The organism is Staphylococcus lutrae, from assembly GCF_002101335.1.
GTDB lineage: Bacteria > Bacillota > Bacilli > Staphylococcales > Staphylococcaceae > Staphylococcus > Staphylococcus lutrae.
The window spans coordinates 748,314-978,999 of record NZ_CP020773.1 but is presented as its reverse complement, the minus strand read 5'-3'; the positions used below and the strand labels follow the sequence as shown (position 1 = coordinate 978,999).

The 230,686-nt window shown below is 38.9% G+C and carries 183 protein-coding genes and 3 pseudogenes (2 of these 186 only partly in view); 142 read left to right on the top strand and 44 right to left on the bottom strand.

Annotated features, from left to right (window positions below; genetic code table 11):
• The 9 genes from B5P37_RS12250 to dhaM form a co-directional block, all read left to right on the top strand.
• Window positions 1–4,591 carry the 3' end of a Rib/alpha-like domain-containing protein gene (locus tag B5P37_RS12250; protein ID WP_085237149.1) on the top strand. 6,725 nt of this gene lie to the left of the window's left edge, so 4,591 of the gene's 11,316 nt are visible here — the last part of the coding sequence; the start codon falls outside the window, past its left edge; its stop codon occupies window positions 4,589–4,591.
• An 803-nt stretch (window positions 4,592–5,394) separates the two neighbouring features.
• Window positions 5,395–8,859, top strand: coding sequence for a Rib/alpha-like domain-containing protein (locus B5P37_RS04720; RefSeq protein WP_085237147.1), 3,465 nt, complete (start codon window positions 5,395–5,397; stop codon window positions 8,857–8,859).
• A 742-nt stretch (window positions 8,860–9,601) separates the two neighbouring features.
• Window positions 9,602–11,353 (top strand): sensor histidine kinase, encoded by a 1,752-nt coding sequence (locus tag B5P37_RS04710; protein WP_085237145.1) that lies wholly within the window; start codon window positions 9,602–9,604, stop codon window positions 11,351–11,353.
• A 3-nt stretch (window positions 11,354–11,356) separates the two neighbouring features.
• Window positions 11,357–12,091 carry a response regulator transcription factor LytR gene (locus tag B5P37_RS04705; RefSeq protein ID WP_085237144.1) on the top strand — a complete coding sequence of 245 codons (735 nt, stop codon included), beginning with the start codon at window positions 11,357–11,359 and terminating at the stop codon, window positions 12,089–12,091.
• 236 nt (window positions 12,092–12,327) lie between these two features.
• Window positions 12,328–12,765 (top strand): antiholin-like murein hydrolase modulator LrgA, encoded by a 438-nt coding sequence (gene lrgA / locus B5P37_RS04700; protein ID WP_085237143.1) that lies wholly within the window; start codon window positions 12,328–12,330, stop codon window positions 12,763–12,765.
• Entirely contained in the window at window positions 12,758–13,459 is a 702-nt protein-coding gene (gene lrgB, locus B5P37_RS04695; RefSeq protein WP_085237142.1) for an antiholin-like protein LrgB, read from the top strand. The genes lrgA and lrgB overlap by 8 nt, the downstream gene beginning before the upstream one ends.
• 463 nt (window positions 13,460–13,922) lie before the next feature.
• Entirely contained in the window at window positions 13,923–14,888 is a 966-nt protein-coding gene (dhaK, locus tag B5P37_RS04690; protein ID WP_085237141.1) for a dihydroxyacetone kinase subunit DhaK, read from the top strand.
• Window positions 14,889–14,905: 17 nt separating this feature from the next.
• Window positions 14,906–15,487, top strand: coding sequence for a dihydroxyacetone kinase subunit DhaL (gene dhaL / locus B5P37_RS04685; protein ID WP_085237140.1), 582 nt, complete (start codon window positions 14,906–14,908; stop codon window positions 15,485–15,487).
• Window positions 15,484–15,843, top strand: a complete 360-nt coding sequence (gene dhaM / locus B5P37_RS04680; RefSeq protein WP_085237139.1) for a dihydroxyacetone kinase phosphoryl donor subunit DhaM — start codon at window positions 15,484–15,486, stop codon at window positions 15,841–15,843. The genes dhaL and dhaM overlap by 4 nt, the downstream gene beginning before the upstream one ends.
• Before the next feature lie 64 nt (window positions 15,844–15,907).
• Here dhaM and B5P37_RS04675 read toward each other — a convergent pair whose 3' ends face one another.
• Window positions 15,908–16,258 (bottom strand): zinc ribbon domain-containing protein YjdM, encoded by a 351-nt coding sequence (locus tag B5P37_RS04675; protein ID WP_085238418.1) that lies wholly within the window; start codon window positions 16,256–16,258, stop codon window positions 15,908–15,910.
• Between the two features lie 253 nt (window positions 16,259–16,511).
• On the opposite strand from B5P37_RS04675, the gene B5P37_RS04670 reads away from it, so the two are divergent.
• From B5P37_RS04670 to B5P37_RS04635, 8 genes are all read left to right on the top strand, one after another.
• Entirely contained in the window at window positions 16,512–16,841 is a 330-nt protein-coding gene (locus tag B5P37_RS04670) for an antibiotic biosynthesis monooxygenase (protein ID WP_085237138.1), read from the top strand.
• A 164-nt stretch (window positions 16,842–17,005) separates the two neighbouring features.
• On the top strand, window positions 17,006–17,971 hold the full coding sequence (locus tag B5P37_RS04665) for an alpha/beta fold hydrolase (RefSeq protein WP_085237137.1): 966 nt from the start codon (window positions 17,006–17,008) through the stop codon (window positions 17,969–17,971).
• Window positions 17,972–18,001: 30 nt separating this feature from the next.
• On the top strand, window positions 18,002–18,757 hold the full coding sequence (locus tag B5P37_RS04660; protein WP_085237136.1) for a MerR family transcriptional regulator: 756 nt from the start codon (window positions 18,002–18,004) through the stop codon (window positions 18,755–18,757).
• A 291-nt stretch (window positions 18,758–19,048) separates the two neighbouring features.
• Window positions 19,049–21,022 (top strand): fructose-specific PTS transporter subunit EIIC, encoded by a 1,974-nt coding sequence (locus B5P37_RS04655; protein WP_085237135.1) that lies wholly within the window; start codon window positions 19,049–19,051, stop codon window positions 21,020–21,022.
• A 166-nt stretch (window positions 21,023–21,188) separates the two neighbouring features.
• Window positions 21,189–23,135: a hypothetical protein gene (locus B5P37_RS04650; RefSeq protein WP_085237134.1), complete on the top strand. Its 1,947-nt coding sequence runs from the start codon at window positions 21,189–21,191 to the stop codon at window positions 23,133–23,135.
• Window positions 23,136–23,456: 321 nt separating this feature from the next.
• A complete protein-coding gene (locus tag B5P37_RS04645) occupies window positions 23,457–24,443 on the top strand; it encodes an AMP-binding protein (RefSeq protein WP_085237133.1) in 987 nt (328 codons plus the stop codon).
• The gene (locus B5P37_RS04640) at window positions 24,431–25,573 is read left to right on the top strand and encodes an ATP-grasp domain-containing protein (protein ID WP_085237132.1); all 1,143 of its coding nucleotides are present in this window, start codon (window positions 24,431–24,433) and stop codon (window positions 25,571–25,573) included. Before B5P37_RS04645 ends, B5P37_RS04640 begins: the two co-directional genes overlap by 13 nt.
• A gap of 138 nt (window positions 25,574–25,711) precedes the next feature.
• On the top strand, window positions 25,712–25,912 hold the full coding sequence (locus tag B5P37_RS04635) for a hypothetical protein (RefSeq protein ID WP_085237131.1): 201 nt from the start codon (window positions 25,712–25,714) through the stop codon (window positions 25,910–25,912).
• 202 nt (window positions 25,913–26,114) lie between these two features.
• Here the strand turns inward: B5P37_RS04635 and B5P37_RS11805 are convergent.
• Window positions 26,115–26,200: pseudogene (locus B5P37_RS11805) on the bottom strand (type I toxin-antitoxin system Fst family toxin).
• A gap of 185 nt (window positions 26,201–26,385) precedes the next feature.
• The gene (locus tag B5P37_RS04630; protein ID WP_085237130.1) at window positions 26,386–28,317 is read right to left on the bottom strand and encodes a glucosaminidase domain-containing protein; all 1,932 of its coding nucleotides are present in this window, start codon (window positions 28,315–28,317) and stop codon (window positions 26,386–26,388) included.
• Window positions 28,318–28,625: 308 nt separating this feature from the next.
• Here B5P37_RS04630 and B5P37_RS04625 point away from each other — a divergent pair, with 308 nt between their 5' ends.
• The 8 genes from B5P37_RS04625 to B5P37_RS04590 all read left to right on the top strand — a co-directional run bounded on the left by B5P37_RS04625 (window position 28,626) and on the right by B5P37_RS04590 (window position 38,110).
• Window positions 28,626–31,466: a YhgE/Pip domain-containing protein gene (locus B5P37_RS04625; protein ID WP_085237129.1), complete on the top strand. Its 2,841-nt coding sequence runs from the start codon at window positions 28,626–28,628 to the stop codon at window positions 31,464–31,466.
• Between the two features lie 267 nt (window positions 31,467–31,733).
• On the top strand, window positions 31,734–32,366 hold the full coding sequence (locus B5P37_RS04620; RefSeq protein WP_240622355.1) for a class I SAM-dependent methyltransferase: 633 nt from the start codon (window positions 31,734–31,736) through the stop codon (window positions 32,364–32,366).
• Window positions 32,367–32,516: 150 nt separating this feature from the next.
• Window positions 32,517–33,245 carry an epoxyqueuosine reductase QueH gene (locus B5P37_RS04615; protein ID WP_085237127.1) on the top strand — a complete coding sequence of 243 codons (729 nt, stop codon included), beginning with the start codon at window positions 32,517–32,519 and terminating at the stop codon, window positions 33,243–33,245.
• A 101-nt stretch (window positions 33,246–33,346) separates the two neighbouring features.
• Window positions 33,347–34,843, top strand: a complete 1,497-nt coding sequence (gene nikA / locus B5P37_RS04610; protein WP_085237126.1) for a nickel ABC transporter substrate-binding protein — start codon at window positions 33,347–33,349, stop codon at window positions 34,841–34,843.
• Entirely contained in the window at window positions 34,833–35,819 is a 987-nt protein-coding gene (gene nikB / locus B5P37_RS04605) for a nickel ABC transporter permease (RefSeq protein WP_085238417.1), read from the top strand. The genes nikA and nikB overlap by 11 nt, the downstream gene beginning before the upstream one ends.
• The gene (gene nikC / locus B5P37_RS04600; RefSeq protein WP_085237125.1) at window positions 35,816–36,646 is read left to right on the top strand and encodes a nickel transporter permease; all 831 of its coding nucleotides are present in this window, start codon (window positions 35,816–35,818) and stop codon (window positions 36,644–36,646) included. The genes nikB and nikC overlap by 4 nt, the downstream gene beginning before the upstream one ends.
• Window positions 36,639–37,412, top strand: coding sequence for an ATP-binding cassette domain-containing protein (locus tag B5P37_RS04595; protein WP_085237124.1), 774 nt, complete (start codon window positions 36,639–36,641; stop codon window positions 37,410–37,412). The genes nikC and B5P37_RS04595 overlap by 8 nt, the downstream gene beginning before the upstream one ends.
• The gene (locus B5P37_RS04590) at window positions 37,409–38,110 is read left to right on the top strand and encodes an ABC transporter ATP-binding protein (protein ID WP_085237123.1); all 702 of its coding nucleotides are present in this window, start codon (window positions 37,409–37,411) and stop codon (window positions 38,108–38,110) included. Before B5P37_RS04595 ends, B5P37_RS04590 begins: the two co-directional genes overlap by 4 nt.
• A gap of 102 nt (window positions 38,111–38,212) precedes the next feature.
• Here B5P37_RS04590 and B5P37_RS04585 read toward each other — a convergent pair whose 3' ends face one another.
• A complete protein-coding gene (locus B5P37_RS04585; protein ID WP_085237122.1) occupies window positions 38,213–40,405 on the bottom strand; it encodes a bifunctional glycosyltransferase/CDP-glycerol:glycerophosphate glycerophosphotransferase in 2,193 nt (730 codons plus the stop codon).
• A 636-nt stretch (window positions 40,406–41,041) separates the two neighbouring features.
• Here B5P37_RS04585 and B5P37_RS04580 point away from each other — a divergent pair.
• Complete coding sequence (locus tag B5P37_RS04580) at window positions 41,042–41,977, top strand: NAD-dependent epimerase/dehydratase family protein (protein ID WP_085237121.1); 936 nt, start codon at window positions 41,042–41,044, stop codon at window positions 41,975–41,977.
• A 242-nt stretch (window positions 41,978–42,219) separates the two neighbouring features.
• Complete coding sequence (locus B5P37_RS04575; protein WP_085237120.1) at window positions 42,220–44,739, top strand: glycosyltransferase; 2,520 nt, start codon at window positions 42,220–42,222, stop codon at window positions 44,737–44,739.
• 84 nt (window positions 44,740–44,823) lie between these two features.
• On the opposite strand, the gene B5P37_RS04570 is transcribed toward B5P37_RS04575, so the two are convergent.
• On the bottom strand, window positions 44,824–45,486 hold the full coding sequence (locus B5P37_RS04570; RefSeq protein WP_085237119.1) for an NAD(P)H-dependent oxidoreductase: 663 nt from the start codon (window positions 45,484–45,486) through the stop codon (window positions 44,824–44,826).
• A 408-nt stretch (window positions 45,487–45,894) separates the two neighbouring features.
• On the opposite strand from B5P37_RS04570, the gene B5P37_RS04565 reads away from it, so the two are divergent.
• From B5P37_RS04565 to B5P37_RS04560, 3 genes are all read left to right on the top strand, one after another.
• Window positions 45,895–46,536, top strand: a complete 642-nt coding sequence (locus B5P37_RS04565; protein ID WP_085237118.1) for a hypothetical protein — start codon at window positions 45,895–45,897, stop codon at window positions 46,534–46,536.
• A gap of 153 nt (window positions 46,537–46,689) precedes the next feature.
• On the top strand, window positions 46,690–46,827 hold the full coding sequence (locus tag B5P37_RS11920; protein ID WP_169710779.1) for a hypothetical protein: 138 nt from the start codon (window positions 46,690–46,692) through the stop codon (window positions 46,825–46,827).
• A 487-nt stretch (window positions 46,828–47,314) separates the two neighbouring features.
• Window positions 47,315–47,806, top strand: coding sequence for a hypothetical protein (locus B5P37_RS04560; RefSeq protein WP_085237117.1), 492 nt, complete (start codon window positions 47,315–47,317; stop codon window positions 47,804–47,806).
• 407 nt (window positions 47,807–48,213) lie between these two features.
• On the opposite strand, the gene B5P37_RS04550 is transcribed toward B5P37_RS04560, so the two are convergent.
• Window positions 48,214–49,533 (bottom strand): ISL3 family transposase, encoded by a 1,320-nt coding sequence (locus B5P37_RS04550; RefSeq protein WP_085238416.1) that lies wholly within the window; start codon window positions 49,531–49,533, stop codon window positions 48,214–48,216.
• Window positions 49,534–49,696: 163 nt separating this feature from the next.
• Here B5P37_RS04550 and B5P37_RS04545 point away from each other — a divergent pair, with 163 nt between their 5' ends.
• Window positions 49,697–50,065 carry a protein-export chaperone SecB gene (locus B5P37_RS04545; RefSeq protein ID WP_085237116.1) on the top strand — a complete coding sequence of 123 codons (369 nt, stop codon included), beginning with the start codon at window positions 49,697–49,699 and terminating at the stop codon, window positions 50,063–50,065.
• A 496-nt stretch (window positions 50,066–50,561) separates the two neighbouring features.
• Here B5P37_RS04545 and lip read toward each other — a convergent pair whose 3' ends face one another.
• Window positions 50,562–52,466, bottom strand: a complete 1,905-nt coding sequence (lip, locus tag B5P37_RS04540; protein WP_085237115.1) for a YSIRK-targeted triacylglycerol lipase — start codon at window positions 52,464–52,466, stop codon at window positions 50,562–50,564.
• Window positions 52,467–52,782: 316 nt separating this feature from the next.
• Between lip and B5P37_RS12245 the strand changes: the two genes are divergently transcribed.
• Window positions 52,783–52,917 (top strand): hypothetical protein, encoded by a 135-nt coding sequence (locus B5P37_RS12245; protein WP_276307716.1) that lies wholly within the window; start codon window positions 52,783–52,785, stop codon window positions 52,915–52,917.
• Window positions 52,918–53,010: 93 nt separating this feature from the next.
• Window positions 53,011–53,949, top strand: coding sequence for a cation diffusion facilitator family transporter (locus tag B5P37_RS04535; protein ID WP_085237114.1), 939 nt, complete (start codon window positions 53,011–53,013; stop codon window positions 53,947–53,949).
• Between the two features lie 115 nt (window positions 53,950–54,064).
• On the opposite strand, the gene yut is transcribed toward B5P37_RS04535, so the two are convergent.
• Window positions 54,065–54,976 (bottom strand): urea transporter, encoded by a 912-nt coding sequence (gene yut / locus B5P37_RS04530; RefSeq protein ID WP_085237113.1) that lies wholly within the window; start codon window positions 54,974–54,976, stop codon window positions 54,065–54,067.
• A 343-nt stretch (window positions 54,977–55,319) separates the two neighbouring features.
• On the opposite strand from yut, the gene B5P37_RS04525 reads away from it, so the two are divergent.
• From B5P37_RS04525 to B5P37_RS04460, 14 genes are all read left to right on the top strand, one after another.
• On the top strand, window positions 55,320–55,622 hold the full coding sequence (locus B5P37_RS04525; protein WP_085237112.1) for an urease subunit gamma: 303 nt from the start codon (window positions 55,320–55,322) through the stop codon (window positions 55,620–55,622).
• 10 nt (window positions 55,623–55,632) lie between these two features.
• The gene (locus B5P37_RS04520; RefSeq protein ID WP_085237111.1) at window positions 55,633–55,989 is read left to right on the top strand and encodes an urease subunit beta; all 357 of its coding nucleotides are present in this window, start codon (window positions 55,633–55,635) and stop codon (window positions 55,987–55,989) included.
• Complete coding sequence (ureC, locus tag B5P37_RS04515; RefSeq protein WP_085237110.1) at window positions 55,986–57,701, top strand: urease subunit alpha; 1,716 nt, start codon at window positions 55,986–55,988, stop codon at window positions 57,699–57,701. The genes B5P37_RS04520 and ureC overlap by 4 nt, the downstream gene beginning before the upstream one ends.
• Before the next feature lie 261 nt (window positions 57,702–57,962).
• The gene (locus B5P37_RS04510; RefSeq protein ID WP_085237109.1) at window positions 57,963–58,931 is read left to right on the top strand and encodes an ABC transporter permease; all 969 of its coding nucleotides are present in this window, start codon (window positions 57,963–57,965) and stop codon (window positions 58,929–58,931) included.
• A complete protein-coding gene (locus B5P37_RS04505; protein WP_085238415.1) occupies window positions 58,921–59,880 on the top strand; it encodes an iron chelate uptake ABC transporter family permease subunit in 960 nt (319 codons plus the stop codon). The genes B5P37_RS04510 and B5P37_RS04505 overlap by 11 nt, the downstream gene beginning before the upstream one ends.
• Window positions 59,877–60,674 carry an iron ABC transporter ATP-binding protein gene (locus B5P37_RS04500; RefSeq protein ID WP_085237108.1) on the top strand — a complete coding sequence of 266 codons (798 nt, stop codon included), beginning with the start codon at window positions 59,877–59,879 and terminating at the stop codon, window positions 60,672–60,674. The genes B5P37_RS04505 and B5P37_RS04500 overlap by 4 nt, the downstream gene beginning before the upstream one ends.
• Window positions 60,675–60,692: 18 nt before the next feature.
• The gene (locus B5P37_RS04495; RefSeq protein WP_085237107.1) at window positions 60,693–61,724 is read left to right on the top strand and encodes a ferrated catecholamine ABC transporter substrate-binding lipoprotein SstD; all 1,032 of its coding nucleotides are present in this window, start codon (window positions 60,693–60,695) and stop codon (window positions 61,722–61,724) included.
• A gap of 274 nt (window positions 61,725–61,998) precedes the next feature.
• On the top strand, window positions 61,999–62,544 hold the full coding sequence (dcd, locus tag B5P37_RS04490; RefSeq protein WP_085237106.1) for a dCTP deaminase: 546 nt from the start codon (window positions 61,999–62,001) through the stop codon (window positions 62,542–62,544).
• Window positions 62,545–63,447, top strand: a complete 903-nt coding sequence (locus B5P37_RS04485; RefSeq protein ID WP_085237105.1) for a CobW family GTP-binding protein — start codon at window positions 62,545–62,547, stop codon at window positions 63,445–63,447.
• A 239-nt stretch (window positions 63,448–63,686) separates the two neighbouring features.
• Window positions 63,687–64,109 carry a universal stress protein gene (locus B5P37_RS04480; RefSeq protein WP_085237104.1) on the top strand — a complete coding sequence of 141 codons (423 nt, stop codon included), beginning with the start codon at window positions 63,687–63,689 and terminating at the stop codon, window positions 64,107–64,109.
• Between the two features lie 411 nt (window positions 64,110–64,520).
• Entirely contained in the window at window positions 64,521–64,766 is a 246-nt protein-coding gene (locus B5P37_RS04475; protein ID WP_085237103.1) for a ferredoxin, read from the top strand.
• Window positions 64,767–64,780: 14 nt separating this feature from the next.
• Window positions 64,781–66,469 carry a hypothetical protein gene (locus tag B5P37_RS04470; RefSeq protein WP_085237102.1) on the top strand — a complete coding sequence of 563 codons (1,689 nt, stop codon included), beginning with the start codon at window positions 64,781–64,783 and terminating at the stop codon, window positions 66,467–66,469.
• Window positions 66,470–66,487: 18 nt separating this feature from the next.
• Complete coding sequence (locus B5P37_RS04465) at window positions 66,488–67,735, top strand: ATP-grasp domain-containing protein (RefSeq protein ID WP_085237101.1); 1,248 nt, start codon at window positions 66,488–66,490, stop codon at window positions 67,733–67,735.
• Entirely contained in the window at window positions 67,732–68,931 is a 1,200-nt protein-coding gene (locus B5P37_RS04460; protein ID WP_085237100.1) for an ATP-grasp domain-containing protein, read from the top strand. The genes B5P37_RS04465 and B5P37_RS04460 overlap by 4 nt, the downstream gene beginning before the upstream one ends.
• A 124-nt stretch (window positions 68,932–69,055) precedes the next feature.
• Here the strand turns inward: B5P37_RS04460 and B5P37_RS04455 are convergent, their stop codons facing one another.
• Window positions 69,056–70,246, bottom strand: a complete 1,191-nt coding sequence (locus B5P37_RS04455) for an MFS transporter (protein WP_244898638.1) — start codon at window positions 70,244–70,246, stop codon at window positions 69,056–69,058.
• A gap of 304 nt (window positions 70,247–70,550) precedes the next feature.
• On the opposite strand from B5P37_RS04455, the gene B5P37_RS11915 reads away from it, so the two are divergent.
• Together B5P37_RS11915 and B5P37_RS04450 are read left to right on the top strand one after the other, a co-directional pair.
• Window positions 70,551–70,727, top strand: coding sequence for a hypothetical protein (locus B5P37_RS11915; protein WP_169710778.1), 177 nt, complete (start codon window positions 70,551–70,553; stop codon window positions 70,725–70,727).
• Window positions 70,728–70,998: 271 nt separating this feature from the next.
• Window positions 70,999–71,898, top strand: a complete 900-nt coding sequence (locus B5P37_RS04450) for a hypothetical protein (protein WP_085237098.1) — start codon at window positions 70,999–71,001, stop codon at window positions 71,896–71,898.
• Window positions 71,899–72,134: 236 nt separating this feature from the next.
• On the opposite strand, the gene B5P37_RS04445 is transcribed toward B5P37_RS04450, so the two are convergent.
• The gene (locus B5P37_RS04445) at window positions 72,135–72,584 is read right to left on the bottom strand and encodes a MarR family winged helix-turn-helix transcriptional regulator (RefSeq protein ID WP_085237097.1); all 450 of its coding nucleotides are present in this window, start codon (window positions 72,582–72,584) and stop codon (window positions 72,135–72,137) included.
• A 141-nt stretch (window positions 72,585–72,725) separates the two neighbouring features.
• Here B5P37_RS04445 and B5P37_RS04440 point away from each other — a divergent pair, with 141 nt between their 5' ends.
• The 3 genes from B5P37_RS04440 to B5P37_RS04430 all read left to right on the top strand — a co-directional run bounded on the left by B5P37_RS04440 (window position 72,726) and on the right by B5P37_RS04430 (window position 75,490).
• The gene (locus B5P37_RS04440; protein ID WP_085237096.1) at window positions 72,726–73,355 is read left to right on the top strand and encodes a nitroreductase family protein; all 630 of its coding nucleotides are present in this window, start codon (window positions 72,726–72,728) and stop codon (window positions 73,353–73,355) included.
• Window positions 73,356–73,663: 308 nt separating this feature from the next.
• A complete protein-coding gene (locus B5P37_RS04435) occupies window positions 73,664–74,386 on the top strand; it encodes a GTP pyrophosphokinase (protein ID WP_085237095.1) in 723 nt (240 codons plus the stop codon).
• 363 nt (window positions 74,387–74,749) lie between these two features.
• On the top strand, window positions 74,750–75,490 hold the full coding sequence (locus tag B5P37_RS04430) for a GTP pyrophosphokinase (protein WP_085237094.1): 741 nt from the start codon (window positions 74,750–74,752) through the stop codon (window positions 75,488–75,490).
• A gap of 328 nt (window positions 75,491–75,818) precedes the next feature.
• Here B5P37_RS04430 and B5P37_RS04425 read toward each other — a convergent pair whose 3' ends face one another.
• Together B5P37_RS04425 and B5P37_RS04420 are read right to left on the bottom strand one after the other, a co-directional pair.
• Entirely contained in the window at window positions 75,819–76,376 is a 558-nt protein-coding gene (locus B5P37_RS04425) for a M23 family metallopeptidase (RefSeq protein ID WP_085237093.1), read from the bottom strand.
• A gap of 273 nt (window positions 76,377–76,649) precedes the next feature.
• Window positions 76,650–77,357 carry a transglycosylase SLT domain-containing protein gene (locus tag B5P37_RS04420; RefSeq protein WP_085237092.1) on the bottom strand — a complete coding sequence of 236 codons (708 nt, stop codon included), beginning with the start codon at window positions 77,355–77,357 and terminating at the stop codon, window positions 76,650–76,652.
• A gap of 428 nt (window positions 77,358–77,785) precedes the next feature.
• Between B5P37_RS04420 and B5P37_RS04415 the strand changes: the two genes are divergently transcribed.
• Together B5P37_RS04415 and B5P37_RS04410 are read left to right on the top strand one after the other, a co-directional pair.
• Window positions 77,786–79,201, top strand: coding sequence for a phosphate--AMP phosphotransferase (locus tag B5P37_RS04415; protein ID WP_085237091.1), 1,416 nt, complete (start codon window positions 77,786–77,788; stop codon window positions 79,199–79,201).
• A 110-nt stretch (window positions 79,202–79,311) separates the two neighbouring features.
• Entirely contained in the window at window positions 79,312–80,187 is an 876-nt protein-coding gene (locus B5P37_RS04410; RefSeq protein ID WP_085237090.1) for an alpha/beta hydrolase, read from the top strand.
• A 110-nt stretch (window positions 80,188–80,297) separates the two neighbouring features.
• On the opposite strand, the gene B5P37_RS04405 is transcribed toward B5P37_RS04410, so the two are convergent.
• On the bottom strand, window positions 80,298–80,507 hold the full coding sequence (locus B5P37_RS04405; RefSeq protein WP_085237089.1) for a hypothetical protein: 210 nt from the start codon (window positions 80,505–80,507) through the stop codon (window positions 80,298–80,300).
• A 209-nt stretch (window positions 80,508–80,716) separates the two neighbouring features.
• On the opposite strand from B5P37_RS04405, the gene B5P37_RS04400 reads away from it, so the two are divergent.
• The 3 genes from B5P37_RS04400 (at window position 80,717) to B5P37_RS04390 (ending at window position 88,799) form a co-directional block, all read left to right on the top strand.
• Entirely contained in the window at window positions 80,717–87,802 is a 7,086-nt protein-coding gene (locus tag B5P37_RS04400) for an Ig-like domain-containing protein (protein ID WP_085237088.1), read from the top strand.
• A 337-nt stretch (window positions 87,803–88,139) separates the two neighbouring features.
• Window positions 88,140–88,340, top strand: a complete 201-nt coding sequence (locus B5P37_RS04395; protein WP_169710777.1) for a hypothetical protein — start codon at window positions 88,140–88,142, stop codon at window positions 88,338–88,340.
• Window positions 88,341–88,397: 57 nt separating this feature from the next.
• On the top strand, window positions 88,398–88,799 hold the full coding sequence (locus B5P37_RS04390; RefSeq protein WP_169710776.1) for a hypothetical protein: 402 nt from the start codon (window positions 88,398–88,400) through the stop codon (window positions 88,797–88,799).
• A 127-nt stretch (window positions 88,800–88,926) separates the two neighbouring features.
• On the opposite strand, the gene B5P37_RS04385 is transcribed toward B5P37_RS04390, so the two are convergent.
• Window positions 88,927–89,679, bottom strand: a complete 753-nt coding sequence (locus tag B5P37_RS04385) for a DeoR/GlpR family DNA-binding transcription regulator (protein ID WP_085237085.1) — start codon at window positions 89,677–89,679, stop codon at window positions 88,927–88,929.
• A 166-nt stretch (window positions 89,680–89,845) separates the two neighbouring features.
• Between B5P37_RS04385 and B5P37_RS04380 the strand changes: the two genes are divergently transcribed.
• Genes B5P37_RS04380 through aldA form a run of 6 tightly spaced genes read left to right on the top strand, consistent with a single transcriptional unit; the run spans window position 89,846 to window position 97,968 of the window.
• Entirely contained in the window at window positions 89,846–91,618 is a 1,773-nt protein-coding gene (locus B5P37_RS04380) for an L-fucose isomerase (protein WP_085237084.1), read from the top strand.
• Window positions 91,588–93,045: a rhamnulokinase gene (locus B5P37_RS04375; protein ID WP_240622384.1), complete on the top strand. Its 1,458-nt coding sequence runs from the start codon at window positions 91,588–91,590 to the stop codon at window positions 93,043–93,045. Before B5P37_RS04380 ends, B5P37_RS04375 begins: the two co-directional genes overlap by 31 nt.
• A 12-nt stretch (window positions 93,046–93,057) precedes the next feature.
• Entirely contained in the window at window positions 93,058–93,711 is a 654-nt protein-coding gene (locus tag B5P37_RS04370) for a class II aldolase/adducin family protein (RefSeq protein ID WP_085237083.1), read from the top strand.
• A gap of 26 nt (window positions 93,712–93,737) precedes the next feature.
• Entirely contained in the window at window positions 93,738–95,102 is a 1,365-nt protein-coding gene (locus B5P37_RS04365) for an MFS transporter (protein WP_085237082.1), read from the top strand.
• A complete protein-coding gene (locus B5P37_RS04360) occupies window positions 95,095–96,501 on the top strand; it encodes an alpha-L-fucosidase (RefSeq protein ID WP_244898637.1) in 1,407 nt (468 codons plus the stop codon). The genes B5P37_RS04365 and B5P37_RS04360 overlap by 8 nt, the downstream gene beginning before the upstream one ends.
• Before the next feature lie 33 nt (window positions 96,502–96,534).
• Complete coding sequence (aldA, locus tag B5P37_RS04355; protein ID WP_085237080.1) at window positions 96,535–97,968, top strand: aldehyde dehydrogenase; 1,434 nt, start codon at window positions 96,535–96,537, stop codon at window positions 97,966–97,968.
• A 470-nt stretch (window positions 97,969–98,438) separates the two neighbouring features.
• Here aldA and B5P37_RS04350 read toward each other — a convergent pair whose 3' ends face one another.
• Entirely contained in the window at window positions 98,439–99,956 is a 1,518-nt protein-coding gene (locus tag B5P37_RS04350; protein WP_085237079.1) for a M4 family metallopeptidase, read from the bottom strand.
• A 435-nt stretch (window positions 99,957–100,391) separates the two neighbouring features.
• Between B5P37_RS04350 and B5P37_RS04345 the strand changes: the two genes are divergently transcribed.
• Window positions 100,392–101,552, top strand: coding sequence for an FAD/NAD(P)-binding protein (locus B5P37_RS04345; RefSeq protein ID WP_085237078.1), 1,161 nt, complete (start codon window positions 100,392–100,394; stop codon window positions 101,550–101,552).
• Window positions 101,553–101,625: 73 nt separating this feature from the next.
• A complete protein-coding gene (locus B5P37_RS04340) occupies window positions 101,626–102,021 on the top strand; it encodes a hypothetical protein (RefSeq protein ID WP_085237077.1) in 396 nt (131 codons plus the stop codon).
• Between the two features lie 364 nt (window positions 102,022–102,385).
• Here B5P37_RS04340 and B5P37_RS04335 read toward each other — a convergent pair whose 3' ends face one another.
• The gene (locus B5P37_RS04335) at window positions 102,386–103,516 is read right to left on the bottom strand and encodes a sugar diacid recognition domain-containing protein (RefSeq protein WP_085237076.1); all 1,131 of its coding nucleotides are present in this window, start codon (window positions 103,514–103,516) and stop codon (window positions 102,386–102,388) included.
• A 710-nt stretch (window positions 103,517–104,226) separates the two neighbouring features.
• Complete coding sequence (locus B5P37_RS04330; protein ID WP_085237075.1) at window positions 104,227–105,210, bottom strand: YeiH family protein; 984 nt, start codon at window positions 105,208–105,210, stop codon at window positions 104,227–104,229.
• Window positions 105,211–105,405: 195 nt separating this feature from the next.
• On the opposite strand from B5P37_RS04330, the gene B5P37_RS04325 reads away from it, so the two are divergent.
• From B5P37_RS04325 to B5P37_RS04275, 11 genes are all read left to right on the top strand, one after another.
• The gene (locus B5P37_RS04325; RefSeq protein WP_085237074.1) at window positions 105,406–107,055 is read left to right on the top strand and encodes an alpha-keto acid decarboxylase family protein; all 1,650 of its coding nucleotides are present in this window, start codon (window positions 105,406–105,408) and stop codon (window positions 107,053–107,055) included.
• A gap of 609 nt (window positions 107,056–107,664) precedes the next feature.
• Window positions 107,665–109,071 (top strand): anthranilate synthase component I, encoded by a 1,407-nt coding sequence (locus B5P37_RS04320; protein ID WP_085237073.1) that lies wholly within the window; start codon window positions 107,665–107,667, stop codon window positions 109,069–109,071.
• Entirely contained in the window at window positions 109,068–109,652 is a 585-nt protein-coding gene (locus B5P37_RS04315; protein WP_085237072.1) for an anthranilate synthase component II, read from the top strand. Before B5P37_RS04320 ends, B5P37_RS04315 begins: the two co-directional genes overlap by 4 nt.
• Window positions 109,636–110,640: an anthranilate phosphoribosyltransferase gene (gene trpD / locus B5P37_RS04310; protein ID WP_085237071.1), complete on the top strand. Its 1,005-nt coding sequence runs from the start codon at window positions 109,636–109,638 to the stop codon at window positions 110,638–110,640. Before B5P37_RS04315 ends, trpD begins: the two co-directional genes overlap by 17 nt.
• Window positions 110,637–111,416 carry an indole-3-glycerol phosphate synthase TrpC gene (trpC, locus tag B5P37_RS04305; RefSeq protein ID WP_085237070.1) on the top strand — a complete coding sequence of 260 codons (780 nt, stop codon included), beginning with the start codon at window positions 110,637–110,639 and terminating at the stop codon, window positions 111,414–111,416. Before trpD ends, trpC begins: the two co-directional genes overlap by 4 nt.
• Before the next feature lies 1 nt (window position 111,417).
• Window positions 111,418–112,041 (top strand): phosphoribosylanthranilate isomerase, encoded by a 624-nt coding sequence (trpF, locus tag B5P37_RS04300; protein WP_085237069.1) that lies wholly within the window; start codon window positions 111,418–111,420, stop codon window positions 112,039–112,041.
• Between the two features lie 2 nt (window positions 112,042–112,043).
• Window positions 112,044–113,249, top strand: a complete 1,206-nt coding sequence (trpB, locus tag B5P37_RS04295) for a tryptophan synthase subunit beta (RefSeq protein ID WP_085237068.1) — start codon at window positions 112,044–112,046, stop codon at window positions 113,247–113,249.
• Between the two features lie 2 nt (window positions 113,250–113,251).
• Entirely contained in the window at window positions 113,252–114,010 is a 759-nt protein-coding gene (gene trpA / locus B5P37_RS04290; protein WP_085237067.1) for a tryptophan synthase subunit alpha, read from the top strand.
• Between the two features lie 93 nt (window positions 114,011–114,103).
• On the top strand, window positions 114,104–114,823 hold the full coding sequence (locus B5P37_RS04285; protein WP_085237066.1) for an HAD family hydrolase: 720 nt from the start codon (window positions 114,104–114,106) through the stop codon (window positions 114,821–114,823).
• A gap of 404 nt (window positions 114,824–115,227) precedes the next feature.
• Complete coding sequence (locus B5P37_RS04280) at window positions 115,228–117,021, top strand: ABC transporter ATP-binding protein (protein WP_085238413.1); 1,794 nt, start codon at window positions 115,228–115,230, stop codon at window positions 117,019–117,021.
• A complete protein-coding gene (locus B5P37_RS04275) occupies window positions 117,002–118,783 on the top strand; it encodes an ABC transporter ATP-binding protein (RefSeq protein ID WP_085237065.1) in 1,782 nt (593 codons plus the stop codon). The genes B5P37_RS04280 and B5P37_RS04275 overlap by 20 nt, the downstream gene beginning before the upstream one ends.
• Before the next feature lie 112 nt (window positions 118,784–118,895).
• Here B5P37_RS04275 and B5P37_RS04270 read toward each other — a convergent pair whose 3' ends face one another.
• The 3 genes from B5P37_RS04270 to B5P37_RS04260 form a co-directional block, all read right to left on the bottom strand.
• Entirely contained in the window at window positions 118,896–119,276 is a 381-nt protein-coding gene (locus tag B5P37_RS04270; RefSeq protein ID WP_085237064.1) for a VOC family protein, read from the bottom strand.
• Between the two features lie 65 nt (window positions 119,277–119,341).
• On the bottom strand, window positions 119,342–120,730 hold the full coding sequence (locus B5P37_RS04265) for an alanine/glycine:cation symporter family protein (protein ID WP_085237063.1): 1,389 nt from the start codon (window positions 120,728–120,730) through the stop codon (window positions 119,342–119,344).
• A gap of 543 nt (window positions 120,731–121,273) precedes the next feature.
• Entirely contained in the window at window positions 121,274–123,229 is a 1,956-nt protein-coding gene (locus tag B5P37_RS04260) for a fructose-1,6-bisphosphatase (RefSeq protein WP_085237062.1), read from the bottom strand.
• Between the two features lie 745 nt (window positions 123,230–123,974).
• Between B5P37_RS04260 and B5P37_RS04255 the strand changes: the two genes are divergently transcribed.
• The 3 genes from B5P37_RS04255 (at window position 123,975) to B5P37_RS04245 (ending at window position 127,376) form a co-directional block, all read left to right on the top strand.
• A complete protein-coding gene (locus B5P37_RS04255; RefSeq protein WP_085237061.1) occupies window positions 123,975–125,240 on the top strand; it encodes a pyruvate MFS transporter in 1,266 nt (421 codons plus the stop codon).
• Between the two features lie 139 nt (window positions 125,241–125,379).
• A complete protein-coding gene (gene srtA, locus B5P37_RS04250; RefSeq protein WP_085237060.1) occupies window positions 125,380–125,991 on the top strand; it encodes a class A sortase SrtA in 612 nt (203 codons plus the stop codon).
• A 221-nt stretch (window positions 125,992–126,212) separates the two neighbouring features.
• The gene (locus B5P37_RS04245) at window positions 126,213–127,376 is read left to right on the top strand and encodes a glycerate kinase family protein (RefSeq protein ID WP_085237059.1); all 1,164 of its coding nucleotides are present in this window, start codon (window positions 126,213–126,215) and stop codon (window positions 127,374–127,376) included.
• A gap of 169 nt (window positions 127,377–127,545) precedes the next feature.
• Here the strand turns inward: B5P37_RS04245 and scdA are convergent, their stop codons facing one another.
• Entirely contained in the window at window positions 127,546–128,235 is a 690-nt protein-coding gene (gene scdA, locus B5P37_RS04240) for an iron-sulfur cluster repair di-iron protein ScdA (protein WP_085237058.1), read from the bottom strand.
• Window positions 128,236–128,706: 471 nt separating this feature from the next.
• Between scdA and B5P37_RS04235 the strand changes: the two genes are divergently transcribed.
• The 16 genes from B5P37_RS04235 to B5P37_RS04160 all read left to right on the top strand — a co-directional run bounded on the left by B5P37_RS04235 (window position 128,707) and on the right by B5P37_RS04160 (window position 148,541).
• Window positions 128,707–129,786: a Glu/Leu/Phe/Val family dehydrogenase gene (locus tag B5P37_RS04235; protein WP_085237057.1), complete on the top strand. Its 1,080-nt coding sequence runs from the start codon at window positions 128,707–128,709 to the stop codon at window positions 129,784–129,786.
• 438 nt (window positions 129,787–130,224) lie between these two features.
• Window positions 130,225–131,295, top strand: a complete 1,071-nt coding sequence (locus B5P37_RS04230; protein ID WP_085237056.1) for a PTS sugar transporter subunit IIC — start codon at window positions 130,225–130,227, stop codon at window positions 131,293–131,295.
• A 524-nt stretch (window positions 131,296–131,819) separates the two neighbouring features.
• Entirely contained in the window at window positions 131,820–134,069 is a 2,250-nt protein-coding gene (gene pflB, locus B5P37_RS04225; protein ID WP_085237055.1) for a formate C-acetyltransferase, read from the top strand.
• A gap of 58 nt (window positions 134,070–134,127) precedes the next feature.
• Window positions 134,128–134,889 carry a pyruvate formate-lyase-activating protein gene (gene pflA, locus B5P37_RS04220; RefSeq protein WP_085237054.1) on the top strand — a complete coding sequence of 254 codons (762 nt, stop codon included), beginning with the start codon at window positions 134,128–134,130 and terminating at the stop codon, window positions 134,887–134,889.
• Between the two features lie 339 nt (window positions 134,890–135,228).
• Window positions 135,229–136,950 carry an oligopeptide ABC transporter substrate-binding protein gene (opp4A, locus tag B5P37_RS04215; RefSeq protein ID WP_085237053.1) on the top strand — a complete coding sequence of 574 codons (1,722 nt, stop codon included), beginning with the start codon at window positions 135,229–135,231 and terminating at the stop codon, window positions 136,948–136,950.
• 118 nt (window positions 136,951–137,068) lie between these two features.
• Complete coding sequence (locus B5P37_RS04210) at window positions 137,069–138,076, top strand: ABC transporter ATP-binding protein (RefSeq protein ID WP_085237052.1); 1,008 nt, start codon at window positions 137,069–137,071, stop codon at window positions 138,074–138,076.
• Entirely contained in the window at window positions 138,073–139,062 is a 990-nt protein-coding gene (locus B5P37_RS04205; protein ID WP_085237051.1) for an ABC transporter ATP-binding protein, read from the top strand. Before B5P37_RS04210 ends, B5P37_RS04205 begins: the two co-directional genes overlap by 4 nt.
• The gene (opp4B, locus tag B5P37_RS04200; RefSeq protein ID WP_085237050.1) at window positions 139,059–140,021 is read left to right on the top strand and encodes an oligopeptide ABC transporter permease; all 963 of its coding nucleotides are present in this window, start codon (window positions 139,059–139,061) and stop codon (window positions 140,019–140,021) included. Before B5P37_RS04205 ends, opp4B (B5P37_RS04200) begins: the two co-directional genes overlap by 4 nt.
• A gap of 10 nt (window positions 140,022–140,031) precedes the next feature.
• Window positions 140,032–140,925, top strand: coding sequence for an oligopeptide ABC transporter permease (gene opp4C / locus B5P37_RS04195; protein ID WP_085237049.1), 894 nt, complete (start codon window positions 140,032–140,034; stop codon window positions 140,923–140,925).
• A gap of 344 nt (window positions 140,926–141,269) precedes the next feature.
• Window positions 141,270–142,988, top strand: a complete 1,719-nt coding sequence (opp4A, locus tag B5P37_RS04190) for an oligopeptide ABC transporter substrate-binding protein (protein WP_085237048.1) — start codon at window positions 141,270–141,272, stop codon at window positions 142,986–142,988.
• A 151-nt stretch (window positions 142,989–143,139) separates the two neighbouring features.
• Window positions 143,140–144,150, top strand: coding sequence for an ABC transporter ATP-binding protein (locus B5P37_RS04185; RefSeq protein ID WP_085237047.1), 1,011 nt, complete (start codon window positions 143,140–143,142; stop codon window positions 144,148–144,150).
• On the top strand, window positions 144,143–145,129 hold the full coding sequence (locus B5P37_RS04180) for an ABC transporter ATP-binding protein (protein ID WP_103322027.1): 987 nt from the start codon (window positions 144,143–144,145) through the stop codon (window positions 145,127–145,129). The genes B5P37_RS04185 and B5P37_RS04180 overlap by 8 nt, the downstream gene beginning before the upstream one ends.
• Window positions 145,126–146,088: an oligopeptide ABC transporter permease gene (opp4B, locus tag B5P37_RS04175; protein WP_085237045.1), complete on the top strand. Its 963-nt coding sequence runs from the start codon at window positions 145,126–145,128 to the stop codon at window positions 146,086–146,088. The genes B5P37_RS04180 and opp4B (B5P37_RS04175) overlap by 4 nt, the downstream gene beginning before the upstream one ends.
• A 13-nt stretch (window positions 146,089–146,101) precedes the next feature.
• A complete protein-coding gene (gene opp4C / locus B5P37_RS04170) occupies window positions 146,102–146,995 on the top strand; it encodes an oligopeptide ABC transporter permease (RefSeq protein WP_085237044.1) in 894 nt (297 codons plus the stop codon).
• 79 nt (window positions 146,996–147,074) lie between these two features.
• On the top strand, window positions 147,075–148,211 hold the full coding sequence (locus B5P37_RS04165; protein ID WP_085237043.1) for a Rho termination factor N-terminal domain-containing protein: 1,137 nt from the start codon (window positions 147,075–147,077) through the stop codon (window positions 148,209–148,211).
• A gap of 72 nt (window positions 148,212–148,283) precedes the next feature.
• Window positions 148,284–148,541 carry a hypothetical protein gene (locus B5P37_RS04160; RefSeq protein ID WP_085237042.1) on the top strand — a complete coding sequence of 86 codons (258 nt, stop codon included), beginning with the start codon at window positions 148,284–148,286 and terminating at the stop codon, window positions 148,539–148,541.
• Window positions 148,542–148,743: 202 nt separating this feature from the next.
• On the opposite strand, the gene sdaAA is transcribed toward B5P37_RS04160, so the two are convergent.
• Genes sdaAA through B5P37_RS04145 form a run of 3 tightly spaced genes read right to left on the bottom strand, consistent with a single transcriptional unit; the run spans window position 148,744 to window position 151,387 of the window.
• Window positions 148,744–149,643, bottom strand: a complete 900-nt coding sequence (sdaAA, locus tag B5P37_RS04155) for an L-serine ammonia-lyase, iron-sulfur-dependent, subunit alpha (RefSeq protein ID WP_085237041.1) — start codon at window positions 149,641–149,643, stop codon at window positions 148,744–148,746.
• A gap of 15 nt (window positions 149,644–149,658) precedes the next feature.
• Entirely contained in the window at window positions 149,659–150,336 is a 678-nt protein-coding gene (gene sdaAB / locus B5P37_RS04150; protein WP_085237040.1) for an L-serine ammonia-lyase, iron-sulfur-dependent subunit beta, read from the bottom strand.
• A gap of 19 nt (window positions 150,337–150,355) precedes the next feature.
• Entirely contained in the window at window positions 150,356–151,387 is a 1,032-nt protein-coding gene (locus tag B5P37_RS04145; protein ID WP_085237039.1) for a PTS sugar transporter subunit IIC, read from the bottom strand.
• A 500-nt stretch (window positions 151,388–151,887) separates the two neighbouring features.
• Here B5P37_RS04145 and B5P37_RS04140 point away from each other — a divergent pair, with 500 nt between their 5' ends.
• The 14 genes from B5P37_RS04140 (at window position 151,888) to B5P37_RS04075 (ending at window position 169,165) form a co-directional block, all read left to right on the top strand.
• The gene (locus tag B5P37_RS04140; protein WP_085237038.1) at window positions 151,888–152,067 is read left to right on the top strand and encodes a hypothetical protein; all 180 of its coding nucleotides are present in this window, start codon (window positions 151,888–151,890) and stop codon (window positions 152,065–152,067) included.
• A 173-nt stretch (window positions 152,068–152,240) separates the two neighbouring features.
• On the top strand, window positions 152,241–153,050 hold the full coding sequence (locus B5P37_RS04135) for a metallophosphoesterase (protein ID WP_085237037.1): 810 nt from the start codon (window positions 152,241–152,243) through the stop codon (window positions 153,048–153,050).
• 820 nt (window positions 153,051–153,870) lie between these two features.
• Window positions 153,871–155,361, top strand: a complete 1,491-nt coding sequence (locus B5P37_RS04130) for an aldehyde dehydrogenase family protein (RefSeq protein WP_085237036.1) — start codon at window positions 153,871–153,873, stop codon at window positions 155,359–155,361.
• 221 nt (window positions 155,362–155,582) lie between these two features.
• Window positions 155,583–156,590, top strand: coding sequence for a PTS sugar transporter subunit IIC (locus B5P37_RS04125; RefSeq protein WP_085238412.1), 1,008 nt, complete (start codon window positions 155,583–155,585; stop codon window positions 156,588–156,590).
• 100 nt (window positions 156,591–156,690) lie between these two features.
• Entirely contained in the window at window positions 156,691–158,223 is a 1,533-nt protein-coding gene (locus B5P37_RS04120; protein WP_085237035.1) for an SLC13 family permease, read from the top strand.
• A 222-nt stretch (window positions 158,224–158,445) separates the two neighbouring features.
• On the top strand, window positions 158,446–159,270 hold the full coding sequence (locus tag B5P37_RS04115; protein ID WP_085237034.1) for a formate/nitrite transporter family protein: 825 nt from the start codon (window positions 158,446–158,448) through the stop codon (window positions 159,268–159,270).
• 354 nt (window positions 159,271–159,624) lie between these two features.
• The gene (locus tag B5P37_RS04110) at window positions 159,625–160,185 is read left to right on the top strand and encodes a GNAT family N-acetyltransferase (RefSeq protein ID WP_085237033.1); all 561 of its coding nucleotides are present in this window, start codon (window positions 159,625–159,627) and stop codon (window positions 160,183–160,185) included.
• A gap of 142 nt (window positions 160,186–160,327) precedes the next feature.
• Entirely contained in the window at window positions 160,328–161,068 is a 741-nt protein-coding gene (locus tag B5P37_RS04105) for a sirohydrochlorin chelatase (protein ID WP_085237032.1), read from the top strand.
• On the top strand, window positions 161,050–161,535 hold the full coding sequence (locus tag B5P37_RS04100; protein WP_085237031.1) for a precorrin-2 dehydrogenase/sirohydrochlorin ferrochelatase family protein: 486 nt from the start codon (window positions 161,050–161,052) through the stop codon (window positions 161,533–161,535). The genes B5P37_RS04105 and B5P37_RS04100 overlap by 19 nt, the downstream gene beginning before the upstream one ends.
• Window positions 161,504–163,909 carry a nitrite reductase large subunit NirB gene (gene nirB, locus B5P37_RS04095; RefSeq protein WP_085237030.1) on the top strand — a complete coding sequence of 802 codons (2,406 nt, stop codon included), beginning with the start codon at window positions 161,504–161,506 and terminating at the stop codon, window positions 163,907–163,909. The genes B5P37_RS04100 and nirB overlap by 32 nt, the downstream gene beginning before the upstream one ends.
• 4 nt (window positions 163,910–163,913) lie before the next feature.
• Window positions 163,914–164,228, top strand: coding sequence for a nitrite reductase small subunit NirD (nirD, locus tag B5P37_RS04090; RefSeq protein ID WP_085237029.1), 315 nt, complete (start codon window positions 163,914–163,916; stop codon window positions 164,226–164,228).
• Entirely contained in the window at window positions 164,216–165,166 is a 951-nt protein-coding gene (cobA, locus tag B5P37_RS04085; protein ID WP_085237028.1) for a uroporphyrinogen-III C-methyltransferase, read from the top strand. Before nirD ends, cobA begins: the two co-directional genes overlap by 13 nt.
• Window positions 165,167–165,470: 304 nt before the next feature.
• Window positions 165,471–167,687, top strand: a complete 2,217-nt coding sequence (locus B5P37_RS04080) for a 5'-nucleotidase C-terminal domain-containing protein (protein WP_085237027.1) — start codon at window positions 165,471–165,473, stop codon at window positions 167,685–167,687.
• A 239-nt stretch (window positions 167,688–167,926) separates the two neighbouring features.
• The gene (locus tag B5P37_RS04075; RefSeq protein ID WP_420852987.1) at window positions 167,927–169,165 is read left to right on the top strand and encodes an IS256 family transposase; all 1,239 of its coding nucleotides are present in this window, start codon (window positions 167,927–167,929) and stop codon (window positions 169,163–169,165) included.
• 62 nt (window positions 169,166–169,227) lie between these two features.
• Here the strand turns inward: B5P37_RS04075 and B5P37_RS04065 are convergent.
• Window positions 169,228–170,844 (bottom strand): annotated as a pseudogene (locus B5P37_RS04065) (IS1182 family transposase).
• A 426-nt stretch (window positions 170,845–171,270) separates the two neighbouring features.
• Between B5P37_RS04065 and B5P37_RS04060 the strand changes: the two are divergent.
• The 8 genes from B5P37_RS04060 (at window position 171,271) to B5P37_RS04025 (ending at window position 181,344) form a co-directional block, all read left to right on the top strand.
• Window positions 171,271–174,942 (top strand): nitrate reductase subunit alpha, encoded by a 3,672-nt coding sequence (locus tag B5P37_RS04060; RefSeq protein WP_085237023.1) that lies wholly within the window; start codon window positions 171,271–171,273, stop codon window positions 174,940–174,942.
• Window positions 174,932–176,488 (top strand): nitrate reductase subunit beta, encoded by a 1,557-nt coding sequence (gene narH, locus B5P37_RS04055; RefSeq protein ID WP_085237022.1) that lies wholly within the window; start codon window positions 174,932–174,934, stop codon window positions 176,486–176,488. The genes B5P37_RS04060 and narH overlap by 11 nt, the downstream gene beginning before the upstream one ends.
• Window positions 176,481–177,056 carry a nitrate reductase molybdenum cofactor assembly chaperone gene (locus tag B5P37_RS04050; protein ID WP_085237021.1) on the top strand — a complete coding sequence of 192 codons (576 nt, stop codon included), beginning with the start codon at window positions 176,481–176,483 and terminating at the stop codon, window positions 177,054–177,056. Before narH ends, B5P37_RS04050 begins: the two co-directional genes overlap by 8 nt.
• Entirely contained in the window at window positions 177,049–177,726 is a 678-nt protein-coding gene (narI, locus tag B5P37_RS04045; protein ID WP_085237020.1) for a respiratory nitrate reductase subunit gamma, read from the top strand. The genes B5P37_RS04050 and narI overlap by 8 nt, the downstream gene beginning before the upstream one ends.
• A 15-nt stretch (window positions 177,727–177,741) precedes the next feature.
• Window positions 177,742–178,203 carry a nitrate respiration regulation accessory nitrate sensor NreA gene (gene nreA / locus B5P37_RS04040; protein ID WP_085237019.1) on the top strand — a complete coding sequence of 154 codons (462 nt, stop codon included), beginning with the start codon at window positions 177,742–177,744 and terminating at the stop codon, window positions 178,201–178,203.
• Window positions 178,203–179,237 (top strand): sensor histidine kinase, encoded by a 1,035-nt coding sequence (locus B5P37_RS04035; protein ID WP_085237018.1) that lies wholly within the window; start codon window positions 178,203–178,205, stop codon window positions 179,235–179,237. The genes nreA and B5P37_RS04035 overlap by 1 nt, the downstream gene beginning before the upstream one ends.
• Window positions 179,238–179,255: 18 nt before the next feature.
• A complete protein-coding gene (nreC, locus tag B5P37_RS04030) occupies window positions 179,256–179,906 on the top strand; it encodes a nitrate respiration regulation response regulator NreC (RefSeq protein WP_085237017.1) in 651 nt (216 codons plus the stop codon).
• Between the two features lie 268 nt (window positions 179,907–180,174).
• Complete coding sequence (locus B5P37_RS04025) at window positions 180,175–181,344, top strand: nitrate/nitrite transporter (RefSeq protein WP_085237016.1); 1,170 nt, start codon at window positions 180,175–180,177, stop codon at window positions 181,342–181,344.
• Between the two features lie 115 nt (window positions 181,345–181,459).
• Here B5P37_RS04025 and B5P37_RS04020 read toward each other — a convergent pair whose 3' ends face one another.
• Window positions 181,460–183,067, bottom strand: a complete 1,608-nt coding sequence (locus B5P37_RS04020; protein WP_085237015.1) for a M20/M25/M40 family metallo-hydrolase — start codon at window positions 183,065–183,067, stop codon at window positions 181,460–181,462.
• Between the two features lie 188 nt (window positions 183,068–183,255).
• Between B5P37_RS04020 and B5P37_RS04015 the strand changes: the two genes are divergently transcribed.
• Window positions 183,256–183,612 (top strand): DUF3139 domain-containing protein, encoded by a 357-nt coding sequence (locus B5P37_RS04015; protein ID WP_085237014.1) that lies wholly within the window; start codon window positions 183,256–183,258, stop codon window positions 183,610–183,612.
• Window positions 183,613–183,971: 359 nt separating this feature from the next.
• On the opposite strand, the gene B5P37_RS04010 is transcribed toward B5P37_RS04015, so the two are convergent.
• On the bottom strand, window positions 183,972–184,922 hold the full coding sequence (locus B5P37_RS04010; RefSeq protein WP_085237013.1) for a lactate/malate family dehydrogenase: 951 nt from the start codon (window positions 184,920–184,922) through the stop codon (window positions 183,972–183,974).
• Between the two features lie 22 nt (window positions 184,923–184,944).
• Window positions 184,945–186,138 (bottom strand): amidohydrolase, encoded by a 1,194-nt coding sequence (locus B5P37_RS04005; RefSeq protein WP_085237012.1) that lies wholly within the window; start codon window positions 186,136–186,138, stop codon window positions 184,945–184,947.
• A 214-nt stretch (window positions 186,139–186,352) separates the two neighbouring features.
• Between B5P37_RS04005 and B5P37_RS04000 the strand changes: the two genes are divergently transcribed.
• On the top strand, window positions 186,353–187,426 hold the full coding sequence (locus B5P37_RS04000; protein ID WP_085237011.1) for a M42 family metallopeptidase: 1,074 nt from the start codon (window positions 186,353–186,355) through the stop codon (window positions 187,424–187,426).
• A gap of 106 nt (window positions 187,427–187,532) precedes the next feature.
• Complete coding sequence (locus B5P37_RS03995) at window positions 187,533–188,438, top strand: EamA family transporter (protein WP_085237010.1); 906 nt, start codon at window positions 187,533–187,535, stop codon at window positions 188,436–188,438.
• Between the two features lie 149 nt (window positions 188,439–188,587).
• On the opposite strand, the gene B5P37_RS03990 is transcribed toward B5P37_RS03995, so the two are convergent.
• Window positions 188,588–188,935: a DUF4889 domain-containing protein gene (locus B5P37_RS03990; RefSeq protein ID WP_085237009.1), complete on the bottom strand. Its 348-nt coding sequence runs from the start codon at window positions 188,933–188,935 to the stop codon at window positions 188,588–188,590.
• Between the two features lie 286 nt (window positions 188,936–189,221).
• Between B5P37_RS03990 and B5P37_RS03985 the strand changes: the two genes are divergently transcribed.
• Window positions 189,222–189,488, top strand: coding sequence for a YozE family protein (locus B5P37_RS03985; RefSeq protein WP_085237008.1), 267 nt, complete (start codon window positions 189,222–189,224; stop codon window positions 189,486–189,488).
• Window positions 189,489–189,739: 251 nt separating this feature from the next.
• Here B5P37_RS03985 and B5P37_RS03980 read toward each other — a convergent pair whose 3' ends face one another.
• The 3 genes from B5P37_RS03980 to B5P37_RS03970 all read right to left on the bottom strand — a co-directional run bounded on the left by B5P37_RS03980 (window position 189,740) and on the right by B5P37_RS03970 (window position 193,679).
• Window positions 189,740–191,851 (bottom strand): helix-turn-helix domain-containing protein, encoded by a 2,112-nt coding sequence (locus B5P37_RS03980; RefSeq protein ID WP_085237007.1) that lies wholly within the window; start codon window positions 191,849–191,851, stop codon window positions 189,740–189,742.
• A 428-nt stretch (window positions 191,852–192,279) separates the two neighbouring features.
• A complete protein-coding gene (locus tag B5P37_RS03975; protein ID WP_085237006.1) occupies window positions 192,280–193,218 on the bottom strand; it encodes a magnesium transporter CorA family protein in 939 nt (312 codons plus the stop codon).
• A gap of 2 nt (window positions 193,219–193,220) precedes the next feature.
• On the bottom strand, window positions 193,221–193,679 hold the full coding sequence (locus B5P37_RS03970; protein WP_085237005.1) for a MarR family winged helix-turn-helix transcriptional regulator: 459 nt from the start codon (window positions 193,677–193,679) through the stop codon (window positions 193,221–193,223).
• A gap of 494 nt (window positions 193,680–194,173) precedes the next feature.
• Between B5P37_RS03970 and B5P37_RS03965 the strand changes: the two genes are divergently transcribed.
• From B5P37_RS03965 to B5P37_RS11910, 5 genes are all read left to right on the top strand, one after another.
• Window positions 194,174–195,826 (top strand): Na/Pi cotransporter family protein, encoded by a 1,653-nt coding sequence (locus tag B5P37_RS03965; RefSeq protein ID WP_103322032.1) that lies wholly within the window; start codon window positions 194,174–194,176, stop codon window positions 195,824–195,826.
• 346 nt (window positions 195,827–196,172) lie between these two features.
• Entirely contained in the window at window positions 196,173–197,420 is a 1,248-nt protein-coding gene (locus tag B5P37_RS03960) for a copper resistance CopC/CopD family protein (RefSeq protein ID WP_085237003.1), read from the top strand.
• 20 nt (window positions 197,421–197,440) lie between these two features.
• Window positions 197,441–198,079, top strand: a complete 639-nt coding sequence (locus B5P37_RS03955; RefSeq protein WP_085237002.1) for a YcnI family copper-binding membrane protein — start codon at window positions 197,441–197,443, stop codon at window positions 198,077–198,079.
• Between the two features lie 104 nt (window positions 198,080–198,183).
• Window positions 198,184–198,618: a DUF2871 domain-containing protein gene (locus B5P37_RS03950; RefSeq protein WP_085237001.1), complete on the top strand. Its 435-nt coding sequence runs from the start codon at window positions 198,184–198,186 to the stop codon at window positions 198,616–198,618.
• A 37-nt stretch (window positions 198,619–198,655) separates the two neighbouring features.
• The gene (locus B5P37_RS11910; RefSeq protein WP_169710774.1) at window positions 198,656–198,796 is read left to right on the top strand and encodes a hypothetical protein; all 141 of its coding nucleotides are present in this window, start codon (window positions 198,656–198,658) and stop codon (window positions 198,794–198,796) included.
• On the opposite strand, the gene B5P37_RS03945 is transcribed toward B5P37_RS11910, so the two are convergent.
• The 3 genes from B5P37_RS03945 to B5P37_RS03935 all read right to left on the bottom strand — a co-directional run bounded on the left by B5P37_RS03945 (window position 198,785) and on the right by B5P37_RS03935 (window position 202,775).
• Entirely contained in the window at window positions 198,785–199,813 is a 1,029-nt protein-coding gene (locus B5P37_RS03945) for an NAD(P)/FAD-dependent oxidoreductase (protein ID WP_085237000.1), read from the bottom strand. The two genes, B5P37_RS11910 and B5P37_RS03945, sit on opposite strands and share 12 nt — an antisense overlap.
• Window positions 199,814–199,963: 150 nt before the next feature.
• Window positions 199,964–201,313, bottom strand: a complete 1,350-nt coding sequence (gene glcP / locus B5P37_RS03940) for a glucose transporter GlcP (RefSeq protein ID WP_085236999.1) — start codon at window positions 201,311–201,313, stop codon at window positions 199,964–199,966.
• A gap of 463 nt (window positions 201,314–201,776) precedes the next feature.
• Complete coding sequence (locus B5P37_RS03935) at window positions 201,777–202,775, bottom strand: oxidoreductase (RefSeq protein WP_085236998.1); 999 nt, start codon at window positions 202,773–202,775, stop codon at window positions 201,777–201,779.
• 363 nt (window positions 202,776–203,138) lie between these two features.
• Between B5P37_RS03935 and B5P37_RS03930 the strand changes: the two genes are divergently transcribed.
• Window positions 203,139–203,765, top strand: coding sequence for a hypothetical protein (locus tag B5P37_RS03930; RefSeq protein WP_085236997.1), 627 nt, complete (start codon window positions 203,139–203,141; stop codon window positions 203,763–203,765).
• Window positions 203,766–204,369: 604 nt separating this feature from the next.
• Window positions 204,370–205,974: an L-lactate permease gene (locus B5P37_RS03925; protein WP_085236996.1), complete on the top strand. Its 1,605-nt coding sequence runs from the start codon at window positions 204,370–204,372 to the stop codon at window positions 205,972–205,974.
• Between the two features lie 35 nt (window positions 205,975–206,009).
• Here B5P37_RS03925 and B5P37_RS03920 read toward each other — a convergent pair whose 3' ends face one another.
• Window positions 206,010–207,203, bottom strand: a complete 1,194-nt coding sequence (locus B5P37_RS03920) for a glycosyltransferase family 4 protein (protein ID WP_085236995.1) — start codon at window positions 207,201–207,203, stop codon at window positions 206,010–206,012.
• 397 nt (window positions 207,204–207,600) lie between these two features.
• On the opposite strand from B5P37_RS03920, the gene mqo reads away from it, so the two are divergent.
• Window positions 207,601–209,106: a malate dehydrogenase (quinone) gene (gene mqo / locus B5P37_RS03915; protein ID WP_085236994.1), complete on the top strand. Its 1,506-nt coding sequence runs from the start codon at window positions 207,601–207,603 to the stop codon at window positions 209,104–209,106.
• A gap of 230 nt (window positions 209,107–209,336) precedes the next feature.
• Here mqo and B5P37_RS03910 read toward each other — a convergent pair whose 3' ends face one another.
• Window positions 209,337–210,722 carry a HAMP domain-containing sensor histidine kinase gene (locus B5P37_RS03910; RefSeq protein WP_085236993.1) on the bottom strand — a complete coding sequence of 462 codons (1,386 nt, stop codon included), beginning with the start codon at window positions 210,720–210,722 and terminating at the stop codon, window positions 209,337–209,339.
• Window positions 210,715–211,402 (bottom strand): annotated as a pseudogene (locus B5P37_RS03905) (response regulator transcription factor). Before B5P37_RS03905 ends, B5P37_RS03910 begins: the two are co-directional and overlap by 8 nt.
• Window positions 211,403–211,623: 221 nt before the next feature.
• Here B5P37_RS03905 and B5P37_RS03900 point away from each other — a divergent pair.
• Together B5P37_RS03900 and B5P37_RS03895 are read left to right on the top strand one after the other, a co-directional pair.
• Window positions 211,624–212,688, top strand: a complete 1,065-nt coding sequence (locus B5P37_RS03900; protein ID WP_085236992.1) for an ABC transporter permease — start codon at window positions 211,624–211,626, stop codon at window positions 212,686–212,688.
• On the top strand, window positions 212,685–213,374 hold the full coding sequence (locus tag B5P37_RS03895) for an ABC transporter ATP-binding protein (RefSeq protein ID WP_085236991.1): 690 nt from the start codon (window positions 212,685–212,687) through the stop codon (window positions 213,372–213,374). The genes B5P37_RS03900 and B5P37_RS03895 overlap by 4 nt, the downstream gene beginning before the upstream one ends.
• A 213-nt stretch (window positions 213,375–213,587) precedes the next feature.
• Here B5P37_RS03895 and B5P37_RS03890 read toward each other — a convergent pair whose 3' ends face one another.
• Window positions 213,588–214,346, bottom strand: coding sequence for a YdcF family protein (locus tag B5P37_RS03890; protein ID WP_244898636.1), 759 nt, complete (start codon window positions 214,344–214,346; stop codon window positions 213,588–213,590).
• A gap of 326 nt (window positions 214,347–214,672) precedes the next feature.
• Between B5P37_RS03890 and tcaR the strand changes: the two genes are divergently transcribed.
• From tcaR to tenA, 4 genes are all read left to right on the top strand, one after another.
• The gene (gene tcaR / locus B5P37_RS03885; RefSeq protein ID WP_085236989.1) at window positions 214,673–215,137 is read left to right on the top strand and encodes a MarR family transcriptional regulator TcaR; all 465 of its coding nucleotides are present in this window, start codon (window positions 214,673–214,675) and stop codon (window positions 215,135–215,137) included.
• Window positions 215,138–215,242: 105 nt separating this feature from the next.
• Window positions 215,243–216,637, top strand: a complete 1,395-nt coding sequence (tcaA, locus tag B5P37_RS03880) for a membrane-associated protein TcaA (protein ID WP_085236988.1) — start codon at window positions 215,243–215,245, stop codon at window positions 216,635–216,637.
• 591 nt (window positions 216,638–217,228) lie between these two features.
• On the top strand, window positions 217,229–217,807 hold the full coding sequence (locus tag B5P37_RS03875) for a TetR/AcrR family transcriptional regulator (RefSeq protein ID WP_085236987.1): 579 nt from the start codon (window positions 217,229–217,231) through the stop codon (window positions 217,805–217,807).
• 49 nt (window positions 217,808–217,856) lie between these two features.
• The gene (gene tenA / locus B5P37_RS03870; RefSeq protein ID WP_085236986.1) at window positions 217,857–218,534 is read left to right on the top strand and encodes a thiaminase II; all 678 of its coding nucleotides are present in this window, start codon (window positions 217,857–217,859) and stop codon (window positions 218,532–218,534) included.
• 232 nt (window positions 218,535–218,766) lie between these two features.
• On the opposite strand, the gene B5P37_RS03865 is transcribed toward tenA, so the two are convergent.
• Window positions 218,767–219,399 (bottom strand): hypothetical protein, encoded by a 633-nt coding sequence (locus B5P37_RS03865; protein ID WP_085236985.1) that lies wholly within the window; start codon window positions 219,397–219,399, stop codon window positions 218,767–218,769.
• Window positions 219,400–219,549: 150 nt separating this feature from the next.
• Between B5P37_RS03865 and B5P37_RS03860 the strand changes: the two genes are divergently transcribed.
• The 3 genes from B5P37_RS03860 to B5P37_RS03850 all read left to right on the top strand — a co-directional run bounded on the left by B5P37_RS03860 (window position 219,550) and on the right by B5P37_RS03850 (window position 222,267).
• Window positions 219,550–219,885 carry a thioredoxin family protein gene (locus B5P37_RS03860; protein ID WP_085236984.1) on the top strand — a complete coding sequence of 112 codons (336 nt, stop codon included), beginning with the start codon at window positions 219,550–219,552 and terminating at the stop codon, window positions 219,883–219,885.
• Between the two features lie 99 nt (window positions 219,886–219,984).
• On the top strand, window positions 219,985–220,884 hold the full coding sequence (locus B5P37_RS03855) for an alpha/beta hydrolase fold domain-containing protein (RefSeq protein WP_085236983.1): 900 nt from the start codon (window positions 219,985–219,987) through the stop codon (window positions 220,882–220,884).
• Window positions 220,885–221,235: 351 nt separating this feature from the next.
• Window positions 221,236–222,267, top strand: a complete 1,032-nt coding sequence (locus B5P37_RS03850) for a PTS sugar transporter subunit IIC (protein ID WP_085236982.1) — start codon at window positions 221,236–221,238, stop codon at window positions 222,265–222,267.
• Between the two features lie 183 nt (window positions 222,268–222,450).
• Here B5P37_RS03850 and B5P37_RS03845 read toward each other — a convergent pair whose 3' ends face one another.
• Window positions 222,451–222,924, bottom strand: a complete 474-nt coding sequence (locus B5P37_RS03845; RefSeq protein WP_085236981.1) for a thioesterase family protein — start codon at window positions 222,922–222,924, stop codon at window positions 222,451–222,453.
• A 186-nt stretch (window positions 222,925–223,110) separates the two neighbouring features.
• Between B5P37_RS03845 and fni the strand changes: the two genes are divergently transcribed.
• Both fni and B5P37_RS03835 read left to right on the top strand, forming a co-directional pair.
• Window positions 223,111–224,142, top strand: coding sequence for a type 2 isopentenyl-diphosphate Delta-isomerase (gene fni, locus B5P37_RS03840; RefSeq protein ID WP_085236980.1), 1,032 nt, complete (start codon window positions 223,111–223,113; stop codon window positions 224,140–224,142).
• Window positions 224,143–224,337: 195 nt separating this feature from the next.
• Window positions 224,338–225,543 (top strand): GTP-binding protein, encoded by a 1,206-nt coding sequence (locus tag B5P37_RS03835; protein ID WP_085236979.1) that lies wholly within the window; start codon window positions 224,338–224,340, stop codon window positions 225,541–225,543.
• A gap of 63 nt (window positions 225,544–225,606) precedes the next feature.
• Here the strand turns inward: B5P37_RS03835 and gltS are convergent, their stop codons facing one another.
• Both gltS and B5P37_RS03825 read right to left on the bottom strand, forming a co-directional pair.
• On the bottom strand, window positions 225,607–226,818 hold the full coding sequence (gene gltS / locus B5P37_RS03830) for a sodium/glutamate symporter (RefSeq protein ID WP_085236978.1): 1,212 nt from the start codon (window positions 226,816–226,818) through the stop codon (window positions 225,607–225,609).
• A 224-nt stretch (window positions 226,819–227,042) separates the two neighbouring features.
• Window positions 227,043–227,873: an AraC family transcriptional regulator gene (locus B5P37_RS03825; RefSeq protein WP_085236977.1), complete on the bottom strand. Its 831-nt coding sequence runs from the start codon at window positions 227,871–227,873 to the stop codon at window positions 227,043–227,045.
• Window positions 227,874–228,005: 132 nt separating this feature from the next.
• Here B5P37_RS03825 and B5P37_RS03820 point away from each other — a divergent pair, with 132 nt between their 5' ends.
• Entirely contained in the window at window positions 228,006–228,776 is a 771-nt protein-coding gene (locus tag B5P37_RS03820) for a glycoside hydrolase family 2 protein (protein WP_085236976.1), read from the top strand.
• Between the two features lie 292 nt (window positions 228,777–229,068).
• Window positions 229,069–230,394, top strand: a complete 1,326-nt coding sequence (locus B5P37_RS03815; protein ID WP_085236975.1) for a Na+/H+ antiporter NhaC family protein — start codon at window positions 229,069–229,071, stop codon at window positions 230,392–230,394.
• Between the two features lie 93 nt (window positions 230,395–230,487).
• On the opposite strand, the gene B5P37_RS03810 is transcribed toward B5P37_RS03815, so the two are convergent.
• On the bottom strand, window positions 230,488–230,686 hold the 3' portion of the coding sequence (locus B5P37_RS03810; protein ID WP_085236974.1) for a DNA-3-methyladenine glycosylase. It continues 419 nt past the right edge of the window; only the last 199 of its 618 coding nucleotides appear in the window; its start codon lies off the right edge, out of view — the gene reads right to left on this strand; it ends in the stop codon at window positions 230,488–230,490.

Here is a 230,686-nt window from a genome sequence, read left to right as displayed (position 1 = left end):
ACCGAACGGTAATACAGAAGGTACGGTGGATGTGTCAGTCACAGTGACATATCCAGATGGCACGGTAGATCACATTACAGTACCGGTGACAACAGGCAAACAAGCGGATAATGATAAGTACACGCCAGAAACAAATGGTGTAAATCATCCGTATGGTACAGCAACGACGGCAGAAGATGTGGTAGGAACAGTAACAGTACCGAACTATCCAACAACTGGAGAACAGCCAAAAGTAACAGTGGATGATCCATCAACATTACCGAACGGTAATACAGAAGGTACGGTAGATGTGTCAGTCACAGTGACATATCCAGATGGCACGGTAGATCACATTACAGTACCGGTGACAACAGGTAAACAAGCGGATAATGATAAGTACACGCCAGAAACAAATGGTGTAAATCATCCGTATGGTACAGCAACGACGGCAGACGAGATTACAAATACAGTAACAGTACCAAACTATCCAACAACTGGAGAACAACCAAAAGTAACAGTGGATGATCCATCAACATTACCGAATGGTAATACAGAGGGTACAGTGGATATGCCAGTCACAGTGACGTATCCAGATGGCACAGTAGATCACATTACAGTACCGGTAACAACAGGTAAACAAGCGGATAATGATAAGTACACACCAGAAACAAGTGGTGTAGAAAAAGAGCATGGTACACCGATAACAGTAGAAGATATCGTAGGAACAGTAACAGTACCAAATTATCCAACAACTGGAGAACAACCGAGTGTCACAGTGGATGATCCATCAACATTACCGAACGGTAATACAGAAGGTACGGTAGATGTGTCAGTCACAGTGACATATCCAGATGGCACGGTAGATCACATTACAGTACCGGTGACAACAGGCAAACAAGCGGATAATGATAAGTACACGCCAGAAACAAATGGTGTAAATCATCCGTATGGTACAGCAACGACGGCAGAAGATGTGGTAGGAACAGTAACAGTACCGAACTATCCAACAACTGGAGAACAGCCAAAAGTAACAGTGGATGATCCATCAACATTACCGAACGGTAATACAGAAGGTACGGTAGATGTGTCAGTCACAGTGACATATCCAGATGGCACGGTAGATCACATTACAGTACCGGTGACAACAGGTAAACAAGCGGATAATGATAAGTACACGCCAGAAACAAATGGTGTAAATCATCCGTATGGTACAGCAACGACGGCAGACGAGATTACAAATACAGTAACAGTACCAAACTATCCAACAACTGGAGAACAACCAAAAGTAACAGTGGATGATCCATCAACATTACCGAATGGTAATACAGAGGGTACAGTGGATGTGCCAGTCACAGTGACGTATCCAGATGGCACAGTAGATCACATTACAGTACCGGTAACAACAGGTAAACAAGCGGATAATGATAAGTACACACCAGAAACAAGTGGTGTAGAAAAAGAGCATGGTACACCGATAACAGTAGAAGATATCGTAGGAACAGTAACAGTACCAAATTATCCAACAACTGGAGAACAACCGAGTGTCACAGTGGATGACCCAACACAGTTACCGGATGGTAATACAGAGGGAACAGTGGATGTGCCAGTAACGGTGACATATCCAGATGGCACGGTAGATCACATTACAGTACCAGTGACAACAAGCAAACAAGCGGATAATGATAAGTACACGCCAGAAACAAATGGTGTAGAAAAAGAGCATGGTACACCGATAACAGTAGAAGATGTGGTAGGAACAGTAACAGTGCCAAATTATCCAACAACTGGAGACCAACCAAAAGTAACAGTGGATGACCCATCAACATTACCGAATGGTAATACAGAGGGAACAGTGGATGTGCCAGTAACGGTGACATATCCAGATGGCACAGTAGACCATATTACAGTACCGGTGACAACAGGCAAACAAGCGGATAATGATAAGTACACACCAGAAACAAGTGGTATAGAAAAAGAGCATGGTACACCGATAACAGTAGAAGATGTGGTAGGAACAGTAACAGTGCCAAATTATCCAACAACTGGAGACCAACCAAAAGTAACAGTGGATGACCCATCAACATTACCGAATGGTAATACAGAGGGAACAGTGGATGTGCCAGTAACGGTGACGTATCCAGATGGCACAGTAGACCATATTACAGTACCGGTGACAACAGGTAAACAAGCGGATAATGATAAGTACACGCCAGAAACAAATGGTGTAAATCATCCGTATGGTACAGCAACGACGGCAGACGAGATTACAAATACAGTAACAGTACCAAACTATCCAACAACTGGAGAACAACCAAAAGTAACAGTGGATGATCCATCAACATTACCGAATGGTAATACAGAGGGTACAGTGGATGTGCCAGTCATAGTGACGTATCCAGATGGCACGGTAGATCACATTACAGTACCAGTGACAACAAGCAAACAAGCGGATAATGATAAGTACACGCCAGAAACAAATGGTGTAGAAAAAGAGCATGGTACACCGATAACAGTAGAAGATGTGGTAGGAACAGTAACAGTGCCAAATTATCCAACAACTGGAGACCAACCAAAAGTAACAGTGGATGATCCATCAACATTACCGAACGGTAATACAGAGGGTACGGTAGATGTGCCAGTAACGGTGACATATCCAGATGGCACGGTAGATCACATTACAGTACCAGTGACAACAAGCAAACAAGCGGATAATGATAAGTACACGCCAGAAACAAATGGTGTAGAAAAAGAGCATGGTACACCAATAACAGTAGAAGATGTGTTAGGAACAGTAACAGTACCAAACTATCCAACAACTGGAGAACAACCAAAAGTAACAGTGGATGACCCATCAACATTACCGAACGGTAATACAGAGGGAACAGTGGATGTGCCAGTAACGGTGACATATCCAGATGGCACGGTAGATCACATTACAGTACCAGTGACAACAAGCAAACAAGCGGATAATGATAAGTACACGCCAGAAACAAATGGTGTAGAAAAAGAGCATGGTACACCGATAACAGTAGAAGATGTGGTAGGAACAGTAACAGTGCCAAATTATCCAACAACTGGAGACCAACCAAAAGTAACAGTGGATGACCCATCAACATTACCGAATGGTAATACAGAGGGAACAGTGGATGTGCCAGTAACGGTGACATATCCAGATGGCACAGTAGACCATATTACAGTACCGGTGACAACAGGCAAACAAGCGGATAATGATAAGTACACACCAGAAACAAGTGGTATAGAAAAAGAGCATGGTACACCGATAACAGTAGAAGATGTGGTAGGAACAGTAACAGTGCCAAATTATCCAACAACTGGAGACCAACCAAAAGTAACAGTGGATGACCCATCAACATTACCGAATGGTAATACAGAGGGAACAGTGGATGTGTCAGTAACGGTGACATATCCAGATGGCACGGTAGATCACATTACAGTACCAGTGACAACAAGCAAACAAGCGGATAATGATAAGTACACGCCAGAAACAAATGGTGTAGAAAAAGAGCATGGTACACCGATAACAGTAGAAGATATCGTAGGAACAGTAACAGTGCCAAATTATCCAACAACTGGAGAACAACCAAAAGTAACAGTGGAAGACCCATCAACATTACCGAACGGTAATACAGAAGGTACGGTAGATGTGCCAGTAACGGTGACATATCCAGATGGCACAGTAGACCATATTACAGTACCGGTGACAACAGGCAAACAAGCGGATAATGATAAGTACACGCCAGAAACAAATGGTGTAGAAAAAGAGCATGGTACACCGATAACAGTAGAAGATATCGTAGGAACAGTGACAGTGCCAAATTATCCAACAACTGGAGACCAACCAAAAGTAACAGTGGATGACCCATCAACATTACCGAACGGTAATACAGAGGGAACAGTAGATGTGCCAGTCACAGTGACATATCCAGATGGTACAGTAGACCATATTACAGTGCCGGTAACAACAGTGGGTGATACATCTTCTCAAGCTGATAAAAATTATCCAAGTTATGAAGAGACACATGTATCTCCAGGCACGACGGTTCATGTGAATCAAACTGGAGACAATACAATGCCAGATGGTACACATTATGAAATAGGTAAAGACATACCTAAAGGTTGGACAGTGTCAGTAGATCCAAATAGTGGCATGGTTTCAATCACACCGCCTCAAAATGCAAAAGTTGGGGAAATAGTTCGCATTCCAATTGTAGTGGTTTATCCAGATGGTTCTATGGAAATGCTTTCTGTGACGGTTATTGTTGATGGCAAAGATAATGGTACTTCAAAGCCAATCGTTAAAACACCAATTAAAGATAATGTAATGCCATCGGGTGACAGTCACACTGCTGTTGGAAGCAACGGTACGAAGTCAACAATGATGAGTGATATGAAACCGACATTGAAATCAGAAATGGTTTCAATGCACAATAATCAAGATGCAATGAATCAACCAATGCCTCATTCAACTGAAACTTTACCAGATACTGGTGAGACAGATTACTCAAACGGTGCGTTATTGGGTGGATTGTTTGCAACATTAGGTGGATTATTCTTAATCGGTAGACGTCGTAAGGATAATGAAGAAAAATAAAAAGGATTTTAGAAGGTTACCAAATCACTAGAAGTATAGAAATGACAAGTGGTGACGAGAGACAATAGCCAATTCATGTGCTTTTTATAAAGTGCATGGATTGGCTTTTTTAGATGTGCTTGTTTAAGTGGAATGTATGCGTGTGAGAAAAGTTGTAGTGAAGATGACAATGATATGAGTATCAATGAGATGGTATTTGAGTCGGCTAACATAATAAAAAGTATAAGGATACAGATTTTAGAAAGGAAAAGTTACAATAAATGTATTGTTAATTACTATTTAGAGATTAATACTAAAAAAATAAACATTGATTGATTTTAGATTTTTAATATAAAAATGATTTTATGGAATTTTATTATTTGTAATAGAGATATGTAGAAATATCAGTTAATCGATCTCATTAATGATATTTAAAAAAATTGATAACATAGTTATGTTTTAATATGCAATATTATTAATTATTATAAATAAAAGGACTTTGGATTTTTTTAAGTCTATTCAAGTGTCGATAAATAACAATAGCAATAAAGGTGAAATGAAATATCAAATAATATATGTATATTTGATATTAATCACATAATAAACATTTAATCAAGTCGTGTGTTTTTTTATCTTTAAAATATCTTGTTTTGGATTATATAACAAATAAAATGTTAAATGTAAGGAATAAACTATATATAATAATGTAAAAATAGTAAGAATAAAACTATAAATGCAATGAAATTTTAGTTGTAATTCTTAATAGTTGTGATTATTATTTAAAAAGTAAGTTAGATTAAAACTATTAAGGAGATGCTAATTTTATGAATAAATTTAAAAAGAGACGTATTGACTTTTTATCGAATCATCAAAACCGATATGCGATTCGACGTTTTTCGTTAGGGACAGCTTCAATTTTTTTGGGTGCTATGTTTATTGGGGGAATACATTCAAATGATGCTTCAGCAGCAACAATGACTATGCAAGATGCAAGTCAAGCGAATGTAGACATCATTGATAAACAAATTGAAGAGAATGGAACATATACATCTGAAAAAACGCCAACGAATCAATCATCTATGGAAGTTTCAAAACAAGAAGAGACAGTGACAAAGGATAATGTAACTCAAGAAACAACACAATCGAAAGTATCGTCAACAGATTTTTCAAAAACAACTTCTGTGAACAATACTGAAACACTTCAGCAACAAAGTGCCCCGATACCTCAAGCTGATTTATCTTCAGGAAATAATGGTATCAGTAAAGATAGTTTCCCCTTAGCAGAACCTAAGCAAATACCACATTCAACAGATTCAGTTCAAGTAGAGGCACGTACAGTTTCAAATAATGATGTCTTAGAAAAAGAAAAGCACATTATTGTGGCGGATGCCTTGGCGAACAAGTATATTCAATATCAAAATGATGCGACGAGTGCTGCGCATACACTATCTGGTAGAGCTTGGATCGTGGACAGAGGAACACCTGCGACATTTTCTAATGGTTTGACACCTGTACCAGAAGGAACTAAAGTCTATATGCAATGGATTGATAAAGATGGTGCCGTATCTCCAATCTACCAAGCTCAAACAACCAATCAACTGAGTCAAGCAGATGGGAACCAAGTAGGGCCAGGGGCGTATGCTTTTGATTTAAGAGTACCTTGGATAGATGCAAATGGTAGATCACATATTTATCGTGCAGTAGCAGGTCAATATTATCGCTTGTGGATTGATGATTTTAAAACACCAGAAGGGAATACAGCAACGATGCTACGTCAGACGGGCGGGTTCTTCCCGGGTTCATACGTTAATTCAGTCACATATTTTAACTTAGGTCAATTTCCATTTATTGGTGTCAATATGCAAAGAACTGGAATTTTTATGGAAGTTTTGCCAACAAATCATTATATGACGACATCTCATTGGATAGACGATAAAAAAGGGACATTGTCTTATCCAGCAGTGGTGATTAGTCCAAATGATTTTATCAGTGGAAAGGTTTGGTTGGAGACAGGGGCGGGGGATTATGCGAACTCTGGGACAGGCCCCAATCATAATTACAAAGATATCGTAAAAGCAGGTTATCAAGTGGTGCTGTCCACACTTACACGTGAAGGGGCATCAGCATATGATAAAAGCGTTTCGTATTTATCTAAAAAAGATCAACCTGCTGCTGTGCGCCGTTTATTGACTGAACATCCAGAATATATTGCTGCTACTGTTAAAGGCGTAACGGATTCGAATGGTAAGTATACTGTACGCTTTCCTAAAGGGACTTTAAATAGAAATTATATTTATGGCTTTGTATTAGATCGTCAAGGAAATGTCATCAAGAGTTATTCTTCTTTTACATCACCGTTATATCAAAAGCCGAATAGTAATTTATTATTTACACCTCAAACAGCACCCTATCACAGACCTATTAGAAACGCTTGGGTCAACTTGAACTTTGCGCTTGTCGCAACTGTTAAAACGACAGTCAACATTACGAACTTTGATGTGGTAGCGAATCCGGCAAAACGAGGGGATACGGCGTATATTGACATCTTGGCATCGGATATTTCTCCATTGCCTACATTCATTGAGTGGAGAGATTCAAGCGGTAGGGTGGTCCAAAAAAGTAAGCAAGTGTATACAGTGCAGGAAGCGAAGGCAGCAGGAACTTTTAAAATTCCGAACAATGCGAAGTCAGGTGAAATCTACACGGTTTATGTTGTTTCGGGTGGCAATGACATCGCTGCAGATTCACTTTTAGTTCAAGTCAATGAAAAAGCGATGCACTATCAACCCACTTATCTATTGTCAACAGTAGCGCAAGGTCAAACGATAACGATACCGGCACCTGTAAATGAAAATGGTTCGGCATTGCCAACTGGGACGACTTTTAGCGTTGGGAATCATGGGCAGTCATGGGCAAAAGTAAATCACAACGGTTCCATTATTGTTTCGCCAGATGCACATGTTGCAGCAGGAATATATGATATTCCCGTAGTTGTCACGTATTCGGATGGATCCAAAGAAACGGTCTTTGCACCGGTTCAAGTAAAAATTGTTGAGCCACTCGCGAAGCAATATGATCCTGTACATGAAAATGTAAATAAAGCCTTTGGTATTCCTACAACAGTTAGTGATGTGACGGGAAGTGTGAGTATTCCCAACTATCCTGAAAATATGGCACCTCCTATAGTATCCGTGAATGATCCGGCACAACTTCCAGATGGTCAGACGGCTGGAACAGTGGAGATAGGCGTGACAGTGACTTATCCAGATGGTTCAACTGATATAATCACTGTACCAGTGACGACAAATGAAAAGATAAATCTCGAGTCTCCTGAACCTAGCGGGGATATAACACCTAAAATCATGCCGAATCATCCAAACAAAACCATCTCAAAACCAAGAATCACGTCTTCTGTTTTGGATAAGGATAGATATGAACCGGAATCAAAAGGATTAAAGAAAGCTTATGGGACGCCTACAACAATTAAAGATGTAACAGAAAGTGTAAGCATTCCACATTACCCTAAAAACATGGCGTCGCCAAAAGTCACAGTAGATGATTCGTCACAATTACCGGATGGGAAGACAGAAGGTACGGTGGATGTGTCAGTCACAGTGACTTATCCAGATGGTTCTCAAGATCATATCAAAGTACCGATTACGGTGAGTGAGGGGCCTTCACAAGCTGTGCAACATCACCCGGGTTATAAAAAACACTTTGTTCATCCAGGGGAGCATCTCCATGTGAATCAAACGGGTGATTGGTGGATGCCTGAGGGAACACGTTATAAAATTGGAGGTCTCATACCTAGAGGATGGACGGTTTCTGTGCAAGCTCATAATGGTCGTGTTACGGTAATAGCACCGAAAAATGGGGTATCGACACCTATGATTCACATCCCGATTGTCGTGACCTACCCAGATGGTTCATATGAGAGCATTGAATTGATAGTGATGATTCAGCATTCGAGTCAAGTTGAACATAATAAATCGGTCATAAAACCTGTGGCGAATCGACCAGAGGGACATTTGAACCAGGAAAGCGACCTTCATCATAAGCCAACCTTTGGACAGTCTATGGAAAAGAAAGAAAATCGTGAAACAAATATGGTGCGTAGTCCATACACCACTTTACACGATGAAGATGTGGCTGAGAAACAAACGATGCATCAATTACCGGAAACGGGAACTGAAGACATGAAAAATGAGCGCATCATCGGCATTTTATTTGCAATCATCGGGGGAGGATTCTTATTCTGTCGACGTCGTAAATCGAATAAAGCAAAGTAAATCTTATAAAGTCAGTATTTTTAATATGCCTCCAAAAGTTGTCATAATAACAGCTTTTTGGAGTAGCAAAAAACGGTTCATTTCCAGATGAGAGTGAGCCGTTTTTGCTTTACATGATGATATCCATGATTTCTCGGACAATCTCGACTGAAGTGTACACATTTAAACGGTTTTTTGTATCGTATCCAAAGTCGTTTTTGATAATCAGACGATTCGATACCCACTAACTGATTTTCCCAAATATAAATAAATTTCTGGCTTCCTCGTTTTTCTACAGTTTTGTCCAAAGCTATTCGTAATACATCAAATTTGCTGGAGGAATACAGAGTAAAGAGAGCATAGTGATCACGAGGATGAATTGCAGTTAACTCACGGCTGATGATTGTCTCCAGCATCTCAGCCAGAACGATCTCCAAGTTATACGCTCAGATCTCAATAGTCTAGGTTGTGATAGTAGATGATGGTGATGATAGTGCCCTGTCATGGAGAGCAAACAGATTGGTGATGAACGTCCGAAACCTCACCTTAAAGGATGTACTTGTCGAATAAAAGACAGTCCAATAAGCGTCGAATCCTAAATCGTAAAACGTCCGATACTCGTACGTCTTGTTGGTGGTGTGTCGGATAATGGGGCATGAAAAGTCGAAATCAATTTTATGCTTTCACAGTATTGACATTAAGGCAACTTATTCGGGTATGTTAAACTAGAAGAAAGATGCGAGATACAGAAGGAGCATAACGGATGTTTAATTTGACAATATTATTACTAGAACGGGTGGGGCTGATTATTATATTGGCCTATATTTTGATGAATTCACATTATTTTAAACATACGATGCAACATCGGGAAGTATGGTCGTCTAAATGGCAACTTTGTATTATTTTTAGCCTTTTCGCACTCATGTCAAATTTTACTGGGATTGTCATTAAAAATGGCGACATCTTAGCCGGAAGTATTTACTTTCAACTCAGTGATTACGTGTCATTAGCAAATACACGTGTGCTTACAATTGGGGTGGCTGGCCTCGTTGGCGGACCGTTTGTAGGAGGATGCGTCGGTGTGGTGTCAGGATTATTTCGACTTTATATGGGTGGGGCTGAAGCCTATACGTATTTGATTTCTTCCATATTTATCGGACTGATTTCAGGGTACTTTGGACGTCGTACGCGTCAAAACAATCAATATCCTTCCATAGTTAGAAGCGCATGCATTGGTGTGATGATGGAAATTGTCCAGATGTTGTGTATTTTTGCGTTTGCGCAGGACAAACAATATGCGATTGATTTGATTTCATTGATTGCCTTGCCTATGATTATCGTTAATAGCATAGGTACAGCGATTTTCATGTCGATTATTCGTTCAACATTGAAGCAAGAAGAGCAGATGCGTGCCGTACAAACACATGATGTGTTGCAACTGACGAATCAAACGTTACCTTATTTCAAAGAAGGCTTGAATGAAGATTCTGCTAAGCATGTGGCGATGATCATTAAAAAATTAATGAAAGTGTCTGCCGTTGCCATTACAAATCGTCATGATATTTTAGCGCATGTCGGTGCGGGGAGTGATCATCATATCCCTAAAAAAGAAATTATTACGCATCTCTCCAAAGAAGTTTTACAAACGGGTGAATTAAAAGAAGTACACACGAAAGAAGAGATTGGCTGTACGCATCCGCATTGTCCCCTTCATGCGGCCATTGTCATTCCATTAAAGATGCATGGCGAAATTACAGGAACTTTAAAGATGTATTTTACGAATCCTAATAGCTTAACATTTGTGGAACGCCAGTTGGCAGAAGGGCTAGCTGAAATATTTAGTAGTCAGATTGAACTCGGCGAAGCGGAAATGCAAAGTAAATTGTTGAAGGATGCTGAAATTAAGTCGCTTCAAGCACAGGTTAATCCACATTTTTTCTTTAATGCGATGAATACGATTTCTGCGCTAGTACGTATTGATAGTGAAAAGGCGAGAGAATTACTACTTGAGTTAAGTCATTTTTTTCGATCGAATTTACAAGGATCCCGTCAAAATAAAATTACATTAGAGAAAGAATTGAGCCAGGTGACTGCGTATTTATCATTAGAACAAGCACGTTTTCCAGGGCGATTTGATGTGACCTTTGATGTGCCAGAACACGTGAAGCAGGCTTGTGTACCGCCATTTTTAATACAAATATTAGTTGAGAACGCTGTGAAACATGCCTTTCCGAAACGTAAAAAGGATAATCGGATAAAAGTCACCGCACGTGTTATAGCGTCCAATGCCCTTTGTATTTCAGTCTGTGATAATGGACAAGGAATTCCCTCTGAAAAGTTGGCACATTTGGGGCAGACGGCTGTAGAATCAGAATCAGGCACAGGGAGTGCTTTAGAAAATCTAAACTTACGCTTACAAGGGTTGTTTAGTGATCAAGCGAAGTTACATTTTGCAACTGATGAGACGGGGACACGCGTGTGGTGTACTTTGCCTTATCAACAAAAGGAGGATTAAGCAATGCGTGCGTTAATTGTCGACGATGAACCACTAGCGCGTAATGAGTTAGTATTTTTATTAAATCGGATTGGTGGTTTTGAAGTTTTAGATGAAGCGGAAAATGTCTCGGAGACAATGGAAGCCTTGTTAGTCAATGAGTATGACTTAGTGTTTTTAGATATTAATTTAATGGATGAGAATGGCATAGAGCTCGGTAAGAAAATCCAAAAAATGAAGACCCCACCTGCGATTGTATTTGCAACGGCACATGACCAATACGCTGTTCAAGCATTTGAACTGAATGCGACGGACTATATTATGAAGCCCTTTGAACAAGCACGAGTGGCACAAGCCGTTGAAAAGGTGCATGGTCAACGGGAGAAGCGTGAAGAAAGACAGGGGGGCCATTCTGATACACGTGTGACGCATCCGTTACCGATTGAAGTTGGAGATCGCATTCAAATGTTGAGTCCTGCTGATGTGATTGGTATTTCAGTGAATCAAGGGGTGACGACAATTTACACGATTCAAGGACCATTTGAAACATCTGAACCGTTGAGTGCTTATGAGAAACGATTGGATCGCACAGATTTTATTCGAATTCATCGTGCGAACTTGATCAATCGACAGCATATCGAGGCGATTGAACATTGGTTTAATTCAACATATATGGTCACGTTGACTGACGGTGTAAAGCTGCAAGTCAGCCGCTCATATATGAAGCGATTTAAACAGGTGATGGGCTTGAGATCATGAATGACGCACTGATGAATGGTGGGCTGCTCGTGGTTAAGCGATGCATCGCTATTGGAAACACTGCAATAAAAAATGAGTAAAAAATCAAATTAAATACAAATCAAAAACGAGTGTGTGAAAAAGTAAACATATTGCATTTCACCCCTCGTTTTTTGCATTTCGGGATGAAAACAAAGTCCGGTAGCCTTTTCATAATATAATGTAGGCAAGTAGAACAGCACAGGAGGTTGTAAAAAATGAAGCAAAAAGAAGAGAAAACGTACAGTTTCTTACATCAAGTGCTCGTCATCGCAGCTGTATTGTTTGTTTCAAGCATTATAGAATCGTTCATGCCAATACCTATGCCGGCATCTGTTATCGGACTCGTGCTACTGTTTGTTTTGTTATGTACAGGCGTGATTAAACTCGGGCAGGTTGAAAGAGTCGGTACGGCATTAACCAATAATATCGGTTTTCTATTCGTACCGGCGGGGATATCGGTCGTGAATTCGTTAGATATTATTAGCGCCAGTCCTATCTTCATCATTGGGCTCATTATTATTTCGACGATTCTTTTATTAGTATGTACCGGCTTTGCATCACAGATTATTATGCGTGTGACGACAAAAGATGATGTGACAGCTGCTGCGCCGCGTGCAAAATCTAAAGTGAAGGGAGCGCATCTACATGGCTAACCATCTTGCAATTGATACGCCATATTTCGGTATTTTATTATCGGTCATACCGTTTTTAATCGCGACGGTGTTGTTTAAAAAGACAAATGGTTTTTTCTTATTTGCGCCATTATTTGTAGCCATGGTGTTTGGGGTGGCATTCCTACACTTTACAGGTATTCCTTATGAAAAGTATAAAATTGGAGGAAGCATTATTAACTTCTTCCTTGGACCTGCGACGATTTCATTTGCGATTCCGTTATACAAAAAACGGGATGTACTCGCGAAGCATTGGCACCGTATTATTGGTGGGATTGGAATAGGTACGGTGCTCGCCTTAGTTGGTATTTTCTTCGTTGCCAAAGCCCTTCAATTTGGTCATGATATTATCGCATCGATGCTTCCGCAAGCAGCAACGACAGCGATTGCTTTACCGGTATCAGAAGGGATTGGTGGGATTAAGGAATTAACGTCATTGGCAGTGATATTGAATGCGGTGATTATTTACGCATTGGGTAATAAGTTGTTGAAGTTGTTCCACATTGAAAACCCTATTGCACGCGGACTATCGTTAGGAACGAGCGGCCATACATTAGGCGTTGCCGCAGCGAAAGAACTTGGGCAAGTGGAAGAGTCAATGGCGAGTATCGCGATTGTACTCGTTGGGGTTGTCGTTGTCGCAGTTGTACCTATTTTGACACTGATTTTCTTCTAAACTTAAATTGGGAAAACGTGAACGTAAAAAGACATTTAATTGAATAAGACTTTTGTTGCGTTAAAGTCTGATCAAACATCCATTGAACCAGTCCGTTCACTGAGGCATTGTTTGCTCGGTTAACTTGGCAATGCCTCAGTAACATTGTTCTTCTCTCCAAATAGTGCACTCGTTAAAGTTGAGCATCTGAAGTTCAACTTTGACGGGTGTTTCTTATTCTTTCATTTTTAAGTAGGAAGATGTAATGATTCGCATCTAAAAAACAGAGGGCCATTTATTGAGGGGGCGTTTTCGCGTTGCTAAAGCCTGTGATGCCAACGTGCCCTAGTCGTTTAAGTCAATGAACAAAACTGAGGAATGGCCGTATAGAAGACATCAAATAAGTCAGCATCACAAATGTTTTTACGTGAAGGATTTTCGAATAGAATTTATAATGGAGAAAATAAGGATAGAAGGTGAGCATATGAAAAAGTTGATTCAAGAGAAAACGGACTTTCTGCAAGATATGTTGGACGGTTTGACGATAACAAATCCCAATGTTGAAGTCATTGCAGAAACAGTCGTCGTGCGGAAACAGAAGAAATCATCCGGTGTGGCACTTGTTTCAGGAGGCGGGAGTGGCCATGAACCGGCACATGCAGGCTATGTTGCTGAAGGGATGCTCGATGCTGCTGTATGTGGGGAAGTGTTTACGTCACCGACGCCTGATAAAGTGTTAGCAGCGATTAAAGCCGTCGACAATGGTGAGGGTGTATTGCTCATTGTAAAAAACTATGCGGGCGACGTGATGAATTTTGAGATGGCCAAAGAAATGGCGGCTATGGAAGACATTCAAGTCGAGATGGTCATTGTTCGTGATGATATCGCGATTGATGATGTTGAAAAACGTCGCGGCGTTGCAGGAACCGTATTTGTGCATAAATATGCTGGGTACTTGGCTGAACTCGGTAAACCTTTAGCTGAATTAAAGGATGACGTGCAAGGGCTCATTGATCAGATTCGAACAATTGGGATGGCATTGACACCACCAGCTGTTCCAACAACAGGGAAATACGGATTTGATATTGAAGACGATGAAATGGAAATTGGAATTGGGATTCACGGTGAGCGTGGATTGGCGCGTGTCCCAGTTGAACCTGTATCACAAATTGTCGAACGTTTAATTCAACAGTTGCGCACGGAAGTGAAGGATGATCAATTGATTGTAATGATTAATGGTATGGGAGGCACGCCGCTCTCTGAATTACAAATTGTCACAAAATATGTTGGCGCACATTTAGAAAAAGAAGGTAAAACAGTAAAAAGCTGGTTTGTCGGCGATTATATGACAGCATTAGATATGCAAGGGTTCTCACTTACTTTTGTGCCATATGATGAACGTGTACTCGCAGCATTACATGCGCCTACAACAAGTCGATTTTTTAATTAACGAGGAGGTTTCACAAGATGGACGTAACAACATTAAAAGAACGTTTATTGGCATTGAAAACAACTTTTGAAGCCCAAGAAGATGTGTTAACTGAATTAGATCGAGCGATTGGTGATGGCGATCATGGTGTGAACATGCGTCGTGGTTTTGAAGCGTTACCCGAACAACTAGACGATCGTTCGATGGCAGCGTTGTTTAAATCAACAGGTATGACATTGATGTCTAAAGTGGGCGGTGCTTCTGGTCCACTATACGGATTTAGTTTTGTTAAAATGTCTCAAGTGGTTCATGATGAAATCGATCATCAAAATTTAATCGAATTATTACGCGCATTTGAAGCGGCAGTTGCGGAACGGGGGAAAGTGACATTAAATGAAAAAACAATGTACGATGTCATCTCACGTGCGAGAGCTGCTGTCGAACAAGGTGAGACAGTTGATATAGCAAAGTTACAGTCTTTTGCAGATGCGACACGTGACTTAGAAGCCACTAAAGGACGGGCATCGTATTTTAAAAAAGATTCGATTGGTCATATGGATCCTGGTGCTCAAAGCAGTGTCTATCTTTTAAATGCATTGATAGGAGCGGATCGTGTATGACACAAATCGTTTTAGTCAGTCACAGTGAGAAAATTGCAGAAGGTGTTCAAGATTTACTGGCTCAAATGGCAGGAGCGGTTAAAGTTGTCGCTATTGGTGGCATCGATGGTGAAATTGGGACATCCTTTGATGACGTTTTCGCTGTCCTCAATGAATTAGAAGAGGATGCCATTTGTTTTTACGACATTGGTTCGTCCGAAATGAATTTAGACATGGCCATTGAAATGTATGTAGGTGGATACCGGATTGAAAAGGTGGATGCGCCGATTGTTGAGGGAAGCTTTATTGCGAGTGTTGCCTTGTCAACGGGACAGACAATCGATGAAGCGATTGCCTCAGTAGACGAAGCTTTTTAATAAGGAACAAATGAAAAAACAGGACCGTACGGCAATGTGATGCGCGTATGGTCCTGTTTTTGGCTTACTTTATTTTTTTCACAACTTCTGATTTTAAGCCGATTTGTCCGAAACCAGGAATTTTACAGTCGATGTCATGACCATCTTCTGGATCGACAAGTTTAATATTTTTCACTTTTGTGCCTTGTTTAATCATTTGTGAACTGCCTTTCACTTTCAAATCGCGAATGACTGATACAGTATCGCCATCTTGAAGCGGATTGCCATTCGCATCACGAATGACAGTTGCTTCTGTCTCTGTTTGAAGTGTTTCTGGTGTCCATTCGTATGCACACATCGGACAGATGTAGAGTCCTCCATCTTCGTATGTATATTCAGAATCACATTGTGGACAGTTCGGTATTGCGGTTGTCATTATAAAATCAACTACTTTCATTGAGGTATATGTATAATCTAGCATATTATGACTCAAAAGTATGTAGGAAATTGGTGAGAAGGATGAAGGGATAAGGTTATGGTTGGTAATGATAATCGTTATCAATTATAATAGGAATAACAATCCAATGAAGGTGCGCACACATGGTGCATGAGAGAGATTGATTTGGAATGAGAATCAAAAGAAAAAGGTACGTGATTCCAATTTAACAACAGAGAAGGAGATGGTTGACATGTTTATGGCAGAAAATAAACTGACCTTAAAAAAAGGTGCCGCTGAAGCAACGATGGAACGATTTCACCGTCGTCAAGGTATTGAAACGATTGAAGGTTTTATTGAAATGTATGTGACTCAAACAAATGGGTTAGAGGATTACGACGAAGTGAAAATTCTAACCATATGGCAATCTGAACATGCATTTCGCACGTGGCTCAGTTCAGACGTGTTTAAAGCATCACACAAAAACGTGAGACAACAACATGAATCTGCAGATAGCCCAATATTGAACAATCAAGTGTCTACGTATCAAATCGGTTATTATTACGAAAAGAAAAACGCATAGTATTAAGTGAGAAGGTCTCGGTGGATTACCGGGACTTTTTTTGATGCGCTTTGTCAGAAGAGAAGGGAGGCGCAGATATAAAATGCGTTGATACGTGGCGCGCTTATCTCGTAAAAGGAAGGCGAAATAGATTATAATAAGAGGGAAAATAACGAGGTGTTGAAATGAAAACTTATATTGAACGAGATGGGCGTCATGTGATGAAGCGGTATCTCATATTAAACAATCATAAACAGGGCATGATTATCGAGTCACGAGATAGAGCAAAGCCGATATTGCTCGTTGTGCATGGAGGGCCAGGGTTCCCGCTCTATTCATTCTTTAGAGCGCATCATATTGATTTGACAAATGATTATACCGTTGTTTTTTGGGATCAACGAGGGACAGGGATGTCTTATACACGTAAAAAGATTGAAATGGCACAATTAATTGATGACCTCCATCAATTAATTCAATTTTTAAAACGCTATTTTCATCAAGAGCAAGTCTATTTAATGTGTCATTCATTTGGCACAATTATTGGGAGCCATGTGGCACATCGCTATCCCGAAGACATCGCTGCATACATTGGCATGGGACAATTGGGCGATGTTTTTCATAACGAGCAGCGAATTCTCCAACATTTATTATTTTTAGCACATGAAGAAAAAAATCAGCATGCGATTAAACAGTTGCAAAAGATTCATTTAACGCGAGATTTCAATCAAGATTGCGCATATGAAAAAGTGAGACAACGCTATACGACGCGCTACCGTGTTGGTTTTTCAAGCCGAGGTTATTCTGTATGGCGAATGTTTTTAGTGATGATGCAAACACCGTACTATCGTTTTATTGAGCGTGTGAATATCATTCGGGGGAGTTTGTCTACATTTGAGCATTTGACGTCTGAAATGGCACATACGAATTTAAATCATATTGCCCAGGAAATAACAGTGCCGGTTTATATTTTACAAGGGGTTCATGATATGCAAACGACCTATGAAGACAGCAAAGCGTTTTTTGATCATGTGGGGGCGAAAGAGAAACGTTTTTATGCGTTTCAAGATACTGCACATGCGCCTTTTGTCGATGAACCTGAAAAAATGATGAAAATTATGCATGAGATTGTTGACTGTCACGCAACGTCATGATGTATAGATAAGATAAGGAGGTGATATTCAATGTCTCAATATTCAACAGGAAAGCTTGCATCGATGTTTGATATTTCGAAACGTACGTTACAATATTATGATGAAAAAGGGATTTTGAAACCCGCATGGATTGAAGACAATCAATATCGCATTTATACCGAACATGAAGTTGAACAATTGAATCTTATTTTAATCATGAAATCGTTAGGACTTAATTTAAAAGAAATACGAAAATTGATGTCCTCTCAAGGGACATTAAAAACAGTTCGTTTAATATTAGAACAAAAAGCACAAGCCACCGCGCAAGAGATTCAAACCCAACAAGCGCAATTAAAACAAATTAAAGCGATGCAAAATATGATACTCGACGTATCATCTGCACCTGTTAAAAATCTTTCAGACATTGAGCGTATGATGAAAAAACAACCACAATTATCTCATTTAACACGTCACATGGTATTTTGGGGTGCGACAACAACAATCGCTCATATTTTTGGGATTCGTTCAAGTTTAAAATATCGGACGATTTGGCCAACAATCGCTGCCTTTTCTTACAGTGGTATGATGTCTTATCGATTGGTTAAATATTATTATGAACATGTGGCCTATATGTGTCCAAACTGCCAAACGATCTTTAAACCAGACATCCAACAATGGATCTTTGCCAGTCATACACCGAAAACACGTCAGCTGCAATGTCCAAATTGTGATTTTAAAGGTTATTGTGCAGAAGTATATGATGAACCTAAAGCCACCGTGGATCCAGGCATTATAAACGGTGCATGATATGCCGTGACCCATAAGCGTTACCTGTTTTAAAGGGATTGCGGGCCTTTGTATGGGGCATAATGGGCTGTTTACGCTGTTTACAGGCATCTGATTATCAAATCCGTTTATAGGCAGAAAATCATTCTTTAACTTGTATAGAGAAGGGTTTTCTGCTTTTTAGATTGTCGTTTAATGAGGATGACTGAATATGAAAAAGTTTGAAAGCGCTTAAATTTATCATTGAATTGCGTAGTCTAAGGGGATAAGATGGGGATGTATTGGAATTTTTGAAGAGAGGAAGCGTGTGTTGTGAAAATACTTGCAGTGACATCTTGTCCGAATGGTATTGCGCATACTTATATGGCACAAGAAAAGTTAGAACAAGCAGCTCAGAAATTAGGCATTAAGATTAAAGTTGAAACGCAAGGAGGGATCGGGGTCGAAAATCTTTTAACTGATGAAGAAATAGCCGCAGCAGATGGGATTATTATTGCTGCAGATCGACAAGTGGACTTATCACGATTTCATGGGAAACATCTGATTAAAGAAAGTGTACGCGCAGGAATTCATCAACCTGAGGCGTTAATTCAGCGCATCATCAATGGTGAAGCGCCGATTTATCATTCGAACGAGGAAACAGTTAAAAGTACGTCTCATGCAGGACAACCCAAACCAAACGGAATGCAACAGATTTATCAACACTTGATGAATGGTGTATCGTTTATGGTCCCTTTCATTGTTGTCGGAGGGCTATTAATTGCATTAGCACTGTCATTAGGGGGCGAGAAGACGGCAACGCAAGGGTTGGTTATTCCGGATGATTCTTTTTGGAAACCGTTTGAAAAAATAGGGGCACTTGCTTTTAGTTTTATGGTTCCCATTTTAGCCGGTTATATTGCGATGAGTATTGCAGATAAACCAGGTCTTGTACCGGGTATGATTGGAGGCGCTATTGCAGCCGATGGTAGTTTTTATGGCAGTGATGCAGGTGCCGGCTTTTTAGGGGGGATTGTGGCCGGTTTTCTAGCGGGTTATATTGCAAAGTGGATTAAAAATATTAAAGTGCCCAAAGCGATGGCACCGATTATGCCAATTATTATTATTCCTATCGTAGCATCTGTCCTCGTAGGAATCATCTTCATTTTCGTTATTGGTGCCCCAATTGCGGGTATTTTTGAAGCATTGACAGCATGGTTAAAAGGCATGCAAGGCGCGAATGTGATCATTTTAGCAATGATTATTGGTGCCATGATTGCTTTTGACATGGGTGGTCCTGTAAATAAGGTTGCTTTTCTTTTTGGATCGGCGTTGATTGCTGAAGGGAATTACAGTGTCATGGGGATGGTTGCAGTCGCAGTGTGTACGCCGCCTATTGGTTTAGGTTTAGCAACTTTTATACAACAGCGTAAGTTTAACCGCAATGAAATTGAAATGGGTAAAGCCTCATTTACAATGGGTCTCTTCGGTATTACTGAAGGTGCCATTCCTTTTGCGGCCCAAGACCCGTTACGCATCATTCCAGCGAATATGATTGGTGCCATGGTCGCTTCAGTCATTGCTGCATTAGGACATGTTGGTGATAGAGTCGCACATGGTGGACCGATTGTTGCAGTACTCGGTGGGATTGATGGTGTGTTAATCTTTGTGGTCGCTGTACTGGCAGGGAGCTTCGTCACAATGACACTCGTCTTATTGTTTAAAAAGCATCCTACTGTTGTACAAACAGTAGGATCCACGGAAAACCCAATGAACGGTAACTCGATGATCACACTAAGTCATGAGAAGGAACGAGATGAGATGCCTACGACGATATCTGATCAAGAAACACAAGAAATGCATACATTATTTGATCCTAAGGTGACCATTCAAACAGATCAACCGATGGATAGAGATGCAGCGATTGATACGTTAATTCGTCAACTTGTGCGTGAAAATTATGTGACAGATGAGGCAAAATTAAAAGCCGCTGTTTTAGCTAGAGAAGCACAATCGAGCACAGCATTAGGAATGCACATTGCCATGCCTCACGCAAAAACGAGCGCTGTTCGTCAACCGATCGTTGCGGTTTTGAAGCATGATAAAGGTGTGCAATGGGAAAGTTTAGATGGGACGTTACCACAGCTGATCTTTTTGATTGCCGTTCCAGAAGAAAGTCATGATACGCATTTAAAAGTGCTACAACAACTTTCAAAAAATTTAATGCAAGATGAACGACGTGAACAGTTGTTGACGGCATCAAACAATGCGTTACTCTTTGAACGGTTACAACGTATGATGCAATGATTGTCGCGGAAGACATGCAATAGTCTTATGACGGTCGTCTAGGAAGATCACATCTGATCGTTCCTAGACGATTGCTCATACAAACGATTTCTTCTAATTGATTTAAAAAAGAAGAAATAAACGTTATAATTTAAAATATATCGCGTAAAAAGAAAGGAAGGATGACATGGTTCAGTTGAAGTCGACCGCATCTTACAATCAACGTCATCATTTATTAAAAATAGGTGTTTCCGTCCTATTGATAGGAAGTTCAATGCAGTGGTCATACGCCCCGTTATTTCAATCGACTGCAAATGCAGTGACTCAAACCCATCAATCTTTGAAGACGTTCAATGCAGATGCAGTGCAAAAAGTGAAATCACTGAAATTTTTAAATACTGAATATAAGCAGTCGTTTATCGAATTATTAAGTCAGTTGGATTATTCACAAGCTGATATGAAGACAGTTTTAAAAGCGGCAAACGAAGCGAATCGTCTTGCAAGTGCAGCGACAACAAAGGACAACCCACAGCCTCAAGTGGCACAGATTGATGAAAAACTTGCACGTCTGAAAGCGAAAGTTGATGAAGGTCAACAGAAGGGTGTCGATGGACGCGGTGTGTTAGACGAACCAAGTCTCACAGGGTCACAAAACAGTAAAGCATCACCTATTCTTGGACAGCAACAAACAGAAGATTTAAAGCAAATGTCATCAGAAAATGAGAATACTTTGGATGTGTTCGATTCAACTGGAAGTGATCCATTACAGACAAATGCAATCAGCGAGATATTAAAAACAGTACATGAACGCCTATCGTCTGAGACGCGGGCGCAGTCGTCAAACTTGTTGGAAACATGGGCTGAAACCGTTGCACAGGGAAGCACATCACCAGTCGAACCATTGAGAGAAGCGAGCGATACAGTCAATCAAATCGATCAATGGGTTTCTAAACAAATATCACAAGACGATGCGAATCATTATTTAGCGACAAAGCATCATCTTTTAAATACGTTCGATCGACAAATTAAAGGACTTAAAGATACTCCTAAAGATGAAAAACAACAATTATTACGTGATTCACAGACTGTGACACGACAGTTGAATCAACAAAATGATACGATTTTGTCACAGTTGAAAGAAAATGGAGACAAACAAGCAGTAGTCAAGAATATACTTGGAACAGTATTCAATCAGAAAGAAGCTGAACAACGTGCTCAAAAGATAACGATTGAAGGCAAAACAAATCAACAGTTGGCCGACCAAATTCAACGAGAGATTGATCAACTGAAATCGACAACGAGCGATGATTTATTGCGTGGTATGTTCGATAACACTTCAAATCGTCAAGGTTTACTAGAGCGTATATTAGCGTCACGCTTTGATAGGCAAAAAGCACAGCAACTGGCACAACAAATCATGCAAGGAAATCCAAACAATGAGGTGCTTCTTCAGCGATTGAAAACACAATTTAAATCGGATGGTACTGCAACAAGTGATGATATTTTAAACACAATATTGAACAATACAGATGCCAATCCAAAAGTCATCGAAAGTATTTTAGGGGGACGTTTAAATTCAGAAAATGCGGCGTTGATTGCTAAGCGCATAAGTCAGAACGAGTCGGAGAATCACGATATTTTGAAACAGCTGGACGATGAATTGCGTGCACAAGCAAATCGATTGCTGACTTTGCGGGAACAACTAAGTCAACTTCAACAAAATGCGAAAATAGATATTCAACATTTGTTCTCTCCTATAAACCAATTGTCAGACATCATCGGAAACGGGTTATTCGGTCGTGATATGAACAAATCAGGACCTACGAATGACAAATTACGTGAATTGTTGAATCAACAAAAGCACGGTACACGCCAGCAATCTGGGGGATTGTTCAAACATGACTTTGCACCGAAGCCCAATATTGATCCATATCAAGCGATAAAGTCACAAAGCGGAAGTGACCATTTTCTTGACGGGTTATTTGATCAGAATGGACAGTTTGTGCTTCCAAGTGCAGGAGAAATATTGAAACATGATAGACTTCCAATCATCAGTGGTGTCATCCTATTGGGGATAGGTCTTATCCTTATATACATGAAACGTCGGAAGATGCATTTGACGGCGAAAAAATGATAGGTGCGGCGTGTTAACAGTGAGGCATTACCGCATCAGATTAAGAGATGTATTCAGCATAACGCGTGAGTCAGCCCCCAAAGCACCCCTTTTCTGGCAGAACAGAAAAGGGGTTTAGTGTCGCGCGGTTAAAAATGTTTGAAAAATATTTTGACAAAATTTTTCATTATTACTATGATTCTGAAAAATGGGAGGGATTATACAAAAGAAGAAATCACACATGTCATCATTTCTACAGAGCTTAAAAGTCATGCAATGTATATTGATTTCTGCTTAGAGCATCACATAAAAGAAATTATAAAAAGTTAGAAGAGGATAATAATGAAAAACAAAATATTAGATAAATTCTACGAAAATGTAGCGAAAAACCCTAAACAAGTTATTTTGACTAACGGAAATAAAGCCTATACAAATATGGAAATTGACCATTTATCTAATGAAATCAGTAAATATTGTTTAAAATCTAATCGTAAATACATACCCTATCTCTTAAGTAATGATTTATATGTTTTACCTACAATAATAGGGATATGGAAAGCAGGGAAAGTGCCTATTCCACTTGCTAAAGATATTAATTTGGAAGAACACTTATTATTACACAAGGACTTGGAGATTGATGATGTAATCTCAGACAAAAATCTTGATATCAATCATTTAGATATCAACACTTTGGATGTGAATGATCATCGACAACATAATTTCTCTGAGTCTGCTATAGAGAATGAATATTTAGCACTTACATCAGGATCCACAGGCTACCCTAAAAAGATAAGATTATCCGAGAATGGAATATATCATATTTTATCAGAATATTATAGGCTAATTGGAGCTGACAAAAATTCTAAATTTTTATTTTCTACATCATATACATTTGATGTTTCATTGAGTGAAATATTTGCGCCTATTTTATTAGGATGCCAGTTGGTTTGTTATGATGAAAACATTAATACCGTAGAAAAGCGAATTAAAAATACTTTAAAGTATATAGAAAGGTATGAAATTACGCACTTAGCATTCTCACCTAGTTATTTAGAGTTTTTATTATCTAATGGTAATAAGTGTTCGTGGAGAAGTGTAGAAACAATTTCTGTAGCAGGGGAAGTATTCAATGTAGCATTGAAAGATAAATTAAAAGATATCATCCCTTTGACAACTCATGTTTTTAATTTATATGGCCCAGCAAAGGCAACGATATTTGCCACTTATTATCAATTGAAATTTAATGAAAAAAATACGATCCCCATAGGTGTTCCTATAAATGGTGTAGAGATTAAACTAGAAGGAAATGATGATATTTGTCTGCATTAAAAGGGAAGGGAACTTTAATTACATTACAAGAATATGAAAAAAAGAATCATAAAAATCTATATAATATGACTTTCTATATAGAAGAGAATTCGATGGAAAGATGGTTAGGTGAGGCCATAAAAATAAATGAGTTGGATAATGTTGACTTTGTTTATACGCTTGAAGACGATTTACAGGAAGTAGCTTTAAGAATTTGCGAAACGTTAGGCGTTAATTATACTTACTCTAAAGGATCAATAGAATTATCATCGAATAAGTATAAAATGAGAAAGCATTTAAGCAAGGAAGGATTTGATAGCCTGAATTTTTCTGATAATTTAAATGCAGAAAAAATAATAAAGTTTGTATCAAACTATGGAACAAGCATATTAAAACCTAAAAAAGGTTCAGCAAGCAAAGATATCTACAAAATATCGAAGTGTAGTTTAAAAGAAATAGCAGATTTAATAAATAACCTAAAAATAGAAGAATTTATTATAGAACAATTTATAGAAGGTAAAGAATTTAGCGTTGAAAGTTACTCTGAAGGTGGTATTCACAAGATTTATTGTATAACAGAAAAAATAAAAGGCGAAAATTTTATAGAATTAGGACATATTGTCCCAGCAAGTTTATCTCACGATGAAATAAGTATGATACAAAGTGATGTGATGAAATTTTTAGATATTATGAATGTCATTAATGGTCCTTGCCATACAGAAATTATTGTTACAAATGAAGGACTAAAGATAGTAGAAAGTCAAGCAAGATTTGGTGGAGATCAGATTAATGATTTATACGATTTAGCTTTTGACAAAAATATAATTGAAACGATATTTAGAGGAATGGTTACAAAAGATCAAATAGACGATATAGATTCTTTTCACATCAATGTACCGCGTTATGCGGCTATTTCATACTTACCTCCAAAGGCTGGTTTGGTAGAGAAAATCGAAATAAATGAAAAGTATATTAAAGAATTTAACATAAAAGAATATAGGGTATGGTGCAAAGAAAAAGATATATTAAGTATGAATGTTTCAAGTAGTGGGAGAATTGCTCAAGCGATAAGTGTAGGAAAAAGTAGAAATGAATCCATTAGTAACGCGAATCATTTTTTGAAAAGAGGTATAAATATTAAATTTAGCTAAAAAAGATTAGGAAATGTATAAAAAATATAAAAATAAGTATGTTCCAAGCGTTTATGTTAATGGAAAATTCATTAAAGATCCATATTCGATTAAAGAAGTTGAAAAATATTTGAATTTATAAATTAAGGAGAAAAAACAATGGCGATACTCTATATCATTTTAACCGGTTTAGTATTTTCATTGGCTTCTACTGGAAGTAAATGGATTGATGAAAAAATCATCAAAAAACGCACAGGCAAATCTAATGAATTATTAAAAAATGACAAAAAAAACATTTTTATTGCATTTATACTGTACTTCTTATTAGGTATTATAGCAGGATATTTTATATTTGAGTAACAATGTTAAATATATTGAAAAACAACCGATTTTGACTAGGATAAGGCAATAGAAAATAGCACATTTTAATAAGCAAAATATAAATGTCAAGATAAGTATGTACAAATTTGCTTAAATAAGCATGTACAGTTATATTCTTTTTCTGAAGGAAAAAGGGGCTGAAACCCTATGTCCCAGCCCCTTTTAGAGTGACTATAGTCGCCTATTTGTCATTGCGATTACGTAGCCAATGCGTAAATAACAACCACTGATGGCTGTGGTCGTGATGTGAACAAGAATCTCTAGCATGAATAGATTCCCTCTCTGCGTCTGCATTGACGCCTGAGAGATAGGCAATTTCATTATTATACCGTCTGCATCTTTTGAATCATATCCACTTACGATAGGCCTACATATGTGTTAATGATATTACTTTTATATGCCGTTAGTAACGGTGTTAAAATCCCCAATAATAGCGTTTCAAAAATATTTTATTAATTGAGCGTTGATAAATCGCCACTGATATAATCTAATTTTTGAGCTTGGTTTGCGTTGATGGTACGGTATGAGATGACACCGAGTCCTTTGACATTAGATTCAGAAACAACAATTGAACCATCATGAAGGACTTTTTCAACAAAGGCAACGTGACCATAGTAGCGATCGGCACCGAGTTGATTCGGTTTGAAAACGACAGCATGATGGACTTTAGGTTGACGAGATACACTATAGCCTTTAATGAGTGCAGAGTAAGTCCAATCGCTAGCGTTCCCCATATCGCCCGGAATGTTGATACCGAATTGTGCCATCCGATGATACACATACCATGTACACTGACCATGTGGATAAGGGGATGGACCAGATACTGAGAACGGCTTGAATGTACCAATATCGTCTTGAGAAGGAGATGGCATCGGATTGTCATCAAGCGATGTCGGCATATCTTTTTCATCAAAACGTGTTAAATCATAAGCTTCAATAATGGCTTGTAGCTTTTTATCATATTGTGGATCAGTGGCATAAGTTCCAACTAATGCTGTTGTAGCTGAGCGGTAGTCAGAACTCTCGCTTTTCCATACCTCTTTATAGATTGTAGGATTTCCATCAATCCCATTTTTAATTAAATCGGCATAGTCTGACAATGATGCTTTTTGATTGGGATACGTTCTGAAGTCTGCTTGGATTTGATACAGCTGATTTCCATCTGATTCTAACGTTTGGAAATTGACAGACTGCCCCTGATAGCCCCCTTTAATGCCAAATAAATTATAGTAAGGGGCGCGTGCTAATTCGCTTTTTCCAGAATCTGATTCTAAAATGGCTTGGGCAATCATAACGGAAGCATAGATGTCCTCTTGCTGACCGATATCATGTGCCGCCTTAGCGATATCACGAATAAACGCACGTGTCGAATTTTGTGGAATAGCGCGCATTTGTTGCGTCTCGCTAAAATCAGAGTCGGATTTTGGTATGACTTCAAAGAGTGAGGTTTGACGGGTATTTGCGTCTTGAGACGATGATGTAAAAGATTGACTCGGCGCTTGTTCACGTGTCTGTTTGAATGAGTCCGGATTAGTAATTTGCGACTCATGTGTGTTTGTATGATGTTGACTTATTGCCGCTTTTTGTTTTCGATAGGCATCATTCGTTTGACGTGCTTTTTCGCTGTATTGATCTAACAATGAATCAATCACGGCTTCATTTTGTTCCGGCGCACTGTCGTTGCGATGAGAGGCTGTCGAATCCGTATTTTTTGAAGATGTTGACGATTCAGAGTCAATCGCATCAGAATTTGGTTTTTGTGTATGTGTTGCATGCGAAGCTTCATTTTTCGTTGCGTCAGCATGTGCATCTGAAGGCTTGGATGCCAGTGCTTCAGTTTGAGATGATGATTCAGAAGCTGCCGTTTTTTTAGATTGGGGTGCAGGCTGTGGTTCATGTTGCTCAGAGCCTTGACCCGTTAACAACGTTTGGAGTTGCTCGAGAAAGTCTCGGTTTTCTGGTGCCACTGTTGTTTGCGTATTTGGATTGGACGTTTCTTGTTTTGAGAAAAAATATGCAGGATTGAGCACATCAGTAACGTCATTTAACACAGAATGAAAGAGGGGATCCAGGCCATTTTTTTGAGTTGAAAAAGGCGTATTGAAGGATGAATTCTTGTTCTGTGAGAAAAGGTGCGTAAGTATTTGAGATTCGGGTGTCGCGTCTTTGTCATCAATGGTTGCTTTCTTTTTTGATGTATCGGTTTCTTCCGAACGATAAGCGACTTTGTCATCCGATTTAGAATTGTCGTCATGATGGGTGGACGTTTCTTCTTTGGTCGTGTTCTCAGCTTGTTGTGTCGCTGAAACAGTCCAATGTGGTGTCACTGAGGGCAATAGTACTGCTGTACCGAGCAGTCCTGAAAAAATAAATGTTTTGTTCAAGTCGATACTCCTTTCCGAAAAGTAATGCGTACAGTGCATGGTTTAATTTTTACGTCTATGCGTCATTATTCAAAGTGTAAGACAGCATGCCAATCATGCGTGGTCCTAAGTGTTTGATAGAGGCGCACAAGGATATTAAAACAGGGTGTACAAACCGATGATGGAATTGTTATACTGTAATATGCCTGATGTTTGTTGATGTATGTTAACTTAAATATATAAAGGATTTTTTACAATTCATGCACATGTTTATACTACATGAAGGGACGTAAATAATAAAGCGTTTCATTCAATATTGAGGTGAGAAAATGAAAAATGCCATCAAACTTTTTCTGATGGATATCAAAAAAATTGCTAAAACACCAGGCGCCATGGTGCTCATTATCGGGTTAGCCATATTACCTTCTTTTTATGCATGGTTTAACCTTGAAGCAACTTGGGATCCTTATTCAAATACGAATAAAATAAAAATTGCGGTTGTCAATGAAGATAAAGGAGATACTGTACGTCAAAAGAAAGTGAACGTAGGAAACCAAATTGAAGAAACTTTGCATAAAGATCATCACTTCGATTGGCAATTTGTAAGTCGAGAAAAAGCGGACCAAGATTTACGAATGGGAAAATATTACGCAGCTATTTATATTCCAGAAAAATTTACACATCAAGTCACAGGGATTGTCCGTAAAGATCCTCAGCAAGCGGAAGTTGAATATAAAGTCAATCAAAAACTTAATGCGATCGCACCTAAAATGACAGACGCGGGGTCGAGTGAGATTGTCAAAAAGGCAAATGATCGATTCAATGAAACGGTGACGAAAGCCCTATTGGATGAAGCGAATCGTGTCGGTATTAAACTTGAAGATCAGCTGCCAACATACAATAAAGTGAAAGAGGGCGTATATGCAGCGAATGCCGCTTTGCCTAAAATCGAGCAATTCCGCAAAACATTGATTTACTTAGATGAACATCAAGCGGATATCGATGCTTATGCCGATCGCTTTAGAGCATTGGATCAATATAAAGCAGATGCAGTGAATGCGACAGAACGATTAAATCAACTGAATGCGAGTATTCCAGCGATCAATGAACGTGCAAAATTAATCGTCTCATTGAATCAGGCGATGCCAGAAATTGAACGTGTGTTGCAAATTGGGAGTAAAGTGCCTAATCAGTTTCCTACTATAAATAATGGGATCGACCGTGCGATAGAGGGAACGGATAAAGCGCGTGTGCAATTGAATGACATTCAACAACGTTTGACTGACATTGAACAGCGCATCAATGTGTTACAAAACGGTGCCAATCGTACGAATGGCCTACAAAGCGCACCGAATCAAAATGCACCAAGCCACCAGGTGTCGGGGTTGCAACCACAAAGTACAGTTGGTACTGTTTATACGGTACAGCCACTGAGTACAGCGACACAAGGAAATGCTTCTCCGTTACCGGAAGGACACGTCATTTCAAGTGACGAGGCATCGACGTTGACGACAGCTTATCAAGAAACATTACAAAATATGAATCAAGCGATGAATCAACAGCTCGAGGCAACAGGAACAGACATGGATGTCGTGAAAACTTTGAGTTCAGGTATTTTAAGCACCGATCAGCCAAAGCAATTTGAAGTCCCTTTAAGTCATGTGATTGCTCGAATGAACAACGTGAATAAAATGGTTCGAGATTATCGTGATTTCTTATCTCAACTTGAAAAGACCGATCATGTGGACTTGTCTCAACCTCAGTCACAATTGAAAACAGCGCAAGATGATATTCAACAATTGACACAACAATTAAATGCATTAAATGATGCCATCAAGGCGGGGAATTCTGGTGATGCAGAAGCGATGAAGGTATTAAGCAGTATCGACAAAATACAAAGTCACTTTAAAACGTTACCGAACGAGATTCAAAATCAGCTTGCCCAAGCGACAGAGACTTTGGCGCAGAACTTAGGACAAGCGTTAAATCAAGGCGCAACAACAGTAGAAACGGTACAACAACAACTCCAAAATGTGAACCGTGCGATTCGTCAGGGACAGCAAATTTTAACTGAAGGGCAGCAGCGTTTGCATCAATTGAGTGATACATTGCCGCATATAGAAGCTCAGTACATTCAAGCCATCGATGCAGCGCAAGCGTATTTCCCTAAGTTTCGAGAAAAAGTTGCGAAAGCATCGCAATTTGTTGAAAATGATCTCCCTGGTGTAGAATCCCGTATTAGTGACGTGACATCAAACGTCAATAATAAATTACCAAAAGTTTTTGCAGAATATGATCGTTTACGTGAGATTTTAGATACCAATCAACCTCAAGCAAAAGAAACATTGCACCGAGTGGCTGAATTTGCACGAAATGATTTACCGGGTGTAGAGCAAGATTTACAAAAGGCAGATCGTATTTTCAAAGAGCTTGATAAAGCACATACGATTGAAGATCTGATTGATTTATTGCGCAATGATTTGAAAAAGCAAGCAGGGATCATTGCAAATCCAATCGACTTGCATAAAGAAGATATTTTCCCTGTGAAGAATTATGGTTCGGCGAGTACACCATTTTATACAGCGTTATCCATTTGGGTAGGGGCATTATTATTAGTTAGTTTATTAACAACACACAATAAACATGCGACTTTGAAACCGTATTTAACGATACGAGAAATCTATCTCGGTAAGATGGGACTCTTTTTATTAATGAATATCATCCAAGCAACGATTGTTTCGATTGGAGACATTGTTATTCTTAAAGCATCTGTAGAGTCCGTTCCTTTATTCATTGCGATTTCAATTTATTCAGCAATTGTCTTTACAACGATTGTATATACATTAGTTTCTGTTTTGGGGAACCCAGGAAAGGCATTGGCGATCGTTTTACTCGTATTACAAATTGCCGGTGGTGGAGGGACATTCCCAATTGAAGTGACACCACAGTTTTTCCAAAATATTCATCCGTTTTTACCATTCTCGTATAGTATCGATGCATTAAGAGAAGCGGTTGGAGGCCCTGTACCACAGATTTTAACATTTAAATTGACGATGTTAGGTCTGTTTGGCATAGGATTCTTCTTGATCGGTTTGATTGGTAAGCCTTATTTACATCCGTTGGCACAAGGATTAGCTGAAAAAGCTGAAAAAAGTGACGTATTGGAGTAAATAAAGCGATGTACACCTTCAGAAGTTGGATGTTTGATTTTCAACTTTTGAAGGTGCATTTTTAATTCTAAAACAATTGAAATTCAACATGACGTATGCGTTATTGTAAGTTGAATAAAGTCTCATGGATTGTTTTAAAATGCGTTCTCACGTCATTCGTTCTGTTTATTGTCGATAGACGAGGCATTTAAAATTGACAAAATTCAGCGCTTTATTATATGATTCATATCAGAATACTAGGGATTAGGAGGCGGGATTGTGGAATTCATGGATATCTTTGAAAAATGGGCAAAACGTTATGATGAAACAGTTTGGAATACAGGGGATGACAATGAATATAAAGATGTATTTGCCGGTTATTCGGACATGTTAGCAAGTGTCGTTAAACGTGCAACAGGTCAAGTGCTTGAAATCGGTGCTGGGACAGGTAATTTAACAGAACGTCTCATTCGTGCTGGAAAAGATGTCATCGCAATTGATCCCTCTCAAGATATGAGAAAAATAGCGAATCAAAAAGGGATACCGGTGATGGCAGGTCATTTTTTAGATATTCCGATGAAGCACAAATTTGATACGATTGTGTCGACTTTTGCTTTTCATCATTTGAACGATGTAGACAAACAGCGTGCGTTATCCTATATGAAGTCATTTTTGAATGATGCGGGACAAATCATTTTGATTGATACGCTATTTGAAACGGAAGACGCGCGAGAACAGACAATCCAAACATATAAAAATAAAGGAGATATCAATTTAGTTGAAGATTTGCGTACAGAATATTATCCATTAAAAGCAGTATTGACAGAGATGGTCATGAAAATTGGCGGACAAATTCAATTTGAACGTTTGAATCATTTCGCTTGGCAAATGCAGGTGACGTTTGCAAGTTCACAATCATGATGAAATGCGGTGGGGGATTCCCCACTTTTTTAATGCCATTTTTAATTATGACAAATGAAGAGGAAAACTTAATATTGTGTCGGCGATAGCCTTTCCTTTTATGTTATATTGGATTTACTAAAAATATCATACGTTGAAGTGGGGAATTTTATGATTCAAGCGGAACAGATTTTAAATAAGATGAAAAACCAAAAAATTAACTATGACAAAGTATTAAGAAAAATGATTATGAGTTGGCAACGTGAAAACGAGCGGCCTTCATTGTTATTACATAGCTGTTGTGCACCGTGTAGTACATATACATTAGAGTTTCTATCGGAGTATGCGGATATCGCTATTTATTTTGCGAATCCAAATATTCACCCTAAAAACGAATATTTACGCCGTGCACGCGTTCAGGAAAAGTTTGTACATGACTTTAATGAAAGAACGGGCAATCAAGTTCGTTATATTGAAGCGCCATACAAACCACACGAGTTTATGAAAATGGCCAAGTCGCGTGGGCTTACTGAGGAACCAGAGGGGGGCGCACGTTGCTCTGCATGCTTTGGAATGCGTTTAGAAATGGTTGCAGAAGCCGCAGTAGAGATGGGATTTGATTATTTTGGTAGTGCGATTACTTTATCTCCTAAAAAGAATGCACAGTTAATTAATGAAATCGGCTTAGATGTGCAACAATTGTACGATGTGAAATATTTACCGAGTGATTTCAAGAAAAATAAAGGTTACGAACGGTCGATTACGATGTGTCAAGACTATGACATTTTCCGTCAATGCTATTGTGGCTGCGTGTTTGCTGCACAACAACAAGGGATTGATTTCAAAACAATTAATCAACAAGCAAAAATCTTTTTGGATCAACTTGAAAAGCAAAAATAAAGATAACGAAAATAAATAGTTTTAATAAGCAAATACTTTTCTGATATAATATTAATGTTGAGTGTTTAGAAAGATAATAAAAAGAAAGAAGGCGCTTTTAAATGAAATTGAAGCATTCACTCGCCATTTTAACGACAACATCATTATTGTTAGCAAGCTGTGGAACAGGAGAGCGTAGCGAAAATGCTAAAAATAAAGTATTGGATGTGGAAATTCCGCTGAAGACAACATCTATTGCTCCTTATGAAACAGATGTTGCAGTACGTGTTGGTGCAGCGGAGTCGTTATTCAAAGTGTCCAAAGATGGAGAAGTACAGCCTTGGCTCGTAAAAAACTATCAACAAATCTCTCCAGAAAAGTTAGAAATGACATTGAGAGACGATATTAAATTTCAAAATGGGACGCCGTTAACGGGTGAAAAAGTCAAAAAAAGTTTGGAAAAGGCATTGAAAGACAGCCCATTCGTGAAATCGACTTTACCTATTAAAATGATTGAAGCGGACGGTCAGAAAGTGACGATAACGACAACGTCTGCTTATCCTGAGCTTGCATCAGAACTCGCAAACCCGTTTGTGGCTATTTTTGATGCAGATGCAAAGACGGACATCGATGCAAAACCAGTGGGCACAGGGCCTTATCAAGTGAAATCATATCAACGTGCTCAAAAAATCACGTTGGATCGCAATGCGCAATATTGGCGTGGCAAACCGAAATTAGATGGTGTGACCGTTACTTATCAAGAAGATGGAAATACACGCGTCAGCCATCTTGAATCAGGGAAAGCGGATTTAATTACTGATGTCCCTGTGAATCGCGTGCGACAAATTGAAAAAGATGTGCAAACAAAAGTGTCTCATGTCTCAGGTTATCGCACTCAAATGATGATATATAACCAAGAAAGTAAAAAGATGACACGTGAAGTGCGAGAAGCTTTAGATAAAGTCATCGATAGAAAAGGGATTGCAAAAAATGTGTCTCAAGGTTATGCAAAACCAGCAACCGGACCTTTCAACGATCAATTGGATTTTATTCAAAAGCGTCAAGTCGAAAATCAAGATATTGAAGGTGCGAAAAAGTTAATGGAAGATGCGGGCTATAATGAGGCGCATCCATTGAAAATTCAGTTAGTCACATATGAAGGACGCCCAGAGTTACCTAAAATGGCACAAGTCATTCAATCAGATGCTAAAAAAGCGCACATTGATATCGAAATTCGCAATGTAGATGATATTGAAGGTTACTTGGAAAATCGTTCACAATGGGATGCAACGATGTATAGTTTTGGTACAATTCCACGTGGGGATACGGGATACTTCTTTAACCAAGCATTCCATCAAGATGGTTCGACGAATAAAGGGGCTTACCGCAACGCAGAAGTCTCTCGTATGATTGATACGTTGAATCATACTGTTGATAAAAAAGAACGAGAAAAATTAGCGAATGCGATTATCGATAAAGCGGCACAAGATATCCCGGCAAGTTTTATTACGTATAATGATACCATTGACGGTCTGAATAAAGATGTAACTCACTTTAAAGCAACACCTGAAGGCATTTATTTGGTGGACGATAAGGTTGATATTAAAGATGACCATTAAGCGACTATTAACATCTTTGGTGAAAATGGTCATTGTATTGTGGGTCTTGGCAACGATTACGTTCATTTTGATGAAAAGTACGCCAGGGGATCCCGTGAACCAAATTTTACATGTGGGCGATGCCAATGTTTCTAAATCGGCAATTGAAGCCACTCGTGTGCACTACGGGTTGAATGATTCGTGGTGGGTTCAATATGGTCGTTGGCTTGGCAATATTTTGCAATTGGATTTCGGTACGAGTTATCAAACAGGGCGACCCGTCATACAGGAAATCGGCTTCTATACACCGCCCACGTTGACCATTGCGATTTTAACAATCATTGTGGTCATGGCTGTCGCATTGCCGTTAGGGGTCTTAGCAGCACGATACCCGAATGGCCATCTTGATCGAACGATTCGAATCCTGACATCGGTGACTGTGAGTTTGCCATCATTCTTTTTAGGCATGTTATTGCTTCATGTTTTTGCGTTACGCCTTAAAATCTTACCGGTTTCTGGCTATGGTTCTATCAGTCAACTCGTGCTGCCGGTCATCGCCATGAGCGTCGGAATGAGTGCGTACTACGTGCGTCTTATGCGTGCGCATGTCATCGATTTGTATCGCAGTCGTGAAGTGGCTGCATCCAGATTGAGAGGGTTGTCAGAACGATACATTTTTTTTACGGATGTACTAAAACCTGCATTAGTCCCTATTGTGACTATTTTAGGGTTATCTATCGGTAGTTTAATAGGAGGGACTGTCGTGATTGAAAATGTCTTCGGCATCCCAGGACTGGGTCAATTTTTGGTTGATAGTATTCGCGCGCGAGATTACCCTGTGATTCAAGGGATAGTATTGATGCTCGGATTGATGGTTGTACTTGCGAATTTAGCGAGTGATGCGATCGTCTTACTATTAGATCCTAAACAACGTTATATGCGCCAAAGTCGTAATGTAGAAGCGGCAGAAAAGGCAACGTTAGAGGTGTCTTCATGATGCAACGACGACAACTACTTCAATTACCTAAAATGGTTTGGATTTGTGTAGGATATGTTTTTATTTTAATCATTGCACAATTTTTTGTATCATCGAATGCCGCGCTTGAAGTAAAGTTGGATGCACAATTTTTACCGATGAGTCTGGCGCATTGGCTTGGAACAGATGATTATGGACGAGATCTATTTGCGCGATTGATCATTGGGGCACGCTATACGTTATTAGTGAGCTTGGTGACGATCTTGCTCACAGTTGTCATCGGTGTACCAATCGGAATGATTGCTGGCTATTTTAGAGGGAGAATGGAACGCTTAACAATGCGGATTGTTGATATTGGATTAAGCATTCCTGAATTTGTTTTAATTATCGCAATGGCGAGTTTATTGAAACCAAGTATTTGGAACATTGTATGGGCGATGGTGCTACTCAGATGGATGACCTATACGCGACTGACGCGCACAATCGTTGCCAGTTTACGTGAAATGGATTACATTCGGATGGCCAAGTTATATCGCGTATCCACATGGCAAATCATGTTTCGTCATTTTTTACCACACGTGCTGCCATCTATACTCGTAGTAGCGACGGTTGATTTTGGGAAAAATATACTTTATATTTCTTCATTATCATTTTTAGGATTGGGTGCACAACCGCCATCTCCAGAATGGGGCGAGATGTTAAATGCGGGACGTGATTTTATGACCTCGACACCAATCTTATTGTTTGCGCCAGCAGTCATGATTGCGATAACGATTCTCATTTTTCAACTAACTGGGGATGCTTTACGTGATTATTTTACTCAAGAGGAGCATCGAGAACATGAATAAGTTGTTAAACATAAACAATCTAACTGTGAGACAAGGTGTGCATACAAAACTTGAAGCCTTAGATTTGGTGTTGTACGAGTCGCAAGTCAATGTTTTAATCGGGGAAAGTGGTGTAGGTAAAAGTTTGTTGATTCGTGCATTGTTAGGTGCGTTACCCCCTCATTTTGAGATGACTTATGATACGTGGCAATATTGTGGACAAACAATCGAGACATTGAAACCTTATTTAGGGCGACAAGTGGGCTATATATCACAAGATTACACGCATAGTTTTAACGACCATACGACAATAGGCAAACAGTTGATTGGCATTTATCGACAACATTATCAAGTCTCGCGTCAAGTCGCAGCGCAGCAAGTTCAAAAAGCTTTGGCATGGGTAGGTTTAGACCACATCGATTTGTCTAAACGCTATCGTTTTATGCTATCGGGTGGACAACTCGAACGCGTGTTGATTGCAAGTGTCATGATGCTAGAGCCGAAGTTGATTATCGCAGACGAACCGACAGCGGCATTAGATGCTGTGACAGGTCATCAAATCATGACATTACTACATCATTTGGCAAAACAGCATGATGTGACTTTGTTGGTCGTGACGCATAATTTAACACATGTTTATCGTTTTAGTGATTATATCTATGTGATGAAAGACGGACACATCGTGGATGATGGAGATATGAATCATTTTCAATCGACGCATATTCATCCATACAGTGCGTATCTTTTTCGCCATCGAAGTCTACTGAAACAAGGTGAAGTGAAATGATTAAATTAGAACATGTAACGGTCCAATATAAAGAGACACTTGCATTAAACGATGTCTCCTTAACCATTGGCGCCCATGAAGTTGTGGGCATTGTCGGTGAAAGTGGTTCTGGAAAATCAACATTAGCACATGTGATGTTAGGTGAACGTACAGGACAATCTGGAACGGTAACAACGACATTTCAAAGTGCATTGCCCATTTTACAGCACGCAAGCCATGCCTTTAACCCGAAAATGACGCTTGCGAGTGCTTTGAATGAAGCGTTGTCGCATCATCAAGCACATCAGCAACAAATAGTGGATTATCGTGATGATTTAATGGCAACAATGGGATTGTCGCATGCATTGCTACAGCGTTATCCGTCTGCATTAAGCGGCGGACAGTTACAACGTTTTAATGTGATTCGTACATTAATGCTACAACCTGAGTTGTTGATTTGTGACGAAATAACCGCACACTTAGATGTCATAGCAGCAGATCGGTTGGCGGAGCAATTGAAGCGACACGCAGAGAGAACGCAATGTGCCATGGTCGTGATCTCCCATGACATCACATTTCTACAAAAATGGGTATCACGTATGGTGGTCTTACACCAAGGCCAAATTGTAGACGAATTTCCGATTGAAGCGTTATTTGATTCGGCTCGTGTGCCGTACACAAAATCATTGTTATCGCTTTATGAATCAAATGAGACATAAGGGTTGTGCTATTTTAGGCATGCAGAAGAACATATCATAAAAGAGAAGCGCATTTCTGTTTGGAAACGGACAGAAATGCGCGTTTTTAATGATTAGAAACGATTATTTTTTGTTTTTTTTCATACGAGATGACTTTTGAATTTCATCGTAAATGAAATCACCAATATATTGGGCGGCATGTCCTTTTTCTGTTGCACAAAAACGCTGATGAAATGCTTCAATTTGTGGTTGGTAGGTGTGTGCAATGTGATCGATATTTTTTAATCCTTCAATCAGTGACTCAGAATCCGTATATATAGGGCCTGGCAAATCGGTATGATAGTCGATATAAAACCCACGTAAATCCTTAGCATATTTCTCTATGTCATAAGCAAAGAACAACTGTGGTCGTTTTAAAATGCCATAATCAAACATGACAGAAGAATAATCTGTAATCAAGCAATCACTGATTAAATATAATTTTGAAATATCACTATAGCTTGACACATCAATTGCAAAATCTTCGTGATCATGTAAATCAAGTGCATTTGCGATGAGGTAGTGCATTCGCAATAATATCACATAATCATCACCGACAGCTTGTTGTAAACGTGATAAATCAATTTTGAGGTCAAAAGTGTATTGCCCGATTTCTCCATATTCATCATCTCTCCATGTCGGCGCATATAGAATGACTTTTTTATCTTGAGGAATGTTGAGCGCCTGCTTGATATGATGTTGCAGTGAGATATCATTTTGATGCGTGACTAAAATATCGTTCCTCGGGTATCCGATTTCTAAAATTTTATCTGGTGTCATCCAAAAAGCAGATTGGAAAATCTTGGATGAATAGGGATTGGGTGAAATTAAATAATCCCAACGTCGCGTAGCAAGATAGAAATTCTTTTTGTAAAGCGCTGTTGTTGTATTCGGTAAACGTACGGTCTTCATATCGTTTGCTAAGCGTTTCAACGGCGTCCCATGCCAAGTCTGAATGTAGAGTTGATTCGGTTTCTTTTTAATCGATAAAGGGAGTCGTGCATTACTGACCCAAATACGTGCTTTACTAAAAATACGATAATAATCTGCGCTGCCCTTTTGTATTTTTTGAACATGGTTTGGAATCGATGGGTCATCCATATCTCTAAAAATCCAGTAATAATTTAAATGGGGGTATGCGGTTTTCATATACTCATAAATATATTGAGGACTATCACTATAATTTTTTCCACCAAAAGACTCGAAAACGACCACATCATTCTTAACCATCCGTGTTGTATTGAAAAGTTGATACTTTGAGTATGCTTGATTTGGTTTTAACAAGATGATATTTTTAAGCAATCTCAAATCATTTCTTGTACGATTGACTGCAAATGCTAAAGCGTATTGTTGGATTTTGATAAGCCATAATTCGAATCTAAATAATAATTTCTTTTCTTTTTTTAGGACAGGTTTAAGCTTTGGAATCACGTCACTAAGTAATACATGTAAAGATTGATATCTTTCTTGAACATCACTTAAAGAAGGCTCGAATGAACGGCGTATATTTTCTAACATTTGAATAAGTAGTAAGTGACGAACTTGAGGGTTGTCAGCGCATTCAAGTGCATCCATCAAACTGAAAACATAGTCAGTAAAAACATGTTCGAATGCTTGAGATGTTAATTTCGTAGTTGTAAATGGATCATACACTTCTCCAACATAATAAAACGGCGCATTTTCAATATTGATAAATGCTTTGATATGTTTCATATATGCAATTAAAAAAGAAATATCAGAGTATCGTCGTGATTCATGATGGAATCGAATGTGATTTTTATGGACAATTGCAGTATCAAAAATAATATTACACACAGAATATCGATCGATGAACAGACCTTCATTCCCACGAATTGAACAACGTGCTGTTTTGACTTGTTCATTGTCTAATTGAACAGTAGGTAGCTCTGTGAAAGGGTGAATGGGTGCAACAATAGTAAGCGGTTGATTCAAAAGATTTAAATATGTATCTATTGCACAAGGTGTCAATACATCATCTGCATCAAGAAACATAAAAAAGGGCGTTTCTACATTTGAAATACCGTCATTTCTTGCGTGCCCATGGCCAAAATTTTGGTCATGTTTAATGTATTTAATGGGTTTATCATAATGATTCAATTGATTGAAGAGTAATGTTTCGCTTTGATCCGTGGAACCATCATTAATGAGGATTAATTCAAAATTTTGATTCGTTTGAGCAATTAATGATTGAATAGATGCCTCAATGTGAGATTCATTATTGTAAAATGGGACAACAACTGTCAGTAAATGATTCATAATACCCTCCGCATAAATTGTGTCGAAATAAGACTTGAATAAAGTGAGTCAAACAGCATGTTATAAAATTACACTTCGCTTAAAAAGTTTTATATAGTGACATAGCTTGAAAGAAAAATGATGTATGCCTTAGACTTTTTTCTGTTACAGTTATTTTTAGTTATCTTAAGGTATTCCATAGAAAGTGATAATTATTACTGTCAATGTATTTATTTTTAATTTAAAAACAAAATTAATGATAATCATGACACTTTTATGAAGTATAGATTAATTAAAAACGCTTCATTTCTACATTGATAAGGCTTATATTTAAAAATGAGTCTAATGAAGTTTTCGAATGACATCCTTTGTCATTTGTTTCTAAATTTGAAACAGAATAAGTCCTTATGATTAAAGGTAGTGCGCACCTTATGAACATCATCATTATTTAAAAAATATTCTAAGTTTTACACTTCTTTATTTAATTATAAATGCACATTTGTCATCTTCATTTAAACTAATCTTTTCATAATTTACAATTCCAATCAATCATTTTACAATAGATTAATAAAATTTAAAATGTTATAGTTAATTGAGTAAGAATTGACTGCTAGTGGCGATGATTTATTTTTGACCCATACAAGGAAGTGATTAATAATGAAGATTTTAATTACAGGCGGAGCCGGGTTTATCGGCTCGCATGTGGCTGAGTATTTTTTTAAAAAGAATAGTGAAGTGTTTATTGTTGATAACTTAAGTTCAGGGTATAGAGAAAATGTACCGTTTATCGATCATCATCATTTTTTTGATATGGATATACGCGCCTATTCCGAAATGGAACAATTAATTAAGGTGTATCAATTTGATGTCATCATTCATCTTGCTGCAGTGGTTAGTGTTGTTGAGACTGTAGAGAAGCCTGAAGAATCTAATGACGTAAATGTTTCAGCATTGGTTCATTTACTTGAAATTTGTAGAAAATTTAATAAAAATTTGAAAAAATTCGTTTTTGCTTCTTCAGCAGCTGTTTACGGAAATGAAAAGACATTACCTAAAAGCATTGAGAGTTCTATTCAACCAGAGTCACCTTATGCAATTCAAAAGTACAGTGGAGAGCAATATGTAAAGATATATAACAGCTTATATCATTTACCAACTACAGCTTTGCGCTTCTTTAATGTTTTTGGTCCTAGACAAGATCCTAAATCACAATATTCAGGTGTTCTTTCTATTATGAAAAATAGTTTTGATGAAAATAAAAAATTCACATTTTTTGGGGACGGCAAACAAACTAGAGACTTCGTTTACGTCAAAGATATAGTTCAAGCTGTTGATATCGTGATAGAAAATAATGTGACGAATGGGCAAGTATACAATGTAGCTACATCTAATCAGATTTCCCTTTTAGATATTTACGATATTTTTGTGAAATTATATCAGAAAGAAATTGAAACGACACACGCAGCACCGCGTGACGGAGATGTCAAACACTCATATGCTGATATAGAGCCACTCAGAAACATAGGATATCGTTGTAACTATTCGTTAATGGAGGGCTTAAAAGCGTATCTTGAATACGAAAGCAACCTATAGTAATGAAGGTGTAGTTGAGTTTTGTAAAGTATGCTGACAAATTTAAAAGAAGTTTGTCAAAGGTATGCAAACAGTCCTAACTAGAAGTTAAGACTGTTTTTTACTGATATCAAATTGACTACTCATATGTATAGATTTATTAAATGATAGGTTTTTATGGTTCAAATGAATGAGATATGAGAGTTGAAGAAAAAATTCATTTTGAGTTTTATAAGAAGTGATTGAGAAGGAGAAAGTAGATAATGAAAGAAAATATAAAAAAGGTTCTGTCTAATCAACTAAATAGAAAATTCAATTTTTTAACGTCACCTATTATGAAAATGATTAAATCACAATATCAAAAAAAAGTTATTAAATATGCCTCTTTATACGAAACAACAAAGATTAATCCACATCAAATTATTTATCAAGTGAGAGATGGTAAAAGTATAACGGATAGCCCTTATGCAATTTTTTTGAAGTTAAATGGCGATAAAAAATTTAAAAAGTATAAACATGTATGGGTTGTAGATCATCATCGTACGCTTAAATTTTATCAGAAGAAATTAAGCAAATATAAAAATGTCTCTTTTGTCATTAAGGAGAGTGATGATTATCTAAAAGTTTTAACAGAAAGCAAATATATCATTAACAATGCAACGTTCCCAGCATATTTTACTAAAAAACCAGAACAGGTGTATATCAATACATGGCATGGGACACCATTAAAACATATGGGGCTAGATGTAGAAAACAATTTACATGGTTCGCAAAATACAATTAAAAACTTTTTAGCATCGAATTATATTATTAGTCCAAATGCGCACACAACAGAGATTTTCCAGCGTGCGTTTAAGCTAGAGGGTGTTTATAATGGCCAAATACTAGAAATGGGTTATCCTCGAGTTGATTTAACTATTAATACAACAAAGAAAATGGCAAAAAAACAATTATCGCAATATCTAAAAGTGAGCAAGCGACCTATTATTTTATACTGTCCAACATGGCGTGGTGAAGATGTTAATAACCCAGAAGATAGCTTGTTAAATATATTTGAGGAAATAAAACAGCTAGAGAATGCACTGCCTTATCAGGTTGTTGTAAAAGTACATCCATTTGTTTACCATAAGGCTAGACTTTTACCTGAACTCAAGCCCTATTTAGTATCAGATTATATTGATACGAATGAGCTAATGCCTGCGATTGATTTGATGATTACTGATTACTCAAGTATTTTCTTCGATTTTCTAGTTACAGACAAACCAATTGTGTTCTATTCACCAGATTTTGAAGAATACAAAAATAATCGTGGTTTATACATTGATACAACAGAATTACCTGGACCGTTCGCACAAAATATTGACGAAGTGATAGAAGCTATCAGTGAAGAAAAATATGAGAACAATGATATTCATAAAAATTATCAGCGATTTAAAGAACAATTTGTTAATTATGAAGACGGTAATGTTAGAGATAGATTAATTGAAAAGGTATTTTTATCAAATAACCCATCAAATATAAAAGTAGCAAGTCAAGTCGTGAAAGAAAAAATCCTGATATATCCAGGCGGAATGAAAAATAATGGTATTACCACATCGGCAATAAATTTACTGGAAAATATAGATTATGAAAAATACGATGTGACTATATTTCTGGACGATTCAAAAAATAAGGATATGGTTAACAACTTAAAAATGGTCAATGACAATGTGAGAATCATTTTAAGAAAACGGCCTTTACTTGCTTCCTTAAAAGAGAATTATAGAGTTGATTTCACTAGACAGAGGGGGATATACACAGCCTTAGAACAAAAAATCTATCCTACAAAAGTATATGAACGTGAATTCAGGAAAATATTTGGGGATACGGAATTTGACTATGCCATTGACTACAGTGGCTATGCCATGTTTTGGTCGAATCTTGTGTTAGCAAGTGGTGCTAAAAAGAAAATTATTTTATTGCACAGCGATATAAAATCAGATATGGAAAGAACCGTAAATGGGAAGCGCCCACATTATCAAAACTTGAAAGGTGTCATTTCGTTATATCCATATTTTGATAAACTTGTAAGCGTTTCTGATGCAACTAAAAAATTAAACCAATCAAATTTCAATGGTCGCCAGTTGGCTGATAAGCATATTGCATCCCGTAACACGATTAATATTACTAAAATTAACCAACTTATTAACGATGATAATGATCTTTTTGAAAAAGATGGTAAGTCTGTGATAGCAACTGTAGGAGATAATGGAATAGACTCAGTTGAGTTCTCTGAAAGCGACTTTAAGATAGTGACTGTTGGACGCTTATCTCCAGAAAAAGGGTTTGATTTATTAATTAAGGCAGTTGCAGAACTAGTTCCTTCTTATCCAAATTTAAAATTATACATTTTGGGAGAGGGGCCAATCAAAGAATTATTAAAGCGTTTGGTCAAGCAATTAAAAGTAGAACAAAATGTCTATTTTCTTGGACAAAGACGAAATCCTTTCTTTATTATGAAATCTTCTGACTTATTTGCTTTAACTTCACATTATGAAGGACAATCAATGGTAATATTAGAAGCATTGACTGTTGGAATGAATGTATTAGCATCTGATATCGTAGCCAACAGATATGTTTTAGAAGATGGGAAATATGGTGCACTTGTTGAAAATAATGAAAAAGAGATTGCAAAAGGAATTGAGCGTTTTATTAAAGGTGAGGAAAAACAGTTTGTTAAGTTTGATGCTGAACATTACAATAAAGGAACGATTCAAGAATTTTATTCTTTATTAAATGATTAAAGATAAAGATGACTCGTGAAAGTGCCTATACATTTTCACGAGTCATCTTTGAATTAATCAAAATTAGAAACTTTGATTTTCATCTTAAATCCAAGTCACAACGTCTTCTTGACTACGACGTGTTTTTGGACGTTTTGGATCTGCTTCACGATAACCAAATGCCACCATGACTGAAGGTGCAAAATGTGCATCGTCTAGATGTCCTTTTTCAGCTAAAAGCTGAGCAACTTCATCATATTGAAAACCTTCAATCGGGCAAGAGTCGATGCCTAAGAAAGCAGCAGCAGTCATCATATTACCTAGTACGATATAGGTTTGTTTACTTGCCCAGTCCCATAATGAACGCTCACTTTCATATAAGTTAAGGTTTTCATTTTGGAATTTCGTTGTTTTAGCACTCATTTGTTGTGCCATATCTTCGTCCATCTGTTTGACGTCACGTAATAAATTTTGAACGTAGTCATTTTCAGGACGGACATTTTTACGTGCTAAGATGATGACGAAGTGGCTGGCTGTATCGAGTTGTCCTTGTGCCCCCCAACTCATTGGCTTCAGCAATTGACGCAATGCTTCATCTTGGACTACTAAAAATTTCCACGGCTCAAAGCCAAGTGAACTCGGTGAGAGGCGACCCGTTTCTAAAATTGTATTGAAATCAGCTTCATCAATTTTTCGTGTTGAATCGAAACGTTTTGTCGCAAATCTGTAATTAAAAGTATCTAATAGTATTTGACGTTTATCCTCCATGTGTTGCAACTCCTTTGTGTTGTTTCATATAATTACAGTATAGTAAATTTTAAAAATACATAAAAATATTTTGTTTGACAGTTTTAATAGCATTGGAGGTCATATCGATAGGATGTTGATTATGAGCTGACCTTCAAAGGCTCGCCTCAGATTAAAGGGTGACATTTTTATTTTTCTTATCATTAAGGTAATGGTATCGTCGGCATGATTGTTTGTGCATTTTCAGTCAGTAATCAGGCGTGTCTTTGTCTAGACCTATTTATATTTAAAAATATATTTTAATTTTTGTACTTAATTTCTAAAATACCCCTAAAGCTTATGACATATTTTAGAATTTTTATCTATAATACAGAAAATCGTATAGTATTATGATAATATTAAGTTAATCATTTTGAGGAGGCAAAAAAGTTGGTCAAGACAAATCTACCTCTATTCCAACATTTTGACAGGTTACGTAAACAGCCAACATGGAAATTAAAAACGATCATGATGATTGTCATTATGCTCATCCATACATTTTTATTAAAATTTGACACGGATAATACCAAGTTATTAGAAGGATTTGGATACTCGAAAAATGACATTGAAGAGATTCATCAAATCCATTGGTTTGCAGACACATTAAGTGGGCTGATGGGGATTTTGATTAGTTTTTTATTTACTTTTGTGGTATTTATGATGTTTTCAAAAATGCTGAACTCTGATGTGTCAACCCAAGCGATTTTATCAGCATCAGTCAGTCATTCTATTATTGTGACGCTCGTTGCTTTAGTGTTTGTATGTATTCAAATTATATTTCAATTGCCTTTTCCCGCATACAATATTACAAGTTTGAATATTTTTCAACCTGATAATATGTACTTAGCCGCATTTGACCTACAAACCGTATTCAAAGGTTACATTACTTTCATTGTATATTTCGCAACGAGTCGTTTATCATTTCGTGCGGCCTTGTTTCTAGGTGTGCTGACAATCGTGTTAACCATTCTTTTAGCGCTTGGATCAGCAGCATTAGAAGACACAATATTAAGTTTAACAGGAGAGTTATAGTGTCAATCATTGGTGAACTGTGTTTTCAGTTATGTTCAATAATTAACTAGATAATCCAGAATTAAAATAAGCCACCCTTTAACATTATTAGTTAGAGGGTTTTTTATTGGTGCGCCCGGCATGGGTAACACCTTGACGGTGAAAGTCCAATAGTTGGAACTGTTAGCGAAAGACAAGGGTATCCATTGCGAAGTGGAATCTGAAGAAAGTCGGACGCAAACACTCATCTTAACGAACAGAAACATCATACAAGAAGCAATTAAACATGTGATTGAACCTGGCATTGATTGAACATTTTCAAATCATAGCCCTAGTTTCAGACTGACTATGGCAGCAAGAAGAAATTTAATAATTGCCTTAAAACAGATAAAGAAACGAAATAGCGCAGGTACTTTTAAAGAAATGATCACATAAATTAATCAATTGACACGAGGCTAGATTAATTATTTTGTTAGAGGTTTTATCAGAGGATTCATTGAAGTTGTGCAATCACGGAAAAGATATTGGCGATGATCAAAAACACACGAGGTTCATCGTGCGCATACAACAAAAAAAAGACACCTCGATTATTTGCTTTCCGCCATTATAAGATATGATTGTAAACGTCAATTTTCTGTACAAATGAATGGGGCCTCGTCAACCTTAGAAAAATTTTGTTTGACTGTATATAAATGAAAGGCTATATCAGTGAATAGGAGTTTGAAAATGTAAAATTAGGCCTTATAAACTACCATTTTACTTGTATTATTATAGTTAACTTTTTATAAGGAGTATCACTATGTGTTTCAAAAAAACTTTTAGAGGCTATCATGGTACGGATAAAAAACATTATGATTCTTTGGAAAAAGATGGCAAAGAATTCCCATTTAAAAAATTACCTCCTGATTTAGGGAATGGACTTTACTTTTTCATAGATAGGGTAAATGAATTAGGAGAGGCGATTGAAAATGCAGAGAAATACTTATTTAGGTGGAAACCGAATTACAGAGAAAAGATTATTGTTGAAATGGAATTAGAGCTTGATTCAGATAAAGTTTTAGACTTAGATGATCGAGATAATCAAAATGCTTTCAACTTATTTATTGATGGCTTAGTACTTGAACTAATGATAAGAGCGTATAGTATAGATGTAAAAGCTATCTTGAAAGAAACGTACACGCAGTTTGATATGAGTAAACAAAGAAAAAGGTCTAATATTCCAAACGGCAAAGAGTTGTGTTTGAGAGAATATAATGCGATAAAGAAAAAAAGTGTGTGCAAAGAATTGTGATAATATTATTTGCAATGGAGTGATGTAGTATGGGTTTGAAACTAAATAACTATATTAATGACAAGAACAGAAAAATGGATAAAGAAAATATAAGAAAACATTTGATAAGCATACTTCCATCTGAGTTGTTAAAAGTTAACTTTTAACAACAAATTCAAAGTAGTGAAAAACTGTATTCAAATCAAACTAAATATTTCTCTTTTATTTCTTTAACAATTAACCATAAAATCAAGATAAATGATATTACTAGCGGTTTAGGGTATAAAAAGGATATCAAAGATTCTAGGAAATTTGATATTGATAAAGGGTTAGGAGTCGCATCATAATGGCTAGTATAGGCTTTAAAAATTACAATTTCAAAAATTTTAGGGCTCTTTGTCAACGTCGGTTGGTGAAGAAATATCGTACTAAGTGGCAATTTTTTGTTGCTTAGTACGTTTTTTATATTCACTTACGTATAACCTTGAAATAATTAAAATCCTATTTCTAAAGTTATAAAAATTTCTATAACCATAAGAGACACGCTTAATAAGCTTTATTTTATTGTTAATACCTTCAATTGGACCATTGGTCAAATGAGGATTTTGAATCGTATTTGAAATATAAGGTATATATTTTATGAGTGTGTTAATAACACGTTTGAGTCCATTTGAAATATTTAAACTCTTCGAACGTTGTAATGCTTCCTCTAATTGTTCAATGTTATTTGATCTTAGGGTTTCTAGAATATGATGTCCTGCTTCATACGTTAATTGGAATTCTTCATCAAAAGTTAACAAGAATTGTACTAAACTATACTGACTATGCCATGTATTAAAAAGTCTGAACGAGTGATAATGGACTCTGTCTAATTCAATTGGAGATTTTAATAAAAGCTTCCAATACCGTTTTAATTTATTGTACTTGGGTTTTTCTTTAGTCTTAAAACTATTCATTGTTTTAACGCGACTGTGATTGATTTCACGGTTAACCGCTTGAACAATATGAAAACGGTCTAAGATAATATCTGCATTGGGAAATAATGATTGAATTAGCGACATGTATGGTGGATACATATCAATAGAAACACTTTTAACTCCTTCACGCTGCTTTCTTGAGAATCTTAAAAAGTATTCTTCCAACTTGAACTTACGTCGATCTGGCAAGATATCAATAATATCATGCGTGATACTATCACAGTATATAAAGCTCATAGAGCTGTCGACATCATTAGTTGACTTAAATTCATCAAAGGATAAATGTTGGGGCAATATATCACTAGGTTGTGTTTTTACTGCTTCCCCTAGGTCTTTCAAATACCGATGAACAGTTGAAGGTGAAACTAAAACACTATTCGCTATATCTTTTTCAGATATGACAGTGGCGAGCTTTCTCGTCACCATTAGTTTTACGTCATTAGAAATTGTACAACGCGGTTCTATATATGGTGTTTTAGCCGTAAAAGTTTGACCACAAGCTTTACAATAGAAGTGTTGCTTTTTTAACACAAGATAACTAGGCCTTTCAAGAATAAGCCCCATATACACTCTTGTACTGCGAAAGCCATTTTTAATAACTGTGTGTTGCTCATTCTTGATACCACAACACTCACAACCTTTAGGTTGATAAGTTAAAACCCCTTTATAAAACAATGATTGAACGTTCTTGAAGGTTTGAATACCTAAACATTCAGTGATTTTTAAATTTGATACTTTTATTCCAATCATTTCTGATATATCATTATACATAGGCACGAATATCTCTCCTTAATTTGTTGGTTTTGTCACTTACAATTATAGAGATATTTGTGCTATTTTTGTATTTAAAACAAAAATAACGGCCAGTGAAAAACTCACCAACCGTTAAAAGTATAGAACCAATTTTAGTTATAAAACGAATGAAAATTTAGATTTGGAAAACACTGACAGATTTGAAGTTGAAAGTGACTTTTCTGCAAAAGTTGCTTTTGGAGAAGAGCAGGCATATATTATAATGAATTGTCAAATAGGTAACGATGATAGTCAGTGTCCGTTTATTATAAATATAGAGTTAACTGGTATATTTGATATTGAATTTGAAAAAGAAGATGAGCGGGACATGGAGCAACTAAAGCAACTACTTTCTCAAAATGCTGTTGCAATATTGTATCCTTATATACGTAGCTTAGTATCTGATATTACTTCAAAAGCTAATGCATTTGACACTTTCATTATGCCTGTAGCTAATATAGCTAAAGCTATGAAAGAGAATAATAAAATTGAAATTTTAGAGTTAGAATAGGTACGAATTTACGTGAGTCATCACTCCCAAATGGTGGCTCATTTTTTGAATAATTTAAGTTTTTTATGAGGTAATGTAAATTGATAGGAAACATATAGCCATCAAAGTATTGATGTAGGTATAGTACATTAATAGATTTTTTTATGATGGATAGACAATGTTGACTTGCGCGGATGGATGGTTCGAGTCAGATTGTCAATCAAGTAGAGACGTTTAAAACCCGAGTGTCGACTTAAGTTGAAATGTATCGACGGGACTCACGTCTCTCTTGATCGCAATCATCTCGTCCAATTTATTGAAAAAGTGTTGTAAAGTCTTATTAGCACTTTAACTATTGTTTGATTTTTGATATTTCAGTACATGCTTTGTAAACGATTTAGGTTGAAATTGGACGATATCGTCGTGTGACGTTTTAAAATTTAAAAATTACTCTAAGTACTTTGAAAAACGACATTAACAATTCCAATGGTGTACCGCTCATAAATATCGCCTCCTTTTACGCTGTTAGATCTTCAGATTTCACTATATCTTCAGCAAGATTGTGCCAGAAGTCTTTTAATTCTCCTTGTGTTCGCTTCAAGTCAGAAGCATCTTGTCCAACGAAATCGACATGATCCCAATCGTGTTTGACTGGTGTGACTTGCCATACGCCTTTTTGAATCGTATCAGTTGCTTCTACCCAAGCTTGATTGTACGGATGTTGTGATGAAGTGACAGAGACGAGACCGTCATTTTCACGCCATTCTTTTTCGGCGGCTTTACCAATCACATTTCCAGTGAGTATGAATGGGAAGAACATATTGTAGTCTGCTTTTTGTTTGCCGCCAATTGCTGAATGTGTAGCTTCTCCAGTGTATGTTTTGTAAACGATATTCGGATTGAGACTCGTATGTTTATTGAGTTCAGTGGCACCTTCACGTGTTAAGTCATAGAAGCCATTGTCTTTTGTACGCCATAATTGGTCATTGTTTTTGATACGTTCAAAATAGGCATCAAGTGATTCGTTCGGTTGACGTTGAAGCCCCCATTGATTTAATCCGAAATCAACGCGTGCATTGTTTTTAGCCAGTAATTTTGCAACATCAAACACGACTTGACGAATGAATGGCTCATTACCGAGTTGATCGGCTGCATGTGTCCCGTTATGTGGTGTGCCTAAAGTCGTAATAGAAGCGACCATGCCATCTTGTCCACCAGCAAAGAGAGGTGAGATATCACCACCGTGTGCTTGTTGGTAGGCCCGTTCTTCAGCACTCCCGTGACGTAATAGTTCTTCTAATTGTCGAATGGTTTGACCTCCCATACTATGTCCAATGAGGTGAACCTTTTGTCCAGGCTTCCAATCTTTGTAAATGCCTTCATACGTTTTACCGTAACGTGAATGACCGTATTTTTCAGCATGTGCGGCACCGTAATCAACAGTTCCCCCTTTAATGTAATAATAAAGTTCTACTGCGCGATCATAGTTACTACCGAATGCACTCACGCTTGCTTCATAAGTGTTGTATCCATTTTCATCTAAATCTTGACGAATATTGAGTTTATCGCCACCCCAATAATGTGACAGAACGGAAGGGTTAATATCATCTGTAAATCCACTGAATCCATGGACTAAAACGATAGGGAATTTGTTTTTATAAAACCCTTGCTTGGCTTTTTTATCTGCTTCTGTTTGAATTTTTTCAGCTTGGCGCTGTTGGTTTTGAGGTTGTGTTGTTGCAACAGCTTGTGTCTGAATGGATTTCAAATCATCAGATGTCGGTGGATTTGAATCTGTTTTTGCACTTGGATTTTTGTCGACCTGACGTGCGGTCAAACCTTTGACTGCGTCCTGTGTTGAGAGCGTGTTGCGCTCATTTTCACTATTGTCGATTTTAACGACAGGTTGAGAAACGGGTGCTGAATGGTCTTTAGCAACACGTGTTTCGTCCTGTTGAACGTTTTTTGTCTCTGCTGATTCGTTACGATTGAGGTCGGATGCTGTCGCTTCAGCAACTTTTGCTGATGCGTTCGTTGTAGACTTTTGTGCACCATCTGTTCCTTTTTCAGTAACGGCTTTCGCTTGAGGTTGCTCTAGCGTTAATGAATCTGAAGACGGTTGTTCTTGATCCTTAGAAACTGCAGTGGCTGGTTGTGGGCGTTCAACTGACTGGTTTGACTCTGTGGATGTATGTAATGTTTTTGCAGTTGAAGATGGCGTCTCCTGTTTTTGTGTAGCACTAGATAATGTGCGTGCTACTTCGTGATTCTGTGGAGTTTGCGGCGTCTCTTCTGCCGTTTGTGCTGCATCAGCGAATGCAGGTGTATGTGATAAACCTATGAAAAATAAAGACGCGATAACGACTGATGATGCCCCATTTTTAAATTTACGAATACTAAAAAGTTGTTTCTTATCTTTCATTTTTCCACCCCTTTTTTATCTCTATCTTTGGCTGGGTTACACAAAAATATTGACGATGAGTCGTGGTATGAATTCAAACAATTTGCTGATGAATGCTGCCATTGATACCCCCCTTTTTTGGTCTTGAAAGCGAATGAACTGTAAAGGCTTTCAATAAGATTAGTGAAAGGATACAATAAATTTAAAAAATTGTCAAAACTATTAATTCAAAAAATAATCTTATTTGAAAATTCTTTTAAAAAGTCAGAAATTACGTTTGAGAGAAATGTTGAGTCGGGTATGTTAAAATAAAAAAGAACTTGGAGGCTTCTTTCAGATGAAACCATTTTACAAAGTTTCAGCATACATCTTTGGTGGGATAGCAATCGTAGCCCTATCTCGTTTGATGTATCTCACATATCATCAATATCAAGTCGATAAAAGTTTAGTTAACGATGAATTTATGGCATAATATTTAATATCAAAAGAGGTGAATGCGACGCGTGTCGTATTCACCTCGCATCGTTTAAAGGGATTGAGAAAAATTATCAAGGGAGGCGAGACAATGGCAAGTAGACGTTATTTTCATCATGTCGAACATCGCAAAACACAGTCACATTCAAAAACGACGCTGTGGTTGTCGTTAGTGATTACACTCTTTTTTACAATTGTGGAATTTGTAGGGGGGCTATTATCTAATTCTTTAGCGTTGTTGTCAGACTCATTTCACATGTTGAGTGATGTGATTGCATTAGGTTTATCAATGGTGGCTATTTATTTTGCAAGTCGTCCACCGACAGCACGGTATACATTTGGTTTCTTAAGATTTGAAATTATCGCGGCATTTTTAAATGGTTTGGCACTGGCGTTGATTTCTGTGTGGATTTTTTATGAAGCGATTATACGTATTATATTTCCTAAACCTGTAGAAAGTGGTCTGATGCTTTTTATTGCGACGATTGGGTTGATTGTGAATATTGTGTTGACCATTATTTTGATGCGATCGTTAAAAAGTGAAAACAATATTAATATTCAAAGCGCGCTATGGCATTTCATTGGGGATTTACTGAATTCTGTAGGGGTGATTGTCGCAGTCGTATTGATTTATTTTACAGGTATTCAGTTAATTGACCCTATTTTAAGTATTGTGATTGCAGCGGTCATTTTACGTGGGGGTTATAAAATTATGCGCAACGCGTGTTTAATTTTAATGGAATCCGTACCTGAGCATTTGGAAACAGATGACATTATTGAAACGATGAAATCCGTAGAACAAGTGTTGGATGTGCACGAATTTCATTTGTGGTCTGTTACGACAGAACATTATTCGTTAAGTGCGCATGTAGTTTTGAATAGTCGGAGTAGTGAGGATGCGTATCGCACGATTAATCAATTGGAACGATTGTTGAAGGAAAAGTATGGTTTAGCCCATACAACTTTGCAAATTGAACATCTCGATATAAATCATTTGGATGAGACGTATTTTGACACAGTAAAGCCATAAGAAAATAAAGAACAGATGGAGTCAATAGGGTAGCTCTGTCTGTTCTTTATTTATGGTTTTATGGATATGCATGTATGATGAATATCGAAAAATGATGTCCCTTGTGGGCATTGGTTTAATGACTTGAACGCGTGTGTGCTTGTCCTGCTAACAAGAGTGTCCACGTCGTTAAAATGAATGGAAATGTTAATGCAGGAATACCAATTGGTTCTAAAAATGTAACGGTTGCCGCATACATCATAGGTGTCATCACCACAGTTAAAAAGAATGCCAGTACAGGATGGAGATGATTTGATGCACGGAATGTTACACCAACGGCAATGACTGATAGCATTAAGTTGAATCCAAAGAGCCCTTCATTTAACGTTGTGATATCTGCGCCAAAGAAAAATTCGAGCACTAATCCGAGTAAATTGGCAAGAAGTATATAGATTCCGGCACGTTTTGACGCAATCCAACATGCAATGACAATGAGGATGCCACTTAATGTATGTTCGATTAAAAAGATTTGACTGACATTACTAAAAAAAGCATGAAATGGGTGAAAGGCCGTGTTTAAGTTCACATGTACATCTGCCGTCAACGGTAATAGGTTGACGTTCGTTTTAATAAACTTGAATTGTTCGGACATCAATAAAACAACCCATGTAATCAAGACGAAAGGTGTTGTCAATTCGGCGAGACGAAACGGTTTTAAAAAACTTTTGAGTGCTTGTGCAATCGGCATAGCGAGTATGATGCTCACGATAATGACGAGTAAACTTTGCCACGACCAGAATAAGAACAATGTTAAATCAATCGCAATTAAGACAGGATTGAAACCAGCGAGCCCACTTTGAATTTCTTCCTCGGTATAATTGAAAAAGTGAGCAGTTAAAAGACTGATGAGACTTCCTATCATTGCTGCAAGTCCGATTTTCCAATTACCAATCCATAACGCAATTAAAATCAACAAACCGGTCAAACTATTTTCTAACAAAACGACTTGAGAGATGTTTTTGAAAAAGGGATGTATCCATTTTGACATTTTGTTCACTTCTTTCTTTATGCTAGAGACTCGATATGATGTGTTCGAGTACGAGAGTGATGGTGCGTGTTACTGAGACAAGCAGCGAGCGGGCCAATGTGATGGCTCAAAATAAATTTGTTACACCACTTTATCATTTTAACACTTTGTTTTTCAAAATAACAACTATATTAACATAATATTTATTTAGTGAATCGTTGGTTTTTTCCATGTATAATAAGTCGTTTTGGAACGCTTTATTATTGCCGTATAGTATTTAAATTTGAAAGAATGCGATTTGAGGATTATAATTATTAGTGGATCCATTTTTAGTACTAAGGAATAAGATGAAGGAGTGAAGCTTATGCACTTTACACAACGTGAGCAAGATAAGTTGATGATCGTTGTTGCAGCCGATTTAGCGAGACGACGAAAAGAACGCGGTTTGAAGTTGAACCACCCAGAAGCAGTGGCTTTAATTAGTTATGAAATGTTAGAAGGCGCTCGAGATGGCAAAACCGTTGCAGAGTTAATGAGCTATGGACGAGAGATTTTAACAAAAGATGATGTGATGGAGGGTGTTGAAGCGATGGTGACTGATATTGAAATCGAGGCAACATTCCCAGATGGAACAAAATTGATTACGATTCATCACCCAATCGTATAGGAGGGCTATTATGAAACCTGGTGAAATTATTGTGAATTCAACTGAAATGATGATTAATGAAGGTCGTGAAAATACAAAAATTCGCGTTAAAAATACAGGGGATCGACCTGTTCAGGTAGGATCTCATTATCACTTTTTTGAAGCCAATCCAGCGTTATCTTTCGAGCGTGAAATGGCTTATGGAAAACATTTAGATATTCCAGCTGGTGCGGCGGTACGCTTTGAACCTGGGGATGAGAGAGAAGTCCGTCTCGTTCGTTATGCAGGGAAACAACATGTGTACGGATTCCACGGTTTAGTTGACGGACCGCTTGATGAATCGCGCGTGACGCCACCGAATATGGAAGAGGGAAGTGAAGTCAAATGAGTTTTAAAATGACAGAGTCACAGTATACCAGTTTGTACGGACCCACAGTAGGGGATTCTATACGATTGGCTGATACGAATTTATTTGCGAAAGTTGAAAAAGATTATGCAAGATACGGGGATGAGGTCACATTTGGAGGAGGAAAATCCATTCGTGACGGTATGGGGCAAAACCCAAATGCGACACGTGACCATAAAGATGTCGCGGATTTAGTCATTTCAAACGCCGTGGTGATTGATCATGATAAAGTGATTAAATGCGATATCGGTGTCAAAAACGGTTATATTATGAAGTTAGGTAAAGCCGGAAACCCTGATATTATGGATGGTGTAGACATCATTATTGGTGCATCAACAGATGTGATTGCAGCAGAAGGGATGATTGTCACTGCTGGCGGTATTGATACGCACGTGCATTTTATCAATCCTGAACAGGCTGAAGTGGCGTTAGAAAGTGGTATAACAACACACATTGGGGGTGGCACTGGAACATCAGAAGGTTCGAAGGCAACCACAGTGACACCGGGTTCTTGGTATATTCACCGTATGCTTCAAGCAGCAGAACAATTACCACTGAATATTGGTTTTACGGGTAAAGGGCAAGCCGTTAACCCTACAGCATTAGTGGAACAAATTCATGCTGGGGTCATCGGTTTGAAAGTTCATGAAGACTGGGGTGCAACACCTTCAGCATTACGTCATGCACTTGAGGTTGCGGACGAATACGATATTCAAATTGCATTACACGCAGATACGTTGAATGAAGCAGGTTTTATGGAAGATACAATGAAAGCAATCGGTGATAGAGTATTGCATATGTATCATACAGAAGGTGCGGGTGGTGGACATGCACCTGACTTGATTAAAGCAGCGGGGTATCCTAATATTTTACCTTCATCAACGAATCCAACGTTACCTTATACACACAATACGATTGATGAACATTTAGATATGGTTATGATTACACACCATTTAAATGCGTCAATTCCGGAAGACGTGGCTTTTGCTGATTCTCGAATCCGTAAAGAAACCATTGCGGCAGAAGACGTCTTGCAAGATATGGGTGTATTCAGTATGATCAGTTCGGACTCTCAAGCAATGGGACGTGTAGGTGAAGTCATTACGCGTGCATGGCAAGTGGCACACCGCATGAAAGAACAACGTGGACCGCTTGAAGGCGATAGTGAGTACAACGATAATAATCGTATCCGTCGCTACATTGCGAAATACACAATTAACCCAGCGATTACGCACGGAATTTCAGAATATGTCGGTTCTGTAGATGAAGGCAAATTGGCTGATCTTGTACTTTGGGATCCACGCTTTTTCGGGGTTAAACCGGATATGGTTATTAAAGGCGGTATGGTCAATGTTGCAGCGAACGGTGATGCAAATGGCTCTATTCCAACATCTGAGCCTATTAAATATCGTCACATGTACGGGCAATATGGCGGTAACATACAAAGTACTGCAATCACATTTGTATCACAAGCTGCGTATATGAATGGTATTCGTCGTACATTGGACTTAAAACGTGATGTAAGACCTGTGCGCAACATTCGTCAATTGACTAAAAATGATATGAAAAACAATAATGCGTTGCCAAAACTTGACGTCGATCCACAAACATACGAGGTATTCGTAGACGGTGAGAAAGTGACAAGTGAAGCAGCGACAGAACTCCCAATGACACAACGTTATTTCTTATTTTAAAAAGTTAGCGTCAGTGTTTCTTATTACACATTTAATCTTATAGCCATATGGGCATGATACGTTTGAGACGCGCCATTCTTTCGTGATAGAAAAGAATGGCGCGTCTCATTTTTTATAGTGCATCGCGTCGCCTATACGGTTTTATAAAGATGAATCAATGATTTGGAACAATTTGATATTGTGCAATGAGAAGTTTGATGCTAATATGTTATTGATAATGAAAATCATTATCAATAACATGTGTTTAAAGGGGACAGAATCATGCGTGATTTTATGAATACTTACGTTTTAATGACCGTCCTCTGTGTCCTCATTCTCTGTTCTTTATTTATTGGTGTCAGTAGCGTGCCAATCAGTGCAATATTTCGGTTCAATGAATATCAGTTGCATATTTTATGGTCAAGCCGAATCCCAAGAACGGTGAGCATTTTGATTGCAGGAAGTGCTTTGGCGATTGCGGGCTTGATTATGCAACAAATGATGCAAAATAAATTCGTCAGCCCAACGACTGCAGGGACGATGGAATGGGCAAAGTTAGGTATTTTAATTGCACTTATTTTCTTTCCATCACAACATATTTTATTAAAGCTATTGTTTGCTGTACTTTGTAGTTTATTTGGAACGTTTTTATTCGTGCAAATTGTGCAACGTATCCGATTTAAAGATGTGATTTTCGTGCCGCTTATGGGAATCATGGTGGGCGGTATCGTTTCTAGTTTAGCCACGTTCATTGCTTTACAGACGAATGCAGTTCAAAGTATCGGGAATTGGCTCAATGGAAACTTTGCGATTATTACAAATGGCCGGTACGAAATACTTTATCTCAGTATTCCATTATTAATCCTTACATATGTCTTTGCGAATCAGTTTACCATCGCAGGGATGGGAAAGGACTTTAGTCAAAACTTAGGTTTGAACTATGAAGTCATCATCAATTTAGGATTATTGATTACTGCAACGATGACGGCTTTGGTGGTCGTCACGGTGGGTACGTTACCTTTTCTAGGGTTAATCGTCCCTAATATCGTTTCTATTTTTCGGGGAGATCATTTGAAACATGCTTTACCGCACACAGCTTTGTTAGGTGCCATTTTCGTTATGATTGCTGATATTTTAGGTCGGTTGATAGTTGCCCCATATGAAATCAATATTGGACTGACGATGGGTGTTTTTGGTACGGCAATATTTATGGTGATGTTGATAAGGGGGCGACGATATGATGCACAATAAGCCGACGCGTTCACTGTCATTGTTAGTGGGTTTTACGGTTATCACCGCTCTGATGTATCTGTTATTAGGGATAGATTTTGACATCTTTCAGTACCAAATGACGAGTCGCCTAAGAAAGGTTTTCCTTATATTCATCGTCGGAGGTGCTATCGCAACGTCTACTGTGGTGTTTCAGGCCATTACGGTGAACCGCCTTTTAACACCATCCATTATTGGATTAGATGCCGTTTATTTATTTAGTAAAGTGTTAATTCTGTTTCTTTTCGGTGCACAGTCTGTTTTTGTTCAACATGTTTATTTGAATTTCGGCGTTTCACTTTTGATGATGATTGCTTTTGCTTGGATACTTTTTGAAGGCATATTCAAAGTAGGGCAATTTTCCGTATACTTTATTTTACTCGTGGGTGTGATATTAGGCACATTTTTTAAAAGCTTAACAGGATTTTTAGAGTTATTAATCAACCCAGAAGATTTTTTAGTCGTTCAAAGTGCAATGTTTGCAAACTTTGAGGCCTCCAATCCGTCATTAGTGCTCATTTGCGCTGTCGCTTTAATCATTTTGTTTGGGATTACGGTTGTGCGACTCCCGTATCTGGATGTTCTCTCACTGGGACGGGTACAAGCGATCAATTTAGGTGTAGATTATTTGTTGATGACCCGATGTTTATTTATCATCGTCGCACTTATGGTTGCCATTGCCACGTCATTGGTTGGTCCCATTACTTTTTTAGGGTTATTGAGTGTCAATTTAGCGCATGAATGGATGAAAACATATGAACACCGAAGGATTTTACCGGCAACGCTCTGTATTAGTTGGAGCAGTTTGTTTATTGGGCAATGGCTCGTGGAACATCTCTTTGATGCAATCACGCAAACTAGTTTGTTGATTAACTTAATCGGTGGCGTGTACTTTATTTATTTACTCTTGAAAAGGAGACAGACAACATGATTCGAATTCAAGGATTAAACGTATCCATTCATCAAAAACCTATTTTGACAAATATTAATGTCAATATTGAAAAAGGGAAGTTGACTTCGATTATCGGGCCGAATGGGGCAGGGAAGAGTACCTTACTATCTGCTGTTAGCCGTATACAAGCGATTGATTCAGGTGTAATAGAAATCGATCAGCGGCATTTGGACCAATATCCGAGACATGAATTGGCACAACGATTATCAATTTTAAAACAAACCAATCATACCGAACTCAATATAACAGTCGAGCAATTAGTCAATTTTGGCCGTTTCCCATATTCCAAAGGTCATTTAAAATCGGAAGATTTCCAACAAGTCAATCAGGCATTGACTTTGATGAAGCTTGATGACATGAGACATCGCTACTTAAAAACATTGTCTGGGGGTCAACGGCAACGTGCATATATCGCGATGACGATTGCACAAAACACGGATTATATTTTATTAGACGAACCGTTAAATAATTTAGATATGACGCATGCTGTACAAATGATGAAAACGCTACGGGAATTAGCAGAAAAACATGATAAAACGATTGTCATTGTGCTGCATGATATCAACTTCGCGTCGGTTTATTCTGATAACATTATTGCATTAAAAGAAGGCCGACTTGTTAAATCGGCACCCAAAGCTGAAGTGATTGACGGTACGGTACTGAAAGAACTATACGATATGGAAATAAAGATTGAGACATTTCAAGGACAACAACTTTGTATCTATTTTGATGCATCCCCTTCAATTTCGAGTCATAACACGATTTCAATTTAAATTAAGTGAGGAAAAGATATGAAACAATTAAGTGTATTAATGATGATTGCGCTGATGTTTGTATTGGCAGCGTGTGGCAATCAACAAGGTAAAAAAGAGGAAACAAAGACTGCAAGTGAAGAAGAAGTGGTGGAAATTAAAAATAATTTCACTTTAAGAGGTAAGGCACAAGACGGTAGTGAAGATAAAGCATATCAAGATACAGTCAAAGTGACTAAAAATCCGAAAAAAGCGATTGTGTTTGATTATGGTACGGTGGATACGCTGAAAGCTTTAGGTGTTGAAGATCAAATAGCAGCATTACCTAAAGGTGAAGGAAATGCCTCATTGCCTGATTTTCTATCGGAGTTTAAAGATGCACGTTATACGAATTTAGGAAGTTTAAAAGATATTAATTTTGATGCAGTTGCCAAAGTGAAACCAGATATTATTTATCTTTCACCGCGTACGGCAACACAAAAGAATATTGACGAATTGAAAAAAGCAGCACCAGATGCCAGCATCGTTTATATGAGTGCGAATGATAAAGATTTCATTGCTTCAATGAAGTTGAACACACAAAAATTAGGGGAAATTTACAACAAAACGAGCGAAGCGGAAGCGTTAGTGAAAACACTAGATGAAAAAATCGCCAAAATGAAAGCACACACAAAAAATATTCATGACAAAGCGATGTATTTATTAGTGAATGAAGGTGAATTGTCAACGTTCGGTGCAGGCGATCGATTTGGTAATTTAGTTTATAACACGTTAGGTTTTACGCCCGCAGATGATCAGATTAAAGGGAGTCGTCATGGTCAGAATGTCACAAATGAATACGTGAGTGAGAAAAACCCAGGTATTATTTTTGCGATGGATCGGGGTCAAGCCATTGGTAAACGTTCTACTGCGAAACAAGTGCTTGGTAATGATGTATTGAAAAATGTCAGCGCCATTAAAAAGGGCCAAGTCGTTGAATTAGATCCTAAATTATGGTATTTTTCATCAGGTTCTACAACGACAACAATCAAACAAATTGATGAGTTAGAAAAAGGACTCGAGTTAAAATAAATTAAAAAAATGTGTATCTTGTCTGTATGGATGATCATTCCGGCAATGATACACATTTTTCATGAGCGGCGTCGCGATATAGGAGATGAGGGGTGACATTTTTATCATCGTGTGGTGCAATATAAAGAGGGGTCAACGTTGCTTGAGGTTATAAAAAAATAAAATGAAGAATATTTCAAAAAAATCTTGTCTGAATCTTCTGGACATGATAAATTATTGAGACGTTCCCTTCGTAAATATTACGATTTATATTGAAGAAATAGAGGTGCATCATATGATTTTGTCAGATAGTGATATTAAGGCGTATTTAAAACGTCATCAACTTAACATCGAACCATTAATAGAAGCCCATATTGAACCTGCATCGGTGGATCTGACTTTAGGATCTCACTTTTTGAAACCTTTACTGCCCGAGACAGGTATTCAGCGTTTAAGTGAACCCATTCAATATGAAACGATAGAACAAGCACGTGTGGTGATTCCAGCACATGCTTTTATATTGGCAACAACGGAAGAATACGTGACGTTGCCTCATCAACTGACTGGGTTTATTGAGGGGCGAAGTTCTGTTGGACGTGCAGGTTTGTTCATCCAAAATGCAGGATGGGTGGATCCAGGGTTTGAAGGTAAGATTACATTAGAGCTGTACAATGCAAATGATTTTCCTCTCGAAATAGAACAAGGACAACGCATCTGTCAAATTGTATTGGCAGAGACGAAGAGTGTTCCAGATACGATATATCAAGGTAAATATCAAGGTCAGCATACGACAACGGGGAGTCGTGCGTTTCGTGATTGGATGAAAGATGGAGGGGATTAGATGGATATTGTCATATTATCGGGGTTTTTAGGTGGTGGCAAAACATCTACACTTAATTTTTTAATCCAAGATGCGATGGATCAACAGTTGAAACCTGCTGTTGTCATGAATGATTTTGGAGCAAAGAGTGTAGATGAACATCTCGTAACCGAAGATATTGAAATGAAAGTTCTGACAAATGGCTGTATTTGTTGTGAATTAAAAGCGGATGTGTCTCAACAGTTGCATGACATTTATCTATCGCATCAACCTGACATCGTATTGATCGAGTGCAGCGGGGTGGCACATCCGATTGAAGTGTTTGATGCCTGCATGACACCTGTTCTCGCACCATTTATCGAGGATGTCAGTATGTTGGGGATTATCGATGGGGCTGCCTATCAACAGTACCATGAATTGCCCGATACGATACAACATTTGATGCATGAACAGCTGTGTTATAGCAGCCATTTAATTATTAATAAAATTGATTTGTTAGAAACAGATGCGCTTTTGAAAGTAGTCGATACGGTGCAAGCGACTTTTCCAGAAATTCCGTATATTCTTACGCGCGATGGCGAATTGACCTTAAATGAAGTCCAACGTATGTCGAAGTGTCGGGTAAGTGAACGATCATCTGTACACCATCATGGCCATTTATCACATTTGATGTATGAATTTGAATCCCCTATTCAACAGCAAGCATTGGTTGAAGGATTGAAAGAATTACAAGGTGTGTTTCGAGTGAAAGGCTTTGTATATTTTAAAGATTTTGAAACACCGTATATCGTGCAATATACGCAGGGACACCTCGAACTCCGACCTTGTCCTATTGCGATGGCGCCTTACCTTATTGTCGTCGGTCAAGATTTGAATAGTGCAGATATTACTGAAGCGTTTGATGTGATTGCGTTGACTTCATAGCGTGAATGTATACATTTCAGCAATTTAATTGCTGTAACCATTCAGGGAATGAAGTTAAAATGCGTCTCTCATACTGTGGGTTGTGACAGACCCATATTTTTTGAAAATAAGTTGTGAGAATTTTTAAAATGCACTGACATCCATTTGAGAAAGCGCTGTCATAGTGCTACAATAAAATTGAAAGTGAAGGATAGCGTTTATACGATGTTGTACATAAAATTCATGAGGAGGGTTTAGCGATGTATCATCATATTCTCGTTCCATATGATTTTGGTAATAGTTTTAAAAATGTGCCGACACAATTGAAAAAGCTCACAGGTGATCAAGGACCTTATGACATTACTGTGTTCAATGTCATTTCAGAAACGGAACTTGCAAATTATGTACGCTATCAAGGAAAACATTTTGATGCGGTGGTTGAAGAAAAGAAAGAGGCGATGCAGCCATTCTTGAAATCAATTGAAGCTGAAGGACTGACTTATCAAGTGAAGTTTACAACGGGTGCGCCTACGAAAGAAATCGTCCATGAAGTTGAAAATGGAGAATACGATGTGATTGTAATGAGTAATAAGCGTTCAGAGGTAGACATTAAGCATGTCCTAGGTCACGTGACGCATAAGATTGCCAAGCGTGTGAATATTCCTGTTCTCATCGTGAAGTAATGCTGCATGCCGGAATGAAACAAAAGTTTAAAGGTGGCAGGTTCGCCCGGAAGAGGAAGAGGTACGACGAAACGATTTCGCTCTATTAAAGAGTGGGATCGTTTTTTTTGTCGCTAAAACGATGGAAAGCGGCAGCGGTTCAATGTCGCAATGATTCCGAATTCCAAATCTGTTTTTAATCACATGGAAGGGTCTCAGGATGATTAAGAAATGTGTGAAATGTGAAAGAATCAAGCCAAAGGTGACACCTCTGTTTATGTCCAAAAAGTGAAAAATGAAAATTACATTGTATTTTGTGAGGTAATTTATTATAATAAAAATGTATTATTTAAAGTTTATAAATATTATATATGACTCTTATTAATTTTTTAGGTAACTATTTTTGGTCGTAAATAGATAAGGAGGGATCATATGGATTGTTATGCGTGTGTCGATAGGGAGATGTGCATTTCATGTGCGGCATGTGGTGCGACGGCGCCACATTTATTTAAATATGATGCGGATGATGTCGCATACATGTGTTTGGATCAGAACAGTGGTACATGTCCCATTCCCGAAGCTGAAATAGATCACTTAAATGATGCAGTTGAGAATTGTCCAACAGCAGCAGTCATGGTATCGCAGACACCTTTTTTTAATGCCCAGCATACAATATAAAGGAAGGGATTATAATGAAAAAAAGTGGCTTTAACCAATTGCGAACAGAGGTACGAGACAAAGTGAAACAAATGAAAGACCCGAAGCGTATCATTGAGACAATCATCACAGTGGATGGCAAAGTTGATATCGAGATAGCGCTTCAAAGTTTGAATTTTGAGCAACAGGCCATTTATCAACATTTAGATTATGCCAAATGCGTTTTTGGTGACGCCTCTCCAATTGAAGAAAAAGCAATGCTGTGTTTTGGGATGACCGAATATGGACGTCTGCTTTTAGGAGAAAAGTATTTTTTTGATGCCTATACTCAAATTTGGGGGTATTTTATCATTCCACATGAGACGATGACAGTCATTGAACAAGACATCGCACGCCTTCATGCACAAGAAAAATGGCTATACCAAACAGAAGTCGTACCGTTTTTTCGTCAGTTGAGTCAACAAGATGTAGTAAAAGTCCTTGATGCAATTAAAAATAAGATTGATTTTATGGCGCCGATTCTGTTGTATTATTATGATCAGACATTTACGACTTTTTACCATTATAATAACTTACTCAGAAGTCTTGAAGGTGAGACGACTCGATTTTTGTTAGATGATTTAGCCACTCAGGACGTGTCGACGTGGACGACGCATGAACGGACATTTATATTTAATATGTACGCGATTCTTCAGTCAGGTCCTCCGGCTAGAGGAGAGGAAGTGAATGGCGTCCACTTTTCGCTCACCTATTTGTCACGCTATTTTAAACAAAAACGAGAGGACTACCAACAAGTGGTGAACAGTCCACAAACAATAGGAGCAGTCTCGTTATTAACACAGGCGCAAATGTTAGCGCAATTGAGAGACGAAGTAACCGAACATGCCATGATTTATAGACAGATTAATGGATTGAATCTGCACAAGAAAGAACGATTAATCGAGAAAGAAGCGTTAACAGCGTACACGGATCAAAGGTTGGAAGCGGTCTTATTACAAATGCTAGAAGTTCATACGATAGAGGTGTATTATGCGGCATTTTACCACTTTATTGATCAACATCGTCGTAGCGATAGATTACAACAATTGTTGGAAACGATTGTCTCCTATGCGATTGAAGCGACACATTCTGATATCGGGATGACGAGAAGTTTTAGACAGCCTTACGCCTATTATTGCGCACTTAAAAATAATGATATCGCAACGATTTGTGACTGGAATCAAAAAATGTATTTTTGTTGTGTGATTCCGAGTGGGACGTTGATTGAGTCATTTCAAGGTCAACCTCAAATGTTGACAGGTATTTTAGTGGCAATCAGTAAAAGGATGGAATACAACAGTTGGCATTATACCCCTGGAAACTTTCTAAATAGGGTAAAAAATATGGAACGGCATTACTATTTTCCCCCTGTGATGAGTGATATAACGACATGGAGTAATCAGCATCATAAAGGACATGTTTTTGCAGATGTTAAGTATGCGATGCGTTGTCCAGGAACGATTCAATGTCCACCGTATGATTTAGCAGCATTTTATGATTTAAGATTGATGAGATCAACGGGTAATACCTACACAGAAGACGATTTAATGAAAGCGCTTTATTATCAACGTATCCTTGGTGAACTTTACCAAGCCTGGTTTGATTTTGGAATGCAGACCGCTTGCACCATTGATATAACGGCATATGACCGCGCATGGTATCAACAGCAATATCAACAGATATAAAAGAGGAAGGCGATCAAGATGAAAACATTATTATTTATCAATTTAAGAAGTCATAAAGTAGAGCGAATAGCACCGATTCAAGAAGCCAAACGATTAGGTTATCGCGTCGTATTAATGACGGATAGTGATCCGCAATTGATTGATAGCGGATTGGATGAAGTGATCGAAATCGACACATACGATGAATCTACAATGGTAAAAGCAGTCAAACAATATCATGAAAAACAGCCATTGAGTGGCATATTGACTTGGTCTGATAAAGATGTTGAACTCGTCGCTTTATTGAATAATCAGTTGCAACTTCCAGGCGTCCCATGCACGCATGTTAAAAATGCACGGAATAAGTACCAAATGCGATTGGCTTTTGACCAAGTTGAGAGGATTTCACCGCCTTTTGAACATGTTTTTCATGCAGAGGATTTGCATCGTGCTGTTGAGCGAATCGGGACACCCGGTATACTGAAGCCAGTGGGGGCTTCCGGAAGTAAAGGGATTTTTAAGATAACAAGTGAGTCAGAGATGGCGCAAGTGTATGAAACGCTTGTTGAAGCGACTTCGCCTGAACGTGATCACGTATACCGTTATTATCCGCATGATTATATTTACGAAGGGTATTTGGATGGAGAGGAAGTGTCGGTAGAGGGGGTTGTACAAAATAAGCAAGTGTTGATAGCGGGCATTACAGATAAAGCTGTGACCCCTGATTACGCATTAGAGTATATTGCCATTTTTCCATCTGAAAAGTCAGCCGCAGTTCAACGAGAAATCAAAGAGACTGTCACGCAAGCCATTCAAAGTTTAGGGATTGATCATTGTGCATTTCATTTAGAAGGGCGAATGACGAAAGACGGATTTAAAGTCATCGAAGCGGCTGCCAGACCAGGGGGTGCTTTTATTACTTCTCATCTCGTTCCCGGTGCGTCGGGTCAGTCTTTTTTTGAGAAGGTGATAGACGTTTCAGTTGGTAACGATATCACACAAAGTTGGTTACCTTTTGATGTTACAACGAAAAAGATGTGTTTTTACAGTGTGATGGCAGAACGGAGTGGTGTTTTTAAAGGGATTAAGGGGGTAGATCGCCTACTAGAAATTCCAGGAGTGCATTTTGCAGTTCCTTTGAAGTCATATGGAGATTCAGTATTGATGCCGCCTGAACACTTTTCGAGTTGTTTTGTGCTAGATATCGTGCTGGAAGGAGCGAATACAGCAGAGATACAGCAAAGAATTGAAAGGATTCATGAAGTGATTGAGGTGATTGTAACGTGACCATTTTAATATTGTCGATTACTGGGCGAGAGAAAACGCCTTATGATGAGTGGTTCGAGGATACATCTGAACGTGTCATTTTGTTTTGTCCGACCGAACAAAAAGAGAGTTATTCAGAATCACAGTATTTACGGATTGAGTCATTTGATCATTATAAAGACAATCCTAATATAGAAATGCGTGCGCTTGCGTTAAGTCAGCAATATCCCATTACACATGTCCTCTCTATTTCTGAGTTTGATGTGTTAAGAGCAGCCCGATTAAGGGAACTTTTGCAGTTAGAGGGACAATCATTCATCAGTGCGACAGCATATCGTGACAAGATTTTGATGAAGCAACTTCTGCAAGCATCATCAGTCAAAATACCACAATTTGATAAAGCCATTGATGCGGAACATGTCCGCCACTTCGTTGAAAGTCAAGGGTTACCGGTTGTATTGAAACCGATTGATGGGTCAGGATCTTCAAATGTGGTCATAGCAAGAGAACAGTCTGACATTGACACGTTTTTGCTAGCGCATGATGATTTACATCAATACGAAATTGAACAGTATATTGAAGGGGAAATGTATCATGTCGATGGTTTAATCCATCAAGCATCCGTGGTGTGTGCGTATGTGTCGCATTATTATAATGGTTGTTTGTCATTTCAAGATCATCAACCGTTATCGAGTTATTTGTTACAGAAGGATAACCCGCTCAACATGTTACTGCAACAAGAAGTTAAGAAAGTGATTGCCACTTTACCTTCCTTACCGAATGGTTCGTTTCATGCTGAATTTTTTGTAACATCAAATGGGGACATTTATTTTTGTGAAATAGGGAGTCGAACAGGCGGTGGTGAGATAGGAAGAACTCTTGCGTTTGCGGCAGGATTTGAATTAAATCAAATGAGCCTGAAATTACAGTTAGGTTACGACGATGTGCTGAAAAAGGTGAAACCACTTGAGCGCTATGCGGGATTTGTGTTGCTACCTCCACAGAATGCAACATATGGGGGGATACGCCAAAGTTTGGATGAATCTTGGGTTGTTTCTCAAACGAACAAAGCGACACCCGGACAGAAATTTAAAGCAGCACAACATAGTGTTGATGTGATCATTTCAGTCGTCGTTGAAGGAGAAAATGAAGCGGTATTAATTGAGCGAATCGAACAGGTGATCGCCTGGTATCATGACCATGTGATTTGGTACTAAAGTCCAGTCAAAAATTGAGCGTCACGTTGAAGTCAACGGCGAGGACGCTCGCTTTTTTATTTCAAAAGTTGCGTCAACACATTGATGGTGCCATACATCAAATGACACGAGTGACGGGTGTCATTCACGTTTGGTAACGTCTTACGGTTGATAGCAATAGAATGAATCCGCCTGTAATGGTCATGCATACAAGTCCTGACATCAGGAATGGGGTTAAAACGGTACCAATAATTAAAAAGATACGTGATAAGAGTTCAGCCCCAATGAGAACCCAACTATCCAAGGCCGAATGAGCACCACGTGTTTCAGGTGGAATAAAGCGAATCTTTTCAGCCTCAACGGTAGGTGTGAATAATATCTCACCAATTGTTGCGATAAACATAAAAGGAACGAGCACGAAAAGATGATTACTGCTCATAACAATCGTATAGCCGGTTGCAAAGAAGAAAAACCCAATATTTAAAATCGTAAATACTTTGAAATGACGAAATAGATGTAAAATGACAAAGCTCAAACAGATAATCGTAACGGTATTGATTAATAAAAGCATTGAGAACATGCGTACGCCATCAATTGGGAAATGGAATAAAGTCACTTGTTGAAATTGATGTTGTAATCGCACTGCCACATAAGATGATAATGAAAACTCGGCGCTTAAAATGAGTACGCCACTGATTAATAAAAGGACAAAAGGGCGGTTGCGGTATGCTGACTGATAACGCTGTAAAATGCGCGTCAAATGTGGGACACCTTGTTGTGTTGTATAACGAGGTGTTTCTTTCACTAAAAAGATTAAAATGAATACATTCAAACTTAAACAGATAAAAATGAGCACAAATAAGTGGACTTTATAAGTACTATAAAATAATCCCCCAATTAACATACCTAACGCAGTGGACGTATTTGAAACCCAATATTTAGCACGTGCATATTGTTGGCGATGGGGTTCGTGAATATGATCTAAAGCGAGGGCATTGTACATCGGTTTGGCCAAAGCAGTGACAAGTTCATTGAATAAGTAAAAGACAATAAAAAACATTAAAATGAGCGTGGATGCATGCACTTGCTCTAAATGATAGACCATGCGGCCCATACTTAAAAATAAAAGGGCGCTAAATCCAGTTAAGATCGCAATGGTATATTTTTTGACGGCTAAATTATCGCTGAAATAGCCACCAAAAAGTGAGGCGATAAATTTGACTATGATACCGATGATTAGAATGATTCCCGCACGCGCGCCCCCTATGTAATGCGTTAGGAGAAGTGCCATAAATGGGAAAACCGAATTCACAGTGGCATTTTGTACGAATAACATGAGTAAACGAAGCTTCACATTTAGAGGTAAGGTCATCATTGTATCTCCATTTTATAAGATAAAATATATAGTGAATTTTAGTGTTATATTACCACTAAAATAAAAGCGTGTCAAAATAGATTTGTCCTCGGTAGGCACGAATAGAAATCAGTCCTGATAGACGATATGATCGTTTCAAAAAGGTGTGTCAACGTCTTGTGACATGTGAAACGAAAGCGCTGAATCTCTCGTAGTTTGTATTTTTTTATGCGTCATTGTATGATAATATAAAGTTATTCATGTATTCATACGGGAGGTGCTTGAGGTGTATGCAGTATTAATCATTTTAACAATTTTAACAGTCATTGTTTGGATTATGGCCATCCGAGCTTTTCGTCGGACAGAACAACACGGTAAGATGAATCCTCATACATGGGTAACAATGGGGGCAGTTTTGACCACATTGACAATAATGATGATGTTTATTTTTAGCCAAAATTAATGATCATCGACGAGCCAACCGCTTCACGTGTTATGGCTTAGAAATGGATGCAATGTTAAAATGGATTTAACCTATAGACAGGTGGATGAAGGCGGTTGTATGCTGTTCATTGATCTGTTTTTTTGTATCGTCAAAGTGGAATTTCTAGTACCTTTTGTAAGTGATATGGAAGATTAACCTGTCTCGTTTGAAAATAAATAGAATGCAATTCATACAATCTTTGAATAAATGATATAATACAAGAAATCAAATAGATAAGTGAGTGAAATGTATGGTGAATACTTTGGTCATCACAGATGGACATCCCTATACCCACAACTATGTGGAACAGTTGCGTAGCGAAGGGCATCAAGTGTACGTGCAAGCTTCTCCGACAGTGAGACAAACGACATCAGCACCGACGAGAGAAATTGATTTATATGACCTGTCTCATGTTGTCACAGCATTAAAAGATATTGCGCTCGTGGTCATTATTGGAACGCCTCAATTTTCTAATACTCGTTTGACACAAAGCCATCCGCAGCAGCTGCAACAAGTCATGTATGATAATTTAGGATTTGGGATGAAACAAGCGAATATTCAAAAATGTATGGTCCTTCAGGCAACGCTACAGCCCGTGCTAAAGCAAACAATGGATGCCTATCAAATCAAAATTGTGCATCAATCGTTAAAAAAGGCATCAGGTTATATCGGACGATGTGCTTGTTATCAGTGGAGTCGTGAAAGGCATTCTGTACGTTCAATACAAGCGTTTAATGTGCCTAAAAACATCTCTATGGATGCAGTGACTGCCATGTATGGGCGATTTTTAAAGACGCTAAACGGACGGCTGATCAATGGGGTTTATGATGGTCGACGATTCACTATTGTTTTGATGCCGTTTAAAATCCCGCTCATTCAGATGCACGATCATCCAGATAGCGATCCGATGCGACATGTCATCTTGAATATTACTGGAGGGTGGCTCGTACAGCAAAGCGGACGGACAGCACGCTTTGAGTTGAGACGTTTAGCAGGTGATACGACGCAATGTTTAATTGCATTACATGACTTCGTGCCTCGTTTACCGTGGGGCATTTACCGCGTGACGCAAGCCCCTTTACATCGTGCCGTATCGATATTATTTCGACGCTATTGGCAACATTTTAACAACAAAGCTATGGATGATTGAGAAACAACAAATATGATGAAGCGATGTTCAACGCTTTGACATCAAAAAACGACCTGCTAAAAGTGATTCATTCAACTTTTAACAGATCGTTTTTATAGCAGTGCTAAAACAAACATATAGATCGAGTGTTGTGTTGTTAGACCACTGTATTAATCATAGCAATCAAGTGTCAATGATAGATTTGTTAAAGTACGAGCGGTATCGTACAGTCGTGTCCCCGAAACCTATCATTTAAATTATTGTGTGACGGTATGACAAGGAAAATTGTTTTCCAAGAAACGTTGTAAAATGCCAAGCAGGTCCATCATATCTTTTTCTTCCATCGTTAACGAAGCATGGACTTCTTCGTTGAGATGTTTTAATTGTTGTTTTAATGCACGCCCCTTATCTGTGAGAGAAATGTTCAAATTGCGCTCGTCTTCAGGCTTCCTGACTTTTTCGATTAATCCTTGCGCAACTAACTTTTTGGTTAGTGGTGTTAATGTGCCTGAGTTGAGATAAATTCGGTCACCGAGGCGCTTGATATTGACCACTTCATCATCAGCGATTGAAATAAGCGTGATGTATCCAGTGTATGTGAGTTCGTATTCTTTCAAATAAGCACTAAACTTTTTGATGACTTCCTTTGACGCGACATAGAATAAAAAACATAATTCTTGCTGTAGTGCTTTTGGCTGTGTTGTCATGTTGAGACCCCCAATACTTTTTTACAATAATTTATATCCATTATAACACTTTTTTCTTGATTCAAAAGCAGGTATAAAATATAATTAAATCTCATTTTAGTGCGCACTGTATCAACAGTGAAAAAAGAAAGGTGACTATGAATGACACATACACAAAATTTTGGAGAGATACTAACAGGACGTCGCTCTGTTAAATTATTTGATACATCCGTAAAGATTCCTCGAGAAGAAATGAATGAAATGATTAGAAAGGCGACATTAGCGCCATCATCTGTTAATATGCAACCATGGCGTTTCGTCGTCGTTGATACGGAAGAAGGTAAGGATACTTTACGTCCATTGGTGCAATTTAATAGTCAACAAAATGATACATCCGCAGCAATGGTCGTTATTTTTGGGGATATGTTGAACTATGAGTATGCAGAAGAAATCTACGGTGCTGCAGTAGAAAAAGGCTATATGCCGATTGAAGTTAAAGAGGAGTTAGTATCACGCTTTGTAGGAATGTATGAAGGCTTGGATCAACAATCAATGAATGACATCGTCAAAGTAGACAGTAGCCTTGCTGCAATGCAATTCATGCTTGTTGCACGTGAACATGGTTACGAAACAAATCCTATTGGTGGTTTTAACCGTGCAGAAATTGCTGAGCGTCTAGGCTTGGATTCACAACGTTATGTGCCCGTGATGATTATTGCAATTGGGAAAGCAGCTAAAGAAGGACGTCCAACATCACGTTTAAACGTCGAAAAAATTGTCCAATATCGTTAATATGAATCGTTAAAATCAATCGCTAAGTGCGCATCACTTAGCGATTGATTTTGGTATCAGGACGCATTGAGGTATGGATTCCACTGTACATTTGCCTATTTTCGTTCATATTGTTTGTCAGGATGGATATTGACCAGAACGATGATTTTGACTTTAGTGGGCATGAGTTGGTTTTAATAGACGGCGTTTGGAGAACCGAACGCGTCAGTTTAAAGTAGTCAATGTGGAATGAAACTGATATGATAAGCGAAAGATGACTTTTGCTGTGAAGCAACGTTTTCAAATCATATCAAGTTGGAGTGAACGTCATGTTTGTAGAAAAAAATGCCGCTTATAATTTGGAAAACTTAAAACAAGAAGTCGCAAAATATACGAATCGTGATTTAAATGGCACAGAAGAATTAGACAGAGTCATCGAGTTTGTGGAATTAGGTTATCTTTATCGTGCAGCTTTGGAGGAGATCAGTACGAAGCTACGCATTCTCGATGAAGATTTTCAAATCAAAAATGCCCATAATCCCATTCATCATATTGAGCGACGTGTTAAAGAAATTCCAAGTTTGCTGCAAAAATTAAAAAGAAAAGACCTTGAACTGACGGCTGAAGCGGCCAAAACGCATATTATGGATATCGCTGGTATTCGTGTCGTCTGTAATTATATTGAAGATATTTATACAGTGGAGCGCTTGTTACTACAACAGACGGATATTCAATTGTTAAAGCGTAAAGATTATATTGACTCACCGAAAGAAAATGGGTATCGAAGTTTACATATTGTCATTTCTGTACCTATCTTTTTATCGGACGGGGTTGTCGAAGCGCCGGTTGAAGTGCAGTTACGAACGATTGGTATGGACATGTGGGCAAGTTTAGAACATCAACTGCATTACAAGAACACGTCAGGAGATACAGCGGCATATCGAGAAACTTTGAAAATATGTGCGCAATCGATTGGTGAAGTTGAACAAAAAATGCAACATATTCATTTGAACATTCAACATGATGAAGGCCACCGCCATTACGACCACTAGACGTTAAAGCTGATGAGCAGGGATAGAGAGATGAAGCAAACGTTATTACTCTATCTCTGTTCTTTTTGTGATGTTTTCCGCATGTCGATTTGATGCGGTCAATGGAGACATACTAGGGTTTAAAAGTGATAAAATTCCCCTTTTTTGGTCAAATGCACAATAGTTTATGGGGGAATGATCATGTCGCATACTTGATTTTAGCCCTATCTTACAGATATTGAATTCAAGGATTTATCATCAATTCATAAGCGATACGATTTTCATATCAAAGTAGTCAAGTATCTTTGAACCTGATATGATGATGGGTAGAAAATTGAGCCGAAAAGGATGAGCTTTTGAAATATTGATATAGAGGTGAAAGAGATGTATACAGATAAAAGTACACCTTTTAATGTGGAAAGTTTAAAACAACAAATGGCCAAATATACGAATAAAGCATTGCAAGAAATAGGAAGCTTAGAACAACTTATCGCATTTATTAAATTAGAACATTTATATCAAGCTGCTTTAGAAGAAGTTAATACAAAGCTCTGTATTCTCGATGAAGATTTTCAAATGAAACATGATCATAACCCGATTCATCATATGGAGCGTCGCGTTAAAGAAATCCCAAGCTTGCTTCAAAAACTGAAAAGAAAAGGGTTTGACATTACGGTGACGTCAGCAATGGAACATATTATGGATATTGCGGGGATTCGCGTCGTCTGTAACTATATTGACGATATTTATTTAGTCGAAAAATTATTGTTAAAACAGGAAAATATACAGTTGTTGAAAAGGAAAGATTATATTAAAACCCCAAAATCCAACGGGTATCGTAGTTTGCATATCGTTATTTCAGTTCCTATTTTTCTGTCAGATGGGATAGTGAAAATGCCTGTTGAAATTCAGCTGCGTACGATTGGCATGGATATGTGGGCGAGTTTAGAGCACAAGTTGCATTACAAAAATTCAAAAGCGGGGACGGAAATGTATTGTGATGCTTTGAAAGCCTGTGCATTAGAAATTTGTGGCGTAGAAGAAAAGATGCAACAGATTCATATGAATGTGCATAAAAAGAATATTTGGCTGCGCAGTGAAGAACGGTGCATGTATAAGTATTAGGCTCAAAGGAGACGAGGGTGTACATCGTGTCGGGGTTTATCGTTTGAATTATCATATTATTTCGAATTTTAAACTTTATGAATCAAGTTGAGGGGGCATCATATCATCTGAGGGCAAGAAACATACATGGACTGATCCGTATAGGGGGAACGAAAGACAAGCGGAAGGGGTGTATGTTCAAATGTGCTGAGGATGACGACGATGATTTAAAGTTTAACTTGCTTTATCGATTAATGGAGGGGATTTTAAAAATAAAAAAGCCGTAGACGGTGACGGATGTGAAAGACATCATGTCGTTTACGGCTTTTTTGTTGCGGACAAATGAAGGTTAAGCCAGTTGATAAAGGCTGCGTTGTTGCTTTGGAAGTTGCTCTACAAATGGATCGGGGTCTTCGGCAAAGCGGTTGCCCACGCCCCCATTCATCCGTTGAAAATGCAAATGGGGTCCGGTGGTTTGTTGACCTGTATTTCCTGATAAGGCGATGACATCTCCAGGTTTAACGGTGTCACCTACCTTGACTTTGAAGGCATTTAAATGCATAAACCATTGGAAATATTGGCCGTTATCTTCACGAATTTCTAAAACATGCCCCCCTAAATCATTATCAAATGTACGTGTGACTGTTCCGTGGGTGGGAGCGAGGATCGGGGTATTTTCTGGCAAGCGATAATCGTTACCGTAATGACGCGCGTCTCCATTAAAAGAGAGATTATGATTGTACGTACCGAAGCCATGCGTTTTGCGATCTTGAGGTTCAAAAAATGCTGATGTATGTGGTTCCCAAGTAGCGATTTTTTGATGAATCACATCATAATGTGTGACAAGCGTAAAAACAAGCGCGACCAAACATATTAAGAAAAGTCCTTTGCGTATTAATGGTTTCATCTGTTCACCTAATGTGTTAGTTTATTCCTATTGTATAAAGCGTGTTCTAGCAAAGCAATTGTTTTGTTTGGGGTATACCGGCTGAGGCCGAAGTGAAGCTGCGCAATAGTGAGCCATCAAACAACAGAAGACGAATTTTTACGTTAACCAAAAAAACAGGAAAGTGAAACAGACGACGATCTGTGATTTTCCGATGATGCCTTGATTATAGAAAAAAAGAGAGATGAAATCAGTCCCCCTCATTTCATCTCTCTTAAACAATCATATAGGTGATTAGAAGCCCCAAGCACTTAAACCTTGTGCTCTATATGCTCTTTCTGCAGCTTGGATTTGTTGCTCATATGTGTTAGTTGGACCCCAACCTGGCATTGTTTGTAATAAACCTGAAGCACCTGAAGCGTTTCTTGCATTCAATTGTCCACCAGATTCGCGTGCAATAATTCTAGCCCATACATCAGCAGATACGCCAGTGCGTTGTGCTAAATCTTGCGCTGCTCTGTTACCGTAATAACCAGGTGTATTACCGTTCGCTAATGTAATTGAATTAGCAGAAGTTGATGATGTGTTATATGTTGGTGCAGATTGTGGTGCTGGTGAATAGCTTGGCCCTTGTTGTACGCTTGATGCACCATTTTGTTCCGTTTGTGTAGATGCAAAATAACTCATATCTGAAAATTGAGTTGGCGCCGCGATAGATGATCCGTTTGCAGTATCGGCTTGACCATTTGCATTATATGACCAACCAAATACAGAACCATTTGACCAGAAATGGAAGTTCACACCATTTAATGAAAACTCATAATCATATGCGCCTGGCTCAATTGCGTGTTCATTTAAAGATGAATCGTTGTTAAGTGCTAATTGTGCTAATTCTACTTTATTTATAGGTTCGTCAACCGCATTTGCTTGTTGTGTGCCTACAGCAGCACCTGTAGCTCCGATTGATAAAGCAAGTGCAGCAGTTAAAAATGTCTTTTTCATAGTAATTAAGTCCTCCAATAAAAAGTGTTTTTAATTTATATTTTCATTCTCAAAAGTTTGCTTAGTAAAAAATTCAACAACCACACTCTACCAACGAATCATCCTTTTGTAAATTACGCGTAAATAACAAAACATTACAATTACTTTTCAAATCATCGTTTTGTAATCTGTTTGTTATTTTTAAATATTTGAAATGGCGATTAAAAAGGTGCAAAAACACTAGACCGCTTTATGACTGAAATGTTTTCGTAGGTGCACTTAAAAATGGACACATATTACAAATGTTACAGCGAAAATATAAAATGTAATGAAAAATCAGTGCTGAGATGAAGAAAATAATGAATGAAGATGAAATTTTGAAGGATCATCAAATTCAATTTCCCATCTAAAAAAGAGTCTTATATAATAAAGAAGATGAGGTGAGGAAAATGAAAAAATGGGAAAAGCTACGAATAGAAATTGCTGAATTAACACGTCAAACACATATGTTAGGCATACCCGTCATGATTGTTTTTGAAGGCGTGCCCGCTTCAGGCAAGACACGTTTAACGAACGAACTATTGCTTAATTTAGATGCAAAGTATACCAATTTTATAGCGACAAAGACACCTTCTGAATATGACTTGAGATTTCCATTTCTCCAACACTTTTGGGAAACTTTACCGGAGAAAGGGCATATTCATATTTATTTCAGAAGTTGGTATTCCCACTATGTCGATTATCAAGTTCATGGTATCCAGTATCCTTTGCTAAAAGATGGACAAGTTTTAATAGATGAAATGCATGATTTTGAGTCGATGTTACAGGCGGATCATCATGAAATCATCAAATTCTTCATTAATATTAATGAAGAAAAACGGCAAGAACATATCGCACAAATGCAATCGAATCCGTTAACCCGCTGGAAAGCACAAGAGTACGAACACATTGTTTCGCCGGATGTATATTTAACGTATTTCAAACCATTGTTAGATGATACATGGAAAGAGATTGATTACAGTGACCGTGAAGCAGCAATGACTCAAATGTATGAACATCTTCATGCCCGTTTGACACGTGCAATTCAACAACATCAAAAGAAAAAACAAGTTGTGGATGGTCAATTCACACCTGCGTTCCAAACAGCGCTATTTCCAAAACCCGATGAGAAAATATCTAAAACTGATTATCATGCACAAATCGAAGCCTTACAGCTCCGATTACGTGAGCTGCAATTTGCTTTATATGAACGTAAAATTCCTTGTGTACTTGTATTTGAAGGGATGGACGCGGCAGGGAAAGGTGGCAATATTAAACGCATACGGACGTTTTTAGATCCTACAGGTTACGCAGTCAATGCCATTAGTGCGCCGACAGATGTTGAATTGAACCACCATTATCTTTGGCGATTTGCGCATGTGATGCCTAAAAGCGGCCATATTGGTATTTTTGACCGGAGTTGGTATGGGCGTGTTCTCGTTGAACGTGTAGAAGGTTTTGCGACAAAAGCGGAGTGGTCGCGTGCCTATGATGAGATTAATGCATTTGAAAAAATGTGGGTCAATGAAGGCGCATTAATATTAAAATTCTTCTTATCTTTAGATAAAGACGAACAATTAAAGCGATTCAAAGCACGTGAAAAAGATGAAACCAAGCAGTGGAAAATTACGGATGAAGATTGGCGTAATCGTGAGAAGTGGGATGCCTACATTGAGGCGAGCCATGATATGATCACACGAACAGATACTGAAGGTGCGCCATGGTTTGTTGTACCAGCAGATCACAAAAAAACGGCACGGATCAAAGTATTGAAAAGTATCATTCGCAAGTGTGAAGAAAGGCTATGGGGAGTCAAAAATTATTAAAATACAACTTTAGCCCTGTTCATTTAATGGGAAATCATACTATAATCAATATGAATGACGGCTTCATTAAAACGAAGCATAATGAAACGATAGAACTGAGATAGAGAGGAATGTATGTCATTAAAAACATGCAAACATATATTAAGACATTAAGACATGCTGAAGCAGCACAACTTGAAATCGTGACAATGGGCGACCCGCATGCTGATAAAGCAATTGTGTTGCTTCACGGTGCCATCATGAATTATAAAATTATGACGATATTTGCGAAATATTTTGATGAAGCGCAATTGATTTTTATTAACGCACCTGGCCGTGGCGAGAGCAGTAGCATTGAACGAAATGACTACGATTTATCTGAGTATGCATTACGTATGAATGAAGTATTAGTCGAATGGGTTGAAACGTCACAGATTCAGGAGATGTCCATGATCGGCTATTCAATGGGAGGGCTGATTGCAACGAAACTTGCCAGTTATAATCAGCTCCCTATTAAGAAACTCATCTATTTAAATAGTGCAGCTAAAATCGACTATAAAGAATTGAGATTTTCAAAATTATTATATGAATTGATGAAAGATGTAAAACCTGGAGATCAAGGGACGATGGGTCAAAGTATCCCAAATTTTATTTTAGGCCAAGGGGTGTCTAAAAAACATCATGACACGTTTAATTTCACGCAATATTTAGCCCCTTTAGAAACGATGGTGACAGATTTAATGTATACGTTACGTGCGGATTATTTAGCAGACATTCAACGCATCGAACATCTGCCGGATGTCCTGTTTTTGTTAGGTGAAGACGATGTCATCTTTCCAAATAAAGACTCTCAGTTAACTTATGAAACGTACGAAGCATTAGGTGCAAAAGTCAAAGCAATCGTTTATCCAGAGGTGGGACATTTAGATTTTTTACGTGTATTAGATCAAACGAACGACCCACATCAAGGCAGTATCGTATATCATATTCATCGTTGGTTATCGTAAGCAGTATAAAAACAAGAGAGGGTCACTGTCTTCCTAACCCCTTGAAAATACAATAAAACAGCGCACGTGTCGAATAAAGAGACATGTGCGCTGTTTCGTGTACGATTTTATTAAAAGAAATCAGAAGGTAAGATATCATCAATATGAGTATTTTGAAGCTTTTGTACAGGTTGACTGTGAAGTACTTTTTGAACGGCTTCTGTTTGAATGAATTGGTTCTTATAGTTTTCGATGGTAGCGATATTTTCTTCATTGTCTAAAAACCGTGCGATGAATATGATGGCCACCACTGCAATGCCAGCTCTTATAATCGTACGCATGCTTATCCCCTCCCTTGTTGTAAGATTACTTTTATCATATATGAACATACAAAGCATGACATGCGTCTAGGGAAAGGAAAAAGTATCCGACTTTAGTACGAGGATTTCTGTGATAGGTTTAGCGTTTTAACTGTTCAATCTATATTTCTTCTGATATTATATAATTATAAATATTATGTTTTGAACAATTATAAAGGTGTGGAAGAATATTGACTAACAAAGATGAAGTAAAATTAAATCTACAAAGACAGCAGAAATTTGGAATACGCAAGTTTAAAGTCGGTGTGGCTTCGGTCATGTTTGCTTCTTTTTTCTATATGAATATGGCGCATGTAGCACAAGCGGCTGAATCACAAAAGTTAGAAATATCTACAGTAGAAAGAAAGACGGAGACGAAACAACCATCAAACCTGAAATCATTAGAGGAAGTGAAACGCAGAAAAGAATACGACAAAGACATGACAATGAATCAAACTGTTGGATCACCAGACAGTACGAATGTGCAAACAAATGATACAACTTTTGGAATAAAGGTGACGAACCCTTTATCACAAGAGAATAAGGGTGCAATAAAAGTCCAATCAAATGTGGCCGTTGCACCTGAAGCGCACCGAGAAGAGCGCACTGCATTTCGAGTGGCAGGTACAGATTCAGCATCAACTGGTACTAACGAAATACAAATGCCAAGTCAAGAACCTGCAAGTCAAGCACATACACAAGTGATCACGGTAAAAGGTGTTCGTGAAAAAGTTTATCGTAAATCAATCCCCGTTATGAATCACCCTAAAAAAGCACAAACACTAGGAATGGGACGTGGTACAGGTCAGGGTCGTGAAAGTTTAGGTTTGGTTATTCCCGCAAACATGAAGTTATATATTCGCCAGTCAGCTAGACATAATGAAGGTGATATTCGTGTGAGTCTTGTGACAGACGATAGCCGTCAAAATAGAGCCGTCGTTGTCCCGAAAAACGGGAATTGGGTGAATATCCATACGTCGATTGACAGTGGTGCATTTGTTTATTTGCCAAGAGGTTTTCGAACACAACCCCAAGTTGATTTTTATGTAGAAAACAATCAGGGGATGATGTTACCAACTTATCATAAAGGCGGAGACCAAGCATTATTTGAACAACAATGGCGTGATACGCAAGCGAGTTATGCATTCGTTGAAGGGAAATATAATGCGTTTTTACTTCCTAAAATCGATCGTAAACGAATTGAAGATATGAAAAAAAGTAAAGATGCGAATGCGTTTAAAACATTAGATCAGATGTTGAATTTTTATGATGATGTGATTCAAAAGTACAATCAATGGTCGGGATTGACAGACGATCCAAACGCTATTCACTACAACGTTGAACAAAAGTATTTCACAATGGCTGACAAACATGGGGCAGGAATTGCTTACTGGTCAAGGGATCATATGGGTTCGAATCAGCCATCATTACGGGGCTATTTACAACCGGGGTGGTTAGCACTGCATGAAGTAGGCCACGGCTTTGATGGCTGGATGATTGGCGATGGACATATGGAACTTGTAGAAATATGGAATAATATATTTGCAAATGAATATCAGACGAAAGTTATGGGTGTGAAAAAAGATTGGTTATATCAAGGAAAACAAACCCAGTACCAAAAAGCACTTCAAGATAAAATATTAAAAGACCCAAGTCATTTTACACTAGGTCGCACAAACGTCCGTGAAAGATTAGACTTTTTGACGAGAATGGTTCGACTCACTACATTCAACGGCGTCACTGATATGTTGAAAGCGATGCGTGAAGAAGCGGCAAAAGGGCATGTGGAAAAGGATGTGCCACGCTGGATTATTGAGCATTGGCTCGGTGACCACGGATACAATGGGCTTGCATATTTTGGAATATATCAAATTAAGTTGCCTAAAACACTCATTGATCAAGCGAACGCTTCTCGGAACGCTTACGTTTACCCATTGGCAATGTTGATCGACAATGCAGCAGAAAGAGCAAGATATGCAAAACAATTAGGATTGAGTTCTGTTTATGAGCTAGTACGCTCTTCCGATTTGAAAGATACGACGATTGATAGCCATGCCACAATTCACATTCATCGTAATGGTCAGCACTTACCAGAAGGAGCAGAAGTAAAGTTGGTTGATGGTACAGAAACCGTAGCAATTGGAACGATTCAAAATGATACAGTTAATTTTGCGCATATTCGACCAGGGGTATACAAAGTGATCGCACCGCTATCTCAAAATTATGCACTCCCTGAACATGCGTATCTCATTGTCCGTGAAAATGGAACGAATGAAGTGACGCTAGATTACCCGGATGCAAATAGCACGCAAAATGCAATGACGGAGCACATTTCACTCAAAGGATTAGCCAATGTAGAATTCGCCAGTATTGACTATTATCCATTGACAAAAACAGTTGTTTACAAGCAATCACCGGCAAAACCACATATCTATTATAATGATGAATATGCACATGTAACGATTCAAAATCAACAAGGAGAGCAATTGTTAGAGCGTTCTTTTATTGGAAATCGTCAATCGCCATCCGAAGTAGTGACATTTAAAATGGAGTATGGGGACACAATTCAAGTGAAGCATAGAGAAGCAACATCACGCCGACAGGTTTTTCGTTTAGAGAATCATGCTGAAATCCCAATGCCAAATAAAAAGAAAGAAACAGTCACATACCGCTTAACAGATAAAGGATTGATTGTTGATAATGAGACGCAAGAAGCAGCGGAAAGTCGTTATGCAAGTCAATTACAAAGTGATGTAAACGCAATTATTGAGACAATAAAGCAAAATCCTGGCAAAGATTTTCGTACGCAATTATATCGTGTTGTGCAAGGTGTACAACATGTTAATGGTCGGGAGAAAGAACGTCTTTTGACACAATTACAACCTTACATGGAAGAAACAACGACATTGAATACGCCAGAACCGACTTGGACGGTGACAGAATATGGTCGTGGATTCGTGGGCGGTAATGGACCTGCTCACGCCTCGATTGCAGTCACATTTCCATCTGGTACAGTTGTTAACACAACGGTAGAAAACAATGGGGAATGGACAGTGAATGTGCCGGTAAATGAATCTTTTCACCCAGGAGATGAAATTGCGGCTATTGCGACGATACAAGGCAAGTTTTCATCCCAATCTGTTCAAGCGGCTGTGACTGATACCATTGCACCTAGCCCCGTTGTAGTCAATCCATTTAACGAACATGACACAGTAATGTCTGGAGAAACAGAACCACATACAACAGTGGAAGTAAGATTACCGAATCAGCAAACGCTCACTACAATGTCGGAAGATGGGCATTGGTCAGTTCAACTTCCAGAAGGGATGGATTTGACTTCTAATGATCGTATTGATGTTATCGCAGTGGATGGATTTAAAAATCGATCAATGGTTAATGTTGTGACACCTGTTGATGTGACCCCTCCAGTAAAACCAACCGTAGCAACAACAGAATCTAAACAACATATCATTTGGGGAACAGGTGAGAAATATCAAGACCAAATTGAAGTGATACTCCCAAACAATACAGTGATAAAAACTAAAGTAGGACGTAATTTAACTTGGATGATTGGTGTACCGTTTGATACAGAATTAGTCGTGGGTGATGTTATTAAGGTAACAGAAATTGATCGTTTTGGTAATCGCTCGCAATCAGGGACTGGTGACGTTGTAGATACAACACCGCCAAGTCAACCAGTCGTTCAACATTTATTAGAAGGCTCATCGACATTAACAGGACAAGCTGAACCAGGTAGTCATATTATTGTACAGTTATCATCAAATCAAACTTTAGAAACAGAGACACAAGCGGATGGCACATGGCAAATCGATGCACCAGAAATCAGTCACATTACACGAGATGACGAAGTATCAGTGATTGCGCGTGATACAAGTCAAAATATGTCACAAGAGACAAAAGTGGTTGTAGATCCTAAATCTATGCCTCAATCGTGTCCCACCACAGAGGAAAGTGAGTCAGCTCAAACAGAAACACTATCAAAAGAAAAAGAAACATCAGCACAAGAAACAAATTCAAAGTCATCATCGAAAGAAACAGCAACGCCTAAAACGGATGACCAAGCGACATCAGAAGCATCGAGTCAAGAAGGTGCAACAGAGAAGGTACAAACACCAGAAAACCCGTTGTCCACACCTGAAACAACAGATACCGGTGAAACACAACCAGAAGCGGATCGTACATCGGGCACAGTTGATGAACATCATGGATCTGATTCGTCTGTAATGTCTTCGGAAATATCAGAGAATACGTCATCATCACCAGAGACGAATCCAGAAACGACAAATCTGGATAACGCAACAGCGGAGCCACCGGCACCAGAAAATTCAGATACGAAGTCAGAGTCACCGACAGGTTCAGAGGGGTCAACAAGTCCAGAGGAGAGTCAATCAGCATCACCGTCAGAAGAAGCGGTACCGGTTGAGTCGACGTTGACATCAGAAGTATCAGAAACAGGAAAGGATCAACCAGATGTAGGGGAAACGACAAATCTGGATAATGCAACAGCGGAGTCACCGGCATCCGAAAATTCAGATACGAAGTCAGAGCCACCGACAGGTTCAGAGGGGTCAACAAGTCCAGAGGAGAGTCACCCAACCCAACCGTCAGGAGAAATGACACCGGTTGAGCCAACACCGACATCAGAAGTATCAACACCAGAAACAGGAACGGATCGACCAGATGTAGGGGGAACGACAAATCTGGATAATGCAACAGCGGAGCCGCCGGCACCAGAAAATTCAGATACGAAGTCAGAGCCACCGACAGGTTCAGAGGGGTCAACAAGTCCAGAGGAGAGTCAACCAACATCACCGTCAGAAGAAGTGTTACCGGTTGAGTCGACGCCGACATCAGAAGTATCAGAAACAGGAACGGATCGACCAGATGTAGGGGAAACGACAAATCTGGATAATGCAACAGTGGAGTCACCGGCATCCGAAAATTCAGATACGAAGTCAGAGTCGCCGACAGGTTCAGAGGGGTCAACAAGTCCAGAGGAGAGTCACCCAACATCACCGTCAGAAGAAGCGGTACCGGTTGAGTCGACGTCGACATCAGAAGTATCAGAAACAGGAAAGGATCAACCAGATGTAGGTGAAACGACAAATCTGGATAATGCAACAGCGGAGCCACCGGCATCCGAAAATTCAGATACGAAGTCAGAGTCACCGACAGGTTCAGAGTCATCTCAACCAACATCACCGTCAGAAGAAGCGGTACCGGTTGAGCCAACACCGACATCAGAAGTGTCAGAAACAGGAACGGATCGACCAGATGTAGGGGGAACGACAAATCTGGATAACGCAACAGCGGAGCCACCGGCATCCGAAAATTCAGATACGAAGTCAGAGCCACCGACAGGTTCAGAGGGGTCAACAAGTCCAGAGGAGAGTCAACCAACATCACCGTCAGAAGAAGCGGTACCGGTTGAGCCAACACCGACATCAGAAGTGTCAGAAACAGGAACGGATCGACCAGATGTAGGGGGAACGACAAATCTGGATAACGCAACAGCGGAGCCACCGGCATCCGAAAATTCAGATACGAAGTCAGAGCCACCAACAGGTTCAGAGGGGTCAACAAGTCCAGAGGAGAGTCAACCAACATCACCGTCAGAAGAAGCGGTACCGGTTGAGTCGACGCCGACATCAGAAGTATCAACACCAGAAACAGGAACGGATCGACCAGATGTAGGGGGAACGACAAATCTGGATAATGCAACAGCGGAGCCACCGGCATCCGAAAATTCAGATACGAAGTCAGAGCCACCAACAGGTTCAGAGGGGTCAACAAGTCCAGAAGAGAGTCAACCAACATCACCGTCAGAAGAAGCGGTACCGGTTGAGTCGACGCCGACATCAGAAGTATCAGAAACAGGAACGGATCGACCAGATGTAGGGGAAACGACAAATCTGGATAATGCAACAGTGGAGTCACCGGCATCCGAAAATTCAGATACGAAGTCAGAGTCGCCGACAGGTTCAGAGGGGTCAACAAGTCCAGAGGAGAGTCACCCAACATCACCGTCAGAAGAAGCGGTACCGGTTGAGTCGACGTCGACATCAGAAGTATCAGAAACAGGAACGGATCGACCAGATGTAGGGGAAACGACAAATCTGGATAATGCAACAGTGGAGTCACCGGCATCCGAAAATTCAGATACGAAGTCAGAGTCGCCGACAGGTTCAGAGGGGTCAACAAGTCCAGAGGAGAGTCAACCAACATCACCGTCAGAAGAAGCGGTACCGGTTGAGTCGACGCCGACATCAGAAGTATCAGAAACAGGAACGGATCGACCAGATGTAGGGGAAACGACAAATCTGGATAATGCAACAGTGGAGTCACCGGCATCCGAAAATTCAGATACGAAGTCAGAGTCGCCGACAGGTTCAGAGGGGTCAACAAGTCCAGAGGAGAGTCACCCAACATCACCGTCAGAAGAAGCGGTACCGGTTGAGTCGACGTCGACATCAGAAGTATCAACACCAGAAACAGGAAAGGATCAACCAGATGTAGGTGAAACGACAAATCTGGATAATGCAACAGCGGAGTCACCGGCATCCGAAAATTCAGATACGAAGTCAGAGCCACCGACAGGATCAGAGGGGTCAACAAGTCCAGAGGAGAGTCACCCAACCCAACCGTCAGGAGAAATGACACCGGTTGAGCCAACACCGACATCAGAAGTATCAACACCAGAAACAGGAACTCCAGATGTCGAAATAGTAGAAACACCAACACCGGAAGCACCAGAAACAGGAACGGATCAACCAACTGTAGAGGAAACGACAAATCTGGATAACGCAACAGCGGAGCCACCGGCACCAGAAAATTCAGATACGAAGTCAGAGTCACCAACAGGTTCAGAAGTACCAACATCAGAAGCGAATCAACCATTGGCATCAGAGGCATCAACACCGAATAACACAATAGCAGAAACGTCGGCGGTAGAGTTAGATACAAATGTGAGTGAAGGCACAATAGAATCGATGGTGACTGTAACATCAGAACATATGAAGCCTAAGGTAGCAACATCGGAAAGTATGGAAGTAAAGTCAAATCCACCGACAAGTCGAGAAGCTTTGAAAACAGCATTTGCAACGAAAGTACCATCGTCTTCTGGAAGTGCAGTTTCTGAAACAGAAGTCTTACCAGAAACAGGACAATCAGAAGGTATAGATTGGAAAGCGATTGTATTAGTGCTGTTCGGATTAGGAATACTTTCTAAACGTTTTTCTAGAACGAAGAAAAAATAATCTTAATCAATGCACATATCGATTCTATGACGTAATAGAGATGAGCCTTAAAGTATCGAATAAAACGAAAAAGCAGATTGAACGACGGACAGGCGCACGATTAGTGTGTCGAAAAGACTTGTTGTTTTGAAATTTCAATCCATGCATGCGTCGTGATATTAACACGTTGAACTTCAATGGAAATGTCTCGAATTGACCTGTATGGGCAGGCACTCTTGGCGATGTCAATCTCGTGTCATTCGATTGTGATGAAATTTCATCATCGATAGATCTTTTAATCGATGAATGGCAAAGTCGTATCGTTAAAACGAATGTGTGCGAAACACATTTTTCTCAAGTGATAACGGATTATGATATGAATGGAAGTATCTTGTATAAAGACTATTTCAATCCCCATTACATGGTGACGGGATTACATTTTACTCCGTTGACGATAAACATGACAAAAGTTGAGGCAGAACGTGAAGTGGCAGGGAGGATTAATCTGCCACATTCACTCGGTCTCAATGTGGTAGGTCAGACAAAAAATGCTTGCTAAAGGTGGCTACACGTGATGGAGAAAGTGATCTAAACAATGGATTGTGCCCAACCCTCGATGTGTGTCCAGCAGAAATGGCTTATTGATATTAAAAATGAGCGAAGTCGTTTGAATTTGGGAAAGGATATTCGACAGGTGAAGACAACGAATATATCAAGAGGGAAAGATGTTTCTTTAGATTTTATAGCATTGTGTATTATGAAATATAGCGAAAAAGCGACGGTGGAAAAGCTAGTGCAGTCTATTCCTACATCTGCTGAGACATTGTTGGAACACAATGATTTTCATTTTTATGAACGTTATTATCCGGGTGTATTGTATTATATGGCGAAGCGGATGCGTCAAGCATTTTACCAAAAACTGAAAAGTTATGGCCTTTCATTATACGGCGAGCAAGATTGGCAGAGCTTTATTGCAGTCAGAGATTGGATCCGCCAAACGTACATACGGATGGATTGAGGAGACAAATCAATCATACGACAAATAAAGCGAGGTGAAAGCGACCTCGCTTATTTGTTTGCGCAATATCATTTCACTATATATGTAAGAATAAGTCCCTTTGTACTAAAAAACGTCTTACTTGAGTCTAGAGTACTTTAACATGGTGCTGTTGTAATACGGGATGGTAGATTTCAGGTAATGTGGTATCGCTTACGATGTAATCAATGTCTTTGAATGAAGCAAATTGAAAAAGTGCATCTTCGTGAGGGGTTAATTTGCTAGAATCCACGAGCAAGCAAACTTGACGTCCTTGACCAATCATTTCTTTTTTAGTAAAACCTTCTAATTCTCCGTTTACTGAAGCCCCATGGATCGATAGCGAACGACAACTTAATAACGTGATATCCGTGTAATAGTGATGAATCGTGTTGATCGCTTGAGAACCGACTAATGTTGCGGAGTCTGGCTTAAGCATGCCTCCTGTTGATATGAAATCTAAAGGGGTTGATGAGAGTTCATATAACATATTAATCGAATTTGTGATGACTTTGTATGATTGTCCTTCAATGGATAACAGACGAATGGCTTCCAACACTGTTGAACTGGAGTCGGCCATAATACTATATTGATTTTTAAGGAGTGGCAAAATTTTCTCTGCAATGGCTTTTTTCTTTTCTGGATGACTTGTTGCGCGATATGCATAGGGAAAGTCACTTTCAGAAATCAATGAAGCACCACCATGCTTTCTTTTGACGACGCCTTCCTTTTCAAGTTGTTCTAAATCGCGTCGAATCGTTTCCTCACTCACATTAAAAGCGATTGCTAAATCTTTAACATTGACATGTTTAAAAGTGTGGAGGCGATTCATGATTTCATTATAACGTTGAAACTTTTTCATACATACACCTCTTTTAATCACATTATAACTGAAAAAAACACAAAAAACCAAAAATAATTCGGTCATAAAACAACATTTTTTGTGAGAAAATGTTTACTTTGTGTAAGCGTTATCATATAATAGTTTTGAAATAGAGAGAATGATTCTATTTAAAGGAGGGGTTTAGATGTTTACACAGTTACCCAAAATTGGGATTCGTCCAACGATTGATGGGCGTAGAAAAGGCGTGAGAGAATCATTAGAAGTGCAGACAATGGATATGGCAAAAGCAGTAGCACAGTTGATTTCAGAGACATTGTGTTACCCCAATGGTGAAGCAGTCCAATGTGTGATTGCTGATACAACAATTGGTGGTGTTACTGAAGCAAACAAAGCTAAAGAAAAATTTGATCAACATCAGGTCTGTGCAACAATCACTGTAACGCCGTGTTGGTGTTATGGTTCTGAAACGATGGATATGAACCACAATATCCCACATGCGATTTGGGGATTGAACGGTACGGAAAGACCTGGGGCAGTCTATTTAGCCGCTGTTTTATCCGCGCATGCTCAAAAAGGGATACCTGCTTTCGGTATTTATGGAAAAGACGTTCAAGATGCAAATGACGGAACGATTCCAGATGATGTTAAAGACAAACTGATTTTGTTTAGCAAAGCAGCACTTGCAAAAGGATTGATGCATGGTAAAGCATATTTATCTATCGGAAGTGTCTCTATGGGGATTGCGGGTTCAATGGTCGACGAGCGCTTTTTCCAAAATTATTTAGGCATGCGGAATGAATATGTGGATTCGACAGAACTGATCCGTCGTATGGAGTTAGGGATTTATGACCAAGAGGAATATCAACGTGCATTAGATTGGACAAAAGAAAAATGCCATTTTGGTAAAGATACAAACGCACCAGAAAATCAATTATCAGATGAAGAAAAAGAACGGCAAGTAGAATTTGTCGTGAAAATGACACTTATTAGTCGTGATTTAATGGTAGGTAATCCGAAGCTGGCGGAGATGGGTTACGAAGAGGAAGCGGAAGGGCATTTTGCCATTGCTGCAGGTTTTCAAGGTCAACGCCAATGGACAGACTTTTATCCAAACGGCGATTTTATGGAAACGATTTTAAACACTTCTTTTGATTGGGATGGTACACGAACACCTTATATTGTAGCGACTGAAAACGACACGCTTAATGGGATTTCAATGTTGTTTAACTACTTGTTAACGAATACCGCTCAAATTTTTGCTGATGTTCGCACATATTGGAGCCCAGAAGCAGTGTCACGGGTGACAGGTGGACGACAATTAGAAGGCCGTGCCAAAGCGGGTGTGATTCATCTCATTAATTCAGGTTCAGCGACTTTAGATGGCACAGGTCAGCAACAACGTGCCGGACAACCTGCCATGAAACCGTATTGGGAGATTACAAATGAGGAAGTAGAATCGTGTTTGAAAGCGACACAGTTTAGACCAGCGATACAAGAATATTTCAGAGGTGGCGGTTTTTCGACCAATTACCTTACAAAAGGGGAAATGCCGCTGACAATGGTTCGATTGAATTTAGTCGCTGGATTAGGACCTGTGCTTCAAATTGCGGAAGGATATTCCGTGACATTAGATGATGATGTCCATCAGATTTTAGATGAACGTACAGATCCGACTTGGCCAACAACTTGGTTTGCACCGCGTTTAACAGGTGAAGGTGCTTTTAAATCTGTGTATGATGTCATGAATCATTGGGGCGCAAATCATGGTGCAATCAGCTATGGTCATATTGGTCGTGAACTGATTACACTGGCTTCTATGTTGAGAATTCCGGTTAGTATGCATAATGTGGCGGACGCCGACGTGTTCCGTCCGCGTGTTTGGCAACATTTTGGTACGGCTTCACTTGAAGGTGCTGATTACCGTGCGTGTCAAACGTTTGGCCCGGTTTATCGATAGGGGAAGGATTGATCGAAGTGACGAAACATATTGCCATTGATTTTGGTGCAAGTTCAGGCAGAGTGATATTAGGCCATTTTGATGGACAAAAAATACAATTAGAAGAAATCTATCGCTTTGCGAATACACCGGTTGAAATGAACGGTGTCTTGTACTGGGATTTTCCAAAATTATTTCAAGAGATTAAAAATGGATTGAAAGCGGTAAGTCGAGTGACGACAAATGTGGAAAGTTTGGCGATAGATACATGGGGTGTGGATTACGGTTATATCGATGCACAGGGGCGTTTACTCTTACTTCCGAAAAACTATCGGAATGAGGAGAAATTGAAATATCAAGAAGCGCTGTATGAAGCATTGCCCGAGTTGGAGTTTTATAAATACACGGGGATTGTACCGAGCTCGATTAACTCATATGTTCAGCTCTATGCAGATATACAAGCACATCCTTGGCTCAAAGATGTGGTGGCGCATGTCTTATTTATGCCGGATTTGTTTAATTACTTTTTAACACAGCAAATCAATATTAACTATTCTATTGCGAGTACGAGCGGATTGTTATCGACCTCAAAAAAGTGGTCGGACACCCTATTCGAAAAATTGGGTATCCCAAAACAATGGTTCGATCAAAGTGAGTTGACATTGAACAAGGTTCTTGGTCATTTAACGCCGTCGTTAATTAAAGAGACGGGTTTGAGTGAATTAAAAGTCATCGCATCGACAGGACATGATACGGCAGCGAGTATATTAACAGTCTCACCAAACGCTATTTTTATTTCTTGTGGCACTTGGTCAGTGATAGGCATTCAACGAGATGAACCAATCATTAACGAGGTTGCTTATCAGATGGGATTGACGAATGAGGGGACGTATGACGGTCAAATTAAATGTTTAAAAAATTTGAATGCGTTATGGATTTTACAAGAGTTGCAGCGATACTGGTCTGAACAAGGCCACGCTTATAGTTTTAGTGAATTGGTAAAAAGTGCTGAAATGGCACACATTGATAGTTTTATTGACGTTGAAGATGCTGCATTTCTGAAACAAGAAAATATGTATGAATTAATTCAGCAGCATCTTAAAGCAACAGGCCAAACCTTACCTGAAACGGTGGGTGAGTGGGTTCGCATCGTGATTCAAAGTATTGCAATGCAGTATCAGCGTACGATTTTGACAATTGAACGATTGTCGGGCCAATCTTATGACACTGTACATATGGTCGGTGGCGGGATACAAAATGCTTTGCTATGTCAGCTTACAGCAAAATATACAGGTAAAAAAGTAGTGACAGGCCCAATTGAAGCCAGTGCAATGGGCAATGTTTTAGGACAATTGTGCACGCTAGGTCTGATTAAAAAAACAGATATTCAACAGGTGGTCGCAGCGTCTGTGCAATTAAAAAACTATCGACCCAATGAATACGTATAGGAGGACGATATCATGACAGAAAAAGAACAACAGTTAAGACAACTGATTTGTGACATTGGCAAACATTTATTTAATAAAGATTTTGTTGCAGCGAATGATGGGAATATTTCGGCACGTTTATCAGAAAACGAAATTTTAGCGACGCCAACTGCAACAAGTAAAGGTTTTTTACAACCTGAAAATATTGTGAAGTTAGATTTAGAAGGTAATATTTTAGAAAGTAAAGCAGGGGTTAAACCTTCAACTGAAGTCAAGATGCATTTGCGTTGTTATCAAAAAATGCCTCAGTGCCAAGGTGTCGTCCATGCGCATCCCCCATATGGCACAGCTTTTGCGATTAAAGGTGAAACACTTAACAAAGCAACAATGCCAGAAGTGGTCATTGCAATGCCAGAAATTCCACTGGCGGCGTACGGCTGTCCCTCAACTGAAGAAGTGCCGGACTCTATCGAACCGTTCTTCAATCAATGTGAAGCGGTGCTGTTAGAAAGCCATGGTGCCATTACATGGGGTAAAGATTTAATCTCAGCGTACTTAAATATGGAACGCTTAGAATATATTGCAAAACTCACTTATATTACAAGACAAATTGATGGTGAGCGTGAATTGCCACAAGAAAGAATTGATGAACTCATTCAATTAAGATCATTTTATGGTATGACCTAACATAATAAAGAATTGAGGGGATTAATATGTCAAAACAATCAGGTATGAATTACAAAGCATCAGTGAGGGAAAAGCTTGCATATGGTGCCGGTGATGGGGCAACTGCATTTGCGGCCGTAATGGTAGGAAGTTTCTCCATGTACTATTTCACAGATGTCATTGGGATTTCTGCAGCGTTTTTAGGGAGTGTATTATTTTTCACACGTATTTTTGATGCCATTACGAACGTTTTAATGGGGTATGTTGTAGATAAAACAAGCACGAAATGGGGTAAAGCGAGACCGTGGGTGTTATGGTCAGCAGTGCCGCTTGCAATTTCAACCGTTCTGGTATTTAGTATGCCGACCAATTGGAGTGAATCCGCACTGAATTGGTATGTCGTACTGATTTTGAACCTTTACTTTTTAATCTATACGACGAGTAACATTCCTTATGGGACGTTGGGTGCATTGATTACACAAGACTCTAAAGAACGAAATAATTTAAACTTATTCCGTATGATTTCATTCTTCGTTATGATGCTTGTGATTTCAAATGTAACGATTCCTGCTGTTAAAGCATTTGGCGGCGACGCACATGCTTGGCAATATGTTGCAATTATTTATGGCGTATTGATGGTAATTATTTTTATGTTTACTTTCAAATTTACGAAAGAACGTGTAACGCAAACGAAAAAAGATAGAGAAATTAAATTGATGAAGTCATTCAAATTATTGATTACAAACAAATATTGGATTATGATTTTTGGCATTATGTTGTTGTCATGGGTATTACTCGGTATGATGACAGGAACAAACGTTTATTACGCAGATTACATTTTAAAAGATACGAGTGTTGTAGGTGCGATGTCACTATTTTTCACAATTCCTATGTTAGCTGGCTTTTTCTGTACACCATTCCTATTGAAGTATTTTAATAGAAGACCGCTTATTTTATTTGGATTGATTTTAGTTGTTATCGGTAGTGCATTGATGTTGATTAAAACAGACAGTCTCATGTTGGTTTACGCAACTTCAATTTTAAGAGGTTTAGGTTTTGCACCGATGATGGGAAGCGCGTATGCGATGTTGGCCGATACAATCGAATATGGTGAATGGAAGCAAGGCATCCGTAACGAAGGAATGATTTATAGCGGCGGCACATTCAGTACAACTTTAGCTGGAGGATTATCAGGCGCGATTACAGGATGGATTTTAGAATTTGGTGGCCATGTGAGTGGACGTAATCATTCACAACAACCAGAGAGTGTTTACACAGTAATTGAATTTATTTTTATTCATCTACCAATTATTTTAGCGGTCATTATTTTCATCATTATGTTGTTCTATAAACTTGATAAAATTTATCCAGAAATTGTAAAAGATTTAGAAAATCGCGTGCATCGTGAATAGAGAATATACAGGAGGTACGGAAAATATGTATTATACACCGAGTTGGGAATCGCTAAAGCAACATCCATTACCGCAATGGTTTGATGATGCGAAGTTTGGTATTTTTATCCATTGGGGACCTTATTCTGTTCCACATTGGGCAAATACGGAAGGAAAGTTTGGAGAAATTGATCGGGATCTACATTTTACATTAAATCCTTATTCAGAATGGTATCTGAACACTTTACGTATTGCTGGGAGTCCCACTGCTAAGCATCATGAAGAAACGTATGGCAAAGATTTTGAATATGAGCGGTTTGCGGATTTATGGAAAGCTGAAAAATGGGACCCAGAAGCGTGGGCATCTTTGTTTGAAAAAGCAGGTGCAAAATATGTTGTATTAACGACGATGCATCACGATGGCTTCAATTTATGGCCGAGTCGATACAACCAAGAATATAGTGTTGCGACAAAAGGACCGAAACGAGATTTAGTCGGAGAACTGACTGAAGCGGTGCGACAAAAAAATATGAAAATGGGTCACTATTATTCAGGTGGGTTGAACTGGCGCTTTACGTTTGAGCCGATTGTTACATTTGAAGATGTGAAGTATGTACGTCCAATCACATATGATTTTGCAGATTATGCATTTAAACAATTTGCTGAATTGATTGAAAAGTACCAACCTGATATTTTATGGAATGATATTGGTTGGCCAGATAAGGGATTAGAGGATGTCAAACATTTGTTTGCATATTACTACAATAAGGTACCAGAAGGTGTAGTCAATGATCGTTGGCACATTGAAAAAAATGCGCCAAACTGGAATCATCCCCCTGAAGCGTTTGAAACATGGGAAGATTTTGATACGAAAGAGTACTCTAACGATCATCAAGCAGCGCAAAAGAAATGGGAGTATACAAGAGGTATGGGCTATTCATTCGCTTTTAATAGTAACGAAGGGGATGAAGAAACCATTTCAGAAGAAGAGCTAGTGACTTTATTGATTGAAGTCGTTAGTAAAAATGGTAACTTATTACTCAATGTGGGACCTCGTCCAGATGGAACCCTTCCTGAAATTCAAGTCGAGCGCCTGCATCAGCTCGGTGATTGGTTAGCCATCAATGGTGAAGGTATATATGGTACACGACCAAGTGCACAGCCTTCAGTTCAATTGAACAATCAGACTCATGTTTACTTCACTCAAAAAGAAGATGTGACTTACGCCTTTTTAACAGGTCAAATCGATGAAACCGTGACGATTCAATTAGATCAATTGAAACAGGTGAAGCATGTTGAAGCGTTAAATTCAGCAGATGAGGTCGACGTGCTCATTGATGGTTCAAATGTGACATTGAAATGGTTGCATAAAGCTTCAACAGTTGCACACGGATTTAAACTCATACACGAAGACGAATAAACACGTTTTTGCGTCATATAAGGGGGTTATTGAATGGTGAAAGTATTAAAAGATTATGTGAATGGTGAATTTTTAGAGGGAGACGCGCAACAGATCATTGAGGTGGTGAACCCGTCAACGGAAGAGGTCATTGCCCATGTTCCAACAGGGCATACGGAACGGGCTAATGAAGCCATTGAACATGCAGATCGTGCGCAAAAGTCATGGGCTGCTTTACCTGCTATTGAACGTGGCGCCTATTTACGTCAAATTGCAGAAGGTATCCGGGCGCGTGCGGCTGAGATTACTGAGACGATTATTCAAGAAGGGGGTAAAGTCCACGCTCTCGCCGAAACGGAAGTGTTTTTTACAGCAGATTATTTAGATTATATGGCAGAATGGGCACGGCGTTATGAAGGTGAAATCATTCAAAGCGACCGTCAAGATGAACATATTTTCTTGTATAAAAAGCCGCTCGGTGTGACAACAGGGATTTTACCATGGAACTTTCCGTTTTTCTTAATCGCACGTAAAATGGCACCGGCGTTATTAACAGGGAATACGATTGTGGTGAAACCTTCAGTCGAAACGCCTTTAAATGCACAAATCTTTGCAGAGATTGTTCATGAAATGGGTTTACCTCAAGGGGTGTTTAACTTGATTAATGGCTCAGGTCGTGTCATTGGTGAAGTATTAGCCAAACATGAGAAAGTGGCGCTTGTATCGTTGACAGGTAGTGAGCCAGCTGGAAAGCAAGTGATGGCTTCTGCGAGTCAGTCATTAACGAAAGTGAACTTGGAACTTGGTGGGAAAGCACCGGCGATTGTATTTGAAGATGCAGATTTAGATGCGACAGTTGAGCATATTGTTGCGTCACGTATTATTAATACAGGACAAGTGTGTAACTGTGTAGAACGCGTGTATATTCATGAAAATATCAAAGAGGCATTCGTTGAAAAATTGGTTAATAAGATGTCTCAAATTCAATACAGCAATCCTAACACACATAAAGAAAGTGCAATGGGACCATTAATTAGTAAGAAAGCACAACAAAATGTACATCGCATTGTACAATCAGCAGTAGAAGCAGGAGGAGAACTGTTATTAGGTGGGACATTACCTACAGAAAAAGGTTATTTTTATCCCCCAACTGTCATCGACGGCTGTACGAATGAAATGGCCATCGTGCAAGAAGAAATATTCGGACCTGTGTTACCTTTGATTACTTTCAAAACATTTGATGAAGTGATTGAATTGGCAAATGATACGCAATACGGTTTAACTTCATCTGTGTATACACAAAACTTAAAGACGGCTTTTACAGCAGTGGATCGTCTTGAATTTGGTGAAACGTATATTAATCGTGAAAACTTTGAAGCGATGCAAGGTTTCCATGCAGGTGTGAAACATTCAGGAATTGGTGGCGCAGATGGCAAGCACGGTTTAGAAGAATATTTGCGTACGCATATTGTATATATGCAATTGTAAGATACGCTTGGAGCTAATGAAGCATCTCTTTTAGGTGTCGAGGTTCAATCGCTACCTATCAAAGGGCTATTTTAAAAAATGATCGTCATGTCAACAGCATCATGATGGAAAATGAATGAGATGTACTGTCATTCGGACTTCCTTCATTCAATCATTGAGAAAATGAAACGCACCCCCAAAGTAGGACTTAAAAATTCCAACTTTTAGGGGTGCGTTTTTATGGGGCAAAACATAATTTAATGCAGTATTCGATAATCATCCGAGCAAACCGAACGTCTTTGTCATACGGCCCATTTGGATGAGTCAATGGTCAACGATTCAATAGGTTTTCGTTCTCATTAGACACGCTTTAGCGGAACAAACATGTGATTTTGTTTGAATACGCATTGAGCCATAATGGGATGACGTTTTTGAGTCCATTCCTGAAATAGACGTCATTCTATTTACGAGAACGGCTTCATTGCGATAGATTAAACCCCAACTTCTTCCCACGCTTTTTTAACTTGATTCGCAGTTTCTTGGCCGTATAAATCAACGGCCGATTGATACAATGACGCTTTGGCATCTCTAAAATTTGAAGTTGTAGTGAGGTAGCTTGTTAATGCACGATAGTAAATTTGTTCTGAGCGTGTTTGTCCAAGTCGAGTGATTGTTAAATAAGCCGCTTTATTGGGAATACCTGAATTGGTATGCACCCCGCCATTATCATTGGATGTGTAGACGTAGCGACTCATATGTGAAGGCTGATTGTACAGTTCGGGATCAGACATGCTGCGTAGCGCGTCACCTGGACGACCTGGTGTGTATACATCCTCCCCGATTAAGAAGTCTTGGTTGTCTACAAAATGTGCAAAGACGTCTGAAAAACTTTCATTTAATGCGCCGGGTTGTCCTTGATACTCAAGTCCTGCCGTTGTTTGTGTGACACCGTGTGTAATTTCATGTGCAACGATGTCGTCGGCACCAGATAAGTTTGTAAATGTGACACCATCCCCATCACCGTAAATCATTTTATCCCCAATCCATGCGGCATTGTTACGATTATCTTGGCCACCATAGTTATTGACATGTGTAATCGATACAATATCACTATCACGGTCGTCATAGGAAGCACGGTTGAATGTTGATTTATAATAATCATAAACTTTTTTAGCATAATCGTTGGCATCTACACCGGCACTTTGTTCTTTATCAATGAAAGATTTATCTTTGTCTGTCATTAAATCTGCTTCTCCTGTCGCAGGATTTAAAGTATATGCAGACATGACGGCTGGGCTAGTGACATCTTCCAATGCATAACCTCCGCTAATACTATTAATATTGATTGATTTTGTATCACCAAGCACACCACGACCTGTTCCTTTCGTTGCTGCGTGTTGGACAAGGTCTGTTTTTTCTAGGACTTCACCTGTTGAAGCATCGATTTTAACATCCCAATGCGTTACAGTAGGCGTTGTCGTAACTAATTCGATATGATAGACATATTTATTTCGTGTTCCATCAATCTCCACAGTATTTTTCTTGACGACTTTATCTTCTAAGTTTTTGGCTTTTTCACGATTAAGATTCACATTTTTGAATGCTGACGCGACAGCATCTTCCTTAGAAATAGAGACGGCATTAGAAGGGTCTACTTTTTTCGCATTAGTTTCTCCATTAACGAGTACAACTTCATTTTTCGCATTGACGTGAACTTTAACTTCCTTATTTGTCGCATAAACATTGTTTACAACAGGTTGAAGTGTGTAATGCTTAAAACCAAGATTGTCGTTCTTAACGTCTACAACACGATAATCGGCATAGTTCTTTTTAATATCATGTGGCAGTTCTTTAAGGACTTTTGGTGCGTCAGATTTTTCTGACACTAGTGTTTGAAAATCTTGCTTGAGAGGTGTTTGATTTGACGTTTCAGCAACTGCAGGATTCGATACTGGCAAGAGTGACAAAGTTAAAGCGCCTGTTAACACAACTTTTGACAATTTATACATTAAAACAACTCCTTAATAATTGGTATATCAAAAGTTTAATAAATTTATAATTTTAAAAGATTACTTTTGCCTAAGTGTTTAAAATAAATGCCTAAACGTTATTTTTAAAATATATTTTTACACTTACTATGTTGAAAGACTTACTATTATTTTAAATTAAATAATCAAAAATAATGAATCTATAAAAATTATTTATTAAATATAATTTGGAACGTTTATAAATTGAGCGGTGGTGTCGAGTATGACTTGTTTTTTTTGACACGAAGATGAGAGACGCATGTGAGAAGAATGGCGTTTTATGCCGTTTTGTGTGCGTAGTGGCATGCGACATCATTTGAATCAAATCTTGTGTCATAGGGAGAATAAAGGTTGCAATGAGAATGATTTTCATTTATCATAAATCGTAATTATTACTATTTAGAAAGAGTGAACGCTATGATATATGAATGGGTAATTATTGGGGGTGGCGTCCATGCCACAACAATCGCCTTACAACTTCGACAACTCGGTTTATCAACGGAACAGCTGAGAATCATTGACCCACATCCTCGTTTGATGGCACAATTTGATAGACAGACTCAGCGTATCGGGATGCGTTATTTAAGATCGCCGTTAGTCCATCATTGTCATCCCGAGCCATTTGATTTAAAAAAATTTGCGCGAAAAGAAGGATATGTACAGCCGATGAAAGGGCCATATCAACGGCCTAGATTAGATATGTTTTTCGATCATTCGCGTGCATGGATTGACCACTTTGAATTGGAACGTTGTCATATTTGTCAAAAGGGTCAACATATCGTTAAAAGAGGGGCATATTGGGAAGTGACATTAGCGCAAGGTCAAAAGATTCAAGCACAGCATGTGGTGTTAGCGATGGGGACACATCACACACCGCTGATTCCAGAAATATTTCAAAATCAACCTGATGTACAACATATCCATAGTCGAACGATTGATCACCATATGGAAGTGTCTCATGTTGTGGGCAGTGGGATTTCGGCGGGACATCTTGTGATCAAATTAATCACGGAACATCAAGATAAAACGGTACATTTATGGATGAAAAAGCCGTTTGATATTCATCATTTTGATGCAGACCCCGCTTGGCTAGGGCCGAAAAATATGAAACCTTTTGAAGCATTGCCGTTGTTTGAAAGAATGCGCGTTAACAAAGTGGAACGTCATAAAGGGTCGATGCCAAGAGACATGTATATGACGTTGAAAAACTATGAAAAATTGGGACGTCTCGTCGTGCACCATGAACCAATTGAGCAACTGACTGATCACCACATTATTGCAGGAGACACTCAAATAAAGTATGACGGTATTTATCTAGCGACAGGCTTTGTTCCTGATGTCATGACACAACCTTTAATTCAAGATATTGCACGTTTACCAGAAGCGCAGTTCGTTGCAGGTTATCCTCAAGTCTCGAAACAATTAGAATGGGTTCCTCAGATTTATGTGTCAGGCATGTTGGCAGATCTGGCTTTAGGTCCATTTGCGCGTAATATTATGGGTGGAAGACAGGCGGCATTGCGGATTGGTAAAGTCTATTTGGAGAAGCGACAAGCACTTCATAACGCGGTAAGTTGATGGCTAATATCGCAATAGAGGCTAGGCATTTCATCGTATATCCGATATAATGCGGGTGATAGGAGCGATGATGATGAAAAAACCAAAAGATTATATATATGATGTTTTTCAGAAAATAGGCAACAACAAGATGAAGTTGATTTTTATTGTCGTATTGATTATAGGCATACTTTTTATTGGTATGGGGACTTTTATTCCAGAGTTAAATCGTCAAACGTACAAAGGTGTCGTCGTTGAAAAATATCGTGAACACCACGATTTGACGACAGGGACGACCCAATGGATTGTCCTCAAACAAGGGGATCGAACGATTAAAATAGAAAACAATGATATATTATTGCACGGGAAATGGGATAGCAAAGCAATTCAAAAAGAAATTCGGGAAGGTCAACAAGCGACAGTTCATACGATTGGTTTTGATCTCCCTAGTATTGGGCTTCACCCCAACTTATATCAAATCGAACAATAGGGTTTATGGATATAAAGAAATAGGATAGACGGTCTCATACGTGTGATTATAGGTGAAAGGTTATACGTTACACCTTAACGTATGGTAACAAGGATTGAGATGGGTGTTCTCTCATGTGCTCTGTCAAGAACGGAATACGCATATACGGCTGAATCACAGCCCATTGCGATCGTTCTATTATAATGATGGATGAGATGTCAGAACAAGCGGTTCTCGTCCTTGTTCACGTTTGAAATAAGCGCGAAACAAGGACGGGTAATGCAGAACGATTGCGTTTGGACGACGTCCTATTGCGCAGGTGGCCGCAAATCAGAAGTCTATCGTCATGCGCAATGGTTTGTTGTCTCATTGATTGATGCGCCAATTATTCTGAAGCTTCATAAAGGAGTTGGGAAATTCTGAGCAATACAATGCCATCAATTGTATTGGGATCCCATCCCGTAATCTCATGGATTTTTTTAATTCTATAATTTAAAGTATTTCGATGAATAAATAAATCATTCGCGGTTTTCACAAGCTTTCCATGATTTCTAAAATAAGCTTCAATCGTTTCACCTAAGTATTTATCCTCACCTAAATGGAGCAATTTTTTATAGTTTGCGACCAGTGATGACTCATTGTCTGGCGTGAATTTCCTAATATTATTACATATCGTTGCTAATTCGTAATGTTTATACGTATGCAACCCTTCTTGAATCTTCAAATCATCCAACAATGCCTTTAACGATAGTGCCTCATGGTAGGATTGCACCAATCCTTTGACGCCTGTCGTAAAAGACCCCAACGTAATTAAAGTACGTTTGAATACATCACTTTGTACATTTTTCTCAAACCCTTCAATTAATTCACTATGAGATTTACCACGATTAGGATTTGATTTCACGATATAGACATAAGACTGAGGTGAAATCTCAATAATATCATCTCCGGGTAGGCGCAAAGCTTCTAATGTGTCGCGTAGCGCGGTCGTTTTTGATTTACTTGTACTTTGTGTTGAAATTAAAGCCACCGCAAATTCTTCTGCTAATCCTAAACGTTCAATCATATTTTTGCGTTGATAGGTTTGAAAATAAACAGTTGGGTTAAATAAGAGATGTGCAAGCATCTGTGTTCGAGATAATGTTTCTTGAAAGCGTGAGGTATGTTCTAATTCTTCATCGACAATGAATTCAGCATTGAGTTTTAACAAGTGGGTGTATGCTCTAATGTCATCGGGATCACCGGAAACGAGCAGTGCACCGTAAACGCTTCCGTGGCGTTCGATAGGGAGGATAATGCCTGGACCTTGGACGTTCCAAAAAGAAACGTCATCTCCTTCTATTTCAATCGGAAGGTTTCTTTCGATTGCGTGACGTGCAGCACGATGTAACTCACCAATGCGCGGTGTGTGTGATGATGCGATAATTTGACCACTTCTATTGGCAATAAGTACTTCAGCTTTAATGATGGATGATGCTTTTTTCACTACTTTTTGAGCCCAATGTTGTTTGATCATTATATTCCAGCTCCTATTGGATATGTATTCTGAATAAATAGGAATAAGGAAAACACCTGTTTATTCAGTCTAAAAAGTACATACGCGGATGGGTCAGGTTGATGTCACGTATCCTTGTTGCCTCGATGTATGACCCACTTATTGAAAGTAAGATTCGGTGATGCTGTGCCGCTATCACAGGGTCGAGCATGCTTAATCAATGGCGATGCGATGAAGTATAGTGATTTAAAAATCATGTCGATGACCTAGCGTTTGACTCGTACTGAGATTGCTATGGTTGGGATGTATTTTCAATTTTAAAGCATTTGGTGTCATGTCCAAAGGCATGATGTTAAAAATTTTAAATTTCAAAAGTGGTGTATCAAATAGAGTACGATGGCACAATTCAATGTTTTTAAATTTAGAGTTATCTATTCTTTTATAATAAAGCACATTTTACTTCTTATGCAAATTTATATCTAATTATCTTAGAAGTGATATATTATTTATTTCACATTGTAGTTAAGACAATCAGTATAATTTATTTTTATTTATATTATAATGAAGTTTTTTTAATTTATAAATGACTATAAGTAATTTTGTTCAAATGATGAATAGCACGTGTCAATTTTGACCAACGTAATGAACAACATTTCACCTATACATAGGAAGAAATTTGAAAAGTAATACAGACAGATATGATGACAGGGAATCTTCCTCTTCTTATCATTTTAAATTTTAATGATGGAGAGAATAATAAGACTTGTGATAATCAGTGATGCCCATACGATGAAGCCTAATAAAATCGGTTTGATGCCTGCACGTTTGAATTGATTGAATTTGACAGAGAGACCTACACCTGCAAGTGCAATAGTGATGAAAAAGAGTGATGCTTGTTTGAAAATAGCAATGACGTCTTCCGAAAAGTTCAAAAATGTACTGATTAGCGATGCCAGAATAAACCAGATGATGAAGTTAGGAATAAGTTGCCAAATTTGACGTTGTTCGTGCGCGTATGATGACGGTTGTTTTTTTGCCATCCATAAGGCGAGACCAATCGTAATTGGCACGATAAAGAGTGTTCGTGTCAGTTTAACAATTGTCGCAACTTCGAGTGCTTTTGAACCATAGAGGGCACTTGCGGCGACAACGCTCGATGTATCATTAATGGCGGTTCCACTGAAAAAACCGAACGCCTCTTGGCTCATGTGGAACAAATGACCGAGTGGTGGGAAAATGATGACAGCAACGAGATTGAATAAGAAAACAGTGGAAAGGCTAAAGGCAATGACTTCTTCTTTCGCTTTAATGACAGGACTGGTTGCTGCGATGGCTGAGCCCCCACATATAGAGGTTCCTACACCAATTAGGATACCGGTATGTAAATCGATTTTTAGCCATTTTACGATTAATGTAACGACGATGAAAGCAGTCAGCAATGTCACAATAAGGATAGGAAGTGACTGAAGGCCGACAGTACCAATCGATTTAAAGCTTAAAGTAAAACCAAGCAAGATAATACTATAATGGAGAATTTTCTTATTACTAAATTGAATTCCAGGTTTAAAGGAATTGGGCAGTTGCAACATATTATTCAGTAACATCCCTATCACCATAGCGAAGATAGCACTACCGATAATAGGGAAGAAGCGGCCGAGTAGCGTTGCTAAGAGTGCAATTCCAATTGTAAGTAGAAGACCTTTTATTTTTGACATTTCATCATGACTCCCTTCATGAAGTGACAGTGACTTTTGACTTTTAATTGAGATGACTTGTCAACAAGTATAGGCGTCTTACTTTGTTTTTTCAATAGGGAGTTCACGTTTATAGGTCAACTACATTGACTTTTTATTGATTGCGCGCTAAAATGTAATTTGTAATCAATCAAGAGAGAAAAGGACGGGATTACAATGAAAAAACGAGTCGGTCAATTTTTAATAGATGAAATTGCAAAACAAGGTGTAGACAAAATTTTTGGTGTGCCGGGGGACTTTAACTTGTCATTTTTAGATGATATCGAGGCGCATCAAACAATCGATTGGGTAGGGAATACGAATGAATTAAATGCAAGTTATGCAGCAGATGGATATGCACGGATACATGGACTCGCTGCGATGGTCACGACTTTTGGTGTCGGGGAACTGAGTGCCGTGAATGGGATTGCGGGTTCTTTTGCAGAACGCGTCCCAGTTATTCAAATTACAGGAGGCCCTACGACAGCAGTAGAGAAAGCCGGAAGTTATGTTCACCATTCTTTAGGTAACGGTCAATTTGATGATTATCAAAAAATGTACGCGCATATTACAGCAGCACAAACCGTACTTTCTGAAGAAAATGCATTAATAGAAGTTCCGCGTATGATTAAAGTGGCACTTGAAGAAAAGCGCCCTGTTCACATTCATTTGCCAATAGACATTGCAATGAGAGAAATTGAAATTCCTGATAACGTGGGCGATGCACAGGCGACAGAAGAAAAAGATTTATCCAATATTGTGGAAAAAGTAACGAAAAAGCTGCATGATGCGAAACAAGTCACTTTAATTGTTGGTCATGAAATCAATAGTTTTGCCTTACAACATGAAGTACAAACCGTTGCGGAACGATTAAATCTACCCGTTGCACAATTATCACTGGGTAAGAGTGCGTTTAACGAAGAAAGCACTCAATATATGGGAATGTATGATGGTGAAGTGGCTGAAACAGCCATTCGTGATTATGTTGATGGTAGTGATTTAGTATTGACATTAGGTGCAAAATTAACGGACTCTGCTACGGCAGGATTTTCACAAAAATTTCCTGATGAGGCTGTGATGATGTTGAATCATCATCAAGTTAAAATAGGAGATTATGAAACAACAGAACCGACGTTGGCTGAACTCATTGAAGTTTTAAAAATGATTGATTTCCGTTATAACGGTGATTTTCCTCAATATCAATGGCCGAGTGCAAGTCAGGCCGATGACGTGTTAAACGATGCGCCATTGACACAGGAAAACTATTTCAAATTAATGCAAACCTTTGTCCGCAAGGGAGATGTCATCTTAGCTGAGCAAGGGACTTCGTTCTTTGGCGCATATAACTTAGCGCTTGAAGCATCAACGACATTTATTGGACAACCTTTATGGGGTTCAATCGGATATACTTTGCCGTCCACTTTAGGGACTTTGCTCGCAGCACCTCAACGCCGTCATGTATTGTTAATTGGTGATGGTTCATTACAGTTAACGGCACAAGAAATGTCGACAATGATTCGTCAAAAATTAAATCCAGTCGTATTTATCATTAACAATGAAGGGTATACTGTTGAGAAAAAAATTCATGGTGAAACAGCAGAATACAATAATATTCAAACATGGGATTACAAATTATTGCCTGCTTTATTCGGCAATAAAGCTATCCCAACTTATGATGTGCGTACGACGAATGAACTTAAAGCAACGATGGATCGCATTGAAGCACAACCGAATACGATGCACGTCGTGGAAGTTCATATGGATGTACTCGATGCGCCGGAAACACTGGACGCCATTTCGAAAGCCTTTGCAGCTCAAAATGAATAGTCACCTCATAGATTTGAATTTTTAGAGTTGACATGATTTCGAAATCGATGTATAGTGTGTGATAAATAACTCGTATGATTGATAATGTAGTTTTTACGTGTGTAGCCAACAGAAAGCTAGCGGGAGATGTAAGCTAGCACAGCGTAGAAATGAATTGGGCAATCTGTATATACGAACCAATTTCATTTAAAATTAAAAAGCGAACATGATGCATCAGCACATGTTAACTAAGGTGGCACCACGGTAACGCGTCCTTATTGAAGAGACGATGGCTGTGGTGTTTTTTTGGTTGAAGCCATCACTGGTGTATCACCGTATTTGACGGATACGAGTCTTATGATGGTGACAATGCTTGCAATGTTACTCGTGCATGCATATTTTGTGAGGGAAGATGAAGTAGTTTGAAATAACGGTAGTTTCAGAAAATAGACGGTCGATGCAAGTCTATACCGCTTTCAAATGAATTGGGTCTGACTTGAAGCAACCAATTGAATAATGAAACAAAGAGAGCAGTTTGAAACTGTTAACAAAGGTGGTACCGCGTGCGAGCGTCCTTTATTGGGGATGTGCGCATGCGTTTTTTTATTTCAGTTTTGGAGGAGAAGTTCAATGGATATGATATATCAAATTTTAGACGCGCCAATTAATCCAGAAACGTTGGCTCGGCATCGTCAACATAAGATTGTCTTCGAAAGTGCGACGACATCGCAGACAAAAGGGCGTTATTCTGTTGTCGCCTTTGATACATATGGTGAAGTCACTTTAACTGAATCGAATTTAGAGGTTAAGACGCCGCAACACCATTTTCATGAAACAACGGCACCATTTGAAAAACTCAAAGCATTCGTAGGAGATTATCATGCGATGATTGATAGCGATGAACTTCGAGCATTGCCCTTTATTTCAGGTTTCATGGGGTATTGCAGTTTCGATTTAGTCCGTCATGCCTTTCCGATGCTTCAACAATATGAAGCGAAAGAGACAGGACATCATGATGTTCATTTCTACATGATTGAGTCAGTGTATGTTTTTGATCATTACAAAGAACAAATTTATGTCATCGTGACGAATTTGTTTTCTGGGGCATCACAAGCTGAAATGGCGGCGCGCTTGCAACAGATGATTGATGAGTTCGATAACATTCAATTGTTTGAAACAACAGAAGTTCCTGAATTGCCAACTAAAGTGATTGAAACAAATGTGGATGCGGACACGTTTATTGCACAAGTCCAACAATTTAAAGCACTCATTCAACGCGGTGATATGTTTCAAGTCGTACCGTCTCGAATTTATCGATATGCCCATCATTTTGGAAGTCAGCGCTATGCATTGACGTATCAACTGTATCAAAAATTGAAGCGCAATAATCCCAGCCCGTATATGTTTTATGTCAATATGGGAGGTCCTATATTAGTTGGAAGCTCACCTGAAAGCTTTGTAAAGGTCAAGGCAGGTAAAGTCATGACCAATCCTATCGCAGGGACGACGAAAAGAGGTATGACGGAAGAAGAAGACCAACGGCTTGCTCAAATATTGTTGAATGATGAGAAGGAACTCAGTGAACATCGCATGTTAGTTGATTTAGGGCGCAATGATATTTTACGTATTGCACAACCAGGAACGTTGCAACTGCCTAAATTAATGATAATTGAACGTTATGAGCATGTGATGCACATCGTTAGTGAAGTGACAGGGGATGTTGATCCGACCTTGTCTCCAATTGATGTCATTGCGAGTTTATTGCCAACTGGCACGGTGTCAGGTGCCCCTAAATTACGTGCAGTTCAACGGATTTATGAAAATCAACCACTAAAAAGAGGCGTTTACAGTGGTGGGGTCGGTTATATCAATTGTGATCATACGTTGGATTTAGCATTGGCCATTCGTACGATGGTCATTGATGAGATCTTTGTAAATGTTGAAGCAGGATGTGGTGTCGTCTATGATTCCATACCGGAAAAAGAATTAGAGGAGACGAGATTAAAAGCAAAAAGTTTACTGGAGGTCACACTATGATATTAGTTATCGATAATTATGATTCGTTCACTTACAACTTGGTGGATATGTTTCGGCAAAGGACCCATGTCATTGTCAAGTATCCGGATGACGAGACGTTGTTTGATATTCAACCCACTGCTGTCGTGATTTCACCAGGACCTGGGCATCCAGAAGATACGACACGGTTACATGAAATTATTGATCATTTTAAGTCTCTCCCAATTTTAGGAATTTGTCTAGGTGCCCAAGCACTGTATTGTTACTATGGTGGGATGGTCATCGTTGCGGATAAAGTGATGCACGGTAAAATAGATGTGCTTCAGTTTGGCGAACCGACCCCATTGTACGCTGGGATATCAGAACATTCTGAAATCATGCGTTACCATTCACTCATATGTGACAGGCATTCACTGCCAAATGATTTAAAAATAACAGGTCGGACAACGGACAGTATTCAATCTTTTGAACATAAAAAGCATCCTCATTACGGGATTCAATACCATCCTGAATCGTTTGCCAGTCAAGATGTAGCAAGTGTAATTGATAACTTTTTAATCATTGTAAAGAAAGGTGTGTTGAAACATGACACTACTCAATAAAATAATGAATTTTGAAACGCTGAATCATAGTGAAATGAGCCAATTTGTCGGCACGTTATTATCCGAAACAACGCCTTTAGAAGACAAGGTCGCATTACTTGTCGCATATACGATGAAAGGTGAAACAACAGATGAATTGTATGCGTTATGTGAAAGTTTAATTCATACGATGTACACAGAACAACCACGCTATCCAGGAAGTATGTGCGTATGTGGAACAGGTGGAGATGGTTCTAATAGTTTCAACATTTCTACGACAGTCTCTTTTGTCGCGGCGAGCGGAGGGATTGAAGTGGTGAAGCATGGGAATAAAAGCGTGACATCACGATCAGGAGGGATGGACCTTCTACAAGTCATGGGGATTGCGACGACGCCAGTTCAACAGGTGATGGCACAGTTAAAAGCGACACATTTGGCCTTTGTGAGTGCGACGGAATCTTATCCTGTCATGAAGCATATGCAACCAGTGCGTGTCAAAGTGGGGAGACCGACAATTTTGAATCTTGTCGGACCGATCATTAATCCATTTGCACTTGATTACCAAGCGATGGGCGTATTTGATGCCTCTAAAATGTTAGAAATCGCAGAAGTATTGTATCGATTAGGACGTAAAAGAGCGATTGTCATGCATGGTGCAAATGGTATGGATGAAGCGACATTATCAGGTGATAATAGAATCGTTGAAATGGATCAAACACAAGGTATCCGGGAATATACGGTTAATGCAATCGATTATGGTCTACGATATGCGCCGGATACTGCGCTTCGAGGGGGAACGCCAGAAGAAAATAAAGCAATAACGCTCAACATTTTAAATGGTTCGGATCGCACTGTACGTCGTGACGTAGTATTACTGAATGCAGGACTTGCATTTTATACTGCTGAGGTAACAGCAACGATTGAAGAAGGCATTGCACATGCAGTGAACTGTATTGATTCAGGTGCGGCGTATCGACAATATGAACAAGCGAGAGGTGTTGCGGTATGACCATATTGGATGACATTGTTGTATATAAGAAAAAATTATTGGTTGAAGGGTATTATGACCGATTGTTGGACACACTAGATGGGATAGATGTGTCTCATAAACCGACATTAGCAGCACAATTTGAGCGTGATGAAACGATAGGCGTTATCGCAGAAATTAAGTCAAAAAGTCCTACAGTGTCGGATATCCCGCAACGTGATTTGTGCACACAGTTGCAATGTTATACGGCGGGAGGCGCTTCGGCAATTTCAATTTTAACAGACGAACAGTACTTTGGCGGAAGTTATGAACGATTGGCGACATTGACACAACATACGGATGTACCGATATTATGTAAAGATTTTATGATTGATGAACGACAAATTGACGTTGCTAAAAAAGCAGGGGCATCTATCATTTTATTAATTGTGAATATATTGACGGATGAAGCTTTGTCGCGTTTATATCATTATGCTATCGCATGTGGGTTAGAAGTATTAGTCGAAGTCCATGACAAGGAAGAGTTGGCTCGTGCGCATCGGATACAGCCTCAACTGATAGGCATCAACAATAGAGACTTAAAGGTATTCAAAACGGATATTCGGCATACAGGTGAAATCTTAACGAAGCGTCAACCGGGTGTACACTATATTTCTGAAAGTGGTATTAAAACCGTTGCTGATATGGAAACGCTCGTACGTACGGGGATATCCGGTGTACTGATTGGTGAAACATTAATGAAAGCCGACGATCCAAAAGCACAGCTCCAAGCTTTCAAATTGAAGAAAGAGGTGTGACATGTACCTTAAATATTGTGGCTTTACGCGCGAAGAAGACATTGAGCACGCAATACAATGTGACATTCAAGCGATCGGCTTTATTACTTATCCAAAAAGTAAACGATATGTTGATCTGTCACGTCTGGCGCAACTGTCTCGTTCAATACCCGAAACGATAGATGTCGTGGCGGTAACAGTGAATGCATCGATGGATGAACTGAGCGCGCTTGTGGAACAGACCGCCATCAATACGCTCCAGTTTCATGGTGATGAATCACCGGAACAACTGATGGCGTTTCAGCAACGTTATCCAGAGATTCAAATTTTTAAAGCACTTCCCGCAGGCCCTTTGTTAAATGCGCACATTCAGATCTATCAGCCGATTGTCGACCGAATTTTGATTGATACCCCGTCATCAAATTGGGGAGGAACAGGAGAGACGTTTGATTGGCAGCAATTACATGCATTGACGACGAGAGATTATTTGGTCGCTGGGGGATTTAACATAGATAACATACAAGATTTCCTTGATGCTTATCCGAATGTCGCGGGAATGGACATTGCAAGTGGTATCGAAAAAGAGACAGGGATCAAAGATAAAGTGAAAATGACAAAAATTGCAACGATTTTGAAAGGAGAATGAACATGAAACGTATTCAATTAGAAGCAGATGACAATGGATTTTTTGGTGAGTATGGTGGAAAGTTTGTACCAGAGACATTAATTCCTGCAATTGAAGAATTAAAAGTTGCCTATGAAGCGGCAAAGCATGATGAAACATTTCAACGAGAATACCATCATTATTTAAAAGATTATGTGGGACGAGAATCCCCATTAACATATGCGGCATCTTATACGGAGATGTTGGGTGGCGCCAAAATTTATTTAAAGCGTGAAGATTTGAATCATACGGGTGCTCATAAAATTAACAATGCTTTAGGACAGGCGTTATTAGCGAGAAGAATGGGAAAGAAAAAACTTGTTGCAGAGACAGGCGCTGGTCAACATGGTGTTGCAAGTGCGACCGTTGCCGCATTGTTTGATATGGAACTGGTTGTTTTTATGGGAGAAGAAGATATTCGACGCCAACAACTGAATGTCTTTCGTATGAGATTGCTTGGTGCGAAAGTCGTCCCTGTTACGGAAGGTCAAGGGACATTATCTGATGCGGTGAACAAAGCTTTACAATATTGGGTGGCACATGTAGACGACACACATTATTTATTAGGATCAGCGCTCGGTCCAGATCCGTTTCCAACGATGGTACGTGACTTTCAACGTGTGATTGGTGATGAAATTAAAACACAACTTCAAGCGAAAGAGGGATGTCTGCCAGATGCGGTCGTTGCTTGTGTTGGAGGCGGTTCGAACTCGATTGGGACGTTTTATCCTTTTGTACAAGATGCGAGTGTAAAGTTGTACGGGGTGGAAGCTGCGGGTGAAGGCGTCGACTCGGAACGACATGCATTAGCGATAAATAAAGGTAAAAAAGGTGTGCTACATGGAACGAGAATGTATTTAATTCAAGATGAACAGCATCAAATTAAGGCAGCCCATTCTATTTCAGCAGGTTTAGATTATCCAGGTGTTGGACCTGAACATAGTTATTATCATGATATCGGTCGAGTGGATTATGTGACGGCCAGTGATACCGAAGCGATGGACGCGTTAGTTCGTTTTACTCAAGCAGAAGGGATTATTCCAGCGATTGAAAGTGCACATGCATTAAGCTACGTTGAAAAGCTTGCCCCTCAAATGTCAAAGGATGAGATCTTAGTTGTCACAGTGTCAGGTCGAGGTGACAAAGATATGGAAACAATCAAAAATTATCTAGAAGGAAAGGAAGCATAACAATGCAAAGAAAACAATTTGTTGCATACATCATGAGTGGCACACAGATGGTTGAGCAATTAAAAGCATTAGATGAAGTCGGTGTAGATTATGTAGAGATCGGTATTCCATTTTCTGATCCAGTTGCGGATGGACCGGTGATCATGAAAGCGGGTCAAGCGGCCATCCAAGCAGGCATGACTGCACAAAAAATTATGGACCAATTGAAAACAATGAAACATGAAATTGACACACGCTATTTGCTCATGACTTATTATCACACGATAGAAACATATGGTGAAGCGGCATTTATGGCTGAAGCAGAAGCGGCGGGGGTTGAAGGTTTGATTATTCCCGATATGCCGCACGAATATCTGACACAATTGAAAGCACGCTATCCTCATCGTCGGTTAAAATTCATTTCGTTGATTGCGATGACTGCTGCATCGGAACGACGACAACGGATTGCACGTGCTGCAGAAGGGTTTATTTATACGATTACGATGAATCAAATTACAGGACAAAATGGTGAGTTTCATCCAGAGTTGAAGCAGAACATGAAGGATATTAAAGCGTGTACGGACATTCCTGTTATGGCGGGATTTGGTATTCGTACGCCTGAACATGTCAAAGATATCGCAACGGTTGCGGATGGCGTGATTATTGGAAGTGAAATTGTTCGTCGATTTCAAGAGGAAGGCATTGAAGCGACAAAAGCGTATTTAAAATCGATTCGAGAAGCATTAGATTCAATGGATTCGAATCCCCAAATCGTTGAATGAGTGCATACGAATAGACAAATTTGAGCGGACATGTCAGGATAAGATAAAGGTATTTTCGTCAGTCAACAATTTGGAGATAAGGGGTGATGAATGATGAACAATACAATTATTTTTGATTTAGATGACACGTTGTATGATCAATTACAACCTTTTGAATATGCCTATTATCGTCATTTTGGTGACAGTCAAATCGGTGTAGAGCGGCTGTATCGTCATTTTCGAATATATGGGGAGGCGTTATTCGAAGCGACGCAATCTGGACACATGTCTATATCGGCGATGCACGTAGTACGTATTACGCGTGCAGTCGCTGATTTTGATATTGCGTTGCCTGTAGACAAAGCACGGGCGTTTCAAAAAGATTACGAAACGGCGCAACAGCATTTGACCTTATCAGACACGATGACGACTTTGTTGCGTTATCTCGTTGCGCAAGGCGTTCGAATGGGGATAGTGACAAATGGAGAATCTGACCGTCAACGCGCAAAAATTAAAGCGTTGAAGTTGGATTCATATTTTCCAGAATCGCATCTATTTATTTCAGCTGAACTCGGTGTAGCAAAACCGAATCCGGCTATTTTTAACCGTGTGGGCCAACAGTTAGAAGTCCAACCACACACCACGTATTTCATTGGTGACCACTTTGAAAATGATGTTTTGGGGGCGTTAAATGTAGGATGGCAGGCGATTTGGTTTAATCGACGACATCATATCCCTTCCCAAATGCATCGGCGTCCAATGTATACCGTGACCACTGAACGGGAATTGTTGAATGTGGTTCAACACATCCTTGCATCGACGTTGAACAGATGATGTTGAGAATGTGTTTTGAATCCATCAGTGGATATTAAATCGTCCCCAGTTCTTTTTAACTTTCTGTCATTTTGAGCGTCACTACGTATGTCACCGTTCTATTTCCTCTTTTTTAGGTATTTAATATGGCGCTGTTTATCTCAAGATGATTATAAAATTATAATGTTACTTTTTTAGAATTATGATAAGCTAATAATGGAAACTTTATCGAAATATTCCGACATCGAGGTGTCATGTGAATGGATCGAATGGCTCATGTTTTGTGAACTGTAACGTGATGACAACATCCATCATTTTGAAATACAGTTCAAAAAATTGCAATGTCAGTGTAATGATGTTGTTTTGGGGAACTTCCCAATTAAAATTGAGAAATAGAAATGGAACAATTGAAAGCGGGTGACAGCATGAAAGTTTTTAAACAATTGGGATGGTTTCTAAAAGAAGAAAAGTGGCGTTATATCACAGCGTTGATCGCTTTGTTAATCGCCGCTTCATCCAGTTTAGTTCCGCCACAAATGATTGGTTTTGTGATTGATCGAATTACGACAAAAACATTAACACCACAAAATTTAACACTTTATCTCTTAACGATTTTTTTAATCGGAATTTGCGTATACGGTTTGCGTTACTTTTTGCGTATACGTTTTTTTGGAGCGAGCGCGAAATTGGGGCGTATATTAAGAGAGCGTCTCTACTACAAATACACGCAAATGAGTCCGTCATTTTATCAGCAGTATCGTACAGGAGACTTAATGGCACATGCGACTAATGATATTCGAGCTGTACAAAACACAGCAGGAATCGGTGTATTGACAATTTCAGAAGCGTTGATTACAGGTGGAATGACGTTGTTCATGATGTTCATCACAATCAGCCCTAAACTGACGCTTATCGCCATGATTCCTTTGCCTTTTTTAGTGATTTTAACGAGCCACTATGGACGATTATTACATAAAGGCTTTAAAGACGCACAGGCGGCATTTAGTCAGTTGAATGATAAAACACAAGAAAGTATTGCGGGTGTTAAAGTGACGAAATCATTTGGCTATGAGGCAGCGGATGAAGAAGATTTTCGTCAATTGAGCGATCGTGTCGTAGCAAAAAATTTAGTTGTTTCCAAAATTGATGCCTTATTTGATCCTACGATTGAATTGGTGATTGGTGCGAGCTATTTATTGAGTGTTATTTTCGGCGCTTATATGGTGATTGATGGTTCAATGACATTAGGTCAACTGATTACCTTTACGACTTACTTAGGGATGCTCGTTTGGCCACTCCTCGCATTAGGGTTTTTCTTTAACATTGTTCAGAGAGGTGCAGCTTCGTATGATCGAATACAAGCACTTGAACGTGTGCCAAACGATATTGTCTTAAAGCCGAAGTTGTCAGAAGCACCCACTGGAGACATTACATTTGATTTGGAAACATTTCAATTTAAAGATGCCACGGTAAACCATCTACGAGAGATTCATTTCACGGTTCGTCAGGGATCGACTATCGGTATTGTAGGTCACACAGGGGCAGGTAAAAGTTTGCTCATTCGGTTATTGTTAAGAGAGTTTGATACGCGACGTCCGGAAGACATACAATATGGCCATCAACCGATTCGTGATTATCCTATTGAAAAATATAGAGCGCAATTCGGCTACGTCCCACAGGAGCATTTTTTGTTTTCTTCGACGATACGTGGGAATATCGCATTCAGTCAACCGGATATTTCAGATGACGCCGTGTATCATGCCAGTGCGATGAGTCATATTCATCAAGATATTTTATCGTTGCCTGCCGCGTATGACACGGTCGTTGGTGAGCGAGGCGTTTCACTATCAGGTGGACAGAAACAACGGATTTCGATAGCGCGTGCGTTATTGATGAACCCAGAAGTGCTTATACTAGATGATGCCTTATCTGCAGTCGATGCCGAAACGGAAACGGCGATTTTAAATAACTTGAAAAAAGAACGACAAGGAAAAACCAATATCATTACGGCACATCGTATGAGTGCCGTGATGCACGCCGATTTAATCATAGTGATGCGTGATGGGACAGTGATTGAACAAGGTACGCATGAAGAACTGCTTCAAAATGAAGGTTGGTATGCAGATACATTTCAAGCGCAAGCGATGCAAAATCGTCTGACACAAGACTTGGAGAGTGAAGTAGGGGGAGGTGATTCGAATGAAGGAACAAGCAAGTAACGTCCAACTCACGGTAAAGGAGCAAGGGAGAGCGTTATACCGACTCATTCGATACACATTTCCATTTAAAAAATTGATATTTCTCACCTTCTCCATGTTGACTTTATCCACGCTATCCAGCATGTCGGTACCTTATTTAGTCAAAGTATTCATCGACCAATATTTGACACCGCGGCATTTTCCGAGTCATGATCTCATCGTATTATTGAGTGTGTTTATCGGTATACAACTTTTTGGTGCGGTCACGACTTATTTAAGTATTTATTATTTACAGTATCTTGCTTTTAAAGTGATACAACAGTTGAGAATCGATGCATTTCATCGGATTAGTCGGCTAGGGATGAAGTTTTTTGATGCGACACCAAGTGGGAGTATTGTCTCTCGTTTGACGAATGATACAGAAGCGATTGTTGAGATGTTTACGGGTGTGTTGTCTTCCTTTTTAGTCGCCTTTTTCATGATTATTGCAAGTTTTATCATGATGTTTGTTCTAGATATTCGGATGGCATTTTTTGCACTGCTCTTTATGCCGCTTGTATTCATCGTTTTAGCGGTATATCGAAAATATGCATCGATCTACTTTTATGAAACAAGACGCCGTTTGTCTGACTTGAATACGAAACTTGGAGAATCGATTGAAGGGATGAAGATTATTCAAATTTTCAACCAAGAAGCACGGTTAAGAGACGAATTCAAGGCCATCAATGCCGCTCATTATGATTATACGATGAAAACGATTCGCCTTGACGGATTGTTACTTCGACCCGCAATCACGATGTTAGCGACTTTTTCAACCGTGATGATTTTAGCGTATTTTGGGATTTTAAGTTTTTCATCTACGGTGACGGCAGGGGTCATTTATGCATTTATTCAATACATGCAACGTTTTTTTGAACCTGTCAATCAAGTGAGTCAGAACTTAAATATTTTCCAACAAGCGATTGTGTCTGCGAGCCGTGTGTTCAATATGATGGATAATCCAACACATGCGCCGTTACAAGAGGCAGAGAGCCAGCATGAAATCACAGAAGGCCGCATTGTCTTTGATGATGTCTCGTTCAGTTACGATGGTGAACATGATGTTTTAAAACATATTTCGTTTACGGTTGAACCGGGACAAACAGTGGCACTTGTGGGGCATACAGGATCTGGAAAAAGTTCGATTATTAATCTGTTTATGCGGTTTTATGAATTTAATAGAGGTGACATTCTTATTGATGGACAATCCATTAAACATTTTTCGCATCAGCAGTTAAAACAAAATACAGGTCTCGTCTTGCAAGATCCTTTTATGTTTTATGGGACGATTGCTTCCAACATTAAGCTCTATCATCCGACAATGGCACGTGAAGATGTGCGAGCAGCAGCACAATTCGTTCATGCGGATCAATTTATTGAAAGTCTAGAAAAAGGTTATGACCACCAAGTCATTGAAAAAGGTGGGGCGTTTTCCAGTGGTCAACGTCAACTCATTGCATTTGCACGTACAATGGCCATTGACCCGAAAATTTTAATTTTAGATGAAGCGACTGCAAATATAGATTCAGAAACGGAAGAAGCGATTCAACAATCACTTAACCGAATGCGTAAAGGGCGTACAACGATAGCCATTGCCCATCGCTTATCAACGATTCAAGACGCGGATGAAATATTAGTATTGAATCAAGGGGAAATTGTTGAACGTGGGACACATGAAACGTTAATTGCAAAAGGCGGGATTTATTATAAGATGTACCAACTCCAACTTAAAGGAGAATCTTAATTAAATCGCCACAATTGAGTGGAATCAATCGAATTTATCAAAAACACTATGCGACATGCACCTGTCTATGATGACATCGGTGGATAGACGCATAGTGTTTTTTGCATCAAGCTTATTGTTCGATTTGTCGTACTGCGAAATAGTGTCCTTCGTCATCTGAAAAGTTAAAGACCGTCCCAGTTGGCAATGTCATTTTTTCACCTACTTGTACCCCTTGGGATTGTAACGATTCATAAAGTGCATCGATATCAGTTGTGCCAAACATCAGAGAAGGGGTTCCAGTATTGACACCCATTCCCATTGCTTCGACTTTCGCTTTGTCTTGCAACACGATCGCCGTTTGTGCATCTTGGGTAGGTTTTAATGTAATCACACGCATCTCGTGATAGGTGTCATCACTTGCAACTTGGAAATCAAAGTGTGTCGTCCAGAACTGCTTAGCTTTCGTTTGGTCTTCTACGTAAAGCATGACCTCTTGTAAACGTTGTATCATCGTATCATTTCCTTTCGATTGTATCATAGCGTTATTTGCGAACGAATCGTAGCGCGTAACGTCATTTATTTTGTATAAAGTCGCGTGCTAGGATCGAAATAGTGTGCCGTTTCGCGTTGAACGACTTTGTACAAGAACAAAATACCAATTAAGTTTGGAATCATCATCAGGGCATTTGCGGTATCAGCAAATAACCAAACGGTTTGCAAATTCGCCACTGTTCCAATAAAGGTAGCGATGACATAGATGACGCCATAGAACATGACGAACTTCACACCAAATAAGTATTCGAAACATTTGGCGCCGTAAACGAACCACGCGATAATGGTAGAAAATCCAAAGAAAATGACGGAAAGTGACACGACATACTCGCCCAATGTACCGAGACTCGAACCGAAAGCGGTACTTGTCAGTGCGCCCGCTTCAAGATGCGCATCATGTTGGACACCGGATAGCAAGCCGCCAGTTGGATCCCAATATCCTGTAACGAGTAACACGAGGCCAGTCATGGTACAGACGATAATGGTCACGATAAAAGTTCCGGTCATCGCTACAAGGGCTTGCGTTGCAGGATGGCCAGCTTTCGCATTACCAGAAATGAGTGCAACCGTTCCTAAGCCGGCTTCGTTAGAGAAAATCCCTTTGGATACACCATTTTGTATTGCTTGCATCACGACAATACCTGAGAAGCCGCCTACAGCAGAGACAGGCGTAAACGCATATTGGAATATCAAGCGGAATGCTGGAATGATTTGGTCATAATTCATAATCAGTATAATCAATGAGGCCCCGATATAAAATATCGCCATCATTGGGACAAAGAACCCTGCCACATTACTGATCCGTTTAAGGCCACCAAAAATAATTAATGAAATGAGAAGTACGAGCACAATGCCTGTAATAAAGCCGTTGACATTAAAACTATTGGTCATGACATCGGCAATGGTATTCGATTGGACACTGTTGCCAATCCCTAATGCGGCAAAAGCGCCGAATATGGCAAAGGCGATGGCTAAAAACTTAAAGCGTGGGCCAAGCCCTTTTTCTATGTAATACATGGGTCCACTCGAATACTCGCCATTTTGATTTTGGACACGATATTTCATCGCTAACAATGCTTCTGCATATTTCGTTGTCATTCCGAGCAAGCCAACGACCCACATCCAAAAAATGGCACCTGGACCTCCTAAACTGACAGCTGTCGCAACACCGGCGATGTTTCCGTTACCAATCATGCCGGCAAGTGAAGTCATTAATGCTTTGAAGTTACTAATGTCACCTTCACTTTCAGCCTCCTTTTGATTTGGAACGAATGCCAGCTTGAACGCATGGAATAATTTCGTAAATTGCATGCCTTTTAATATCACGGTTAAAAATAAACCCGTGCCAGTTAATAAAATGAGACTCGGTGCGCCCCACAATAATGCATTTAAACTTTCTAGGATATTAACCACACTTTACCCTCCATTTTTGACATCTCTTAAGTAAACGCTTTCAATATTATAATACATATATATTTAAACTGTAAAATAATTCTTATTTCCAATTATTCATATTGTAATTAAATGTTAATTAAAAAGTTTTGACAGGTGCATTAAAGCACTTCAATTGGAAGAGATGTACGTTTATTCATCGTGTTCTATTATATTTAAAAACACACTTTCAAATTTTACACCTTTCTTTTAAACATTACCACTTTTATTTTACATGTGTATAGGTGTTGCAAGTGTCGTATCAATGGTCGAGAAATGAGGTCGTCGCATTGGCAGATGAGTGTCGTTTCCTAAGGGATGGAGTCAGAGTGACCCTCATGGAAGACGCGTGTAAGCCTAAAAAAGCACCTTACACTCGCGTTTTAGTGCAATACAGAGTGTAAGGCGGTACTAGTTGAAAGGATATGAGGATCAATGGCATCAAGCGTTTGATATTGAGAAATGCATCGACGATTAAGGTGCTGCATCTCACTATGGATTGAATAAAATGGCGGACGTTGAACGTTACTTCATGTAGCGGTAGGACAGTAACGCTTTAAGCATATCAATTTCTTTTTGCAGCGCGATGCCCTCATTGGTATCGCGAATTAACTTTCTTTCTAGTTCCTCGTCGACAACTCTACGGATGGACAGTTCATCTTCGCCTGTTTCTAACATATTTTCTTTAGAATTAAAATGTTGATGTGCAACGAGTTGCATTCCAAATGAGTTATACAATAGCGTATATCCTGCAATCCCCGTTGTTGATTGATACGCTTTTGAAAAGCCACCATCAATAACGAGCATTTTGCCGTTCGCTTTAATAGGATTTTCACCATCACGTTCTTTAACAGGTGTGTGCCCGTTGATAATGCGGCCCTGTTCAGGATTTAAATCAAATTCTTGAAGCATTTTTTTGACGACGTCCTCATTCTCACGCAACCGGTAATACGGGTTTTTTTCTTCTTTATGCGTACTTTTATCCTCTATGAAATAACGCTCAAAAGTCGTCATTGCGCGTTTACCAAAAAGTGATGAGTATTTGCCGGTCCATAAGTACCATATGAGGTCTGTGGAAAGATCCTCTTGAACTTCAGGATGCTCATAGGCTTCGCGAACGTGCTTTTCAAATTCATCAATCAGTTGACGTCCTGCTAAAAAGCGTCCATTAATCGTCATGCCTTCCATTTCACCTTGTGCGTCAATCGGAATACATCCATGGATGAGTAAATTGCCATTATAACGTAAGTACAGATTTCCTTTTTTCATCAGAAAGTCGACATGCCGGCGTAATTTTTCAGATTCTTGTACAGAAATTAATAATTTATCCATGACTTCTTTTTCTTCTTCAAGTAACGCTGTTGGCTGACGCGGATCAACGGTTTTGAAACAAGTGTTTGTAATCGGGTGTACTTTGCCATTAATTTCTATACTGCGTTCACGATAATTAACGCGATCGAGTAGTAACCGTTCAGTCATTTCGAATTCAGGACGGCGTTTAATAATAGGACCTTCTAATTTAAATTGAATCATTGCAATCGCTTGATGAATTTTAGTGATTTGCAGTATTTCTGATTCAGAAGGATTTTTTTCAGGATGCTTTTTGGGACGGAATGCGGGATTATCATCATAATATTTTTCAGCTAATGTCAACAGCGGACGTAAATTGATACCATAAGCATCTTCTATAATGTCGAGATTGTCGTAACGTGCACAAATGCGAAGTAAGTTCGCTAAACATACTTTTGATCCAGCATAAGCGCCCATCCATAAGACGTCATGATTCCCCCATTGAATGTCGACAGAGTGATAGTCAATTAAAGTATCCATTATTTTATCAGGAGCAGGGCCACGGTCATAAATATCGCCGACAACGTGTAGGTGATCGACGACAAGTCTTTGAATGGCATGTGCCAAGCTAATCATAAATTTGTCGGCTTGATGGAGCTGAATGATTTGTTGAATCATCGTCTCATAATATGCCTTTTTATTATTGTATTCATTACTTTTATAGAGTAGCTCTTCTGTCATAAATCGATATTCTGGTGCTAAAGAATGACGTAATTTTGTACGTGTATATTTTGAAGACGTATATTTGATCAATTCGAGAAGATGGTTAATCGTATTTTTATACCAGACATGACTTTCTTCAATCGTGTTGAAATCATTTTTAATCCGTTTAATCTTTTCTTCGGGATAATACACTAATGCAATTAATGTATTCATTTCTTTGTGACTTAAACGGGATTGGAAAATATCATGAATTTTTGCTTGCACATTCCCAGACCCATTGCGTAAGACGTGTTGGAAAGCGTGATATTCGCCATGAAGGTCGCTAACGAAGTGTTCCGTTCCTTTAGGCAAGTCTAAAATCGATTCTAAGTGAATAATCTCCGTTGCAACTTTTTCTTCAGAATCAAATTTTTCAGCGATTAAGTCTAAATACTGCCTTTTTAACTCTTTCTCTGATTGAGAGGACATGTGAATTGCTCCTTTGCTTAAATTTTGTACGGGATTTAAAGTCGTACTGTCCGGTGATGACACAGCCGTTCATTCGTAGACGCATGTGGCGGAGTGTGATATGACAATCTGTCGTTCTCCAACACAACATCAAATGATAATGAGGACGAGGCTTAAGGCATCCTTCCCAATGATAAGGTCTCATGAAGAGGAGAGAAGGTATTGATGCATCTCACAGCGTCGTATGTCTCAATGTTTATTGTACTTTTAAAGTTGAACATGGACTGACCATTTCCATTCTATTAAAACATATTATTTTGGAGAAGTTAAACGAATGTTACATACAATTTAGGCAATAATACACTAATGTGTTATAAGTTTAGGAATCACTACCAAAATGAATCGTTATCTTAGCGTAAAAAAAGCGTAAAGAAAGTGACGGCATGTAACATTACACGGTGATAAAAAATAATGGTCATGTTCATCATCTGAACGACGTCGATAGAAACCGATATTGAATATGAGATACCAATATAGTGATTCTTTTAAATAAAAATAAAATTAATTTGAAGATTTTTTTAATGAAGTCTCTAACTATTGTTGTTAAGCCATTTCAGCCCATTATTGTATGAAAAAAGTGAAAAGAATTTTCTCAAAACGTTCAAAAAATAGTCAAATTTATATTGTAACCGCTTTCTTCCTGTGGTATATTCAGATAGCTATATCAATGGTCATCTGATGACCAAATGAAAGAGGGTCAAAAATTATGAGTCAAAAGAGATCAAATGTACGTTGGCTTTTTGCAGGGATATTTTTCTTAATCGGGGTAATTGCCTATATGGACCGGTCGAATATTTCTTACATCGCTGTACCGATGATGGAAGATTTACACCTTACAAAAGCACAATTTGGCTTACTCGGTTCATTTTTCTCATTAGGGTATGCGCTGATGCAAGTACCGTCAGGGTTTTTAGCTGAAAAATATGGACCTAAAAAAATGATTAGTATTGCTTTAGTATGGTGGAGTGCTTTTACTATTTTTACAGGTATGGTCAAAAACCATGGTTTAATCTTTTTCGTACGGTTCCTTTTTGGGGTAGGGGAATCACCGATGTTTCCATCTAATGCTGTATTCAATACATATTGGTTCAGCAAACACGAAAAAGGGCGTGCTGCAAGTGCGCTATTAGCAGGTTCTTATTTTGGACCTGTACTTGCACCTATCGTGACAGTATCTATTTCTAATGCGTTCGGTTGGCAAGCTGTATTTTACATCTTTGGTGTCATTGGATTTTTAATCGCGATTTTATGGGCGATTATTGCGAAAGATTTACCAGAGCATCATAAAATGGTCAATGAAGCAGAAAAATATTTCATTGTCGAAAATCGAGATGTGGTGAAAACGGCTAAATCGACACCCCCATGGGGAACATTTTTCTCACGTTTTAGTTTTTATGCGATTGCCATTCAATATTTTGTCGTTCAATTTGTTATTACACTCTTTTTGTACTGGTATCCAACATACCTTATGGAGCAATTCCATGTGGATCGAGATACAATGAGTAAAATTGCAGGTATTCCTTGGTTAGTGATGTTCGTGTTTATTTTAAGTGGCGGTTCTATTTCAGATAAGATTTTGAGTAAAGGGAAGTCACGTTTTGCAGCACGTGCCATTATCGCGATTGTAGGATTTGTTATTTTCGGTATCTCTCTTAACTTTGCAGTAACATCAGATAGTTTAGTGAAAAACATTGTTTGGATGTCACTTTGTCTAAGTAGTATTGGTTTAGCGATGGTCATGAGTTGGGCTTCCGCAACAGATTTAGGACGTAACTATTCTGGAACGGTTTCAGGATGGATGAACCTATGGGGAAATATCGGTGCTGTTATCAGTCCAATTTTTGCAGGATATTTAGCTGAAATGATTGGTTGGATTCCAACATTACGTTCTATGCTACTGTTAGTCGTTCTTGCGATTGTGTTATGGTTCTTTGTTAAGCCGGATCACCCGTTAGTTAAAGACGAGTCATAAGATTGAAATCAACATGAGTACAAGATAGGGAAGTGTTGTTCACAGCACACTTTGCTATCTTTGTACTTTTTTATTTTCAATTTTTGCACGAAAAGCTATAATAAAAAGTAAATGATAGTGACATGAAAGAGGTCTGATGATGCAAAAATTAACACGTTGGATGGTCCCATTGATTGGGGTGGCATTGATTTTAGGGGGGATATATCTCATCTTTAAACCTAAAATTGATGCATATATGATGAATCGAGACAACGAAAAGAAAATCGAACAGTATGAGGCGAATCAAAAAGCGCAAGGGACGACCCAGCAAGACAAAACGCCAGAAGTCCCTAAAGACCCTGCGCAAATTGTAGGGATATTAGAAGTCCCATCCGTAGGCATTAAAGAAGCGGTTTATCCAGGACCAGCGACACCGCAACAACTTGAGCGAGGGGTAAGTTTTGCTGAAAAAAATGAATCATTAAAAGATCAAAACATTTCAATTGCCGGTCATACCAACTATTCGCTTAATTACCAATTTACTGAATTGCACAAGGTTAAAAAAGGGGCAACCGTCACCTTTAAAGTGGGCAATGAAACACGAAAATATCAAATTACCTCGATTAAGGATGTTAAGCCGGATCAGGTAGAAGTCTTAAATGAAATGGATAAAGCGAAAGATCAATTGACGTTGATTACTTGTGACGATTACGATAAAAAAACGGGTCAGTGGTTAACACGAAGCATCTATGTCGCCGATCGAATCAACTAAATAACTAATACTAAAGCGTTTTATGTTTACGCAATAACACAATGTGATGTCAGGTGATGTCGCATTGTTTTTTGTTGAGTCAGCGTCAGACCTATACGCAATAAGTAGGAAGATTTTACTTTGGTATATGAGACATCTGTGATTGCTCAAAGGGTTGGGTTTTGAAAAGCCAGTTAACGCGGTGTAAAATAACATAAAATCGTATTCAAGGAGGCAACATGATGCATATTTTAATCGCACCAGATGCATTTAAAGAGTCGATGACAGCGATGCAAGCGGCAGAGGCCATTGAACAAGGATGGCGTCGTGTCACCGGAGCGGAAACGACATGCCATAAAATTCCTATGGCTGATGGTGGAGAGGGGACGACGCAATCGCTTCATGATGCACTTGGCGGTCAGTGGCGAACAACGACAGTATTAGATCCACTCGGTCGCCCGATTCGTGCGACGTACAGTATCGCGAATCAAGGAAAGACAGCGATTATTGAAATGGCAGCGGCAGCAGGATTACATCTTGTGAAGCCGAATGAAAGGAATCCATTACAAACGACGACTTACGGGGTCGGTATGTTATTGTTGGACGCTTTAGATCAAGGGGTGTCCCATATTATTTTAGGGATTGGAGGAAGTGCAACGAATGATGGGGGTGCCGGTTTGCTACAAGCGCTCGGTGTACAATTATTAGACATTAACGGTGAAGAGATTCCGCGTGGTGGAGAGGGCCTTATAAAATTGGCCCGTATTGACGATACCACCTTGGATGCCCGTTTCCAACATGTCCAGTTGGATGTCGCATGTGATGTGGATAATCCCTTGCTCGGGCCTCGAGGTGCAACAGCGGTATATGGTAAGCAAAAAGGGGCGAGTGCGCAAGATCAAGAACGTTTAGAAGGGGCGTTAACACAACTGAATCAGTGCTTTGAACGTGATTTAAAGCGTCAAGTGTCACATCTTCCAGGCGCTGGGGCAGCGGGAGGATTAGGTGCAGGGCTACTTGCGTGTTTACCGGTTCGATTGAAACGTGGCATTGACATTGTTATGGCTATGACACAGTTTGAACGACATGTTCAGCAGGCGGATCTCGTTATTACAGGAGAAGGTGCGATTGACGGACAAACCATTTACGGGAAAACGCCTATCGGTGTGGCGCGTGTAGCCAAAACGTATGGCAAACCTGTCATCGCAGTTGCCGGTACGCTAGGGATCGGCTATGAACGGGTTGAAAGTCATGGAATCGATGCCGTATATAGTATTGTGACAGGACCCATGTCACTTGAACAAGCGATGCAAGATGGACCGAAGCTCATCGCGCAGTGGGCACAACAGATGGCACAGTTTTATCAGATATTCAATCAGACAAAGAGGGATAAGATGAAAGATTAACGCATTAAATGCCTCATCCGAGGGCATGATACTGGAAGCGACCCATGTCTATCCAACCTAGATGATCTTCATGAGGGGAAAGAGATGACAACGTGGCGTGTTTTTTAACGTCATCATCTCTACAAATTGAGGGCGCATTATATTAAGTGAACATCAACATGCTCATTTTTTAATAGTGTGAAATCAAGGATGTTATTTTGGGGAAAAGAATATGATTTTCAAGATGTACATGTGCGTGCGTTTCTTGTTCTAAATTGGCTAAACGTTGATAGACGAGGCGCCATGTGCCACAAGCGTCTGCTGGAGGCTGAAACTGATGCGTCAATTCGCGCATCTTTTTCAACAATTGTCCTGCATTGTCGTGATCATCGATTAATGACGCAATCACCGTCTCTGCCTGGGGGACTGGTTGCCCTTCTGCGATCGCCTTGAGCTTTGGAAAGGCCTCATGATCTTCTTCATCTGTATGTGTCAACATGGCGGTTTTAAATTGTTGATATACGGATTGGAGTTCAACTAAATGAGGGTGTTGAGGCCCATGGACACGTGCCAGTTTAGTCATATACGGCGTTAATTGTTGGAATTCTAATTTTAATGTTTCATGATAGCGCGATTGTATATATTGAATTAACGAGGGGACGGACAAGTATTGCGGTTGTATCCCTTCGCCGGGTTGCACGCTAGCCTGCTCTAATTCGTGCATCAGTGTATCGAGAGAAAGTTGTGGGTTAGCATGGACGGCACTTTCGATAGATTGGTCGCCACCGCAACAAAAATCAATGCCGTACTTTCGAAAAATATCTGCAGTTTTAGGGTAATGTGTGACAGTATTCGCCACTGTGTCTTGACTTTGTATCATGCAATGTCATCCTTTCGCAATAGAATAAATTCACTATAACAACAATGTGAAAAAATAAACATTAGGGAAATGACTGAATTAAAATTGGAAATTGACTAAAAAGGGCATCATCACTTTGATCGATGTGTACGGGTTGTTGAGGTCGAGGAAAAGGATGTTTTGTTCAATTTCAATGAGGCTGACGTGAGTGATGATGATTTTTATTGCAGAAAAAATATTCACGACAATCAAAACAAAAAATTTTATAACTATTCGAAAATGCGATTATACAAAAAATATAAGTCGTGCTATACTATAAGGGTTGAAACCGCTTACATTCAATACTGACATTTGCTGAAGGGGTCAAAATACAGCAAATATGATATATTGAATATTGTGGGCTTGGGAGATCGAGCACATTTTATCAAGTCCGATTTCAATCAATTCAAGGTTTCATCTACGGGAAATGTGAAACACAGAGGAGGAATGGCAATGATTTTTGAAAAGATGGCACAAGCCGATTACGAGCAGTTGGTATTTTGCCACGATAAAACAACGGGTTTAAAGGCAATTATATGTATTCATGATACGACACTCGGCCCAGCATTGGGGGGATGTCGTTTTTGGAATTATGAAAGTGAAGCGGATGCCATTGTCGACGTGATGCGTTTGGCAAAAGGCATGACATATAAAAATGCGGCAGCCGGTTTGAATTTAGGCGGTGCCAAAACAGTCGTTATCGGTGACCCCAAAAAAGATAAATCTGAAGCATTCTTTAGAGCACTCGGTCGTTACATTCATAGTTTAGACGGTCGTTATATTACTGCTGAAGATGTGGGAACAACAGAAGAGGATATGGATTTAATTCGCTTAGAAACACCTTATGTGACAGGTGTGAGCGAGTCATTTGGTTCAAGTGGAAACCCAAGTCCTATGACTGCATTAGGTGTCTATTATGCGATGAAACGTACGGCGAAAGAAGTATTTGGATCAGATCGTTTAACTGGTAAAACAGTAGCCGTACAAGGTGTTGGTAATGTGGCCTATCATATGTGCCGATTTTTACATGAAGAAGGCGCAAAATTAATTGTGACAGATATTAATGAAGAGGCCGTACAACGTGCAGTCAATGAATTCGATGCAGAGGCCGTTGCCATTGATGAAATTTATGCCGTTGATGCTGATATTTTTGCGCCATGTGCACTCGGCGGTATTTTGAATGATTTGACGATTCCACAACTCAAAGTCAGCATGATATGTGGCAGTGCCAACAATCAATTGTTGGAAGATGAAAAGCATGGTCAAATGTTAAAAGAACGCGGTATTTTATACGCCCCAGACTTTGTAGTCAATAGTGGGGGTGTAATCAACGTCGCAGATGAATTAAATGGTCAATACAACCGTGAACGTGCTGAAAAACAAGTGAAACGCATCTATGAACAAATGGATAAAATATTTACAATTGCGAAAGAGCAAGGGATTTTACCGTTGCAAGCTGCAGAACATTTAGCAGAAGCACGCATTGATACGATGATGCGTGTGCATAGTAAGTATTCAGCAGGACGAAAATAATAAAGATGGATTAAAAGGGAGACAGGCGTGACGATAAGTGGCGCAGTCTCCCTTTTTTTGTTTTAAAGACAACAAATCATGTAGCGTGCATCAAAAACATCTCGGTTACGGATTGCATATATGTGCGTTCAATACTGTATGTGTATGCAATCACAAGCGTTTTATACGCCCATTTTTTCTCGCAACTGATGGATTCACGCCAACTTATCATTTGTGAACATTTGTAAAACAGTATTGCTAAATGAATGCTGTTCGGTTACGCTACAAATGTATCAAATCACGAGATATTAAGAGCGAGTCGCGTGCATTATTACAAAGGGATCGCAATGAGGACCTTTTAATATGAGGACAATACATTTCGCTTATGGTGGCTAGAATCATCTCGTTTTATGATGAGGATTTGTCGTCATTAATTATATTTTTTAGGTGGTAGATGAAATGGAAGTAACAGAGAAAAGAATGAACTTCAAGACATTTATGTTCAAAGTGTTAAATGGTTTAGCAATCGCCATTATTGCTGGGCTGATTCCTAACGCTGTTTTAGGGGGCTTGTTTAAGTATTTAAGTCAATATGCCGATATTTTTGGAACGTTGAATCAAGTCGTCCTAGGCGTGCAGTTTGCTTTACCTGTCATGGTAGGGGTCTTGATTGCGTTACAATTTAATTTAAACGCAATGGCGACCGCATTAGTTGGCGCGGCCTCTTTTGTCGGTTCGGGAGCAACCAAAGTCAGTGAAACAGGCTGGCAAATTGTGGGCATTGGAGATTTGATTAATACGATGTTGACTGCTTCTATTGCCGTACTCATTGTTCTAGCATTAGGCAATCGTTTGGGGAGTTTAAATGTGATTTTATTACCCATCATCGTTGGAGGCGGTGCGGGGTTAATCGGTCTTTGGACTTTGCCATTCGTCAGTAAAATTACATTGGCCTTAGGGACGTTAGTTAATTCCTTTACGACGTTACAACCGATTTTGATGGGAATTTTTATTGCAGTACTTTTTTCTTTTATTATTATTTCGCCAGTTTCCACAATCGGTGTCGGATTGGCTATTGGTATTTCAGGCTTGGCTGCAGGTGCAGCGGCGATTGGTGTTGCGGTGGCAGCTGTCGTCCTTTTTATTGGGACATTGCGTGTTAATAAAATTGGGGTGCCTATTGCGATATTGTTAGGTGGGATGAAAATGATGATTCCTAATGTGATTCGTCATCCGATTATGCTGTTGCCGATTGGTATTACGGCAGCGATTACGGGTGCGATTGGTGCGATGTTCGGGATTGTCGGTGTAAAAGAATCAGCAGGTTTCGGTATTGTTGGATTAGTTGGGCCGATTAACGCGCTAGAATTGATGGAAGGAAGCGGTTTTGCAAATTTAATTATTGTGATTGCCGTATTTTTCGTCATTCCATTGATTGTCGGTTGGCTTGTAGATTATTTATTATGTAAAGTCTTTAAATTATATCCATCTGAAATTTTTCGCTTCACTGCGACTGAAGACGAGAAGTAGATGGCGTTTCAAACAAGAACGTATGAATTTTGGTGTTCTACGTGAGCGTATGACGTGATTCGTGACGTTGGGATGCTACATGTTTTACTATTTATGATTAAAATTATAAAAATTGAGTCAGAGACCTTGGATGCGGTCTCTGATTTTATTTAGAACGAGGAAAATGGGGGCTGCTTCGTGTAAGAGATTTCTCTTAATTCAACGTCTAAATAGGTCGCTTGTGCCTTGAGATGTGGCACAGTATTGACTGGAGATACAACGAAAAAAATTCTTATACAAACGTGAATGGTCAAGCGAAAGTGTCATGATGACGGGCGTCGATGGTATGAAGGAATTGAATTGCACATTTTTTTGCAAGTGCGGTAATTGTTTTAAAATAATTTTAATTGTGACAGATTTATATACAAATTAGTTCGAAAAAGTGACGTTTCATAAAACGTTTTCAGTTTTAAGTGATATCATTCACAACATTTGATATACTGAATTGTGAAAAGATGAACAAAAACCTAATTGGAGGTAAACTTATGATTAAAGACACTCAGACAACACACAATGCATGGGAAGGTTTTAAAACTGGACGTTGGACACGTCATGTAGATGTTCGTGAATTTATCCAGCTAAACTTTACAGGTTATCAAGGCGATGATAGCTTTTTAGCTGGACCGACAGAAGCCACTTCGAAATTGTGGGAACAAGTGATGGCTTTATCGAAAGAAGAACGTGATCGTGGTGGCGTTTGGGACATGGATACGAAAGTCCCATCAACAATTTTATCTCATGATGCAGGTTACTTAGATCAATCATTAGAAAAAATTGTTGGTGTCCAAACGGATAAACCATTCAAACGTTCGATGCAACCATTTGGTGGTATTCGTATGGCTAAAGCAGCATGTGAAGCGTATGGCTATGAATTGGACAAGGAAACAGAACATATCTTTACTGAATATCGTAAAACGCATAACCAAGGTGTGTTCGATGCATACTCAAAAGAAATGTTAGCTTGTCGTAAAGCGGGTATTATTACAGGTTTACCAGATGCCTATGGACGCGGTCGTATTATTGGGGACTATCGTCGTGTTGCGTTGTACGGTATCGATTTCTTAATGGAAGAGAAACAAAGAGACTTCAATGACTTATCTGCAACGATGACAGAAGATATCATTCGTTTGCGTGAAGAAGTTTCAGAACAGTATCGCGCATTAAAAGAATTAAAGCAATTAGGGGAACGTTACGGTTTTGATTTAAGTCGACCAGCTGAAAACTTTAAAGAAGCGGTTCAATGGTTATACCTCGCTTACCTTGCAGCAATTAAAGAGCAAAACGGGGCAGCGATGAGCTTAGGTCGTACGTCAACATTCTTAGATATTTACGCAGAACGTGACTTAGAAGCGGGTACGATTACAGAAACGGAAGTTCAAGAAATCATTGACCACTTTATTATGAAATTGCGTTTAGTTAAATTTGCGCGTACACCGGATTATAATGCACTCTTTTCTGGTGACCCAACTTGGGTAACTGAATCAATCGGTGGTGTTGGTATTGATGGACGTCCAATGGTAACGAAAAACTCATTCCGTTTCTTACATTCATTAGACAACTTAGGTCCTGCACCAGAACCAAACTTAACAGTACTATGGTCTACACGTTTACCGGAAAACTTTAAACGTTATTGTACAAAAATGAGTATTAAAACAAGCTCAATTCAGTATGAAAATGATGATTTAATGCGTGAAAGTTATGGCGATGACTACGGTATTGCATGTTGTGTTTCTGCAATGCGCATTGGTAAACAAATGCAATTTTTCGGTGCACGTGCAAACTTAGCCAAAACATTATTATATGCGATTAATGGCGGTAAAGATGAAAAATCTGGTGCTCAAATCGCACCTAACTTTGCACCGATCGAATCAGAAATTTTAGATTATGATGAAGTTTATCGTCAATTTGATGAAATGATGGAGTGGCTTGCAGGCGTTTATATCAACTCTTTAAATGTCATCCACTACATGCACGATAAATACAGCTACGAACGCATCGAAATGGCATTGCATGATACAGATGTACATCGCACGATGGCAACAGGTATTGCAGGTCTTTCAGTAGCGGCTGACTCACTTTCGGCTATTAAATATGGTCAAGTTCGTACAATTCGTGATGAGAATGGTCTAGTTGTGGATTTTGAAACAACTGGAGATTATCCAAAATATGGTAATAATGACGAACGCGTTGATGAAATCGCAGTACAACTTGTTGAAAGCTTTATGAGAAAGTTACGTAAACATCAAACTTACCGTGATTCTGAACATACAATGAGTGTGTTGACAATTACTTCAAACGTTGTTTACGGTAAGAAAACAGGTAACACACCAGATGGACGTAAAGCAGGTGAACCATTTGCACCAGGTGCGAACCCAATGCATGGTCGTGATGAAAATGGTGCCCTCGCTTCATTATCATCTGTTGCGAAATTACCTTACGATTGCTGTAAAGATGGAATTTCAAATACATTTAGCATCGTGCCAAAATCACTTGGTAAAGAAGAACAAACACAAGAGCAAAACTTAGTGAGTATTCTAGACGGATACGCTTTACAACACGGTCACCACTTGAATATTAACGTGTTCAACCGCGAAACATTATTAGATGCAATGGAACATCCTGAAGAATACCCACAATTAACTGTGCGTGTATCAGGTTATGCCGTAAACTTTATTAAATTAACACGCGAGCAACAACTTGATGTCATTTCTCGTACTTTCCATGAATCGATGTAAGAGATAACGAGGACATATAAAAAGACTTAAATTGAACTGTAACAAATGGGGGAGCGCAATGATTAAAGGACATATTCATTCAATAGAAAGTTTAGGGACAGTAGATGGACCAGGCTTACGCTACATTATCTTTACACAAGGTTGTTTGTTGAGATGTCAGTATTGTCATAATCCAGATACATGGGAAATTCATACACCCTCACGGGTCGCAACTGTGGATGAACTCGTGGATGAAATTGTACCTTATCTCCCATATTTTCAGGCATCGGGAGGGGGCGTAACCGTCAGTGGCGGGGAACCCCTCTTGCAAATGCCATTCATTGAAAAATTATTTGAAAAGTTGCATACACGAGGCATTCACACGTGTATTGATACTTCACTTGGCTGTGCAAATGAAACAGAAGCGTTTAAAAGACATTTTGATCAATTAATAGAACATACGGATTTATTAATGGTAGATATTAAACATATGAATGATGAAAAACATCAACAGTTAACTGGAAAATCTAATACTCATATATTAAATTATATTCAATATTTAGCAGACAAAGGCCAACCGATATGGATTAGACATGTGCTCGTGCCAGGTCTGACCGATGCCCCCGAAGACTTGAAAGCCTTGGGTACATTTATCAATCAACTCGGTAATGTCGAAAAATTCGAGATTTTACCTTATCATCAACTCGGTGTACACAAATGGAAGGCCTTGGGCGTACCTTACACATTGACAGATGTTGAACCACCAACAGACGAGGCGGTTGAACAAGCTTATGCGTACGTTGGCTTCACAGGAGTTACCCCCCTAACACCCGTGGGCTAAATGCTAAAATAGGACATGACTATATTTCCCTCTTTTGACTTTAAATGATATGACATTGTTAGAGGCTAGGCTATGATTCGATTGAATCATAGTCTAGCCTCTTTTGGGTGCGCTTGGATTCATCGTCCGTTGGCATGGATGAGATCTGATTTAGATGACACAAGCAGCAGATTTAAAAGGTGAAAATACGACATAAAAGTCACGTTTTAAGACATACTATGCGATTTGTTTTAAATTACAAATAAAACATGGTTTATCTTCAAATTTAGTTGTTGACAAAGTATTCAGAATAATATAATAATGAGAATACATCATATGTAAAAACAAGGAGGAATGTCAATGAAACAGAGTTGGCGTTATGTCATCACTTTCATGGTATGTGTCGCTTTAGTTCTATCGGCATGTGGGAAAAATAATTCGAAAACGGCAGATGAGCATAATAAAACAGAAAAAAGTAATGCTAAGGGTGGTACTTTAAATGTTGGGATTCCAGAAGCACCGGAAGGGAACTTTCAAGATATTTTCGCTTCTTCGACAACGGATTCAGGTGTAGTAGGATTTTTTAACGATGGTTTAACAGAGATGGATGACCATTTAAACTTAAAGCCTAAAATTCTATCTTGGGAAAAAAGTAAAGATGATGATTTGAAATATACTTTCAAAATGAAAAAAGGAATCAAGTGGCATGACGGTAATCCATTCACAATTAACGACTGGATTTTTACGCTTGAGACGATTGCAGATCCAGATTATGAAGGACCGAGATACAGTGGTGCAGAAGTCATTAAAGGGGCAGAAGAAAAACATAACGGTAAAGCTAAAACGATTAGCGGCCTTAAAAAAATTGACGATTATACAGTAGAGTTGACATTTAAAGCGCATAGAGCGAACAACTTACTTGCGCTATGGACGTCAGCAGTCATCAGTGAAAAGATTTTTAAAGACATTCCAATTAAAGACATGGCAAAATCAGATGCAGTACGTAAACATCCTATCGGTATTGGTCCATTTATTGTGAAAAATATCGTAGACGGTGAATCTGTTGAACTGGTTAAGAATAAAGATTATTGGCAAGGGGAGCCGAACATCGACAAAATCAATTTGCGCGTCGTTGAACAGACTTCAATGGCACAAGCACTTGAAAAAGGTGAAATTGATATGGCAGATGTAACGGCACCGATTGCAAAAGAAATTAAAGATTCAAAGTCAGAAAAAGTTAAAATACTTGAAGCACCTTCAACATCTTATGCGATTATTGGGTTCGTATTAAATGATTATGATAAAAAAGCGCAAAAGATCGGTGAAGCACGCCCTAAATATCAAAATAAAAAATTACGTCAAGCGATGGCCTATGCGATTAATCGTAAAGAATGGATTGACGCATTCTTTAACGGTTATGCTAAACCACTTATTGGCTTAATCCCATCTCAACATTGGAGTGGTGCGAAAAAAGGGGACATTAAAGAGTACGAATATAATGTTGAGAAAGCAAAAAAATTATTGGATGAAGCGGGTTATAAAGATAAAGATGGAGACGGCTTCCGTGAAGATCCAGATGGTAAGCCATTTGTAGTGAAATTAAAACATTATTCCGGTTCTAATCCAACATTTGAACCGCGTACAGCAGCATTAAAAGGCTATTGGGAAAAAGTAGGTTTAAAAACAAAAGTTGAAATGGAAGAATTTGGAAAATATGGTGAAGACTTAGAGAATGCTTCAAAAGACATAGAAGTGTATTTCCGCTCATGGCAACAAGGGGCTGACCCAGATCCATCTGATTTATATAAATCGACAGCATTGTGGAATGAGTCACGTTATAACAATCCAAAAGCGGACAAATTGTTAGAAGAAGCTGTGGATAGTCAGATTGTAGGCGATGATGTGAACAAACGAAAAGAAAAATATATAGAATGGCAAAAAATCATGGCTGAGGATTTACCTGTTATTCCAATCGCTGAATTTACAGATACCACAGCAGTAGGTCAAAGAGTGAAAAATTATGAAGTATCATTGAAAGGTTCAAACCCAATGTATCAATGGTCGGTTGAAGATAAAAAATAACATCATGAACTGAGAAAGGGAATGAGGCCATATCGTCTCTTCCCTTTTCTTTTATTCTGAATCGATATAAAACGATGTAGGAATAGGATATGAATGTGTATTGGAAATGGAGGATTTTATGGAAAGCACGCATTTATTAGAAATCAATAACTTAACCACGACATTTGATATTGAGGGACAACATTATGAAGCGATTTCGCATATCAATTTAAAAGTAAAAAAAGGTGAGATTTTAGGGATTGTTGGAGAGTCAGGTTCAGGGAAATCCGTGTTAAGCCTTTCTATTTTGAAACTCTTACCAGAAAAAATTGCAAACTTTGCCTCTGGAGAAGTGTGGTATCGCGGTACACAGATTGACCAATATGATAATCAACAAATGAATCAGGTGAGAGGAAAAGAAATTGCGATGATTTTCCAGGAGCCGATGACATCATTAAATCCGGTCTTCACGATTGGTGATCAATTGATGGAAATGTTAATTTTACATTTAAAACTATCTAAAGCCGAGGCGAAAACACAAGCAGTGTCATTGTTGGAAAAAGTTGGGATTCCAAGGGCAAATAAAGTCATGAAGGAATATCCACATCAACTCTCAGGTGGGATGCGACAACGTGTGATGATTGCGATGGCGATTTCTTGTTCACCGTCGTTGTTGATTGCAGATGAGCCGACAACGGCTTTAGATGTGACAGTACAAGCACAAATACTCGAATTGTTGAAGGACATTCAAAAAAATATAGAGATGAGTATCATTTTTATTTCTCATGATTTAGGGGTCATCGCAGAGATTTGTGATCGTGTGGCAGTCATGTATGCTGGAGAAATTGTGGAAACAGCAAATGTCGAGGAGATTTTCAGTCAACCTAAGCACCCTTATACGCAATTGTTACTCAAAGCGATTCCAAGATTAGATCAAAAACAGGAAAAATTAGAGACCATTCGTGGCATGGTTCCGAGTTTGCAAGAACTTCCTAAAAACGGCTGTCGTTTTGAGAATCGATGTCCATATGCAATGTCTGTTTGTCAGTCACAACGTCCTGAAAATCGCTATTTTAATCATCAACATCAAGTGCTTTGTCATCTTTATCAACAAGATGAGTCATTGAAAGAGGGGGTCCAACTATGACACAACCCTATATTTTAGAGGTAAATCATTTGAAGCAGTATTATCCGATAAGAGCAGGCATCTTTAAAAGGAAAGTGGGAGAGGTGAAAGCCGTTGACGACATTTCTTTTAAGATAAAAAAAGGACAGACTGTCGGGCTTGTTGGTGAATCAGGATGTGGCAAATCATCAGCAGGACGCTCTATTTTATGCTTACAAAAAGCAACAGCGGGTGAAATTATATTTTGCGGACAAGATCTGACAAAACTAAAAGGGAAAGCATTGAGGGAAGCGAGAAAAGGATTTCAAATGGTGTTTCAAGATCCATATGCGTCACTGAATCCAATGCAAATGATTGGTGATATTGTCGGTGAACCGATTCGAAATTATTACCATAAAAAGCAGTCGGAGATTAAAGAAGAAGTGCAGCAATTATTGAAAAAAGTGGGATTGAATGACACAGATTACTATAAATATGCGCATGAATTTTCGGGTGGACAACGTCAACGTGTTGGAATTGCACGTGCCCTTGCCTTAAAACCACAACTGATTATCGCCGATGAACCTGTGAGTGCGCTCGATGTCTCTGTACAATCACAAGTGCTCAATATTATGGGGGAATTACAGCGTGACATGGGCCTCAGTTATTTGTTCATTGCACATGATTTAAGCGTTGTTAAACATGTAAGTGACTATATTTGTGTGATGTACTTAGGGCACATTTTAGAACAAGGACCTGCGAATGTGATTTATGAAAACCCGCAACATCCTTATACACAATCATTAATTTCTGCCATTCCTGAAATCGATCCGACTAAACGACGCCAACGTATTTTATTAGAAGGGGACTTACCTTCTCCAAGTCATCCGCCTGTAGGTTGTCCATTCCATACACGTTGTCCAGTAGCGGAAGCAAGGTGTGCCAAACAAAAACCGAAAGCTGTTCAAGTTGGTGAAGAACATCTTGCCGCTTGTTTATTGTTAGAAGATGGGGAGGTGTCATCATGATAGCATTGGTGATTCGTCGTTTTTTATTAATGATTCCGATGTTGATTTTGATGTCCATTGTTATTTTTACGATTGCTAAATTACAGCCGGGGGATGCTTTTACGGGTAATATGAATCCTAAATTAGGTGTGAAATACTACGAAGCCCAACGCGAGAAACTCGGTTTAAATGATCCTATCCCGGTGCAATATTTAAAATGGAGTGAGCGTGTCGTACATGGCGAATTAGGAGAATCAATTCGATATAAACGACCGGTTTTTGACTTGATTAAAGAAAGAATGCCTAACACGGTGTTATTGGGTGTCGTCAGTCTCGTCATCACATATTTACTGGCATTTCCACTAGGGATATTGGCAGGACGAAAACCTTATAGCCTTTATGACTACAGCATCCAATTACTCAACTATTTAATGTTGGCTATTCCGTCCTTTGTCGCAGGTGTCTTTGCCATTTATGCTTTTGCATTTCAAATGGGGATTTTCCCGTTTTCAGGTTCAGTTGAAATCGGATTGACGCCTGGCTCGTTGGAATACTATATAAGCAAACTGTATCATGCGATTTTGCCGGGAACGGTCTTAGGACTCCTTTCGACCGCAGGATATATACAATTTTTGAGAAATGATATTATTGAAAATGCACGTAAAGACTATATTCGTACAGCACGCGCAAAAGGATTATCTGAATCGAAAATTTATAATAAACATATCCTTAGAAATTCAATTATCCCTATTGTGACATTTTTTGGATCCGATGTGCTGTCAATATTTGGTGGTGCTGTGATTACCGAAAGTATTTTTTCATTCCCTGGTATAGGTAAACTGTTGATTGATTCAATTGTAGGCAAAGATTATCCATTAATGATGGCTTTACTATTATTCTTTTCTTTCTTAGGGTTATTAGCCAATCTAATTTCTGATGTGACATACAGTATTGTAGACCCAAGAATCAAGAGCAACTAGGGGGAAGACGATGGAAAAAGCACAGGTTAATAAAAGTAAGTCACCGTTACAAATCGCACGAAAAAAATTTTTAAAGAACAAATTGGCAATGAGTGCATCAGCCATTTTAGGAATGATTGTCATCATTTCATTTTTGGCGCCATTGATTGCACCTTATGATCCGAATGTTCAAAATCTCGTCTTGATTAAAGGGAATATGTCACCTGAACATTGGTTAGGTACAGATTCAGGCGGACGTGATATACTCAGTCGTTTACTTTATTCTGGACGTGTTTCCTTATCATTTGGTCTTTTTACCTCAATCGGATTAATGGTAATCGGCATTATCATCGGTATGATTTCCGGTTATTATGGCGGTTGGGTGGATACGGTTTTAATGCGTTTTACAGAATTTGTCATGCTATTCCCATTCATTCCATTTGCAGTCGTATTGAATGCGACTTTTGCACATAATATTGAAAACAAATATGGTTCAGCCATCGTATTAGGTCTCGTGCTGATTTTGTTATCTTGGGTAGGGATTGCCCGTATGGTAAGAGGAAAAGTTATGCAAGAAAAAGAGAACGAGTACTTTTTAGCGGCATTGTCAATTGGTACGCCTGTCTATAAAATCTTAATCAAACACTTACTACCGAATATTTTGAGTGTGATTATTGTACAGGCAACACTTGTTTTTGCTGTTCAAATTGTGGCAGAAGCGGGTCTGAGTTTCCTCGGCTTTGGGATCACGAAAGACATTCCAACATGGGGGAATATGTTGACCGATGCACAAGAAGGCGATATTTTAAGAAGCAAGCCGTGGATATGGATGCCACCTGCATTGATTATTACCATCACGATTTTATGTATTAACTTCATCGGTGAAGGATTGAAAGATGCATTAAATCCTAAGTCAAAACATTAACGGTCGTTGAAAGCACGCATCAGCGAGATAGATTTACGCTTTTATGCAAGCAGTGGATCTACAACGCGTCAAACATACGACACATTATAGTATCTTCATAGATTAGATCTGAAAACATCAATAATAAAATTAATGGGCTGGAACATAGTGTTTCAGTCCATTTTAACGTTCTAAATGCATAAAGTATGACCCTGCTATGTTAAAAAAAGATCAAAAATGATGCGTTTTTATTAAGAATATGAAGAATTATTTGTGAATTCTAAAATTTTTGTTGACAAAAAATTTAGAAAAATACGATAATAGGAGAAAGGGTTTTAAACTATTTTATTAAAGGAGGAAAATGAATGAGAAAGTCTTATCGTTATGTATTGTTTTTGACGCTGTGCATTGTACTGGTACTTTCGGCATGTGGAAAGGGCGGAAATAACACTAAAAATGAATCTGGAAAGACTGAAAAAAGTGATGCTAAGGGGGGCACGCTGACAGTGGGGTTAGCTGGTGCACCACAAGGAAATTTCCAATCTATTTTTGCGGGGAGTACTGACGATTCAGATGTGATTGGTTACTTTAACGATTCACTCATTGATTTGGATGATGATTTGAAAATTAAACCTAAAATTTTATCATGGGAAGCACATAAAGATAATGATTTAACTTACACTTTCAAAGTTAAAAAAGGAATCAAATGGCAGGATGGCAACCCATTTACAATAAATGACTGGATTTTTACATTAGAAACATTAGCCGATCCTGATTATGATGGGCCACGATACAATGGTGTAGAGATTGTTAAAGGGGCAGAAGAAAAACATAAGGGTCAAGCTGATCATATTAGTGGCATTAAAAAAATAGATGATTACACGGCGGAACTGACATTTAAAGATCATAAAGCCAATAATTTATTAGAGTTATGGACATCTGCGCCGATCAGCGAAAAAATCTTTAAAGACATTCCAGTTAAAGATATGGCAAAATCTGATGCCGTACGTAAAAATCCAATCGGTATTGGGCCATATAAAGTGAAAAATATCGTTGATGGAGAGTCTGTAGAATTGGTCAAAAATAAAGACTATTGGCAAGGAGAACCTAAAATTGACAAGATTAATCTCCGTGTCGTTGAACAAACGTCCATGACACAAGCGCTTGAAAAAGGTGACATTGACATGGCTACGATTACAGCGCCGATCGCGAAAGAAATTAAAGATAGCGGTTCAGATAATCTACAACTTCTTGAATCACCGTCAACAACTTATGCCATTATTGGTTTTGTATTAAATGATTATGATAAGAAAACACAAACAATCGGGAAAGAAAGACCGAAATATCAAAATAAAAAATTACGTCAAGCGATGGCTTACGCGATTAACCGTAAAGAATGGATTGACGCCTTTTACTACGGATATGGTCAACCATTAAATGGATTGATCCCTTCTGCACATTGGAGTGGTGCTAAAAAAGGTGATGTGAAGTCATACGATTATGATGTTGAGAAAGCGAAAAAATTATTGGATGAAGCAGGCTATAAAGATAAAGATGGCGACGGCTTCCGCGAAGATCCAGACGGCAAACCATTTGTAGTGAATTTAAAACACTATGCAGGTTCTAACCCAACATTCGAACCACGTACAGCGGCGATTAAAGGATATTGGGAAAAAGTAGGATTGAAAACAAAAGTAGAGTTAGAAGAGTTTGGTAAGTATTCGAATGATTTAGAAAATGCTTCAAAAGATATGGAAGTTTATTTCCGTACATGGCAACAAGGTGCGGATCCAGATCCATCTGGCTTATATGAATCAACAGCTTTATGGAATGAATCACGTTATAACAATCCTAAAGCAGATCAAATTTTAAAAGATGCAGTGGATACAAAAGTTGTTGGAGAGAGTAACGAGAAACGTAAAGAAAAATATTTAGAGTGGCAAAAAATCATGGCAGAAGACGTACCGGTTATTCCGGTTGTGGAATTGCGTGACGTTGTCGTTGTGAATAAAAAAGTGAAAAACTTTGAAGTCTCACTTAAAGGAACGAACCCAATTTACGAATGGGCAGTGGACGAAAAATAAGAGTAGCGTAAATATCAATGAGGAAAGGGATGAGTGACGGATAACGTCCTTCCCCTTTTCTTATATTTAAAAGAAAATGTAGTGGGAAATTAAAAATCATATGAAGTTGAGCAAATGATTTTATCTTTTAAATAGGCATAGGGGTGAAACAATGGAACAAAATCAATTGTTAGAAGTCAACCACTTAACAACAACATTTACTATAGAAGGTCAACAATATGACGCAATTTCTGATATTCATTTAGAAGTACAAGAGGGAGAAATATTAGGTGTCGTAGGAGAATCAGGCTCTGGTAAATCTGTATTAAGTTTATCCATTTTAAATCTGTTACCTGATAAGGTGGCGACGATTGAATCTGGAGAAGTGAAATATAAAGGGATGCGGATCGACAATTTGAGTCATGATAAGGTGAATCAAGTGAGAGGGAAAGAAATTGCAATGATTTTCCAAGAACCGATGACGTCCTTAAACCCCGTTTTTACGATTGGGAATCAATTAATGGAAATGATGCAACTCCACTTAAAAATTTCTAAAAACGACGCACAGCTAAAGGCGATTCAATTGTTGAAGGAGGTCGGAATACCACGTCCTGATAAAGTCATTAATGAGTATCCCCATCAATTATCAGGAGGGATGCGTCAACGCGTGATGATTGCGATGGCGATCTCTTGTTCACCGAAATTATTGATTGCAGATGAGCCAACGACGGCACTGGATGTGACGGTTCAAGCGCAAATTTTAGAACTGTTGAAGGACATACAGGAAAAAACGAAAATGGGTGTGATTTTTATTTCACATGATTTGGGTGTGATTTCAGAAATTTGTGATCGCGTGGCGGTTATGTATGCAGGTGAAATTGTTGAAACGGCACCGGTAGATGAGATTTTTAATCATCCGAAACATCCGTATACGAAATTGCTTTTAAAAGCGATTCCAAGATTGGATGTGAAACAAGATAAGCTTGAGACGATACAAGGTTCAGTACCGAGTTTAAAGGCGTTGCCTCAGGTGGGCTGTCGCTTTGCGAATAGATGTCCGCATGCGATGCCTATATGTCTTGAACAAAATACTTCTGCGACACAAATCGATAAGGATCATCAAGTGTTTTGCCATTTATATCAAGATGAGGTTCAACTGAAGGGGGAAGTGGATGATGAGTGAAAATGTATTAGAAGTTAAAAATTTAAAACAGTATTATCCCATCAGAGGCGGCGTCTTTCAACGGAAAATTGGAGAGGTTAAAGCGGTAGACGGCATTTCCTTTACAATTAAGGCTGGTCAAACGGTAGGTCTCGTTGGAGAATCCGGATGTGGAAAATCATCGGCAGGGCGTAGTATTTTATGCTTACAAAAGGCGGATGAGGGAGAAATTATTTTTTGTGGTCAAGATTTGACAAAGTTAAAAGGCAAAGCTTTACGAGAAGCGAGAAAAGGGTTTCAAATGGTGTTCCAAGATCCGTATGCATCATTGAATCCGATGCAAATGATTGGCGACATTGTTGGGGAACCGATACGAAATTATTACAATAAAAAGCAAAAAGAAATTGAAGATGAAGTGAAGGAACTGCTCCATCGTGTGGGTTTAAACGAAGCTGATTATTATAAATATGCACATGAATTTTCAGGCGGACAACGGCAACGGGTCGGTATTGCGCGTGCATTAGCACTTAAGCCTAAACTGATTATTGCTGACGAACCGGTCAGTGCACTGGATGTGTCTGTGCAATCTCAAGTTTTAAACATGATGGCTGACTTACAAGAAGAATTTGGATTGAGCTATCTCTTCATTGCGCATGACTTGAGTGTGGTCAAACATGTCAGTGATTATATTTGTGTGATGTATTTAGGCCATATATTAGAACAAGGGCCAGCTGAAGAGATTTATCAAAATCCGAAGCATCCTTATACGCAATCTTTGATTTCAGCGATCCCTGAGATTCATCCTAAAAATCGCAAAAAGAGAATTCTGTTGGAAGGCGACTTGCCTTCACCGAGTGATCCTCCAAAAGGGTGTCCATTCCATACGCGGTGTCCGGTTGCGAAAGCACAATGTGCAGAAATCAAACCACCGTCAGTAGAAGTGAGTGACAACCATTATGCAGCTTGTATTTTATTAGAAAATGGAGGAATGACAAAATGACAACATTAATTATAAGACGTTTTTTATTGATGATTCCGATGCTTTTATTAATGTCAATTGTGATTTTTACTGTAGCCAAGTTGCAGCCAGGTGATGCATTTACAGGCAACATGGATCCTAAAGCTGGGGCGAAGTATTATGAGCAAGAACGTGAGAAATTAGGACTAAACGATCCGCTCCCTGTACAATATTTGAAATGGGGTCAACGTGTTGTACAAGGTGATTTAGGAGATTCGATTCGGTATAAACGTCCTGTAATGGATTTAGTAAAGGAACGTATGCCGAATACGATTTTACTCGGTGTGATGAGTTTAGTGATTACATATTTAATCGCTTTTCCTTTAGGGATATTGTCAGGTCGAAAGCCATATAGTCTATACGATTACAGCATTCAATTTTTGAACTACTTAATGTTAGCGATTCCGTCGTTTGTGGCCGGTGTTTTTGCCATCTATATTTTTGCATTTCAATTAGGGTTGTTCCCATTTTCAGGTTCTGTGGCCATCGGATTAGAGCCAGGGACGTTCGCCTATTATGTGAGTAAAGTGTATCATGTGATTTTACCGGCGACAGTGCTCGGTCTATTGTCTACTGCGAGCTACGTTCAATTTTTAAGAAACGATATTATTGAAAATGCGCGCAAAGACTATATTCGGACAGCCCGTGCAAAAGGTTTATCCGAATCTAAAATTTACAATAAACATATTTTAAGAAATTCAATTATTCCTATCGTGACTTTTTTTGGCGCGGATGTTCTGTCTGTCTTTGGCGGTGCAGTCATTACAGAAACGATTTTTTCTTATCCAGGAATTGGAAAGTTACTGATTGAGTCCATCAGCGGTAAAGATTATCCATTGATGATGGCGTTATTATTGTTCTTCTCTTTTTTAGGACTACTTGCAAATTTAATATCGGATATTACGTATAGCATTGTTGATCCGAGAATAAAGAGTAACTAAGGAGGGGTTCAATATGGAAAAAGTTAAAAAACTAAAAAGTCAATCGCCATTAACTATCGCACGGAAAAAATTTCTTAAAAACAAACCCGCTCTGGTTGCAACGCTGATTTTAGCATTGATTGCGGTCATTTCATTTTTAGCGCCATTGCTTGCACCGTATGATCCCAACTTACAAAACTTAGTGTTAATCAAAGGGGATATGTCAGCGGAACATTGGTTAGGGACAGATTCAGGAGGCCGTGATATTTTAAGTCGCTTATTATACGCTGGACGTGTCTCATTATTGTTTGGGTTTTTTACATCTATTGGTTTAATGACAATTGGTATTTTAATCGGTATGATTTCTGGTTATTACGGGGGCTGGGTTGATACGATTTTAATGCGTTTTACAGAATTTGTAATGCTCTTTCCATTTATTCCGTTTGCAGTGGTATTAAATGCGACATTTAGCGGCAAAATTGAAAATCAATACGGGTCAGCGATTGTATTAGGGGCCGTGTTGATCGCACTGTCTTGGGTAGGGATTGCCCGGATTGTCAGAGGGAAAGTCATGCAGGAAAAAGAGAATGAGTACTTTTTAGCAGCAAAATCAATTGGTACACCTGTGCATAAAATTTTGTTCAAACATTTATTCCCAAATATTTTAAGTGTCATCATTGTACAAGCGACTTTAGTGTTTGCGGTTCAAATTGTGGCTGAAGCGGGATTAAGTTTTCTTGGCTTCGGAATTAGTAAAAGTGTTCCAACCTGGGGGAATATGCTGACAGATGCACAAGAAGGCGATATTTTAAGAGGGAAGCCGTGGATCTGGATGCCACCTGCTTTGGTGATTACGACTACGATTTTATGTATTAACTTTATCGGAGAAGGATTAAAAGATGCGCTGAATCCTAAATCGAAGCGATGAGCGATTCAGAAATGATTTAACAAATGATGCATTCCACGATACAATAAAGGTAAATGGATATCGTGGAGAGGTGTTCAAAATGACGTATAAAGATGACGAAATAGAAAATGGTTCGATGGACTTCCCACTAGAGTGGACTGACTTTTCATTTGATCAATCTGAAGTGTTTAGTGAGACGTCGATCGTAACGCTTATGAACAATTATAAGATTAAAGATATTAAAGCATTGTGTAAAAAACATGGCATTAAAGGTTATTCCAGTATGAACAAGGCAGAAATGTTAGAGCACTTTATTCTTGAGTTGGTGACGCCGGAATATATCTATGAGGAAATGATGAAAATGTCGGATTTACAAAAGCTATTGCTTTTCATCGCGGCAGATATCGATCTGATTCAAAGAGGGGTCATCACAGCAATTGAGGTCCCTGATACATTCCTTATGTTCAAACGTCGACTCTCACCTGATCCTGAGGCTGAGGTTGAAGTCATCGTTCCTGATGAAATTGTAGACCTTGTTTTAAATGTGATACAGAAAAACAGTGCATTTAGAAAAATAGCGGAAGCCTACCGTATGGTGACTGCAAGTGCGAATTTATATGGCGTACTGACCTTGAAACAATTACAAGTCATATATGAAACGTATTTAGGCGAGCAAATGCAATTGATTAAAATAGAAAAATGGTTAAATGATATTCATCTGGTGAATCCTGATTTTAAAGCCTATCGTGTCGTCAATGGGTTGATTGTAAGTACAGGTATACAACTTGAAGATATGGAATTAGTGGATTATATTTCGCATGCGATCTATTATATGCCTAAAACTAAAGCGGAGTTACTCGCCTACGAGGATACATTTTTTGGCATTGAAGAGGCGCTACAATATGAGCTTATGGACTGGTTTTTGTCTCATATTGATGATTCGCGTGTATTGGGCTTACATGTCAGTCAGTTTGTGACTGAAGTGTTACTCTTGTTAAAACATTTGCCGGACAAAAATGTGATTACACCAATCATTCAAGATTTTGTTGAGCAAGGTTTTCTGAAAAAGAGTCAAGAACAAAAAGTGATTGAAAAATTTGAAGCCGTATATCAAACGATGCCTAATTGGTTTTATCACGGTTATACGTATGATGCGTATCAAAAGCTTGGTCAAAAAGACAACAAAGGGGTTAATAACGTGATAGACTTTTATCAATACCTACAAAATAAAAAGTAACTATGGATGTATTAAATATTAAAAGCATTCAAGTACGCACTTTATTGTGCCAAGTCAAAGGGGATGAATCCCGTGTTAAAAAAATTAGCAGGGTTATTTTTGGGCATGGTCATGACAACGACGGTTGCTGAAACATATTTGATTGCGGGGACATGGCAATATTTATTACTCCAATCCATTACCTTAGCTTTTATTTTATTCTTTATTTATCATTTTATTGGTTTTCAATTACAAGAGAAGCGTCAAAACGTCACTAAAGCGCATCCATCTGTGAAAGTAGATGAGACGCGTGAAGATGAAAAAGCCATGCAACGACTCATTCAGAAATAATATAAAAAATCAAGCGTTGTGAAGAAATTTAAGTTACAGATTTCTTCACAGCGCTTTTATATGTTGATACGAAGCATAGAACTGTATAACTCATCAGGTGTGCGTCAATAGCAATGCAGTTTTGCCATGTATGAATGGCTATATTGCTTTGACAAATGGTTTGGTTGTGCGGTGCATCAAATGTTTCTGCGTACTTCGACAATTATGAAAAGACTTCAGACGGTTTAGAATCACCGAAAATTTTAGCTTTAATGGCTTCACCAGTGGGTGTGCCGGCAAGGCCTCCAAGTCCGGTTTCACGCAAAGAAGCAGGTAAGTTTCGACCTACTTTATCCATTGCCATAATGACTTCATCGACCGGAATGCGACTTTCAACGCCAGCAAGCGCAAGATCAGCACAAATCAACGCGTTACCAGAGCCAATCGCATTGCGCATCACGCAAGGAATTTCGACTAATCCAGCGACAGGATCGCAAACGAGACCGAGTAAGTTGCTTAAACTTAGTGCGATGGCATGACCCGATTGTTCAGGCGTGCCGCCAAAAATTTCAACAGCAGCGGCAGCAGCAATGGCTGAAGCGGTACCAACCTCAGCTTGGCACCCCCCTGTCGCACCTGCAACCGAGGCATTATTGGCAATCATCATCCCGGACATCGAAGCCGCGAATAGAAATTGAATCATTTGTTCATTGCTTAAATGATGTGATGCTTCTAATTTTAACAAGGCGCCTGGAATCGTGCCGGATGAGCCTGCAGTAGGCGTTGCACAAATAATTCCCATCGCTGCATTCACTTCATTTGTTGCGATCGCACCTTCTACCGCTGATAACATGTCGAATCCAGATAAAGCTTGATGATTTTGGTTGTATTGATGTACTTTTATTGCATCTTGACCTGTATATCCGGTAACGCTTTTGACGCCTTTGCCCGTTGTTCCTTTTTTTACAGCCTCTCGCATGACATCTAAATTTTGTTGCATCATTTCATAGACGGCATGACGTGTCATTTTGCGCGTGGCCATTTCATGTTGAATCATAATTTCAGAAAAAGTGGTTTCATTTTCATTGGCATAAGTGATTAATTCTCGCATTGTATCAAACATGTCTATCCCTCCAAATTATTCGATATATGAAAAATTCAAGTGTTGACGATTGTTCTTGATTGTTGACAAAATTGCCTTGTCGATGGGTTGATTCAAGTGTAAAGCGAGTAGGCAATGCGTCCCACGTCTCGTTTTAATTTCCTCATTGATATCGATTCCGTGAGCAATCATTTCGTTAATGAGATGGTTGGCTTCAGATACAGTACAATCCCCATCAATCACAAGAATAGGCGGTGTATGCGACATGAGAATGCACATGTGGTTGACATGAATGCTTTTAACTTTAAATGCACCACCTCCGATAGAAATACCATTGAGTTCAACATGTCGGTCACGATAATCGATTTGAATGAGTGCACAATTTGGATGTTCACCCAAGCTTGGGCCGGCATTTTCAACAAAGTCGAAATCAATACCAGCTGCTTTTGCCATTTTTGTAGCATGTTTAATGCGTGAATCAAAGGTACTCAATCCAAGTAATCCACCGATGATCGCTAAATCTGTCCCGTGACCTTGATGCGTTTCGGCAAATGATTCATAATAGTCGATTTTAATTGTCTCAGGTGTCTCACCGAGGACAGCGCGTGCAGCTTGTCCAATTTTCACTGCACCTGCTGTATGTGAACTTGAAGGGCCCATCATAACAGGACCAATAATATCAAAAGCACTTTGGAAATCTTTTGTACGTGCCATAAAATCATCCACTCCTTATTTAATTGGTTTGTTGTTTAATGCGAGGCACATGGATGTTGAAAGGACTGTGTTTTTTATTGATGAATGTTCCGATAAATATGCTAAGGATGATACTGATCAGTGCAACAACGATAATGGTAATAAGAGTCGGTAACAATTTGTTGAAACCTAGGGCTACAATTGGGCCAGCAATGGGGGTCGCCATGCCGGGTTGATTGACCATGATGCCCATATAGGTAATAAATAAGCCATTGACCATACCGATGATTGCATTGGTGCCGTAGAGTTGAATCGGATATTGTGCAATCGTGTCGATTTGTGTAAGGGGTTCTACCGCGACAGCGAAAGCTTTTCCTGAATTACCGATTTTTAATTTTTTAAACAGCACAAAATTGACAAATGAACTTCCCATACATCCGATTGCACCAATGGCCATCGGAATGCCCGTGAGTCCTAATAAACTGGTAAATACCATTGAACTTAATGGGGTCATGCCTACAACTGGGACAATTGCGCCGATGACCAAGGCCAGTGCGTATGGATTGTGATCACCGACTGCTGTGATGGCGGTACCGATTTGTTTAAGGACAGCAGTCACACTCGGTGAAACAATTGTCGCAATGCCAAATGCCAGTGCAGGAGATAATAAAATGACGGCAATCAGATCCAAACCTTCAGGAATATATTTTTCAAGCCATTGAATACCGAATGAGATACAATATGCGGCGATGAATGCCGGTAATAGTTTAAAATCAAATAAAACAAGTCCGGTTAACACTGCAAACACAGGATGAATACCGAACTTTAAACAAGTGAGAATGCCCACCGCAACACCGCTTAAGCTGCCAGCCACATCCCCTAATTTAATAAAATATTCTGAATGAAATACACCACCAATGGCATATTTTAAAAAGGCCTCTGGCAAAAATGAGGCGCAAGCCGCACCAGACAGTGCTTGTAAACTGACTTTACCATTTGGGGCGAATTTCAAAAATAAAGTCATTGCTAATAACACAACGAGTAATGTCCCAATGCCTAAAATAAAATCCATTTAACGTTCCTTCTCTCTGTGAGTTAATTAGATAGCTATCTCAAACAATCCCCATTCTAGGTGCTTTCTTCATCTTGTGCAAGCCCTTACATAGCCATGAATGCGACCTCTTTAATGAAAATAAATATTTGAAAATAAAAATATAAAGATTGTGAAATATAGTATGTATAAAATGACTGATAATAATGATATTTATAACTATATTTCACTTTAAAGTTTTATCTAGTTAAATTAAAAATAAATATTTGACATATTTGTGAAAACTTTAAAGAGTTAATATTATTAATTTTCTAATATTATAAAGGGGAATAAAATATAATAATAGTGTAAATTGTAAATGATGCTTTCGAGGGAATCAATGTCACTTAAAAACCTCGTGAAATTTGTTAATCATTTGTGATGATTATGTGAAATTGGTCACATAATTATAGTCATTTTATTTTAAAGGCGTATAATGAAGTTAAGGAAGAGAAAGTAATTAATAAAAGGATGTGTGTATGATGAGAGAGGCCATTTTAGCATTAATTCAATCTAACGAAAGTTGCTATGATATTTACATTCATACGGGTGTGAGTCAAGGTATCATTTCGGATTTGAGATCAGGCTATCGTACGTTGGATGACGTATCTTTAAAAGATGCAGAACGTCTATATGACTATGCGCAACGCCTTGCAGCATAACAATCTTTTAAACAATCAACATGAATATAGAGCGAGTGATCCCCTTCAATGTAGCCATTAAAAAATGACTGCGTGGAAGGGGGTTTGTTTCATCCATTGGTTTAACTGAGGAGGCATTCAACTACAAGTGTTGTGTATCATTTGAGATAATGATGGATATAGGGGGTGGATTCATGAACATTGGGACGATTGCTGATCTTCATTTTGATCGGCATCCCTATTTAACCGAAGCGGATTATTTAGACGCTTTGGTGCGTCTAATTGAGGAAGCACAATTAGACATTTTAATCATTGCCGGAGATATTTCTAATCACCATACGACAACATTAGATTTTGTGACACAATTAACATCCCTGACAGCGTCGGCGATATATTTTGTACCGGGCAATCATGACATTTGGCGCCACAATGATGAAAAGTTGTCTACGTCACAAATTTTGCAGTTGTATAAGGCCCATCCTCAATGTTTAATGGGTTCGCCTGTGGTTTACAACAATTATGTGATTACCGGGCATATGGGTTGGTATGATTACAGTTTCGCTGCGGATCGATTTTCGTATGAGAAGTTGCGCCGTGGAAAACATTATGGTGCAACTTGGCAAGATAAAGTGCATACGGCATTTGAAATGAGTGATCCAAAGTTATCTCAACATTTTGCGAACGAGGTGTATCACGAACTTTCACGTTACCCAAATCATTCCGTTATTTTGGTGACGCATGTTGTGACTCATCCTCAATTTACCGTACCGATGCCGCACCGTATTTTTGATTTTTTTAACGGATTTATCGGAACGAGTGATTTTCAAACGTTGTATGACACATTTGATATTCAATATAGTGTGATGGGGCATGTCCATTTTAGAAAGCGAGTCGTAGAAGGGAAAACGACTTATCTTTGTCCGTGTTTAGGATATCCGAGAGAATGGCGGACGGATGACATCAATGTGGAAATGCGTCGTGCGTTACAGGTCATTAAGTTGTAAAAGCAACAGTATTAACAACCGCTTCTATGGATATGGCTATCACTTCAAAAGTGCCAAGCCATGACAAATTTTTTAAACTGGCGTATGAACAAGGTCTGATTAGGTTTTGATCAATTAAAAAAAGCCAATGCGCGGGGTTCGCATTGGCTTCGCTCAACTTTGATTTCTAATTATCTTTTAAGGAGGTTTTGGATATACTTGATGTCGCATCGGGGTTTCAAGTATGTTTGTTTGGATGATTCTTGAACAGTTTCAATCTGTCTTTCAACTGTTCTAATGGTATTATAGCGCGGTGTCATTTTTTATACATCCGACAATGGATGGGACATTTCCTCGGACTTTAGAAGGATAGATTTACAAATCGAAACCTTTCCTATTTACATTCGAAATGGTATCATTTATACTTGTTTTAGATGCTTCACCGATGATCACATTTGATGAAGTTTCTGTAAGGTGATATGAGATAAAGGTTAAAATCTATCATCTGTAACCGAACTTAGGTGTCAGTCATTTTCAAACATGAGTCTTCCATATATTGCTCATGACATAATGTTGAACAGCATGAATTCAATGCGTTCAACTTCTTTTCCCCAGCAGACAAGCCTTCTTTTAGGAGGCTTGTTTTTCTTCTTTGGGGAATTTATGTCTTTCAAAAGTACTTTTTCTAGTTGAGTCAAATTACTTTACCTTTAAAAATAAGGGTCTTATACTATAACTATCAACAAAATTTGTAATTGTACGTACATGACACATTGATTGAAAGAGATGGCACATTGTTGGTATCAATCATGTGTTGTGTGAACTAAAAGGAGGCAATATTATGGGTGTAAATAAGAGAGATTATATTGATGAACAGTATGGTTTGTTTATCAATGGTGAGTTTGTACCGTCAGAAACAGGGGCATATATAGACGTATTTAACCCAGCCAACGGTGAACAATTATCGAAAGTTGCAAAAGCAAGTGTGAATGATGTCGATAAAGCTGTCCAAGCTGCAACGGACGCTTTTCCAGAGTGGAGTCGTCTTTCTAAACATGAACGTGCGAACTTGTTACGCCAAGTGCATGACAAAATTATGGAAAAAAGAGAACATTTTGCATATGTTGAAAGTTTAAATGCAGGGAAAGCACTTCGTGAATCACTCAACATTGATATTCCATATTCAGCAAGACATTATCAATATTTTGCAAGTGTTGTGGATACGGATGAAGGATCAGTCAATAATATGGAAGATCATATTGTGAGTATTGTACAACATGAACCGATTGGTGTTGTAGGGGCAGTCGTTGCTTGGAACTTCCCAATGTTACTCGCAGCATGGAAAATTGCACCGGCGCTTGCAGCGGGTAATACAGTAGTGATTCAACCTTCTTCAACAACACCGCTTAGCTTAATTGAATTAGCTAAAGTGTTCCAAGAAGTGTTACCACCGGGTGTTGTCAACGTTTTAACAGGTAAAGGTTCAGAATCTGGTAACGCCATCTTCAATCATGAAGGTGTCGATAAATTATCATTTACAGGTTCAACGGATGTAGGTTACCAAGTGGCAGAGGCAGGTGCAAAACGTATCGTGCCAGCAACACTTGAACTCGGCGGTAAAAGTGCCAATATCATTTTAGATGATGCAAATCTTGATGTCGCTTTAGAAGGGGCACAACTCGGCATCTTATTTAACCAAGGTGAAGTATGTAGTGCAGGTTCTCGTTTATTAGTACATGAAAAAGTGTACGATGAATTTATGCCACGACTTGTTGAAGCCTTCAAAAAGATTAAAGTCGGGGATCCATTAGACTTAGAAACACAAATGGGTGCGCAAACAGGACAAGCACAAATCGATAAAATCAAAGGCTACGTTGATTATGCAAATGAATCGGATAGTGCGAAAGTGTTAGTAGGCGGTCACCGTAAAACAGAGAATGGTTTAGACAAAGGTTTCTTCTTTGAACCGACAATTATCGAAGTTAATAGTGCAGATGATAAATTAGCACAAGAAGAAATTTTCGGACCTGTTTTAACTGTGATTAAAGTGAAAGATGACCAAGAAGCGATTGACGTTGCCAACAATTCAGAATATGGTTTAGCGGGTGGCGTCTTCTCAACAAATATCAATCGTGCATTGAATATAGCGAAAAACGTTCGTACTGGACGTGTATGGATTAATACGTATAACCAAGTGCCTGAAGGTGCACCATTTGGTGGATATAAAAAATCAGGTATTGGCCGTGAAACGTATAAAGCTGCAATTGAAAATTATCAACAAGTTAAAAATATTTTTATCGATATTAGTAACGAAACAAAAGGTTTATATTAATTTATAGAAACAACTGAGAAGCCTTTTGAGTCAATTCTAAATCCATCAACATTGTACGCTATCGTCATATAGCGAAGGTGTTGATGGGTTTTTTATTTTGCGATGACTTATTATAGATGTTGCCTCAGTTTTGACGGAACATTTTTCATCAGAGAAGGGACACCTATGTTAATATAGGGATAATAAGATTAAATCATCAAGATGGGATGTGTGCAAAAAAAGTGAAAAAATTACTTCATCGTTGGTTTATTGACGGATTAAGTTATATGACGTTTGGATTATTTAGTTCATTAATTATTGGATTGATTATGCAAACGATAGGGCATCAAACGTTATTTCCAAGTTTGCAACTTCAATTTTTGGTTGATGTCGGGAAAGTCGCGCAAAGTTTAACAGGGGCAGCCATTGGTGCGGCAATTGGTTATGGTTTAAAAGCAAATCCGCTCGTCATATTTACATCAGTCATTGTGGGAATGCTCGGTTACGAAACATTTTCTGGTGGTGCGGTAGGCGCCTATTTTGCCGTTTTAATCGCAGTTGAACTGAGCCGTTTTTATGCTTCAAAAACGAAAATTGATATTATCGTCACGCCATTACTCACATTAGTGATTGGAGGCACAGTCGCGAAATTTTTAGGCCCGATATTGAATGAATTAATGATGGAAATCGGTAAAATTATTATGGTTTCCACTGAACAACAACCATTTGTCATGGGGATACTGGTCGCAGTGATTTTTGGTTTGTGTTTAACGGCGCCGATTTCGAGTGCTGCATTAGCGTTAATGCTTGATTTATCAGGTTTGGCTGCAGGTGCCGCAACGATAGGGTGTGCTTGCCAAATGATTGGTTTTGCGGTAACGAGCTATAAAGAAAACGGCATGAGTGGCGTGATTTCTATCGGATTAGGGACGAGTATGTTGCAAGTGCCTAATATTTTAATGAAACCGCTGATTTTAGTTCCACCGACTTTAGCAAGTGCGATTATTGCGCCGATAATGACAACGCTATTTCCTATGACGAATAATGCTGCAGGTGCTGGAATGGGAACGAGCGGTTTGGTCGGACAAATCATGACGTTACATACGATGGGAAGTCAGTTGAATACATGGTTATTGATTATTGCGTTTCATTTTGTTTTACCGGCTATCGTGACATTTATTATTTATCGAATTATGATTAAACGACAGTGGATTCATGTGGGTGATCAGGCTTTACAACTGAACCACTAGTTATTAATTTTTTGTGAAAGTTATAACAAATCCATTATTTTGAAATGCTTTCTTGATACAATAATATTAAATTTACAGATAGAAAAGGGGGAGCTCAAAAATGGCCTCAACAACAGCTTCAAAGAAAAAAGAAGGGACAACGTTTAAACCGATATGGTTGATACTGAGTTTTGTGGCATTAATTGCCGTATTATTAGCACCTACTCCGGCAAGTTTACCTTTCATGGGGAAAGCTGCGTTAGCAATTTTAGCGTTTGCCGTCATTTTGTGGGTGACTGAAGCAGTGTCATATCCAGTTTCGGCAACGATGATTGTTGGTCTTATTATTGTCTTACTCGGTTTTAGTCCGGTTCAAGGTTTATCAAAGGCACTCGGAAATCCAAAGGTCGGCGGTGCCGTATTATCAGGCGCTGATCCATTAGGAACAGGGAATGCTTTGAAATTAGCTTTTAGTGGTTTTTCAACAAGCGCTGTCGCATTGGTTGCCGCTGCATTATTTTTAGCTACTGCGATGCAAGTGACGAATTTACATAAACGTTTAGCGCTTTGGGTGCTATCTCTTGTTGGAAACAAAACGAAACGTATCGTGATTGGTGCGATACTCGTATCGATTATTTTAGCTTTCTTCGTTCCATCTGCAACGGCACGTGCAGGCGCAGTCGTTCCGATTTTATTAGGGATGATTGCTGCATTTGGTGCGGCAAAGGAGAGCAAGTTAGCAGCATTACTGATTATTACTGCTGTTCAAGCGGTCTCTATATGGAATATCGGTATTAAAACCGCTGCCGCACAAAATATCGTGGCGATTAACTTTATTAATGATCAACTCGGACATGATGTGTCATGGGGAGAATGGTTTTTGTATGCAGCACCATGGTCCATAATTATGTCTTTCGTATTGTATTTTGTCATGTTAAAAGTGGTACCACCCGAACAAGACGAAATTGCTGGAGGCACACAACTGGTTCAAAAGCAACTTGCAGAACTCGGTCCGATTAAAGCAAAAGAGTGGCGTTTAATTATTATTTCCGTATTATTACTTTTATTGTGGTCTACTGAAAAAATACTACATCCGATTGATTCGTCTTCTATTACATTATTGGCATTAGCAGTCATGTTGACGCCAAAAATTGGTGTGATGAGTTGGAAAGAAGCAGAAAGCCGTATTCCATGGGGAACAATCATTGTATTCGGTGTAGGGATTTCATTAGGGAATGTGTTGTTGCAAACGCATGCGGCACAATGGTTAAGTGACCAAACATTTGGACTGATGGGCTTAAAAGGTATGCCAATCGTTGCAACAATTGCGTTAATATCATTGTTCAATATTCTCATTCACTTAGGATTTGCAAGTGCGACAAGCCTCGCTTCAGCGTTGATTCCGGTATTTATATCGTTAACTTCAACGTTAAGTTTAGGGGATCATGCGATTGGATTTGTATTAATTCAACAGTTCGTTATCAGCTTTGGTTTCCTTCTCCCGGTGAGTTCGCCACAAAGTATGTTGGCATACGGGACAGATACGTTTACAGTTAAAGATTTCTTGAAAGCGGGTATTCCTATTACAGTCATTGGTTATATTCTTGTTGTCATTATGAGTATGACGTATTGGAAATGGTTAGGATTGCTTTAGATTGATAGAAAAGAACGCACTGTCGTTTACATTCGAGCTATTTGTCACATCTTGTTTGTCTATCATAGGAAGCGTGAGATGATTGGATTGTAGCGCATACTACGTTCATAAATTCACAAATTTTTAAAAAGCGGGGTCCCCATCAGGAGATGTATTGATGTAAAATGTGGGGGAAGTATCATGATAGATTCATCATGTTTAAGATGAAATGGAGGTTGTAGCATGGGGATTCAAAAACCGATTAAATCTGTTTCTGACTCATATGCATCAAGAGAAACGGTGCAAAGTATTATTCATTCTGTTGCAATGAAAGAAGTCATGCTTGATCAAGCGATGCCACGATATTTACTTAAATCAATGATGTCCGGATTTCTGTTAGCCATTGTGACTGTATTTATGCTAGCGATAAAGACGCAAATGGCAGGTGCTTTACCGGGTGTCGTCAATTTGATGGGCGCGATTGCTTTCAGTATTGCTTTAGTCTTCATTGTATTGACACATGCAGAATTGCTGACAAGTAACTTTATGTACTTGACTGTAGGACTTTATTATCGGACGATTTCATTTGGAAAAACGATGTGGTTGTTTACAGTCTGCTTTATCGGTAATATTTTAGGCGCATTTGTGCTTTTTATATTAATGTATTTTACAAAAGTGATGACACCAGAGATGATTAACTATTTGTCAGCGACTGTTGATTCAAAAACGATTGCATCAACATGGCATGCGATTCTAATTAAAGCGATTTTTGCTAACTTTTTTATTAACATCGGTATTTATGTATCAATGCAATATAAAGAAGGTCTTGCAAAAGCTTTCTTTATCGCCAGTGGTGTAATTATTTTCTTTTTCATGGCGTACGAACATGTTGTTTATAACGCGGGCTTGTTTGTTGGCATGTTATTTTACAATTTCGAAGGCATGTCATGGTTACACGTTGTAAAAAATATCGTTTTCGCATTTATTGGGAACTATATTGGTGGCGGCCTTTTCGTCGGTTTAGTATTTGCCTATTTAAATGGCTCACGACGTATCGGACAAAAATAGCAGTCCAAAAAGCTTTAAAATCAACTGTGCGAGATGCGTGAATCGTCATTGTTTTTGGATCAAACACACCGCATTACATTGTTCCAGTGCGCTACAAGATATATTTGATTGAACGTGTGATATGAGGCTTGTTTTCTAAAATCATTTAGGAGACAAGCCTATTTATTATATATACGATGAAAAAATCGCAGCATGTAGATGGGTTTGTCTTATGACATTTCTAAGTCATGTGACGTTGAACGATTGTTTTGTTGTGAATATTCATAAAAGTTGGCATACTTTTTGTGTGAGCGAACAAGCGGTCAGCTTCACGTCATTTTGATAATCTAACAATATAAGAATGGAGGAGATGAGATGTCACAAGTGAATATCAGACTGGCTACGTTAGAGGATGCCCAAAGTTTATATCAATTGATGTATCAAGCCTTTACCCCTTTAAGAGACGTTGGGATTGATTGGCCCTCTGTGCATGCAACAATGGAAATGATAGAAAAAAATATTACCCAACATATGGTGTATATTCTTGAAAAAGAAGGGGTACCCATTTCAACTTTGTCCATCCGTTTTCCATGGGAGCCGAGTCGTCCGGTATCAAAATATCCTTTTGTTTGTTGGTTTGCAACCGATCCAGATGAAGCGGGCAAAGGGTATGGTAATCAATTAATGACGTATGTTGAAAAAACGATTTTACGTGATACGTTAAAGGCACCGGCAGTGGTATTGGGGACGTCAGGACGTAAAATGCGTTGGTTAAAAGAGGTTTATGCACGACGAGGTTATCAATCGTTTTTCACTATGGAAGAAGAGAGTGGTGATTTAGGAGTAATGATGGTGAAAGTGTTAATACCAGAGCGGTACAATCCAAACTTGTTGGCACCGCCGCCATGGGCTTCAGAAAATGAGGCATCATCGTGAGTTCACCTTTAGATTTATAAGAGAGATAGGGAATTCCCTCAAGTTTAAGGAGAGGGGATTCCCTATTTTTCGTTCTTTATGTGAATCGAATCACATTTGAAGCGTGATTTCGTCTAAAATAGAAACAAAGGGGGATGAAGTGATGGAAAAAGTGATACTCATTGTTCACGGTATGCGTAAGGGTGCGTTAAACCAAACATTGACACATTTTGTTACACAGTTGTTCGAAAATGAAGCTGTGGACTATGAGCTCGCATTTTTAGAAAGTGAGACGGTACATTTAGAAGCTGTGATTGATATGCAAGTGAAGGCAGGTGCCACAGTGGTGTACCTGATGCCATTATTGCTGTTTTCAGCGTCGCATTATTATGAGGATATCGTTAACGGCAAACAGATTTGGGAAAAGCGCTATCCACACGTGACATTTCGTTTGGCACAACCGTTGGGGACACATCCAAAAATGATTGATTGGGTTGCACAACAAATCGCGCATCATCAAGAGCAGCTGACGCCAAAGACTTGCGTCATCATTTTGGCACACGGCAGTCATCGATATACGCAACCTGCGCAAGCTTTAGCAATCATGGCACGTCAACTTTCAACACCCGATCGCCCGTGCTATCCATGTATGGTCTACGGCACATATCAATATGAACAAGTTTTAACTGAAATCGCACAACAATGGGATCAATTGTTAATCATACCGTATTTTTTCTATGATGGTTTTTTAGTGCAACGGACACAGCAACGTATTTTATCGCTTGCATTACCTTGTACGTTGACGTTTACTTCAGCGATGAATTTTCATCCTGTATTAAAAGAAGTGATTTTCAGTCGACTTGTCGCGTGCAAAGGAGGGGTGGAATGTACACGGTCCAGTTGAAATTGGCACATAGGAAAGTAGTCATTATCGGAGGCGGTAAAATTGCCTGGAGAAAATTTGAAAAGTTAAAAGATGAGGCAGGCAGTTTAAAAGTGGTGAGCCCTGAGTTTGAGCCAGCTTTTACACGAACGCAGTGGGGAGACCACATTCAATTGATTCAAAAGCGATACGAAACATCTGATATCGCAGACGCTGATCTGATTGTGATTGCGACGAATGATCAAGTGGTGAATCAACACGTACGTGATGCGGCGACATCAAAACAATGGGTCAATCATACAGGGGATCGTACACAATCTGATTTTTATAACAGTTTGGATATTGAACATCAAGGGATTAAAGTGAGTTTAAGTTCTGATGGTCAAGCGATTCATCAAGTAAAAGATTATGCGGCAAAAATTAAAGCGTTTTTGGCTACACTTGAGGAGGATGAGTATGAGCAAAACAAAACTATTAATGGTCGGTAATGGTATGGCAGGTGTACGTACGATAGAAGAAATTTTAGAGCGTGACCCTGAGCGTTTTGAAATTACAATTATTGGTAAAGAACCTTATCCAAATTATAACCGAATTATGTTATCGAATATTTTACAGAATAAGATGACGGTTGAAGAGGCGATTATGAACGATTATGCATGGTATAAAGATCGAGGGATTCGTCTTATTACGGGAGATAAAGTTGTTAAAATCAATCGCGAAGCACGTCAAGTTGAGACGGAAAAAGGGCAAGTGGTCGATTATGATCAAATGATTATCGCAACAGGATCGGATGCATTCATTTTGCCAATTGATGGGTCACGATTAGCAGGTGTCGTAGGCTTTCGAACAATTGATGATACAGAGAAAATGTTAGAAATTGCCAAAACAAAAAAGAAAGCCATCGTCATAGGCGGCGGTTTGCTTGGTTTGGAGTGTGCACGCGGTTTAGTAGAACAAGGTATGAATGTGACAGTCGTGCATCTAGCTGAGTGGTTGATGGAAGTACAACTCGATCGCCGTGCTGGGGAATTGTTGAAACAAGATTTAGAAAAACAAGGGCTACAGTTTGAATTGCAAGCGAATACACAAGAAATCATCGGTGATACAGCTGTAGAAGGTGTTCGTCTGTCGGATGGCCGTGTATTGGAAGCGGATATGGTGGTGATGGCAGTTGGGATTCGCCCAGTCACGAAGGAGGCGCGTGCATCAGGTTTGGAGATTGGACGAGGTATTATTGTCAATGACTTTATGCAAACGAGCGATCCAAACATTTATGCGGTTGGGGAGTGTGCAGAACATCGATCAAAAGTCTATGGACTCGTAGCGCCACTCTATGAACAAGGTAAAATACTCGCAGATCATATTACAGATCAATCGACTGACGGATATCATGGTTCTACGACCTTTACATCATTAAAAGTTTCCGGATGTGATTTGTTCAGTGCAGGGCGCATTGTAGAAAATGATACAGTGCGTGGCATTGAAATGTTTAATGGTGTGGATAACATTTATAAAAAGGTGTTCGTTCAAGATAATAAAATCGTTGGTGCGGTATTATATGGTGATACGGATGAGGGACAACGTTTTTATAATATGATGAAAAAAGGCGAACCGATTGACGACTATACGTTAGTTTCAATTTTGCATAAAGCAGGAGAAGGGGAGACATTGCAGGTTGCTGACATGGATGATAGTGAAACCATTTGTGGTTGTAACGGTATCTCAAAAGGAGTTATTGTATCAGCCATTCACGAACAAGGTTTGACTTCAGTCGCTGATGTGACACGCGTAACGAAAGCCGGGAACTCTTGTGGAAAATGTAAAGTACAAATTGGCGCATTACTAGAACATGCTTTAGGTGATGACTTTGTAGCAAATGCCCCTACAGGAATTTGTGCATGTACTGATTTATCTAGAGATCAAATTGTGACACAAATTCGTGCAAAAGGTTTGAAAACGTCTAAAGAAGTGAGACATGTGCTCGATTTTAAAAACAAAGGGGGCTGTCCTAAATGTCGTCCGGCTATCAATTACTATTTGAATATGGTATACCCGAATGAACATGTGGATGAGAAAGCATCACGCTTTGCGAATGAACGCTATCATGCCAACATTCAAAATGATGGCACATTTTCCGTCATCCCTCAAATGCGTGGCGGTGTGACTGATGCGGATCAACTGATTCGTTTGGGTGAAGTCGCGAAGCAGTATAACGTCCCATTAGTCAAGGTGACCGGTTCGCAACGCATTGGTTTATATGGTGTGAAAAAAGAGGATTTACCAGACATTTGGTCGGCATTAGGGATGCGTTCGGCATCGGCTTATGCGAAAAAGACACGTTCTGTTAAAAGTTGTGTTGGCAAGGAATTTTGTCGTTTTGGCACACAATATACGACGCGTTTAGGCATTCGTTTAGAAGCAACATTTGAATACATTGATACGCCTCATAAATTCAAAATGGGTGTGTCGGGATGTCCGAGAAGTTGTGTCGAATCAGGTGTGAAAGACTTTGGTATTATCGGAGTTGAAAATGGTTTCCAAATTTATGTTGGAGGAAATGGAGGAACGACTGTAGAAATCGGTGAATATTTAACAACCGTTTCTACTGAAGAAGATGTCATTAAGTTATGTGGTGCGTATATGCAATATTATCGCGAAACAGCGCACTATGCAGAGCGTACCGCACCGTGGTTAAGACGTCTTGGATTTGACCAGGTTAAAGCCGTCGTGTTAGACCCTGAAAAACAAGAAGCGCTTTTCGAGCGTATTATGGTCGCTAAAGCCGCTGTTGAACAAGAACCATGGCAAGAGATCGTTGCGGACAAGCACAAGCAAAAAATATTTGAAGTTGAGAAGGTGTAGGACGATGCAACAAGGAAAAGTAAAAGTTGGCAAATTATCGGATTTAGAGCCCCTTATTGGGAAGAAAGTCATAGTAGATGAAACGCCCATCGCGTTGTTTCTCACTGAAGTGGGTGATGTGAAGGCCATTCATAATGTGTGCCCGCATCAACAAGGCCCCCTATCAGAGGGAACGGTGAGTGACCATTTTGTTTTTTGTCCATTGCATGACCAAAAAATTGATTTAAATACAGGTGAAGTTCAAGCACCGGATGAAGGGTGTGTCGCAACTTACCCTGTTGAGGTGGTCGATGGAGAGATTTACCTATGGCTTCCTTAAAGCAAAAGATGGGGAAAGTCTATTTAGTCGGTGCGGGGCCGGGAGATCCGCAATTACTGACTAAAAAAGCTGAACGATGCATTCAACAAGCCGATGTGATTTTATACGATCAACTTGTCAATCCACTCCTCCTTCATTTATCGTCGGTGCATACAGAGTGGATCGATGTGGGAAAAACCCCTTACACACGGACAACACAACAAGAACGCATTAATGCGTTATTAATAGAAAAGGCAACAACAGCGACATATGTTGTCCGTTTAAAAGGCGGGGACCCTTCGATCTTTGGACGTGTCACTGAAGAAGTAGAGACGTTACGGAAACACGGCATTCCATTTGAAATTGTGCCTGGGATCACCGCGGCCAGTGCAGCAATCAGTCAGCTCGGCCGTGGTTTGACCGAAAGAGGGGTGTCGACGAATATCACTTTCACGACAGGTCATTTTAAAAATAATGAAGAAAATGATATCGATATGACGACGATTGCACACGGCGGCACGTTAGCCATTTATATGGGGATTCATCGGTTACCTCAACTGATGACAGCGATTCAACGACATATAGATGGCAATTTACCGGTAGTTGTCATTTTTAATGCATCGCGACCCAATCAACATATCGTCAGTGGAACGGTCACCACAATTATAGAACAAGTACAAGCATTGCCAGAGCGACTTGGCCCAGGGCTAACGATTGTAGGGCAAGTAGTGCGTGATGTTGTTGTCCCTTCACAATCGATCAAAGAATCATTAGATACCGTTTGGATTGAAGGGGAGCGAAATGAAGCGATGATGGTGGCGCTTGAATATGTGGACGCTGGATGGGCCGCAGTTGTGGATGATCGTCGGTTTGGTGAATTACATGTGAGTCAATGTGAGAAGATTGCACGGATGGTGGAAGAAACGACTTTTACACGTAAAGTGACCCTTTCACAGTAATGTTCAAGCCATTGCTAAAATATAGCGGTGCTGTCGTTTTTAAACAGTGTCAATGCGTAACACTTAAAGAGTTGAGGCATGGTATTGATGATGTCTCAGCTCTTTTTTATGAGCTGATTGCGCGTTGATTATGAAACCATGTTTACGATGAATATGGACCATTAGGAAAGGTTTTTTTCAAGTCTTGTTAAAAGTGGAATGACATTAAAAATACGTGTTGTATACGATAACTTAACAAAATTTTAAAACTTTAGCACAGCACTTTATGCTAGGATAAAAGGGAATAGGATTAAGGAGGATTGACATGAAAAGTATAGGGTTTAAAAGTATCATGTTATCGGTCATGTTGGTTGTCGCTGTTATTTTATCGGTACATTTTCCGAGTGTCGCAGCGCATACGACATCGCCTGATACGGTAACACCTTCATCAATGAAAATGACAACTGAAGCATCACCAAGCAACGCGCGCTCAGCACTTAATACGGCAGTCGCTGAACCAGCGATTTCAGCACCTACCGCTATAACAGAAAAGTCTGAGCCAGAGCAATCTAATGTCGATGCAGTCGCTGCGGATGCACAAACATCGACTGAATCAACAGTACCCACTGCATCAAACGAATTAACACTGAACCGTAGTACTGCGACATCATCGCCAGCAAATCCGTCTGTTGCTCGCACATCGCATACGATTTTACATACGAATGATATTCATGGGCGTATGGTGGAAGAACCGGGGCGTGTGATAGGCATGGCAAAATTGAAACCATTAAAGGTCAAAGAAAACGCTGATTTACTGGTTGACGCGGGTGATGCATTTCAAGGTTTACCGTTATCGAATCAATCTAAAGGTGAGGAAATGGCACGCGCAATGAATGCTGTCGGATATGATGCGATGACAGCGGGCAATCATGAGTTTGATTTTGGATATCAGCAACTCAAGAAATTGGAAAGCATGCTTGATTTCCCAATTGTCAGTGCCAACGTTTATAAGGATGGGCAACTTGCTTTTAAGCCTTCCGTCATCGTTGCTAAAAATGGTGTACGCTATGGCATTATTGGGGTGACGACGCCGGAAACACGAACAAAAACGAGTCCTAACGGCATCAAAGGCGTGACATTTGAAGATCCATTAACGAGTGTGACACGTGAGATGAATCGTTTAAATGGAAAAGTGGATGTTTTCGTTGTTTTGTCACATCTTGGTGTAGATCCGACGACGAAAAAAGAATGGCGTGGTGATAATTTAACACAACAGCTCAGTCAAAATTCCAGCGTGCCGCATCCTATTTTTGTGATTGATGGTCACTCTCATACAGTGATTGAACACGGACAAACTTTCAATCAGGATATACTTGCGCAGACTGGGACAGCGTTAGCGAATGTAGGTAAAATCACATTCGAAAAAGTAGGAAATCAAATTCAGCATCCTACTGCGTCATTGATTCATGTTAAAGATTTAGCATCGCTTGAACCTGATAAAGCAGTAAAAGCACAAATTGACAAAGCGAATGAAGCGTTTCTTGCCGCAACATCAGAAGTGATCTTACCAAAGAATACGATTGATTTTCAAGGTGAACGTGATGCGGTAAGAACACGTGAAACGAACTTAGGTAACGCCATTGCGGATGCGATGGAAGCCTACGGACAAAATGGCTTTAGTCGGCCTTCTGATTTTGCAGTGACGAATAGTGGAGGAATTCGTGCTTCTATTACAAAAGGAGCAGTGACACTGAATGATGTAATTACTGTGTTGCCGTTTGGTAATACAATTGCACAAATTTCAGTTAAAGGGACAGATGTATGGAAAGCATTTGAACATAGTTTAAGTGCGCCGACAATGACACAAGGCGGAAAAACGCAACTTTCTGCCAATGGGGGATTATTACAAGTTTCGAAATCGATTAAAGTCTATTTTGATATGCAACGTGAGCCGGGACATCGTATTGAAGCGATTCAAGTGTTGAATAAAAAAACAGGGCAATTTGAAGCGGTCGACTTCGCGCGCACTTATGTTGTAGCGACAAATGATTTCACAGCATCCGGGGGTGACGGTTTCAATATGCTTATCGGACCACGTGAAGAAGGCATTTCTCTTGAACAAGTATTGGCAAATTATTTGAAGACAGCAGATTTATCACAATATGCGACGCTTGAACCTCAACGTCTCATTAACGGGAAGCCGGCAAAAGAAAATACCACAACTGGAAACAAAGTGATAGCTTTCCCAAAATCAAAACAAACAGCAAACATTTCAACGGCGTCAACGCAAATGAAGCAAGCAACGATGGCTGCTACACGATATCCATCAACGTTGCAGACAGCAATGAAGCCGAATGATATAACGGTCAGTACAGCAACAGCCATGTTGGCATCACATGAACAGCATGTCATGATGCAAGACATACAACAACTTCCCAACACGGGTGCTGAAGAAAAAGCACCAATGGCAGGTGGCTTGCTGATGATAGGTGCAGGGCTCATCATTATGCGTCGTCAAAAGCGCCGAACATCATTTAAGTGAATACCATGAAAGGGGCTGGGACACAGACATTCAGTTCCAGGGAATGTAAAATAAACTGTGTAAGTAGAGTGCGTACGGCTCTGCTTCGCAGTTTATTTTTTTATTTTCCTAGCGCGCTAACGCTTGCTAGATCCATAAAAAGTGTTGGTTAAAAAACAAACCAATCACTTTTTACGGATTCTAAGCATAACTCTATGCATAGTGTTAAAATACACTTAAGATACTATGGAGGTAACATGATGGCTCGTAAAAAACGTAATCCTAAATCTGTTGAATTAGCTAATAGAATTATTTCTGAGTATGCTCCCGAAACTGTTGAAGATATGGAAGAGGCGTTAAAGGATATTTTCGGACCCATGTTTGAAGCTATGTTACAAGGTGAAATGAATAATCATCTAGGTTATTCTTCGAATGATAAATCTGACAAATTTACAGAAAATAGACGTAATGGCTATGGAAATAAGACATTAAAAACTTCTAAAGGAGAAGTTGAAATTAATGTACCCAGAGATAGAGATGCTTCATTTGATCCAAAATTAATCAAGAAGCGCCAACGAGATGTTTCGGAAATTGAAGATAAAGTAATTTCTATGTATGCCAAAGGCATGTCTCAACGTGATATTTCATCAACTATAGAAGACATTTATGGATTTTCCGTATCACATGAAATGATTTCTGATATTACAGATGCCGTTATACCTGAGATGGAAGAATGGCAAAGTAGACCTTTAGAAAAGTGTTATACTTTCGTTTTTGTAGACTGTCTGTACACAAAGATTAGAAATGATTATGAAATAAAGGAATACGCAGTTTACACAATACTAGGTTATACAATTGATGGCCGAAAACAAATTCTAGGTTTATGGTTAAATGAAACTGAAAGTAAGCATAAATGGATGCAAATCTTTGATGAAATCAAAGCTAGAGGTGTAGAAGATATTTTCTTTTTATCAATGGATGGTGTATCAGGTTTAGAAGCTGGTGTTAAAGCTATCTTCCCACAAACTATCGTTCAAAGATGTATCGTACACCTAGTCAGAAATTCAATTAAATATGTACCTAGTAAAGATTATAAAGCTTTTACTGCTTCCCTTAAAAAAGTTTATGGAGCAACTTCCTTAAAAGCATGTCATACCGCCTTTGAAGCATTTAAACAACAATGGTCTCAATACCCTGGAGCCGTTGATGTGTGGATCCGAAATTTCGCACATGTAGAACAATTATTCGATTACGGAAGTAATATTAGAAAAATTATGTACACTACAAACGCTGTAGAAAGTATTCATTCTAGTTACCGCAAGGTAACAAAAAAAGGCGCATTCCCTAATGAGCATGCACTCCTAAAACTTCTGTTTATTCGAACTAAAGAACTTGAAAAGAAATGGTCAACTGGCTTCATTCCAAACTGGTCTATGGTTATGAATCAGCTCCTTTTACATGATCAAATTAAGAATAGAGTTATAAAGTATCTTGAATAACTTACACACTTAATTTGACAAACCCCAGTTCCATTAAGAAAAAGCCGTCAAAAATTCATTTTTTAGAATTTGACGGCTTTTTTCTTAATTAGCGAACGAAAACTAGCACTAATTTTGGCCAGTTTTCGTATATTTACTGCCATGAGTGCGATGCCAAGTTCACATTCAACTTTTGATTGAGTGCGAACCGATAATCTTTGGAAACCCAAATTAGCCTTCAGATTTCCAAAAGTTGATTCAACATCTATCTTTCTCTTTTGATAAATGTGTTTTTTCTTTGGATCTGAAAGCTGCTTATTTGTGAAAGCTTTAAAATAGTCCCAAGTTAGATTTTTAAATAAGCTTTTATTTGTGTTGGGGTGAGTACTTTGTTTCATACATTGACTTCGTAATGGACAGCCCACACACTCTTCACATGCATATCATTTAAAATCTCTTTGAATACCGTATCCGTCTCTTCTCTTTCTGTAACTTCGAAAATGTAATGTCTTCTTATTCGGACATATGTAATAATCTTCTATCTCGTTGTATTCCCAGTTAGCAGTAATAAATGGATTGTTTTTATATTTACGCTGCTTCTCTTTGAGATACATACTATAAGTGATCAAAGGTGTTTTCTCAAATTTATCTAGTATCATGGTATAGTTGTATTCACTTCCGTAACCTGCATCTGCCACGATATACTCCGGAATGTCACCATATAATTCTTTCATTTCATTCAAAAACGGCTCCAGTGTTCTCGTATCTCCTGGTTTATTATACACGCCGTAGGCTAGTATAAATTGATTATTTGTTGCTATTTGTAAGTTATAACCTGGTTTTAATTGTCCATTTTTCATGTGGTCATCTTTCATTCTCATAAATGTCGCATCATGATCAGTCTTAGAATAACTTTTTCTGTCGCCATAAATTTCCATTTGTTTGTCATATTTTAATTTACGGTCTTTAAAATCTTGGACGGCTTTCTTACTTTGTCTCACCTTACTTCTTTCTTTTCTAAGGCTTTTTCTTGTTTTTACATCTTGAGTCGTTTCAATTTCAGACGTGAGCGCATCATCTTTAAAACCTAAATGCGTCTCTATTTGATTCAGTTCTTCACTTGTTAATTCATGCCCAGATTCACGCTTGATTTCAGGAATAATCTCTTCAGAAACGAGTTGCTCATATAATGCCGTAGATTTTTCAATGACAGACTGACTAAAACGCTTCGTATTAGCTAGCCATTGGAATGTGTACTTATTCGCATTTGCTTCTATTTTTGTGCCATCAATATAAATGACATCCTCTGTAATGAGTTTATCTTCTAATAATTGTGCTCTTAAACCGACAAATAAAATATGTAGAAATTTCATCATATGGGGGTTCACTCTAAAGCGATTGATTGTTCTATAAGTTGGCGTTTGGCCTTGCGCAAGCCACATCATTCGGCAACTATCTTTTAAAAGGTGTTCGATTCTTCGGCCTGAAAAAACAGAATGAGTATAACCATACAGTATGATTTTTAACATCATTTTGGGGTGGTATGATGAAGGACCTCTTTGGCTATAATATGGATTAAAAGCTTCTTGGGGAATAGATTCTACCAGCTTGTTGATAATGAATACGATATCATTTTCTGGAAAAGACATCTCAGTTTCTATTGGAAGTGTAAGTTGAAACATGTTATAATTTTTGTACATATAAAGCACCCCTGTCTATTATTTTTGTGGTTATTAATAATTATACGGGAAGTGCTTTATTTTTTTAAGTCATATCTAAAAAGAGCTCTGATTAAATGTTTTTTGACATCTAATCAGAGCTTTTTTAACAAACTAGGGGGGATTATGTCCCACCCCCTTTTTCGTGATGATACATAATATCGATGTAAAGTAATGAAACGAGATGACCGTTTTCGCCATGTTTATAAAAGTTGTATCCCTTTCCTTTTTCGTCATCGTGTGTATGCCTCAATCCACTTGATACGACATATGCGATGACGATGAATAGGCGTCACGCACTTAGGGATTCCTATGTATGATTTAGGTATTTCCCTAATATCAACATCATGTGAATAAATGTACAATCAAAGTAAGTAGGTGTGCCAATGTGTGAGAAGGAGGAGAATTATGGCTAAATTTGGAATGCAATTTTTTAAACCGACTGAAAAGTTTAATGGGAATTGGTCAGTATTAGAACATAAAAGCCGTGAATGGGAGAAAATGTATCGAGAACGGTGGAGCCACGATAAAGTTGTACGAACAACACATGGTGTAAACTGTACCGGATCTTGTTCTTGGAAAGTATTTGTAAAAAATGGTGTCATCACATGGGAAAATCAACAAATTGATTATCCAAGTTGTGGACCGGATATGCCGGAATTTGAACCACGTGGCTGCCCTCGTGGCGCGTCATTTTCTTGGTATGAATACAGTCCGTTACGTATTAAATATCCATATGTAAGAGGCAAACTTTGGGATTTGTGGACAGCAGCGTTAGAGGAATATCAAGATCCAATCAAAGCATGGGCGTCCATTGTAGAAGATGAAGAAAAAGCAAAAATATACAAATCAGCACGTGGTAAAGGCGGACATGTACGAACGAATTGGAAAGATGTTTCACAACTCATCGCTGCACAATTGATTTATACGATTAAAAAAGATGGTCCAGACCGCATTGCTGGGTTTACACCTATTCCAGCAATGTCGATGATTAGTTACGCTGCAGGCGCACGTTTTATCTCGTTACTCGGTGGTGAAATGTTAAGCTTTTATGATTGGTATGCCGATTTACCACCAGCTTCTCCACAGATTTGGGGAGAGCAGACAGACGTGCCAGAATCTAGCGATTGGTACAATGCCGCTTACATTATGATGTGGGGTTCAAACGTGCCTTTAACGAGAACACCAGATGCGCATTTCATGACTGAAGTCCGTTATAAAGGGACAAAGGTCGTATCCATTGCCCCAGATTATGCTGAAAATGTCAAGTTTGCTGACAATTGGTTAGCACCGAATCCTGGAACCGATGCGGCTGTTGCGCAAGCGATGACACATGTCATTTTACAAAAGTATTATCAAGACGAACCTTCTGAAATGTTTATCAACTATGCGAAACAATATTCGGATATGCCGTTTGTATTGTGTCTCGACCAAGATGAGAATGGTTACAAAGCTGGCCGTTTCTTACGCGCGAGTGATTTGGGACAAGCTTCTGAAAATAGTGAATGGAAACCTATGATTATTGATCGACGCACAGACACGTTACAAGTACCGAATGGCACAATGGGTCAACGCTGGGAAGAAGGAAAGCAATGGAATCTCAAATTAGAAAATGAATCAGGAGAAGTCATTGATCCAGCGATGTCTGTGATTGACGGTGACTATGAACTGGTGACCATGCAATTTCCATATTTTGATAACGCAGGCAATGGCGTATTTAAACGCGTTATCCCAGCACGTCGCGTTGCACTCGCAAATGGTGAGACGACTTATGTGGCAACAGTGTTTGACCTCATGATGAGTCAATATGGCGTGAAACGTTTTAATCATGAAACAGAAGCCCAAAGTTTTGACGATGCGACATCATTCTATACACCGGCATGGCAAGAAAAAATCACAGGGGTTAAAGCTTCTGTGGTCACACAGGTGGCACAAGAATTTGCACAAAATGCCATCGATACGGGTGGGCGTTCTATGATTATTATGGGCGCGGGTATCAATCATTGGTTCAACTCAGATACGATTTACCGTTCAATTCTTAACCTGGTGATTTTATGCGGTTGTCAAGGCGTCAATGGTGGCGGTTGGGCACACTATGTGGGTCAAGAGAAATGCCGCCCTATTGAAGGTTGGAGTACGATTGCTTTTGCGAAAGATTGGCAAGGACCGCCTCGCCTACAAAATGGCACGAGCTGGTTCTATTTTGCAACAGACCAATGGAAATATGAAGAATCAGGTGTGGATCGTTTAGCTTCACCGTTAGCTGAGAATATTAAGTTACAACATCCGGCTGATTATAACGTATTGGCTGCACGAAATGGCTGGTTACCTTCTTATCCGCAATTTGATCGAAACAGTTTACTGTGGGGAGAAGAAGCGAAAGATGCAGGAGAATTTACGAATGAAGCGATTTTAAAACGTGCCATCGATGATGTGAAATCGAGACGCACACGCTTTGCAGTAGAAAATCCAGGATTGCGAAAAAATCATCCGAAATCATTATTTGTATGGCGATCTAATTTGATTTCAAGTTCAGCTAAGGGTCAAGAATACTTCATGAAACATTTACTGGGAACTAAATCTGCGTTAATGGCCGAACCCAATGAAACTGATAAACCATCTGAAATTGAGTGGAGTGAAGAAACGGTCGGTAAATTAGACTTACTGGTTTCATTAGATTTCCGTATGACTGCGACACCACTCTATTCAGATATCGTCCTACCGGCTGCGACTTGGTATGAAAAGCATGATATTTCTTCGACAGATATGCATCCATTTATTCACCCATTTAATCCAGCGATTGACCCATTATGGGAATCACGTTCGGATTGGGATATTTTCAAAACATTGAGCCGTACGTTTTCTGAAATGGCCAGTGTTCATTTGACAGGCACATATAAAGACGTTGTGACGGCACCACTGGCACATGACTCAAAACAAGAAATTTCGATTGCTTATGGACAAGTGAAGGATTGGACGAAAGGAGAAATCGAAGCAATACCGGGTCAAACTATGCCGGCATTTGCAGTGGTTGACCGGACGTATACAGACATCTATGACAAATTCATTTCGGTGGGTCCATTACTAGAAAATGGAAAAGTTGGTGCACATGGGGTTAATTTCTCTGTTAAAGCACAATACGATGAACTGCGTAGTATGGTAGGAACATGGGAAGATGACACTGTTAAAAATAATAAACCACGAATCGATACGGCACGAAAAGTGGCTGATGTGATTTTAAATGTGTCTTCTGCAACGAATGGTCGAGTATCACAAAAGTCTTACGAAGATTTAGAAGCGCAAACGGGGATGCCACTCAAAGATATTTCGGCTGAACGGGCGTCTGAAAAAATTTCGTTTTTAAATATTACATCTCAGCCGCGTGAAGTCATTCCGACAGCCGTATTTCCAGGTTCGAACAAACAAGGAAGACGGTATTCACCATTTACAACGAACATTGAACGTCTCGTACCGTTCAGAACATTAACTGGGCGTCAAAGTTTTTACATTGACCATGAAGTGTTCCAACAGTTCGGCGAAGCCCTTCCTGTGTATAAGCCGACACTCCCACCTATGGTCTTTGGCACACAAGATAAACCTGTTAAAGGGGGCGTCGATACATTGGTATTGCGTTATTTGACGCCACATGGAAAATGGAATATCCATTCGATGTATCAAGATAATCAACATATGTTGACGCTATTCCGTGGTGGACCGACAGTTTGGATTTCAAATGAAGATGCTGCAGCACATGACATTAAAGATAATGATTGGTTAGAAGTGTATAACCGTAACGGTGTCGTTACTGCACGTGCAGTCGTGTCACACCGTATGCCACGTGGCACGATGTTCATGTATCACGCACAAGATAAACATATTGAGACACCTGGCTCTGATATTTCAGGAACACGTGGGGGCTCACATAATGCGCCGACACGTATTCACTTAAAGCCGACACAATTAATGGGAGGCTATGCACAAATCAGTTATTCCTTTAATTACTACGGTCCGATTGGAAACCAACGTGATGTTTATGTTGCAGTAAGAAAGATGAAAGAGGTGGACTGGCTTGAAGATTAAAGCACAAGTTGCAATGGTATTAAACTTAGATAAATGTATCGGCTGTCATACGTGTAGTGTGACATGTAAAAGCACTTGGACCAATCGACCTGGTGCAGAGTATATGTGGTTCAATAATGTTGAGACGAAACCGGGTGTCGGTTATCCCAAAAAATGGGAAGATCAAGAGCGCTATAAAGGGGGATGGACGCTTAACAAAAAAGGAAAGTTAGAGCTAAAATCAGGAACGCGTTTAAATAAAATTGCATTAGGTAAAATTTTCTATAATCCAGATATGCCAGTCATCAAAGATTATTACGAGCCTTGGACATATAACTACCAACATTTAACAACGGCTAAACCGAGTCAACATACGCCAGTAGCGACCGCGCATTCAGTGATGACTGGTGCACGGATGCCTCTAGAGTGGGGACCAAACTGGGAAGATGACTTAGCAGGGGGACATGTAACGGGGCCACAAGATCCTAACATTCAAAAAATTGAAGAAGAGATTAAATTTAACTTCGATCAAACGTTTATGATGTACTTGCCACGCTTATGCGAACATTGTCTCAATCCGAGCTGTGTGGCGTCATGTCCTTCGGGTGCGATGTACAAACGTGATGAAGATGGCATTGTCCTTGTTGATCAGGAAGCGTGTCGTGGATGGCGTTATTGTATGACGGGGTGCCCTTATAAAAAAGTTTATTTCAACTGGAAAACGAATAAAGCAGAAAAATGTACGTTCTGTTTTCCACGTGTAGAAGCGGGGATTCCAACAGTTTGTTCTGAAACATGTACGGGTCGCATGCGTTATTTAGGTGTACTTTTATATGATGCGGATCGTGTGCAAGAGGCGGCATCTGCTGAAAACGAGCAAGATCTTTATGAAAAGCAACTGGACTTGTTCTTGAATCCTTATGATGAAGCGGTGATTGAACAAGCGGAGAAAGATGGTATTTCACAAGAATGGATTGAAGCCGCACAAAATTCACCGATATACAAACTTGCCATTGAATATCGATTAGCGTTTCCACTTCATCCGGAGTATCGTACGATGCCAATGGTTTGGTACTGTCCACCACTCAGTCCAATCATGAACTATTTTGAAGGTCAAAATGCAGGTCAGAATCCAGATGCGATTTTCCCTGCAATTGAGGAGATGCGTTTACCTGTTCAATATTTAGCTGAGCTATTCACGGCAGGAGATACAGTTGCGGTGAAAGGGGCGTTACAACGGATGGCAATGATGAGAAGTTATATGCGTGCACAAACGACGGGCCGTGATTTTGATATGTCTCGTTTAGCACGTGTCGGTTTAACTGAAAGACAAGCGAAAGAGATGTATCGCTTATTAGCAATTGCCAAATATGAAGACCGCTTCGTCATTCCGACTTCCCATAAAGAACAGTATATGGATACCTATACCGCACAAGGAAGCCAAGGATTTGGTGGTGAACATTTCGGTGCGAATTGTGAGGGGTGTGGTACACCGGTAAGTACAGGAGGGAAAACAGGTCAAGACATCTATAACGAACGGTTCTATGGAGGGATTTTCCGTGATTGATCTTAATGTGTTGAAGACGTATAAAGATACATTCGGTTACATGAGCCAACAGTTAAGTTTTCCAGAAAAATTGACGTTCCATCCTAAAATTTTCGAAGAGATTTTTGACGGTGCGCATCCCGCGTATCCGCATGTCAAAGCCTATCGAGAAGCGATGTATGAAAAAAGCTTATCAGAAATTCAAGCTTTGTATACAGATACCTTTGATTTTAATGAAAAGACGACTTTGTATATGACATTCAATCAATTTGATACACAAAAAGAACGAGGGCAGATGTTAGCCAAACTCAAAGTATTGTATGAAATGTTTGGGTTAGAAATGCCTGCTTCCGAACTGTCCGACTATTTGCCGTTGATGCTTGAATTTTTATATGTCGCACATTTCGAAGGGGACAAACGTGCACAAGAAAGTGTGCAATTGCTTATCATGATTATTGAAGATGGGACATATATAATGATGAAAACGCTTGAAAAACAAGAAAATCCATACGTCCATTTAATTCGTGGATTAAGAGAGGCATTAAAGCGTTGTATTGTACAGGATAAAGAGGTGACACATCATGTTTAATCAATTTTTATGGGTGATATTTCCTTACCTCTGTCTTGCAGTATTTTTGATTGGTCATATTGCACGTTATCGTTTTGACCAATTTTCGTGGACTGCAAAATCGAGTGAATTTATTGAGAAGAAGCAATTAAAGTGGGGAAGTTTATTATTTCATCTAGGGATCATTCCAGTGTTTTTAGGTCATGTCGTTGGATTGTTGATTCCAGCACATTGGTTAGCGGCGATGGGGATCAATAATCATATTTACCACATCGGTGCAGTGTATATCGGGAGCGTATTTGGTATAATCACATTGATAGGGATGTTCTTATTGACGGCTCGACGTGTTACAAAACAAAATGTCCGTCGCTTGAGTTCAGCTTCAGATATTTTTGTAAACTTCCTCTTACTGCTCATCGTTTTTGTAGGATGTTATTCGACATTAGTTACGAATGTGACGACACCAGAATTTGATTACCGTCAAACCATCTCGATTTGGTTTAGAGGACTGTTTGCGCTAAGACCTGATGCACAATTAATGGCAGACGTGCCACTGACGTTTCAGCTGCATATTCTTTTAGGTTTTACGATTATGGCATGTTGGCCGTTTACACGTCTTGTACACGTGTGGAGTGTGCCAGTGACCTATGCGAGTCGGAGTTATATTATTTATCGCAAACATAAAATTTAATGGAGAGTGATGACCGTGAACCCGATTGATTTTTCTCAACATGATTATCAAGACGAGATAGAGAAAATACGTCACGAATACCAGTTTGATTTTGCAGGTATTGCTTTGCCATCAGAGGATCATGCGGAAACTAAAATCAAGTGGCGTTACGTGTCAGGTAATTTGAATGAACGGTATCGACGTATTGTATTACGGAATGGGCATGGCATTGCAGGCAATGTGATGAAAACAGGTAAGCCGATGATGATTGAAAACACGACGGAATATGATTTTCAAAATGCGTTATTCAATTACCCTATTTTGATGAGTGAACAGTTAACGGCACTCATCGCAATCCCGCTTTGGCATCATCATCGTGTCAAAGGGGTGTTGCTTTTAGGTCAGCGACATCACAAACCGCTACCACAAATTGCCCAAAATATTTCGTCGATTAAAGGGATAGGGAGTTTAACGAGTGAAGATAAGGTGATGCAATAATGCCACAGGAGACAACAGATTTAGTGGATTTTTTACAATCTTATTACCATCAAACATCAGAAATGATTATATTTATTGATGCACAGGGAAAAGTCATCGATATGAATACTGCCGCGAGACGTGTGATCTCATCAGATAACGATATGAGCGGGATTTCAACGACAATATGTGGGCGGTGTGAAGGCTATACGAATGAGCATGCGCTACGAACGTGCCAAAATTGTTTTCTTCATGCACAAGACATTGGAGATACGACATTCCAAGTATTTATGAAAACGACAAATAATAAAGTTGAACCTTTTACCGCCACATATCAAACCATTGATGAAACGCGTCAGATTAAAGTGTTTACTTTACAAAATGTGACGGCGCAATTAGAAAGACAAGAAAAACTGTATCAACGCAATATGATACAAAAAACGATTGCAGCACAAGAAAATGAGCGGAAACGAATTTCTAGAGAACTGCACGATGGTGTTGTGCAAGAATTGATGAACGTCAATGTGGAGATGCGTCTTTTGAAGTATCAAAAAGATACGGAGGTTTTATTGTCAAGTGCGAAACATATTGAAGGATTAATGGCAAAGTTAATTGATGATCTACGCAATTTGTCCTCTGAACTTCGTCCTTCTTCTTTAGATGATTTAGGGTTAGACGCTGCATTTAAAACGTACTTTAAACAAATTGAAAATAATTATGGTTTGGCGATTAACTATCACTTTGACATTGATGCTGAACGATTTGACAGTGAAATAGAAACGGTCGTTTACCGCGTCGTACAAGAAGCTGTGTTTAACGCGATGAAGTATGCGGGTGTCGATGATGTCGATGTGATTATTCGGAAAGATGACCAGTACCTCTATGCGGAAGTTTCAGATCAAGGGAGAGGATTTGAACCGAGTGATTCACCGAAAGGATCAGGTTTAGGGCTTTATGGGATGTATGAGCGCGCTGAACTGGTCAACGGTCATCTCAATATTGAAACGCAAAAAGGAAAGGGCACCATTGTATCGCTGGAAGTACCAATTAGCTAAAAGTGAGGGGAATGTAGTATGAGAATCGTTATTGCTGATGATCATGCGGTTGTACGCACAGGTTTCTCTATGATATTAAACTTTCAAGAGGATATGGAGGTCGTAGGAACAGCAGCAGATGGGGTTGAGGCTTACCAAAAAGTGATGGCGCATGCCCCTGATGTATTAATCATGGATTTGAGCATGCCCCCTGGTGAATCGGGATTGATTGCGACAAGTAAAATTTTAGACAGTTTTCCCAATACGAAAATTCTTATATTAACCATGTATGATGATGAAGAGTATTTATTCCATGTGCTTAGAAGTGGGGCAAGTGGTTATATTTTGAAAAATGCGCCAGATGAGCAGTTGCTATTAGCCATTCGTACCGTGTATCGAGGTGAAACGTATATCGATCCAAAGATGACGACGTCTTTAGTTAAGGAATTTGTGAATGCTTCCAATGATGGAGAATATTCGAATGATCCTTTTAAAATATTATCGAAGCGGGAATTGGAGATTTTACCATTGATCGCCAAAGGATATGGGAACAAGGATATCGCTGAAAAGCTCTTTGTTTCTGTGAAAACAGTGGAAGCACATAAAACGCGGATTATGGATAAATTAAATTTGAAGTCGAAGCCGGAATTAGTAGAGTATGCGCTGAAGAAAAAATTACTAGATTTTTAAGTGTGGTGACAGGCATGATGCCTGTTATCGCACTTTTATTAATTTAATATCGAATTGACAAATTGTACCGTTAAATGAGGTCGCGAAAACGATTGGATGTCCGTGGCTGTTAGGGGGATATTCCGCGCAAGAATAGGGTAAATCCTTATGTTATAAAATTCACAATAACGGTAAACTGGAGTTGAAATTACAAGACATACCTGAGTTGCACACTCGAAAAGTGTCGATATGGTGTATGAAGTCATAAGTAAAGAAAGGTGAATGAGAAATGAATCAATCTAAAGGTGGTGTACAACTTTTACTCCAAACGTTGAGTCTAGTAGCTGGATTTATGGCCTGGAGTATTATTGCACCCTTAATGCCATTTATTTCACAAGATATTCAAATCACGAGTGCACAATTGTCAATCATATTGGCTATTCCGGTCATTCTCGGTTCTGTGTTACGTGTACCGTTTGGTTATTTAACGAATATTGTTGGAGCTAAATGGGTGTTTTTTACAAGTTTTATTATTTTATTGGCACCAATTTTTCTACTCAGTCAAGCAAATTCTCCTGGCGCGTTGATGTTTGCAGGTTTCTTCCTTGGCGTAGGTGGCGCGATCTTCTCTGTTGGTGTGACCTCACTTCCTAAATATTTTTCAAAGGATAAAGTCGGTCTTGCAAATGGCATTTATGGTATGGGGAACTTGGGGACAGCCGTATCATCATTTTTAGCACCGCCTATCGCTGGCGTTATCGGTTGGCAGAATACAGTGCGGAGTTATTTAGTGGTGATGGCAGTGTTTGCATTATTGATGTTTTTCTTGGGGGACCGGAATGAACCTAAAGTAAAAGTCCCTCTCGTTGAGCAAACACGGATTTTAATGAAAAATTACAAGTTATATTATTTAAGTCTATGGTATTTTATTACGTTCGGTTCGTTCGTTGCATTTGGATTGTTTTTGCCGAACTTCCTCGTGCAAAATTTTGGGATTGACAAAGTAGATGCCGGGATCCGTACGGGGATATTTATTGCATTGGCGACATGTTTGAGACCACTCGGAGGCATTTTAGGGGATAAATTAAATGCGGTTACGATGTTGAAAGTGTTCTTCTCGATTATGATTGTTGGTGCATTAATCTTAGGGGTGTCTCACCAAATCTTTCTCTTTACAGTGGGCTGTTTGACAGTCAGTGTTTGTGCAGGGATTGGTAATGGTTTAGTGTTTAAATTAGTACCATTTTATTTTACGAAAGAAGCAGGTGTTGCGAACGGTATCGTCTCAATGATGGGAGGACTTGGTGGCTTTTTCCCACCGCTTGTTATTTCAGCAGTCACTGCGATGACAGGTACGAGTCATTTCGCATTTATTTTGCTAGGTGTGTTGGGATTGATAGCGCTATTCACAATGTTTAACCTCTCAAAACGTGAGAAAAACACACGTGCGTTATCGTGAAAAAGATAAATCGAATATGAGATATTGATATGAAAAGTGGCGGTTATGACATGATGATGTGATGTCATAACCGCCGCTTTGTTGATAGGTCGTCAAGACTGGGCAATGATTCAAGTTATACGTTGGGCGATAAAAAATGATGTTGAATCAGGTCTACCAATAAGACAGGTAACTCTTCAAACGCACTTTTTTGGTGGATGCGTTCTGTTATTTTATGTGCATCTTTTCCGATAGGTCCGCAATTCAAGAAAGGCGCTTGTATTTGTTCGATCGCATCGAAAGGAATATGATATGTTCGACCAAATACTGGCGTGTTATCTCGAAATGCATCAAAACCTGAGCCATTCGGTGAGGGAGAGACGTAACTCAAGTCACTAATCCCATTAAAATAATGGATGCGTGTTGATACGCGATTGAATTGTGTCATTGCCACCGATTGTAAGCGCGCATTCATCGATTCAATGCGCGGATGGTATGACGCATTGGTTGCCGGATAGTACGGCGGAGCGAAAAATGTGACAACGGTAGGACCCAGTGCGTTACAGTGTTGCATCAGTTCATCGATAACGAAAATCGCCTGTTCGTGTGGCTCTTGGGCCTGTTGAATAGACGCATGAATGATTGCTTGTACAGTAGCTTCACCTAATTGTTGACAAGCATGGGCATATAATTGTTGGTAAGTCATCATCTGTATATGTAGCGTATGGGTGATTCCCTCATGTTGCACACGCTTTTGATAAACTTGGAATGCTTGATCAATTCCTTCACGAACGGCTTCATTGAACTGTTGAAATACCTCATTGGCATTTTTTTCATATAAAAATAGATTAAACAATGCGACAGTTCGAAACGGGGTTTGTACGTCGTAGTGCTGTTTGATGTCATTGAGACGCAAAGTGACAGGCATCGGCGTTGTTTCATTTTCAAACGTTTCTTTAAAGCGACAATGATACTCAACCTCTTGAAGAATATAGCTCATCACAAAATTAGAACTCAAACCTAGTGCCGGTGTACCGACGTGCGTTTCACGACCATATACGAGGGCACCGGGCATAATTTTACCAATTGAGCCTGTATAGAAGTAATGGATATCATCACCTTCTTGTTGAAATGTCGGTTCGCTATTGAGATGCAGTTTAATTTTTAACTGATATTGCTGACATAATCGCGCTAATTCGGCCACAGCGACATGCATCCCTTTTGAAGTCACTTCTTCGTCAGGTACCGTGATGAGGATGAGATTGACATCCCATTGTTCAAGTATCGCCTTTTCAATAAGGGATAAATGTAACATTAAGCCGGCTTTCATATCCATGCTCCCACGGCCAAATAAGTATTCACCTGATTGAATGTCGGCTTGCGTTTCTTGGTCAAAATGCGCGATATCTTGTTTGAATTTGGCAGTCAATTGTGTCATGTCGAACGCCTCGCTTTGGTAGGCGCCAAAATCTTCAATGCCTACAGTGTCAAAATGACTGATTAACGTGATCGTCTCTTTTGATGTCGGCGCTTGATAAAATGCCATCACTGCATGGCGTTCATCATCAGTAGACACAAGGCGAATATGGTCTGGATGATGTTGGAAATATTTTAAAGACATTAATGTTTCTTTTATAAAATATGGAAATGTTTGCTCACCTTTGGAATGGGTGATACTTTCGTGAGCAACGAGTGATTTTAAAAGTGTTGCTCTTTCAGTAGGTGTTTGCCATTGGGTATTCATACCATCTCTCCTTTGTATACGAAAAGGTCATACAATTCAATTGTAAAGGCTTTCATTAAATTTGCCAACTGACCCTATGGCAGATTGATAATTTGACGGTTATGTGACGTCAAAAAGTTCCTTTAGTTGTCGGAAAGCGTTTTATGATAAGATAGAAAATAAGATTGAATAAAGTGGAGGCACAGGACATGTTAAAAAAAATAATCGGTATCATTTTGACGTTGGCTCTTCTATTTGTCATTGTTGCTGCAGGGTTCTTTGCATATAAAGGATACCAAAAAAGTCAAAATTTAAAAATGATTGATCAATATTTGACTGAAAATCATTTGACTGAAAAGATTATTAAAGAAAAAGAAGAATACGATCCGAGAAAAGGTATTTTTTATAAAGAGTTAACACTTAAAGGTGACGAAAAAAATACGTATATTGCGCAACCAATCCATTTAAAACGTGGCTTTTTCTTGCAAGGGTTTGATTCTGAAACGAAGAAGCATGATAAGAAAGCGAAATATAGTTATTTTAATGAAGAATATAAGTTGAAGTAAGGTGTGGATCTAAGGACCCCCATTTTATCTCCAATCATGACATCAGGGAATGTGCTGAAAAGTCGATGGTTCTACCCGAATGAACGTGAATCAGGAGAAAAATGCTTGTTCATCATATGAATAGAAAAATTAAGCATGGGCGCATCATTTCGCCGTTATGATCGTTGAGTGACATGGAACGATAGAAATGAGTGCGCTTTTTTGTATGCAACAAAAAATTGGAAAAGTGAGCGTAGGGGTTTGCATGTCACTTTTCCAATTTTTGATTATGTTTAAAACCGAGACGCGTGTCATGGACATTTTTCAGCGTAACGCATGAATTTTGCAGGTCAATCAACAACACCGTTCATGACTGACGCTTATTGTATTGCAGCTTTTGCCGCTTCAATCGCTTCTTTAATATATGCAACAGAATGATCGAGTGCGACTTTTTCTTCTTCATCTAGCGCAAGGGCAAAGATTTCATGATGTCCCTCGCGATTGACTCTTGTTGGTAAGCTAAACGCAACGTTTTGATAATCGTATACTTGCTTATGCACTGTTGTGACAGGTAAAATACGGTTTTCATCATAGAAAATGGCTTCTGCTAAATCTACTGCAACACGGGAAATCGCAGAATTTGTCCAACCTTTTTTATGCATGACATCGAATGAAACTTGATCAATTTGATCGCGAATGTGTTGTTTTGAAATAGATGGCAGGCCGCTGAACGCCTCATATTCTTCTAATGACATGCCTGCGATGCGTACACGACTCCATACGGGTACAGTCGTTTTACCATGTTCACCAATCACAAAAGCTTCTACACTTTTTGGGTCCACCTGATAATGATCGGCAATTAATGTACGAAAACGTGAAGACTCTAACATCGTCCCTGTTCCAATCAATTTTTGATGAGGATAGGCATGGTGCGTTTCCGCTAAGTAAGTCATCGTATCTACAGGGTTAGAAATCATCATAATATGAGGTGAAGTTGTGACGGCTGTAATTTGTGACATAATGTCCTGGATGATTTTTGCATTGCCCGTAGTGAGTTTTGTACGGTCTCCCATCGTTGCATCAGACGGAATACTTGCAGAAATAATAATGAGGTCCACATCACTCAGCATATCGTATGTTCCCACTTTGATACGGGTACGGTGTGAGCCGCCTAACCCTTGAAAATGCGTATGATCCAGTGCTTCTCCTTCTGCGCGATTCAAGTCAGTATCAATTAACAGGATGTCTTGAAAGCGCCCTGTGTATTGGATGTCTGTTAAAATTTGGCTTCCTACATGGCCTAAGCCAATAAGTGCTAACTTGTTTGACATGACAATTCCTCCTCAAAAAATATTAGTTTGTTAGACGATGGAGTACAACTTCGCCTAATGATTTGGCTGAGATGAGCAAGCTTTTTTCATTAATGACAAACTTTGGATGATGATTAAAATAAGGTGTTTTCATACCGTCGGGGCGGCTGCCAACAATGAAGAAAGTGCCTGGAATACGTGTGAGGTAATGTGCGAAGTCTTCAGAGCCCATCATTTTTTTACCTTCTTGTAAAGTGGTGAAATATTGGCCTTCAGAATTGGATAAGGCCGCTTTGACAGCTTCTGTCGTTTGCGTATCGTTATATAATGTTGGATAGTCGTCGACAACTTTGACGTCAACTTCAACATCAAACGTTGCTGCAATCCCGTTCGCAATACGTTGGATTTCTTGTTTGGCAAAAGATTTTAAATCTGAGTTGAGATAACGTATAGTGCCTTTCAAAGTGACATGATCTTGAATAACATTATAACCTCCAGGTGCTTCAAATGCTCCGACAGTAATGACTAACGATTCACTTGGATCAGTTCGTCGAGATACAACCGTTTGCAATGTTGTCACAAGGTGAGCCCCTGCGACGAGTGCATCTTTCGTATGTTGAGGCATTGCCGCATGTCCGCCAAGTCCTTGAATGCTGATGTCAAAGTTACTACGTCCAGCAAATGCAGCACCGGCAAGAACTTCAATGATGCCTGTATCTATGCTAGGGAATAAATGAATCCCATAAATTTCATCAACATCATCTAAAACACCGGACTGTAGGATGTCTAATGCACCACCAGGAGGCACTTCTTCTGCATGTTGATGGACGATTTTAATCGTTCCTGACCACTCGTTTTTTAATTCAATCAGAGCGTCGGCGAGCATGACAAGATAGGCAGAGTGTGCGTCATGTCCACAAGCATGCATCACACCATCGTTGTCAGAACGGAAGTCGACAGCGGCTTCTTCTCGAATGGGCAATGCATCGAAATCAGCACGTAATGCGATCGTTTTACCCGGCCCGTTACCTTGAATTTCGACAACAAAACCGTGTTGACCATTCAAATTGAGATGAAGTTTGACATCTTTGTCTTTATAAAATGATTGTAAATAGGCTGATGTCTCAGCTTCTTTAAATGAGAGTTCAGGATGTTGATGCAAATGCCGTCGAATTTCAATCATTTTTTCTTCTCTGTCATTTAAAAGTGCAAATAGTTTATCGCGTAATGGTTCCATAAATTACACCGCCTTTGGATTAATATGATCTCAAATTGATACTTTTATTATAATGCTTTCAAAATGGACAAATCAATGTGGATGTTATGGGAAGCCTAGCGTTGCACCATTTGAAACAAGGCGTTCGTTATGAACGTAAAGCATAAAGTCAATAGTATTGCATGATTTTTGATATGATAATGACAATATAGTGTGAGAAAGGAAGTTGTATAACATGAAAGAGACAAAACAATTACTGCAACGACTGACGGATCTTCATGGCATTGCTGGACACGAATACAATGTTAAAAAGGTGATGAAGGATTTATTAGAGCCGGCGAGTGATGAAATGATCTATGACAATTTAGGGGGCGTTTTTGGCAAAAAACTATCTCGTACGGGTAAACGAACGATTATGATTTCAGGTCATCTTGATGAAGTGGGATTCATGGTGACAAAAATCGATGAGAAGGGATTTATTCGGTTTACACCTGTAGGAAGTTGGTGGAATCAAGTGATGTTATCACAAAAAGTAACGATTACAACAGCTGAAGGTCGACAAATCCGAGGCATTATTGGGTCAAAACCACCGCATCTTTTAAGTGCTGAAGCGCGTCAAAAAACAGTAGATATTAAAACGATGTTTATTGACGTCGGTGCAAGGGATAAAGCTGAAGTTGAAGCAGCCGGAATCGAAGCGGGGAATATGATTACGCCTTATTCTGAATTTGAAACGCTGTTAAATGATAACTACATGACAGCAAAAGCATTTGACAATCGCTTTGGTTGTGCATTAGCGGTGGATGTGATGGATGAACTTCAAAATGAAGCGCTTCAAGTGCATCTCGTTGCGGGGGCGAATGTCCAAGAAGAAGTAGGATTACGTGGGGCTAAAGTTGCGGCACATAAAATCAAACCCGATTTAGCGATTGCGGTAGACGTCGGAATCGCCTATGATACGCCGGGGTTAGAAAACGAAGGGACTGCCCAACTAGGAAATGGTCCGATTGTATTGAATTTAGATGCGACACATATTGGTCATGTCGGCTTAATTCGTCACATGAAGAACATAGCGAAAGCACATGATATTGCGATTCAATGGGATGTCATTCCAGGCGGTGGAACGGATGCGGGGAGTATACATACGGCTTTAGATGGTGTACCTTCTATTTCGATTGCTATCCCACTTCGTTATATGCATTCTAATGTCTCCGTACTTCATCAGAAAGATTATCAAGCGGCCGTTAAATTAGTGACTGAAGTCGTTCGTTCATTGGATGATGAGACAGTGGAACAAATCATTTGGTAAAGGGTCTGCATGATTGTTTTTTAAGTCTACGCACATACTTTATTGCCAGTCGCGGCGTCTCATGTTAGATTAAAAACTAATCTATTTGGAAAAGGAGAGACGACCTATGACGCAACAACATCAAAAACGGTGGCTAGGTTATTTACTTGTCATTATCGGTGCTTCGTTTTGGGGCATAGGTGGAACAGTGTCACAATGGCTGTTTCAACATGCAAATGTTGAAGTCACATGGTTTGTTGCAGTACGATTGATGATTTCAGGGAGCATGTTAATTATCATTGCGCTGTTGACACAAGGTCCCAAAGTGTTTGTCATATGGTGGGATAAGCATGCCAGAATTCAAATTATCATTTATGGTATTTTGGGAATGTTAGCCGTTCAATATACATTTATGTCCTCGATTCATCACGGCAATGCTGCAGTCGCTACATTGCTACAATACCTCGGTCCAATCGTCATCATTTTTTATTTAGTGATAACAAAAGTAACAAAAGTGGGCATCAAAGAGGTTGTGGCCGTCATTTTAGCATTATCAGGGACTTACTTATTACTGACAAATGGTCATCTACAAAACTTACAAGTCCCACGAGCAGCCATCATATGGGGATTACTCTCTGCTGTAGCGTTGGCTTTTTATACGATTTATCCAGTGAAATTATTAGCACGTTGGGGATCATTAAATGTCGTAGGTTGGGCGATGCTCATCGGAGGCATTGCACTCAGCTTCTTCCATCCGCCTTGGGAAGTGGCACTATCGACATGGACATTAGAAACCCACTTGTATTTCTGGTTTGCGATTATATTTGGAACGATGCTCGCATTCTGGTTTTATATTGATAGTTTACATTATTTATTTCCGCACGAAGCGGGCTTGCTTGGGACGATTGAACCATTGATGGCGCTTGTGGCTTCAGTGTTTTGGTTGCATGTGACGTTCGGTGGATGGCAATTAGTGGGGGTTTTGCTCATTATATTAATGGTCGTCGTCCTTTCTGTAGTAAAAAGTAAGTGACGAAGGATGATATAGGAGAAGTTGTCAAATCCGCTATCGAATGATGGCCTATTGATCGTCATGTGTCACGAGAAGGATTGAACGCAGGCTTTGTGATTCAAAAAAAGGTGTCGCCATTGTCAGTTGCTATGGCGACACCTTTAAATTTTTTAATGCATATGTTGATGCATCTCATGAATTTTCATCATTAACCCATGCGGAATACTGTCATGAGAGACAATCTCTTTTTTAATAAATTGATTCGGATGATGCTTCTTTGTAACGAGTTTTACAAAATCCCCTTTTTGAGGTTTGAAATGCGCATCAGTTGGAATGGTTACATTTTCAGTGACTGTTTTATCAGATTCACGCACAACTTTTTCAGCTACGGTATCACTTTTCATATAGCCATAATATATTTCTTTTTGACCTGAAAGCATCATCGCAGCGATAACACCCACCGTCAAAAATAGCATTGCAACAATTAATACGATACCAATCGTTTGTTTTTCTTTCATTTATAGGGCTCCTTTATTCTACTAATCTGCTGACAAGTGGAGAAGCATGGTACATTTAATCCATACCACAACCTTCAGTATGTGACATGCACAAACGCGTATTGTCTATCCTCTATTGTAGCGAATTGTTTTATTTTCAGAAAGGATTACTTTAATTAAAATGTGTCTTTTTCGTGACCTCATTTTATTTTGCTGATTTATACAATTACATTTTAAAAGATATATATTTTAAAATTAGTTTTTAAATGTTATTATAGAGAAAGCTCATAAAAATAGAGGTGAAGCAATGTGTTTTTATGATTTTATGTTGGATTTTTTAGGCGATGAAACGCCTTTAGGTGATTTAGCCGCATTTATTAAAAATGATACAGGCTATCCAAAGTCACTCTATCAACCAGAAAAAATTTTAGCTTATTTTCATAGTATGCCTACAGCAGATCATACATTCATTGAATCGGTGAAACGTGCGATACAATTATATGTCCGATATCACATCAATCATCCTGAATACGATATTGCGTTTGGGGAGAAAAAAGAAATCAGTGATTCATAAACATCTTTGGTGTGACATCGTGTGTGGTGTTTGAGTGTTGATATCCTCTCAGGCTCTCTAAACGACCCCTAACACAGTTGCAACAAACCCGTCTACTTTTTAGGGCGTGACTTAAGATTCAACCGTGAGCGAAATGCGATAAGATTTGATGATGGATAAGCACCCTCTTTTTGTATCCTATCGTTATGTCGAACGAATATAAGCATTGTGTAAAGGTTAAGATGAGGCCGTTGTTTGCCTCACCTTAACCTTTATTTTTTTAAGATATCCGATTGAGGATGCGAAGGGGTTTTACTAATATGAATGAATCGGATTTCACCTGCAAGCAATGTTGTGAGATAACGTGATTGACCAAAATGGTGAAGCTGCATGCTAAAGAGTAGTTGATTGGTTGAATGGATCTTTGCTTGATAGTGCGCAGGCAAATAGTAATCTTGTATTTTTTTATTTAATATTTGATCGATATTACTATATTGAGGGTGATACGTATATGCGACAACAAAATGTTGCTGTAACTCGAGTGTTCCATATAAAGCATAAGTTAGCGACGTAGGGTGATTTTCATATTGTAACGGATGGAATAACAAGATGTCGTAAGCGGTTGGCGATTCGTGCATAATGTAATGCGTTCCAATGGCACAAGTCGCATTGTTGAACGGTCGCATTAAATGGTATACGTGCTGTAATGCGGTTTGATGCCCCAATGCAGTATAATAGCCTAATGCTTCAGAGTTTTTGCCAATGAATGGGAGGGTGAACCCTTTGATCGCTGGATGCATTTTTAACACAATGTCTAAAAATTGATCCGTGTGTAATATATGATGGGGTTGCGTTGTCATCCAATCGATGAGACCCGATAATAAGATAGGCTGATTTTCCCATGCCACACTTTCTATCCATTGATTGAATTGTTGATGAAATGGACTTCCAGCATAGCCTTTCGCAAGGGGCATTGGCTGAGAATGATAAATTTCGAGCATATCCATCATATAATAGTCATATTTTATATTGTGAGCCCTTCTGGATTTATACTTCGATAACGCTTTTTTTGGAAACAGGACGGGTACATTCAATGTGAATTGGCATGGCGCATACAGTGTTTTCATTTCATGCATGATGAATTGCAAGTCTTGTTCTGATAATGTCGCATCCTCTAATACGAGATTGAGTTTGAACGATGCAGGATGTGCCATAGACTGTTCTATGACATCTAATAACGGATAAAAAAAGTGTGTTTTAAACGTTTCATAACATGGCATGGAAGTGAGATGATAGGCCACTTGATAGTGATGTTTATTAATTAATTCACTTAAAAGTTCAATTTCCTCCATACGTTCAAATACAATAGGTTGATTTGAAGCAGAATTAAAATAAAGCATATGATTTTTTATAGGTTGTACATGATGTGCTTGTTCACGAGCAAAAATTTGGCTGATTTCATCCATCTTTTCCACTTCGAGAAATACCGTTTTGGCTGGAATTTCTTGTGTTTTTCGAATCTGATTGAAGTAAATGCTAATAAATTTTTGCGTGTTAGGTTTATCTTTTGAGTAAGTTAAATGACCTTCAAAATATTGATGATCAAAGGGTTCGATGGTGACAGACGTGTCATATTGTTGAATTTGTTTTCGAAATGAAATCGGACTGATGCCGATAAAACGTTTGAATTGTTTGGAATAATGGTTGTAACTGCTAAATTGATAGTGCAAAGCAATCTGGTTAATCGACTCATTTGTGGTAAGCAGTTGGTAAATAGAAAGCCCTATTTTGAGCGAGACGAAATATTTTTTAAAATTATAGTCCAAAAATTTATTGAACAATGTCGAAATATAAGACTCTGAAACAAAAAAATGTTCACTGAGTTCTTGGAGTGAGACGCGAGCATAAGGCTTTTCGTGTACATAGTCCATGATGTTATTGAATAAAATACTTTTGACTTGAATACGTGGCACATAAGTTGTACCCGTTAGGATAAAACATTCGGATAGAAGTGTTTTTATGATAACTGTGAACAGGTCATAATGTTTTTTCGTATTGGTTTCAGCGATGATTTGTTTGATTTGTGTTTTGATTTTGTTGTGGGATGATAATTTGTGATAGTTGAAATAGCCTTGTAAGTATTGAGGTTCATATTTAGAAAAATAGTGCAATGGAATTGAAATTTTCGCAACGGCTTGTGCAGCTTTTACTTTAACGATGTCGTTTGGATTAACAATCGCAACTTGGTGATAAAAGTGAGTAACTTTACCGTTCAATACGAGAGTCAGGACGCCTTCAAATGAAACGAATAACTCTACACGGTTGAATAAACGATAAGAAGTAGATGAATGTTGTTTCATTAATTCAATAGTGATGCCTCGCATAATGATCCTCTTTCAAATTCAATATTTTTCAAAACTTTTGAAATGATTTAATAAATATACATCATTATAAAGTTTTTGAATGTGTGTCGACAATAATGTTGAGCGTATTGTAAAAAGAAAGACTTAAAGTGGAAAAATAAAGACATATTAATGCGCGCTTTATATGCATTGGAAACAATCGTGTTTAAAGAAAAGACATATTCAAGTGAAAAAATGTAGTAAAAATTTAGAGGGGGAGACAAGAAGTTAGCGCATGGCAGAAAATGCAATGTTTAATCGCGCGCATCCATTGTTTTAGGAGATGGGGGATTCGTATCGGGTGTGTATGTGTTTCGTGTGAATCAATACCGCCCCTAAAAGTTGCGTTTTGAATTCTAACTTTTAGAGGCGTATGAATCCCTACACGATCGGGGTTAAATCGTTTATCGTCAAAGCTTGTCACTGCGCCAAAGAAATGTGAACATGATGATGACGAGTATGATAGAAATCAGAATCGTAATTAACCAAGATAATGCACTGCTTGTATCAATAGGTAAAGGAACGTTCATACCGAAGAAACTAAAGACGAGGGTAGGGAGCGTTAATAACACAGTGAAAATGGTTAACGTCTTCATCGTTGTGTTCAATTGATTTGAAAGTAACGATGCGTAAGAATTCGACATACTTTCGACAATACGTAAATAAAGTTCCGTCGATTCCACAGCTTGTTGGTGTTCATTGATTAAGTCTTCCAACAACTCCTCATCTTCGTCAAAACGTTTAATGGCAGGTAAACGGAACAAATGACGGATTGTTGACGAGTTTGTTTTTAAAGAGGCTAGAAAGTAGACGAGACTCTTTTCAATTTCGCTCAATAAATAGAGACGTTGATTCGTCACCCGATGTTGTAAATTATATTCCACTAGCCGGCGTTCCTTATTGAGTAATCGTAAACTGCGATTAAACTGAGCAGCCATATCATACATGAGTTTCAATGCGAACTGACTTTTATATTTCAAATTCACTGGTTTTTGTAATAAATGATGAAAATAAGGGAATGGTTTTGCACAGACTGTCACAATAATGTCTTTCCCTATAATGATCCCTAATGGGAGCGTCGTAAAACTTTTTAATTTATACTGTCCAGATTTAGTGATGGGTAAGTCACTAATAATTAATGAGTAGCCACTATCATCATCGTATTCAATACGTGAACTTTCTTCACTATCTAGAGCATCTTCTAAATAGTCCTTAGGAAATCCGTATAAATCAATCAGCTGTTGAATCTCTTCATGTGTCGGTTTGACAACGTTAAGCCACTGTGCACCTTGCCAATCTGTTGTTTCAATGATATGGAGCTCTGCATCATTTTGGTACGCTTTAATCACGGCTAATCACCTTCTTCAATGTCATGTTTCAAATGTTTAATGTCTTGATACCCTTGACGATAAGCGGCAAAACCTTCCATAATGGCATACCAGTTATCACCGTATTGGGTCTTTATTCGATTAAACATTTCACTTTGTGCTTGATTTAACTTGCCAATCAAAGCTTTGCCTTCTTTTGTTGGAAAAAGCCGCTTCAAACGACGGTCTGTTAAATCAGGTTCATCATAAATCAATCCTTTTGCTTTGAGTAATTTTAATGTCGCATGAGAACCTTGTTTTGAAATTTCCAGATTTTCGAGTAATTTTTTTGTTGTAATGCCAGGTAATTTATTAATGAAAAAAAGAAAACGATGATGTTGACGGCTCATGTCGTATTCAGCAATGATTTCATCAGCAGTCTTTGTAAATGTTTGATAGGCATAATAAAAAAGAAACAATTCGTAATCATTATTTTGAGACATGTTAAACTTCCTTTTCTGAAAACTCTTTTACATTATAGTAAAGAAATGTGAATCTGTCATGGGTCTTTCATTGTCAAAACACTTCTTATCTCTAAAATGATTCGTTCATCAACATCGAGATAACAGATGTTTGAGCGAGGGCCTGTTCTGAAAATTGATGATATACGAGGCGTTTCATGCTTTTAATATCATATTAGCAAGACTCGCGTTGCAGCCGAGAGAAGCCTATTGTACAATGCGACTCATTTTTATCTTAACTCCATCATATTACATAACTGGATTAAAATATATAATAATCGATTTATCTTTAATGAATATATTTGAAAATTCTGTCATATTAAATTAAAATTCATGAAATCTTAACATTAAATTTACAATGATAAGGCATAATCTAAATGAATCATACATGGTTATTCGTATGGCTAGGATGTTGAAGTATGACCGACTTCACAACTCCATGTTTACAAATTTTATATTGAGGTGAAAAAATGGGAATGTCGATAACTGAAGTCATCTTTTCGTTTTTAGGTGGCCTAGGTATTTTCCTTTACGGTTTAAAAATAATGGGAGATGGACTCCAAGCATCAGCTGGAGACCGATTGCGTAACATTTTAAATAAATTCACATCGCATCCTGCATTAGGGGTTCTAGCCGGGATGATTGTGACGATACTGATTCAAAGTAGTTCTGGAACGACTGTCATTACCATTGGTTTAGTGACTGCCGGTTTTATGACGTTAAAGCAAGCCATTGGTGTCATTATGGGGGCGAACATTGGGACGACAGTCACGGCATTTATTATAGGCATTGATTTAGGTGAATATGCGATGCCGATATTGGCTTTAGGCGCATTCATGATTTTCTTTTTCAAGCGTTCGAAAATGAATCACATTGGACGTATCTTGTTCGGATTTGGTTCGTTGTTTTTTGGTTTAGAATTTATGGGAGGTGCAGTAAAACCTCTTGCGGATTTAGATGGTTTTAAGCAACTGATGTTGGATATGTCGTCTCATCCTGTATACGGTATTCTGGCAGGAATAGGGTTGACGGCGCTTGTACAAAGTTCAAGTGCAACAATTGGAATTTTACAAGAATTTTACAGTCAAAACCTTGTAGACTTAACGGGTGCGATTCCCGTGCTCTTAGGGGATAATGTTGGAACGACAATCACCGCAGTTTTAGCAAGTTTAGCAGGCTCTTTAGCGGCAAAACGTGCGGCTTTCGTACATGTGATTTTTAATGTTGTAGGGGTCATTATTTTTGCTTTACTCTTACCCGTTGTGACGCATTTGATGGGCGTGTTGCAAGCAGCATGGCATTTGAAACCTGCCATGACGATTGCTTTTGCACACGGGGTATTTAATGTCACGAATACGCTCATACAATTGCCGTTTGTCGGTGTCTTAGCTTGGCTCGTTACGAGAATTGTACCGGGGAAAGATGTGACAGAAGATTACAAACCACAACACTTAAACAAAGATTTAGTTTATCTCGCGCCTGGTGTGGCTTTGCAAGAAACGCAAAAAGAATTACAAAATATTGGGCAAATTGTCCAATCCATGCTCGATGACGTCAAAGGTCTGTCAAAACAAGATAAAAAAACGATGATGACGGTACAACAAAAGCATCAAGCGGTCGAAACGATTAGTGAATCGATACGTCACTATCTTGTGCGCATATCAACGAAGTCAATCAGTAAAAAAGATGTGGAACGACTGTCTGTGATGTTTGATGTGAATCGATCGATATTGAAAGTGTCGGAATTGATTGAGACGTATATCGATCAAATGGATGTTCAAAAGTCGAAACAGACGACATTAACAGTCGATGCACAAAAAGGGATAGAAAAATTGTATCGCTTCGTTGGTGAATCATTTAGTAAAGCGATGGATACTTTAGATGTGTATGATACGACAAAAAAAGATGAAGTAGTTGAACGGAGTCGGGAAGCCTTTAATATTGAACATAAGTTGCGAAAAGGACACATTAAGCGTTTGAATCATGGCACATGTTCAACGGATGGAGGACTCTTGTACGTTGATATGATTTCTGTGTTAGAACGTATTGGCTATCACTCACGTAATATTACAGAAGCGATGGTCGGTTTAAATGATGATGTATCGGTTGATGATACGCTAACAATATAAAATAGAATGGATTGAGGCGCGACGTATGTATACACGCCTTTAATATAAAAGCCGAGAGCCGCAAGGACTCGGCTTTTATATTAACGAAAGGTGGTCATATTTGTCGGTCAGACGTTACAATGTGCACCTTCATAGTCAATGGGTGTACGTAAATTTTATAGTATAATTAAGTTTTTGTATATTTAATAAAAATAATAGTTGAATGAATATGAAAAAATCTATAAAGTGACAATAATTTGAAGCATAAACAAAATGATTGTATTCATTTAATGTTTTGGTAGAATTTGAAAAGGCGACATATTTTTGTTTTTGTCGACTTTTAATGATGATTCGAGGGGAGACATGAATGAACCTATTCAAAAAATTCATAAGAGCGACTGTTACACTCATGGTTGTTATATTATTTTTTTCAGCTTTCACGAACAATGCTTTAGCGCATGCAACTTTAGAAAAACAGTCACCGAATGAAAGTGAAATCGTTAAAACAGCACCAGAGACGATTCAACTCGAATTTAATGAGCCGGTTTACACGGATTATTCTAAAATGATGCTTTACGATGATCAAGGAAGTGAAGTTGCGACGTTAAAACCTGAAGAGTCGGGAAAAGCACAAACACTTCATTTTGATGCATCAAAGGTAAAAGAAGGGACGTATCAAGTGTCTTGGGAAGCCGTGTCATTAGATGGGCACGAAGTCGACGGCCAGTATTATTTCTCTGTGGGTAAGAAAACGGCAGATACGATTGACACGTCAGGTCCATTTTACACAGACGCATTCTTTTGGTTTGGATTAGTCCGTTTTCTATTACAAGCGTCATTGCTTATTTTAACAGGACTTTATATCGTTAATTGGTTGATGGACCGTCAGAAAGTGCCGACATATCATGTGATTCCACACCACCGTAGTGCCATTGTCTTACTTATGATGGGTGCTTTTACTGCTGCGATTGTGTATTTAATGACATTGCCAGAAACAGTGATCACCCAAATTTTAAAGCTTGATTTTAGCGTGTGGCTTCAGTTTCCTTTTATCATTTCAATGTTGAGTTTGATTGTCGTACTCGCATTATTTACTTTAAAAAATATGGAAATGCTTTGGTATAAGGTCATGCCGCTTTTCATATTACTTAGTCTCGCTATTTCGGGACATGTATGGACACAGGAGATGCCTTTATATTCAATCCTATTACGTACCGTGCATTTATTCGGTATCGCGATATGGCTTGGGAGTCTGACTTATCTTGTTGCACATGTCGTCAAACATCAAGGAAAACGACATATAGCAACGATCAAAAATATATTGCTTAAATTAAATATACTTGCTGTTGTGCTCATTATTTTGACAGGTCTTTTAATGTCGATTGATGCAACATCGATTGTTTCGATTGTGACTGCTTCAACTGCATACAGTGGTTTATGGTTTGCGAAAATCGGTTTGACAATCGTGATGATGATGTTAGGTGCATTACAAACGTTTTGGGCAATGAAACAACACGGACGTGTTCATCGACCATTATTGTATATTGAATTAGTGATTGGAATATGTTTGATTTTGGCTGGCGTGATTATGAGCCAAATTCAAATCCCATTATAGATGGAGAAGGAAGGAATATTATGAAAAAATTTAAATTATATACGAGTGTTTTAACTGTGATGGTGTTGTTTGCGCCACTTTCTTCAGTTGCTGAAGCGCATGTGACATTGAATCCAAATGTGAGTACGCCAGGATCATATGCGCAATATGACGTGCGCGTTCCTGTTGAAAGAGACAGCAATACAGTAAAAATTGAACTTGAAGTCCCGAAAGATGTCACGTTGTCTGGAGTGCAACCTGTTCCTGGTTTTGAACACACATTCGAGAAAAACAAAAACGGAGAAATCACTAAAGTGACATGGACTGCAACAGGTAAAGGCATCGGGCAAAATGAGTATATGAATTTCCCAATTGTTGTCGCGAATCCGAAAAAAGAAGGTACATATCAGTGGAAAGCGATACAAACGTACGAAGATGGTAAAGTCGTAAAGTGGACGGATGACGATAAAAAGAGTGAAACGCCTGCACCGACAACCGTAGTAAAAGCAAATGGTGCAATGCAGCAAGAGGAGACATCTCACCATCATGATACAGCGGATAGTGAGGAAACAACAGCGGCTTCATCACCGTGGTTGGAGAGAGGAATGAGCATTGTTGCATTAATTCTCGCTATAATTGCACTCTTTAAACGGAAAAATTTTACGAAATCTGACAAATAAAAGAGATTGACATCATGCCTATAGTTGCCGATATAATCAGTAGTGTAAGATAGATTCATAAACGAACTTGAATTAACGGATCAAATAGACGAGGTGTGAAAATAGTGAGACGAGTCTTATATGCATTTATGACATATACTGTTTTAGGTTTGCTGAGTGGTTTCGCATATAGAGAATTAACAGTACATTATGAATTTACAGGAACAACCCAAATGAGCGTCATGCATACGCATTTATTAACACTTGGTATGTTTATGTTTTTGATGTTAATTCCAATAGAAAAGTTGTTTCAAATCAGTCGTTACTACTTATTTAATTGGTACTTTATTGTATACAACATTGGTGTCTTAACCACAGTATTGATGCAGTTCTTAAAAGGGTTTAAAGAAATATCAGGTCAAGCGATACCAGCATCGTATGCGGGTTTTGCTGGAATTGGCCATGTGACCATTACAGCAGGATTTATCTTATTATTTTTCTTATTAAGACAAGCGATACTCCCCTCGTCTCAAAAGAAAGAAAAAAAGGTAAAAGAATAAACGGCAAATTATGATCGTGTTACAACTGTGACGCAGAATGAAATCGCGATATTTGGATATTGATGCCCCCATAAAAGTTGAACGTGTTGAAATCAACTTTTATGGGGGCATTTTCATGGTATCTGGAATGGGCATTCGAATGATAACTGTACCGATGACAATTGATTCAGTGGGATAAAAAAGAGCGGTTCGCTGCTTTAAAAATGGCATGATGTGTAGAAACAAACCCTTCTTTCGGCGCAGTCGGATCAATATATTGTTTTGCACTATTCGCAGCATGAGCGGCATCACTAAATGCACTGGCAATTAAATGAACTTTAGCCGGATGTTGAATGATATCGCCACAGGCAAAAACCCCTGGAACAGAGGTACATGTATTTTTTTCTCCATATACAAAGCAGTGATCGACAGTTTTAATGTTGATTTCTGCATCATCCAACAATGTCAATTCGCGTTCAAACCCATGGCTGACAATCACATCGTCAACTTTATGATGAGACATTTTACCTGTCATTTTATTTTTTAGTACGACTTCATTCAATAGGTTGGGGTCATGGGGGGCATGATTTAACTGGATGATGTGACTATTTGGGAACTTTTGAACGTTCAGGTCATCCAAAATATGTTGCATGGCTTCATGACCTGAAATCGCCTGTTGACGATAGACAAGTTTGACACTTTTCGCATAACCAGACAAATCACGCGCCCAATCTAAAGCGGAATTTCCTGCACCAGATATTAAGACATCTTTATGCTTGAATTGTTGATATTGTTGAACGACATAATGCAAGTTCGTTAATTCAAAACGTTCTGCACCTGCAACTGCAAGGGGTTGAGGTTTAATAATACCGCCGCCAATAGCAAGAATGACGGCACGAGAAGTATAAGATTCGCCGTTTTCAGTCATGATCTCGAAGTGTTTTTCGCCATGTTTTTTGATATTGATGACTTTTGTATTTAATAAGATGTCTGGCTTGAAATAGCATCCTTGTTGAATCACATTTTGTAAAATACTGAAACAAGATTGTGGTGGCATACCGCCAATATCCCAAATGATTTTTTCAGGATAGATGCGCATCTTACCACCGAGTTCAGGTTGAACATCGATGATTCTGACTTCCATCCCTCGGAGCCCGGCATAGAAACTACTGTATAGTCCTGCGGGGCCGCCTCCAATGATTGTGACGTCTTTCATTTTTTTACGCTCCTCACTCCATTGATTTACAATCTATTATCAATCAAATGAGAATTATTATCAATTAATTAGAGGCTTCAAATTAAAAAAAGAGCGAAATCGCGCTCGTATTGTAGTAAATAGAGATTGATTTCGCTCGTTATATGTCAATTAAGATTTTTGGATATGTGTAGTATTTGTACGTGCACGTAAGTCAGCTTCAATTTCTTCGAGACTACGACCACGTGTTTCTGGTAAAAATTTCACTACAAAGATGAGTGCGATGACACCAATGGCAGCAAAGATAAGAAAGACGTGTTGCACTTGTAGAATGTCCGTTAAAATCGGGAACAATTGAGCAACGAGTAAGCTACCGATTGATAACACTAATGTTGCAATCCCTGTTGCAGCACCACGCGCACGCATCGGGAATAATTCAGGAAGCATCACCCATAATACAGGGCCCCATGAAACACCGAAGAAAATAATAAATGTTGTTAAACAAATCATGATAATCCAAACAGAACTATTCACACCAATTAATCCAATCAAGGCACTCATGATCAATAATGAAGCAACCATACCTGTATTACCGATGATAAGGAGCTTTTTACGATCAATTTTGTCAATAATTGTAATAGCAAAAATAGTAACAAGGACGTTCACAATTCCGATGCCGACTGTACTTAAAATAGCTGTGGAATCACCTAAACCTGCTGTCGCAAAAATTTTCGGTGCATAATAAATAATGGCATTAATACCAATGAGCTGTTGCAATAACGCAAACACACTACCGATAATAATCGTTGAGAGCAACCACGGTGATTTTAATACCGTCCAAGTACTTTCAGAAATGGCATTAATTTTTTTCATATTTTCAATTTCATGATCAATTTCTGCAAGCGGGTAAGTGAGATTCATGACATCACGCGCTGCTTTTTCACCATGCTTTTCGAGTAGCCATCGTGGACTCTCAGGCATAAAGATTACGCCGACCATTAAGATAAGAGAAGGAACAACTGCTAAACCAAGCATCCAACGCCAACCTTCAATAGGTGCAAACGCGAAATTAACAAGATATGAAGATAAAATACCAATCGTAATCATCAATTGGTTTAAAGAACTTAATGAACCACGTGCATCAGTTGGAGCAAGTTCGGATAAGTACACAGGTACAATGGCTGTAGAACCCCCAACTGCAAGACCAATAATTAAACGACCCAACACTAAAATTTCCATAGTCGGTGCAAGTGATAAAATCAATGCGCCGATAATAAACACGATGGAAATCATAAAAACTAAGCGGCGTCGCCCAAATTTTTCGGAAAGTGGACCACTTAAACCAGAACCAAAAATGGCCCCGACTAACATAGAGGATACGACAAGCCCTTCAGTATAGGCGTTGAGGGGGATGTCATTTTTTAAATAAAGTAACGCCCCAGAAATAACCCCCATGTCATATCCATAAAGTAAACCACCTAAAGCACCAATGAAGAAAATCATCTTTTTATTTATTTTCATTGCGCAACCTCCAATAATTTTCTGTATACAAGTATACGCTTTCATAAGAAAATAGTAAATTATAAAATTTTGGCATTTTAAAGGTTTTATAAAGGTAGATTGGTAGCTCTTTGAATAATATTTAAAAAGGAGATACTTGATCACACAAGGGCAGGATTGAGAAAATCAGAAAAAGAAGATATTCAAAATAGAGGAGATAAGATGAAAAAGAAATGAGTGAACATTAAGTGAATTAATTTCAGTGCTGATGGTAAGGGGACGATTGCGAGTCATTCTGAACATAAGGGCATTTGATATAACTGTGCATCGAAACACACAAATCGACTTGTAAGAAAATAATGAGAAGTATGCCCTTCAACGTGTTTATGTTGACGCTGAAGGGCACATCGGTTAAGAGATGTCCGTTTGAGTCACTCAGAGTATTGGACGTCATGGGTGTTTATAATGATGTATTGAATCCGTATCATGACGTTTCGGAACGCAAATCAACGATAATACGTCCGATAAAATCATGTTGTTGCGCACGTTCTAATGCGCTTTTTAATGCACTAAAAGGGATTATGGTTTTAATGTCGTGCAACTGTCTTGGTTTTAAATCTTTGGCGAGGCGTTGCCACAAATATTGGCGTCTCGTCATAGGGAAGTCGACAGAATCCGCCCCTAGAAGTCTGACGCCTCGTAAAATGAAAGGATAGACAGTACTCGTAAACTCGGCACCACTCACATTTCCGCTTAAAGCCACAGCACCATGAGGCTGAATTCGCTTTAATACTTCCGCAGTGGTTGCCCCTCCTACAGGATCAATAGCGGCTTGCCATTCTGGGTGCGCTAATGCTTTGTCAGAAAGGGATTCAATTCTCGGAATAACCGTGTGTGCGCCTAGTGATTGTAGTTGTTCGTAGTACTGTGTTTGTCCTGAACTCGCGATGACTTGATAGCCGATTTCATTCAGCATCATCACAGATAAAATACCGACACCCCCTGTTGCCCCACGGACGAGGACAGGTCCTTGTGTACACGTCACTTCATTATCTTCCAATAGTTGAATAGAAATGGCAGCTGTTAAACCCGCGGTACCTAAAATCATGGCTTCTTCTAATGTAAGTTGTTCGGGGAGAGGGACGAGCCATTCGCCATTGACTCTCGCCACTTCACTGAACCCCCCATCATGTTTCACACCTAGGTCGTAACCTGTCGCAATGACCTTATCCCCTTTTTTAAACGATGGATGTTGTGATGCAATAACGACTCCAGCTAAATCAATCCCCGGAATAATAGGATATTTGCGAATAATTTTATTATGAGACTGTGCGGCCAAAACATCTTTATAGTTGATACTAGAATAATGTACACGAATCGTGACGTCTCCTTCAGATAATGCATCGATTGTTAATTCAGTAAATTCTCCTGACAATTGCGTGTCATCATGGGTCACTCGAAACGCTTTAAATGTGTTTGTCATCGTCATCCGCCTCCTCGATTTTTCGTCCACACTTTACCAAAAATGATGAGAAAAAACAATAGGGGTGTTGTCGGTCGACAAGTGCTTCTTTATTACACGGCATTTGTTTGAATTGGGCGGTATTGAAGCCGCAATCACCCATGCCTGCCTATGAATCGCCGTATCCATCAGTGAATCAGTCCTTTCATTCATTAGGAGTCATACATTATTTAAATTTAATGAATAAGTTTAAGAAAATAAGATGGGTTTGAAAAAGTTATAAAAAATTTTGTAAATTGAGAAAAAAGGGTTTAGTATTCAGTGAGAAGTGTATAAAAAAGTAATAGGTTTTTGAAAGAAGTTGGATGAAGAGGAGGAAGCACGATGAAAAGATTATTTGGCAGTTTATTAGTATTACCTTTATTATTTGCAGCATGTACGGATGACAATAGCAATAAAGATCATCAAAAATCAGCACATCCAGATAAACAAACGACGACACAGAAGGATAAGGACAAGGCGAAGGATAAGGAGAAAGACACGAATCAAACAGATAAGAATCAAAGTGATGACAATGCAAAGTCAGGTGAGCAGCCGAATACGAACACGAATCAAGATGCAACAAACAATGCACAATCGACTGTTCCAGGAGGACAAGGCACGCCTTCAAACAGCAACGGAACGACATCGGGTCAGTCTTCGTATGTTGCACCGTATCAAGGACAAAATGTCGTCCCTGTTGCACAAAATTTAGTAGGGCAACAAGTGGATCGACAAGAGGCATTAAGTAAATTACCAAACTTTAAAGGGTCATTGGATCGCGCACAAGCTGAAGCCAATAGTTTAAATCAACAAAATAATCCATACAACGACTATGCACTTCAAGGAAACAATGGTCAATATACGTATATGTTCAGTTTTATTAACGCATCTGAACCAGGAACTTATATTGTCGTGACAGTTGATGGCTGGGGACAAGCTAAAATTGTAGACCCTCATTATCATCAATAGACAGAATGGTTGCGTTGACATGAAGTGTGTCACAACGATGAATGATGAGGACGTAGTGAAGAAAAAGTTGCATGAAATCATTCTGAGTGATGTCCATGTCAAAATCTTTACTTTATTTTCATAAAATGCCGGGATGATGATGTCCCGGCTTTTTATAATGTGGAAGAATTTTATTTTAATATATCATTCTGCTGTATTGCATTGTATTTAAACTTCAATTTTCAATTATTCTTTTTATTTTTGAATAGTATAACGTGTGCTGCTTCCAAGTATTATACTGAATTTCAGCACAACTAGATTTTAAAATGCGTCTAAACATGTTTGAAATCTATTATTGCATTTAGAAAAAACTACTTATATAATCTTAAAGAAACGTCCATTTATCATTATATATGCTTTTTAAAAATTGAAAGAAAAAATAAATGACATATGGGAATGAAAGCGTATGATTTTCTTGTCTTACTCTAAAAAAGAAGCTCACAATTATTTTTATTTCTATATGCTGTTGAATTAATCAATGTATCGTGATATATTTTATGTGAAATCAATCACATGATTTTGTATCCGGATTGAAAAAATAAATATTGAAGGTAGATGAAAAGAGATGTTAGTAGAAAGTTTCGATCCATTTCATAATCTTGCAATTTCTGCACTCATTGCAAGTATTCCAATCATTTTATTCTTGTTATGTTTAACAGTCTTTAAAATGAAAGGGATTTATGCGGCAATTACAACATTAATCGTGACACTGGTCATTGCATTATTCGTGTTTAAATTACCTGTAGGTGTCGCATCAGGTGGTATTTTAGAAGGTTTTTATCAAGGTATTTTACCTATCGGCTTTATCGTAATGATGGCCGTATGGCTTTATAAAGTAACCGTTGAAAGCGGTCAGTTTTCAATTGTTCAAGATAGTATTACAACCATTTCTGAGGACCAACGTATCCAGTTACTTTTAATTGGTTTTGCATTCAATGCATTTTTAGAAGGTGTTGCCGGTTTTGGTGTGCCGATTGCAATTTGTGCGGTGTTGTTGATTCAGCTTGGATTCAAGCCATTACAAGCAGCAATGCTCTGCCTCGTTGCGAATGGTGCAGCAGGTGCATACGGTGCGATTGGATTACCTGTATCAGTCATTGATACACTTGCATTAAAAGGACATGTTTCAGCTTTAGCAGTATCACAAGCATTGAATTTAAGCTTACCTATTTTAAGTATCGTTGTCCCATTTTTATTAATCTTTATTTTAGATGGTTTTAAAGGCATTAAAGAAACACTCCCTGCGATTATTGTTACAATCGTGCCATTCGTTGTTTTACAGGTATTCTTTAACCAATTTTTCGGACCAGAATTAGTTGATATTATTCCGCCGCTCGCATCGATGGGGGCTTTAGCGTTATTTTCTAAAAAATATCAACCGAAGCATATTTTCCGTCTGAATCGCGACGAAGAAAAAATGGAAGTGAAACATCACAGTTTTAAAGAAGTGGTTTTTGCGTGGAGTCCGTTTATTATATTGACGATTCTTGTATTAATTTGGAGTTCAAAAGGCTTTAAAGGTTTATTTATTGAAGGTGGCGCGCTATCATTTTTCAACATGCGCTTTGCCATCCCAGGTACAATGAACGAGATATCAGGCAAGCCGATTATGTTGACGTTTAACCTTCTGAACCAAACGGGAACAGCATTGTTAATTGCGGGTATCATTACTATTTTGATTTCTTCAAAAGTGAATTTCAAACGTGCCGGCGCATTGTTTGCCGAAGCGTTTAAAGAATTATGGTTACCGATTTTAACAATTTGCTTTATTTTAGCCATCGCAAAAGTGACAACATATGGTGGACTTACAAGTGCGATGGGCGAAGGGATTTCAAAAACAGGCAAGGCATTCCCATTCTTGTCGCCGATTTTAGGATGGATTGGGGTGTTCATGACAGGGTCTGTAACAAATAACAACGCCTTGTTTGCACCAATTCAAGCGTCAGTTGCGCCACAAGTCGGCACAACAGGTGCATTACTTGTCGGAGCGAATACTGCCGGTGGTGCCATTGGTAAATTGATTTCTCCACAATCTATTGCAATCGCAACTGCGGCCGTAAAGCAAGTCGGTAAAGAATCACAATTGTTAAAAATGACATTAAAATATAGTGCTGCACTATTGATATTCTGGTGTATCTGGACATTTATTTTGTCATTAATATTAAGTTAAATCGAAAAGAGGCAGGCGAAGTGACCTGTCTCTTTTTATTGTTTTGTATGATGTTGTTGCTGATGAAGGTGTGTCACCGTATCGATGACGGCTTTGAATTGATGGTAAATGGCTTCCGGTTGATAGTTTTCGACGGTTTCATAGCCATTTTGGATGATAGGCGTTAAATATTTTGAATGGCCATATTCGATGATTTCTAAAAGTTGCATTGCTAGTGATGCAGTGTCGAGGTGAGGGACTAAAAAGCCGTTCCAACCATGGCGAATCATGGATTTTGGGCCTGCATTTCCATCAAAGCTTACGACAATACTGCCTTGATTCATCGCTTCTAAAATGGTCATTCCAAATCCTTCGTTGCGTGAAGGCACACATGTGATTTTGCTCTCTGCAATATACGTACTGAGATGTTTTGTTGTCGGACGTAAAAACACAATATCTTGAAGGCGTAAAAAATTAATCTGCTGTTGTAATGCCTCTTTCTCACTGCCATCGCCAAAGATCAAGACCGTATAATCAAAATCACGTAAGTCTTGCTGAATTTCATAAATCGCTTGAATTAACAAGTCAAAACCTTTCTCATATTCAAAACGGCCGGCTGCGACAATTTGATGTTTTTTCATAATTTGATGGCGTTTTTCATCTATCATATTGGCCACGACAAAAACGGGGATGTCTAAATATGAGACGTATCGTTGTTTATCGGTATGCGTCAACGTTGTGATTGCACTGAGGTGTGGGTAATATGTAAGCAACGCTTCCTTTAATTCTGCCGAGTGTGCATCGAAATTCATATGTTCCATTCCGACTGTGATTTGGTGACTTTTTGCAAATTGCGCAATCAACAAATTATGACTTGCACGTGTGCCTATAAAGATATCTGATGAATCACGTTGAATCGCACGTATCATCTTTTTTTCGATATAGCTCGAATATTGCCGATAACCTGGTTCGTGAGCGGTTAAATATTTTGGTTTAAGAAATGGTGTGAACTTACGGATACGATTTGCAACAAGTGGGATGAAATTTCTGAGTGCAAGTTGATAATCGACCAATGCCTTCACTTTGACACGGGAATCGAGTTCAAAGTAAGGTTGGCGTTGAGACTTGAAAATAGAAATAATCGTGACTTGGTGACCTTGATGCACAAGTTGATTGGCCAGGTTTGAGATTGTTTTGACAGTACCGCCAACGGCATAAATATTGTGCATTAGAAAAGTGATAGATTTCATGACGCATCCCTCGATTAGCTACTTTTTCTTCATTATAGCACTGCACAAAAAAGGAGTGTTAATGAATTGTTAATACATTTTGAAAGATTGATCATAGTCAGACGTATAAGATAGAGCGCGTATGTTGATTTTAGTCATGGTATGGAAATTTTACAAAATAGTTGGAATCGCTTTTTTATTAGTTGATTAAGGTATATAATTGAATTATTAATCTCTTCGTGCGGGTTGATAAAGATGAATTTAAGAGATGTGATATCGCGCACGGGGAAAGATGGATAATGAAGCGTGATAAAGTCGGAATTGTCGGAACATTTTTATACTTCATCCGAGCAATCTTTTAATGCGACAACATGAGAAGCTGTAAACGATTTAAAGTGAAAAGGGGGACTGTATTGTTATGAAAAACATACATAACAAGACAGATGTTGTACTTATCGGTGGTGGAATCATGAGTGCAACATTAGGAACATTACTAAAAGCATTAGAACCTGAATGGGATATTAATGTTTTCGAACGTTTAGATCAATGTGCACAGGAAAGTTCGAACGCATGGAATAATGCAGGGACAGGGCATTCTGCGCTTTGTGAACTGAATTATACGAGTGAAAAAACTGACGGTACAATCGATATTACGAAAGCCATTAAAATTAACGAACAGTTCCAAGTGTCTAAGCAGTTTTGGTCATACCTTGTTAAAAGTGGACAGCTTGACGATCCGGAGTCGTTTATTCGAACGGTGCCTCATATGAGTTTTGTCACAGGTGATAAAAATGTGAACTTTTTAAAAGCGCGAGTGAATGCGTTGCGTGAAAATGTCCTATTTCAAGGTATGGATATGACGGATGAATACGATACATTAAAAGAATGGATTCCGTTGATGATGGAAGGTCGCAACCCGAATGGTGAAGCGATAGCAGCCACGCGGGATGAATCAGGGACCGATGTCAATTTTGGCAGACTGACGCAAAAGCTGTTAAATCAGTTAGAAGCCAAAGGTGGCGCACTCTATTATGAACATGAAGTTCAAGATTTAACGCAACATCGCGATGGTACGTGGACGGTTAAAATTAAAGATTTAAAAGAAGAACGTGTATTTACAGTCGTATCAAAATTTGTTTTTATTGGTGCAGGGGGAGCGAGCTTGCCGTTACTTCAAAAAACGGGCTTACCTGAATCGAAACATATCGGAGGTTTTCCAGTTAGTGGTCTATTCCTAACTTGTAAAAATCCAGAAGTCGTTGCACGTCATCATGCCAAAGTTTATGGTAAAGCAGAAGTGGGTGCACCACCGATGTCTGTCCCACATTTGGATACGCGATATATTGATGGTGAGCGCGCCCTCTTATTTGGTCCGTATGCGGGCTTTTCGCCTAAATTTTTAAAGACAGGTTCCTATTTAGATTTGATTAAATCAGTGAAACCCAATAATGTAACGACAATGTTAGCAGCAGGTGCTAAAGAATTAGGACTAACAAAGTATTTAATTCAACAGTTGCTATTATCAAATGAACAACGGATGAACGCATTAAGAACTTTTATACCAACTGCTAAAAATGAAGATTGGCAAGTGATTGTGGCAGGGCAACGTGTTCAAGTGATTAAGGATACAGCTGAAAAAGGAAAAGGGACTTTACAATTTGGTACGGAAGTGATTACATCTGCGGATGGTACATTAGCGGCATTACTCGGGGCATCACCGGGGGCATCCACAGCCGTAGATGTCATGTTAGATGTATTACAACGTGCTTTCCCACAATCATTTAAAGAATGGGAAACGTCCATCAAAGCAATGATTCCATCGTTTGGTTTAAGATTGACCGATGAAGTCGAGTTGTTTAAAAAACTGAATCATGATATATCAAAGCATCTAAAATTAGACGAGTCCGGAACGTTATTGAGTTAACCGTATAAACATAGATTTAGCTACACTGTGAAGAGAGGTATGATGATACATTTCTTCATAGTGTTTTTTTGGACATTGATGCGCACAGGGCTTTTCATCGACAAGGTTCTGATTTCAAGCAGAAATTAAGAAAGCAGTCTGATAGCACCAACATATCAGACTGCAAACCATGTGCACCTTTCGTATTCGACACATCGTTTGAAAGGTGTATTTGTTGTGATAAGCGTGATTTATAACGCCTCTGATTCGGTTATGCGCGGTAACCGGATTGTAAAGACGGTTCCTTCACCGACGATGCTGTCAACCTCGATTTGTCCCCCATGTCGGACAATAATGGATTGAGAAATGGCGAGCCCTAAGCCATTACTATCTGTGTGACCTGAAGATTTATAAAAGCGCTCGAATATCCGGGCTTTGACTTTATCAGGCATGCCAGGTCCATCATCTCGAACTTTCAAAAACAGGTGTGCCCCTTTAGTTGTTAAATCGATCTCAATGGTGCCGTTTGCCGGAGTATACTTGATTGCATTTTGAATGATATTATCAAAAGCTTGTGTTAACAGTCGTTGATTGCCTTTCACTGAAACAGGGGGTAAATCATAAAGTAGTACTTGGTTTTTTTGGTCAATCGCATAATTTTCATGTTTTAAAATTTCTAAAATACATCGATCTACTGCAATCGTGTCTTCAAATTGTAAATGCGCATCATTATCTAACTCTGAAAGGAGCAATAGTTGTCGAACGAGTTGACTTAAGCGATGCGTTTCATCATAAATACTGGCAATGTATCCTTCTTGTTGTGTCGTCGTATGTTCTTGTTGCAATTGTGTCAATAGATGATGAATGTGTGTTAAAGGTGTTTTAATTTCATGTGAGACATTTTGTACAAAATGTTGTCTCATATCGTCCAACTGTTTTAACTCGAGTCGCATCATATCAAAGCGTTGTTGAAGGACTCCAAGTTCATCACGCCGTGTGATGGCAATAGGCGTTGTAAAGTCTCCTGTCATTAAACGTTCCGTTGCTTGTTTGAGTTGTTTAACAGGTTTCACTAAAGCATAGGTTGACCAAGTGACTAATAAAATAGAAATGGTGATGAGGAGTATAAGTAAGACGAGTAAAAAGATACGGAATTCTGCAAAGGCTTGGCCGATATCTGGTCGCACAAATACAGCATAGTTTCCATTTGAAGTCTCAAATTTAACGCCCACTGTATTCCGGGTTTCATTGTCAAAAAATCCAGTGATGAAAGGATGAAAAGGGCGTTCAGCAATGCCATGGTAATCTTGACCGGACAGTACGTGTTGAACAGCTGACGGACTTAAATTTTGTTTTCTAAATGGTTGACCATAATAATGTGGATGCCCCGTTTTGTCAAAAGCGACCACTTGGTAATTCAAATCACCTAACAATGTGAGAAATCGTGAAAAGTCGCGATCAGATTGGGCTTCTTTATAGGATTGTGCCCGTTTTAAAGTCGCCATGACTTTCGCATCGTTGGCACCTTTCAATTGAAAATGATAATAAATATTTGAAATTTCAAAACTGAGTAACGCACTGATGACCATGACCGTGAGCGTATAAATCGCAAACCTTGAATAGAGTGATTTAAGCATTGTCTGTCACCTTGTACCCAATGCCACGAACCGTTTCGATTTGAACTTGAGCCCCTAATTTTTTTAATCGTGTTCTTAATCGCTTAATATGTACATCCACTGTACGTTCATCTCCTTCGTAATCAAGTCCCCAAATTTTTTCAATCAGTTGTTCGCGCTTGTTCGGATAAGACATCTAGTATTCGTCATAGCCACGAGTAAACTGAGTAATTCAAACTCTTTATTCGGTAAGATCATCCTTTTGTGTCCACTTTGACTTCGAGTTGGGTTTGATCAATGGTTAAGTTTCCAAGTGTGAGTTGTGTTGTTGACTCAATTTGATAACGTCTGAGCACCGCTTGGATACGAAAAATAAGCTCAGCGACTTCAAAGGGTTTAGTCAGGTAGTCATCCGTTCCAGCCAAAAAAGCACGTTCTTTGTCACTCAATGCATCTCTGGCTGTCAACATAATGACAGGATAACCATAATCGTGCTTTAATGTTTCGCACAGTTCAAAGCCGTCTAAACCCTCCATCATGACGTCGACAATGGCAATATCAATGACATGTTTTTCGAGATAGGTCAAAGCGGCTTCGGCACTTTTAACAGTGGGGGCATGATAGCCTTTGCGCTTGAGATGCATTTCAACATATTTTAAAATTTCTGGATCATCATCAACGATTAAACATGTGACGGTCATACATATCGGCCTCCTTGACTTTTCTATTCACACAAGATGATGAAGTGAAATCATACTGTAGTTGACGCTATCATAAATGTTTTTATATCAAGTTGCAATCTTTTATTCCATCAATCATCAAAGCGATGATCAAAAAAATTGATTCATTGAGATGTGTTCATATTCCGTTCATAAACCCGAGTTATGATAGGGCCATGATAAGTTGAAAGGGCGGATGAGAGATGAAAATTGCACTCAATGAGCTAAAGTTTTATAAATTTAAGTATTTACTGATTACATTGATTGTCATTTTACTCGCAAGTATGGTGCTGTTTATAACAGGCTTGGCACAAGGGTTAGCACGAGAAAATGTTTCTTTAATTGATGGTTTTAAGTCGGAACATTTCGTAATACAAAAAGGTGTAGACCAACAGTTGGAAAAATCGAATATCAATGAAAAAACACAGCAAGACATCCAGCAACATGTAGATGTCAAACCATTAAAGGTCGCGTTGTCGACACTTCAATATAAAGAGAAAAAGGGAGATGTATTGTTTGCCCATATGCCTGACACGGAAAGACCTACTTTAAAGGTCGGAACATTGCCTCAAAATCGCAACGAAGTCACTTTGAATCAGAAGTTAGCTGGAGAAGGGATTCAAATCGGTGATGAAGTTAAGGCGGGGAATCAAAACGTACCATTGAAAGTAGTCGGGTTTTTTGATGATGCGATGTATGCACATACGAATATAGCGATGGTGTCTGAAGCAGGACTGAAGACGATTTCTGGTCAACATGAGGCGACATCACTTTATTTTTTAGACCATGTGACAAATGCGCAAATCAATCAAATTAAAGCCATTTCAGGTATAGAAGTGGTGAGTAAACAAGATTTAACCAATGCGATTCCGAGCTATCAAGCTGAACAAGCCCCTTTGAATATGATGATTGTAAGTTTGTTTTTAATTACAGCGATTGTTTTGACTGCGTTTTTCTATGTGATGACCATTCAAAAAACTGGAGAAATCGGGATTTTAAAAGCGATTGGTATGAAAACGTCACATTTATTATGGAGTTTGTTGTTCCAAATTTTATTCGTAACACTACTAGGGGTCGTTATTGCTTTGGGAATGATTGCCGGATTGGCTGCGATATTGCCAGTCACAATGCCGTTTTTCATTAATAGTACACTGATGTTGTTAGTGGTTGTCATCTTTATCGTTGTTGCAATACTAGGGGCGTTGTTATCACTTCTACGCGTATTTAAAATCGATCCTATTGAAGCCATTGGAGGTGGACAAGTATGAGTTTAATCATTCAAGATTTAGTGAAAAATTTTGGTAAAGGGGACACTGAAACAAAAGTGTTAAAAGGGTTGAACTTTGAAGTGCAACCCGGTGAATTTGTGATATTAAATGGTCGTTCAGGTTCAGGAAAATCGACACTGCTCACAATCATTGGCGGCTTGTTGTCTCCAACAGTAGGGAAAGTATTGCTCGATGGTGAAGATTTGAGTCGTTTATCGCGTCAAGCCTTAACAGAAAAACGTTTAAAAGACATCGGATTTATTTTTCAAGCTTCACATTTGGTACCTTATTTAAAAGTTTATGAGCAACTTGAACTCGTTGGCAAAGAAGCGGGAATGCGTCGCAAGGAAGCACAACAACGTGCTGAGATGCTTTTAGAACGTATTGGACTGAGCCACAGAGCACGTGTTTATCCGCACATGCTTTCAGGAGGAGAAAAACAACGTGTTGCAATTATGCGTGCATGGATGAACCAACCAAAATTATTGTTGGCAGATGAACCTACCGCTAGTTTAGATGCGCAACGTGCTACAGAAGTTGTGGAGATGATTAAACAACAAGTGCGCAACGAAAAAACGATTGGCATCATGGTCACACATGATCAACGGTTATTTGATTACGCGGATCGTATTATTTATCTCAATGATGGTGAAATTGCTGAATCTGTTTTAGAAGTCGTTAAATAAAGTCGAACACAAAATCATATTCAAGCGCTATGAAGAAAGCGGATGTATCCATTTTTTTCATAGCGCTTATATGTTTTTTAAGGAATGTTCTAGGTAAAATAGATCTCTCATTGAAAAGGACAGGGCATTCGGCTATATTTCATTCGGGACCCTATTATAGCGTATTTTCACGCGTCGTTTTGTAGAAAATAGGGGATGATTTGATTAACTGAGTCAGCCGTGAATGACACTGATGATAAGTTGTAAGACGGCATATATTCCCCATAACAGTGGATATTGAAAAAGTAATCCGCTAAAATCACGAATGAGTTCACGAGCGACCCATTGGTGAGGGGTGGGCGCGCCATAACCTAAAGCATGGATTTTTTGACGTTGTGCAATCCGAAGGGCACGCAAGAGGTGGAAAGCACTTGTTACAATGATGTAAGGCTTCTCGTGCTGTGTTAATAATGGTTTCGAATAGAAAAGGTTTTCGCGCGTATTTGTGGAACGGTCTTCCATCGTTATCTCTGTTGAAGGCATTCCTTGCTGTATCAGATATCGTTGCATCGCGAGAGCTTCTGAAATCGGCTCATCGGGGCCTTGTCCACCACTGACAATGATATGGTCGCTTTTCAAAGATTGACTGAGTGTGATGGCTCGGTCTAATCGGGCTTGCAACATCGGTGTAACGTTTTCACTATATATTCCTGCACCTAGGACAATGATTGTTGCATGTGTTGCAGTAGGACGTGTGTGAAGAAACGCATAAGTCATATACAAGTAAAATGGCCAAGTTGTGATAAAAACAAGCGCCAACTGAATTAATAATTGAAATGGCAAGGTGAATATCATGGGCAACAAAGGGGTTACGAGTAAACTTCCGATGATGAGCGCAATGATGGCACTGTGATAACCTAAGATACGAACGACAACCCCTTGATAGCGTTTGAAATCGCGACCTATCGCGAAACATAGTGCGATGAAAATCATGATGATACATATAGACAATAGCGATAATCGCGGTGTACCATTGACATAACCGATTGTGGCGTAGAGCATGTGTCCACAAAGAACAACCGTGAAGGTCGAGATGCGTAAAAAAAGATGTGGCTTTATCTTTAACAATAATAAGATTATAATGTAGCTTGATATGAATACGAGATGAAATAGTGTCATATTTTAGATCCTTTAAATTATCTTTTACGGTAATCATACTAGATTCTTTTGAAAAAATGTCAAAAAATGTAGTTTCTTTGTAACGAAATTGTTGATACGATGATAGAACTAATGGTTTGTGGTGAAGGTGGTGAAACAAAATGACAAATTCGAATACGATGAGTCAACATATTGCTTTTATGGGTGAATTTATGACCAATATGAACGTGCTCACAACAGGTTTGTTAAAAGACTTAAGATCAAGATACGGGATTTCAAATGAACAATCCAGCGTATTATTAATGCTTTCTAATGATAAGTCATTAACGTTAACAGAAATCACGTTACGTCAAGGTGTGAATAAGGCAGCAGTGAGTAGAAGAATCAAAAAGTTGGTCGATTTAGGTTTAGTGCAATGGGTGCATATGGCGTATGAATATGACAAGCGTCTTAAATATGTTGCTTTGACTGAAGCTGGAGCGAGTTATGTCCGTGCATCAAGAGATCTTATTGCAGATTTAGCAAATGACATGTTATCGGATATTCCTTTAGAGAAAATTGAACAAACACGGGAAATGTTGGAATTAATAGATGAACGTGTACAAGGTCAATTGAAACAACTTTAAATGGTAATGAACGGGAAGGACATTCATTCTTGCGTCTGATGTAGCATTTCATCCTTTCATTTACGATAAAACATGTGGATATGAACATGTAAAGGAGGTGTACGTATGGGGCAATGTGCGAATTGTCATCATGAGCAGTTAAAACATCGAAGCGTCTGCCCGAACTGTCACTGTCAAATTTTATATTCAAAACAACCCGTTCGAAAATCGCATGACAGTGACACGACGCAAGCATTTTCGTCCAGGACGCATAAAAGACCGCCTTCATTAAAAAAAGCGATTCCTATTGCAATTGTGAGTTTTATCATTGTGCTGTTGATCATTTTGTTTCTACTATTGCGCAATTTCAATTCTCCAGAAGCACAAGCGAAACTTTTAATTAATGCAGTCAATCATGAAGATACAGCAAAAGTGTCTAATTTATTGAGTTCGAAAGAAAATAAAGTTGGTCGAAATGAAGCAGCGACGTATATTCAATTCATCAAAAAAGAAGTAGGGATGGATCACTTCCACCAAGAGGTCTATCAAACAGTAGATCGTTTAAATCACGAAACGGCCGTTGCCTCTTATATTAAGACGAAACAAGGTCAAAATGTGTTAAGGATTAGTAAAAATGGACGGCGTTATTTTATATTCGATAATTTAAGTTTTTCAGCACCAACCAAACAGGCCGTTGTAAAAGCGAAAGAAAATGCGACGTATCAATTTGAGTCCAACGGGAGCCAAAAGAAAGTGGTAGCAGAAAAGGGACAAACCGTAGCACTAGGTGCATTTATTCCTGGACGTTATGAAATCGACGCAACGAAGACGACCGATCGGGGAACGTATGAAGGCCAGTTGAAGTTTGATTTCACTGATAATAAGAATGATACGGCAACTGTGACCGAATCATTTAAAGCGGCACAAGTCAAAGTGACACTTAAAAATGGTGACAAATTAAATGATGTCAAAATCGTCATCAATGGTGAACAGATTGTACAAAGTAAAAATGAGCTATACGCGCCTTTTCCGCTCAATAAAGCACTTACTATTTCAGCTGAAGGACAATTAGCAGATCACACATTAAAAACGGAAGAAAAGGTCATCAACAAAGACGAAGTTCAACCAGAGAATGAAGTGACGTTGTCTTTTGACAGTGACGAAGTGGACAAATATCAAAAAGTTAAAGAGCAAAACACGTTAGATAAAGTAGCTGAATTTTTTAAGAAATATACTTCCGCTTTAAATGAAGCTTATCAAAAACGTAATTTCGATATCGTGTCGCATTTTTTTAAGGAAGATTCAACGCACAATCAAGCGCTTAAAGCAAACATCAATGGGCAGAATACGTATCAAATTAAAAATGCTGAGGTGATTGATGTCAGTCGAAATAACGGCGATTATGTGGTGACTGTAGAGAAAGAAGACAATCAAGGGCGTACCGTTCAATCGCACTATATCCTCGATGGTGATGAAAATGCAGACAAACTGCAGATTCTTAATTATCAAGATGATATTTGATATGTATTATGTAGGATGACATTGAAACATGGTTGACCAAGCGATTGAGGTGATTCATCGTGCAAGGTCAACGGATATCAAAGCGTCATCATTTGTTATACCCCCTAAAAGTTGGGATTGGCATACCGACTTTTAGGGGGTATTTTTTATTGTGCCGTTGGTTCTAATGTTTGACTGCGTACAGAGCCGTTCTGCCAATCCTTTTTAATGTCAGTGTACAAAAAATTGTTGTAGGCAAATGTAAAAATTGAAAAATCAAACTAAACATAAATTTTAATGATTACCACATTAAATGAAACATAAATGAATATTGTTTCACAAAAAATTGCTAGAAGAGCAATCTAAAATTTAAGTTTTATTTGAGTTGCGACTCAAGTTGAAGTACAATAATTAATAATTTAATAAAAAGATGTGTAAAACAATGTTGGTTGTTAAATTATGTAGGTGTTCAGGATGAGTGATGCATGATAGTTCGGTGCAACAACCTATTTTGAAAATTTGCGAAAACTGTCGACATCCTCTTTATCATGCTATAACAGTTTTTATAAGTAGGCATGAACGTAGACGACGTAGAAAGGTGCGTATAGGTTTATGAATGAAAAAGATATACGTGTGCAGAAAACAAACTTGAAATTATCAGAAGTACTATTGACTTTATTAGAAGAACATTGGTTGACTAAAATAACGATAAATCAAATTTGTCAGCATGCAGACGTACATAGAACCACATTTTATAAACATTTTAGTGACAAATATGAACTTCTTTTTTATGTGAGTAAAATGAGCATGAAACCTTATTTTAAGTTGGCGTTAGAAGTTCGTTTGTGTGAACCATTTAACAGTATTGAAAAAACATTCAATGCGCAAATGCTAAAGATTTTACATACCCAAAAGGGTGACCCCAAATTTTTTCAAGTTTTGATGTCTTATTTTTATGACCATTTTCAAAAAGAACTTTTACAATATGAAGCGACATTGCCTTCAAAATTACCATTTCCAATTGAGTCTTTCAGTTATATTTATACTTCTACCATTTGTTCCATGCATCAGTGGTCGACAGAATATCATGTCGACTTAGACACATATTATATGGATGAAATATATCGAAAAATCGTGAATTTAAAAGCATTAGTTCAGTGCAATAGAATGACAGAACACGGGATTGAATGATAAGGTGTATTTGAGTGAATGACACTTGAATTTGAAGGGAGATGAGTGAATGAAATTTACAGAACGATTATGGCAACGCGTTCAACCGATTTGGGATAGTTATTTGGAACACCCTTTTGTCGAAGGAATTGGAAACGGGACATTGGATAAAGAAAAGTTTAAGCATTGGTTAAAACAAGATTATATATACTTAATCGATTATGCGAGACTTTTTGCCATTGGTGCGACAAAGGCAACGGATTTAGATATGATGACCACATTTGGCCGTTTAGTTTCTGGGACATTGAATACAGAAATGACCTTACACCGTCAGTATGCGGCGCAATTTGGTATTAGTGAAGCCGAGTTAGAAGCAACGCAACCCGCTAGTACGACAATGGCTTATACAAGCTATATGCTCAATTTAGCACAACGTGGCGGTGTGGAAAACGTGATTGCTGCTGTGTTAACGTGTACATGGAGTTATCAATACATTGGTGAAAAATTAAATCAAATCGAAGGTGCAGCAACGCATCCTTTTTACGGTGAATGGGTTAAGATGTACAGCTCACCAGAATTTACGGCGTTTAAAAATGATGTGAAGGCCATGATGGATCGAGTGACAGAAGGATTGTCTGAACCCGCATTACAAGCATTGGAAGATATTGTCGTACATACGAGTTATTACGAGTATATGTTCTGGGATATGGCGGAGAAGTTAGAAATGTGGCCCGTTGCACAATATTAATATGGATCAAGAGGAAGTCTGTATCGTTAAGACAGATTTTACAGTTTTTCATTCATGCGTTCAATCGAGTGATATTCTAATGGGCATCACGATTTCATTACGTTGGAATTCATAGCGTGCCATGTCGACGAATCGTTGTTATAAAAAATGCATCTATCACATAGCCCTATGCGATAGATGCGGTTTATGGATATCAAACGCATTTGACTAAAGCGCTCAATCCAAGAATGTGTTACAAAGGTTTTCTCATTTTAGGATATCGATTTCTAAAAAACAAACTTACGAAATACAAGACTGCAGCGATACTCGTATAGATGATGGTATTGTAGAGTGCGCTAGAAGGGGCTAATATTGTTGCTGCATCAACATGACCTAAATAAGGTTCTAGGTTGTGAGCGATTTCGCCAGCCGCAGTATGAATATAAAACAAAAAGGCTGTAGGAACCAATACGATGAATAGGGATATGAACCAGTTGATACATTTCAAAACAGTACGGTTAAACAAAAGTGTCAAAATCGCAAATAAGATATTGATTAAAGCAAAAACGAAAAATGCATTAAGCGCGATAATCAAATAATGCAACGTCTGTTCAACATTTGAAGTGTCAATGGTAGATTGTGCAGTTAATTGGTCAGCAATGACTTGCAGTTGATTGAATGTCACATTTTCATCGATAAAGCCCATTTTTATGAGTGATTCAGTATACATGCTATAGGCTGCGATTGCAACAAGGACCATTGCGATTAATGTTAAAATAAAGCTAATCCAAGAGCGCTTCTTTTTTCCATGATATGGATTACGTTGAATCGGTTGATGCTCAAATTGTTGTTGAAACTGAGGGGGTTGTTGAGAAATTTCATTCATATATAACGCCTCCAAAAAAAGTTAACAATTCTAGTTCAAAACTTAAACTCATACAATTATGCATTATAGTATACCACTAAACATATTCATAGTGATTTTTATTAAAATATGTTAGAAATGAATGGATGATGAAGTGAAGGAGGAAACTGAATGGAGCGGTTAACAACACTGGATGCGTACCATGCATTTATTCGGGCGCATTCAATTGCCATCATCCATGTGTCGAGCCCAACTTGTTCTGTATGCCATGCCGTGTTGCCACGCATTAAAGAAATGGTATCACATTTTGATGGCGTCGCCTTAGGACATGTGAGTATCGATGAAGTGCCTGAAATTGCTGGAGAACTGTTGGTTTTTACAGTACCTGTAGAGGTGCTCTTTTTTGAAGGTAAGGAAATACAGCGTGAAGGCCGGTTTATAGATGTAGAGAGAATAGCGAATCAACTTAACAAAATGGATAAAGTACACAAAATTACTTATAGATAAAGATGGGAAAATATAGGATAATTGAATTATTAAAAGAGTATATTGTAATAAAGAGAAAAATTATGAAACGGGAATGCTGATAAAAAGCGAGGGATCGTATTGAAACGAAATGTCATGAGTCATTTGATGGGCAGATATTTATCGCAACATCGTCATATTAAGTTTAAAACACAGTCAGAAATTGATGCTTTTTTGGAAAAAAGACGATATTTAAATCAAGAAAAACATAAACAGCCCGACCAAATTAATGTCAAATCTAATCTTGTGAAAGATCATTTTGATGAGATGCAAGTCTTTCGATTTAATTTCGGACATCACATTAAAAATAAGATTTTATATATTTATGGTGGGACATTTGTGCTTCAGCCTTCTGCATTTCACTGGCGTTTTATGGATAAGTTAGCGTATGAAACATTGCATGAAGTCGTGTTACCGATTTATCCAAGAGCCCCTGAGTTTACGTATCGTGAAACGCATGAAGCGATTGAACAAGCGTATCGTCGTTTGTTAAAGGAGACTGAAGCGGATAATATTGTGATTATGGGAGACGCATCAGGAGGGAATATGGCACTGAGTTTCGTACAGAAGTTGGTCGAACAAAAGGCACTGCCACTTCCTGGGAAACTATATCTCATTTCACCATGGTTAGATATTTCATTGTCGAATCCGGACATCACTGAACAAGTTCAGAAAAAGGATCCGATTCACAACATTTTCAGTTTACAAGCCATTGCAAAAGTATGGGCGGATGATCTCGAGCGTAAAAACCCACGTATTTCACCTATGTATGGTTCAGTGAGAGGCTTGCCTCCTGTCTATATGTTTGGGGGAACATGTGAAATTTTTTACCCAGACATGCGGAAACTCGCAGATTATTTTGAAGCGGAACAACAACCGATTCATTTTTATGAGTATAAAGATATGGTGACTGCCTTTCCATTGTATCCGATTGTGGAGTCACGAAAAGTATTAAAGCAGATTCGAAAAACAATCGATTAATAGTGAAGTACCCTATGTACAACAAAAGAGGGCTATTAATCGCTTTCAATATTTGAGTCGATGTCACCCTTCAGTGAGTGATCGGAAAGTGACATGTCCAAAGTATATTAAGATTTTAGGCTTCCAAGTCATTTTGGAAGTCTTACTTATTTTTTAATCGTTGTTTAATCAGAAAGGGCGAGACGTAGTGATAGGTGCGACAATCATCGATATTGATAACACAACGTGCGAAAATATTCAAAGTTTAGTAAAATGGAATGTATTCTAAAATTTTAAATTAATTGGTTTAGCTATTCAAAAAATAATAAGCAAAGTTGAATAGGATTTTTCGAATAATAAGAGGAGGACATGATGGATTTACTAATCGGTACAGCATTTTTAATACTCGTACTTGTCATTTTCACGTTATTTACATATAAGGCGCCACAAGGCATGCGTGCGATGGGCGCGTTGGCCAATGCAGCGATTGCAACATTCTTAGTGGAGGCTTTCAACAAATACGTCGGCGGGCGCGTTTTCCATATTCATTTTTTAGAGCAAGTTGGCGATGCAGCCGGAAATTTAGGCGGTGTTGCGGCAGCGGGATTAACGGCGTTAGCCATTGGTGTTTCCCCTGTCTATGCATTAGTCATTGCAGCAGCTTGTGGAGGTTTGGATTTGTTGCCCGGTTTTTTTGCGGGATATTTGATTGGCTATTTAATGAAGTATACTGAAAAGTACGTGCCAGATGGTGTTGATTTAATCGTCGCAGTGCTCATAGTTGCCCCTTTATCAAGAGGTGTAGCCTTGCTATTGACGCCTATTGTGAAGAACACTCTGGTTAAAATTGGTGATATTATTCAAAGTTCAACAGAGGCAAGTCCGATTATGATGGGCATTATTTTAGGTGGTATCATTACAGTTGTGGGGACTGCACCACTGAGTTCTATGGCATTGACTGCGCTACTTGGATTAACGGGCGTTCCAATGGCTATTGGTGCGATGGCAGCATTCAGTTCAGCCTTTATGAACGGAACATTATTTCATCGTTTGAAATTAGGAGATCGTAAAGCGACGATTTCAGTGAGTATCGAGCCGTTATCACAGGCAGATATCGTTTCAGCCAATCCGATTCCCATTTATTTGACGAACTTTTTTGGGGGTGCGTCTGCGGGACTCGTCATTGCACTGTCAGGTTTAATTAATGATGCGACGGGAACTGCAACACCGATTGCCGGATTTATTGTCATGTTCGGCTTTAATCATTGGATGTCTGTACTTTTTTATGGCGTGATTATGGGCGTGATAGGTCTGATTTGGGGGCATATTGGGGCAATGGTCTTTAAAAAATATCCCATTGTGACGAAAGCAGATATGATACAGCGCGGATCGATGGACGCATAGTTCAATAGATAAAAGATATCGTGGCGATGGGCTTGCGCTTGTTTCGAAACATCATGATGCGTGGGTATTGAACAAAAGGCGTGGGGTGTTACGCATGTATCCTAGGTCGCGTATGAAAAGGAAGAGAGGCTTCAGGCAGTGTTAACCACTCAACGAGCAAAACGCAATTGAAAAGGTATCCCTTTATCTTGGGATACCTATCCGATGTCCGAGTTGCTTTGGCCATTCCAGAGTTCCTTGTGTCTGCACATAGTGTTGTAATTGTGCATAGATCTCTTTTGGAAAAGGTGCAGCGCTTCGGGTTTGTTGATCTATACCCATCATCATTGTTTCAGCAGTGGCCATCAAGGCATCCGTTTCTTGATGTAGCAATTGTAAAAAGAAATGTGTCCGCTTTTGGTCTAAATCGTAAATGCTGACTTTGATTTTAAAAGGCGTATGCAATTTTAATTCTTGTAAGTAAGTTAAATGCGTTTCAAGGGTGAAAACTGTAAATGCGCATTGATCACGTTTGGCAGATGTGAGTCCGATTTGGTCGTGAAAATGGTCGATTGCTGAACTAAAAACTTTGGCATAAACAGCATCGTTCATGTGACCATTTCGATCAATCCAATCGGCTTGTACAACATTTGGATCATAAAAAGGATAAGATAGCATCAAGACACCTCATTACTTTATTTGTTCATATTATAACTTAAATGAAGTGAGAGATAAACTGCGCATGAGTTAAATCAATGAAAAATGAATTTTAAAAGAAGCATGATTTCTAGAAAAACACTTTATCTCTGAGGTGAATATGATATAGTCAAAGAAGGAGACCATGAATGAGGGGATTTTGATGCCATGATGAATAAAAGAATACAACGAAAAAATGAACATGTCCGTTTAGCACTAGTGCAAGAAGAAACGATGCATTCTGATTTTGATCGCATTCAATTTGTGCATCATGCCATACCAGAAATCAATGTAGATGAAGTGACCCTAGTACCTCGTTTTAAACCATTGGCAATGTCACACGTGCTCTATATTAATGCGATGACTGGTGGATCGGAATGGACCGCACAAACGAATGCGCAACTTGCCCAAGTGGCTCAAGCAACAAACATTCCTATGGCGGTAGGGAGTATGCATGCAGCATTGAAAAATCAAGATGTCCGCTATTCTTATGAAGTGGTCCGTGAACATAATCCACGAGGTAAAATTTGGGCGAATGTCAACGCAGATGTCACACTTGCAGAAGCCCAAGTGGCTATTGAAATGATTCAAGCGGACGCCTTGCAAATCCATGTCAATGCACCGCAAGAGTTGGTGATGCCAGAAGGAAGTCGTATTTTTAAACATTGGTCTGCACATATTAAAGCCATTGTTGAAGGTGTGCATATACCAGTGATTGTCAAAGAGGTAGGCTTTGGCATGAGTTATGATACGATTCAAAAGCTCATCGATTTAGGCGTTTCATACGTCGATGTCAGTGGGCAAGGAGGGACTAACTTTGTTGCTATTGAAAACGAGCGACGTCATTTGAAAGATATGCGTTATTTGCAAGATTGGGGGCAGTCGACAGTCGTATCGTTATTAGAGGCACGCAATTTAAGTAGCCGCGTACATTTGTTGGCGAGTGGAGGGATTCGTAATCCGCTCGATGCGATAAAAGCATTGCGTTTAGGTGCAGAGGCAGTAGGGATGTCACGTCCTATCTTAAAATCTTTGCATGAGGAAGGTGTGGCAGCAACCATTGCGTATGTTGAAGATTTTAAAGAACAAATGGCTTTAATTATGACTTTATTAAATGCGCGCAATATTTCAGAACTGCGTCAAGCGGCCATTGTGTATGACCCATATTTGAAAAACTGGATTCAACAGCGCCAACTTTAAGACAAGCGGACAGGTTAAAGGATCAATAGTGAAGTGGTATCATTTCACTATTGATCCTTTTTTGGAGGTCATGCGTTGAATCTATAATACTGTTCTTTAAAATTATTCTTATTTACCGTTGCGTCGACAGAAGGATATGTTATATACTGTAAAACGTAATTGTTACGATTTGTATTAAGTGAAGGAGGGCTCATTATGGGGAAAATCCCTGTAACGGTATTAAGTGGTTATTTAGGTTCAGGTAAAACGACGTTGCTCAATCATATTTTAAACAATAGAGAGGGTAGAAGAATCGCGGTCATTGTAAACGATATGAGTGAAGTCAATATCGATAAAGATCTTGTGGCAGAAGGGGGTGGATTGTCACGAACGGATGAAAAATTGGTCGAACTCTCAAATGGATGTATTTGTTGTACGCTACGAGAAGACTTGTTACGTGAAGTAGAGCGCATCGTTCAACGTGGTGGAATAGACCATATTGTCATCGAATCTACCGGGATTTCTGAACCTGTTCCAGTGGCTCAGACTTTTTCTTATATTGATGAAGAAATCGGTATTGATTTAACAGAGATTTGTCGTCTAGACACAATGGTGACAGTGGTAGACGCTAATCGTTTTATTAAAGATTATCAATCTGGAGATATGTTATTGGATCGTGATCAATCAATAGGAGAGGACGATGAGCGGACGATTGCAGATTTACTCATTGATCAAATCGAGTTTTGTGATGTGCTCATTTTAAATAAAATTGACCTAGTATCAGAAGAAGAAGCGAATCGCTTAGAGGCCATGCTGCGTAAATTACAACCAACGGCAAAGTTCATTCGTACAGTGAATGCGCAAGTGGATATTGATGAAGTGTTGGATACGGGACGATTTGATTTTGACAAGGCAAGTCAATCTGCGGGTTGGTTACAAGAGCTTGAAGCGGGTGGACACGCAACGCATACACCAGAAACAGAAGAATATGGTATTTCATCTTTCGTTTATCGTAGACGTTTACCATTTCATGCAGCACGATTTAACGCATTTTTGGAAAGTATGTCTGATGATGTCGTACGCGCGAAGGGGATTGTCTGGCTTGCGAAATACAATGACGTGGCATGTTTAGTTTCTCAAGCGGGAACGGCAGTCGATATTCATCCTGTTACATTTTGGGTGGCGAGTATGCCTAAAGCAGAACGGGCAGCGATATTACAAGAAAGACCCGATGTCCGCGAAGACTGGGATCCTGAATATGGCGATCGTCATACGCAATTCGTATTAATCGGTATCGATTTAGATGAAGCAGCACTGACTGCTGAACTAGATGCGTGCTTATTAAATAGTGATGAAATCGATGCGGATTGGTCACAATTGAGTGATCCGTACGAATGGCAAATTCGTCGCCAAGATGCCTAATTGCGTCAAACAACAGTTTATTGAATAGCATATAAAAAAGAGGTGCGACTTGGCACCTCTTTTTTATGGTTTGAAAATATTAATAAACGTTGTAATGATAGGAACACCGAGTAAATCGACAAGGAAAGCCCCGACGATAGGCACTACAAGATAGGCACGTGGTGAGTTGCCAAATTTTTTCGTAATGGCATCGAGATTTGCCATGGCATTTGGTGTAGCACCTAAACCGTGACCGATAAAGCCACCAATCATCACGGCCGCATCATAGTCTTTACCAAGTAATCGGAAGACAACAAAAATAGAAAACAATGCGACGAAAATGATTTGACAAATGACAATAACAACTAAAGGAATGGCTAAGTTGTAAACTTCTGTCAATTTAATACTCATCAATGCAATAGACAGGAAAATACTGAGTGAAATGTCACCAATTTGATTTGTCAGTTTCAAATCGATTAAATTAAGGTTTCCATACTCTGAAATGTTACGAATAATCACAGCGATAAACATCGAAGCGACGTATAATGGAATGTTGATGCCAGACCATGCACTGAACAATTCACCGAGATATGTACCGAGTCCCATACAGAATAAAATCACTGTGATTTGAATAAAGAAGACTTCGTTGAGCGTGAAATTTTTGTGAAGTCGTCGATTGATATCGATATTGGAATAATCTTTTTGAATCGTTTCGGCATTTTGCGGTGCAAGATTATATTTTTTGATAAGAAAGCGTACGACGGGTCCGCCCATCAATCCCCCTGCGACCAATCCCAGTGTCGCTGCTGCAAGAGCGGCCGTAACAGCAGAATCAATGCCATAGGACTGAATCGTTTGACCATAAGCCGCCGCATTGCCGTGGCCACCTTCCATTGACATGGCACCAGCTGTTAAACCGAGTAACGGATCGATATTGAGCACTTTGGCCATCGAAACGCCGATAATATTTTGAAATGTAGCCAATATCCCACAGAGAATCCAATAGACAATTAAAACTTTACCACCCAGTTTTAAAAGTTTAAAGGAAGCCCCCAAACCAATTGTGGTGAAAAAAGCTAACATGAAGAACTTTTGGAAAAAATCGCCATCAAGTTTAATTTGCAAAATCCCTGTAGATGATAGTATTGCAGAAATGATAGCGAAAATTAAACCGCCAACAACGGGTGATGGAATACTTAAACGATTAAATACTGCCACTTTATTGACAATCGCTTGGCCAATGATAAGTAATAGGCAAGCAAGGAACAATGTGTTCATACTATTCAATTCTATCATGGTAATGCACTCCCCCTTTGAGATATTAAAATAGAAAAGGCTTTCAATCCCATACTAAATTATTATACTTTTTTTAGGAGCAAAAATCTATATAAATATAAAGTTGAGTATTATTATTAAATAATTACAGGCAAATAAAAATTGTGTATTATATAGATTTGTAATGAATAGAGTAGCGATTTTTCGCTATTTTATTTTATGCAGGGCACTTTAGTTCATGATAATCAACGTTGCTGCATGTCTTTGCGATATTGTGTCGCATTTACGCCAAAATGTTTTTTGAATGCTCTAGAAAACAGTAAAGCGTCTTTATAACCGACACGATAGGCAATCTCTTGACTTTGTAAATCCGTTTCTTTAAACAATTTTGCTGCATGATACATACGTATATGAATTAAATAATGTTGCGGTGATTGGTCAATATGCTTTTTAAACATTTTATATAGGTAACTTCGACTCACATTGACATGTTTGGCAACATCATGAATAGAAATGGCATGCATATAGTTATCATTGATATAGCGGATGGCGTCTCGGACATTGGCATATTTTTCATTTTTCACCTCTTGGAAAGGTTTTGGAAAATGTTGATGTAACTGATACAGGAGTTCATATAAATCACGCATATGTTGAATATCATCTGAATTTTGAGTGGAATAATCAACAGAGCGTTGACAGATTTGATCGATGATGTTGCGAATGGCTGTCGTGTCTTTGTTTTGAATGATACGTTGCGTATAGAGTGAGGTCCGATTTAAATAATCCAGTACAAGTTTGCCGCTCATACCCACCCAATAATACGTCCACGGCGCTTCCAATGTGGACTCATAATGGACTTTCATTCCTCGACACAGTAAAAAAAGGTCACCCGGCTTTAACAGGTATTGTTGTTGATTAAAAGTCAGCGTCCCTGTCCCTGACATCACAATATGGAGTACAGCTGGCTTTGTCACTTCATATTGATAGCCCCCGCGCGGTGTTCCAATTTCAATCCCACATTCGTCAATATGTGCTTCAAATTGGTTTTTCTTAAACATCTTCCACAGTAATTGCATTGACTTTACCTCTTTTGTATAAAATATGGAAACATTTTAACATATACAGTGATGATTGTTGTATATTATCTTGATTTTTAAAGTGATAAATTAGCTGTATAAAAAAATATATATTATTTCGAGGTGATAAATATGGATAAGCATTTCATTCGTCTTAATACTAATGAAAAAGGCCATAAATTGCCGAATAGAACCCGTTATATTCCATATGTAAGTCGGGATGTATTCGAATTACCATATATCAAATTTTTAAGTCATGCGGTAACGCCTTTAATGGGTTCAGAGTCAACATGGCATGCCAATGCCAGTTATCAACATCAATTTGTTATTGAAGATTATGATTTTAGTAAAGATTATCATTTAAATATAGAAGGGATTCAGCAACACTGCCAAATTTTTATCAATCAATTATGGATGGGTAGCACGGAAGCGCCGAATTCAAATGTTGAATGGGATGTGACACAAGCACTCCATGAAGGGACAAATGAGATTGAAGTTGTTGCAATAGAAGATCATGGGCTAACGAATCAAATGATGTTTCGCGATATGTATTTGTTAGAACGTGCAAATGATCGAATTGTGGACTATGATGTCGAAGTTGCTCCAAATCAACGAGGAGATTTAAAAGTGTGTATGCAAATAAAGGACATTGAAGGCGCACCGTTGATTACGTATACATTACAAAATGAACAAAAAATGACATTAGCTAAAGGGCAATTAGATATAGATAGTTGTCATCATATCTTAATACCCGCACATCTTGTGAATCAACGCCATCGTTATTTTACATTATTTTTAGAAACGGATGATGAGACCATCGCTCATTATATAGAAATTACTGGACGCCATGCACCCGTTAATGTTAAATTCAATACCATTTTCGAACAAAGTCGATGTGTGTAATTTTTGAGATGATCATGTTTCATGATATCGGAATACAACACAGTCGATACAGTTAAATGAACGAGGTGATCCCTGATGTGTGGAATACTAGTTTCAACTAATGGATGACAAATATGTAGTGTGGAGGAAGCGGACTTTATTAACAAGGCGAGGGCATCCGTATCTCGGAAGTATGTGGATGCTCAAATCATCGTTGGAATGGGGTTTAAGAAAGGGTAAAACTTCAGACTTGTCAAAATGACAGAAAAGTGTATAATTCTTATCATAATAATAAGATTTTGAGGGGAAAGATATGACAAATGATTTAAGAAGTCAAAAACAATATGGTGTCCTTGCTTTATTGCCACTCGTCATTTTTCTAATCTTGTACATTGGGGTAGGACTTGTATTTACGGCGTTAGGAACAAAAGATGCCTTCAATCTGTTACCCCGCCATGTAGCGGTATTCATTGGTATCGTCATTGCATGGACTTGCTATGATCGCCAAACACCAGTGACAAAGAAAATAAAAATTTTTACAGAAAATGCAGGTTCTTCGGGAATAGCTGAATTAGGTCTCATTTTACTTTTAGCAGGAGGATTTGCACAAGCGGCTTCGGCCATGGGAGGGCAAGAAGCGATGGTCAATATGGGACTGTCAATTATCCCACCTAGTTTATTAATCCCAGGTATTTTTGCGATGAGTGCTTTTGTCGCTACTGCATTAGGTACATCTACAGGAACGCAAGCGGCATTTATACCTATCGGTGTTGCAGTTGCACAAGCAGCGGATCTCAATGTCGCTGCTGCTGCAGCGGCTGTCATTGCAGGGGCTTACTTTGGGGATAATTTATCGATTATTTCTGATACGACGATTGCAGCAACAACAGGCGTTGGTGCCAAAATGAAAGATAAGTTTAAAGCGAACTTTCTGATTGCGTTACCTGCAGCGGTGATTACATTTGTGATTTATGCCTTTGTTGGTGGAACTGGACATATTAAAGGGGATCTCAGTTTCAACTTCATTGATATCCTTCCGTACATCTTTGTATTGATTGCAGCCATTGCTGGAATGAATGTGATGTTGGTATTGGTGTCAGGTATTGTGTTAACCGGAGTGATTGGTGTTACACGTGGCAATATCGGAATATTTGAATGGACTTCAAAAATTGGAGAAGGGATGCAAAGCACGTTTTCAATTTTCTTGATTGCTTTCTTGATATCTGGGTTAGTTGCATTAATCCGTTATTATGGTGGGATTGATTGGATTGTAGACACGATGAAAAAGCGTGCAAAAGGTCCCAAAAGTGCCGAGTATGCGATGAGTTTTCTTTCAGGACTTTTATCTGCGGCTTTAGTTCATAATGTTGTGGCCATTATTATTTCTGCGCCAATTGCTAAAGAAATCGGTCAGATGTATCAAATCGCACCGAAACGGATGGCGAGTTTATTAGATATTTTTGCTGCAAGTGCGTTAATGGTACTGCCTCATGATAGTGGCATGCTCATGGCTGAAAAATTTGGACATGTTTCATATTTAGAAGTGCTCCAATTTTCGTATTATCCAGTTATCTTGATTTTGTGCACGGTGATTTCAATTCATTTGGGTATGTTTAGAAAGAATAAAAATCCAATTTAAATGCACAGTAGCACTCAAAACTTTAGGCAGTGACGATGTAGTCTAGGATGTGTTGAGAGATCATCACCTCCTAGACTTTTTCTATGGTTATTTCTAAAACGTTGTTTCCCATGTTGTTTCAATCGGTTCGATGGCGCCTTTTCGCATATGTGAGACGTAAGGGTTCCCCTGTACATAATAACGCAATGGTGCCTCAGTCCACGCACCTTTATTTGGAATGCCAATCCGTGGGCCACTTTCAATTGTGCGAGGAAATTTTCGATTTTGAATATCTATTTTTAATGGACCAGTG

Excerpts from the sequence above, each read along its gene's own strand:
- B5P37_RS04720 (WP_085237147.1), top strand. The coding sequence starts at position 5,395 with ATGAATAAATTTAAAAAGAGACGTATTGACTTTTTATCGAATCATCAA.
- B5P37_RS04710 (WP_085237145.1), top strand. The coding sequence starts at position 9,602 with ATGTTTAATTTGACAATATTATTACTAGAACGGGTGGGGCTGATTATT.
- B5P37_RS04705 (WP_085237144.1), top strand. The coding sequence starts at position 11,357 with ATGCGTGCGTTAATTGTCGACGATGAACCACTAGCGCGTAATGAGTTA.
- lrgA (WP_085237143.1), top strand. The coding sequence starts at position 12,328 with ATGAAGCAAAAAGAAGAGAAAACGTACAGTTTCTTACATCAAGTGCTC.
- lrgB (WP_085237142.1), top strand. The coding sequence starts at position 12,758 with ATGGCTAACCATCTTGCAATTGATACGCCATATTTCGGTATTTTATTA.
- dhaK (WP_085237141.1), top strand. The coding sequence starts at position 13,923 with ATGAAAAAGTTGATTCAAGAGAAAACGGACTTTCTGCAAGATATGTTG.
- dhaL (WP_085237140.1), top strand. The coding sequence starts at position 14,906 with ATGGACGTAACAACATTAAAAGAACGTTTATTGGCATTGAAAACAACT.
- dhaM (WP_085237139.1), top strand. The coding sequence starts at position 15,484 with ATGACACAAATCGTTTTAGTCAGTCACAGTGAGAAAATTGCAGAAGGT.
- B5P37_RS04675 (WP_085238418.1), bottom strand. The coding sequence starts at position 16,258 with ATGACAACCGCAATACCGAACTGTCCACAATGTGATTCTGAATATACA.
- B5P37_RS04670 (WP_085237138.1), top strand. The coding sequence starts at position 16,512 with ATGTTTATGGCAGAAAATAAACTGACCTTAAAAAAAGGTGCCGCTGAA.
- B5P37_RS04665 (WP_085237137.1), top strand. The coding sequence starts at position 17,006 with ATGAAAACTTATATTGAACGAGATGGGCGTCATGTGATGAAGCGGTAT.
- B5P37_RS04660 (WP_085237136.1), top strand. The coding sequence starts at position 18,002 with ATGTCTCAATATTCAACAGGAAAGCTTGCATCGATGTTTGATATTTCG.
- B5P37_RS04650 (WP_085237134.1), top strand. The coding sequence starts at position 21,189 with ATGGTTCAGTTGAAGTCGACCGCATCTTACAATCAACGTCATCATTTA.
- B5P37_RS04645 (WP_085237133.1), top strand. The coding sequence starts at position 23,457 with ATGAAAAACAAAATATTAGATAAATTCTACGAAAATGTAGCGAAAAAC.
- B5P37_RS04635 (WP_085237131.1), top strand. The coding sequence starts at position 25,712 with ATGGCGATACTCTATATCATTTTAACCGGTTTAGTATTTTCATTGGCT.
- B5P37_RS04625 (WP_085237129.1), top strand. The coding sequence starts at position 28,626 with ATGAAAAATGCCATCAAACTTTTTCTGATGGATATCAAAAAAATTGCT.
- B5P37_RS04620 (WP_240622355.1), top strand. The coding sequence starts at position 31,734 with ATGGATATCTTTGAAAAATGGGCAAAACGTTATGATGAAACAGTTTGG.
- B5P37_RS04615 (WP_085237127.1), top strand. The coding sequence starts at position 32,517 with ATGATTCAAGCGGAACAGATTTTAAATAAGATGAAAAACCAAAAAATT.
- nikA (WP_085237126.1), top strand. The coding sequence starts at position 33,347 with ATGAAATTGAAGCATTCACTCGCCATTTTAACGACAACATCATTATTG.
- nikB (WP_085238417.1), top strand. The coding sequence starts at position 34,833 with ATGACCATTAAGCGACTATTAACATCTTTGGTGAAAATGGTCATTGTA.
- nikC (WP_085237125.1), top strand. The coding sequence starts at position 35,816 with ATGATGCAACGACGACAACTACTTCAATTACCTAAAATGGTTTGGATT.
- B5P37_RS04595 (WP_085237124.1), top strand. The coding sequence starts at position 36,639 with ATGAATAAGTTGTTAAACATAAACAATCTAACTGTGAGACAAGGTGTG.
- B5P37_RS04590 (WP_085237123.1), top strand. The coding sequence starts at position 37,409 with ATGATTAAATTAGAACATGTAACGGTCCAATATAAAGAGACACTTGCA.
- B5P37_RS04585 (WP_085237122.1), bottom strand. The coding sequence starts at position 40,405 with ATGAATCATTTACTGACAGTTGTTGTCCCATTTTACAATAATGAATCT.
- B5P37_RS04580 (WP_085237121.1), top strand. The coding sequence starts at position 41,042 with ATGAAGATTTTAATTACAGGCGGAGCCGGGTTTATCGGCTCGCATGTG.
- B5P37_RS04575 (WP_085237120.1), top strand. The coding sequence starts at position 42,220 with ATGAAAGAAAATATAAAAAAGGTTCTGTCTAATCAACTAAATAGAAAA.
- B5P37_RS04570 (WP_085237119.1), bottom strand. The coding sequence starts at position 45,486 with ATGGAGGATAAACGTCAAATACTATTAGATACTTTTAATTACAGATTT.
- B5P37_RS04560 (WP_085237117.1), top strand. The coding sequence starts at position 47,315 with ATGTGTTTCAAAAAAACTTTTAGAGGCTATCATGGTACGGATAAAAAA.
- B5P37_RS04550 (WP_085238416.1), bottom strand. The coding sequence starts at position 49,533 with ATGTATAATGATATATCAGAAATGATTGGAATAAAAGTATCAAATTTA.
- lip (WP_085237115.1), bottom strand. The coding sequence starts at position 52,466 with ATGAAAGATAAGAAACAACTTTTTAGTATTCGTAAATTTAAAAATGGG.
- B5P37_RS12245 (WP_276307716.1), top strand. The coding sequence starts at position 52,783 with ATGAAACCATTTTACAAAGTTTCAGCATACATCTTTGGTGGGATAGCA.
- B5P37_RS04535 (WP_085237114.1), top strand. The coding sequence starts at position 53,011 with ATGGCAAGTAGACGTTATTTTCATCATGTCGAACATCGCAAAACACAG.
- yut (WP_085237113.1), bottom strand. The coding sequence starts at position 54,976 with ATGTCAAAATGGATACATCCCTTTTTCAAAAACATCTCTCAAGTCGTT.
- B5P37_RS04525 (WP_085237112.1), top strand. The coding sequence starts at position 55,320 with ATGCACTTTACACAACGTGAGCAAGATAAGTTGATGATCGTTGTTGCA.
- B5P37_RS04520 (WP_085237111.1), top strand. The coding sequence starts at position 55,633 with ATGAAACCTGGTGAAATTATTGTGAATTCAACTGAAATGATGATTAAT.
- ureC (WP_085237110.1), top strand. The coding sequence starts at position 55,986 with ATGAGTTTTAAAATGACAGAGTCACAGTATACCAGTTTGTACGGACCC.
- B5P37_RS04510 (WP_085237109.1), top strand. The coding sequence starts at position 57,963 with ATGCGTGATTTTATGAATACTTACGTTTTAATGACCGTCCTCTGTGTC.
- B5P37_RS04505 (WP_085238415.1), top strand. The coding sequence starts at position 58,921 with ATGCACAATAAGCCGACGCGTTCACTGTCATTGTTAGTGGGTTTTACG.
- B5P37_RS04500 (WP_085237108.1), top strand. The coding sequence starts at position 59,877 with ATGATTCGAATTCAAGGATTAAACGTATCCATTCATCAAAAACCTATT.
- B5P37_RS04495 (WP_085237107.1), top strand. The coding sequence starts at position 60,693 with ATGAAACAATTAAGTGTATTAATGATGATTGCGCTGATGTTTGTATTG.
- dcd (WP_085237106.1), top strand. The coding sequence starts at position 61,999 with ATGATTTTGTCAGATAGTGATATTAAGGCGTATTTAAAACGTCATCAA.
- B5P37_RS04485 (WP_085237105.1), top strand. The coding sequence starts at position 62,545 with ATGGATATTGTCATATTATCGGGGTTTTTAGGTGGTGGCAAAACATCT.
- B5P37_RS04480 (WP_085237104.1), top strand. The coding sequence starts at position 63,687 with ATGTATCATCATATTCTCGTTCCATATGATTTTGGTAATAGTTTTAAA.
- B5P37_RS04475 (WP_085237103.1), top strand. The coding sequence starts at position 64,521 with ATGGATTGTTATGCGTGTGTCGATAGGGAGATGTGCATTTCATGTGCG.
- B5P37_RS04470 (WP_085237102.1), top strand. The coding sequence starts at position 64,781 with ATGAAAAAAAGTGGCTTTAACCAATTGCGAACAGAGGTACGAGACAAA.
- B5P37_RS04465 (WP_085237101.1), top strand. The coding sequence starts at position 66,488 with ATGAAAACATTATTATTTATCAATTTAAGAAGTCATAAAGTAGAGCGA.
- B5P37_RS04455 (WP_244898638.1), bottom strand. The coding sequence starts at position 70,246 with ATGTTATTCGTACAAAATGCCACTGTGAATTCGGTTTTCCCATTTATG.
- B5P37_RS04450 (WP_085237098.1), top strand. The coding sequence starts at position 70,999 with ATGGTGAATACTTTGGTCATCACAGATGGACATCCCTATACCCACAAC.
- B5P37_RS04445 (WP_085237097.1), bottom strand. The coding sequence starts at position 72,584 with ATGACAACACAGCCAAAAGCACTACAGCAAGAATTATGTTTTTTATTC.
- B5P37_RS04440 (WP_085237096.1), top strand. The coding sequence starts at position 72,726 with ATGACACATACACAAAATTTTGGAGAGATACTAACAGGACGTCGCTCT.
- B5P37_RS04435 (WP_085237095.1), top strand. The coding sequence starts at position 73,664 with ATGTTTGTAGAAAAAAATGCCGCTTATAATTTGGAAAACTTAAAACAA.
- B5P37_RS04430 (WP_085237094.1), top strand. The coding sequence starts at position 74,750 with ATGTATACAGATAAAAGTACACCTTTTAATGTGGAAAGTTTAAAACAA.
- B5P37_RS04425 (WP_085237093.1), bottom strand. The coding sequence starts at position 76,376 with ATGAAACCATTAATACGCAAAGGACTTTTCTTAATATGTTTGGTCGCG.
- B5P37_RS04420 (WP_085237092.1), bottom strand. The coding sequence starts at position 77,357 with ATGAAAAAGACATTTTTAACTGCTGCACTTGCTTTATCAATCGGAGCT.
- B5P37_RS04415 (WP_085237091.1), top strand. The coding sequence starts at position 77,786 with ATGAAAAAATGGGAAAAGCTACGAATAGAAATTGCTGAATTAACACGT.
- B5P37_RS04410 (WP_085237090.1), top strand. The coding sequence starts at position 79,312 with ATGTATGTCATTAAAAACATGCAAACATATATTAAGACATTAAGACAT.
- B5P37_RS04405 (WP_085237089.1), bottom strand. The coding sequence starts at position 80,507 with ATGCGTACGATTATAAGAGCTGGCATTGCAGTGGTGGCCATCATATTC.
- B5P37_RS04390 (WP_169710776.1), top strand. The coding sequence starts at position 88,398 with ATGTGTGTCCAGCAGAAATGGCTTATTGATATTAAAAATGAGCGAAGT.
- B5P37_RS04385 (WP_085237085.1), bottom strand. The coding sequence starts at position 89,679 with ATGAAAAAGTTTCAACGTTATAATGAAATCATGAATCGCCTCCACACT.
- B5P37_RS04380 (WP_085237084.1), top strand. The coding sequence starts at position 89,846 with ATGTTTACACAGTTACCCAAAATTGGGATTCGTCCAACGATTGATGGG.
- B5P37_RS04370 (WP_085237083.1), top strand. The coding sequence starts at position 93,058 with ATGACAGAAAAAGAACAACAGTTAAGACAACTGATTTGTGACATTGGC.
- B5P37_RS04365 (WP_085237082.1), top strand. The coding sequence starts at position 93,738 with ATGTCAAAACAATCAGGTATGAATTACAAAGCATCAGTGAGGGAAAAG.
- aldA (WP_085237080.1), top strand. The coding sequence starts at position 96,535 with ATGGTGAAAGTATTAAAAGATTATGTGAATGGTGAATTTTTAGAGGGA.
- B5P37_RS04350 (WP_085237079.1), bottom strand. The coding sequence starts at position 99,956 with ATGTATAAATTGTCAAAAGTTGTGTTAACAGGCGCTTTAACTTTGTCA.
- B5P37_RS04345 (WP_085237078.1), top strand. The coding sequence starts at position 100,392 with ATGATATATGAATGGGTAATTATTGGGGGTGGCGTCCATGCCACAACA.
- B5P37_RS04340 (WP_085237077.1), top strand. The coding sequence starts at position 101,626 with ATGAAAAAACCAAAAGATTATATATATGATGTTTTTCAGAAAATAGGC.
- B5P37_RS04335 (WP_085237076.1), bottom strand. The coding sequence starts at position 103,516 with ATGATCAAACAACATTGGGCTCAAAAAGTAGTGAAAAAAGCATCATCC.
- B5P37_RS04330 (WP_085237075.1), bottom strand. The coding sequence starts at position 105,210 with ATGTCAAAAATAAAAGGTCTTCTACTTACAATTGGAATTGCACTCTTA.
- B5P37_RS04325 (WP_085237074.1), top strand. The coding sequence starts at position 105,406 with ATGAAAAAACGAGTCGGTCAATTTTTAATAGATGAAATTGCAAAACAA.
- B5P37_RS04320 (WP_085237073.1), top strand. The coding sequence starts at position 107,665 with ATGGATATGATATATCAAATTTTAGACGCGCCAATTAATCCAGAAACG.
- B5P37_RS04315 (WP_085237072.1), top strand. The coding sequence starts at position 109,068 with ATGATATTAGTTATCGATAATTATGATTCGTTCACTTACAACTTGGTG.
- trpD (WP_085237071.1), top strand. The coding sequence starts at position 109,636 with ATGACACTACTCAATAAAATAATGAATTTTGAAACGCTGAATCATAGT.
- trpC (WP_085237070.1), top strand. The coding sequence starts at position 110,637 with ATGACCATATTGGATGACATTGTTGTATATAAGAAAAAATTATTGGTT.
- trpF (WP_085237069.1), top strand. The coding sequence starts at position 111,418 with ATGTACCTTAAATATTGTGGCTTTACGCGCGAAGAAGACATTGAGCAC.
- trpB (WP_085237068.1), top strand. The coding sequence starts at position 112,044 with ATGAAACGTATTCAATTAGAAGCAGATGACAATGGATTTTTTGGTGAG.
- trpA (WP_085237067.1), top strand. The coding sequence starts at position 113,252 with ATGCAAAGAAAACAATTTGTTGCATACATCATGAGTGGCACACAGATG.
- B5P37_RS04285 (WP_085237066.1), top strand. The coding sequence starts at position 114,104 with ATGAACAATACAATTATTTTTGATTTAGATGACACGTTGTATGATCAA.
- B5P37_RS04280 (WP_085238413.1), top strand. The coding sequence starts at position 115,228 with ATGAAAGTTTTTAAACAATTGGGATGGTTTCTAAAAGAAGAAAAGTGG.
- B5P37_RS04275 (WP_085237065.1), top strand. The coding sequence starts at position 117,002 with ATGAAGGAACAAGCAAGTAACGTCCAACTCACGGTAAAGGAGCAAGGG.
- B5P37_RS04270 (WP_085237064.1), bottom strand. The coding sequence starts at position 119,276 with ATGATACAACGTTTACAAGAGGTCATGCTTTACGTAGAAGACCAAACG.
- B5P37_RS04260 (WP_085237062.1), bottom strand. The coding sequence starts at position 123,229 with ATGTCCTCTCAATCAGAGAAAGAGTTAAAAAGGCAGTATTTAGACTTA.
- B5P37_RS04255 (WP_085237061.1), top strand. The coding sequence starts at position 123,975 with ATGAGTCAAAAGAGATCAAATGTACGTTGGCTTTTTGCAGGGATATTT.
- srtA (WP_085237060.1), top strand. The coding sequence starts at position 125,380 with ATGCAAAAATTAACACGTTGGATGGTCCCATTGATTGGGGTGGCATTG.
- B5P37_RS04245 (WP_085237059.1), top strand. The coding sequence starts at position 126,213 with ATGCATATTTTAATCGCACCAGATGCATTTAAAGAGTCGATGACAGCG.
- scdA (WP_085237058.1), bottom strand. The coding sequence starts at position 128,235 with ATGATACAAAGTCAAGACACAGTGGCGAATACTGTCACACATTACCCT.
- B5P37_RS04235 (WP_085237057.1), top strand. The coding sequence starts at position 128,707 with ATGATTTTTGAAAAGATGGCACAAGCCGATTACGAGCAGTTGGTATTT.
- B5P37_RS04230 (WP_085237056.1), top strand. The coding sequence starts at position 130,225 with ATGGAAGTAACAGAGAAAAGAATGAACTTCAAGACATTTATGTTCAAA.
- pflB (WP_085237055.1), top strand. The coding sequence starts at position 131,820 with ATGATTAAAGACACTCAGACAACACACAATGCATGGGAAGGTTTTAAA.
- pflA (WP_085237054.1), top strand. The coding sequence starts at position 134,128 with ATGATTAAAGGACATATTCATTCAATAGAAAGTTTAGGGACAGTAGAT.
- opp4A (WP_085237053.1), top strand. The coding sequence starts at position 135,229 with ATGAAACAGAGTTGGCGTTATGTCATCACTTTCATGGTATGTGTCGCT.
- B5P37_RS04210 (WP_085237052.1), top strand. The coding sequence starts at position 137,069 with ATGGAAAGCACGCATTTATTAGAAATCAATAACTTAACCACGACATTT.
- B5P37_RS04205 (WP_085237051.1), top strand. The coding sequence starts at position 138,073 with ATGACACAACCCTATATTTTAGAGGTAAATCATTTGAAGCAGTATTAT.
- opp4B (WP_085237050.1), top strand. The coding sequence starts at position 139,059 with ATGATAGCATTGGTGATTCGTCGTTTTTTATTAATGATTCCGATGTTG.
- opp4C (WP_085237049.1), top strand. The coding sequence starts at position 140,032 with ATGGAAAAAGCACAGGTTAATAAAAGTAAGTCACCGTTACAAATCGCA.
- opp4A (WP_085237048.1), top strand. The coding sequence starts at position 141,270 with ATGAGAAAGTCTTATCGTTATGTATTGTTTTTGACGCTGTGCATTGTA.
- B5P37_RS04185 (WP_085237047.1), top strand. The coding sequence starts at position 143,140 with ATGGAACAAAATCAATTGTTAGAAGTCAACCACTTAACAACAACATTT.
- B5P37_RS04180 (WP_103322027.1), top strand. The coding sequence starts at position 144,143 with ATGAGTGAAAATGTATTAGAAGTTAAAAATTTAAAACAGTATTATCCC.
- opp4B (WP_085237045.1), top strand. The coding sequence starts at position 145,126 with ATGACAACATTAATTATAAGACGTTTTTTATTGATGATTCCGATGCTT.
- opp4C (WP_085237044.1), top strand. The coding sequence starts at position 146,102 with ATGGAAAAAGTTAAAAAACTAAAAAGTCAATCGCCATTAACTATCGCA.
- B5P37_RS04165 (WP_085237043.1), top strand. The coding sequence starts at position 147,075 with ATGACGTATAAAGATGACGAAATAGAAAATGGTTCGATGGACTTCCCA.
- sdaAA (WP_085237041.1), bottom strand. The coding sequence starts at position 149,643 with ATGTTTGATACAATGCGAGAATTAATCACTTATGCCAATGAAAATGAA.
- sdaAB (WP_085237040.1), bottom strand. The coding sequence starts at position 150,336 with ATGGCACGTACAAAAGATTTCCAAAGTGCTTTTGATATTATTGGTCCT.
- B5P37_RS04145 (WP_085237039.1), bottom strand. The coding sequence starts at position 151,387 with ATGGATTTTATTTTAGGCATTGGGACATTACTCGTTGTGTTATTAGCA.
- B5P37_RS04140 (WP_085237038.1), top strand. The coding sequence starts at position 151,888 with ATGAGAGAGGCCATTTTAGCATTAATTCAATCTAACGAAAGTTGCTAT.
- B5P37_RS04135 (WP_085237037.1), top strand. The coding sequence starts at position 152,241 with ATGAACATTGGGACGATTGCTGATCTTCATTTTGATCGGCATCCCTAT.
- B5P37_RS04130 (WP_085237036.1), top strand. The coding sequence starts at position 153,871 with ATGGGTGTAAATAAGAGAGATTATATTGATGAACAGTATGGTTTGTTT.
- B5P37_RS04120 (WP_085237035.1), top strand. The coding sequence starts at position 156,691 with ATGGCCTCAACAACAGCTTCAAAGAAAAAAGAAGGGACAACGTTTAAA.
- B5P37_RS04115 (WP_085237034.1), top strand. The coding sequence starts at position 158,446 with ATGGGGATTCAAAAACCGATTAAATCTGTTTCTGACTCATATGCATCA.
- B5P37_RS04110 (WP_085237033.1), top strand. The coding sequence starts at position 159,625 with ATGTCACAAGTGAATATCAGACTGGCTACGTTAGAGGATGCCCAAAGT.
- B5P37_RS04105 (WP_085237032.1), top strand. The coding sequence starts at position 160,328 with ATGGAAAAAGTGATACTCATTGTTCACGGTATGCGTAAGGGTGCGTTA.
- B5P37_RS04100 (WP_085237031.1), top strand. The coding sequence starts at position 161,050 with ATGTACACGGTCCAGTTGAAATTGGCACATAGGAAAGTAGTCATTATC.
- nirB (WP_085237030.1), top strand. The coding sequence starts at position 161,504 with ATGAGCAAAACAAAACTATTAATGGTCGGTAATGGTATGGCAGGTGTA.
- nirD (WP_085237029.1), top strand. The coding sequence starts at position 163,914 with ATGCAACAAGGAAAAGTAAAAGTTGGCAAATTATCGGATTTAGAGCCC.
- cobA (WP_085237028.1), top strand. The coding sequence starts at position 164,216 with ATGGCTTCCTTAAAGCAAAAGATGGGGAAAGTCTATTTAGTCGGTGCG.
- B5P37_RS04080 (WP_085237027.1), top strand. The coding sequence starts at position 165,471 with ATGAAAAGTATAGGGTTTAAAAGTATCATGTTATCGGTCATGTTGGTT.
- B5P37_RS04075 (WP_420852987.1), top strand. The coding sequence starts at position 167,927 with ATGGCTCGTAAAAAACGTAATCCTAAATCTGTTGAATTAGCTAATAGA.
- B5P37_RS04060 (WP_085237023.1), top strand. The coding sequence starts at position 171,271 with ATGGCTAAATTTGGAATGCAATTTTTTAAACCGACTGAAAAGTTTAAT.
- narI (WP_085237020.1), top strand. The coding sequence starts at position 177,049 with ATGTTTAATCAATTTTTATGGGTGATATTTCCTTACCTCTGTCTTGCA.
- B5P37_RS04035 (WP_085237018.1), top strand. The coding sequence starts at position 178,203 with ATGCCACAGGAGACAACAGATTTAGTGGATTTTTTACAATCTTATTAC.
- nreC (WP_085237017.1), top strand. The coding sequence starts at position 179,256 with ATGAGAATCGTTATTGCTGATGATCATGCGGTTGTACGCACAGGTTTC.
- B5P37_RS04025 (WP_085237016.1), top strand. The coding sequence starts at position 180,175 with ATGAATCAATCTAAAGGTGGTGTACAACTTTTACTCCAAACGTTGAGT.
- B5P37_RS04020 (WP_085237015.1), bottom strand. The coding sequence starts at position 183,067 with ATGAATACCCAATGGCAAACACCTACTGAAAGAGCAACACTTTTAAAA.
- B5P37_RS04015 (WP_085237014.1), top strand. The coding sequence starts at position 183,256 with ATGTTAAAAAAAATAATCGGTATCATTTTGACGTTGGCTCTTCTATTT.
- B5P37_RS04010 (WP_085237013.1), bottom strand. The coding sequence starts at position 184,922 with ATGTCAAACAAGTTAGCACTTATTGGCTTAGGCCATGTAGGAAGCCAA.
- B5P37_RS04005 (WP_085237012.1), bottom strand. The coding sequence starts at position 186,138 with ATGGAACCATTACGCGATAAACTATTTGCACTTTTAAATGACAGAGAA.
- B5P37_RS04000 (WP_085237011.1), top strand. The coding sequence starts at position 186,353 with ATGAAAGAGACAAAACAATTACTGCAACGACTGACGGATCTTCATGGC.
- B5P37_RS03995 (WP_085237010.1), top strand. The coding sequence starts at position 187,533 with ATGACGCAACAACATCAAAAACGGTGGCTAGGTTATTTACTTGTCATT.
- B5P37_RS03990 (WP_085237009.1), bottom strand. The coding sequence starts at position 188,935 with ATGAAAGAAAAACAAACGATTGGTATCGTATTAATTGTTGCAATGCTA.
- B5P37_RS03985 (WP_085237008.1), top strand. The coding sequence starts at position 189,222 with ATGTGTTTTTATGATTTTATGTTGGATTTTTTAGGCGATGAAACGCCT.
- B5P37_RS03980 (WP_085237007.1), bottom strand. The coding sequence starts at position 191,851 with ATGCGAGGCATCACTATTGAATTAATGAAACAACATTCATCTACTTCT.
- B5P37_RS03970 (WP_085237005.1), bottom strand. The coding sequence starts at position 193,679 with ATGTCTCAAAATAATGATTACGAATTGTTTCTTTTTTATTATGCCTAT.
- B5P37_RS03965 (WP_103322032.1), top strand. The coding sequence starts at position 194,174 with ATGTCGATAACTGAAGTCATCTTTTCGTTTTTAGGTGGCCTAGGTATT.
- B5P37_RS03960 (WP_085237003.1), top strand. The coding sequence starts at position 196,173 with ATGAACCTATTCAAAAAATTCATAAGAGCGACTGTTACACTCATGGTT.
- B5P37_RS03955 (WP_085237002.1), top strand. The coding sequence starts at position 197,441 with ATGAAAAAATTTAAATTATATACGAGTGTTTTAACTGTGATGGTGTTG.
- B5P37_RS11910 (WP_169710774.1), top strand. The coding sequence starts at position 198,656 with ATGAAATCGCGATATTTGGATATTGATGCCCCCATAAAAGTTGAACGT.
- B5P37_RS03945 (WP_085237000.1), bottom strand. The coding sequence starts at position 199,813 with ATGAAAGACGTCACAATCATTGGAGGCGGCCCCGCAGGACTATACAGT.
- glcP (WP_085236999.1), bottom strand. The coding sequence starts at position 201,313 with ATGAAAATAAATAAAAAGATGATTTTCTTCATTGGTGCTTTAGGTGGT.
- B5P37_RS03935 (WP_085236998.1), bottom strand. The coding sequence starts at position 202,775 with ATGACAAACACATTTAAAGCGTTTCGAGTGACCCATGATGACACGCAA.
- B5P37_RS03930 (WP_085236997.1), top strand. The coding sequence starts at position 203,139 with ATGAAAAGATTATTTGGCAGTTTATTAGTATTACCTTTATTATTTGCA.
- B5P37_RS03925 (WP_085236996.1), top strand. The coding sequence starts at position 204,370 with ATGTTAGTAGAAAGTTTCGATCCATTTCATAATCTTGCAATTTCTGCA.
- B5P37_RS03920 (WP_085236995.1), bottom strand. The coding sequence starts at position 207,203 with ATGAAATCTATCACTTTTCTAATGCACAATATTTATGCCGTTGGCGGT.
- mqo (WP_085236994.1), top strand. The coding sequence starts at position 207,601 with ATGAAAAACATACATAACAAGACAGATGTTGTACTTATCGGTGGTGGA.
- B5P37_RS03910 (WP_085236993.1), bottom strand. The coding sequence starts at position 210,722 with ATGCTTAAATCACTCTATTCAAGGTTTGCGATTTATACGCTCACGGTC.
- B5P37_RS03900 (WP_085236992.1), top strand. The coding sequence starts at position 211,624 with ATGAAAATTGCACTCAATGAGCTAAAGTTTTATAAATTTAAGTATTTA.
- B5P37_RS03895 (WP_085236991.1), top strand. The coding sequence starts at position 212,685 with ATGAGTTTAATCATTCAAGATTTAGTGAAAAATTTTGGTAAAGGGGAC.
- B5P37_RS03890 (WP_244898636.1), bottom strand. The coding sequence starts at position 214,346 with ATGATTTTCATCGCACTATGTTTCGCGATAGGTCGCGATTTCAAACGC.
- tcaR (WP_085236989.1), top strand. The coding sequence starts at position 214,673 with ATGACAAATTCGAATACGATGAGTCAACATATTGCTTTTATGGGTGAA.
- tcaA (WP_085236988.1), top strand. The coding sequence starts at position 215,243 with ATGGGGCAATGTGCGAATTGTCATCATGAGCAGTTAAAACATCGAAGC.
- B5P37_RS03875 (WP_085236987.1), top strand. The coding sequence starts at position 217,229 with ATGAATGAAAAAGATATACGTGTGCAGAAAACAAACTTGAAATTATCA.
- tenA (WP_085236986.1), top strand. The coding sequence starts at position 217,857 with ATGAAATTTACAGAACGATTATGGCAACGCGTTCAACCGATTTGGGAT.
- B5P37_RS03865 (WP_085236985.1), bottom strand. The coding sequence starts at position 219,399 with ATGAATGAAATTTCTCAACAACCCCCTCAGTTTCAACAACAATTTGAG.
- B5P37_RS03860 (WP_085236984.1), top strand. The coding sequence starts at position 219,550 with ATGGAGCGGTTAACAACACTGGATGCGTACCATGCATTTATTCGGGCG.
- B5P37_RS03850 (WP_085236982.1), top strand. The coding sequence starts at position 221,236 with ATGGATTTACTAATCGGTACAGCATTTTTAATACTCGTACTTGTCATT.
- B5P37_RS03845 (WP_085236981.1), bottom strand. The coding sequence starts at position 222,924 with ATGCTATCTTATCCTTTTTATGATCCAAATGTTGTACAAGCCGATTGG.
- fni (WP_085236980.1), top strand. The coding sequence starts at position 223,111 with ATGATGAATAAAAGAATACAACGAAAAAATGAACATGTCCGTTTAGCA.
- B5P37_RS03835 (WP_085236979.1), top strand. The coding sequence starts at position 224,338 with ATGGGGAAAATCCCTGTAACGGTATTAAGTGGTTATTTAGGTTCAGGT.
- gltS (WP_085236978.1), bottom strand. The coding sequence starts at position 226,818 with ATGATAGAATTGAATAGTATGAACACATTGTTCCTTGCTTGCCTATTA.
- B5P37_RS03825 (WP_085236977.1), bottom strand. The coding sequence starts at position 227,873 with ATGCAATTACTGTGGAAGATGTTTAAGAAAAACCAATTTGAAGCACAT.
- B5P37_RS03820 (WP_085236976.1), top strand. The coding sequence starts at position 228,006 with ATGGATAAGCATTTCATTCGTCTTAATACTAATGAAAAAGGCCATAAA.
- B5P37_RS03815 (WP_085236975.1), top strand. The coding sequence starts at position 229,069 with ATGACAAATGATTTAAGAAGTCAAAAACAATATGGTGTCCTTGCTTTA.